Here is a 211,746-nt window from a genome sequence, read left to right as displayed (position 1 = left end):
AGACACAAAACGTAGCTTTTCATCCATCTTCGTACTTTCATTCCACGGCATAGAGTGGTCCCTCCTATGCCAAAAACTGTAAAGTATGTGTCCGGTATAAAGTGTTAACTATGTGTCGAGTCGTACATGATAAAAAGCCCGAGCAATCGGGCTTTTTTAATGTCCCCTAAAAAACATAGCTATGTCAAAGTCAATAAAAGTGACTCCGATTAAATCCTCTGCCAAGAGCTCCCATAGAAAAGTAGGGCAGGTTGGTGGCTACGCTGAAGTGACTTTGATTGAAGATGTGATGGAGGCCAATAAGCTTGTTGGAGAGCATATTGACTCCTTAACCAGAAGGTCAACGCTAATTCAGGAACATCTAGCGATTTTGCATCCAGAGCTTAGTATTAGAACCATTCGTAGAATCCTCAGTAAAGATATTGAAAAGTTATAAAAATCATGGCTTGATGCTCTAGAGTTATAAATAAAAAAGCCCCAATTAAGGGGCTTTTTAAATTGGACATACTAAGGTTATTTTTTCTTTGGCGTCGTAATGGAAGCTGCCATGGCATCAAAGTAAACTACTTTAACCTGTTCGCCCACTGCGACATCGGCTAATAGAGCAGGGTTCTTTACGGTAACTGTTGTGATATTGCCGCTTGGACCCTTAACAGAAACTAATTTTTTATCACGATCAACACCAACAATATCAGCAATGATCGTAGTTGTATTGGCTATGACTTCAGAAGGTTTCTCATTTGCCTTTGAATTAGTCACGGTATTGGTTTCAACTTTGCTGCGAATCCCTGTGCTCTTTGTTTTGATTAACTCAATAGCCACAGCTGTTTCATAGGTCACGCTGACGCGGTCACCCTTTTTAATTTGGGCAAAGTTAGTGATTTCAGGGCCAGCAACAAACTTTGACTCACCCTCTTTATTTTTAAATGTAATCGTACGAGTTTTGGTATCCACCTTAAGAACCTCGCCCTCATAGAGCTGATAGCGGTTGTCAGTTACAGCGGCATCAATGACCATTGGCTTTGCAGCACTTGAATCAGCTGGTTTTGACTGGGCCATCAATAGACCAGAACCGCCAGCTAGGAAGGTAATGAGGAAGGCGATTTTGCTTAGTTTGATATTCATTGTTTCCTTTTTAATTAATATTTCTATATTAAATATTAGCCCACTTTTAGCATTCATTTGCAGTTTTTGCCCTCGTTTTGACGTGCAAGCGAATTTCAGCCCCTTTGTTATGATCAATATCTTTAGAGGGTAGCCAAAAAAGGATTCAAATGCCTAAATTCGCAGCAAATTTATCTATGCTTTTTACTGAAGTTCCTTTTCTGGAGCGCTTTAAAAATGCGGCAAATGCCGGTTTTAAGGCGGTTGAGTTTCAATCGCCTTATCCCTTCTCAGCTTCTGATATTAAGCAGCAGTTAGATCAATATGATCTGAAGGTTGTTTTACACAACCTACCTGCTGGCGATTGGGATGCCGGCGAAAGAGGTATTGCCTGCTTGCCGGATCGTACTGAAGAATTTCGACTAGGCGTAGCTAAAGCAATTGAATATGCCAAGACTCTTGCTGCCCCTCAAGTTAACTGCTTGGCTGGCATAGCTCCAGCAGGCTTAGATTCGGCCATACTTCGTAAGACCTTTATTTCTAATCTCGAATATGCCTCTGCTGAGTTAAAAAAAGAAAAGATTCGTTTATTGATTGAGCCAATTAATATTTTTGATGTCCCTGGCTTTTATTTATCCAAAACTCAGCAAGCCCTTGATATTATTAATGATGTCGGCTCAGATAATTTATTTGTTCAATACGATATTTACCATGCCCAACGAATGGAGGGTGAACTGGCTAATACTTTGGAGAAGAATCTATCCAAAATTGGACATCTTCAGATAGCTGATAATCCTGGTCGAAATGAACCTGGTACTGGTGAAATTAACTATCGCAATCTTTTTAAGATGATTGATAAGATGGGTTACTCGGGATGGATTGGTTGCGAATACAAGCCTTTAAATAAGACTGAATTGGGCTTGTCTTGGATTCAAGATTTGCAATCGTAAACATTGAAGCTTTAGATACTAGGAACTCAATTTATGCCATCAACCTTAATAGTCTACTTGCATGGTTTTAGATCTTCTCCTAGATCTAGTAAGGCAGTCATGACAGGGGATGCAGTAAGAGCCATATCAACCATAGACAAACCTGTCGAGTGGTATTGTCCTCAATTGTTTGCTTCGCCAAAAATGAGTATCGAAATGGTTATGCAACACATCGATAAGTCTAAAGCAGGCCGTTTGGTCATCATTGGCTCATCTTTAGGTGGTTTTTATACCAATTACTTAGCTGAAAAATACGATTGTAAGGCCGTAGTGCTTAATCCTGCGGTAAGGGCAGCACGTGAGCTGGCACCTCATGTCGGCATGCTTACTGCTTACGATAGCAATGAGCCTTTTGATTTTCGACCTGAATATATTGCTGAGCTTAAAGCTCTGCAGATTGAAAAAATTACTGCCCCAGATCGTTACTTTCTGATAGCCGCAAAAGGGGACGAGCTTTTAGATTGGCGCGAAATGGCAGAATTTTATCCAGGCGCTAATCAGCTCATTCTAGAGGGAAGCGATCATGGCATCTCTGAGTATCAGGACCTGCTTCCAAAAGTCTTGGAATTTATATCTGCCTAGGCGATTGATTGGCAAGCACAACTTCTGTAAGATTGATTTAACAGTCAAGGCCTTCATACTTGATTGAGAAAGGAGAGCTTGTGCTGAGCATTTTAAAGTTAGACGCTGGTGGCATTCCGCAGGGTTGGGTGAATGCTGAAGAGGCAACAAAACACTATGCAGACGATAGCGTCCTCTGGACTCTAGGAGAGCCTATTTTTAAAATGCGTGGTGGTATTTCTAGAATGAGCGGTCAACAATCAATCATAGAATTGCATTCAATCATTGCAATCAATGGCACCTCTAAAATTAATCTGTTTGATGTAGTTCCTGCAATTACTAAGCACAAACTATTCAAGCGTGACCGGGGTCTATGCGCATATTGTGGTGACGCTATTCATGAAAGCCAGGCCGAAGCAGAGCACATTATTCCCAACAGTAAAGGTGGTAAGTACAGTTGGATGAACTTGGTTATTTCCTGCAGGCCCTGCAATCAGCGCAAAGGAAATCGGACGCCAGAAATGGCTGGCATGGGACTTTTATATACACCATATCAGCCGAGCCTCTACGAGGATATGATCCTAAAAGGCCGTCATATTTTGGCAGACCAAATGGACTTCTTAGCCGCTAACCTTCCAAAAAATAGCCGATTGCTTGAGGCTTCATTTGGCATACAACGTTGACGTGGTCTAGATTTAATCCACGCCATATGAAGCCCATATGGATAGTTTCAATTGCCCTAGCTTTATCTTTGTTGGGTCATCTCATTCTTTTCTTTGGCATTCCATTTTTATCTTTCAATTCAGCCCCAGAAGTTTCAGAAGATCTGATTATTAAAACGGAATTGAGACCAGAGCCACCTAAGAAGATTCAGATGGCTAAAGCCCCTACCAAAAAAGTATTGTCATCCAATCAAAGTCAATCTCCAATAGGGGATCCTACTGGAAGTGAGTCAGGCACAGGGCAGGGAGGCGCTACAGATCAAAAAGGCGCTGCTTTTAGACTTCCTGAGTCAGGAATCATTTATTACGATACTTTTGTTGATGGCCAGCAATATCAAACTGGCGAGATTGATTGGATAACGGACGGTACTAACTACCGCCTTTATATAAATATACCTTACGCGTTTGTTGGCCCTTTTGTGTTTGAGTCTAGAGGTACAGTTGACGCTTATGGTCTAGCCCCATCAATCTATTGGACTCAAAGAGGAACCCGTAATCCTCGATATTCTCGATTTGACAGAAATGAAAAGGGCGGAGGGCAGATGTACTTTTCTGAAAAGCCCGAGTTCACTCCTGAAATCATCCCCGGTACGCAAGACCGTTTCAGTCTCATGTTTCAAGTCGCCTCTTTACTTAATGGCGATGACAAGATTGATGAGGTTGGCACTATTAGAGCGATACCAGTTGTCGACTACAACACCCTAGAAATGTGGCAGTTTAAGAGTTACGGAGAAGCTGTTACAGAAGATATACCAAGTCTGGGTAAGACTACCACTAGACACTACGCACTTATGCAACGCGAAAAGGATCCCTATAAGCGTCAAGTAGATATTTGGTTGGCAAAAGATTTAGATTGGCTGCCAGGACGAATCAGATCTCAGGAGTCAAATGGAAGGGTGCTTGAATTAATATTCAAGCAAAAGGCACCAATTAAGTAGTTCTGGTTTCATTGCCATCGATACGGCTCTTATCGATCAAAGAGCTCAACATATTGAAAAGTGCAGCTCCTGACATCGAAGCGGCAAAGATTCCAGTAAAGGCAATGATGATTGGCAGAATTCGCCAGTTCTTATCCAGATCAAATGATCCAAATCCGACTGTGACATACATTTCGCCTGCAAAATAAAATGCTTCAGGATTGCTCACAAAAATATTTAGGGGAATCAAAGCATAAGTCCACATGACGATATCTGTAAAGTGTCCAATCATGACCAGAACAATTGAAATGAAATAGGAAATAACTGCAGCCAATCGGAATGCATGAAAGAATTCTTTCTTCATATGCCGTTTGCTGCTTAACCAATCGATTAGTTTATGAAAACAAATAACCACGAGCATGATGTAGATGCCATGAAATACCAGCATTGCACTTGCAAAGGTAATAATCCAATAAAGTTGGGTATTACCAATGTCATCATTAACTTGGCTTATAAGCTGACCTAAAGTGGGTAAGTAACTTAAGAATTCCATTTATCTTGCTCCTAGGACGCTTGTGTAGGATCTAGATTTCTTATTTGACATAATAATGATTATACGCAATTAATACTAGGATGATTTAGATGTAGGACTGCTCATAGGGCCAGGATATGTTTGCTTGTATAGCTTTGACCATCTTGATCTGAGCCCTTCACTAATAGCCGGCTTATTGTAGATATCTGCAATATCTATGACACTTAAGCCAAGGCCATTGCGCAATTGAAGATTGGCTCCCTTATCTAAAAGTAGTTTTACAAGGAGTTCATTACCTGATTGAGCAGCCATCATTAGAGGCGTTGTACCACCTAGATTAAGCGAATCAACCAAAGCGCCATTGGCAATCAAGTATTGTGCAACCTCTAATTGGCCCTTTGCGCATGCATAATGTAAAGGGGTCCACCCAATATGATCTAGTTGAGCCTTGTTTTTAGAGACTAGGGTTTGGACCAAGGGTAGATCACCATTAATGGAGGCGATCATTAACGGGGTTTCTCCCAGCTTATTGGATAAATCCACATCCATACCCTTGCTGGCCAACAAGACTTCAATTACGCCATAGGATCGATCCTTAACAGCTAAAAGCAGTAATGGATTGCCGCTCTCATCCGTCAAGTTGGGGTTGAAGCCTTGTGCCAGGAATGATCTAACCCCCTTTGCATCATCAAATTTGACTGCTTTTACCAAATCTGTAATTTGACCTGGGGTTTGACTGTTTACCAATGAACTAAGCAACATTCCTATGGTAAAAAGAGTAAGTAAATTCTTAATATTCTTTCTCATATTTATCGCCTATCTATCTGAAAACATTTAAAAAAGTTCTCAGATGTTGTTGCTCCAAGCTCATTTAGAGGTATTTCTTTTAGTGCCGCTATGTATTCGCCTACCTTAGCAACCCAAGCTGGCTCATTCGTTTTTCCTCGATAAGGAATGGGGGCCAAATAAGGGGAATCTGTTTCGATTAGCATTCTATCTATAGGCACCCTTTTACAGGTTTCCTGTAGATCTTTAGCGCTTTTAAAAGTCACGATTCCTGAAAAAGATATGTAAAAACCGAGGTCCATAGCCGCTCTAGCAACCTCATAGCTCTCCGTAAAACAATGCATTACCCCGCCAATTTGCTCTGCACCCTCTTCCTTTAAGATGCGTATCGTATCCTCAGAGGCAGATCGCGTATGGACGATAAGAGGTTTTTTCACTATCTTTGCTGCTCGAATATGGGTTCTAAAACGCTCACGTTGCCATTCTAAGGAGTCATAGCTCCTGTCGCCCATCCTGTAGTAATCAAGACCAGTCTCTCCAATTGCAACAATTTTGGGATGTTTGGCAGCGGTTTCTACTAAAAACTCAAAGCTAGGCTCCGGGGTATCTTCGTAATCGGGATGCACGCCTACCGATGCATAAAGGTGGGGATGATCTTGTGCCAATCTCAGGACGTTTGGAAAGTCCGGCAGGTCAACAGAAACGCATAATGCATGCCCTACCTTGGCAGCCTTCATGTTTGCTAACACCTCTGGAAGGCGGGCTTGGAATTCTGGGAAATCGAGGTGGCAGTGTGAATCAATGAACATATCTGCCATTTTAATCCGCCTTAGACCTCAAATACCTGCTGATATTGAGCAAGCAAGGCTTCAAGCTGCACTCTGGTTGCTAAGGGATGATTCTCATGCCGACGATACTGAAGCAATAGTTTCCAAAACTCTATGAGTTTTGGGACACGCGCCTGCTGAGATAAAGCCTGAAAAGTGCTGATGTGTTTGGGGTAATACCTTGGCATCCCGCCCTGAGCTACTGTTTGTAAATCGGAAGACCAACGTTGCATAGTAGCCAGCAAAAATGAAAATTGAGCCTTATGAATTTTCTCTGAAGTCTCAAGCCACTGAATTCGCCCCCCTTGGGACATGGACTGCAACAATAGACGAGAGGCCTGAATGGCAATACTGAGCTCGTCTTTTTCATCTTTATTGTGTCTAGCAATGAGAGAATCAAGAACTGCATATGGTGCGCCGCCTTGTTCATCGTAAAGAGATTCAACATCTGCCTCATTGAATGTAGCCCCAGCTATATTTGCAATCTGTGAGTGCAACCATTCAACGCCCATAGCTCTATCAGGTCTACCTGCAGATAGAAGACGGCAGCGTGATCTAATAGTTGGAAGTACTCGGTCGAGACGATCAGCCAACAATATAAAAATAGTTTGAGGTGGCGGCTCCTCTAATGACTTCAGTAATGTATTAGCAGAATCATTTCTTAAGGTCTCAAGTGGATAAATCAAAATAACTCGGTTACCCCCACGATGTGACCCAATTGAAAGTGTTTCAATTGCATTTCGGGTTTCTTCAATCGAGATATTTTTCTTTTCCTTCTTTTCAGTTGATTCACCATCAGAATCATCTCGGGAGCTTTTGCTCTTTTTAGGAGAGTCTTCGCTTTCATAATCAGCGTGAGGCAGAAGACTGCGATGAGTTTCAGGGACAAGTGCTGTAAAGTCAGGATGATTTGCAGTATCAAACCAGTGGCAAGCTTCGCATTGATTACAAGGCTTAGATTGAATCTTATTTGGGCCCTCACAAAGCAAGGCCTTGGCTAACTCCACAGCAAATTCAAACTTACCAATTCCAGACTGGCCATGAATTAAGACAGCATTTGGAAAATTCTGCAAATCCAGACTTTCCCATAAGGGCTTAAGCCACGGCGCAATTTGATTTTTTTTGGATTGATAAATTTGATTCATTTAAGGACTGATATCAAGCTCTTTTAAGAGATTCCAAATTGACTCTTGAGTCTGAGTTGCATCAACTAAATAAAAACGTCGTGGATCTTCTGTGGCTCGCCTGAGATACTCTTGACGAACACGTTCAAAAAATTCTAAATCCATCTTTTCAAATTTATCAGGCGCCCGAACCTTAGACCTTCTCGCCTCAGCTACTGAACCAGGCAAATCAAACAATATGGTTAGATCAGGTTGTAAGAGGATGTCCTTCCCCTTACCTTGAACCCAAAACTCTAGTTCATTAAGCTTATTCAGGTTAAGTCCACGCCCTCCCCCTTGATAAGCAAAGCTCGCATCAGTAAATCGATCTGAAATCACAATTTTTCCAGCCTGAAGGGCTGGCTCGATGACCTGTGCAATATGTTCGCGCCGAGCGGCAAACATGAGCAATGCCTCAGTTTCTAGATGCATCGGAGCATCTAACAAAAGCTTTCTTAATTGTTCGCCTAGCGGAGTGCCTCCAGGCTCTCTTGTCATTACCACCTCTCGACTAGGAAAGCGCTCCTGCAATAACTTGCCAAAAGACTCAATGTGTGTGCTTTTACCTGCACCATCAATGCCCTCAAAACTTACAAAATAACCAGGATAAAGTGAGCTCATGGAAAGATTTATTTTTGTTGATTAACTTTGGAAGGAGATTTACGTTGGTATCGATCTACTGCATTTTCATGCTCACTTAGAGTGCTTGAGAAATGGCTACTACCATCACCTTTAGCAACAAAATAGAGTGCGTTGCTTTTTAAAGGATGTAGGGCGGCATAAATGGACTCGCGACTCGGCATAGCTATCGGTGTAGGAGGCAAGCCTTTGTTCATGTAGGTATTGTAAGGATTGTCTCTTCGAAGATCCGCTTTCCGGAGATTGCCGTCAAAACCTGGACCAATTCCATAAATTACCGTGGGATCGGTTTGAAGAGGCATGCCTTTTTGTAGCCTGTTTAGAAATACTGCGGCTACCTTTCCTCGATCTTCTGATTTCCCAGTCTCCTTTTCAATGATAGAAGCCAGTATGAGTAGATCGTATGGGGATTTCAGGGGTAAATTTGGATCCCGTCTCCCCCATTCCTGGTTAAGCGTCTTTTGCATTGCCGACGATGCACGACGGTAAATATTGATGTCCAAATCATCGGGGTCAAAAATATAGGTATCTGGTAAAAATACACCCTCCAATCCAGGGTAATTTAAGTTCAATGTCTGTAAAAGCGCTTTTGAGTTCATACCCTTGGTTTGATGAATTAAGGCAGGATGTGAGTCAATTACACCCCTTAATTGCCAAATAGTCATACCAGGAATAATGGCAAGGCTCTCTCTTACCCTATCCCCGCGGGCGATTTGAAGAAGAATTTTTCCAACACTGGCTCCAGTAGGCAAAAGATAAGTTCCAGGCTTAAGTTTTGTAGCAACAAAAATTGCTCTGGCAGAAAATTGAAAAAAGAAGGGATATGAGCGAATACCCTGTGCATAGACCTGATCAGAAATGCTGGCCAAGCTAGATTGAGGCTTAATTTGAATTTTGTATGTTGGGGCGCCAGGAAAATTCGGCTCGTTTGGTACGGCAGGAAGGAGGAAGATGCTGGCATAAATAAGGCCTATGAGAGCTATCAAGCCGATGAAATACGTCCTCATACGAGGGGATTTAGATTTATTTCGGACAAATAGGTTTCTACTCTGAATTTTTCTGCTCATCAGGCTATGATAAAAGGGTCATGACAAACTACCCTCAAAATAACCCTATCCAAGACAGTACAAGCTTTACAGGCTTGACCTCCTTACCCCAATGGGGATTGATTCTTGTCTCGGGTGAAGATGCTGAATCATTCCTACAGAATCAATTAACGAATTCAGTAGCAGGCCTATCCCCCACCCTCCCTTCTGCTATTGCATATGGAGACCAAAGCGTAAGACTTGTAGGCTATTGCAATGCTAAGGGTCGTTTATTAGCAAGCGCTTGGATTGCCTCATATCAATTGCCTGACTCTGCTGGGCCTTGTTTTGTCTTATTTATAACCAGGGACATAGCAGCAAGTTTTGCCAAACGATTATCAATGTACGTTTTACGCTCAAAAGTTAGCGTTAAGGATGTATCAGATCAGTGGGTTATTTCAGGCCATTACAACGCAACTGAGCCGGCAGCCAATTTAGCATTGAATGCAGATGAACTTGGATTACGTCTTCCCAATGTTTTGATAGATGACATTTCTCAATCTAGGATATTGATAGCGCAAAGGATCGATAACAAGGCTAGAGCATTTATTGAAAAAGATTTTCTATGCTGGAACAATTTAGAGGTACTTAGTGCAATACCTAGAATTGTTTTAGCAACTCAAGAGCAATTTGTTCCTCAAATGATTAACTTTGAATCTGTTGCCGGAATTGATTTTAAGAAGGGCTGCTTTCCAGGACAAGAAATCGTTGCTCGCAGTCAATATCGTGGAGTCATCAAAAGACGCCTACAACTAGCTCATATAGAGGGAACCTTAGATCCCCAATCCTATGCACCAGGAGTTGAATTATTTCACCGAGATGACCCTACCCAACCAGCCGGTATGGTCGTTCTTTCAGCCCCTAGCCCTCAAAATCCCCATTGGGTAGATTTACAGATTGAATGCAAACTGGATGCTCTTGAGCACGGTGAAATTCATCTTGGTACTGGCGAAGGACCTGTGTTAAAAATAGATTCATTACCTTATCCCCTTATAGAAATTTGATCGCCTATGTGTCTTATATTGTTTGCCTGGAAATCACATCCTGACTACCCATTGGTAGTGGCAGCAAATCGCGATGAGTTTTATGAGCGTGATACTGAAGGAATCGCATGGTGGCCTGAGCATCCACACGTGCTCGCCGGTCGTGATCGTGCTGATGTTCTTGGCAGTCCAGGTACTTGGTTAGGCTTTACTAAAACAGGACGTTTTGCTGCACTTACCAATGTCAGAGCCCCAAGCGAAAAAAATCCCGACGCGAGAACACGTGGCGAACTTTCACTGATGTATCTGACCAATGCGGAGCGCCCAAGAGAATTTATTGAGGGCAATGCCAAACGTTTCCAACAATACAACGGCTTTAATTTATTGATGGCGGATTTGAGTGATCCTGAAAATGCTGAGATGCATTGGGTAAGCAACCGCATGATGATGGGGCAAAATATCCGACCACGTAAAGTGTTTCCTGAGCAAGCCCTAGCGCCAGGCGTATATGGCCTTTCAAACGCCATGTTAGATACTCCTTGGCCAAAGGTAAATCATCGGGTTGCTGCCTTTGCTCAAACTCTTGCCATGGATCAGGGTCAATTAAAGAACGCGGATCAATACCTTAAGCTTTTGGCTGATACTCACGTTGCTAGCGATCATGAGCTCCCTAATACAGGCGTCAATCGGGATTGGGAAAAGGCGCTATCTTCTGCATTCATTAAGACTCCATCCTATGGAACCCGCTCAAGCACACTACTGAGAATCAGAAAAGATGGCCACTTTGAAATGGTTGAGCGGCGATTTGACGCAAGCGGAACAGTTGGTCATGATGTGGTTACTGGAGCTCTTAGCGTAGCACCAGGCTCAAATCTCTCGGTATAAAACTAAACCGATCTTTGATCGTCATTTATTACACGTGCACCATCAGCATCACGTGTTGCCAAGCGTTTAATATATTTAAACGTACCAGTCGCCATACAGCAGACTTCGCCCTGATCGTTATAAAGTTTGGCTTCGCAAAAAGCCATTGTTGCAGTACGGCGTACGGTATCAGCCTTAACGCGCAACACCCCATTTGCCGCCTGCATAAAGTTGTTTTTCAGCTCTATAGTAACTACGCTGCGATCTGCGGGATCACCAGATCTGGCTGCAACAGCCATAGCAACATCCATTAGTGTTAATAGAACACCGCCATGAGCTACCTCCCATGTGTTGGTATGCTCAGGTTTTAGGGCTAATAATATTTCTCCCTTGCCCATTTCTGCACTTAGGCAACGAACACCTAAAAGCTTCAAAAATGGGACGTTCAACTCCTCGCCTAGATTGGCAAGCTGTTTGTGTGCATTGATCTGGACTTGTTTATTCATAGGGTAATTCTAGTGTCTTAAACACGGATTGGGAATTCCACCTAGAATAGTCTCATATGGCTTTTAACCTCAGTGGCGACGACGTTTGCCAGGCTACATTACCCACCCCTATTCCCAATCCTTATTGGGTGGCATTTTCATCGACCGCCGCAAAGCTGGTTGATATTCCACTCAATAGTTCTGGTTTGCCCGAAGATCCTGCCTGGCTTGAAGTATTAGCCGGAAATCAACTCAATACCTCCCAGGAGTCATTTACAAATCCAATTGCAACCGCCTATAGTGGCCACCAATTTGGTGTTTGGGCTGGTCAATTGGGCGATGGCAGAGCTATTCTCTTGGGAGACATAGCGGGACAGGAATTGCAGCTAAAAGGCGCCGGTAAGACCCATTACTCACGCATGGGTGATGGGCGAGCCGTATTGCGCTCTTCTATTAGAGAGTTTTTATGTAGCGAAGCAATGTATCACCTTGGGATAGCAACCACTAGAGCATTATCCGTTGTGGGGTCAAAGAAGCCAGTTCTCAGAGAAACACTAGAGACTGCGGCAGTTTGCTCACGCTTGGCGCCTAGCTTTATACGTATTGGCCATTTTGAGCACTACAGCTCCCTTCAAAATGTCGCCAGACTCAAAGAATTAGCTGATCTTTTGATTCACCAACATTACCCTAGCTGCGTATGTGTAAAAGAGCCTTACTTAGAGTTGTTCAAAAATATTTCTGAACGGAATGCGATATTAGTTGCTCAATGGCAAGCCGTTGGTTTTTGCCATGGAGTTTTAAATAGTGACAATATTAGTGCTCTAGGTCTCACAATTGACTATGGACCATATGGCTTTTTAGATCACTTCCAAATAGACCATATATGTAATCACAGTGACCAAGGTGGGAGGTACGCATATCATCGCCAACCCCAAATCATGTACTGGAATATGGCATGTCTAGCTAGCGCTCTCCTCCCGCTTTTGGAATTGCATCTAAGCGAAAAAGAATCGCAAGATATGATGCGGTCGGCTCTAGAAGAATTTCCCGTAATTTATGCTCAGACCTGGCAAAAATTGTTCAGGGCAAAGCTGGGGCTTCAACAGACTTTAGATGAGGATATACCGCTTTTAGAGACTCTTTTACAAGCTATGCATGATTCTAGAGTCGACTTTACATCGTTCTTTAGAGCCCTAAGTACAGTGGACTCAAATTCAAAACTGGAAGATATTTCAATGCGCGATGATTTTATTGATCGCCCAGCCATTGATCAGTGGTTTGAAAGCTATATATCACGTATAAAAGTAGAAAATATTAGCGATGATGAACGTAGCTCTCGGATGAATCGGGTAAACCCAAAATTTATTCTACGCAATCATTTAGCACAATATGCGATCGAGCGAGCCCAGCAAGACGATTTTTCTGAAATTGAAAAACTCATGCATATTTTTTCCTTACCTTATGAAGATCAACCAGAAAATGAGGGATATGCTAAACCTCCACCCCCTGGCATTAATCCAATTGAAGTAAGTTGCTCATCCTAAACTGACCAATCCACCCAATATTATTTATCCCATGAAAAAAACTGATCAAGAATACAAAGCGGCCTTAAGCGACATTGAATATAAAGTGACCCGTGAAGCAGCTACAGAGCGACCATTTTCTGGAAAGTATTGGGATCATTGGGATCAAGGTCAATATAAATGCGTTTGCTGCGGAACCCCGCTCTTTTTATCCCAAACCAAATTTGATGCTGGTTGTGGCTGGCCTAGTTATAACGCCCCAGAAAGAGAAGCCGCCATTAAAGAAGTTAAAGATACCACTCACGGCATGATTCGAACGGAAGTTCGATGCGCAAACTGTGATGCCCATTTGGGGCATGTATTTGAGGATGGGCCTGCTCCAACTGGTCTTCGTTATTGCATTAATTCAGCATCACTGAGCTTTGAGCCAAGCAATAATGCTGAGATTAATACCAAAGACCAATAAGCAAATAGCTGGATAATCCATACATGAAATTTCTATTTGACCTATTTCCCATTATTTTATTTTTTATCGCCTTTAAATTTGGTGATATCTATACTGCCACTATAGTAGCCATGGTGGCCACCATCGGACAGATTCTCTGGGTCTACTACCGCCACCGTAAGATTGATGCCATGCAGTGGGTTAGCTTGGTCATGATCTTAGTGTTTGGCAGTCTCACAATTTTCCTTCATGACAAAACATTTATCCAACTAAAGCCTACGGCCCTCTATTGGCTTTTCGCAGCCGTGCTATTTATTAGCTCAGAGTTTTTTAAGAAAAATTGGATACAGGTCCTCATGGGAAAGCAAGTGACCCTCAGAGCAGAGCGAGCCCACTCTGTCTGGATGACACTAAACCGGGCTTGGTCAGCTTTCTTCTTTTTTATGGGCGCCTTAAATCTCTACATTGCTTTTGAATACTCAGAAGAAACTTGGGTCAATTTCAAACTATTTGGCAGCACTGGACTTTTGGTTGTGTTTGTCATTCTTCAAGGAATCTGGTTAAGTCGTCACATGGAACAACCTGAAGCATGAGCATTAACCAGAAGCGTATCGCCCTTTTCGAACAAGATCTTCAAAAGGCCTTCGAACTTAAACATCTCTTGATTGAGGATGAGAGCCATCTTCATGCTGGTCACGCTGGATCTGCCACGGGCGGCGGTCACTTTAAGGTAACCATTGTGTCGCCTGAATTTGCAGGTCTGAACCTGGTTGCGCGCCACCGAGCTATTTATAAGGCTCTAAACACGCACTTTCCGCATGAAATTCATGCTCTTACGATCCTGGCTCACACTCCAGACGAATTTTGGCCTTGATAGTGTTTTAATATAGGCCGATCTAGCTATTATTTGACCAACTTTTTTATAAATCCCATTCCATGCTTACAGTACGCCACCTCATTTCTATCAGCTTTTTGAGCGCAACCCTCCTCTCTGGCGCTATTCATGCCCAGAATGCAGCCATCGTGAATGGCAAAGCAATACCCAAAGCCCAATTAGATAAATTAGTACAAAAATCCAAACAAGCGGATAACCCACAAGTTCGCGATCAAGCACGTGAGATGCTGGTAACCCGCGAGCTTATTTTGCAAGAAGCCGATAAGCGCGGTGTGATTCAAAAAGAATCCGTTCGTGATCAACTCGAGCAATCGCGTATGGGCGTTTTAGTTGCTGCCGTATTTGAGGATTACGTAGAAAAGGAAGGCGTTGCAGATGCGGATCTTAAAGCGGCTTATGACTCAGTCAAAACGCAATACACTGGCAAGGAATACCGAGTTGAGCATATTTTGGTAGAGAAGGAAGCTGATGCCAAAGCGCTCATTGCTCAGATCAAGGGTGGCGCAAACTTTGAAGAGATTGCAAAATCAAAATCTAAAGATCCTGGCTCCGCTCCAAATGGCGGTGACCTAGGTTATGTATCTGATAATGCGCTTGTTCCTGAGTTTTCTAAAGCGATGGTACAGCTTAAAAACGGTCAGATTACGGATAAGCCTGTGAAATCTCAATTTGGCTGGCATATCATCAAAATGGTTGATGTTCGTGATGTAAAGCCACCAAGCATGGATGAAATTAAAGATCAGCTTAAGCAAATGATCATGTCTGATCAAAATTGGCAAAAAGCGAAGTTTGCAGAAATGATGCAGAAGTTCCGCGCCAAAGCAAAAATTCAATAAAGATTGTTTACTGCCTAGCGGGATAGCTTAGAGGTCTTAACTTCTGAATCGCCATTCCCGCTAATCCGCATGCAAAAGCGGAGACAATAAATACATCCCTTGGCTGAGAACTTTCCCAGATCCAGCCAGCAAATAAACCACCCAAAGTGCCACCAAACCCATAGGATACGGTTGCCATTAAAGCCTGACCACGCGCTTGTAGTGGGCCTGTAAACCATCGCTGTAGGAGTTTAGTTGCCGCGCTATGATGTGCTGCAAAAGTACCGGCATGCATCACTTGAGCAACGATTAAGATAGATGTGATGGGCAAAAAGGCCATCAATGCGAAACGAATGACCCCGATTCCAAAAGATGCTTGTAGTACTACCTCTGGATCCACCCTACTGAGTACTTTACTTTGGTAATAAAAAAAGATGACCTCGGCAAAAACACCCAAGGCCCAAAACAATCCAATCTGCAATTTGTTGTAACCTAAATCTGATAGATATAAGGAATAAAAAACATAAAGTGCAGCATGAGCAAATTGCATAAAAAAGCCTGATAGCAAAAACCAACGGACATCAGGATTTAGCAATACCCTCCAAAACTCACCACGCACCATCTTGCGTCGCTCCATCTTAGGCTCATGCAAGAAAAAGGTAATCAGAGCTAATGCAAGTAAGACAAAGCTACCAACTATTGGATACATCTCAATATTGGTGCGCTGAAATAACTCCCCAGCAAACAGCACCATCGCAATAAAACCAATAGAACCCCATAGTCGCAAACGACCATAACGCTTGTCAAAGGAGTTATCTTTAAATAATGCATGGACGGTTGCCGATTCACCCAAGGGCATTAGGCTACTTAAGATGGTGTGTAAGACAAACATCCAGATGAAGAAGCCGATATAACTGTGCAAGAAATAAATCGCGCTAAAAACAAGTGCGGTAAGACAGGCGCAAAAACGAATAATGCCGATTCGATTGGAAAGGTAATCAGAAAGCCAACCCCATGAAAATGGCCCCACTATTCGCGTAATTTGCAGCATTGACATCAGCACTGCGATTTCGATTACCGTAAATCCCCGGTCCAAGAAAAATAAGCTGGCATAGGGAGAAACAAGGCCAACATAAGCAAAGTACAAAAAGAAAAAGGACCCGAAGGCCCATCGAACCAGTGGCGTCATTTCAATGGGCTTGACTAATCCGTTTTAGAACCAGGTCGTTCAGCAGGAATTGGTGGAACAGCTAAGACAACATCGCCACATTGTGCGCGGTGGCGTAAAGCATGATCCATCAGAACTAGGGCTAGCATCGCTTCTGCGATGGGAGTTGCTCTAATGCCTACACAGGGATCATGACGACCTTTGGTTTGCACGCTAATCGGTTTGCCTTCAATATCAATGGAATGCTTTGGGCTATGAATACTTGATGTTGGTTTAATCGCAATCGATACTCGCAAATCCTGTCCGCTACTAATTCCGCCTAAGGTACCGCCCGCATTATTGCTAGCAAAACCATCAGGATATAACTCGTCACCATGCTCGCTTCCAAGCTGCGCAACAGATTTGAATCCAGCACCGATTTCAACACCCTTTACAGCGTTGATACCCATCATGGCATGTGCGATATCGGCATCTAGCTTATCAAATAGAGGTTCGCCAAGACCAATAGGAACATTACGAGCCCTCACTTCAATGCGTGCTCCACAAGAATCTCCGGACTTACGCAATTCATCCATATAAGCCTCAAGCTGAGGAACGATTTGAGTATTAGCAGCAAAAAATGGATTTTGCTCAACGGCCTTCAGATCTTGGAAAGGAATCTCAATTTTGCCAAGCTGACTCATATAGCCATAAAACTCTGTTCCATACTGAAGATTCAACCATTTTTTAGCAATTGCAGCAGCAGCAACTACTGGTGCAGTAAGACGGGCCGAAGAACGACCGCCTCCACGAGGATCACGCAATCCATACTTATGGTGATACGCGTAGTCAGCATGACCTGGTCTAAAAGTGTGCAGAATATCTCCGTAATCCTGGCTACGATGGTCAGTGTTACGAATGAGGAGTCCAATCGGTGTTCCTGTGGTTTTTCCCTCAAATACACCTGACAGTATCTCGACCTTATCCTCTTCCTTGCGTTGAGTCACATGTCGAGACGTTCCGGGCTTTCGCCGATCTAGGTCAATTTGTAAATCCGCCTCTGAGAGTGGCATGCCCGGAGGGCAGCCATCAACCACGGCTCCAATTGCTGGTCCGTGGGATTCACCAAAAGTGCTAACAGTAAAAAGGAGGCCTAAAGTATTTCCTGACATACCAACATTATGTCATTTGTCAGGTATTCAAGGCCAGAAGCGCTCAATTGGCTGTTTTTTCAGCATCTTCAGGCCAATCCCGAATATAGGCCTTGAGCATGGTGTTCTCAAAGTCTTGGGCTTCTACAACAGACTTCGCAACGTCATAGAAAGAAATAACGCCCATCAACATTTTTTGATCAATCACTGGAAGATAGCGCGCATGATCTACCAGCATCATCCTACGAACTTCATCAATCTCAGTTTCCATATTGCAAGTTAGAGGTTTTGGATTCATTACGGATTGAACTTGTAAGCCATCTAATTTGCCATGATGTTTTGCCAAGGCAGCAATGACTTCGCGGAAAGTAAGGATGCCAACAAGCTTTTCATACTCCATCACAACCAGGGAGCCGATATCATGTTCGCTCATCACCAATACCGCTGTCTGTAATGCAGTGTCAGGCGCAACCGTAAATAAGGTGCTGCCCTTTACCCGCAAAATGTCACGAACTTTCATCTAGCCTCCGAAATTGATGATTCTATAGATTTAATATATGCCTAAGACCTCAATGAATCAAGGGATATAGCTTAGCAATTAGTAACGAATAACCCTAATTACCCCACTTCGAATATCGGGTAGGTTAGATACAAGGACAGCACCAGCTAGAGTTATCCACCAAGTGAGGTAAATCCAAATCAAGGCAAGAGGAAAAATGGCAAATGCACCATAAACCGTCTTGTAAAAGGCCGTATGGGTAAGAAAAATGGCAAAACCAAATTTCATGAGCTCAAATGTTAAAGCGGCAAAAAAAGCACCCGTAAAAGCATCGACCCATCTAATTTTCGAGTATGGCAGGATCTTATAGACAACGGAATAAACAATCATGGCCAACAAGATTGGGGCAACAGTAGCAAGCACTCTGAATCCCACAGAGACTGCTTTAATCCACCCCTCAGAAGCGCTAAATAAGATTCCGCTTAAATACACTCCTAGACCAAGCAAAATTGGTCCAAGAATGGTTGCTGCTCCATAGATAAAGATCTTTTTATGTAAGGGACGCTTTTCTTGAACTTTAAAAATTTGATTAAAGGCTCCCTCAATCACTGTCAAAGTCATAATGGTTGTAATAACCAAGCCAATCAAACCGACATACGTTAACCCTATCGCCTTAGAGGAAAACTGATCCAGATAAGTAAACATCTGTTGATTTATCCCCCCTGGCATATAGGTATCTAACAGCCAATAACGAAAGGCATTTTTAATCTGGATCACACTTGGCAAATAACCAATGAGTATCGTCGCCAATGTCACCATCGGCACTAAGGATAAAGTGGTTGTAAAGGCCAAACTAGCAGCAATTTGCTTCAGATTTTGGCCGCGATTACGGTCCCAGATCTCTTTGCCAAGAGAGAGCCATAATTGGGGGTTACGAATAAGGCGCATCGCCGTATCATAAGAGAAGATTATGAGCCAACACGATATTTTAGTTTTGTACTATTCCCGACATGGGGCTACTAGAGATTTAGCCCGTCTAATCTCAGAGGGAGTCGAGTCCGTCCCCGGTATCAGTGCCCGAATTAGAACTGTACCGCCCGTCTCTACCGTCTGCGAGGCTACAGAGGCCTCCATTCCAACTGATGGTGCTCCATATGTTGAATACACCGACCTAAAGGAATGCATTGGGCTTGCCCTGGGTTCGCCAACTCGATTTGGCAATATGGCCGCCCCCATGAAGTACTTTTGGGACGGTAGCTCATCAGAGTGGATGAACGGAGCGCTGATTGGAAAACCAGCCTGTGTCTTTACCAGCACCGGGAGTATGCATGGTGGTCAGGAAAGCACCCTACTAACGATGATGATTCCATTGCTTCATCACGGCATGATTATTTTGGGCTTGCCCTATAGCGAGCCAGATCTCATGACATCCTCTACTGGCGGAAGTCCTTATGGAGTGACTCATCTGGCACATGCAGATGGCAGCGCCCCAATTAGTGCTGCAGAACAGCGCTTAGCAAAGGCGCAAGGCAAACGTTTAGCGCTAACGGCATTGCGCCTGATTCAATCCTAAGAATGAAATCTCAATATGCTTAAGAAGTTGCTTGAAAAAAATCCTTATCAACTACTGGCAACAGCTGCATTTGTAGATCTCTTTATTTTATGCATCTGCTGGGAATGGTTTATCTCCCCATTGCGACCAGGTGGATCATGGCTTATTTTAAAAGGGATCCCACTTCTTTTTGCTATTCCTGGATTATGGAAAGGCAAGGTGTATACGATGCAATGGGCTTCAATGCTCATTCTGCTCTATATCTTAGAAGGATTGACCAGAATTCTAGAAGCAGGTACTAACTTCTGGATGGCTTTACTCGAAACGATCTTGGCAACTATTGGATTTATTAGCTTACTAATGTATCTCAAGCCAATTAAACAAGAAGCAAAAGCCAAAAAGAAACTACAGGAAAAGGAATGAGTCAGATTTTTTTGGATGAAGTTGGCAAGATCTTAAGTCCGCAATATATTTTGGTGAATGATCAAGATAAAACCCCCTATTTAACTGATTGGCGCAAGCGCTATACAGGCAAGGCTTTAGCAGTACTTCTTCCGGCAAATGCTGTTGAGGTTGCAGCCATTGTAAAACTTTGTGCTAAGACTAATACCGCTGTTGTTCCTCAAGGCGGCCACACTGGATTTTGTGGAGGTGCCACTCCAGATAACAGCGGAAAGCAAGTAGTACTCAATCTCAAGCGCATGAATCAAATCCGTGAAATTGATGTGGCGAACCAAACAATAAGTTTGGAGGCTGGATGCATCTTGCAATCCATTCAAGATAAAACAGCAGAGCAAGGTTTTTTATTTCCTTTAAGTTTAGGAGCCGAAGGTAGTTGCATGATTGGAGGCAATCTGGCAACCAATGCAGGCGGCACTAATGTCTTGAGATATGGAAATACCCGTGACCTATGCTTAGGTCTAGAAGTAGTCACTGCTCAAGGTGAAATTTGGAATGGCATGAAAGGTCTTCGCAAGGACAATACCGGCTATGACCTGCGAGATTTATTTGTAGGGTCTGAAGGAACGCTAGGAATTATTACTGCCGCAGTAATGAAACTCTATCCCTTGCCGATTTCTCAATGGACAACGCTAGTGGCTACGCAAGATATCGCTTCCACCATAGCCTTGTTAAATTTATTTCAGCAGCGCGCCACTTCCCTGCTCACGGGCTTTGAAATGATGACCCATGAATCATTGGCGCTCAATGAAAAGCATTTTCCAAATATGGCTAATCCCCTCAAAGGAAACCCACCTTATACAATTCTGATTGAGCTGTCTGATCACGAGAGCGAAGCGCACGTTAAGCAACTTCTTGAATCCATTTTGGAGGAAGCATTTGAATCGGGCCTTATATCGGATGCAGTGATTGCTAGCAATTTGAGTCAGGCCAATAGCTTTTGGCATATGCGAGAACACATCACGCTTGCACAGGCCCAAGAAGGCGCTAATCTCAAGCACGACATCACTATTCCCCTATCATCTTTGGATCGCTTCATCCAGGAAACTGACAAATTAATGAGAGCCAAATATCCAGGCATACGCATCATTAATTTTGGGCATTTAGGGGATGGAAATTTGCACTACAACATCGCCCCTCCAGAAGGCTCTGATTTTAAAGCTTTCAATTTAGCCAATGAAAAGCCAGTCCATGAACTGGTTTATGCCCAAGTGGAGCTCTGTAATGGGTCAATTTCAGCAGAACATGGGGTAGGTCAGCTCAAACTGGACGGCCTAAGGGCCCACAAGGGAGAGGTAGCCCATGAGCTCATGAAAGCCGTAAAAAGGGCCCTAGACCCTCAAAATATCCTAAATCCACACAAAGTTGTCTCAATTTAGGCTCAAATATACATATTTGTTAAATTTTTTGTAAATCCTGTCATCTCGCGGTAAAACCTACGCGTTGTATGCCCATGGAGGTGACAAACATGTCAACAAGACTAAAACGTTGGGCTCGTGGAATTCAGCAAATAGACCTGTCAAAACGGGGCGATCCGGAAGTAGCTATTGCCTATTTAGACAGCAAATACCGCGATATCGCATGGCGTTACATCAGAATCTTAGGCTTTGAGCGTACGATTAGCTTCATGGCTAGCAATAACTTCCACCCAGAGTAAAGTTCATATAAAACCTAAATATTTGATTTATTTAGGTTTTTTCTCATCTTAACCTTACTTAAAGAGGCGCCAGCTTCTTCATTCACTAGTCCTGGCACGTCTTTTGGTGTACTGCCCTTGAATAGGGACTTTCTTTCCAGAAGCTATCTTAGTTTTCTTTTATCAGTCTTTTAGGGCTCTAAATATTTATTGCCTTGGCCAAACTGTCACAATCTCTTGAAACCCCCAACAAGAAATCGTAGGATCAGAAATTAGTCATATAAACTGATTTACTTAATACCCCGGAGAGCGCAATGAGCCAAAAAAAATTAGTTAAAGATTTAATGAAGAAGTTAGATAAATTAGAATCTGATCGCGAGAAGCTAATTGATAAATTAGCAAAAGCGCTTGATAAGCTCGAGAAGAAGGTAGAGAAAAAAGCAGCTGCCAAAAAAACAACTGCTAAAAAGACGGTCGCCAAGAAAGTAGTGACAAAAAAAACACCAGCAAAAAAGACTGCAGCAAGAAAAGTGGTGACAAAAAAGGCCACCCCAAGTAAATCGGCTAGCCCAGCAGGTCCAAATACGACTTCATAATCTCTGATGGGTAAAAAATTAAATCCTCATGAAGATGGATATGATGCAAAACTAAAACTTTTGCAAATAGAGCTTGTAAAACTTCAGCGCCAGGTTATTTCCAGTGGATCACGTCTTCTCATTATTCTTGAGGGTCGCGATACCGCTGGGAAAGATGGCACGATAAAAGCAATTACCGAACACCTAAGCCCTAGAGAGAGTCATGTTGTAGCACTCAGCAAACCTACGGATCGCGAAGAAGGTGAATGGTATTTTCAACGTTATGTAGCTGAACTTCCCTCCTCTGGTGAAATCGTTATATTTAATAGAAGTTGGTATAACCGAGCTGGTGTAGAAAAAGTAATGGGCTTTTGTACAGATACGCAATACAAGCAATTTATGGATTCTGTAAATGAATTTGAGAGCTTAATTATTAAATCTGGAACCCAACTGATTAAATACTATTTGGATATTGATAAAGAAGAGCAAGCAAAACGTCTAAAGTCTCGTGAAACAGATCCGCTAAAGCAATGGAAAATAAGCCCAATTGACCAGCAAGCGCAGAAGAAGTGGAAAGACTATAGTTTGGCCCGAAATGCAATGCTCAAGAAAACCAGTTCAGCACTTGCGCCTTGGACCGTGATAAATGCTAATGATAAAAAGCTCACGCATTTAAATTTAATTAGAGATCTCTTGGCCAGAACAAATTACCAAAATAAAGATAAAAAGTTACTTATCTTTGATTCAAAAGTTGTTATGCCTTGCCCTCCATTAGGAAATAAGGCGCCAAACTTGGCGCCTTAATCAATGGATCAATTAAAGAAGCCTCTTGCTTCTTCAATTACTAGTTCAGGGAGTTCTTCTGGAATATAGTGTCCACAAGGCACCGTCTTACCAGAGACTATCTTGGCAACCTTCTGCCAGTCTTCTAGCGGCTTAAAACACTTATTCACTAAGCCATGCTCGCCCCAGAGCACTCTCAGAGGCATTTCTAGTTGCTTATTGACAGCTCGGTCAGCGCGATCATGAATGAGATCAATGGTAGCTGCAGCTCGGTAGTCTTCACACATGGCGTGCATGCTCTGAGGGTTGCTTGCTCCAGCAAGATATTCACTCCATCGATCAGCAGCAAAAATACCTGTCCCCGCATGTCTACCCATGTGATTTTTAAGCCAGAACTCTGGATTAGCGCCTATGAGTGTTTCTGGAATCGGCTCTGGTTGAATTAGGAAGAACCAGTGCCAATAGCCTTTTGCAAAGTCCATGCTAGTTTGCTCGTACATACTTAATGTCGGGGAAATATCTAAGACCATGAGACGCAAAACACTCTCTGGATAATCTGCAGCTAGTCGATGTGAAACTCGCCCGCCTCGATCATGACCAAGCAGGAAAAATTGATCATGACCTAAGGCTTTCATTAGGGCAAGCTGATCTACAGCCATCGATCGCTTGGAATAAGTGGAATGGTCACTCTTCCCATGAGGCTTAGAGGATTCTCCATACCCACGAAGATCTGAGGCAATTACAGTGAAATGATGGGCTAATGCAGGGGCAACCTGATGCCAAATCGCTTTCGTTTGGGGAAAGCCATGCAAAAGTAGTAAGGCGGGACCAGTACCCCCAACCTGACAAGCAATATCAATTGGCCCATCATCAGACTCGATAGTGATTTTCTTTTGCTCAAAGCCAGGGAATGCGACTGCCATCATTATTTCCAAAAATATTTTAGATTGGTGGGCTATCTAGATGCCAAGCTCTGAATTTGGGCCACAGTAACATAACCTTTATTATCAGAATCAATATAGCTAAAGTGATTGTAAACACGTGGCATACATCCCTTGGCCTCTTCCTTGGTTAGCTTACCATCATGATTCTTATCGCAACTTGCAAAACGATCAGCAATCTCTTTATTTAGGAATGAATTGTCTGCATAGGCTACATTACAGACAAGTAGTCCGTAAAGAATAAAAGGAATTGATCTGGTAACCATAAAGATTTATTTGTTATCTGTTGATGATGGATTTGCAGATGTTTCTAAGGCCGCACGAACTGCTTTTTGAGCCATTGCAATGAACGAGTCAACTGAGCCAGAGGATGTTCTAAAAGACTCTCCTTGAACAGTAACAAGGCCCATACCTAATACTTCATTGGTTCTACTGTCAGTAATTTTATTTTCCACAACAAGGGCTGGAGTTTTGGAATTGACACCCCCAGCAAAGGCTGCTGCATTCGTAGCCAATCCAATAGGTGTGAAATTCCACGGCTTCAAATAATCGTTAGAGCTTTCTGCACCTGTAATACCAGCAGAAACTCTTACAACACCAGGACCTGGTTGAGTAACAATTTTGATATTTCCACGAGCGTTCACTGCCTCAACCATAGAGGCTTGTAATGCAGCTCTTGCTTTCGCAATAGCTTCAGCGCTCACCTCTTTTGTTGCGCTCTGATTTAAATATATCGGCTCCAAAATGACAGCGTTATAGGTCGAAGGATTAATGCCCTCTTTGCGATAACGCCAAATACGAGTATCAGATACACTTGTATAGGTTGGCACAAGTAGCGAATAATTTGGTAAAAATCCTGATCTAGGCATCGGCTCAGAGGCTAATTTCGGCGTATTGCTACAAGCAAGCATTGCTAAGGCGAAACTGACAATTGCGGCATAGCGACTTAATTTTTTCATTTCGGATTCCTGTTGGAGGTAATTGGGCTGTAATCCAATTGTAAGATCATCATATAGCGGAAAGATGACAAGTGTTTACCGATAAAAGTTCATTAATCTGCAGGACATGGCAAGGCAGTACCGGTCTTTTTATGTAATTGGGGTTTACATCCCGGTGAGGATAGATTTTGAGATGAGGTCGATGATGCTGGGACGGGATTAATGGGAGTAGCCATATTCCTAATGCCGCTTTCTTGTACCTTAGTGTCCTCGGGAGGATTTGGTTTGATGTCACCCTTGTTCGAAGTCAATCCAACAGACGCATAAAACCCTTTATCAGTGCCTGGGCAAGGCATTAAAGATCCTGTTTTAGGATTAATGATGGGCTTACATTGAGGATCCGCTTCCAGCCTAGCCTCCAATTTCGCAGCAGTACAACCACCGAGAGCCAAGGTGAATAACATAAGTAGGGAAATGACGTACTTCAAAGGCTGAATCATTTACTTATTCTATGAGGACGCAATAGGCTAGATTGTCATTCTTGTAGCAGAATGGTGCTAAAAAGAAATTGAATCATTGAGAACTTGGCCTGCCCAGCACGATTCGAACGTGCGACCTACGCCTTAGAAGGGCGTTGCTCTATCCAGCTGAGCTATGGGCAGTTATATGCTGGGTCTATCTAGAACATTATGAGAAAGTGGTCGGAGTACAAGGATTCGAACCTTGGACCCCCTGCTCCCAAAGCAGGTGCGCTACCAGGCTGCGCTACACTCCGACGGAACCAATATTCTACACTGAGACGGCCCATAGGGGCAAATACTGTAAGATGGCACGCATGAAAGCCTCTTTTTTAAGCAGATTCAACAAACATCTTCGGGGCTCACTTGCCCTTGGATTTTTGCTAGTCAGCTTATTAGGTACTCACTGGATTGGCTTTTCACACGGCATTGCGCACGCTGGAATTGAAAACCACCATATCGATCTGAGTTGTACAGATCATGAGCCCGCTCTGACGCATAGTTCGGCAAATTGCCACCTATTAGATGCTTTAACTCTTGCAGGCTTTGTTGCAACTGAAACGACTATCTATTTCAGCATTAATGCAGTAACTGCGGTATCACAAGCATCTATTATTTCGCCTCTAGCCCGACCACATATTGGGCTATACCAATCCAGGGCCCCACCTACTTTCATTCTCTAAATCCACTAAGCAGCCAAACCGATCGTTTGGCTATCTGATTTATTGCGCATTTCGCATTGAATATGCGCATCAAGAATGAAGGAAGTACTGTGTCACAACTAAATAAACCACTAGCTAAGCAAAAGCTTATCTATATTGCCATTTCTGGATTCATCAGCACTAGCGCTATAGCCCAATCACAAGCATCCTTAGAAGTCACCGCTACAGGCTCTCAAGAATCCATGCAAAGTATTTTGACGCCCACCAAAATTTTGCAAGGCGATGAGCTTCTCAATAAATTAGGAACTACTCTTGGTGCAACTCTTGCAAATGAATTAGGCGTATCCGCCACAGGATATGGAGCGGGGTCATCTCGACCAGTAATACGTGGGCTAGAGGGACCACGAGTACAAATTTTGCAAAATGGTCTATCTGTAGGTGATGTTTCTAACATCTCTCAAGACCATGCTGTTGGCAATAATATGCAGAGTGCCCATCAAGTGGAGATATTGCGTGGGGCAGCTGCATTGCTCTACGGTTCTGGCTCTAGTGGAGGCTTGGTTAATGTTGTTAACGATCGCATACTCACCAATCTTCCAGATAGGCCGACTGGAGCTATTAATACTAGCTATGAAACCGTAAATAACGGGAGAGCTGGCTCTTTGGAACTTGATGATGCATTTGGTTCAGTGGCAGTGCATGTGGATACTGCTATTAATAATGCAAATAACTACACTATTCCTGGTGGATCAATTCAAGCGCCAGGGGGATGGACGGTACCGCCAGATGGTGCCCATGCTACTAATTACACCGGCAAACTTCCGAATACTTTTAGCAATCAAAATAATTTAGGTTTTGGTGCATCTTACATAGGCCAGTCTGGATACACTGGCATATCTGTTGAGCGCTTAAATAATAATTATGGAATTCCAACACCCGAAGGCGGATCGATTAATCAATCACAGAATCGCTATGATGTACAACATCAAACTCGCGATCCATTTGCTGGATTCTCTTCCTTTAAATTCAGTGCTGCTAATACAAACTACAACCATACTGAATTTGATAACCAGGGTGAGGCAGCATCACAGTGGAAAAATATGGCCAATGAAGCTCGCTTTGAATTAGCGCACAATCCCATTGCTGGATGGAAAGGTACTTTTGGTGCACAAGTTACCGCATCATCATTAAATGCTACTGAAGTGGGCACTGGAAGTTATGCAATTGTTCCCCCCACTAAAACTAATTCGAATGCATTATTTTGGATTGAAGAAGGCAAGTGGAAATCCCTGCAAGGCAATCTTGGTCTTCGTTATAACAACGTTGCCCAGAATCCAAACTTGGGTACTGAATTAGTTCCACAGGAAATGAATACTGGGAGCGATACGCCGAGCATCACACTACAAAATCGGAACTTCAATTTAATGTCCTACTCCGCTGGCGGCTTGTGGAATTTTATGCAAGACCATGGCATTGGTCTTGCCTATACGGTTTCTCAAAGAGCGCCTAGCGCACAAGAACTTTACTCCTACGGTGCCCATGAATCAACGGCAACTTTTGATATCGGCAATCCGAACCTTAATAAAGAAACCTCACATAATCTCGAGTTTAATATTCAAAAAACTAGTGGTTTATTCCGTGGGAAAGCTAGCGTCTATGCTAATCGCTTTAATAACTATATTTATGGTTATTACACCGGCCAATCGGTTCCCGATGCGGGAGACTTTTCAGTTGTAGTAGCTCAACAAGCTTCGGCCACGATTAAAGGGATTGAGGGAGAACTTACCTATAACTGGAGACAGCATGGGGTTGGTGGACGGCTCTTTGGCGATGCATCCCAAGGAACCTTTGATGCTGGCGGTAATTTACCGCTTCAACCAGCGCCACGAGTTGGCGCTGAAATTGCCCACCAACGGAATGGTTGGCTCGCTAGTGCAACTTACATCTATAGCTTTCAACAGAATAGATTGGCAGATTGGGAACAAGGTCCTGCACCAAGTTATAACTTATTGAATGCAGGCATCTCATATACAGAGAAAATTAAGGCTGTTAATTGGACCGTATACATGAACCTAAAGAATCTTCTCAATGATCAAATCCGATATGCAACTACGCCAATGGCAGTTCGCCTTTATGCACCTCAGCCTGGACGCAGCTTCATGATAGGTCTAAGAGGAACGTTTTAGTTAATAGATTTCCGGGACATACATCTCAGGAGGTACTGGACCCCGCAAATAGTCGGGATTATGTACTCTTTCGGGCAAGGTGATAACAGGATGATCGATCTCCTTGTATGGGATTTGAGACAGCAGATGGGAGATGCAATTTAAGCGCGCCTTCTTCTTATCATTTGCTGCTACGACCCACCAAGGGGCCTCAGGGATATGCGTTCTCTCTAACATAGTCTCCTTTGCCTTGGTGTAGGCCTCCCACAAACGACGTGCCTCAAGGTCCATCGGACTCAATTTCCATTGCTTTAAAGGATCATGAATTCGCATCATAAAGCGGTTGTATTGCTCTTCATCGGAAATTGAAAACCAGTATTTAATTAAGATAATCCCAGAGCTGATCATCATGCGCTCTAAATCTGGCACCGTTCTGAGAAATTCTTCATATTCGTAGTCGGTACAAAATCCCATCACCTTTTCAACGCCGGCACGGTTATACCAACTACGATCAAACAAAACAATTTCGCCGCCAGCAGGAAGTTGAGAGATGTAACGCTGAAAATACCATTGGGTTTTTTCACGCTCATTTGGAGCAGGCAATGCAACTACTTTACAGACACGTGGATTTAATCGTTGTGTAATTCGCTTAATGGCGCCGCCCTTACCTGCTGAGTCGCGACCCTCAAAAAGCACAGCCACCTTAACTTTGTTTGCAACTACCCAATCCTGCAATTTAACTAACTCAGCCTGAAGTCTAAATAGCTCTTTGAAATACAAATTTCGAGGAATTTCTGACTGACCGTCTCCATCCTGAGAAAGTCGATCATCGTCAAGCTCCATTTCAAGCTCTTCATCCATGCTATCAAGAATCTCTTCTTGTGCACGGCGATACCACTCAGCCATTTCTTTATGTTTTGAAGTCATGCTTTATCCCATTATCAGTTTTACTTTTTAAAGCAAGGATATGACATTTTTATTAAAAATTACGAGTTCCTCGCCAGGTATTCGGAAATTTGCTCTTGGCTCTGTAAAGCAAGCCATTTTCGATCATTGGAAAATTGAGATCTTGCACTTGAGGGCGAGAAAAAGGTCAGTTCAACGCGTAAGTTGCGATGTTTTAGTATTTTTGACATTGATTCAAGCAAGCCCATTTCCCCGACAAATGCCGTTATATCGGTCCTAAGCCCAGTTTTTCGGTCGAAATATTCAATTGCAAGAGAATATACGGGGGCGTGACTTATTACGGCTGACTCAAAAAGATTGGCCTTGAATGGCCGTACGGAGTGACCTTCAGTTGATGTGCCTTCTGGAAAAATGCAAATAGATTCAGTCTCCAGCGCCTTGGTCATGTTGCCAACGACTTGAATTGCATGCCTTGAATTACCTCGCTGAATAAATACAGTACCTAATTGCTTTGCCATCCACCCAAAAATAGGCCAAGTTTCAACCTCAGACTTGGCAACAAAACGAATAGGTTTAAAGGCGTTAATTGCATGGATATCTATCCAAGAAATATGATTTGATGCAAGTAAATAAGGTGTGGAAGGAATAATCGAGGCATTATTGACCCCTAACTCCAGCCCAAAAAGGGTTAACAAACGTTTTGACCAGCTTTTAATATGGGCATCTTTAGCAGAAGGATTGCTGCTTCGAAAAGTTACTAAAAGAGTAACAACCCCCCTCACCACATGGGCCCAAACTAATAGCCAAAGTACAAATCTTTTTTGAAAAGAAACCATATCTAAGGAATTTTTTAATTTTTCTGTCATATAAAGCACTAATATAAATGAAGTCGATTTTTGTATGATAGTCATCAAACTGTCGTAAAAGTGTCATGATCATTACATAGTAGAAGAGTTAAATGTCTTCTCATGATGCATTATCGAGCGATCTGGATTTCAGATGTGCACCTGGGAACTTCAGGGTGTCAGGCTGACTACCTCCTCGATTTCTTGAAACACAATGAAGCAGACAAATACTATCTAGTAGGCGACATCATTGATGGCTGGAGGCTTAAAAAGTCTTTTTACTGGCCTCAATCGCATAACGATGTAGTGCAAAAGTTATTACGCAAGGCTAGAAAAGGCGCGGAAGTCATCTACGTCCCTGGTAACCATGATGAGAGTGCTAGGCAATTTTTTGGACTTTCATTTGGTGATGTAAAAGTAGTTGAAGAAGCTATTCACATTACAGCAGACGGTAAAAAATTATGGGTGACCCATGGGGATCTATTTGATGGAGTCATGCAATATGCAAAATGGTTAGCATATGTTGGCGATACTCTATATTCCTTCATCCTGTACATCAATCGATATTTTAATATGTTGCGAGTCAAGATGGGCTTGCAGTATTGGTCCTTATCGCAATATCTAAAGCATCAAGTCAAAAATGCTGTTAGCTATATTGCTGACTTTGAACACATTATGGCTCGAGAAGCCCGTCTTAGAGGTTGCGATGGCGTTGTTTGTGGTCATATTCATAAAGCAGAAATTCGTGAAATTGATGGTCTTCTCTACTGCAATGATGGCGACTGGGTGGAGAGCTTGACTGCTTTGGTTGAAACACATGCCGGCGAACTCAAAATAATCCACTGGCCTTTTATCAAAGGTGAGCCAATAGAAATTCCTGCAATTACTTTCAAACCTGATGTTGAAGTACTAGTTAAAGAGGCTACGCTATGAAGATTATGATCATCACTGATGCATGGGATCCACAAGTAAATGGCGTTGTGAGAACCCTAAAGCAAACTCGTGCGGAATTAATTGGCATGGGCCATGAAGTCGAGATGATTACGCCTAATGGATTTAAATCCATTCCTTGTCCTACATACCCAGATATAGCTCTTTCGCTCTTCCCCGGTAAAGAAGTTGCTCGCCGAATTAAAGAATTTGCACCCGATGCAATGCACATTGCCACCGAGGGGCCGCTGGGCTTATCAGCACGTTCATATGCCGTGAAAAATAAACTCCCCTTCTCTACTGCTTACCATACGCGCTTTCCTGAGTATGTAAAGGCACGTACAGGGATCCCTCTGGCACTAACCTATGCTTTTATTCGATGGTTTCATGGTCCCTCTATGGCGGTTATGGCTCCAACCATTGTCGTTAAGGATGACCTTGAAAAATATGGTTTACATAATGTAGTACTTTGGTCCAGAGGTGTTGATCTGGATATTTTCAAAATTCAAGAATCTAAAGTGCTCAATACAGCACACCCAATCTTTTTATATGTAGGACGAGTTGCGGTAGAAAAGAACATCAATGCATTTTTAGAAATTGATTTGCCTGGGTCAAAATGGGTTGTTGGGGACGGGCCAGCTATGGCTGGCATTAAAGAAAAATACCCAGACATTAACTATTTGGGCGTACTCCAGCAACACGAATTGGCAAAAGTTTATGCAGCAGCAGATGTATTTGTATTTCCAAGCAAGACCGATACATTTGGCCTAGTGTTGCTTGAGGCTATGGCATGCGGAACACCTGTTGCAGCATATCCCGTTACCGGTCCTATTGATGTTCTAGGCGACTCCCCTGCAGGCGCCATGAATGAAGACTTGCGTGAAGCTTGCTTGCAGGCCCTGAAGATTCCAAGAGAAGTTGCTAGAGCTCATGCAGAGAAATTCTCTTGGAAGGCAGCCTCCGAGCAGTTTGTAGATCACCTTAAACCAGTGGCTACGACCGAAGTTCACCTTACAGCGTTAGCTTAAAAGGCTATCCCTTTTGAATAACAAATACCATATTAATCAAAATCCCCATAAGGGAAACAAAGGTTTCACGCGCGCTTGGCATGCCGCTAAGAACTCCTGGTGTGGATTGGTATACGCCTTCAGGGAAGAAAGTGCTTTTAGACAAGAATTGACGCTATTTGCACTATCTACTCCAATTGCAATAGTGATGCCTATTAGCTATTTGGAAAAGGCCCTACTGATCTCATCATTAATGATGGTTTTAGTTGTTGAGTTGCTCAATTCGAGCGTTGAAGCTGCTATTGATCGAATCTCATTTGAGCATCATGACCTGTCTAAAAGAGCGAAAGATTTTGGCTCTGCAGCAGTGATGCTAGCTCTATTTATCGCAATTCTTCTTTGGGCAGCAATTTGTATACCGCTTGTCTTTAAACTGTAATAAACCTTACTTAGGATAAGCTTCATAAACACAAAGGTTAAATATGTCTGATATTCCAAACCCTATTGGTGCATTTGAAATCTTCTCCCCTAAAAAGGAAAGCAAGCTTAAAACATCCAAGACGCAGGCATTGAAAAAACTTTCGAAAAAGTTTGCAAAAAAATTGTTCGGTAAGAAATTTGCAACAAAGACGCGTGGGCATGTTTCTGTAGCAGAGATTGTTGCACCAGAGAAATCAATTTCAAAGGCAAAAAAAGCGGCCTTTCAAATTACTTGGGCTGCTAGCCCTAATGAGATCAAAGAGGCACAGCGCTTGCGCTATAAGGTATTTGCAGAAGAAATGGGTGCAACACTCTCTCAAAATAGAGAGGGATTAGATGTAGATGAGTTTGATGCTTATTGCGATCATTTGTTAATACGAGATCAGGATACATTGAAGGTGGTTGGCACATACAGGGTCCTTCCTCCACATAAGGCCCAAGAAATTGGCCGCCTTTATTCAGATTCTGAGTTTGACTTATCACGCCTAGATCATTTGAGACCAAAATTAGTAGAGCTCGGTAGATCCTGCGTGCATAAGGACTATCGTTCAGGTGCGGTTATTATGGCGTTATGGAGTGGCTTAGCTCAATATATGCAAAAAAACGGCTATGAAATCATGCTTGGGTGCGCAAGCATTCCAATGGCTGACGGTGGTCATTTTGCAGCAAGTTTGTATAACTCACTCAATGACGATCAAATGGCGCCTACTGAGTTCCATGCGTTTCCTCGCTTGCCACTACCTCTAGAAAAGTTGAATGGTGGATTGGAAGTTGAAGCTCCACCCCTTATTAAAGGCTATCTCAAGCTTGGTGCAAAAATATGCAGTGCTCCTGCTTGGGATCCAGACTTCAACACTGCTGATTTATTAACCATGCTACGTCTATCTGAAATAAATCCACGATACGCTAAGCATTTTTTAGGTCTATAGTTTTATTTCAGACTCAATTCATAAGAACGGCCGATTCTTTCCCACTCGGCCGCTTCTTTTTGTAGGCTAAATTCTGTTAAGGGGTGCTCATTAGCCCATTCTTTGGCTAAGCTTACTAAATACGATCCGCCGTGCTCCGAAACCTTAACTTTAGGCAAATCATTGTCGTTGCGACCCCTGCATAAGACTTGAGCTAGGCGTAGACAAAACAACATCCTCCAATCATTAAAACCAGGATTGTTGGCTAATTTACCAAGCTTTCCAGCATGGCCTATCAACAAGGCAGCTAATCTAGCCTGATCATTCTTAGAAAAACCTGGCATGTCAGCATTTCCAGCAATGTAGGCAGAATGTTTGTGATAACCATTATGTGAAATAGAAAGACCTATTTCATGAAGATTAGCAGCCCATTGCAATAATGCAATATTGTCTGACCTATTTTCAATATCCGGCTTGGGTAATTGTGCCAAAAATTCACCAGCAAGTTTCCCGACTCGTGTTGCTTGTTCGCGATCAACCGTATAACGCTGCATGAACTGCTCAACCGTTACGTAGCGCATATCGTGGTGTTGCGATCTTCCTAGAAGATCGTATAAAACACCAACGCGCAATGCTGCATCGGTAACTTCCATGGAGTCGATGCCTAATTCATCAAACACGGCAAGCATAATCGCTAAACCGCCAGGCCATACGGACCTTCTGTCATCTTTAAGACCAATGAGCTGCACCTGACTGACGTGTTCGTATTTGAGAAGATGCTTTTTAAGTGACTTAAGACCCTCTCTCGTAATCAAACCACTTCCCGTAGAAAGATGACCCATTGTTAAATTGTCAATATGACCATTTAATTCATTTTGAGATATTAGTTCTGCCAGGGCTCTGGCGGTTCCTGAAGAACCTATCACCTGCTTCCAGCCGCTTTTAAGGTATGCACCTGAAATCACTTGAATTTCGCGACGAGCGGCCAGCTCAGCCTCCTTAAAGGCGTGGCTATCAATATTCCCCTTAGGGAAAAACCGCATGCTATGCGAAACGCATCCGATGTACAAACTTTCCATCAGTTTTGGCTCATAACCCTTACCGATAATAAATTCAGTTGAGCCACCCCCGATATCCACTACCAATCGATTGCCATGTACTGCTGGAACTTCATGCGCAGCCCCTATGTAAATGAGACGCGCCTCTTCAACGCCTGCAATGACTTCAATTGGAAAACCTAATGCATCCTGAGCATCCTCTACAAATTGGTGCGCATTTTTTGCTACACGGAGCGTATTAGTTGCAACGGCGCGCACAAGAGAAGGGTCAAAACCACGGATACGTTCGCCAAAACGTCGAATGGCTGTCAATCCCCGCTGATAGGCATCATTTCCCAGTAATTTATTATCGGTTAATCCAGCCGCAAGTCGAACAGATTCACGTAGAGTATCAATTGGGCGTAACTGAGTGCCAGATGGTGTATTAACAGCCTGGGCAACTAGCATTCTGAAGCTATTCGAGCCCAAATCTACTGCAGCAACCAAGTCTGCAGAGTTAGCGGCTGAATCGGCAGGATGTTCTAACAAAATACTCCCTAAATATGAAAACGCTTATCAATTATGTCTATTTTATGAAAAATTTATGGCATATTGATGAAAATAGTACGTAGTCTACTAGGTGAGGTGGATTAGGCGGCTAAATTCCGCTCTGCACTGGAGCAGTCTAGATCTCCAAAACTGCAAAATATGCAGCAATCGCCTGATTTAGGCTTCAAAATGGCGCTACACATCATGCACCGATATAAGTGTTGTGAAGATCCTTTAGGAATGGATAAGACTTCAGTAGCGTTGCAATGAGGGCAAGTAATTTTGGAGGATAGATTCATAATCGAGTGGGAATTATGAGCTGTCAATGTTTCAGCAATATGTCATCTCTACGAAATGACTAATCGGTTGTGCTAGGACTCCAAAATGCCTGTGAAACATAGTCTTTGTTTGCAATTTGGGCTATCAGGCTATCCATTTTGTCGCCATCAACCGCTGATGCCGTTAACACTGCCTGAATTTCTACATCATCAGCTCCAAACTGGTGAACCTCAATGTCCTGTGTTTGATATCCTGCCGATTCCAAAGTTTCAATAAATTGCTTAAGGGCAATTTTTTGTGTACTTTTTGGCGTGATGATATAGACGGAATTAGTGACCTCTACAGAAGCAGTATCCAGTGGTTGACGATTAATAATGCTGACAACAGGCCTGAGTAAGGTATTTGCTGCTAACACAAAGATGGTAGCTAACCCAGCCTCTAAGATAAGATCAGCACCCGCACATGCTCCCACTGCACCAGACGCCCAGAGAGTTGCTGCAGTATTAATCCCCCGAACATTACCCTCTTCTCGCATGATGACGCCAGCACCCAGGAAACCAATACCTGAGACTACATAAGCCATTACATGGACGGCTCCGTCGTGACCTGTTAAACGATTAGCTGCATCTACAAATATTGCTGCACCTATCGCTACCAAAATATTGGTGCGAAGGCCTGCAGTCCTTTGACGATACTGTCTCTCAAGGCCAATTAAGCCACCTAATATAAATGCGGCTGTAAGGCTTATCGCAGTATCTGCTAAAAAAACCAGATTGACGTTATGAAAGGCTTCCATGGATTAATAAATTGATGGGGTATAACTTATCTACAAACAAATTGACATAACAATGACAATACCTCAATAAAGACTACAAAGAGTCTTTTTTGCTTGCTACATTAACAACGCCGCTCTTTACGGCTTTGCGGAACTCAAGATAATCCGCCTGGTTTTGATTTGCGTAAGACCTGGCGAAGGAATACAGGGCCTCAGCAAGCTCATCAGACTGGCCCCAATACCCAGCAATCATTGCTGCATCACCTGAGCGAGCATGACCAAGTGCAAGAGCCCAACCAAAAAGTTTGGCGTAATCAGGGAATGTTTTCAGTGTGACGCCGCCGGAGCCAACATCAATTCCGCCTTTCATATCTCGTAATTGACGCAAATAGAACCCTTGATCACGATCTACAGCATATTGAATTGATCCATAACTAAGGAAGATGTCGGGCGCTCCTTGCAGTAGTCTTTGGCCAGCCACTACACGCCTTCCCATATCACGAAAAATTGACTCACCAAGATAAGGAGAAAGGACCGATTTTTGAGCCTCTTTATATTGTAGAAATAAAGGATCCTTTTCGCTATCCCCTTCAAAATATAGAACCATGCAATTGGTACCAACACTGCCGATCCCAACAACCTTCCTCGCAAAATCTTTCAAGGAGTAGCGTTCAAATAAAATCTGCCTGTCAGCCAACAAGGTATGTGAATAATTAAGTAGCGCCTTGTCAATTAATTTTGCAAGAGAGGCGCCGTATGCATTTTTTTTAAAATGCTCAATAAGCGGCGGTCTATTAATAATCTTCCGATTTTTACCAACAATAGTAGTCAAGCTCTCCAAGACTTGAATATTACCTTGACCCTTTACTGATTGAAGCATGGAATTTAGAGTCTTTTGATGCTCCTTACTAAATTGTTTGCGAATATCTTTTTCGCAAATAAATTCTTGGGCGATTTCTAAATAAGGCATCTGGGCATATTCAGCCATTTTCTTTTGGTATTCAGCACATATCTGAAGCACTAGCTTTTTACTTAAACTTTTTTCTCCACCTAAGGACTCGCAAGCTATGACAGCACTGGCAACTAAACGTTTGATGTCCCATTCCCAACTACCAGGCAGAGTTTCATCAAAATCATTGATACCAAAAACAAGTCGATGCTCTGCCGTTCCAAATAATCCAAAATTGGAAACATGCATATCTCCGCATAACTGCACAGTAATGTTAGTAGTAGCTTGATTGGCCAAATCTTGCGCCATGATCGCAGCACCGCCACGATAGAAGGCAAATGGTGATTGCATCATCCGCTGGTATCGAATGGGAATGAGTTCTTTTATACGACTCTGAGCTTGTTTTTCTAAAATCTCAACAGGGCCAATGCGATCTTTGGGTGGAATATATGTGCCCTGAGTTACAAAATCAACCTGCTTGCGTCTAGCCTTTCCATCGGCCATCCTTTTTTTAATGCTAGGACGAGGGTCTTGAAATGACTCCACGGAATGAAGAACGGCAAACTTCGGTTTAATTGCAGTAGACATGGAAAACTCAGAAATGATTCAATAGCTATCATATTAACTCTGAATGCTACCAGTAGATGAGTTCTTATAAAGCCAATAAGTGAAGTTTTTCTTGAATCGCTACAGGTAGAGTCGTAAACCAGGCCCTTTCACTGCCAACACCTGGAAGAATCTGGCCATATTCAATCATTTGATCGGGAGGCAACTCTTCAATATATGCCCAGATATGATGGCTGGCTAATTGACTGGCTTTCTGAATTGCAATCTCTAACTCAACCAGCAATTGCTTCTTAATTTGATCACTCCTGCCAAGTCTAATCTGCCCAACCATAAAAATATGGGGTTCATCTAGCAGCACACCACCAATAAAACAATCATGCTGATCTAATTGTTTAAAAATCACCTGTGCAAAATACGCATCAGCCCCCGTTACATTTGCATGAATCTTAGTTATGGATTGCGCAAGAGTGAACTTTTGATGAGTTGTCAAAGAGAAGCCAGCATAATGAATACTATAGGTAGCCATACGATTCTTTAATTAAAATAATTTAATACTTCGATAAATTTGTGTGTATAGAACTTAATGCAACTTGCATCTGCATCGTATCAAGCTTATCTGCAGGAAGATCGAGAAGAAGCTCTATTCGATTACGAAGACTCAACTCCAAAGACCTAAATGCTTTCCACATTACCTCTTCGCTATCATTTGATAACGTAGGGTCTGCAAATCCCCAATGAGTTGTAGATGGATGTCCTGGCCAATATGGGCACTCCTCACCCGCAGCCGAATCACATAGGGTGATAATAAAGTCCATATGTGGCGCTCCCTCTACCCCGAATTCATGCCAGCTTTTACTTCTCAATACCCCAAGTGGATAACCCCACTCACGAATCAGCTTAATTGAGAATGGATGAAGATAGCCTTTCGGCCTTGTCCCTGCTGAATAGCCAATGAAGCGGCCATGACTAAGAGTAGTTGCCAAGGCCTCCCCAAGAATTGATCTCACTGAATTTCCTTTGGAAATAAATAAGATATTGATTGGACGACTCATAGCGAACGATAAATCAGATTATTTCATCAAGACGTAAGCTGTATCTACGATCTAACAAAAATTTCTTGTTATTACGATCTTCTGGAATTCCGACTAACATCTTCTTCTCTGAGATCAAAATAGAGCTTGTTTTATCTTGCTTAACATCCTTCCTGAATACATCAGAGATATATTTTTTTAATTCATTGTTCATAAAATTCTCAATTCATTAATAAATGAGTAATGAAATAATCCTATCGAATTTATATTTCATTTTTATTAATCCTTTGCAATAAAAACCCAGCTAAAGCTGGGTTGGTAGCGGTTGCTATGTATGAAATAATTAACTTCCTAGCTGATGTCTTGCAAAGCGATTTGAGTAGGCTACTCGCGCTTCGCTCCAGGCCTGCAATAGATGTAGTGCAAATTTTTTCATACCCCATCCTTATGATGAAAGATTAAAGCCGGAAGTACCTTTTTGAAGTAGCTCCACACTTAAGTCTCGATTGTTATGTGGAGAAGTTACAGGGGTAAGTCGATTTTGTGTCAATTCAAAGTCTATGAGATACACTCATTTCACAAATGTAATTTAGACAATGGAAAAAAATGGCTGACTGGGAGCTTTACACAACAATTGCCTTGAGACTCGGGTTAGCTTTGTTAGCGGGATCTATTCTTGGACTTAATCGCTGGCTTCATCATAAGTCTGCCGGTATACGAACGCACTCATTAGTTGCTATTGGCTCTGCTACAGCCGTAATCTTAATAAGTGACTTCGTTAGAGATGATGCACAGGCAATGAGTCGAGTTCTTCAGGGTCTCATTACGGGCTTAGGATTTCTGGGTGCAGGTGTCATTATTCACGAACAACGATCCTCAAAAATCCATGGGCTGACAACCGCTGCCAGTTTATGGACTTGTGCTTTAGTGGGGGCGGCATTCGGGGGTGGGCAGTTTGTACTGGGTTTATTTAGCATTGGGGCTATCTTTATTGCCCTAGCCCTCGGGGGGCCCTTAGAACGCCTTGTTTCCCGACTATTAGGCATTAAAATAGAGTCTGAGATTTCTGATGATCCTGACTAAAACGCTAATAAAGCACTCAAAAATAGGGTTTTGTCATAATCCTTTGCTAATATCTGATCGTTAATTCACTAAAAGTTACATAAAAATGAGCGATTACAAATACGAAGATGCAGTTAAACAGTTGCAGGAATCAGGCAGTATCGGACTTGCAGACTTTAAAAGCCTCTCACATGACGATCTTGTAGAGCTTTTTGAAGAGATCAAAGTGTGGTGTCTATACGCCAATGGAAAACTAGATAAGCTCCCAAAAGAATCCAAGAAAAAGAAGAAAAAGAAGAAGGATTGATTCCTAGGGGTTAATGCGTTCCTTAGGAAAACGCAAAGTAAAAGTACTTCCCCTTCCCGGGGTGCTTTCAATTAAGAGTTGCGCCTGATGCCGACTAGCAATGTGTTTCACAATCGCCAATCCAAGACCAGTCCCCCCCGTATCGCGTGATCGACTCCGATCTACTCTATAAAAACGTTCAGTTAGTCTTGATAAATGCTCCGATGCAATACCGGGTCCAGTATCTAATACAGAAAATTCACCCTGACCATCTTGATTTATATTCCAGCTAACATTTATTGATCCTATATCAGGCGTATATCGAATTGCATTGGAAACTAAATTACTGAACGCAGACAGAATTTCACGCTCATCACCCAATAAATTAGAGTTTGAATTAGCCTCAAAGCTAAAGGCATGCCTACCCTGTGATAGTGCTTCTGCATCATTTTTTAATAAAGCCATTAAGGTTTCAATCTTAACCACATTGCTTGAGGCGGGTAATGCATTTGACTCTAGATTAGCTAAAGTAAGTAAATCCTCTACTAAACTCTTCATTCTGTGGGCTTGAGACATCATCATCTCAAAATATTGATCCTGTTGAGATTTTTCAAGATCTAAAGACTGAACTGTTTCTAAGAAACCCATTAGAACAGTGATAGGTGTTCTCATTTCATGAGAGACATTAGCAACGAAATCACGACGCATTGCATCTGCTTTCTGCAAGTCAGTGACGTTTTGAATCAAAAGCAAATGTCTATTATTGCCAAATGGAAATGCTTGGAGCATTAGGCTAAGACTACTATTTGGACCCATGCGCTCCATCAGTAAAGGCTCATCAAAACTACGTTTATTCAAGTATTGAATAAACTCGGGTCGACGAATGAGAAAATTAATCTTTTGTAATGCATCACGCTTAAAGTTGAGACCAAAAAAACGTTCTGCAATGCTATTACACCACTCAATATGATCACAATCATCTAGCATCACAATACCATTTGGTGATGCTTGAAATGCTTCTATAAAGTGATCATGCTGTTGTTCAATATTACGAATTCTTAGCTTAAGCCCCTTAACAAGGCGTTGCAATCCGAAATAGACTTCTTCCCAGTATCCACTTGGTAGCGGAATGTTTTCTACGGAATCAGTTTGAATGAATCTTTTTAGGCGAGCTAAATTGATATAGGAATATATCAATGGGATCGAAAGTATTGAAACAGTCGAGAAAATTGCCAAATCCGAACCAAAAAAATTAAGGCATATGTAAGCAGTAATCACTGTTAGGCAAACAATGAAAAATAAGCGGTATAAAGCTGCAATCATGGGTGCAATATTAGACTATCTACGACAGAATGCCGAAAATAGGGCTGAAAGAGGCTTACTGGGGACTTAGGTCTGTGTTGGAGTCTTGGTGATGCGGTAACCGCTACCCCGAACAGTTTCGATAAACCTATCGCAATCGAAGGGAGCGAGTGCAGCCCTCAAGCGCTTAATGTGAACGTCGACAGTACGCTCTTCTATGTAAACTTCATTGCCCCAAACGTTATCGAGCAAGCTGGTCCGAGAATGCACCCTTTCCGAGTTCGCCATGAAGAATTGTAATAGCCTATATTCAGTTGGCCCCAATGAAACAGGCTGGGGTTCAATATTAGGCCAAATTGCAAAAACTCTATGTGAGCTGGGATCCAACTTTAGGGGGCCAACTGATAATGGCCCTGTATCTTCCACTGGAGTTTGTCTACGAAGTAATGCCTTAACTCTAGCTACCAACTCCTTAGGTGAAAAAGGCTTAGTGACATAATCATCTGCGCCTGAATCCAAACCTAAAACCTTATCCGCTTCCTCGCTCTTGGCTGTAAGCATTAAAATAGGCAGGCCTCTCGTCCGCTCATTAGCTCGTAACTCTCTTGCAAACTGAACGCCAGACTTTCCAGGCAGCATCCAATCCAATATCAACAAGCTAGGCAGGCGCTCTTTCATTAAACTTGAGGCGATGTCAGCTTGCATCGCCCTCTCCACTTCATAGCCTGCATGAGTTAAGTTAATTGCTATTAACTCTGCAATTGATGGCTCATCTTCAACTATTAGTATTTGGTGAGTCATTTAGTCAAATAATTTATGGTTTATTTGCTTCGCGCACTAAGTCTTCGTGTGGAATATGTCGCACATCAGCGCCCTTTGCGATATAGATCACAAATTCAGCAATATTCTTGGCATGATCGCCAATGCGCTCTATTGCCTTCGCAATAGTTAACATATCTAAGCCGGCGCTTATCATGTGAGGATCTTCAGCCATATAGGACATCAGTTTTCTAACGAATCCTCTAAATTCCTCATCAATCTGGCGATCTTCAGCAACGACATCGGCCGCTGCGGTTGTATCAAGTCTTGCAAACGCATCTAAGCTGCGACGCAATAAGGTAATAGCCATTTGACCGGATAATCGAATTTCTGCAACGTTAATATTGTAGGGCTCGCCTGACTCAATCAGTTTTTTAGTTCTCTTTGCAACACGCTCTGCTTCATCTCCAGCGCGTTCTAAATTAGTAATCGCTTTTGATACAGCCATAACCAAACGTAGGTCACGGGCAGTTGGCTGTCTACGAGCAATCAATTCAGTACAAGCTAAATCGATTTGAATTTCTAAATCATTAACTAATTTTTCATTTTCAATAACGACATTACAAGTATCCAAATCCATTTGCGTAAAAGCACGCATGGCAGTTGAAATTTGTGATTCGACCAAACCACCCATCTCAAGTAAACGGCTAGAAAGGGAGTTTAGATCGGCGTCAAATTGTGACGATAAGTGTTTATCTGGCATTTAATGTCTCCGATTATCCAAAGCGACCGGTTATATAGTCTTCTGTTTCTTTACGCTTTGGTTTGATAAAGATTTCGTCTGTTTTACCATATTCCACCAAGCTTCCAAGATACATATAGGCAGTGTAGTCAGAGACTCGAGCTGCCTGTTGCATATTGTGGGTAACGATAGCAATGGTGTATTCATGTTTAAGTTCGTTAATCAACTCTTCAATCTTACCAGTAGAGATTGGATCTAAAGCCGATGTAGGCTCATCAAGCAAAATAACAGATGGTTTGACTGCTACACCACGAGCAATACACAAACGCTGCTGTTGACCACCAGACAAAGATAAACCGCTTTGATTAAGCTTGTCTTTAGCTTCATTCCACAAGGCTGCTTTATTCAGCGCCCACTGTACACGTTCATCCATTTCAGAGCGGGAAAGCTTCTCATACAAACGTACACCAAATGCAATATTTTCATAGATTGACATTGGAAACGGGGTCGGCTTTTGAAAAACCATGCCAATACGTGAACGCAGTAAATTTAAGTCCTGACCAGGTTCAAGAATATTCTGGCCATAAAAATTAATCTCACCTTCCGCACGTTGACCAGGATAAAGATCATACATACGATTTAAGGTGCGCAACAAAGTTGATTTACCACAACCTGAAGGACCGATGAATGCAGTAACTTTACCCTGCTCAATATCAAGATTAATATCCTTTAGACCCTGAAACGAGCCATAAAAGAAGTTCAAATTTCTTACTTCAATAGCATTAATAGCAGCCTGCTCTGAATGTTGATTTGTTGTATCCACTTTACCCCCTTGACTATCTATCTTATTTAAGTCAAACATTGTTTTCATATTGCTCATCATGCTTGTACCTTCTCACGGAATACGACTCGCGCCAAAATATTTAAGCCAAGCACAGCGAAAGTAATTAATAAAGCTGCGGCCCATGCTAAATCAACCCAGTTGTCATAAGGACTCATTGCAAACTGGAAAATAACCACTGGCAAATTCGCCATAGGCGCGTTCATATTGGTTGAGAAAAATTGATTATTTAATGCTGTAAACAACAAAGGCGCCGTCTCTCCACTAACGCGTGCAAGAGCCAATAAGATGCCAGTAATCACACCGCTTTGTGCAGCGCGCAATGTAATCATGAAGGCAACTTTCCACTTTGGTGTTCCTAAGGCATAAGCTGCCTCACGCAAACTTCCAGGCACTAAGCGCAACATATTTTCAGTTGTTCTAACAACAACCGGAATAGCAATTAATGCTAATGCGATTGTTCCTGCCCAACCTGAAAAATGACGTACTTGAGCCACAACCAGAGCATAGACAAACAGACCAATCACAATGGATGGGGCCGAAAGCATGATATCGGTTACGAAACGTGTTATCGAAGCAACCTTACTTCTATCACCATATTCAGAGAGATATAGGCCAGCCAGAACCCCAATAGGAGTACTGATTAAAGTGCAGCTAGCAACAATCATGAGGCTACCAACAATGGCATTTGCCAAACCACCGCCATCTGATCCAGGCGCAGGAGTACTCTGCGTAAACACATCAAAATTAATTGATGAGAAACCTTTAATAAAAAGAATACTCAAGATCCAAAGCAAAAAAACCATGCCTAGAACCATTGCCGCCATAGAAAGGACTAAGCCAATTTTATTTGCACGTTTTCGTCTAGCAAAAACTGCAGGATTGATGTTTGAAAAACCGTTCATGTTTTAATTCCTTGCTTTTTCTCCATATTCATCAACATCCACTTGGCAATTGCTAAAACGATGAATGTAATAATGAAAAGCGCAAGACCGAGCGCAAATAAGGAGGAATAATGTAACCCAATTTCAGCCTCACCAAACTCGTTTGCTAGCGTTGATGCAATTGAATTACCAGGAGCGAATAAGGATGGGGAAAGGCGATGAGCGTTACCAATAACAAAAGTAACCGCCATAGTTTCGCCAAGCGCCCTACCCAATCCAAGCATGATGCCGCCAATAACACCAGCCTTGGTATAGGGAAGCACTACGTTCTTAACTACTTCCCAAGTTGTACAGCCGATACCATAAGCGGACTCTTTCAGCACTGGCGGAACAATCTCAAATACATCGCGCATTACAGATGCAATAAATGGCAAAATCATCATTGCGAGAATCAAACCGGCACAAAGAATGCCAATGCCGTTAAATGCTCCAGAAAATAGGATTCCTAAACCCGGAATCTGCCCCAAAGTAGCAGCCAATGCTGGCTGAATATATTCACCGAATAGCGGTGCAAATATAAAGAGTCCAAACATACCGTAAATAATCGATGGAACAGCGGCAAGGAGCTCAACTGCAGTACCTAATGGTCTTTTGAGTGGACCAGGGCATAGCTCAGTTAAAAATACCGCAATACCAAAACTTAAAGGTACTGCAATTAACAAGGCAATCAATGAGGTGACTAAGGTCCCGTAGATTGCAATTAAGCCACCAAATTCACCATTAACAATATCCCATTCCTTGGTGAAAAAGAACCCAATTCCAAATTTATCGAGTGCCGGCCACGCATTAATTACCAGCGAAATAATAATGCCCACCAAAGCAATCAGTACAGTTAATGCAAAGAATTGTGTTATCCCGTGAAATAGAAAATCTTGTACACGCTGTAACTTAGCAATCCGCAGAGCCTGAGGCGTTGGTGCTGAATGAGCCTGAGTTAATTCAATCATGATTAAGCTTATTTAAATTAAAAAACAGCCCCACTCTGTGTGGAGCTGTTATGTGAGGAACTAAGAGAGATAGTTCCAAATTTTATTTAGTAACAACTTTTGAAAACACGTTTTTACGAATAAAGTCAGTTGTGACATCAGGCATTGGAACGTAATCCAACTCTTCTGCCATCTTCTTTCCATCTTTAAATGCAAAATCAAAAAACTTAATTACTTCAGCAGCAGTAGCCTTGTTTTCTGGATTCTTGTATAGCAAGATGAATGATGCACCAGTAATTGGCCATGATTTGGCACCAGGAGCGTTAGTAATGAATGTGCCCATGCCTGGAACTTTTGACCAATCTGTACCAGCTGCAGCAGCTGCAAATGTAAGGTCATCAGGCTGAACAAAGAGACCGTCTTTATTCATTAGTGAAACGTTGGTCATTTTATTTTTCTTGGCATATGCATATTCAACATAACCAATTGCACCCTTAACACGTGATACGTTAGCTGCAACACCTTCATTCCCTTTTCCACCAACTGAGGATGCAGCTGGCCATTTTACTGAGGCACCTTCGCCAACAGCATCTTTCCAGTTCTGACTTACCTTGGCCAAATAATTTGTAAAGATTGCAGTAGTGCCTGATCCGTCAGCACGATGTACAACAGTAATCGCTAAGTCAGGCATTTTCATTCCTGGGTTATTCAAAACAATACGTCTGTCATTCCAGTTGGAGATAGTGCCCTGGAAAATATCAGACAAAGTATCCGGCGACAACTTAAGCTCATTAGGCTTTACACCTTCCACGTTAATAACAGGCACTACACCACCAATAATTGCTGGGAACTGAACCAAGCCGTCCTTTTCTAAATCATCAAACTTGACAGGATTATCCGTAGCGCCGAAGTCAACAGTCTTCGCTTTGATTTGCTTGATACCGCCTGAAGAGCCGATAGATTGATAATTTAAGTTAGAGCCAGTCTTTGCTTTAAAAGCCTCTGCCCACTTTGCGTAAATTGGGTATGGGAATGTTGCACCAGCACCTGTCATATCCAAAGCAAATGCACTTGGAGCAAGAGAAATAGCGCTGATTACCAGTGCTTTTTTGATGAAAGATTTCATTGAATTAGTCCTTATTGAGGGGATTACAAAAGAATGCAATCAATGCAAGATACGGACTATGTATGACGCTTTAATGACATTGCAACTTAAACATCAATAAATTTAATAAAATCAACAACTTATGAATATAAATAGTTTTTAAAAACACCTAACTTAGCGCGGGTTATCTAATGAACTAAACACCTTAAATAATGCGTTTTAGCTTGAGTGCTCCATAGACTGCCCCTCCAGCAATGGACATGACAACCATAACTTCAAAGAAAGACCCCTTCAGACCAGGAAGATCTTCCATATTCATGCCCATAATTCCAGATATCAAAGTCATCGGCAAGAAAATTACCGTCATCACAGACAAGACCTGCAAATTTTTGGCATTAAATTCAGCAACATGTGCAGCTTGCTCATCCTGCAGGACCTTTGCTCTGTCATAAAGACTCGAGATGTCTTGCACAAGGTAGGAAAGCAAATCTACATCATCTGTGAGTCGATTTTTATTTTCATCAGAAAACCAATATGGAAGCCGTTTTAAAAGTCGATGCAAAGCAATTAGCTCGGGCGAAAATTGCCTGCGTAGACGGCTACACTGGATCCGAATTCTGCCTAGACTTTCATGCTCTGGAAAATCTTTACCTTTGAGTAGGTTTTCCTCAAGAACGTCCATATCTTGAGATAAATGCACCAAAAGTGTTCTGAGCTGTTCAGCTCTTAGATCTAGTAGCTCATGAAAGAGCTCAATTGCTGACGATGGATTAATCTCACCGCTTCTTAAGTCATAACGCAATTTATCAGTAGTTTTGAGGGGGTTATTTCTTAATGAAACCATTAACTTAGGGGTAACAATGGCCCAAAGAGTACCCAAACTCCCATCAACTTGATCCTCCCCAAACTCTTGATGAAAATCGTTCATTACCATCACTAAGCAGTCATTGAGCTTTTCAATGCGCTCCATACGGCTCAAATTAACGCCTTCTTCAATCATCTCTACAACACGCTCTGGTACGAGGCTAGTTTTTTCAAGCCAACGCTGCACTTGGGTGTTCGAGAGATTTAAATGAAGCCAGATAGATAAGTCGGGGTCTTCAATCGATTGTGCAATCTCAAACAAAGGAATCTCATAGCCCTTCCCTGTTTTTGGCATAGCCCATGCAAACACCACGCCTGCAATTGGAAAGAGATTAGGAGTTCTATCAGCTTGCATGGACAAATTGTATGACATATGCACTCAAATACTACTTAGGGTGTGACATCAAATTGTCATATGAATTCGCTAAGCATAATAAATCACAGAATTAGCTAGATGTCCTATTGGATGAAATCATTTCTGCTGGGCTTATTGCTACTGCCTGCTCTGGCTCTTGCATTTGAGCCTTTAATGCCAATGATCCTGGAATAGTTAAGGCTGGTGATAATCATTGGAACGCAACTCCAAATCTCCCTGTAACAGAGTAATATTTAAACCAATATGCATTAATTGCCGTGATCATTTCCTTGGGGGATGATTTGATCTAGATATTTCATGCATGAGAACAACGGTGTTTTTAGGTAGCTTGTTATCAATGCAAGATTTCTACTTAACTCGATCTGAAGTAGGATTAACGTGGCACTTTTTATCACCAAAGATAAGAATTTAATCAGATCTTCTGTCATAAATGAAGATCACAATCATAACTACCTTTATTTATTTGATATTGAATGGAGTCACCTATGTACTATCAAATTATTCCTCTAGAAATGGGCTCTATAGTTGAGCGGAACGTATTCCAGCGAAATAATCAAGAAATAAAATGCGGAATGGTATGGAAGCTCGGATCAGTTTTGACCAAAATTAAGCCATCCTTTGAGGCAAGCTATGATCCGGATCTTGGCATTTGTATACAAGATATTCCAGGTGGTGAAATCGGTGAAACTTATTCTGGTGAAAAAGTCATCTACTTTTCAGAGACTGTGAGCGAGGAAGAGCAAGCAGAATTAATCGATATCTTTTATGGAATATCTAAAAAATATTCTAAGGAATATAAAAATGTTTTTTTAGATTTAGGCTGGATTGAAATCAGCTCTGAATCTTATATATTTGGTGAAATTGAAATTAAAGAAATCACAAGCAGTCTACCTTTATACAAATGACAAAATTCATAATCAAGAATATCTGTATTGCAATATTCTCAATAGCCTCATGCATAGCGAATGCACAAACATTTAAGTTTGTTGCACTAGGAGACATGCCATACAACATCCCAAATGACTATCCTCGCTACGAAAGATTAATCCAATATATCAACAGCCTAAACCCAGCATTCACGGTTTTTGTAGGCGATACAAAATCAGGATCGACACCATGCTCTGATGATTACAACTTGATCGTTCAAGACTATTTTAATAAGTTCAATGGTCCCTTAATGTACACACCTGGTGATAACGAATGGACTGATTGCCACAGAATATCAGCCGGTTCATATGATCCAATCGAGAGATTACAAGCCCTAAGAAAAACTTTTTTCAAAACTGAATTTAGTTTAGGAAAAAATCCCGCAGCAATAGTAAGGCAAGCCGATGTAGATTCAGAGTTTAGTAAGTTTGTTGAAAACTCTCTATGGATGAAGAATGGCTTTCTATTTGTAAATTTACATATTACGGGATCAAACAATAATAATGAGCGAGATGATCGCTCTAGACAAGAATACAGAGAGAGAAATGAGGCTACATTAAGTTGGATTAACTATGCATTTTGGCTAGCAACGGCCAAGAATTATGAGGCTATTATTTTTTCATACCAAGCTGATATGTTTTACTCAAAGAACCAAGGAGTAGATCCCGAAAGTGGGTATAGCGATACCCTGAAGCTATTGAGCTTGAAGGCTGAGTCATTCAAGAAACCAGTTCTGTTAATTCATGGAGATAGCCATCGCCTCATCATCGACCAGCCCTTGAAGACGCCTGACCAGAAAAATACCCTCGAAAATGTCATGAGACTAGAGGTGATGGGGGCAAATGAAGTACAAGCCGTTGAGGTGCAAGTATTTCCCGGCTTGGAGCAACCCTTTAGTTTTACTCCACTTATGATTAGACAGAATATGCTGGCACCAAGCTTTAAATAAGAATATTCTCTTTAGATTGACGCTATATTCGGATACAAATTATTATTCACCGGAGTTAGTGTGCTTCTTTGTCGACTTTGTGGAATACTTGATCTAAATTATTAATCGTACTTATTAATAATTCTACTTATTGGATGCGAGGGATCATTCTTAAGTAAATTAATGCAACAGTCTTTCCTAGGAGCCCGTAGGTAACTCAAAACCACAAACTTATGCATGCAGGAATTAAGTAATCTTAGTCCGAGGGAATTAGATTCGCAATACTCTTGGCTGCGCTCATGGCCAGCTCAGCATCTTGCGTTTCAACCATCACCCTGACTAAGGGCTCAGTGCCTGAGGCGCGGATTAGTACCCTACCAATACCTTTTAATTCCTGCTCCACTTTCGCAATTTGCTTGGCAAGACTTTGGTCAGTCCTCCAGTCATAGCCTACCTTGTAGCGAATATTCAAAAGCACCTGAGGAAAGATGCTTACCCCATCTAATAACTGAGCAAGGCTCTTCTTATTCTGACTCATTGCTGCCAGAACTTGTAAAGCCGCGATCGTACCGTCGCCTGTAGAGTGATGGTCTAAACATAAAAGGTGGCCAGAGCCCTCGCCGCCAATTAGCCATTCCTTCTGCTTCAACATCTCCAGTACATAACGATCACCGACATTGGCTCTCTCAAACTCAATGCCAAGATCCTTAATTGCATTTTCAATAGCCAGATTAGTCATTAGGGTTCCAACGACACCACCTAATTTCTGCCCATGATCGATTCGGTCTTTTGCTAAAACATAGAGCAACTCATCGCCGTTAAATAAACGACCCGTTTCATCAACCATTTGCAAACGATCTGCATCGCCATCTAAAGCAATCCCAAGGTCAGCCTGAACTTCCTTTACTTTTGCAATCAATGCGGCTGGCGCAGTTGCACCGCACCCATCATTGATGTTGCGTCCATCTGGATTAACGCCAATTGAAATCACTTCTGCACCCAGCTCATGAAATACATACGGAGCAATATGGTATGCGGCTCCATTGGCACAATCGACAACCAACTTCATTCCTTTTAAGTTCAGATCTCCTGGGAATGTCGATTTACAAAATTCAATATAGCGCCCAGCTGCATCATCTAAGCGAAATACCTTACCTAGATTTTGAGAGTTCACACATCCCATGGGCTTTTCTAATTCTGCTTCAATCGCAAATTCAAAATCGTCAGATAACTTATCACCTTGGGCTGAGAAAAATTTAATACCGTTATCTTGGTATGGGTTGTGTGATGCCGAGATCACTACACCAGCTGATAAGCGAAGTGCTTTTGTAAGGTAGGCAACCGCAGGGGTTGGCATAGGCCCACATAGCATGACGTCAACGCCTGCTGCTGCAAATCCTGCTTCTAGGGCAGCTTCCAATAAATAGCCAGAGATTCTGGTGTCTTTACCAATCAACACCTTGCTGCGCTCACCCGGTTTTGCATCTTTAGTTAAGACCTTACCTGCGGCATAGCCTAAGCGAGTCATAAACTCAGGAACAATAGGAAATTGCCCTACTTCACCGCGAATGCCATCAGTACCAAAGTATTGTTTTTTCATGGGTTTGATTATAAAACCGAGACGTTCATCCTGATATTTAAAAAAAATCAAGTTTTATGCATCTTGTAGTGCATCCCAAAGCTTTAAGGCGTCAACTGTCTCGGGCACATCATGAACTCGAATAATTTGAGCACCTCTGTCTGCAGCCATAATTGCCGCCGCTATGCTCGATGCCACCCGATCATTGGTATCTTTGCCAGTGATTTTCCCCAGCATGGATTTTCTAGATATGCCAGCCAAAACCGGAAATCCAGTAGAGGCAAAACTCTGAAAATGAGCCAACATCTTAATATTGTGCTCCAGGCTTTTACCAAAACCAAAGCCGGGATCAATTGCAATGCGATCTTGATGAATGCCACTTTTTACCAACAAAGCAGCACGTTCATTTAAAAACTGAGTTACCTCAGAAATGACGTCAATATATTCAGGATCAAATTGCATTGTTTGCGGATCGCGCTGCATATGCATTAGTACCAGGCCGCAATTTGAACTTTCTAGAACTGCGTCTAGAGCCCCTTCTTGTCGAAGCGCCCAAATATCGTTTACACAATTAACACCTGCATGCAATGCTTGACGCATCGTTTCAGCTTTATAGGTATCGATTGATAATGGCACACCACAATTCTTTAGAGATTCAATCACAGGTAAAACCCGATCTAGCTCCTCTTGAAGTGACACCGGTTCTGCACCAGGCCTCGTAGACTCACCGCCAATATCAATCAGATCAACGCCGCTTGCAATCATGAGATCTGCCTGGGCGATAGCATCACTGGCAGTTCTGTATTTTCCACCGTCAGAAAATGAATCAGGGGTGGCATTCAATATGCCCATGACAAGAGGTCTCTTGCGTTTACTAAAGTCAAAAAGAAAATGCCCGCAACGCCATGTTGCGGGCAAATCTAACTTGAGCATGAATCTAAATGCTTAGCTATTAGGCAGTAGCAGGTGCATTACCGGCAGCCGGCCCTGGTGTGCCAGCTGAGTTACCAAACTGGGTTGCAGGAGGTGGCAAAGGAGCACGCGGTGGGCGCCCTTCCATAATGTCATTAATCTGCTCTGCGTCAATGGTCTCCCATTCAAGCAAGGCAGCAACCATTGCCTCAACTTTATCCCGGTTTTGTTCCAGAATGGATCTTGCTAATGCATATTGACTATCAATCAATGTCCGAATTTCAGCATCCACTTTTTGTTGAGTCAATTCAGAAACAGTTTTGGAGTTAGTACGACCAAAAATACTCTCTGATTCTGTATCAACATAAACCATGGTACCCAAGCTATCACTCATTCCATAACGAGTCACCATATCGCGCGCCATTTTAGTAGCGCGCTCAAAGTCATTCGAAGCACCGGTACTCATAGAATGCAAAAACACTTCCTCTGCAGCGCGGCCGCCAAACAAAATAGCCAGCTCTTCCAACATACGATCTTTATATAAATTGACCCGATCAAACTCAGGAAGCTGCCAAGTAACACCTAATGCCATACCGCGTGGCATGATCGTCACTTTATGGACAGGATCTGCCTTAGGAAGAACCTTGGCTACAACCGCATGTCCTGACTCGTGATAAGCAGTATTACGACGCTCTTCTTCACGCATCACAGCCGACTTACGCTCAGGGCCCATATAAATCTTGTCCTTAGCGTCTTCAAAATCCCTCATATCAACGGAACGCTTACTACGTCGGGCAGCAAAGAGAGCGGCCTCATTTACGAGGTTGGCTAAATCTGCACCAGAAAATCCAGGGGTACCACGCGCCAATACGGCAGGGTTTACGTCTGGATCAATTGGAACCTTGCGCATGTGAACTTGCAAAATCTGCTCGCGACCACGAATATCAGGCAAGCCAACATGGACTTGTCTATCAAAACGACCCGGTCTGAGCAAGGCTTTATCTAAAACATCTGAGCGATTGGTAGCAGCAACAACAATCACACCGCTATTGCTTTCAAAACCATCCATCTCAACCAACATTTGGTTCAATGTTTGCTCGCGTTCATCATTACCGCCGCCCATACCTGCGCCACGGTGGCGACCTACCGCATCAATCTCATCAATAAAAATGATGCAAGGAGAATTTTTCTTAGCTGTTTCAAACATATCGCGAACGCGTGAAGCACCCACACCAACAAACATCTCAACGAAATCAGAACCTGAGATTGAAAAGAAAGGTACTTTTGCTTCGCCCGCAATGGCTCTAGCCAAAAGGGTTTTACCGGTTCCAGGAGGGCCGACCAGCAATACACCATGTGGAATACGTCCACCCAGCTTCTGAAATTTTTGTGGATCCTTTAAAAAATCGACTAGCTCAGATACTTCTTCTTTGGCTTCATCGCAACCAGCGACATCAGCAAAAGTTACTGTATTGCTATTTTCATCAATCAAGCGTGCTTTGGATTTTCCAAAAGAAAATGCACCGCCTTTACCGCCGCCTTGCATTTGACGCATCATGAAAAACCAGAAACCAATGATGAGCAAAGTAGGTCCGAGATAGTACAAAGCAGATACCAACATATTGGGTTCATCATCTGCTTTACCAGTAACCTGAACACCGTATTTCATCAGATCACCCACCATCCAGATATCGCCCGGAGAAATGATGGAATATTTATTGCCATCAGCTGGAGTTACTTGCAATGTGCGTCCCTGTACATCGACGCGCTTTACCTTGCCAGCTTTGGCATCATCCATGAATTGGGAATACGTGACTTGATTTTGGTCCTTGGGCTTATCGAACTGTTTAAAAACAGTAAAAAGCACCAAGCCCACAATGAGCCAAACACCGATTTTTTGAAACATATTGCTGTTCAAAATGAGTCCTTTTCTGGATTAACCCAGCAGTTAAAGCGAATCGCTACCTAAGTATTTGATTCTACTACCAGCCTTTTTCAAGAGCTAATGGCATTTTTATTTAATAAACCCCCTTTATTTGATGGGTTATTAGCTATTTAAGGGTGTTTATTTAGGGGGTTTTAGGTTTCTTCCTAAGAGAAAGATTTCAGAAGACTTGGCCCTAGAGGCCTTTGGCTTACGTGAAGAGACGGTTTTAAAGACCTTTTTGAAGGATTCCACAATTTGACTGTAGCCACTGCCGTTGAAGCATTTAATCAGCAAGACTCCTTCAGGCTTAAGGTGGGCCGTAGCGAAATCTAAGGCTATTTCGGCTAAAAAGGCCATTCTGGCTGCATCTGCCACGCCCACACCAGATAAATTCGGGGCCATATCCGACAAAACCAAATCCACCTTACCTGCTGCATCATTTGGCAATAACGCTTCAAGAGCGGCAAGCCCCTCGTCTTCCCTGAAATCTCCCTGAATGAAGCTCACATCCGCAATGTCTTCCATCGGCAATATATCAATTGCAATAATGATGCCGTCAGGCTTGCCAGATTCAATTTTGGGATTGGACTTACCCAGCTCGGTTAAACGATTTCGCACATACTGAGACCAGCTGCCCGGAGCACTACCAAGATCAACCACGGTCATCCCGGCTTTAATCAGATGATCTTGCTCGTCTATTTCACTGAGTTTGTATACGGCACGTGCACGATAGCCTTCTTTCTGAGCCATCTTCACGTAAGGATCGGTTAAATGATCCTGCAACCAACTTTTATTAAATTTATTCTTTGCCACAACTTACCCACTTTCGACCTCCATTTTCCTTGTTTCCGCTGCCGATGGCAAAGGAATCTAGCTAAAACAGCTTAAAAACAGTAAATCTAGCTAAATTAAGCCAATCAATGCTCTATCATCGAGCCCATGACAGCTCTCACTATTACCCCAGCGCAACGCAAATCCCTTAAAGCAGATGCTCACGATCTCAGCCCTGTAGTCATGGTTGGAGGCGATGGTCTCACCCCAGCAGTAATTAAGGAAGCTAAGTTAGCCATCGGCCATCATGGCTTAATTAAAGTTCGGGTCTTTGGCGATGATCGCGAATCACGCATTGCCATCTATGAAGAGCTGTGCGATAAATTAAGCGCTGCCCCAGTCCAACATATTGGAAAGCTATTAGTTCTCTGGAAGCCAAAAGATGTGGTCGATGAAGCATTTTCAAATCTAGGTAGATCAAGTAAGCAGACCAAGAAAAGTTTGCAAGCGCCTCGCACCAAACGTCAACCTAATCGCGCACCAGCAAAAGCCGGGATTCGTACCAGCGACTCTGAGAGATCTGATCGTCGCTCTGCCGCGAATAAGTCACCATTTGCAAGGGTGGCGGCAGTCAAATCTGCAACACCCAAGAAACGTGTACTTCGAGCTGATGCCGCAGAATCCAAGATTGGCTGGTCATCACCGGGATATCGCAAGGCAACGGCAGCTCCTGCCCCAATCAAAAAAAGGAAAGTACGAATGAGTAGCACCAAGAAGAAATCGCTCGGCTCTTAATAAAAAGAGTGATGAGGATTGACAAAAAAAACGCCGCTAGTCGGCGTTTTTTAATGTGGATGTACTACTTAATGCTCTTAGTTAAGCGCCAAAGTAAATATATACCCAGCACACTTTGGATTACAAAAACAATACTTGAGGCACCGTGCAATCTAGCGAAGATAGCTGCAGAGGGTGACAGCATGACGGGCATGCCTTGGAGAAGTGCTTCATCACGAAGTGTATTCATCCAAGGAATGAAGATGAATGAAGCCGCCAAGGAACATAAAAGCATGGCAAGTAAAAGCCAGCGTATAAGACGATATTGATTTAGTCCACGATTCACCAATAAATTGGCTAGTACCATGAGTGCAATACAAACCACGGTACTCAATAGTGCTTCCACTCTAAAGACGCTGCCTGCCACCATGCCAGCCACTTGACGATCCGTTAAGGTATTAAAGATAGCAGGAGCTACCAAATATCCGGTAGTTAACAGACTACCCACCCATAGACCCACTACCAATATAAAGAGTCTTTGCGCCCCGACATGATTTGAGGAGCCAACAATCTGCATGGATAGAATCTAAATGAATTAGATGTAGCGAACTGCCAAGATTTCTACTTCACGGTTGCCGCCAGGGGCCTGCACCGATACCACATCACCCTCTTCTTTACCAATTAATGCACGGGCTATTGGAGAGCTAATAGAGATCTTGTTAGAAGCAATGTCAGCTTCATCATCACCAACGATTTGATAGGTAACCTGAGCGCCATCCTCTAAGTCTTCCAAATCTACAGTCGCGCCAAAGACTACTCTTCCGGTGACATCCAATGATGCAGGATCAATAATCTGGGCTGCAGATAACTTACTTTCAAGCTCTTGAATGCGACCTTCGATAAATCCTTGCTTTTCTTTAGCGGCATCATATTCCGCATTTTCTGAAAGATCACCTTGAGCACGAGCTTCAGAGATAGAAACAATGACTGCTGGCCGCTCGACATGCTTAAGACGGTGGAGCTCCTCTTTCAGAAGCTCTGCACCACGTTTGGTAATAGGAATTGTGCTCATGCTACTAACCTAACTTAAATTCTTGCGCACTATTGCGCCTACAAAAGTAAATTTTAGTTTAAATGAGCGTCCGATGTAAATTTTGCAAGGAATAAACCTCTAAAGATTCCTTGTTGCCGTTTTGCGAAGCCAATAGACCATCCATTACCGCCCTAGCAGCGCTAATGGTTGTGTAATAGGTCACGCCATTGGCCTGAGCGCTAGTACGGATGGATCTGGAATCGGCAATTGCGGTGCGGGTTTCATCAACAGTGGTAAATACCAGCGAAATTTCCCTATTTTTAATCAGATCGACAATATGAGGGCGACCATCTTTCACCTTGTTAACCACTCGTACTGGTAAACCCGCCGCCTCAATCGCAGCAGCAGTACCTTTGGTGGCAACCATTGGGAACCCAAGTTGATGCAATAGTTTAGCCACTTCAACTGCCTTAGGTTTATCACTATCTTTCACCGTCAATACCACGGTACCACTCTTGGGTAATTTAATACCTGCACCCAATTGCGATTTAAATAATGCCTCCCCAAAAGTCTTACCAACACCCATGACCTCTCCGGTTGAGCGCATTTCTGGCCCAAGAATAGGATCAATGCCTGGGAATTTATTAAATGGGAAGACAGCTTCCTTGACTGAAAAATAAGGTGGTTTCACTTCTGATTGGATACCTTGTTGATCCAATGATTGCCCTACCATGCAACGCGCAGCAATTTTTGCCAACTGTAAGCCCGTAGCTTTAGAGACAAATGGAACCGTACGTGAAGCGCGCGGATTAACCTCTAAGACATAAATCACATCTTTACCATCCACATTCTGGATAGCAAATTGCACGTTCATTAAGCCAACGACATTTAGGCCCTTAGCCATCGCGGCTGTTTGACGCTTGATCTCTTCAACGGTAGCCTCAGAGAGTGAATATGGTGGCAATGAGCATGCAGAGTCGCCTGAATGAACACCTGCCTGTTCGATGTGCTCCATAACACCGCCAATAAACACCCGCTTGCCATCACTAATGCAATCTACATCACACTCGATTGCATCGTTTAAGAAGCGATCCAAGAGAACTGGTGAGTCATGGGAGACCTTTACGGCTTCACGCATGTAACGTTCGAGATCGCGACCATCATGAACAATCTCCATAGCGCGTCCGCCGAGCACATATGAAGGACGAACAACGAGTGGGTAGCCAATTTCTTCGGCAAGCTTTAGCGCCTCATCTTCAGCACGCGCAGTACGATTTGGCGGTTGACGCAGACCAAGCTCATGTAGCAATTTTTGGAAACGCTCGCGATCTTCAGCAGCATCAATCATGTCAGGAGACGTGCCAATGATAGGGACGCCATTGCGCTCAAGATCCAAGGCTAGTTTCAGCGGGGTTTGGCCTCCATACTGAACAATGACGCCTTTTGGCTTTTCCTTTGCAACAATCTCTAAAACATCTTCTAGTGTCAAAGGCTCAAAATACAGACGATCGGAAGTATCGTAGTCAGTGGAAACGGTTTCTGGGTTGCAGTTCACCATGATGGTTTCATAACCATCATCGCGCATTGCTAAGGCCGCGTGTACACAGCAGTAATCGAACTCAATACCCTGTCCAATACGATTAGGTCCGCCACCCAAAACCATAATTTTATCTTTATTGGAGGGTTGGGATTCACATTCGCCATGCTCAGCTTCATAAGTGGAGTAGAGATAGGCAGTATTAGTTGAAAATTCAGCTGCGCAGGTATCTACACGCTTGTAAACGGGAACCACCTTCAGGCGATGGCGAGCTGCTCGCACAGAGGCTGCATCAACACCGAGTAATTTAGCCAAGCGACGATCGGAAAACCCCTTTTGTTTTACAAAACGAAGTTCTGCGGCAGATAAGCTATCAATCTTTCTTTGCTTAAGCTCGGCTTCCATTGCAACCAGTTCTTCAATTTGCTCCAGGAACCATGGATCGACTTTAGTCTCACTATAGATTTCATCTAAGCCCATTCCCATGCGGAAAGCATCCGCAAGATACCATATGCGATCAGGCCCTGGCTCTCCAATTTCTTGAATGATGTCGTCTAAATCAGTAGAGACTTCATCCAGACCATCAACGCCAACTTCAAGTCCGCGCAAGGCTTTTTGGAAGGATTCCTGGAAGGTACGGCCAATAGCCATCACTTCACCAACGGATTTCATTTGCGTTGTTAAACGGGAATCTGCCTGTGGGAATTTCTCAAAAGCAAAACGCGGGATCTTAGTGACAACGTAATCAATAGATGGCTCAAAAGATGCCGGGGTTGCGCCACCAGTAATATCATTCTTCAACTCATCCAAGGTGTAGCCAACCGCAAGTTTTGCTGCAATTTTGGCGATTGGAAAACCAGTAGCCTTCGATGCTAATGCGGAAGAGCGCGAGACACGCGGATTCATCTCGATGACGATCATACGGCCGTCAACTGGATTAATCGAGAACTGAACGTTTGATCCACCAGTATCAACCCCAATCTCACGGAGAACGGCAATCGATGCGTTACGCATGATTTGATATTCTTTATCAGTCAATGTTTGTGCTGGAGCAACGGTAATAGAGTCGCCGGTATGCACACCCATTGGATCTAAGTTTTCAATAGAGCAAACAATGATGCAGTTGTCATTACGATCACGCACAACTTCCATCTCAAACTCTTTCCAACCCAGCAAGGACTCTTCGATCAGAAGTTCACGAGTTGGCGATAAATCAAGTCCACGTTTGCAGATCTCTTCAAACTCTTCACGGTTATAGGCAATACCGCCACCTGAACCACCCATAGTGAATGAAGGACGGATAACCACTGGGAAACCAGAGCTACCAGCCTCTTGTTGAATACGTTGCTGTACTTCAAGCGCCTCATCCATCGAATGCGCGATACCAGACTTAGCTGAACCAAGACCTATCTTGGTCATCGCTTCCTTAAATTTCTGACGATCTTCTGCTTTATCAATCGCCTCTGGTGAGGCACCGATGAGTTCACAACCGTACTTTTCCAATACGCCGTTGCGATGCAAATCCAGTGCGCAGTTCAATGCAGTTTGTCCGCCCATGGTTGGCAGAATGGCATCTGGCTTTTCAGTAGCGATAATGCGCTCAACCACTTCCCAAGTAATTGGCTCAATGTAAGTTACATCAGCCATCTCTGGATCAGTCATGATGGTCGCAGGATTGCTATTAACCAAAATCACTTTGTAACCTTCGTCACGCAAAGCTTTACAAGCTTGAGCGCCAGAGTAGTCAAACTCACAGGCCTGACCAATCACAATCGGGCCAGCCCCAATGATGAGAATACTTTGAATGTCGCTACGCTTAGGCATTATTTGCCCTCCTTCTTGGTGGCTTTCGCGGCATTCATTAAGTCCACAAATCGATCAAATAAATAGGCCACATCATGCGGTCCAGGCGAAGCCTCCGGATGACCTTGAAAACAGAGGGCAGGCTTATCCTTCCAAGCTAGACCTTGTAACGAGCCATCAAATAATGACACATGAGTAACGCGAATATTGTCTGGCAAAGTATTTGCATCGACTGCAAAACCATGATTTTGAGAAGTTATGGCTACACGACCAGTATCTAAATCTTTAACTGGGTGATTTCCGCCATGATGACCAAATTTCATCTTCAGTGTTTTAGCGCCCGCAGCTAGACCCATAATTTGATGGCCCAAGCAAATACCAAATGTTGGCACTCCCTTAGCAATAATTTCTTTTGCGGCAGCAATGGCATAGTCGCAGGGTTCGGGATCACCAGGGCCGTTTGATAAAAAGACGCCATCTGGATTCATAGCCAACACCTCTGCTGCGCTCGTTTGCGCAGGGACAACTGTGATCTCACAGCCACGCTCTGTGAGCATTCGCAATATATTCCGCTTCACACCAAAGTCATAGGCAACAACTTTTTTAACTGGCTTACTGCTGTCAAGAGTTCTATAAGCTGGCTTACCATCGGGACCATGCAAATCCCACTCAGCCTCACGCCACTCATATGGTTTTTTTGTAGTAACTACTTTAGCGAGGTCTAAACCCGCCATACCAGGGAAGGCCTTAGCTAATTCCAATGCTTTCTTAGCCAATACTTCGTAATCATCACCTAATTTGCCCGCAACGATAGCGCCGGATTGGGCGCCCTTATCACGTAGGATTCGCGTTAGCTTGCGAGTATCGATCCCTGCAATACCCAGTACACCAGCTTTTGCTAGATATGTATCAAGGGACTCTTCGGAGCGAAAATTAGAGACGCGTTTTGGTAAATCTTTAATGACCAAACCAGCAGCATGAACCTGATCAGACTCCGCATCTTGAGCATTAACGCCAACATTACCAATATGAGGATAAGTTAAGGTAACAATCTGACGACAGTAACTAGGATCGGTGATGATCTCTTGATAGCCAGTTAATGCAGTATTGAAAACAACTTCTCCAGCAGTTTCGCCAGGGGCGCCAATGCTTAAACCGGGAAATAAGGTGCCGTCGGCTAAAGCCAACACAGCGGGAGGAAAAGAAGGAAGCAAGGGTGACAAACCATCTCCAGTCCCTGCTCCATCCGACGCTCAAAACCCCCAATAAGACCAACCCGAGGCTTGTTTATGCGGGAGGTGAGTGTCTTTAAGCGCTAGGGTATTTAATAAGTTTCGAACCTTGCAATGATACCAGTTTTGCTCGTAAACCCTTAAATACCCAGCAATTGGCCCTCTGAGGGCAATTCCCTCCTCCGGCCTTTATCAGAGGTGAATAACTATCTAGGCCTGAGCACCCCGCTCAATGATGGTCTTTATTTGGGCTAGAACGGTCTGGTCTTCCATGGTGCTGATATCACCAGGATCACGACCTTCAGCTACGGCCTGTAAAGCACGACGCACAATCTTGCCGGAACGCGTTTTAGGCAATGCCGTCACAACATAGACCCGCCCAGGACGCGCAATGGCCCCTAACTGACTATCCACAGTTTTCATGCACTCTTTCTCAAGATTTTCAGCATTGGCAGAATCTTTAGGAATCACAAATGCAATTGCAGCCTGTCCTTTAAGCTTATCCTCAATACCAACCACGGCAACTTCAGAGATGTTGGGATGACTAGAAATGCTCTCCTCAATTTCTCTTGTACCCAGACGATGGCCAGCAACGTTGATTACGTCATCAGTACGGCCCAAGATGAAGAAGTAGCCATCTTTGTCTTTGATACCCCAGTCAAACGTTGAATAAATCAATTTACCCGGAATCGTTTCCCAATAAGTACTAACGAAGCGCTTGTCATCACCCCAAACTGTTTGCATGCAGCCTGGAGGCAATGGTCCTTCGATCGCTATAACTCCTTTTTGATCTGGGCCCAACTCTGCTGAGCTAGCGTCATCAAGCAACTTCATGTTGTAACCAAAAGAGGGAACGCCTGGTGAGCCAAATTTATGCGGCATGACTTCAACGCCCCTCTGAATTGCAAGCATTGGCCAGCCAGTTTCTGTTTGCCAGTAGTTATCCACAATGGGCTTTTTAATCGCATCATGAATCCAAGAGGCAGTAGGTTCGTCTAGTGGCTCGCCGGCGAGGAATAACGCTCGTAATGAAGAAAGGTCATGCTTAGTTAAGAAAGCTGGGTCTTGTTTCTTTAAGACACGCACTGCAGTAGGCGCGGAAAACATCACAGACACTTTGTATTTTTCTACTAGCTCCCACCAAATTCCAGCGTCTGGCCTTAGCGGCGTACCTTCATACATGATGGTCGCCATACCACTAAGTAACGGCGCGTAAATAATATAGCTATGACCCACTACCCAACCAATATCAGAAGTACAGAACATGGTCTCACCAGCTTGACCGGTAAAAATATGTTTCATGGATGAGGCTAAAGCTACTGCATAACCACCAGTATCCCTTTGCACGCCCTTCGGCTTGCCTGTAGTACCTGAGGTATACAAAATATAAGAAGGATGAGTTGCATCAACCCACTCAATCGGAACAATATCGTTCAAATGTTTTTGGCGCTCTACTGCATAGTCCAAATCGCGACCTGCAACGGTGGTGTACTCAGTTAAACCACGATTAACAATTAATACTTTTTCAGGTTTGTAGCTTGCTAGAGTAATAGCCTCATCCAGTAAAGGCTTATATGGAACTGCCTTACCGCCCCGAGCACCTGCCTCAGCACAAACAATCATTTTAGGTTTTGCATCATCAATACGCGAAGCCAAACTATGAGAGGCAAATCCACCAAAGACGACCGAGTGAATAGCACCAATTCGTGCGCAGGCCAACATTGCAAAACTGGCTTCAGCAATCATTGGCATGTAAATGAGAACCCGATCGCCTTTTTGAATGCCGTTGGCTTTATAAATGGCGGCCATACGATTGACTTCTTCGTAGAGCTCTTTATAGGTATAAGCTTTTTCTTGGTTCGTTTCTGTAGAAACAGCAACTAAAGCAATCTGATTTGGTCGCTCTGCAGCGTGTCGATCAACAGCGTTGTAGCAAAGATTAGTGAGGCCACCCTCGAACCATTTTGCAAACGGAGGATTGTCGTAATTCAGTACTTTGTTGAAAGGCTTTTCCCAGTGTATTAACTTGGATTGCTCACCCCAGAAACCATCTGGATCTTGAATTGAGCGTTCGTGATGTGCTTTATAGGACATGTTCTACCTAAATAAAAGTGACTGAAATTACTGTTTTACGCTTACCCCTTTATTGCTAGGGTTAGCTGAACTACCATTTTTCGCAGATTTTGCAAGCCCTGTCGATGCGGATTTATGCTGAGATGCAGCATTTTTTTGAGGAGAATTACCCTTAGAAGAGCCCTTATCAACAGTCTTCACCTGTTTTTGGGGAGCGCATTTGCTTGCTTGGGTCGATTTTGATCCAGCAGCGACCTTAGCTGGCTTGGCGCACTTATTGGGCGGCGGCGGTGGAGGCGGCTTTTCCAAACTCAAACTGGCATTGTCAGCCAAGGTTGTTGGTACATCACCTGACCTATTGCTCGTTTTAGGTATCAGAACCGTTGAGCCCGCTTTAATGCGCATCCCCCGTGGAATACCATTAATGTCTCTAAGCGTATCCGAATCAACCCCTAAGGTCTTGGCTGCCTGATCAAGACTTTCTGTTTTACTAACTTTGACTGCCGTCCATGATGACAGTGGCTTAGTGTAGTTTTTTAAGTTGTCCTGGAATATTTCAGCATGTGCGTAGGGAAGTAATATTTGCTGGTTAGCATTACTTAAAATCACCGGCTTATTAAATGATGGATTCAGATTATGAAATTCTTCTGAAGGAATTTCGGCAAGTTTAATTACCAAGGCCACATCAATATCATTACCAACATCTAATGCTACAAAGTAAGGATGGTTTTCTAGCTGAGGCAAAACAATGCCATATGCACTGGGATCCAAAACAATTTGACGGTAAGCCATCAACTTAGGAACATATTGCCGAGTTTCCTTAGGCATCGTCAGACTCTCATAGTCCGTTGGAAGTCCAGCAGCAATATTGCGTTTTTGCGCCTTTGCGACATTACCTGCACCCCAGTTATAGGCTGCTAAAGCTAGCTCCCAACTACCGAATTGATTTTGTAAGCGCTGTAAATAATCTAGTGCGGCATCGGTCGATTGCACTACATCTCTTCGCTCGTCTCTGAAAACATTTTGAGTTAAGCGAAAATCCTTTCCTGTGGCGGGCATAAATTGCCACAAGCCAACTGCTTTAGCACTGGATTTTGCGTTGGTTACAAAAGCACTCTCAACAAATGGTAGAAGCGCAATCTCGGTTGGCATATTGCGAGCGTTGACTTCTTGAACAATGTAAAAGAGGTATCGTGACGAACGTGCCATTGAGCGATGAACATAATCCGGACGAGCGCTTAACCAACGAACTTGTTCAATTTCTAGAGGACTATTCATTGGCTCCATCTGAAAGCCATCCCGAATGCGGAGCCACAAATTATCCGACGGCGCATAAACCTTACTTACGGACTGACTCTGTAAGTTGACTCGCGTCGCCTTTGAAGCATTTGGATTTTCCTTGGTTGGCGTATCAGATGACCAATCTCCTTTGCTTGCACATCCGCTCAGTAGTGCAAGAAATACAAACGTCACATAAATCAAACGCATTAGAAGCGATCTTTCCAGGCTCTGATTGCAGCCAACACATGAGCTGGACTTGGCAAATCTTGTTGTCCTGAAATCGTTTTTGCTGCTGCAATGACTTCAGGCTGATCACAACGCATAAATGGATTGACCTGTAGCTCTTGGCCAATGGTAGTCGGCAAGGTAGGCTTATCTTGATCACGCAATGCTTGGGCTTTTTCAGCCCACGCAATTAAATTACTGTTGTTAGGCTCTACCGCAAGCGCAAAGCGAATATTTGATAAGGTGTATTCATGTGTGCAGTAAACCAAAGTGTTTTTAGGTAATGCCGCAAATTTTGCAAGGGACTGACTCATCTGTGTCGGCGTACCCTCAAATAGTCTTCCACAACCTGAAGCGAATAAAGTATCCCCGCAAAACAACATGGGCTCAACTACGTTGGCCTGCATATTAGCGAAGTAAGCAATGTGCCCCAAAGTATGTCCAGGCACTTCAAGTACTTTTAAGCTAATCCTTGGGCTCGCAATTTCTACCTTGTCACCCTCTACGAGAGCTTGAGTCCGTCCAGGAATCTCATTGTTGAGTGGGCCGTACACTGGTATTGCAGGTCCGAAAGTGTTCAATAACTCTAAAATTCCACCAGTATGGTCTGCATGATGGTGTGTAATCAGAATGCCGGTAAGCGCTAATTTTTGCTTCTCTAGGTATTGCAAAGCAGGGCTTGCCTCACCTGGATCCACCAGGAGTGCTGATACCCCATCATGGATACACCAGATGTAATTGTCATCAAATGCCGGTATGGGCCAAACTTGCAATAAAGTATTCTTATCCATAAGCCCATGATACCAACCCCTCCTACCCCAATTCAGTCGCCCGCGCCTCCTTGGAGCTCTTGGGAGAGATGGCTGCAGTCTCCCCCTGGTCAATATGTCCTCAAATGGGAGCAATCCTGCTTTGATCAGATTGTGGATAACGTCTTTGGCTTTCATGCCGTGCAAATTGGTTTACCCCAAATCAATTCCCTGCGTGAAAACCGCATGCCTCTTCAAGCCATATTGGTTCATTCAAATGACAACAGCATGCTGAACTCAAACTCGAGTTGGCATTACATCGAAGGTGAAAGTTCAGAGCTCCCATTTGCTAGTGAAAGTATTGATCTCATTGTTCTCCCTCACGTTCTAGAATTTGCTGCAGATCCTCATCAAATCCTTCGGGAAGTTGACAGAGTGCTCCGCCCCGAGGGGCGCTTGGTTATATCTGGCTTTAATCCGGCAAGCCTTTGGGGGGCTCGTCAATATATTAGTAGACTGATAGGCAGCCCCTATTTGCCGAGAGATGGGCAGTTCATTAGCCTAATTCGGATTAAAGACTGGCTCCAATTACTGAACTTTTCACTCGATCGTGGTCATTTTGGCTGCTACAAACTCCCCCTGCAAGGCCAAGGTATCTCCCGAATGGATTTCCTAGAGCCTATGGGTAACCGCTGGTGGCCTATATTCGGGGCTATTTTTGTAGTTTCCGCCATCAAGCGTCACCAGGGTATTCGCCTTGTGGGTCAGATCCAAACTAGCCTAATTCCTAAGATTGCCCCCCTGAGCCCTGCGGCGGAGCGCGGCAAGCTCAATAAAGACCCATTACAGTAAAGCTATGTCACAAACTAGCCACGAGCACTCCCACCCCCACATCGTGATCTTCACAGATGGTGCATGTAAAGGAAATCCTGGTCCTGGAGGCTGGGGAGCGGTCTTACGATCAGGGGAACATGAGAAACATCTGCATGGCGGAGAAAAACATACCACCAATAATCGGATGGAAATCAGTGCCGTTATCTTCGCCCTTCGAGCACTTAAACAGCGAAGCTCCGTTGAGTTATGGACCGACTCCCAGTATGTTCAAAAAGGGGTGACTGAATGGCTGGAAGGCTGGAAAAAACGAGGTTGGAAGACGGCTAGCAAGGATCCGGTCAAAAACGCTGACTTATGGCAAGAATTAGATGCCCTATTGCCTGATCATGACATCTCTTGGCATTGGGTCCGTGGTCATAACGGGCACCCTGGAAATGAGCTGGCCGATCTGCTTGCCAACAAGGGTGTAGAAGAGTTTTTACCCTAGAGGCAATTAAGCCTAGGAGAACTCATTTTTACCCCTCTTATGAGAGAATGCACTGGCAATCCAGTGAGCAGAAACCCCATTAGAATCCTAAAAAACCAAGAAAAACGAGACCGTGTCAAAAATAGAGTCAACCTTAAATAAAATACCTGCAAAAGTGGCGCAGCTTTTTAGGTATTTAAAGTCACTGATTTGCGGTCTATGGGGAAAAGTTTCACACCGCATACCGACTATCTCTTTCGCCTCGGTAAAGTCATTTATTTACGGATTCAAATGGCGAATTTTTATTGTGCTGATTATTTTGTACGCCGGTTCATTAACCTATGACTATTTTTATCCGCCAGCTGCAAAAGCTGGAAAAGGTGGCGGACCAACGACCGTAACTACTATTACGGTTGAGAAGAAAGATATTCCGCTGGTAATTGAGGCAACTGGTACGATGGTTTCAAATGCTATTGTCGATATCAGACCGATGGTTACAAATACAGTCGCAAAGATTCACGTCAAAGATGGTCAAGAAGTCAAAGCGGGCGACCTATTATTCACACTTGATAACCGTAATGACACTGCCAACTATGAAAGGCTAAAAGCCTTAGCGGAAGATGCCCAAAAACAATATCTTCGCGCACAAGAACTGGTAAGCAAAAACTTTATTTCCAGGGCTGGCCTAGAAACTGCTATGGCTAACGCTAAATCGGCCCAAGCAGCAGCGCGTTCCGCTGAGGTACAGCTTTCCTACGACTCAATACGATCTCCTATCACTGGCCGCGCTGGAATTGTGAATGTATTTCCTGGCTCTTTAGTACAAGCAAGCAATGTGGTCACTACCGCAACTAGTTCAACAGCAACATCTAGTGTTGGATCGATGGTAACAATCACCCAGCTCAACCCAATCAATGTTCAATTTGTGATCCCAGAAAAAGATATCCCCATTTTGCTGGAGAACCAGCTGGATGGAGAACCCCTTACTGTTAAGGTTACCGTGGGTGACTCTGGTAAAAAAACATATGAAGGTAAGGTGCTAGTGATTGATAACCAGGTGGATCCTTCCATTGCAGCAGTCAGAGTCAAGGCGCAGATTCCGAATGATTCTATGACTCTGCTTCCTGGTCAGTTTGCTCGTATTTCATTAGTTGCCAATACTTTGAAAGATGCGCTTTCAGTGCCATCAGAAGCAATTGTGATGAGCGCCCGCGGAAGAATTGTTTATATAGTGGATCAAGATGGTAAAGCTGTTTTAAAACCCATTAAATTGGTCTATGAGTACAAAGGTACATCCGTTATCACCGGCATTGAGAATGGCGACAAGGTCATTGTCGAGGGCAAGCAGAATCTTCGACCAGGTGGCAAAGTCCGTGAAGCTAAGAAAGCGGACGCGGCCCCTAAAAATACTCCTTCGACTGAGAAAAAATGACGCTATCCGAATTATGTATTCGGCGTCCAGTGATGACGGTCTTGCTATCGATAGCTACCGTCATTGCCGGTACAGTCGCTTATTTCAATATACCAGTAGCAGCTTTACCAAGTTTTAATACTCCCGTTATTTCAGTTAGCGCATCGCTACCAGGTGCCTCTCCTGAAAACATGGCATCTGCTGTTGCATTGCCATTGGAAAAAGAATTTTCAACAATTGACGGCATTAAGGTCATCAGCTCTGTCAATTCATTGGGTAGCACTAGCATTTCCTTGGAATTTGATAACAAGCGCGATATCGATAAAGCAGCAGTCGACGTTCAGGCCGCACTCTTAAGAGCACAAAGACGGCTTCCGATTGAAATGACAAATCCACCGTCATATCGCAAAGTCAACCCTGCCGATACTCCTGTATTAGTTGTTCGCTTAAGCTCCCCGTCAGTGAGTTTGTCAGATTTAAATGACTATGCAGAAAATTTGCTGTCTCCAAATCTATCGACCATTAGCGGTGTTGCGCAAATTATTGTCTATGGTGCTAAACGTTACGCGGTTCGTGTTCAAGTTCGGCCCGATGCATTAGGCAACCGCAACCTCACTATGGATGATTTGGCTAATGCTATCAATAAAGCAAACTCAAATAGCCCCGTGGGCGTTCTTGATGGACCTCGCCAATCCATCACAATTTACGCGAATCCTCAATTGGTAAGACCAGAAGAATTTGGTAATCTCATCATCAGCCAAAAAAATGGTCTTCCTATTTTCCTCAAAGATGTCGCTGAAGTGGTTGAGAGTTATGAAAACGTCTACACCCTAGCCAGCTCTAATGGTGAAAGATCTATTGCAATTGCTGTATTACGGCAACCCAATGCAAATACTGTAGAGGTTGTCAAATCAGTTAAAGCATTAATCCCAGAACTACAGAAACAAATGCCCGAGTCGATTAAGCTCCAAGTGGCAAACGATCGATCCTTATCTATTATTGAAGCGATTCATGATGTGAATGTCACCCTTGCTCTAACTGTGCTGTTGGTTGTGTTAGTCATCTTCCTATTCTTAAAGCATGCAGCCGCAACTTTAATACCTTCAATTAGCTTGCCCATTTCTTTAATTGGCGCATTCTTTTTACTCTACTTCATGGGGTATAGCCTTGATAATATTTCGCTGTTAGGTATTACGCTAGCAGTAGGTTTGGTGGTTGATGATGCAATCGTAGTCCTAGAAAACATCATGCGTCATATTGAAAATGGGATGGACCCACTCAAGGCCTCACTTAAGGGCAGCAAAGAGGTTGGCTTTACTATTATTTCTATTTCGATTTCCTTGATTGCAGTGTTTATTCCTCTCTTCTTCATGCCTGGACCCATAGGCCTGCTCTTTAGAGAATTTGCTGTAGTTGTATCTTTGTCGATTTTTGTATCGGCCATCGTTTCTTTGACAGTAGTTCCAATGCTCTGTAGCAGATATCTCCCTAAACCCGGAGTCCATGCTAAAGAATTCGCTATCAATAAACAATTTGATCGCCTCTTTGATTGGATGCTCAAAACCTATATTCACTATCTTGATTTAGCTTTACACCATCGAAAAATAGTCATATGGGGTGCTATTTCTACATTTGCTCTATCTATATTCTTGTTTATGAACAGTCCAAAGGGATTTTTTCCAGAAGAAGACATAGGACAAATACAGACCACTACAGAAGCATCGGAGGATATTTCATTTGAGGCAATGTTGAAGCTTCAAGACCAGGCAGCCGAAATCGTTAGTAAAGATCCAAGCGTAGAAAGCTCTATTTCAATTGTGGGTGGCGGAAATAGCTCTGGCAAAAATACTGGACGCATTTTTATTGTTCTCAAGCCGAAAAACGAACGACCAAAGATGTCTAAGGTAATGGAGGATCTTAGAGTCAAATTTAGAGAAATACCGGGCCTTCAGGTGTACATGCGCCCTGTACAAAATTTACAAATTGGTGGTCGAAGTAGTAAGAGTCGTTACCAATTTACCCTCCAAAGCGTTGGCTTTGAAGGTGTCAATGAATGGGCCGACAAACTCATACAAAAACTGCGATCTGATCCTATGTTTAGAGACGTTACTAGTGATTCGCAATTAAAAGGCTTAAATGTCAAGATTGATATTAATCGAGAAAAGGCGGCTAGCGCAGGCATTACGATTGCAGATATTCGCTCTGCTTTGTATTCATCATATGGTGAGAAACAAGTATCAACCATATACACTCCTGTAAATACCTACTATGTCATTTTAGAAACTGCTAAAGAGGATCGACAATATGAATCTGACCTCAATAAAATATTTGTTCGCGGTCGAGCCACTGATAAATTAATTCCCCTTTCTAGTGTTGCAACATTCACCAGATCAGTCGGCCCCACTGCGGTGAACCATCTGGGGCAGATACCGGCAGTCACCCTCTCATTTAACTTAGCGCCTGATGTATTTCTTGGGGATGCTACTAAGAAAATTGAAGAGTACACCAAAGAAATTGGGCTACCGCCCTCGATCATTACTAGCTATGGTGGTGATGCGGCCGTCTTTAAAGATAATCAATCAGGCCAAGTCATTTTGATTTTGGCTGCACTCGGAGTCATATATATTTTGCTGGGGGTTTTATACGAGAGCTATATTCATCCACTCACCATTCTTGCGGGCTTACCATCCGCTGCCATTGGCGCTATTTTGGCTTTACGCATTTTTGGCTTTGAATTAACAATCATTGCCTCAATTGGTATTTTGTTGCTGATTGGGATTGTTAAAAAGAATGCGATTTTGATGATTGACTTTGCACTGGATGCGCAACGCAATCAGGGAATGACTCCTGAAAAGGCAATCAGAGAAGCCTGTATCTTGCGTTTCCGCCCTATCATGATGACAACCTTGGCTGCATTAATGGGCGCCCTGCCGATTGCCTTTGGAATTGGCGCAGGCGCAGAACTACGTCAGCCTTTGGGCATAAGCGTTGCGGGCGGCCTGATCTTATCGCAATTCGTTACCTTGATTATTACGCCGGTTATTTATCTCTATCTTGATAAATATGCCGGCAATGGTCCAATGGAAATTCCGCCATCAGTACTAGAGGGTACCTAATGCGTCAAGTTATTCTCGATACAGAAACTACTGGCTTAAATCCAGCAACCGGCGATCGTATTATCGAAATCGGTTGCGTAGAAATGGTCGGTCGTCGACTTACAGACAGAACCTTCCACTACTACATTAATCCAGAGCGTGATATCGATGCTGGAGCTTTTGCGGTTCATGGACTCTCAAGGGAATTCCTGTCAGACAAACCTGTTTTTGGAAATATTGTTGAGCAGCTGATTGAATTTGTTGATGGTGCAGAAATTGTGATTCATAACGCCGCCTTCGACTTGGGATTTTTAGATAACGAGTTCGCTCTCTTGAAGCGCCCGCCATTTCGTAATTTGGCAAGCAAGGTAACTGATACGCTTTTAGAGGCACGTCAGATGTTTCCGGGTAAACGCAATTCATTAGATGCTCTTTGCGAGCGCTTCTCCATTAGCAATCAACATCGTACTTTGCACGGCGCTTTGTTGGATGCCCAGTTATTGGCAGAAGTGTATGTATCAATGACACGCGGCCAAGAAGATCTCTCGATTGATTTGATCGACTACACGGTGGCTACTGATTCTGAAGGGCAAACCAAATCGCTCCCTACAAATTTAAAACTACTGGCAGCTAGTGATGAGGAATGTCAGTCACACGAAAAGGTTTTGGCTGAAATAGCTAAAGCCAGTAAAAAGGACCCCGTATGGAGCCCTATTCAAAGCATTAGTTAAGAGCCATTAGATTGCAGCAGCAATCGCCTTACCCAAGTCATCAGTCTTAGCGGTGCCACCAACATCTGGGGTTAATGGTGCATGACCGGGACCTGCGGCAAGCACTTTTTCAATCGCTGTAAAAATGGCTTTTCCTGCCTCTGGGTAACCAAGGTGGTCAAGCATCATGGCACCACTCCAGATTTGCCCGATTGGATTAGCAATCATCTTGCCGTAAATATCCGGAGCTGAACCATGCACAGGCTCAAATAAAGATGGGAATTTTCCTTCTGGGTTGATGCTCCCGGATGGAGCAACAGCAATCGTTCCAGTACAAGCTGGGCCTAGATCAGACAAAATATCGCCAAATAAATTACTTGCCACCACGACATCAAAGCGATCAGGGTTCATTACAAAGTGGGCAGCTAGGATGTCAATGTGATACTTGTCGGTTCTGACATCAGCAAACTTTTTGGACATGGTTTCTACACGTTCATCCCAATAAGGCATGGTGATAGCAATACCATTTGATTTAGTTGCTGAAGTTAAATGTTTCTTAGGGCGGCTTTGTGCTAAATCATATGCATATTGCAAAATACGATCGACGCCCTGTCTTGTGAAGATCGACTCTTGAATAACAAACTCGCGATCAGTGTCTGGGAACATTTTTCCACCAACGCTAGAGTATTCACCTTCCGTATTTTCACGAACTACAAAGAAATCAATATCGCCTGGTTTACGATTGGCCAGAGGACAAGGAACCCCTGGTAATAAGCGCACGGGACGTAAATTCACATACTGATCAAATCCGCGACGGAATTGAATCAAACTTCCCCATAAGGAAACATGATCAGGCAGGATATCGGGCATTCCGACTGCGCCAAAGAAAATAGCGTCATACTTCATTAAAGTATCAAACCAATCATCCGGCATCATCTTGCCGTGCTTGAGATAGTAATCACAGCTAGCAAAGTCAAAATGATCAAATTGCATGCCAATGCCAAACTTGCGATTGGCCGCCTCTAAGGCGCGAACTCCTTCAGGCATTACTTCTTTGCCAATACCATCCCCAGCGATGACGGCGATTTTTGGATTTTTGAAGATTTTCTTTGCATTCATAGGAAGTAGTCTCTTACATTAAGTGTTATTTTCGTTGAAAAAATTTTACAGGTTTCTCATTTAACTGATAGCACGTCGAATCTCATCTGGGGCCTTTTTTGCGCCCTTTCCGACAGATTCGCTGTCGTATTCAGTTGTATTTTCAATAGTTTCAGGAATATCTTCCTGCATGCGAATATTGTCTTTTGGGCAGATTGGGGCTCCATAACTAGCCCATTTTTTAAGTAAAGTGACTTCATAACCGCATTGACCGCACTTGGCCTTGCTTCTACTGGCATTGCTTGGTCTTGGTGGTGGGAAAACGATTGCCTGATGCGGATATGGGCCCAACTCCTGGCTAATCATCATCAGTTTGACGGTAAGCTCTTCTGTAGCATGCGCCATTCGAGCCGGACCTTCTAATCCAACCGTCTGCGCGATCCCTTTGAAATCCTCGCCATGCCCGCTGAAACAATCATCTACTGCATGGCACAACTCATGCACTAAGGTATCGAGCAATTCGACTGGGTCATCAATTTTGGGCGAAATAAAAATTTCATTCACACCACCGCCTGAACGCTCGCGGGGCCAACATTGGCCCAGGGTTGTTCTAGGACTACTAGAAGCCGGAAACCCACAGGAGACCCGAACAGGGGGGATGGCATATCCAGCCTTTGAAAAAACCGGTTCTAGATGTTTTACGGCGTCTTCAAGCCATGCTTCACGTACTGAATGTTGCTTCATTTAGGTTGCTATCTGGGTTCAATAATTTCGTTAAATTGCGATCATACGCCACCCTTAGTAGAATAATCCGATGAAAGATCTAGAAAGCCTTAGCGCCTCTCAGGCTGCCCGTGCACTCGCCAGACGCGATATCAAAGCAACCGACCTACTGCTCTCCTGCTTGGACCGCATAGGTCAGCGAGAAAGCCTCATTAAGGCTTGGGTAAGCCTAGACAAAGAAAACGCCATGGCACGCGCTAGAGAGCTTGATAAAGGGCCTATTAAGGGGATTTTGCACGGCCTTCCGATTGGCGTTAAAGACCTATTTGATACCTGCGATCTACCAACAGGCTATGGATCGCCAATTTATGCCAATCATTACCCAGCAGCGGATGCAGTTTCGGTCGCTCTGATGCGTCAAGCTGGTGGAATTATTCTCGGCAAAACAGTCAGCACTGAATTTGCAAGCTTTAAACCCCCTGCTACTGTCAACCCGCATCATCTTAAACATACCCCCGGTGGTTCATCAAGCGGCTCTGCTTCCGCCGTTGCTGACTTTATGGTGCCCTTGGCAACAGGTAGTCAAACAGCGGGATCCATTATTCGTCCCGCATCCTATTGTGGCGTCGTAGGCTTTAAACCGAGCTTTGGAAAAATCATGGTGGCCGGTGTCAAAGCCTTGTCTCCCTCATTAGATACATTAGGCTGCTTTGGAAGAAGTATTGGCGATGTTGCCCTGGGCGTAGCAGCAATGAGCGATGATCTTGAACTTGCCCACGTATCAGAATTACACAACAAACCCCGAATTTCTATCTGCAAAACACAGGATTGGTCTTTAGCTGGCAAAGAAACTGCGGGTGCTCTTGCTCTAGCGCGCTTTGCTGCCGAAGCTATCTCTAAGGGTCCCGTAAAAGATATCCTCTTACCTACCGCATGTAATGAAATTACTTTAGTTCAATCACGGATCATGAGTTTTGAGATGGTGCGTGCACTGGGTTTTGAGCAAAAGAGTTTTGCCAAGAAAATGAATGCTCAGTTATTACAGCAATTAAATGAGGGCAGCAAAATTTCTTACGAGCAATACCAAAAGGATTTGCTATCTGCCAAAGAAGCGCGCTTTGCGATTGATCAATTATTTCTAAATGAAGTAGATTTGATCATTGCGCCGAGTGCCACAGGAGAAGCGCCAATCGCTAAAGAAGGAACAGGTAACCCTGTATTTTGTCGGGGCTGGACGCTCCTAGGCCTTCCTTGTATCAACCTAAATATTAGCAGCGGTCCGAATGGCTTGCCTGTTGGGGTACAGTTAATTGCAGGACCAGGAAAAGATCGATTCCTATTAAGTGTAGCTAGAGCCTTGGCACAATCCTTGCCTGACCCCGTATTAAGAGATCAGGCATAAGCATCGTTAATCTAGTGTGATATTGGCTGATTTAATTGCCTTATTCCAGTATGGCAACTCTTTCTTGAGTAATGCATCCATTGCCTGAGGATTGAGATAGCGCAACTCAATGCCAGCAGAATCTCCACGCTCTTTGACTTCAGGCAAAGCTAAGCTTGTTTTCACAGAATCGGTCAGCTTAGTGATAATGGGTCCTGGTGTCCCTGCTGGAGCGTACAAAGCCACCCATGCCTCCAATTGAAATGATGCCAAGCCAGCTTCAGTAGTAGTGGGCACATTTGGCATGCCAGGATGGCGACTCTTGCCAGTAACGGCTAAGCCTTTTAGCTTTCCGCTTTGCACATGCTGCATAACAGAGGGCGGCGTTGTAATAAAGACTTGTACTTGACCAGCTAAAACATCTAGGATCGCTGGCCCAGAGCCCTTATAGGGTACGTGCACCATATCTACTCCCGTGCTTTGCTTAAATATCTCAGTGCCGATATGGGAAACGGAGCCATTTCCTTGAGACGCATAATTGAGCTTGCCCGGATTGGCCTTTGCGTAAGCAATCAACTCTTTTAGGTTATTCACAGGCACTGAGGGATGCACCGCAATTACATTGGTTGATACGGTTAATAGCCCTATGGGTGAAAAATCTTTAATGGGATCCCATTGAAGTTTATCCATCAGCGCTGGATTAGCAACGTGATACCCAGAATACGAAATCAACAAGGTATACCCATCTGGTTTTGCTTTAGCTACATACTGATAGGCAGTGTTACCACTTGCGCCGGGCTTGTTATCAACTACGACTGGTTGTCCAATCACTCTGGCCAAAGGCTCGCTCAATAAGCGGGCTGAGGTATCCACTAAACCGCCCGGTGGATTTGGCACCACTAGGGTAATTGGTCTGTCTGGAAAATTTTGTGCGCATGCAAGACTAGTAAGCAAGCTAGCACCAACTGCAAACAATGATGATTTAATAAACTGAATACGTTTCATAGGGGGTCTCCTGTTTAATTTTTTGACTGTTAATCCGATTATCTTTGACCTACTTTGACATTTCCAAAAATTGCTTGGGCTTCTCTGGGTAAACAACGCCAGTAACGTTCATTAGATGGGACTGTGCCACCTAAAGCAGCAGCAGCCTCCCATGCCCAGCGTGGCTTATACAAGAAGGCTCGTGCAAGCGCTATCAGATCAGCATCGCCCTTTTGCAAAATCTCTTCTGCTTGATGAGGATCCGTAATTAATCCTACCGTCATAGTAGGAAGACCGGACTGATCTTTTACCAACTTAGCAAAAGGGACTTGATAGTTTGGACCAATGGCAATTTTTTGCGCAGGCGAAATTCCTCCTGATGAAATATGCACAAAGTCCGCCCCTAAGGTCTTCAGTTGTGTCGCAAAATCAGCAGTTTCTTGCGGAGTCCACCCACCCTCAATCCAATCACTAGCAGATATACGAATACCCAGCACGCCTGGATATGCATCCCTTACAGATTTAAATAACTCTAAGGGAAAACGAATTCGGTTCTCATAAGAGCCGCCATATTCATCCGTTCTTTGATTTGCAATCGGCGATAGAAATTGGTGCAATAAGTAGCCATGAGCACCATGCAATTCAATGCCATCCACACCAATTCGATCAGAGCGTTTTGCAGCCACCACAAAGGCCTCGATCAAGTTCTTTAATTCTGCTTTAGAGAGCTCATGGGGTAGGCGCTCACCCTCTAACTGCGGAATCGCTGATGGCGCATCCGCATTCCAGCCACCCTGTTCTATCGAAAGGAGTTGCCCACCTTCCCAAGGGGTAGCACTGGACGCCTTTCTTCCGGCATGGGCTAGCTGAATAAATACCGGGGTCGGTGGCGCTAGTTGACGTGCTCTTGTCAATTTATCCTTAAGAGCAGCCTCAGTACGGTCATCCCATAAACCAAGACAAGCAGGTGTAATACGTCCCTCTGGTGTAACCCCGGTAGCCTCAATGATGAATAAGCCTGCACCACTATTGAGTAAATTACCCCAATGCATTAAGTGCCAGTCCGTTGCCTCACCATTACTAGCCGAGTATTGGCACATTGGCGCAACAACAACCCGATTTGCCAGCTCCAGAGGCCCACGAGGGCTATTGAGGGTGTAATTGGTGAAAAGAAGACTCATTGCAGACCTTTAAAAACTAGCAAATATGAACAAATAACCAAAATTGGCTTATAGCGATAAAATAGTAAAAAGCAGAATAAACGAGACAGCGAAGTCTTGCAGGCCACCGCGGCCAAACGACTTCATTTTATATAAACACCCTTGAAATAATAAGCACAAACGACTATGAATGCACCACAAGCTTTTGTATCTAAAGAAGATATTGGCCACTATGTAGATGGCAAGATCACAAATCCCAAAGACGGCCGTTTTTCGGACGTCTACAACCCTGCCTTGGGATCCGTATCCCGCCGGGTTGCCTTAGCAAGCAAGAAAGAGGTCGATGAAGTTGTCGCGGTTGCGCAAAAGGCGTTTTTAAGCTGGAGCCAAACAAGCCCCCTGCGCCGCTCACGAATTATGTTCAAGTACCTAGAGTTACTTAATGCAAAACGTGATGAACTCGCAGCCATCATCACTGCTGAGCATGGCAAAGTATTTACCGATGCACAAGGTGAAGTAACACGTGGCATCGAAATTGTAGAATTTGCTACCGGTATCCCTGAGTTGTTAAAAGGCGATTACACAGAGCAGGTTTCAACTGATATTGATAACTGGGTCATGCGCCAGCCATTGGGTGTGGTGGCCGGCATTACCCCATTTAATTTCCCGGTCATGGTTCCAATGTGGATGTTCCCCATGGCGATTGCCTGTGGCAATACGTTCATTCTTAAACCAAGCCCTACAGATCCTTCAGCCTCCCTATTTATGGCAAAGCTACTGAAAGAAGCCGGTCTTCCTGATGGCGTTTTCAATGTGGTTCAAGGTGATAAAGAAGCAGTTGATGCTTTGATTGAAAATCCTGACGTCAAAGCAATTAGTTTTGTTGGATCCACACCGATTGCAAACTATATATATGAGCGGTGCGCCCATTTTGGTAAACGCTCACAAGCTTTAGGTGGCGCAAAGAACCATATGGTCATCATGCCTGATGCAGACATCGATAAGGCAATTGATGCGCTTGTTGGTGCTGCCTATGGCTCAGCTGGTGAGCGCTGTATGGCAATTTCTGTTGCGGTTTTAGTGGGTGATGTTGCTGAGAAGATCATGCCTAAACTCATTGAGCGCACCAAAACATTAAAGGTTAAAAATGGCATGGAGCTTGATGCCGAGATGGGTCCGATTGTGACTAAAGCTGCCCTGGAGCGCATCACTGGCTACATCGAAAGTGGCGTTGCTTCTGGTGCAAAACTATTAGTGGATGGTCGTGGCCTCAAAGTTCCAGGTAATGAAAATGGCTTCTATATTGGCGGTACATTGTTTGACAATGTGACCCCTGATATGAAGATTTACCTAGAAGAAATTTTTGGCCCAGTGCTCTCATGCTTGCGAGTTGCCAATTTTACTGAGGCCCTCAATTTAGTGAACTCATGTGAGTACGGCAATGGAGTTGCCTGCTTTACAAGTGATGGCAATATTGCTCGTGAATTTGCCCGCCGCGTACAAGTAGGCATGGTTGGTATTAACGTCCCCATTCCTGTGCCAATGGCCTGGCATGGCTTTGGTGGCTGGAAGAAATCTATCTTTGGAGATATGCATGCCTACGGTAAAGAAGGTGTCCGTTTTTATACTAAGCAAAAGAGTGTGATGCAACGATGGCCAGAAAGTATTGCTAAAGGCGCTGAATTTGTCATGCCAACCTCAAAGTAATCGTTAACTGCTACAGACAAAAAAGTGACCTCCGGGTCACTTTTTTATGGCTAATGAATTATTAATCTGAACTTTAGATGATGAACTAGGCAGTTGGATAAACCACTCTTCTTTCAATTGCTCTTGCAAATAAGACAATCACTGAAACCATCGCTAGGTAAACAATGGCCGTAAGTAAATAGGCCTTGAAGAATTGAAAGTTACTTGCAGCCAACTCTTGCATGCGGGCAAAAAACTCAGTGTATTGAATCAGGAAAGCAACAGAGCTGTCTTTTAAATTACCAATCACTTGGTTTGTTAGAGCGGGCACCGACAATCGAAGCACTTGCGGCAAAGTGATTAATTGGAAAATCTGAAAAGGACTAAAACCCTGGGCTGCAGCGGCCTCAAGCTGAATAAAATTCAAACCGTTATAAGCGGTTTTCATATACGCAGCGTTATAAGCCGCCACATTCAGCGTGAATCCAATTGCTGCCACAGTAAAGGGATCCATGCGTAAGCCCCATTGTGGCAGGCCGTAATACATTAAAAATAATAGGACTATTAAGGGCATCCCAATAAAAAATGAGATATAGGAATTAGTGGCTGTACGGATGAAAAAATTCTTGCTAATTGAGAGATAGAAAACAACAATCCCGAGTAAAAGACCGGTAACGCTAACTAAACCCGCAAGCTTTAAAGTATTGACCAGACCCGCCAAAATGAGCGGCATCTGCATCATCAGATCTGTTTCAAAGATCTTCCAAGCGTTCATTTCAAGCCATCCTTATTGCCAAAGAATGCATGTATATCTGGATCAGATGTATCACTCATGAGAATAGAAATTTTTTCATCGGCACGGATAACGCCTTTATCCAAAAACATCACCGTGTCTGAGATGTTTTGTGCAAGCGCCAGATCATGTGTAACACACAACATCGTAATGCCAGCATCATGAAGTCGATTAATCAGATCTGCCACATCACGAGACATGATCGGATCTAAAGCCGAAGTTGGCTCATCAAGCACCAGCACTGCCGGATCCATAGCTAGCGCCCTAGCAATGGCTACGCGCTGTTGCTGCCCACCAGAGAGTTGTGCAGGATACTTATGTTGATGAATCGTCATATCAAACTTGGCTAGAGTATCTAAAGCTTTTTCATTAGCCTCTGGTTTTTTCATGCCCTCCAATACTTTTAACGCCAAGGTCACATTTTCTAATACAGTCAGATGACTGTACAAAGCAAACTGCTGAAATACAAAACCAATCTGCTTACGAAGCGCCCTGACATCTATTCCGGGGCCAGCAACTTCTTTACCGCGAAACAAGATAGATCCTGAAGTAGGATCCTCTAAGCGGTTCAGGCAATGCAAAATCGTCGACTTTCCTGAACCAGAAGCCCCCATCAAAACGCGCACTGCGCCATCTTGCACATCAAAATTAATATCTGAGAGCACGACTTGCTCGCCGTATACCTTTTTCAAGTCTCGTACCTGAATTAAAGACACAAAGAGGCTCCCTTCAAGGCAATATCATCCGAAATCATGCTTTACTCAACCCTGGAATTTGATAATGGCGATTAACTAGCTGTATGCCAATCAATAAGATTCGATAAATCGCAAAATACAGTAGCCCTACTGCAAAATAGACCTCAACCCCTCTTAATGTAGTCGAGGTCAATGCAATGGCCTGCTTAGTAATTTCTGGAATGCCCACGGTGTATGCAAAAGGAGAATATTTCAGCACAGAAGTAAATTCATTAATCATGCCTGGTACAGAGAAGCGCAACATTTGCGGCAAATCAATGTACCAAAGTACCTGCAATTTGCTCATACCCATTGCTTGACCAGCCAATATCTCAACCGAGTTCACAGAATTAAATGCGCCACGAAACACTTCAGCAAGATAAGCCGATGTCACCAAACCTAAACTCAATGCCATTGCCATTAATGGGGGGACTTTAATCCCAACACTGGGAAGGCCAAAATAGACCATGAAAAGAAGTACTAAAACAGGAACGCCTCTAAATATATAGGTATAGGTATCGATCACTGGAGTTAATCCAGGAATTTGTAGTCGCCGCAAGCTGGCAAGCGTTAAGCCAATAACTAAGCCTGTAGCACTACAGACTAAAGTCACAATGACTGTATAAGAGATTCCTTGCGCTAATTGCGCAAGGATGTCGTAAAAATTCACAGATAAACCCTATCGAATGAAAATTAATTCATCCACTTATCTAGAATTGCCTTCACTTTATCTGGACCCAGCTCTTTTAAGTAGACATCAAAATCATCACGCAATTTTGACCCCTTAGCAAAGGCAAAACCGAGCTTGTCATAACCACTAAAGACATAATCACTCTCAATTGGCAACTTCATTTTATTAATATAGCTTGCCAATACAGGCTCTTCGATGAATGCCAGATCGATATTCCCATTTTGAAGGTCGGTAATGACCTCGGTATAAGAGGGATAGAGTTTTACCTTACTGAGCGAGTAATAGCCTTTTGGCTCAAGCTCATTGCGAATGAGATCGTCATACGCCATCCCGCGAGGATATCCAATTTTGTATTTTTTGAGTTCGTTTAAATCTTTGATTTGAATATTGCGATTCTTCATGCTGACCAAATGCCAGGCATTGTCATAGTAAGGCTGAGAAAAATCCATTACCTCTTTGCGCTTATCAGTAATTGAGATACCTGAAAAAGCCACATCCGCTTGACCACTTGAAACTGCACCCAACATTCCCTGCCAGTCATAAGGCGTCACTTTAAATGTGCATGAACGAGCTTTGCAGTAACCATCAAAGATTTCCATATCAGCGCCAACAATCTTGCCATTTTGATCGAAAACCATTGGAGGTGAGGCTGGGGAAACAGCCACTTTAATTTCTTTTGAATCAGACTTAGAGCATGCAGTAATACCTAAAGCAGTTAAGCAAACTATCAAGGCAAGAAAAATGCGTTTCATCACGTATCCCCATCAAACAAGTTAGGTCCTAAAGGACGTTCTAACAAGTATATGGGATTTGTGTGGGAATCTTATTGGAGAGTATTTTTAAATGCCGGGATCATTGGCATAGCCATAACATCAATCCCTTCATCTCTCAAGGACTCAGCTTCATCCAGGGTAGTGTGACCACGAATGCTGCGCTCAGGAGATTCTTTATAATGAATCTTGCGGGCCTCTTCTGCAAACGCATTGCCCACATCCTCAGAACGGCCCATGAGATCATGCATCCCCTTCAAAAAGGCAGCCTGAACCTGCGCCTCTAATTGGGAGTGATCCTTACCCGTCAGCGCCATCACTTCCCCGCTTAAATTACCCGTGCCTTCCTTTTGAACAACTAATTCAGTGGAAGAAGTCTTTACAATATGAGGCGCTGAAGGCATACGCGTAATTTGCGTGCTGTCGCAAATAGGACAAGCCAAAATGCCCTTGTCTTGCTGGGCAAGACAGTCCTCTTCGGAGGCAAACCAGCCTTCAAAGCGATGATCCAAGGGGCAAGCGAGGTTGTAGACTTTCATATGACCTATATTGGGGCAAAAATACCAAATTCAATACCCCATTTTAATCCGTTTTGAAAGTACCTATTTAATAGCCTGGGGCTTCACTAGGCCTCTGCGATATCGATCTAACCAATAAGCTGAGATTGTTGTTTTCACATCGGTGATCTCACCCTGCTCTACCCAAGCAATTAACTGCTCTAGAGGGGCTGCAAAAACATCTAAAAACTCTTCATCATCAAGCTTACTTGGACCAGGAATCAGATCTTCAGCTAAATAGATATCGATGAACTCAGTAGAGTAAGAAATCACAGGATGGATACGGCGGATATAACTCCAACGCTTGGCAGTGTATCCAGTCTCCTCCTCAAGCTCGCGTTGGGCGCACAATAAATGGTCTTCCCCAATCTCCAACTTACCCGCTGGAATTTCTATACAGGCTTTAGCAATCGGATAACGATATTGACGCTCTAAAAGCACTCTGCCATCATCCAGAATGGCTACGATAGCCACAGCGCCAGGATGCGTCAAATATTCTCGAGCGGCCTGCTGACCATCGGGCAAGCGAACTTGATCGCGTTTCATGTTCAGAAAGATGCCGCCATATATATCCTCGCCGGATATACGGTCCTCTCGAAGATGATCATCACCCTCCGATAGATCGCTAAATGATTTTTCAGTCATCGAGTTCTTAGCCTTTCAATATGCAATACCCCATCATACAAAAAAGAAATGTCATCTTGATGGCATCGAAAAATTAAAGACCCCTAAACGGAGCCCTTATGTAACAGCTAATGAGTCTGTTTAGGATCCCAGTAAAGTACGGCGCATAGCATCTAAGCAAACACTCATTAAGCCAGCCGGAACAATGCCGATCGCTAAAACCAAAATACTATTCAATCCTAGGATGCCTTTAGCAAAGCCAGAACCCGTTACAGAAATCTCATGCTCAGGCTCATCAAAGTACATCACCTTAACAACACGCAGGTAATAGAAAGCGCCAATTAAAGATGCAATCACTGCAATCACAGCAAGGAATGTATGCTCGGCATCAACCAAAGCCTCTAACACGCCAAGCTTTGCGGCAAAACCCACTGTTGGAGGTATACCAGCCAAAGAGAACATCATGACTAAACCAATAAAGGCAAACCATGGGTGTTTCTTATTTAAACCTTTCAAGCCATCTAGGGTCTCACAATCATAGCCCTTGCGTGAGAGAGCCATGAGCAAGCCGAATGTACCTAGAGTAGTTAATACGTAGGTAATGGCATAAAACATCGATGCACTAAATGCATGATCATCAAATACAGAGAGCATACCCAAGAGAACAAAACCCATTTGCGCAATTGCAGAATATGCCAGCATCCTCTTGATATTCGTCTGTGCAATAGCAGTAACGTTACCTACGATTAGTGATAGCAAGGCCAACAAAATTAGCATGGGCTGCCAATCGCCAATCAGCGGCAATAAGGTATTAACCAATAGGCGGAATAGCAAAGCAAAAGCTGCGATCTTAGGGGCTGCAGCAATCATGAGGGTGACGGCTGTTGGTGCACCTTGGTATACATCAGGAACCCACATATGGAAAGGAACAACACCTAACTTAAACGCCAGGCCAGCAACAATAAATACTAAGCCAAATGCCATGACTAAATGATTAATTCGTGGATCAGCAACAACCTTGAATATTTCAATCAAATCCAAGGAGCCAGTCACGCCATAAAGCATGGACATGCCATATAGCAAGAAGCCTGAAGCAAGTGCCCCCAAAATAAAATACTTAATCGCAGCCTCAACACTCTTCTCGCTGCTATGACGCATTGCTACTAATGCATAAGTTGGCAATGCCATTAATTCTAAGCCAAGGTAAAGCGTAAGCAAATTGGCGCCAGAGATCAAAACCATTTGACCCAATAAAGCCAGCAAAGCCAAAACAATAAAGTCAGGACGGAATAAAGCGCGATCAGTGAGGTATTGCTTTGAGTAAATCAAACTCAGCAATACTGCTCCACATGAGCAAGCTTTGAGCAAATTAGAAAAGGGATCTGACTGAAATAGGCCATTCATCGCCACCAAAGATGGATCCGACATACGCCCAATAAAAGCAAAGATCAGATAAACCAGCAAAATAATGGTGAAGAAATATACAAAACCTACACCACGTGGTGTGTGAAAGATATCCTGCTCGACACCCGGTGTAGCTGGCTGGTTTTCGCGAATATAAACGCTAATGACTAGTAATAAACAAGTAACAATCAGTAAAACGAGTTCCGGCAGGATGGCGAATAGGTCGAATGCTTGCATTTGCTTTTACTCAGAGTTTGCTCACAGCAACATGCTGGAGCAGATTAATAACAGCTGGATGAATGATGTCGGTAAACGGTTTTGGATATACACCCATACCAATGACGCATATAGAAAGCACTGACATCATGAAATATTCACGGCCATTGAGGTCTTTGAGCTCCTCCACATGGGCATTGGTAATGGCGCCAAAGAATACCCGTTTCACCATCCACAAGGAATAGGCAGCCCCCAAGATCAAGGCTGTTGCGGCCAAAATACCGATAAAGAAATCATAGTCAACGGCAGCCAAAATCACCATAAACTCACCCACGAATCCTGAGGTTGCTGGTAATCCACAGTTTGCCATCGCCATCAGTACAGCAAAGGCAGTAAAAGCCGGCATACGATGCACTACGCCACCGTAATCAGCAATTTGACGGGTATGCATGCGGTCATACAAAACACCGATAGACAGGAACATTGCACCCGCAACAAATCCGTGAGAAATCATCTGAACAATACCGCCCTCAATTCCCAAGGGGCTGAAGAGGAAGAATCCTAAAGTAACAAAACCCATGTGGGCTACAGATGAGTAAGCAACCAGTTTTTTCATATCTTTTTGAACTAAGGCTACTGCACCAACGTAAATCACGGCAACCAAAGACAAGAAAATGATAAAGGGGCCAAGATATTGGCTTGCATCAGGAGCGATTGGCAGTGAGAAACGGAGGAAACCATATGCGCCTAGCTTCAACATAATCGCTGCCAAGACTACAGAACCACCCGTTGGTGCTTCTACGTGGACATCTGGCAACCAAGTATGCAATGGCCACATCGGTACCTTAACAGCAAAGGCCATGAAGAAGGCGGCAAATAATAGGATCTGCTCAACAATATCGAGGCGGGCATTTTGCCAAGCCAAGATATCAAACGTATTGGTTACGTTATAGAGATAGAGCATTGCAACCAAAGTCAGTAATGAGCCTAACAAGGTATACAAGAAGAACTTGAATGCCGCATAAATCCGGTTGTGTCCGCCCCATACACCAATGATGATGTACATCGGAATCAAAGTTGCTTCAAAAAATACGTAGAAGAGCAAAGCGTCTAAGGCACAAAATACTCCAATCATCAATCCTGAAAGGATCATGAATGAAGCCATGTATTGAGATACCTTGGTATCAATCACTTCCCAAGCTGCAATGACCACGAAAATATTGATAAATGCGGTTAGAACAATAAACCAAACAGAAATACCGTCAATGCCTAAGTAATAGTTAATGTCATAACGAGGAATCCAGCTGATTTTTTCTACGAACTGCATTCCAGGATTAGCAATATCAAACTGCAATATGAGAGGCAGTGTTGCAATAAATCCAATAACAGAACCAACCAGCGCTAACCAGCGAACGCCAGCAGATGGCTTCTCAGACCCATAAAACAAAATAATGAGTCCAAATACTATCGGAGTCCAAATGGCGAAAGAAAGAATCATAATGGCTACTTAAATAACAAATGCCTAGCGAACAAAAGGCAGGTAAGCGTATAAAACCCAAGCTAACAATACCGCTAAGCCTGCAATCATTGCGAAGGCGTAGTGATAGAGATAACCGGATTGCAAATGGCGAATCACACCGGCAAAGCGACCAACAACGTGCGCACTGCCATTAACAAAGAAACCATCAATGACCTTCTGGTCACCGCGGTGCCATAGGATGCCGCCAATCCATAAAAGACCCTTCGCAAACACCGCTTGATTCAAATCATCCAAATAGTATTTGTTATCAAAGAGTTTCTTAATGGGTGCAAAAGTCTGGGCAAACTTTTCTGGTAATTTGGGAGCCCAGAGATATCCGATCGCTGCAGTCAACACACCGAGAACCACTAAGAGCAATATTGGCGATGTAAATGCATGTAATGCCATTGCTACAGGTCCATGGAACTCATCCTCGAGCTCTTTCATTACCGGATGACGCGCAATATCAATAAAGATTGAATCACCAAAATAAGTCCCGAACAACAACGGCGTGATGGTGTAAAAGCCGATGATGACCGAAGGAATTGCCAGCAGAATCAGCGGTAAAGTTACAACCCAAGGAGACTCATGTGGCTTCTCACCAGGAGCTAAACCATGGTGGGCATGATCATCGCCCTGCTCTGCATGTTCATGATGATCATGTGCATGCGAGTCTGCATGACCCCAACGTGCTTTTCCATGAAACACCCAGAAGTAAAGGCGGAATGAATACAGGGCCGTTACAAAAACACTAGCCATTACCGCAAAATAAGCAAAGCCCGAACCAGGAATATGGCTAGCAGCAACCGCCTCAATAATGGAATCTTTGGAGTAGAAGCCTGAGAAGAACGGCGTACCGATCAGAGCAAGGTTACCAAGCAACATCATCAGACAGGTGATCGGCATATATTTCCACAGCCCACCCATCTTGCGCATGTCTTGTTCGTGATGCATTCCTAAAATGACGCTACCTGCTGCAAGGAATAACAACGCTTTAAAGAAAGCGTGTGTCATTAAGTGGAAGATGGCGACGGGATAAGCGGATACCCCTAAAGCTACGGTCATATAACCTAACTGAGACAAGGTGGAGTAAGCCACAACACGCTTAATGTCAGTTTGAACAATGCCCAGGAAGCCCATAAATAGCGCAGTAATAGAACCGATCACTAAAATAAAGCTCAAAGCAACATCAGAGAGTTCAAACAATGGTGACATACGAGACACCATAAAAATCCCAGCTGTTACCATCGTTGCCGCATGAATTAATGCTGAAATTGGTGTCGGGCCTTCCATGGAGTCCGGCAACCAAACATGCAAGGGAAATTGAGCTGATTTACCCATCGCACCAATGAAGAGGCATATACAGGCGACTGTCACCAAATTCCAACTTGTGCCTGGCAAGGTTTGGGCAGCTAAGGCCGTGTTTTGAGAAAAGATCACGTCATATTGCATTGATCCAGTACTTGCAAGCAAAAGACCAATGCCCAAAATGAAGCCAAAGTCACCAACACGGTTGACCAAGAATGCTTTCATATTTGCAAATACAGCAGATTGGCGCTCGTAATAGAAGCCAATCAATAGATAAGAAACTACCCCTACTGCTTCCCAGCCAAAAAAGAGCTGCAATAAGTTATTGCTCATCACCAACATCAACATGGCGAATGTAAAAAGGGAAATATAGGAGAAGAAGCGGTTGTACCCTTCTTCACCATGCATGTAGCCAATCGTATATATGTGAACCATGAGTGAGACAAAAGTCACCACACACATCATCGTGGCCGTCAAAGGATCAATTAAGAAACCAATATCAAGATTTAACTCACCCAACTGCATCCAACGATAAACAGTACCATTGAAGTAAAAGCCATCCATTACCTGGGCCAATACATTGCAGGACAGAGCAAAGGCAATGGCAACACCCAAAATAGTCACAAACTGACAAGCGCCATGACCAATACGATTACCACCTAATTTTGTACCAAAGAAACCAGCGATGATGGAGCCAAATAAAGGCGCCAATGGAATCGCACAAAGAACAGGAATAGTTAAGGTCATTTGCATGACTAGCCTTTTAGATGGTCAAGGTCTTCAGCATTAATGGTGTCTACCTTACGGAATAGAACAACCAAAATTGCCAAACCAATCGCCGCTTCAGCAGCCGCGACAGTCAAAATAAAGAATACGAATACTTGACCCGCCAAGTCACCCAAATAGTGCGAGAAGGCTATAAAGTTCATATTGACAGCAAGAAGCATCAATTCAATTGCCATTAGTAATACGATGACATTTTTGCGATTTAAGAAAATGCCGATAACACTGGCAGCAAACAGAATTGCTCCAAGCACGAGATAGTGAGCAAGAGTAATCGTCATTTCTTCTCACCTCTTGTATCTTGTTTAGCAGCCATATCTGAGCCCATCTTCACAATGCGCATGCGATCTGCCGCAACGACATTGACTTGTTCATGAATATTTTGTGCTTTAGAGTCCTTGCGGTTACGCAAGGTCAAGGCAACAGCAGCAATAATCGCCACCAAGAGAATGACGCCTGCCACCTCAAAGGCGTATACATAATCTACAAAGATCAACATGCCGAGAGCATGAGTATTATTTGCCATCACCTCTTCAGGCATCACCTGCACCGGACTCTTTGTGCCTATAAAACTGCGAATGATCACAATAGAGAGTTCCAGAACAATCACTGCACCCATTAAGAATGCAACAGGGAGATATTTTTTAAAGTCGCGGCGTAAGTGCTCTAAATCAAGATCAAGCATCATGACTACGAATAAGAATAAGACCATTACAGCGCCGACATATACCAAGATCAAAGCCAAACTCAAGAACTCAGCCTTGAGGAGCATCCAAAGTCCAGAAGCACAGAAGAAAGCTAAGACTAGAAATAGTGCAGCATGGACCGGGTTGCGTGCAGTAATCACGCGCAATGCAGAGATCACCAACAGCCCAGCAAAGCCGTAGAAGAAAACTGCGAATAAGGTAGATGGATCGAATGTCATTTTTATTTACGCTCTATTCGATTAACGATAAGGTGCATCAGCGGCACGATTAGCGGCAATCTCTTTTTCATACTTGTCACCAACAGCTAAAAGCATGTCTTTAGTGAAATATAAGTCGCCACGTTTATCGCCAAAATATTCAAAGATGTTTGTTTCCACAATGGCATCAACAGGGCAAGCCTCTTCGCAAAAGCCACAGAAAATACATTTTGTTAAGTCGATGTCGTAACGACTTGTTCTTCTAGTGCCATCATCACGCTCAGCAGTCTCGATTGTGATTGCATAGGCTGGACATACTGCTTCACACAATTTGCAACCAATGCAGCGCTCTTCGCCATTTTCATAACGACGTAAAGCATGCAGTCCACGAAAACGACTAGAGAGAGGCGTCTTCTCCTCCGGATACTGCACAGTAATCTTTGGCTTAAAGAGATAGCGGCCTGTAATAGACATCCCAGTAAGGATGTCTTTGAGCATCAGGCTATCGAGGAATTGGGAAATTTTCTTAAACATGATTAGTCAACTTATTTCCAAATATTCCATGGTGAAACGACCCATGCGCCAATAACAACAACCCAAAATACGGAGATGGGAATAAAAATCTTCCAGCCCAAACGCATGATCTGGTCATAACGATAGCGAGGCAAGGTAGCACGCAACCAAATGACGCAAGATAATAAGAAAAAAGTTTTAGCAAACAACCAGAAGAAACCAGGTATGTCGCGCAGGATCGGCAAATCAACAATCGGCAGCCAGCCACCCAAGAAAATAATGGATGCCACTGCCGCAATCAAAATCATATTGGCATACTCTGCCAAGAAGAACATGGCAAATGACATGCCTGAGTACTCAACCATATGTCCCGCAACAATCTCCGACTCGCCTTCAACGACGTCAAATGGATGACGGTTTGTTTCGGCAACGCCTGAGATGAAATAAATCAAGAACATCGGCAGGAGTGGCAGCCAATTCCAGGATAAGAAGTTCAAACCAATTTCAGCAAAATAACCTTGCCCCTGTGATGCCACAATTGTGCTTAGATTTAATGAGCCAGAGGTAAGTAATACCGTTACTAAAGCAAAGCCCATTGCAATCTCATATGAAATCATTTGAGCAGATGCGCGCATGGCCCCAAGAAATGGATACTTAGAGTTTGAAGACCATCCAGCAAGAATCACACCATAGACACCAATTGATGAAATAGCCATAATGTAGAGAAGTCCGGCATTCACATCAGCAAGCACCATCTTTGCTTGAAATGGAATAACGGCCCATGCTGCGAACGCAGGCATGATCACCATGATTGGCGCGATAAAATACAGTACCTTACTTGCTCGTGCAGGAGCAATAATTTCCTTCATCAAAAGCTTCAATGCATCAGCAATTGGTTGCAGCAGACCTAGAGGACCTACTCGATTTGGCCCTAGACGAATATGCATCCAACCAATTAGCTTACGCTCCCACAAAGTGAGGTAAGCAACGCAAGCAAACATTGGCAATACGATAATGACGATACGTACTAAGGCCCATACCAAAGGCCATAAAGATCCAAAAATGGCTTCGCCATGCGTGGTGATGAGGTTTAAGAAATTATCCATCTCTTACCTTAGGCCTTACTAACTGTTATTGGACCAAACATTTGGCCTAATTTCGCACTAGCCAGAGTACCCGCAGAGATTCTGACGGCGCCTGGCGCTAGATTTACCTCTAATGTTGCTGGCATATTCACAGATTGGGAATCCTGAGTGACACACACTAAATCGCCCTCACCTAAACCCAATTCAGAAAATAGTTTTTGACCTAAACCCACTTGATTGCCGTGCTTTGCATCACGAGTCAGTTGCAAAGCTGATGAGCGGCGGACAATCTGATCACCAGCATAGATATTGACATCAGTTAAACGCTCAAGACCTTGCTGAGCTACTGAATTTGTATTAGTAAGAACATTGGAGCTTGATGAATTATTTAGCTTTGCGCAATAGTTTTCACTTAAAGCCTCGCCAAGAACCTCTTCAGGCATATTGAATAAGAATCCATCCACACCAACAAGTCCGCCCAACACTCGTAACACTTTCCAGCCCGGGCGTGAATCACCTAGTGGCTTAACAGAAGGCTGTACCGTTTGAACTCTGCCTTCGGCGTTGACAAAGGTAGAGACTGTTTCAGTAAATGTCGAGATCGGCAGGATTACATCAGCTACTTCAAGCAGGTCAGTACTCCGGTATGCACTTAATGCAATTACAGTGTTTGCTTTTGCAAGAGCGGCACGAGCCTGTATAGGATTTGGTAAGTCAGCGTCTGGTTCGATATTCATCAAAATGACTGCACGACGATCACCAGAAAGCACCGATTCAACACCGGCACCATTAGCATTCACAAGTGCGGCACCTACCGCATTACCACCTACCGGCAAGAAGCCAAGGATTGCACCAGTGTTATCTGCAATGAATTGAGCCAGCACATGTAAATCAGATGCGTTTGCTTGTGAAATCGCTGCAGAACCTAGCAAGACAGCAGTTGAGGAACCAGAAAGCAAGCTGTCAGCCATCTTTTGCGCTTCGGCAGAGATTGTAAGATTTGGGGTGCCAGCTGGTATGGAAACCGATTTCGCTTTAGCAACTGCCAACGCTATCTCGCTAAGAGAGTTAATCCATGTGCTGGGTGCTGAGGCAATAGCTCTTGCTGGAATTAACCAGTCATCGCCACCAGCATCAATACGGAGAACCTGTAATCCACGTTTTGCAGCTGTGCGTAAACGTGCCGCAATAATCGGCTGATCCTTGCGCAAGAAACTTCCAATGATCAATGCACGATCTAGTTCGCTTAACTTTGCAATTGGCATTCCTAACCAAGGCGCAGTTGCAGCCGCTTTCACATCTGATTGACGCAAACGCGTATCAACCTGGTTTGAACCTAGGCCACGAATCATTTTTTGCAGAAGATGCAATTCTTCAGTACTTGAAATTGGGTGTGCTAATGCGCCTATAGATTCAGCGCCACTTTCAGCAGAAATCGTTTTGAGTGAATGGGCTACGTAGTCAAGAGCGGATTGCCAATCAGTTTCAAGCCATTGACCGCCTTGCTTAACCATTGGTGTAGTCAAACGATCTGAACTATTCAAGCCTTCGTATGCAAAACGATCACGATCACTAATCCAGCACTCATTGATTGCTTCATTTTCCAAAGCAACGACACGCATGACTTTATTTGATTTGGTTTGGACGGTGGTGTTCGCACCTAAGCTATCGTGCGGGCTCACTGAGCGTTTACGACCCAACTCCCATGTACGTGCAGCATAACGGAACGGCTTACTAGTTAAGGCTCCCACAGGACATAAATCAATCATGTTTCCTGAGAGCTCAGAGTCTACCGTTTGACCAACGAAAGTTGTGATTTCAGAATGTTCGCCGCGGTTAATCATGCCTAATTCCATGACACCAGCAACTTCTTGACCAAAACGAACACAACGTGTGCAGTGAATGCAACGGCTCATCTCTTGCATGGAGATTAAGGGGCCAACATTCTTGTGGAATACCACCCGCTTTTCTTCTTCGTAGCGAGAATTTGACTTGCCATAACCAACAGCTAAATCCTGCAACTGGCACTCACCGCCTTGATCGCAAATTGGGCAATCTAAAGGATGATTGATCAGCAAAAACTCCATAACTGAACGTTGTGCCTCAACTGCTTTAGCAGAATGCGTAAACACTTTCATGCCTTGCGTAACTGGAGTTGCACAAGCTGGTAAAGGTTTAGGCGCTTTTTCTACCTCAACTAAACACATACGGCAATTAGCAGCAATAGATAATTTCTTGTGATAGCAGAAGTGAGGAACGTAGGTGCCAAGCTTATTCGCGGCGTGCATCACCATCGAACCTTGCGGAACCTCTACCGTCTTACCATCTAATTCGATTTCTACCATGCTCACTTTACGATATCCCGTGCTCAATAACTTATAAAGGTGTCGCAGAATCTAAGCAGCGCTTATGTTCTACGTGATACGCAAATTCATCCATGTAATGCTTCAACATGCCACGCACTGGCATAGCAGCAGCATCGCCTAATGCACAAATAGTGCGGCCTTGTATATTAGCTGCCACATCATTTAGCAAATCCATATCCTCTGGACGTCCCTGGCCATGTTCAATGCGGTGAACAATACGCCATAACCAGCCAGTTCCCTCACGGCATGGCGTACATTGACCGCAAGACTCTTCATGATAGAAGTAGGACAAACGCTCTAAGGCGCGAACCATGCAACGCGTATCGTTCATCACAATGACAGCACCCGATCCCAACATGGAACCAGCCTTAGCAATACTGTCGTAATCCATTGTTAGATCCATCATCTGTGCGCCTGGAATCACTGGTGCAGAGGATCCACCAGGAATGACTGCCTTTAAGGCTTTGCCTTCTCGCATTCCACCTGCCAACTTGAGTAACTCCGCAAATGGTGTACCCAATGGAATTTCATAATTACCCGGATGAACAACGTCACCAGATACTGAAAATATTTTGGTTCCGCCATTATTAGGCTTACCTAAATCCAAATACGCCTGCCCACCAATCGCCAAGATGAATGGCACCGCTGCAAATGTTTCGGTGTTATTAATCGTAGTTGGTTTTCCATACAAACCAAAGCTTGCTGGGAATGGAGGCTTAAATCGAGGCTGGCCTTTTTTGCCTTCCAATGATTCCAATAAGGCAGTTTCTTCACCACAAATATAAGCACCCCAACCAGGGGATGCATGTAATTGGAATGAAAAATCGCTACCTAAAATTTTATCGCCCAAGAGGCCAGCAGCACGGGCCTCTTCTAAAGCCTCTTCAAAGCGTGAATAGACTTCCCAGATTTCGCCATGAATGTAGTTATAACCAGTGGTGATGCCCATCGTGTAAGCACCAATAATCATGCCTTCAATCAATGCATGCGGGTTGTAACGCATGATGTCGCGGTCTTTGAAAGTACCTGGCTCACCTTCGTCACTATTACAAACTAAATATTTCTGCCCTGGGAATTGTCGTGGCATAAAACTCCACTTCAAACCTGTCGGGAAGCCCGCACCGCCACGACCACGCAGGGATGAAGCTTTTAATTCTGCGATGATGGCATCTGGTGCAATCTTGTCATTTATTAAACGACGTAATTGTTGATAGCCACCACGACTTTCGTAATCTTTTAAACGCCAGTTATCGCCATTCAATCCAGCAAGGATCAAAGGCTTAATGTGACGATCGTGCAAGCTAGTCATGCTGCTTTCCCTTCTGCACGAAGCTCACTTAATAGAGCATCAATTTTTTCTTTACTCATAAAGCTACACATACGCTTGTCATTAACAAGCATTACAGGAGAATCTCCGCAAGCACCCATACACTCACCCTCTTTTAAAGTGAAGGTGCCACAAGGTGTAGTTTCGTTGTAGCCAATACCCAAGGTTTCCTTTAGGTAAGTTGCGGCAGTTTCGCCATGAGTTAGCTGGCAAGGCAAGTTAGTACAAATAACTAACTTATATTTACCAATTTGCTTGGTGTTGTACATGTTGTAGAAGGTCGCAACCTCCTCAACTGCAATAGTTGGCATTTCTAAGAGTTGCGCAACGGTTGAAATGACTTCAGGCGATACCCAACCTACTTCGGTTTGGGCGGCAATCAAGGAAGCCATCACAGCAGACTGCTTTTGCTCTGGTGGATATTTAGCGACATTGCGCGCAATATCTGCCAGTGTTTTATCGGATAGTTGAAGAGTGGTTGTCATTAAATAATCTTTGGCACGCTCTATTAGCGGTCAATCTCCCCGAACACAATATCTTGCGTACCAATAATGGTTACCGCGTCAGCCAACATATGGCCACGTGACATCTCATCCATAGCGGAAAGATGCACAAATCCTGGAGCACGTATCTTCATGCGGTATGGCTTATTAGCACCATCAGAAATCAAGTAAATGCCAAACTCACCCTTAGGGTGCTCCACGGCAGAATAAGCCTCGCCATCGGGAACGTGAATCCCTTCAGTAAAGAGTTTGAAATGGTGAATCAACTCTTCCATATTGGTCTTCATGTCTACGCGCTTAGGTGGAGCAACCTTATGGTTGTCAGACATTACAGGGCCTGGATTGGCTTTTAACCACGTAACGCACTGTTTAATGATGCGATTAGATTGACGCATCTCTTCCATGCGCACTAAATAGCGATCATAAGAGTCACCATTCACACCTATAGGAATATCAAAATCGAGGCGGTCATACACTTCATATGGTTGCTTCTTACGTAAATCCCATTCAATGCCAGAACCACGCAACATTGGACCCGTAAAGCCAAGTTGTAGCGCTCTCTCAGGAGTAACAATACCGATATTTACTAAGCGCTGCTTCCAAATACGGTTATCAGTCAAGAGATTGCAGTATTCATCTACGTTGGCATCAAAGCCCTGCGTAAATTGATCAATGAAATCGAGTAATGTTCCACTGCGGTTCTCATTCAAACGTTTAACAGCAGAAGTGCTGCGAATCTTTGACTTGTTATATTGAGCCATTTGATCCGGGAGATCGCGATAAACACCACCAGGACGATAGTAAGCAGCATGCATACGAGCACCAGAAACTGCTTCGTACATATCAAAGATATCTTCACGGTCACGGAAGGCATAAAGGAACACCGCCATTGCACCAACGTCTAAACCATGACAACCTATCCATAGCAAGTGATTCAGTAAACGAGTCAATTCGTCATACATCACGCGGATGTATTGAGCACGTAAAGGAACGTCTACTTGCAATAACTTTTCAATCGCCATGACATAAGCATGCTCATTGGCCATCATCGATACGTAGTCCAAGCGATCCATATAAGGAACGTTTTGAATCCAAGTACGCGTTTCGGCCAACTTCTCAGTAGCGCGATGCAATAAACCAATATGCGGATCAGCACGTTGAATCACTTCGCCGTCTAGCTCCAAAACCAAGCGCAATACTCCATGCGCTGCCGGATGCTGAGGGCCAAAGTTGAGGGTGTAGTTCTTAATTTGTGCCATGACTTAAACCGGGCCTCCATACTGCTCTTCGCGAACGATACGAGGAGTAATCTCACGCGCTTCAATCGTCACTGGCTGATAGACAACCCGCTTTAACTCTGGGTCATAACGCATTTCTACATTGCCGCTGATTGGGAAATCTTTTCTAAACGGGTGACCTATGAATCCATAATCCGTCAAGATACGACGCAGATCATCATGGCCGTCAAACAGGATTCCATATAGATCAAATGCCTCACGCTCAAACCAGTTAGCAGAATTCCATACAGGCGTGATAGAGGCAACTAAAGGGTAGCTATCATCTTGCGCAAATACACGAATACGTAAACGCCAGTTATGCTCGAGCGACAGCAAATGGCTCACAACAGCAAATCGCTGGCCGCCCCATGCACCATCACGGAAGTCTTGGTAATCAACACCGCAGAGATCAATTAATTGCTCAAAAGCTAAAGATGGATCATCACGCAGCATCAAGGCTGACTCTAAATAGGTATCTGCATTTAGCACAACAGTGACTTCGCCCAATGCAATCTCAATGGATTGCACGCGTTTACCTAAAACTTTCTCTAAGTTAGCAGTGAGTTGAATTAAACGATCTGACATAACTTAAGCCTTCCGCGCAATCGTGCTGGTGCGAGCGATCTTCGATTGCAATTGGATAATTCCGTAGATCAAAGCTTCAGCAGTTGGAGGACAGCCAGGAACATAAATATCAACCGGCACAATACGATCGCAACCGCGCACAACTGAGTATGAGTTATGGTAGTAGCCACCGCCATTTGCACAAGAACCCATTGAGATGACCCAACGTGGCTCTGGCATTTGGTCATAAACCTTACGAAGGGCTGGAGCCATTTTGTTGCAAAGTGTTCCAGCGACAATCATCAAATCAGATTGACGTGGAGATGGTCTAAACACAACGCCAAAACGATCTAAGTCATAACGTGAGGCGCCTGCATGCATCATTTCTACAGCGCAACAGGCCAGACCGAAGGTCATAGGCCAGAGTGAACCATTACGCGTCCAGTTAATTAACTGATCCGCCGTGGTGGTAACAAAACCTTCTTTGAGAACGCCTTCTAATGCCATATCGATCACTCCCAGTCGAGAGCGCCCTTTTTCCAGATATAAACAAATCCCACAATGAATTCCAACAGGAAAATCACCATAGAGGCATAGCCAAGCCAACCGATATCACGAAGAGCAACACCCCAAGGAAATAGGAATGCAGTTTCTAGGTCGAACAAGATAAATAGAATAGCAATCAGGTAATAGCGCACATCGAACTTCATACGCGCATCTTCGAAAGCCTCAAAGCCGCACTCATAAGGAGAGAGTTTTTCGGCATCCGGTTTTGAAGGAGCCAGAATTTTTCCGAGGAACATGGGCACTAAACCTACCCCAATACCTACAAGGATAAATAGCAAAACAGGAAAGTAATTAGCGAGATTCAAAATGGTCCTGAGTCGTTCGTCTGGTAAATCTAAAACACAACAAATTATTATTTAATCCACTACATATTTCATTGATTTAGAGCAAAAACCCCTACAAATTCTTTATTTTGGTGCCGACGGCGAGACTCGAACTCGCACAGCCTAAGCCACTACCCCCTCAAGATAGCGTGTCTACCAATTTCACCACGTCGGCATCTTGCAAAGCCCATCAATTCTACTGCATTGCACCACTAAGCTACCCCAAAATTGAGGTAAATAAATCAGTAAAAACCTACTTTTTTACTTAGGAACTGCAGGTTTTGTTGGATCCTGAACTGGAGCTACCGGAGCAGCTGGGGCAGCCGCTGGCGCTACCGTGCCAGAGAGAACGCCTGGGCTCACTTCCTTCTTATTCCCTAGCCAAGTAATTCCTAGGGTACTGAGAAAGAAAATGGCTGCAAAAATCGCTGTCGTATGGGATAAAAAGTTGGCAGAGCCACTGGCGCCAAATAAGCTACCAGATGAACCAGATCCAAAAGCAGCACCCATATCAGCGCCCTTTCCTTGTTGCAATAAGACCAAGAGAATGACAGCTAAAGCTGAAACTACCTGCAATACGATTAATAAAGTCTTAAACCATTCCACAACGCATCTCCAATAAAAAATCTATGCCTGACAAATAGCAAGAAAATCTTGAGGGCTCAATGATGCACCCCCAACCAGCCCGCCATCAATATCCGGCATGGCAAACAACTCAACAGCATTGTCAGGCTTAACACTGCCGCCGTACAAAATCCCAACATGAGAAGCAACATCTTCATTAAATTCAGCTAACTGATGCCGAATCGTACGATGCATATCCTGTGCAATTTGAGCACTGGCGACTTTGCCTGTGCCAATAGCCCATATAGGCTCATAAGCAATCAAACAATCCGCTAGCCTGTCTTGCAGAACATTAACCTGCTTAGCCACTTGCGAGCAAACGATCTCTTCCGCTCTACCCGAGTTACGTTCATCGGCAGTCTCTCCAACGCAGATTACTGGGGTCATGCCACTATCCAATACCTGTAGGGCTTTAGTGGCAACCACTTCATCCGCCTCCTGATGAAATTGGCGACGTTCTGAGTGTCCTACGATGACATAGCTACAACCGATTTCTTTAAGCATAGAGGCTGCAACCTCACCTGTATAGGCTCCAGACGCATGAGCAGAAGCATCCTGAGCACCAAGACTTAAAAAAGCCAAGGAATGTTCTTTAATTAATGCACCGCACTGTGACAAATAAGGAAAAGGTGGGCATACAACATACTGACGACCCGCTGGCATGCCACTTTCCATTCCGCGTGCAACTGTCTTAACCCAGTCTTGGTTACTAGCAAGACTGCCATTCATTTTCCAGTTGCCGATGATGATAAGTGGACGCATAAGCTGGCTAAGAATTAAACCGTTAAAACAATTTTGCCGACATGCTCAGATGACTCCATCAATCGATGTGCATCTGCTGCCTGGTCTAAGGCAAATGTTTTATAAATAGCTGGCTTTAATTTACCTGCATTGAGTAGCGGCCAAACATGGTCATATAACTGCTTGGTAATTTGTTTTTTAAATGCTACTGGTCGAGGACGCAAAGTAGAGCCAGTAATGGTTAAACGTCTACGCAAAATTTGATTAGTACTGACTTCTGCTTTAGATCCCCCCTGGATCGCAATAATGACAATCCGGCCATCATCCGCAAGGCAATCAATTTCACGCTGCACATAGTCTCCAGTGACCATATCGAGAATCACATTCACACCTTTACCGTCAGTAGCCTTTTTGACTTCCTCAACGAAATCTTGTGTTTTGTAATTGATGGCAAGGTCAGCGCCCAAGCGAAGACATGCCGCACATTTTTCATCGTTTCCAGCAGTTACAAATACCTTAAAGCCGAGCGCCTTAGCAATCAAAATAGCAGTGACACCAATACCGCTTGAGCCACCCTGCACTAGTAAGGTTTCGCCAGCGGATAGCTGTCCACGCATGAAGACATTACTCCATACCGTATAAAACGTTTCAGGTAATGCAGCAGCTTCTTGATCATTAAAACCTTTGGGATAAGGCAAACATTGAGCAACAGGGGCCGTGCACAGATCCGCATAACCACCGCCTTGGACCAAAGCACAAACCTTATCGCCTACCTTTAAACCAAAAGCGTTATCAATATGCGCTAAGTCTCCACCAATAATCTCGCCAGCTACTTCAAGACCAGGAATATCGGATGCGCCAGCAGGGACAGGGTAATGACCCTTACGCTGCAATACGTCAGGACGATTAATTCCTGCTGCAAGCACTTTAATCAAAACCTCGCCAGATCCAGCAGTGGGTACTACTGGATCTGGACGAGTTGTAGGCACCAACATTTCCGGCGCACCAAATTCTTTGATCTCAATTACGCGCATCACATACTCCTATGGCTTCTGAGTAATACTTACTTAAGCTGTTTCGTCAGTTACTGGAGCGGCTTCAGTTGTCTCGCCTGCTAAAGGAGCAATCGTGCCACCCTCATCAGCCATTGCAGCCTTCAGTGATAAACGCAAACGACCACGCTCATCAGCAGCCAACAATTTCACGCGAACCACTTGGCCTTCAGCGAGGTAATCTTTAACTTCTTTTACACGCTCATTAGAAATTTCAGAGATGTGCAAGAGACCATCTTTACCAGGAAGAATATTGACCAAAGCGCCGAACTCAAGCAATTTCACCACTGGACCTTCGTAGATCTTGCCTACTTCAGCTTCAGCTGTAATACCTTCGATACGGGCTTTAGCTTCGGCCATGCCTTCAGCGCTTGTAGAAGCAATAGTTACAGTACCGTCATCTTTGATATCAATGCTGCAACCAGTTTCTTTAGTCAGAGCCTGGATAGTTGCACCACCCTTACCAATCACTTCACGAATCTTATCTGGATGAATCTTGAATGACACCATGCGCGGTGCATGAGCAGACAATTCTGTGCGAACTGAACCCATTGCTTCTTGCATATTGCTCAAGATATGTAAGCGGCCTTCTTTAGCCTGCGCTAAAGCAACTTGCATAATTTCTTTAGTAATACCTTGAACTTTGATATCCATCTGAAGTGCAGTAATACCGTTTGCAGTACCAGCCACTTTGAAATCCATATCACCTAAGTGATCTTCATCACCCAAGATATCGGTCAGCACAGCAAAACGGTTGCCATCCAAAATTAAGCCCATTGCTACACCAGCAACGTGTGCCTTCACCGGAACGCCAGCGTCCATCATTGCTAAACAGCCACCGCAAACAGAAGCCATAGATGAAGATCCATTGGACTCTGTAATTTCTGAAACAACACGAATGCTGTATGCAAAATCTTCTGGGCTTGGCAAAACAGGAATCAAAGCGCGCTTAGCTAAACGACCATGACCAATTTCGCGGCGCTTAGGACTACCTACACGGCCAGTTTCGCCAGTAGCAAATGGAGGCATGTTGTAGTGGAACATGAAACGATCGCGGTATTCACCTTCGAGCGCGTCAATAATTTGCTCGTCACGGGCAGTACCCAGCGTAGCAACCACAAGAGCTTGAGTTTCACCACGAGTAAACAATGCAGAACCATGGGTGCGCGGCAATACGCCGTTACGAATTTCAATTGGACGAACAGTACGAGTATCGCGTCCATCAATACGTGGCTCACCATTCAAAATCTGACTACGAACAATCTTCGCTTCGATTTCAAACATGATGTCGCTTACAGCAACTGCATCAACATCACCCTCTTCCGACAACTTAGCTAAAACTTGTTTTGAAATTTCCTTCAACTTGTCTGAACGAGCACCTTTTTGACGAATCTGATAAGCCTCACGTAATGGCGCTTCAGCCAATGCTGTGACCTTAGCAATAAATGGTTCATCCTTAGGAGCGGCAGTCCAATCCCACTCTGGTTTACCAGCTTCACGCACTAAATCATTGATCGCATTGATCGCAGTTTGCATTTGGTCATGACCATATACAACCGCACCAAGCATGACTTCTTCAGATAATTGATTTGCCTCAGACTCCACCATCAATACAGCAGCTTGTGTACCAGCCACGATCAAATCGAGTTCGCTAGTAGCTTGTTCTGTACGAGTTGGGTTCAAGAGGTATTGACCATTTGCGTAACCAACGCGAGCTGCACCTACTGGGCCAGCAAAAGGAATGCCTGAAACTGCTAAAGCTGCAGAAGCGGCGATCAAAGCAGGAATATCAGCAGGAACATCTGGGTTGATAGACAACACATGCACTACAACCTGCACTTCATTCAAGAAACCTTCTGGAAATAAAGGACGCAATGGGCGATCGATCAAACGGGAGATCAATGTCTCACCTTCTGATGGACGACCTTCACGACGGAAGAAACCACCAGGGATCTTGCCTGCTGCGTAAGTCTTTTCTAAATAATCAACTGTTAATGGAAAAAAGGATTGGCCTGGCTTTGCAGACTTAGAGGCAACTACAGTACCCATTACTACAGTGTCATCAACGTTAACAATAACGGCACCACCTGCTTGGCGAGCAATCTCGCCTGTTTCCATGGTTACTTGATGATTACCCCATTGAAAACTCTTTACTGCTTTTTTAAACATCGTCATTCTGATTTTCTCCAAATTGTTCACGCAAGACTCACATGAGTCAGACGCTTGTCGTGGGATAAAGCAGTGTCACGACAACACTGGAGCGTTTTAAGATCACAAGGGATGCCATTCCAGGGAGACTCTGAATCGATCTCAGAAACTCATTGGAATGACACGATCCCCTACACAAATTATCGAAAACCGCTCAAAAAACATGCCACCTTCTTAAGACTGCATCTGGAAAGAAACAACCTTAAGTGAGATGGCATTGCAATACCGATACAAGAATTACTTACGGAGACCTAATTTCTCGATCAATGCGCGATAGCGATCCAGATCTTTGCCTTTGAGGTAATCCAAGAGGCGACGGCGACGTGAAACCATCTTCAACAAACCGCGACGGCTGTGATGGTCTTTAGCGTTAGCCTTGAAATGGGGGGTTAATTCATTGATGCGGGCTGTTAGCAATGAAACTTGAACCTCAGGGCTACCCGTATCGTTTGCGCTACGCGCGTTTTCTTTGACGATTTCCGCCGTTTTAATATCAGCAACTGCCATTTTTAATACTCCTTACTTGCGAACACATGAGCTTTCACCCAATTTGTGTCGTGCGTTATTAACAAAATCAAACAAAAAAGCTTTATAAATCAAAGCCATCGAATTGTATCAGAGAGAGGTCTAAAATGCGGCAAACCAAGAGAAAACTTATTGTTCTTTGCTAGCCCATACCACCTGAAATAAATAAATATTCAATTTAATCAGTAACTTATGAAATTAAATACCTTTACTTCCGCAATCTTCACCATCATTCTTGGGGTTTTTTGCCTACAAGGCACAGCATTTGCCCAAATCTCTTCTATATTTGGCAGCGATAAGACGGTTGCCCAGCAACGTGAAGATATCCTCAAACAGAGTAGGGAAACGCTAAAGCAACTCTATGCGGTTTCGCCTGAGGCAAAAGAACTTATCGATAAATCGGTTGGCTATGCCACTTTTAGTAACTTTGGTATGAAGATTTTGATTGCGGGCGGCGGTTCAGGAAGTGGCGTTGTGATTCAAAAAAATTCCAAGCCCATTTATATGGATATGGTACAAGTCCAAGCCGGATTAGGCATCGGCATTAATTCCTTTCAGAATATCTTTGTCTTCCAAACAAAAGCGGCATTAAGTGACTTTATAAATTCTGGTTGGACTTTTGGTGGACAAGTTACTGCTGCAGCCAAATATCAAGCCAATGGAGGTGCCTATCAAAATGCCGCAATAGTGGCTCCCGGCGTACTGATGTATCAACTAACAGACTCAGGCCTCGCCGCAGAGATCACCGGCAAAGGTACCAATTACTATAAAAATACCGATCTCAATAAATAAAAAGGTGTTGCAGATGTCCGTGCTTATGGGGTCATCTGCGCATTCAGTTTAGCTTGGCTAGGGTCATGCAATTTATTCAACGCCGATAAGTAAGCTTTAGCTGATGCCGCAATAATGTCAGGATCAGTTCCAACGCCATTAACAATCCGGCCGCCCTTAGACAATCGAACAGTGACTTCGCCTTGAGACTGTGTTCCAGAAGTAATTGCATTGACTGAATAGAGCAATTGCTCTGCCCCACTCCTCACAATTTCCTCAATGGCATTCAAGCTCGCATCTACTGGGCCATTGCCTTCAGCCTCTGAGCTCGCCTCTTTATTGCCAACTCGGAAAGTGACCTTAGATTTTGGACGCTCACCAGTTTCAGAATGCTGACTTAAGGAAATGAACTTGTAAAATTCGCCCTCTTCTGCCGCCGCAGAAGTCTCAGACATGATCGCAATAATGTCTTCATCAAAAATTTCAGACTTTTGATCAGCCAAGGCCTTAAAGCGAGTAAACGCCTCATTCACATCTGCTTCTGCTTCAACCACAATTCCTAAATCATGTAAGCGCTGTTTAAAGGCATTACGACCTGACAACTTACCCAACACGATTTTGTTTGCAGTCCAACCTACATCTTCTGCACGCATGATTTCATAGGTTTCACGATTCTTCAAAATACCATCTTGATGAATGCCTGAAGTATGTGCAAATGCATTCGCACCAACAACTGCTTTATTAGGCTGTACTACAAATCCAGTGATATGGGAAACCATTTTTGATGCGGGGACAATTTGGCTAGCATCAATATCGCAGGCTAAATTAAAGTAATCCTTACGCGTTCTCAAGGCCATCACAATTTCTTCTAAGGCCGTATTACCTGCCCGCTCACCCAAGCCGTTAATGGTGCATTCGATTTGACGAGCGCCGCCAATCTTTACGCCTGCCAAGGAGTTGGCAACCGCCATACCCAAGTCATTGTGGCAATGAACCGACCAAACAGCTTTATCAGAATTAGGAACTCGAGTGCGCAAGGTTTTAATAAACTCACCATACAACTCTGGAGTCGCATAACCTACTGTATCTGGAATATTAATCGTAGAAGCGCCCTCTTTAATGACGGCCTCAACAACTCGACATAAGAAATCCATTTCTGAGCGATATCCATCTTCAGCAGAAAATTCAATATCCTCCGCTAAATTTCGTGCAAAGCGAATGGAACGTTTGGCCTGCTCCAATACCTCTTCAGGTGACATGCGTAATTTCACAGCCATATGTAAAGGGCTAGTAGCCAAAAATGCATGGATACGTTTCGCATTGGCCGCTTTTAAGGCATCGGATGCACGAGTAATGTCTTTATCGTTTGCTCTGGCTAAGGAACACACAATGGAATCTTTGACTGCTGCTGCTACCGCTGAAATAGCTTGAAAGTCACCCTCTGAGCTCGCAGCAAATCCTGCCTCAATCACATCAACTTTTAAGCGCTCAAGCTGACGTGCAATACGTACTTTTTCATCCTTAGTCATTGAGGCGCCTGGGGACTGCTCTCCATCACGCAAGGTGGTATCAAAAATAATTACTCTATCGCTCATCACTACTCTCCGATTCTGATTACTTTATTTGCTTAATACACAATTTCAATTTCAAAAAACAAAAACCCCAGCTAAGAGCTGGGGCTGGTATTTGGTGGTTAATGAATTATTGAGATCTCATCAACTCAGGCCTTACCCGCCCCAAGCTCAAGGCTTAGTGCTAGTAGAAGCAGGCTAGATAAAGGTGAGAAATTCATCAACATGGATTAAATATAACCTAAAAAAGCAAATTTAGCTAAAACGTTTGCCACTTAGTCTCTCCCAAGCCCAAACGATGTATCCCGAGATGGAATAAACCACGAATAAGCCGAAAAGGGTCAATGGAGGGTTAGAAGAAATCAAAACAAAGGTCAGAATGAGAAGAACCATTACGCCAAAGGGCACCCGGTACCTAACATCCAGCGCTTTACCGCTATAAAAACGGGCATTGGAAACCATGGTTAAACCGGCGTATACAGCAATAAAAAAGGTGATCCAGGGAATGGCGGTATCTCGCACCGGGATCTTATTATCGTCGGCAAGCCATATAAAACCAGCCATTAATGATCCAGCAGCAGGACTTGGTAGACCCTGGAAGAATTTTTTATCCACTACACCCGTATTCACATTAAAGCGGGCTAAACGCAAGGCCGCACCAGCGCAATAAGTGAAAGCGGCTAACCAGCCCCACTTACCTAAATCTTTAAGCGCCCATTCATAAGCAACTAATGCTGGAGCCACTCCAAAGGAAACCATATCAGCGAGCGAATCATATTGCTCACCAAAGGCGCTTTGAGTATTGGTCATTCTTGCAACTCGTCCATCCATACCATCCAAAACCAATGAAGCAAAGATAGCAATTGCAGCAATCTCAAACTGGTGGTTCATGGCATTCACAATGGCAAAGAAACCGCAAAACAAGGCTGCGGTAGTAAATGCATTGGGTAGTAGATAAATTCCCTTGCTACGTAAGCGGGGTTTTTGAGGATGCAACTCTTCTACTTCGTAATCGTCTGCATCAACCAGATCCTCTACCCATTCATCTTGAGGGTGATCTGAGCGTGATCGAGATAAGCGACTACGATCGATACGGCCACGGCGGCGAAATGTTGGCAAAATCGTCCTAGTAAAAGTGAGATCGAATCAATCTAGACCTGGCAATCGAGCCAAAGCTGTATTGGTAGCAAATACTTTATCACCAACGCTGACTAATGGCTCAGCAGTAAGGGGTAAATACACGTCGACTCTAGATCCGAAGCGAATAAAGCCATAACGCTCACCCGCCTTAAGACGATCGCCTACATGGATGTAGCAAAGTATGCGGCGAGCAATCAGGCCGGCGACTTGAACAAGGGTCACAATTTGACCGTTGGAATCAATCACAACAGCATTGCGCTCGTTTTCTGTAGACGCTTTATCCAAATCCGCATTAACAAACTTACCCGGGAAATATTGAATCTCTTTTACTAAGCCATTAACCGAGCTACGATTAGAGTGGACGTTAAATACGTTCATGAAAACGCTGATTTTGAGCGCCTCACGACCCGCATACGGATCGTTTGCTTTTTCAACCACCACAATACGACCATCTGCCGGAGATAAAACCAAATCTCGACCCATGGCCGGAATACGCTGAGGATCCCGAAAGAACTGCAAAACAAAGATAAAAATAATCCAAAGAGGCCAAGACCAAGCAGATCCGCCTAAATATTGAACTAGCAAAGTAACGAACCCCACTAGTGCTAAATACGGCCAGCCTTCTTTCGCAATAATGGGGTGTGGATACATCATTTTTTATTCTGAGCCTTTTAAATAAAACGGTTATTGAATTGCTTAGTTCTTAGTTTGGTCAACTAATTTGTTCTTCGCAATCCAAGGCATCATGGCACGCAACTTTGCACCAACAACCTCGATGTCATGTTCTGCATTCAAGCGACGACGTGAAATCAAAGTAGGAGCACCTGCCTTGTTTTCCAAAATGAAGCTCTTTGCATATTCACCAGTCTGAATATCTTTTAAGCACTGGCGCATAGCATTCTTAGTATCTTCCGTAACTACGCGTGGGCCAGTGACATACTCACCATACTCCGCATTATTAGAGATGGAGTAGTTCATATTGGCGATACCACCCTCGTAGATCAAGTCAACAATCAACTTGAGCTCATGCAAGCACTCGAAGTAAGCCATCTCTGGTGCATAGCCAGCTTCAACCAAGGTTTCAAAACCAGCTTTGATTAATTCAACTGCGCCACCACAAAGAACAGCCTGCTCGCCGAACAAATCAGTTTCAGTTTCTTCACGGAAATTTGTTTCAATAATTCCAGCGCGACCACCACCGTTTGCCGTTGCATATGACAAAGCAACATCGCGAGCAGCTCCAGATTTATCTTGGTATACGGCGATCAAATGGGGCACACCGCCACCTTGTGAATACGTTCCACGAACAGTATGTCCAGGTGCTTTTGGTGCAATCATAATGACGTCCAAGTCAGCACGCGGCTGTACCTGACCATAGTGAACGTTAAAGCCGTGTGCAAATGCCAGAGCGGCACCTTGTTTAATATTGCCATGCACTTCTTTGTTGTACACGTCAGCGATTTGCTCATCAGGCAAAAGCATCATTACTACATCAGCATCTTTAACTGCCTCTGCAACTTCTTTCACCGTCAATCCAGCGTTAGCCGCTTTGCTCCAGGAAGCACCGTCCTTACGTAAGCCAACAGTTACATTCACGCCAGAGTCTTTGAGGTTCAATGCATGTGCATGCCCTTGTGAACCATAACCAATAATGGTGACTTTCTTGCCCTTAATGAGGGACAAATCAGCGTCTTTATCGTAAAAAACTTTCATGCTCTTTCCTTGTGTTAAATATATGTTTTATTACTGCAATAAATCAGTTAAAAAAATTAAACCTTCAAAATACGTTCGCCGCGACCAATACCAGAGCCGCCCGAACGCACAGTTTCCAAAATCGAAGCACGATCAATTGAATCAATGAAGGCATCTAGCTTAGAGCTATCACCAGTCAACTCGATGGTGTAGCTTTTATCAGTCACATCAATAATGCGTCCGCGAAAAATATCGGTAGTTCGCTTTAACTCTTCACGCTCTTTACCAACTGCACGCACCTTGATCATCATGAGCTCGCGCTCAATATGAGGGCCTTCACTTAAATCAAATACCTTAACCACCTCAACCAAGCGATTTAAATGCTTCGTAATCTGCTCGATCACATCATCGGAACCAATAGTAACGATAGTCATGCGAGACAAAGAAGGATCTTCAGTTGGCGCAACGCTCAATGTCTCGATGTTGTAGCCACGCGCAGAAAAAAGTCCGACCACTCGGGATAAGGCACCTGGCTCGTTCTCAATTAATACAGAAATAATATGTCGCATTACAGATCCTCACTACCCAATAACATTTCGGTAATACCTTTGCCTGCTTGAACCATAGGCCAAACGTTTTCTTCTGGGTCTGTTTGGAAATCCATAAATACAGTGCGATCTTTCAGGCGAATCGCTTCTTTCAAAGCACCTTCAACATCTGACTTCTTCTCAATGCGCATGCCAACGTGACCAAAAGCTTCGGCCAACTTTACAAAATCAGGCAATGAGTCCATATAAGAACTAGAGTAGCGCTTGTTATAAGTCAGCTCTTGCCATTGACGAACCATACCAAGGTAGCGGTTATTCAATGAAACAATCTTTACTGGTGTGTTGTATTGCTTACAGGTAGAAAGCTCCTGAATACACATCTGGATTGAACCTTCTCCAGTGATAGCAAATACATCCTTATCTGGGAAAGCTTTCTTAATTCCCATGGCATAAGGCAAGCCGACACCCATGGTTCCTAGTCCACCAGAGTTAATCCAACGGCGAGGCTGATCAAATTTATAGAACTGTGCGGCCCACATTTGATGCTGACCAACGTCTGAAGTAATAAAGGCATCACCGCCCGTGAGTTCCCATAATTTTTGAACTACGTACTGAGGCTTCACAATTTGTGATGCCTCGTCATACTTCAAGCAATCTTTTTTGCGCCACTCATTAATCTGCTCCCACCACGCGGCAACCTTCTCACCATTCTTGCGTGGGCCAGCAACCTTAAGTTGAGCCGTCATCTCCTGCAATACCTCTTTGAGATCACCGACGATAGGAACATCCACCTTCACACGTTTAGAAATCACGGATGGGTCGATATCAATATGAATGATTTTGCGAGGGTGGCTTGCAAAGTGCGCAGTGTTACCGATCACGCGATCATCAAAGCGTGCACCAATTGCAATCAACACATCACTGTGTTGCATTGCCATATTGGCTTCATAGGTTCCATGCATACCCAACATGCCCACAAATTGAGGACTAGTTCCGGGGAAGCCGCCTAGGCCCATGAGGGTATTGGTCACTGGATAACCTAATAGCTCTGCAAACTCTTTAAGTTCCGGAGCGGCATCCGACAAAATCACGCCGCCACCAGTGTAAATATAGGGGCGCTCTGCTTCTTGCAACAAAGAAATTGCTTTGCGAATTTGACCGCTATGACCCTTCACAACTGGGTTATAAGAACGCATCTCCAGGGTTTCTGGATAAACAAAAGGACCCTTAGCAGCAGAGATATCCTTAGGGATATCAATCAATACTGGTCCAGGGCGCCCTGTCTGCGCAATATGAAAAGCCTTCTTCAACACCAATGGCAGATCTTTAACATCCTTAACCAAGAAATTGTGCTTCACAATAGGGCGCGTAATACCAACTGTGTCAGCTTCTTGGAAGGCATCTTCACCGATAGCATGAGTTGGCACGTTTCCACTGATGATCACCATTGGGATCGAATCAGTGTAGGCAGTAGCAATCCCAGTAACGGCATTTGTTACGCCTGGACCTGATGTGACTAGTGCAACGCCAACCTTACCGGTTGCACGAGCGTAGCCATCTGCTGCATGCACAGCTGCTTGTTCATGTCGAACCAAAATATGTTCGAACTTATCCTGCTTGAAAATTTCATCATAGATAAAAAGTACCGAACCGCCTGGGTAACCCCATACGAATTCAACACCTTCTTTGTGCAAGGCTTGCACTAACATTTCAGCACCAATCATCTCTGGAGGTGCGTCTACGGTATTGGGATTTGCTGAGTCTTTGTTAGCTTTAGAAGCTAAAAATTCGGCGCTGCTTGTATTCATTTTCTTTCGTCCTTTGCAATTTTCGGCAAAAAATTGTTTAGTCTGTTCTGTCTCTTGCTTGTGGCCCGAGTTCGAACGGCGCTGCTACCGGAAAAACCACTTCGTAAATGAGAATCTAGGTAGTAAGCCCTATATTCTATAGTAATCCCCTAAAATGACCCAATTCTCACTGATTGGGGTCTAATCGACTGCATGGCATCAGCCCAAGAACTATCTGACTTTCTGAGTGGTATCGAGCAGCGCGCCTTCAAGCAAGCCGTTTACGCTGTGCGTGACGATGATGCTGCTCTAGATATCGTTCAGGATGCCATGATTAAGTTGGCTGAGAAATATGGAGACCGGCCTGCAGTTGAACTTCCTCTCGTTTTCACTCGTATACTCCAAAATCGCATTCATGATTGGTTTAGACGACAAAAAGTACGCAATACCTGGGTCACCCTATTTTCAAATATGGGTAAAAAATCGGATGAAAACGATGATTTTGACCCCTTAGAGTCACTTTCCGCTCCTGATGACAGTGAAATACACCAAGATGGTGCCCATAAACTAGAACAAAGTCAGCTTTTACAGGCTTTAGAGTCAGAAATATCCAAATTACCTGTACGTCAACGAGAAGCCTTCCTGATGCGTTATTGGGATGAGCTCAGTATTACTGAAACTGCTAAAGCGATGAGTTGTAGCGAGGGTAGCGTGAAAACGCATTGCTCTCGGGCAACCCAAGCTTTAGCTAAAGCATTGAAATTAAAAGGAATTACGCTGTGAACCACCTTGATAACCAAGCAAACCAGACCCAAGTTGACCAATTTGGCCAGGCTAGCGCTGCTCTCCTGCGCAAAGGGACTCTACCTAAAGAAATCAAAGATCGTCTCTATGCAGCTCGCATGAAGGCTATTTCTCTTAAAAAGCCTGAAAAGGTTCTCGTACAGAAACGCGCCTTTGCAAGCTCTGCTGGAAGCTGGGGCTCCAGATCTTCTAACGGTATTTGGGACACGATTGGTTGGATAGCTCCATTAGCAGTCTTGGTCTTTGGTCTCATTGGTATTGCTCAATGGCAAGATGATTCTCGCATTAACGACATTGCGGAAGTTGATGCCGCCCTGTTGACTGATGATGTGCCACCGGATGCATATGCTGATAGCGGATTCATGGCCTTCCTCAAGAATGGCCCTCTCTCCGACTCCAGCAACGATTCGCCAAATACTATTCAAAGTAAATAATCTAAGCCTGCTCGAATGCCGCTAAGCCTAAAGCCCTTTCTCGCTAGCGCTTGTTTAGCCCTTGCTTTAGGCCCCATTTCCTTTGGCATTTCCAATGCACAGACAGTAAGCGGTTCAGCTGGCACGCAAAGCAAGGTTGTTGCCACCCCAGAAAAGAAACCTGATGGGACTTGGGAAGGACTAAAACCGAGTCAACAAAAGATTCTTGCACCGCTAGAAAGTGACTGGGACTACATGCCCCCTGATAGTCGTAAAAAATGGATTCAAGTTTCTAACATCTACCCCAAAATGAGCGCTCAAGATCAAGAGCGTCTGCAATCCAGAATGACAAGCTGGTCTAATCTTTCCCAAAAAGATCGTCGACTGGCACGCGATAATTACTTAAGTAGTCTCAAGTTTCCTGCAGAGAAAAAAGCTGAAGCTTGGAATGCTTATCAAAAACTGAGTGATGATCAAAAAAAGAAATTGGCTGAATCAGAGGTAAAGAAAAAACCGACAGCCACCAATGCACCCACTTTGCAACAGCACCCCATTAAACAAAATTCGACACTTACGCCTATTACCCCAGCTGAACCCCCCACTCCCAGCAGTAATGCTGAAAGCACTACAAGTAATAACTAATTTTCATCACCCTTTGATTGTTAAGCGGTTCTATGACGCCAGCTGAATTAAACGATTTACCCTCACCTCAATTTTGGCGCCGTGTCTTCTGTGGTCTATATGAGCAGCTTGTATTGTTAGGAGTTATTGCGTTTACTTTTTTATTGCCGAACCTGGGGCTAGGCATCCTATTCGGCGTGTCACTCCCAAGTTGGCTTACCTTTCTCTATCTCTATCTTGTTCTCGGATTTTATTTTGTTTGGTATTGGACTAAATCCGGACAGACCTTGGCGATGCAAACTTGGCGAGTAAGGATGATTGATAAAAGCGGCTTTACCCTCAACAGACGCCAAGCTATTTGGCGTTATATTTTTGGATCGCTTTGGATCATTCCATGCGTTGCACTTCAGGCAATCTTTCATTTAGAGAAATGGCAAATTGTTGAAATGCTTTTTGCTGTGGCGCTATTTATCTGGCCACTTAGCATTTATCTTGATCGTAAGGACCCTAAAGAACGTCAGGGGCTGCCTGATCGTTTTGCTGGCACTCGCTTGGTTGAGCTTCCTAAAAATCTCGTGACGCTTACTTAAAAGCTTCTATCGAGACTAGCTTGCCCTGAGGCATTCAATGGCAGTAGCAGTTTGAATTTTCTTTTGAAAACGATAACCCGCCAATAAACATGAAGTGATCCCAAATCCAAGCCCCATTAGCAGGGCTTGAATAAAGGCATTAAATTCAATTTCAAGCACATAACGTCCCAGGGCCCAAGCAGCAGCGCTAGCGGCTATTCCCGCCAATGATCCTGCTAGAGCACCAATAATCAAAAGCTCAATGTTGGCAATTCTCGCTAAGACTTGTCGAGATGCACCAAGCGCCTTTAGTAAGGCTGCATTTCTAAAGCGCTCATCTTGAGTCGCTGATATTGCCGCTATTAAGACCAGAACTGCTGCAATGACCGTAAATGCAAATAAAAGACTCAGGGCTGCAGTTAGCTTATTCAAGACATCCTGTATTTGCTGCATAGATGCAGTGACATCCACCACCGTGAGATTGGGATAAGCTTGACTTAAGCGGAAATCGAGATTGTCTCGATTGGAATCTTGATAGTAAGAAGTAATCCAAGATTGAGGTGATTGATTTAATGGGCCAGGCGGCATGATGACAAAAAAGTTCACGCGCATAGAACCCCAATCTAACTTGCGCAAGGAAGTAATGGGGGCAGTAATTTTTTCTCCTGCCACTTCAAAGCTAAGCTCATCCCCCAGTTTTAACTTTAAGGTCTTAGCAATTCCCATTTCTAAGGATATTTGGGGGGCACTACCCTCATGCCACTTGCCCGAAACTATACGGTTGCCACTCGGCAACTCATTGGTGTAAGAAAGATTGAACTCACGATCAACCAGTCGACGCGCATTTTCTTCTTGGTATGTATTGGGAGTAATAGCTCGCTGATTGATCTCTATCAGTCTACCTCGCACCATAGGATAAAAATCGGGCTTGGGGACACCTGCATTGCCTAACATCTCATCAATGCCTTGTTTTTGATTTTCTTGGACATTAATCATGAAGCGATTGGGTGCATCAGCGGGAATATTTCCTTGCCAGGCGCTCAACAAATCCTGGCGCAATAACAAAATCATGAGCAAAGCCATGATGGCAATGCCCAGAGCCGTAATCTGCACAACTGCGTACGTCACGCTTCTGCCCTGTGCCAGCAATACAAAACGGAGTGCAAAGTATTGAGTATGAATACGGGAAAGCAGACGAAGAAAGAACCAGGAAATAAATGAAAACAAGGCAACGGCAGCACCAAAACTCAGCGCAGTCCAAAGAGCCAGCTTCCAATCGCGCGCCGCAATCGCGATTAAGGCAAGGCAAGATCCAAGACCAAATAATGCAACCCAAATGGCAATGCGGGGCAGTCCAGCATATTCTTTTCTGATCAACCTAACGGGAGATACCTTTACCAAACCCAACAAGGGAGGTAGTGCAAAGCCGAATAATAAAAAGCAAGATAGAGCGGCACTCCATAGCACCGGCCAAATGGACACGCTTTGCATATTGCCCATAACTAAATTGCCAAGGGCCAAAAGCAGAATCTGCTGCACTAAGAAACCTAGAATAGATCCCAAAACTGCAGCGATGATGCCCAGACCTAAGAGCGTAGTTAGCTGCTTAGTCAAAATACTGGATGAGCTAGCCCCCAAGCACTTGAGTACCGCGCATGCATCTGCCTGCTTAAGAACATAACGACGCGCTGATAAGGCAATTGCTACTGCAGAAACCATTGCGGTTAATAAAGCGATCAGAGAAAGAAAGCGCTCTGCCCGCTCTAAGGTTTTGCGCATGACAGGTTGAGCATTCTCAAGTGTCTCTATGCGAACCCCTCTTAGACCTTGTGCCTTAATAGCAGTATTAGCCCATTGTTCATATGCTTGAATATCCGCATCATCACCAGCCAATAACAAGCGGTAAGTAACCCTACTTCCCAATCCAAGCAAACCTGTCGTTGGCAAGTCTTCGATAGACATCATGACCCTAGGAGCAAAGTTCATAAAGCCAGCTCCTCGATCTAATTCACGAGTTAGCACTCCACCAATGACAAATTGACTATTGCCTAGCTTCAGTTGCTCGCCCACTTTTGCTCGCAGGCTAGCTAGCATTGCAGCATCAACCCAAACAGTACCAGGGGATGGGCCTTTTTTAACAGGACCCTGGAGTGAAGATTCAACCTGCAAGGCTCCGCGTAAGGGATAAGCGCCACTTACCGCTTTTAAGGAAGATAACTTGCTCTGAGCTCCCGTGCTCGCCATAGAGGGAAAAACGATCGTATTGGCAATCTGTAGATTTCTTTTTTTGGCTTCCTCTACAAAGATGTCGGGCAAAGTTTGATCAGAGGCAATCAATAGATCCGATGCAAGCAGTTGCCGCGCATCAAATGCAAAGGTTCTTTGCATGCGATCAGCTAGAAAACTGACGCTAGAAAGTGCTGTTACAGAAAGCGTTAAGGCTACGATCAACCAAACTAACTCGGTTGATCGTAGGTCTTGGCGTAAGCCCTTAATGAGGCGAGATAGGGATCCGATCAAACTGCTTGAGTCTGACCGCCATCTATGCGCATGACGGTGCCAGTAATAAAGGAAGCGTTTTGACTTGCCAAGAAAGCAGCTGCATCGCCATATTCAGCAGGATCGCCGTAACGACCCATCGGAATTTGTCGCAAGCTTGCTTTCACAACCTCTTCGTAAGTAGTAGATTCACGCTTAGCACGCGCTTCATCAAGTTGACGCAAACGTTCAGTAGCAACCCGTCCTGGCATGATGATATTGACAGTAATTCCTTCTGTGGCAACCTCAGCTGACAAAGTCTTGGACCAAGCCTGTAATGCTGCGCGCAAGGTATTAGAGATAGCTAGATTCTTAATTGGCGCAATCGCACCAGAAGTGGTGCTAGTAATAATGCGTCCCCACTTACGCTCGCGCATCCCTGGTAGGACACGGTCAGTAATGGCGATCAAAGAAAGCACCATATCGTTAAAAGACTTTTGCCACAAAGCAGGGTCTTGTCCAGCCGCTGGAGTTGGAGGAGGCCCACCAGTGTTGTTAATCAAGATATCAATAGGACCAAGCTCTTGCTCTACCTTAGAGACCATGCCGTCGATTACAGAATGATCAGATAAATCCCAACTCAAGGCTAGTGCAACACCACCAGCTGCTTCAATGAGCTCAACTGATTTCTTAAGGCCCTCTGGATTACGTCCAGTAACTGCGACCTTAACACCTTCTTTAGCCAATGAAACTGCCATAGCTTGACCGAGACCACGGCTTGATGCCATGACTAAGGCAACCTTACCTTTAATTCCTAAATCCATATGTCCCCCACCTATTTTTTTAATCTAGTTGTAATTTTTGCTTTGCTACGACTTCTTTATAAACCGAATACTCCGCTCTAATTTCTTTTGAGAAGGCTTCTGGTCCATTCACATTAATAATAGAGCCTGTATCTTCAATCCGCTTTTTAACAGCAGGATCAGCGATTACCTTCTGTATAGCTACATAGAATTTATCCACAACATCTTTTGGTAGCCCTGATGGACCTAATAGGCCGTAATAAGCCATCCGATTGACAGGGGCTAAGCCCACTTCAGCAAAGGTAGGCACATTTGGCAATTGGGCCAAGCGCTTAGGAGCGGCCACCACGATGGGGATCAACTTTCCGTCCTTGATAAAAGGCAATGAGGAAGGTAAATTATCAAAAATCATCGAAACCTGACCACCTACGGTATCAGCCAATGCAGGACCAGCACCGCGGTAAGGGATATGCACAATAAATACACCAGCTAGGCTTTTGAATAACTCTGTCTGCAAATGGCCAATGCCGCCTGTTCCAGAACTGGAATAGGTATACATCCCTGGATTTGCTTTTAGTACAGCTAAAAAGGTTTTAAAGTCTTTCGCTGGGAATGATGGATTTACTGAAATCACATTCGGAGTGGCTGCAATATTGGTAATGGCCGTGAAATCTGTAATTGGATCATAGCCAATCTTCGGGTTGATCGCAGGGTTAGCGGCAGTAGTAGAAACCGTTGCCATTCCAATGGTGTAGCCATCCTTAGGCGCACGCATTACTTCTAGGGCGCCAACGGATCCCCCTCCACCCGCCTTATTTTCAACAATCACTGGCTGCCCCAATTGACGACCTAGAGAATCAGCTACCGCGCGGGCAATGATGTCTGTACTTCCCCCGGGAGCAAAAGGGACCACCAAGCGAATAGGCTTATTAGGAAATGTTTGCGCAAAGGCATGACTGCCAACCAGCAAGCCTAAACCCAGCAAAGCGGATTTAAGGAATCCCAAAAGCAAATGATGAAATTGATGTGCCTTCATATATTTACCGTCCTAATGGTTTTGGTAAGTTACCAGCGTATTTATACAGCTGGGCTTCGTATTCTTTAAAGATTTCTGCAAGCGCTTGTTGCTGCCCCAATACCAATGCTTGAGGGGTATTGTCTTTAAGAGCAATACGCTTGGAGTAGCGATTCGTGCCAATAATTGGATTACCTATTCCTGCATTGGTAGCAGTCAAAAAGAATTCAACTGTTACTACGGCTTCAGGCTTAACGCGGTAATCACCATAAAATTCCTCAACAGACGCTTGCAAGGTATAGAACGGGAAAAAGCTGTTACCCTGCCCTAATGTTGCAGCAAATATATTGGCCTGATTAAGCCACTGGCGTTCTGCATTGGCAAACATCTCAGCAGGAATGACGCTATAAATATTGTAAAAATCTTTTTCGTAGCGTTGATCACCAAGTCGGTAAACCAATGATTTGCCGTCAAATGGCGGCGCCACTGAAACGGCTCCAATCTTGAGCCAAAATTCTGTTCTTGGCTTGTAGGGGGCTCCCGTACGCTCAGGTGCAATCATCCATGCGCTGGGCGTTACTGGGGCACGCGTAGGTAATGAACAAGACACCAAAGTCAATAGTGCAATTGCAGTCAGAATGTAGTGTTTCATTTTTGGGCTCCTGATTGGCTTTGTGTGCCATTCATAGGTAACACGATCTTCGGAGGCGGCTCAGCCCAAAGCAGACTAGCAGGCGACTGACTCGCAATGCGACTGAGTTCATTCAAATTCTCACTGACCTGCTTTAAGTTTTCTAGCGTTGAAGCGGTATCACCCTGAGCGCTTGTGATGGTTTGACGCAATGAGGTCACAGCACCAACGAGCTCACGCATCAAAATATTTAACTCATCCTTATCAGTCACCTTAGCAATGCGAGTCAGCAATACATTCAGCTCTTTAACTGAGCGAATAAAGCCTTCGTTTCCTTTGCCATCACCAATCATCATGGTATTAATGCTGACCAATACTTCGTCAATCTTCTTTTGAGTTGAGTCAATATTCATTTGATTGGCCGAATCAATGAACTTTTGAATCCCAGAAATAATCTCATCTGTCTGATTTGGCATCGAGGGCAACACTGGATATTCAGGCTGCCAGCTATAAGGTAACGCTGGGTAATCTGTAGCGCTTGATACAAAATCGAGCTCAATATAGTTCACTCCAGTAATGCCCTTAGATTTCACACGAGCACGTAGATTGTCTTTAATGAAATGATTTAACTGGTCTTCCGTCACCTCATCACCAAAAATTTTCATACGAACGACAACATATTGCCTTCTGTTTTCAAAGGGTAGATTTTTCTCATAAGTATCACCAGAAAGTCCGATAGTAGTAACCTGACCAATCTTGACACCCCTAAAACGGACTGCCGCTCCAGAATCCAGACCAGTAACTGATTGCTTGATATAGGTCTCTAAGTAGAACGATTTCTTAAAAAACTTCCCTGAGCCAAAGATCAGAATGACAGCTATCAGCACTCCAATTGCTGCGAGTACAAATGCGCCAAGACGAAAATAATTGGGATTGGAGTTTTTACTCATGCGACATCCTTGCTCATAATGCGATTAAAGAATTGATGGACTCGTGGATCGGTACAGGTGTCTCTTAGTACTTTAGGATCACCTTCGGCAATAATGCCCTTGGCACCCTTATCTAACATGATGACCTTATCAGCAATGGCATAAATACTTGCCAATTCATGCGATACGATCACAAAGGTAATCCCTAAATTTTTGGAGAGGTCCATGATGGTGCTATCGAGATCAGCAGAGGTAATGGGATCTAGACCTGCCGAAGGTTCATCTAAAAATAAGATCTTAGGGTCAAGTGCCATAGCACGAGCTATGGCAGCCCTTTTCTGCATACCACCACTAATTTCACTAGGCATGTAAGACTCATAAGGCAGCAAACCCACCAAATCCAACTTACAACGTGCCAAGAGATTCATTTCGCTTTCACTTAGCTGAGTGTATTCCTGCATGAAGAGCGTGACATTGTCTAGCAAATTCATGGAGCCAAATAATGCGCCTTGCTGGTACATCACACCAAAGCTCGTCATAATTTTTTGACGCTGGGCACCCTGCGCGGCAGTGATATTCTGCCCCTCAATAAATACATCGCCAGATAGCGGTTGATATAGACCGAAGAGGTTCTTAAGGAGACTGGATTTACCGCAGCCAGAACCGCCTAAGATCACAAAAATTTCACCATTATTGACTGTGAAATTAAGATCCTTCATCAGCACATTGGATCCATATCCCACTGTGAGATTTTGAACATCAATAGCGTAGGAGCTTGGGTTCATGTCTGTCATCAGAAACCCGTCTTATAAGAGATCACAGCAAAGATACCGTCAACGAGCACGATCATGACGATACTGCTGACGACTGCCCTAGTAGCAGATATGCCCACGGCAGCAGCACCCGTGCCAGTCTGCATACCACGTAAGCAACCTACTGCAGAGACAACCACACCAAAGAGCGTTGCCTTAACCAGGCCGGATCCAATATCTTCAACATCTACCGCTGCAATCATGCCGTTATAAAAGTTAATAAATGGAATCCCGTATGCCAACATCGTCAACATCGAAGCGAAGATACTCACGATGTCTGCATATAAAGTCAAAATGGGCATGACTAATATTCCCGCAAGCACACGTGGCACTACTAGAAAACGAATTGGGCTCAAACCTCCTGTCACCAACGCATCCACTTCGCTATTTACAGTCATTGTGCCGATCTCGGCAGCAAATGCCGCTGAGGAGCGGCCAGCCAGAAGAATCGCGGTAATGAGTGGCCCCATCTCTCGAACAATTCCGAGCGCTGCTAAAGGGCCTACAAAGGAGGTTGCGCCAAATTGCTGCATTCCAATTGCCGCTTGAAAGGACAAAATGACGCCGATTAAAAAGGCAACCAAACCCACAATGGGCAGTGCCGCAATCCCCGCTTGCACTGCAGCGTTTACAAAATCACCCCAGCGCACTTCACGAGGATGCATCACAGACCAAACTAAATCCGCAGCAAGATGGCCTGTAAAGGTAATGAGACCTTTGGCATCATCCAGAAAATTCTGAGTTGCCATGCCCGTACTCACAATAAAACTTCTCTGGGGCTGAATCACTGGCGTAGGAAACAAATTGTTAATCGGATCAAACTCTTTGAGCAAAGGCTGATAACGAGCAGCTAACCCTTCTAGAGCAAAAGTGCCCCCCGCTTTTTGTTGAGCCTCTTGAAGGTCGATCAAAAAAGCAATACCTGAACCGTCTAAGGAATCCACTTTGGATGCATCAAATGTGAGGGTTTTGGTATTGGATGCGCCCTTCGCCAGCCAGTCATTTTGTGTACTTCGAATTTGAGCCCAAATAAGCCCTAAAGAGTAAACATCCACCTTGCCGCTTAAAACGACTTTTGCATTTGAAGCATCACTTGATGCCCAAGTGGCTACCGGGGCAACCGAAGCAAGAGGGGTGGATTTTGGATTGTCCATACTCAAACTATAAGGGATCTATCAAAGTACTTAAAAAACGCTTCAAAATGAAAGGGGCCTAGTAAAAACTAGGCCCCTGGTATGAGATGGTGCGGCTGGCAGGAATTGAACCCACGACCCCTTGGTTCGTAGCCAAGTACTCTATCCAGCTGAGCTACAGCCGCAACAGCCATAATTATGCCATGGAAGAGAAGAACTACATCACCCCCGCTGGTCACGAACGCATTAAAAAGGAGCTTTTGCAGCTCCTAAACCTTGATCGGCCTGAGGTTGTCAAGGTTGTCCACTGGGCAGCCTCAAATGGAGATCGATCCGAAAATGGGGACTATATCTATGGAAAAAAGCGCCTGCGAGAGATTGATCGAAGAATTCGGTTTTTAAATCAGCGCCTCGAATTTGCCGTGGTTGTAGATAATTTAGCTCGTAAAACCGGTGATGCAGATGCCGAGCAAATCTTCTTTGGAGCAACAGTCACCTACGCACCTGTTCTGGGCACATCTGCAGGCAAAGAAACCACCATTACGATTGTAGGTGTGGATGAAGTGGATTTGGAGATAGGGTACGTAAGCTGGGTCTCTCCTATTGCTAAAGCCTTGATTAAATCTAGGCTTGGAGACTGCGTCAAGATTCAGACGCCTACTGGACCTACTGAAATTGAAATTCTAGACGTTCAATACCTTTGAGGCTTGAACTTAAATTGCCCTAGTACGGGTCACTCTCATCACATCCGGATTGGTACGCAAGCTACGCATCACTTTAGATAAGTGCAAGCGGTCATAGACTTGAATCGTAAATCGAATCGTGACGGAATCCTCTTTATAGCGATCTTCCATTGAGACATTCATGATGTTTGAGTCTGCCGCAGTAACGCTACTAGCCACGCGCGCCAACACACCCTTACCTTGTCTTGTGTCTATTGCTAAATCGACTTCGAATTCTCTATTTAACTCTTTACCCCACTCTACCTCTACCCATTTGTCGCTATCTTTCGATAGCATGCGCAAAGCCACAGGACATTCGTTAGTATGAACTTGTAAGCCTTCACCTTTTCCAAGGTAGCCAATGATGTTGTCTCCAGGGATTGGATGGCAACAAGTCAAAAAGCTAATGGAATTGCCTTCGCGACCATCCACTAAGATGGCCTGTCGCTGGTGATGATGCATCTCTTGAGAGGGCGCTACCCAATCTGCAGCACCTAGACGCATTTGTTCGGAACCACCTACATCGTCAATCAATATCTTTAAACGAATAGCCAACTCTTGTGGTGATCGACGTCCTAGAGCAATATTGACACAGACCTCTTCACGGTTTTTATCACCGGTCCAATGCATCAGTCGCTCCCAAATCTCTGGGGTAATTAGCGCTGCATCTACCCCCTGCTGACGTAGTGCATTGGCAAGCAATCTTTCGCCTAGCTGCAAAGATTCAGAATAGTGTTTCGTTTTTAGGGAGTGTCGAATGGAGGCGCGCGCTTTACCCGTTCTCACAAAAGCAAGCCAGCCTGGATTAGGCTGAGAATTATTAGAAGTGACTACCTCAATAATGTCGCCATTCTTGAGCTCACTACGCAAAGGCAATTGCAAACCATTAATCTTCACAGCGACACAGGTATTACCTAAATCACTATGTATAGAGTATGCGAAGTCGAGCGCTGTGGCACCCCGTGGCAAAGCACGAATTTGGCCTTTTGGTGTAAACACATAGACTGCATCTGGGAAGAGATCGATCTTCACATGCTCTAAGAATTCTTGTGAATCGCCGCTGCTATCTTGAATATCAATCAAGGACTGCAGCCACTGATGTGCCCGATTCTGAACTTCACTCATATCGGGTGAGCCATCTTTATAGGCCCAGTGGGCAGCTACACCAGCCTCTGCCACAGCATGCATCTCCGTTGTACGAATCTGAAACTCTACCGGCACTCCGGAAGGCCCTAAGAGCGTGGTGTGCAGGGATTGATAGCCATTGAGCTTAGGAATCGCAATGTAATCTTTAAACTTTCCTGGCATCGGCTTATATAGAGAATGCAAAATACCTAGAGCACGGTAACACTCATCAATACTATGAACCGTTACCCTAAATGCATACACATCTAAGACCTGTGAAAAACTCACATGCTTGCTACGCATCTTGTTGTAAATACTAAAGAGGGTTTTTTCTCGTCCCCTCAAGTCCACTTCTAAATTGGCTTTTGCAAAGGCCATGCGTGAGGCTTGCAAAATCTTCTCAACCATTTCCTTGCGATTACCACGTGCCCGCTTAACAGCACTTTCAATGACGCGAAAGCGCATTGGCATTGAGTAACGAAAACTGAGATCTTGTAAATCACGGTAAATAATATTAAGACCTAAGCGGTGGGCAATCGGCGCATAAATCTCGATGGTTTCAGCAGCTACCCTCCGACGTTTTTCCATAGGCACAGCATCTAAGGTGCGCATATTATGCGTACGATCGGCAAGCTTCACTAAGATGACGCGAACATCTCTAGCCATCGCCATGAACATCTTCCGAAAGCTCTCGGCCTGGGCTTCAGCATGACTCTGAAACTCTAATTTATCTAGCTTGGTAAGGCCTTCTACTAGCTCGGCGACTTTATTACCAAATTTTTCAACAAGGTCTGCTTTGGAACAGCCAGTATCTTCAATCACGTCATGCAATAAGGCTGCCATGATGGAGGGAGCATCTAAACGCCAGGTAGCACAAAGTTCAGCAACTGCTACAGGATGGGTAATGTAAGGCTCACCACTATGACGGTACTGACCTAGATGAGCAGCATCTGCAAACTGAAATGCTTTTTTAATCTGGGCTACCTCATCTGGCTTGAGATAACTTAATTTCGATAACAAGCTTTCAATCGAAACGACCTGATGCTTTAGCGGCAAATGAGGCGCAGAAGTTGGTCCAAATAAATGACGACTAGATTGTGCCAACAAGGTGGCTAGAATGGACTGCTTATTTTTTTCTGGAGCAGTATCTAAAAGGTTCGCTTGATCTGTGACTAGAGTCTCTTTAGACGAGACTCCGCCAGGGTATTCCGATGATTTTGATGAACCCAGAGGGAGCTCCACACCGGAACTCCTTTTTTATAAAGGTACTTTGGTCAACATGTCACGGTCAGTCACACCAGCAGCCACTTCGCGTAAAGCAACTACAGTGGCTTTATCTCTAGACTCAACACGTGGAGAGTGACCTTGAACCAATTGACGAGCGCGGTAAGTCGCAGCCAACACCAGTTCAAAACGATTAGGAATGGTTTTAAGACAATCTTCTACAGTAATACGGGCCATGCTGGACTCACTTAATTTAGCTTCAATACCTATAGGATAACTGATTAGACCCCGAGTCGCTTTAAAAGCGCTGGGTTTCGGGCCATGCTAGGCCCAGATCGTAGCCGGCTAGCGGCCAAAATATGCTTTAAGTCCACCAGAGCTTGCTCAAAGGAATCGTTTAAAACAATAAAATCAGCCTCATGGGCATGCTGTAGCTCAATATGAGCAGCCGCTAAACGCCTTTGAATTGTGGCCTCATCATCCTGACCCCGTTTGCGTAAACGCTCTTCTAAGGCCTCAATAGAGGGCGGAAAAATAAAGATCCACTGGACTGAAGGAATCAGTTTGCGTATCTGCTGAGCACCCTGCCAGTCGATTTCTAGCATGACGTCACTGCCTGATTGCATCTGCGATTCAATCCAAGGTTTCGAGGTGCCATAAAAATGACCATGCACTTCAGCCCACTCTAAAAAATGTCCCTGGTCTCGTTCGCGAATAAATGCCTCTTTCTCCACAAATCGATAATCTTTTCCATCTAACTCACCCGGCCGTGGAGCACGTGTCGTAGTGGATAGGGATAACTTCAAACCAGCATCCTCTTGTAACAAGGCATTTACTAGAGACGATTTGCCAGCGCCTGAAGGCGCCACAATCATCAACATACTTCCTTGATAGGCAGGAGTCAAAATTGGACTGGTCATAAAAGTGATTGTATGGATTACTCTAAATTTTGTACTTGTTCACGCATTTGCTCAATGAAGAGCTTTAACTCTAATGCAGCTTGAGTACATTCTTCTGAAACCGATTTTGAACTTAATGTATTGGCCTCGCGATTAAGTTCCTGCATCAGAAAATCTAGACGCTTACCTACAGGGCCATTAGCAGCTAAGGCAGTATCTACCGCCTGTAAATGGGTCTTTAATCTCGCAAACTCTTCTGCAACATCAATTCTGACGGCATACAGTACAACTTCCTGACGGATTCTTTCCATCAACTCTGGGCCGCCCTTTGACTGCTCTTGAGCCGCAAGGGCCTCTGATAGTCGTTCAGTTAATTTGTCTTGGTACTGCGAAACATATTCTGGAACCTTAGGTTCAATCACCCGCACAATGTCACGCATCATTTGAGTGATATTGGTGAGCACTCCAACCAGAGCCTTACCTTCAGCATGACGACTTTCCATCAACGCCGCTAAGGCAGCCCGCCCCGCTTCCACAGTAGCCGCAATCCAACCTTCCTCTTCTCCTCGAGGCTCTGAGACCACACCGGGCCAGCGCAAAATATCCGAGATGGTCAACGCAGCTGATTTAGGAAAAGCTTCTTGAGCCTTCTCTTGGAGGGTATAGAGTGCATCAAGGCGATCCTTATTGAGGGCACCCAATACATGGGGATTGGCTTTGCTTTGAGATCCAGACCCGGCATTTACCCTCCAGGCTGCTCGAAACTCGACCTTGCCACGCGACAGTGCCTGAGTCGCCATTTCGCGTAAGGCAGGCTCTGCCCCGCGGCATTCATCCGGAAGACGAAAGCCTAAATCCAGAAAGCGGCTATTCACAGCCCGACATTCCACCTGCAGATCAGCAACCACACCCCCTCCTAGGGAGACTTGGCGGGAAGCGCTGCCATAACCAGTCATGCTCGATATCATATGAACATTGTAGATTGATAGCTAACGAATAGGACCAAATTCCATGAGCACCACAAACCAAGGCAATATCAGCCGCCCTAGCGGACGCAATCCCCAAGAATTACGCCCTGTCACTATATCTAGAGCCTTTACCAAACATGCTGAAGGATCCGTGCTGATTGCCTTTGGAGATACTAAGGTGCTATGTACTGCCAGCATCCTAGAAAAGGTGCCTCCACATAAAAAAGGCTCTGGAGAAGGTTGGGTTACAGCGGAGTACGGAATGCTGCCCCGTTCCACCCACACTCGTAGCGATCGTGAAGCGGCCCGAGGTAAACAATCTGGTCGTACCCAAGAAATTCAGCGTCTGATTGGTCGCGCCATGCGTAGCGTCTTTGATTTAAATGTATTGGGCGAGCGTACGATCCATTTGGATTGTGATGTACTGCAAGCGGATGGCGGCACGCGAACTGCTTCTATTACCGGCGCCTATGTTGCTGCTAGAGATGCCGTAAATCAATTACTTAATAGTGGCGTACTCACTAAAGACCCCATCATCGATAGCGTCGCTGCGATTTCTGTTGGCATCTATCAAGGAACTCCTGTGCTCGATTTAGATTACCCAGAAGATTCCTCATGCGATACCGATATGAATGTCGTGATGACCGGCAAAGGCGGCATGATTGAAGTTCAAGGTACCGCTGAGGGCGCTACTTTCTCGAGAGCAGAGTTAGACTCACTTTTGGATTTAGCTGAAAAAGGCATTCGCGAACTTAGTCGATTACAAGCGGACTGTTTGAAATAAATAAGCGCATGCAAAAACTGGTTTTAGCCTCAAACAATGCTGGCAAGCTAAGAGAATTTCAAGCTCTATTAGCCCCCCTTCAATTTGAAGTAATACCGCAAGGTGATTTGGGTATTCCTTCCTGCGAAGAGCCACACCCTACCTTTGTCGAGAATGCTTTAGCTAAAGCGCGACATGCCAGTGCTGCCAGTGGATTGCCCGCCCTAGCAGATGACTCAGGAATTTGTGTTGATGCTTTGGGTGGTGCGCCCGGGGTTTACTCTGCTCGATATGCAGGGGAGCCTTCTAATGATGCTGCCAACAACCACAAACTCATCACTGCTTTACAGGGGGAGTCTAATCGAGCAGCGCATTATGTATGCGCACTCGTCTTTGTAAATCAAGCTGATGACCCCAAGCCTCTTACTGTTCAGACTAAATGGCATGGACTCATTCAGGATGCAGCTGTTGGTGATAACGGCTTTGGATATGATCCGTATTTCTTTCTCCCTGATCAAAACATGACAGCCGCACAACTTGATCCAATCCAAAAGAATGCGATTAGCCATCGAGGTCAAGCATTAAGAGAACTCATTACGCAATTGAAAATGCGCGCTGCATGATGATGAACAGTAGTTTGAATAAAGCAAACCTTACAGCGCTGCCACCTCTCGCTTTATATATTCACTTTCCTTGGTGTGAAAAAAAATGTCCTTACTGTGATTTCAACTCTCATCAAATTAAAGAAGGTGCGGGCGTTAAATCTGGCTTTGATGAAGAGCAATATATCAATGCATTGATTGCTGATTTAGAAACCGAGCTACCCCGCATTTGGGGCAGACAGGTTCATAGCATTTTTATTGGTGGTGGCACACCGAGTTTGCTCTCGGCCCAAGGAATGGATAGATTAATTTCTGCTATTCGTGCTCGCATCAATTTAGAGCCTGACGCAGAAATTACCATGGAGGCTAATCCTGGCTCTGTTGAAACGGAAAAATTTGCTGGATTTGCTAAAGCTGGCATCAATCGTGTTTCTTTGGGTATTCAAAGCTTTCAAGATGAACAGCTCAAGGCCTTGGGACGAATTCATAATGGCTCAGAGGCAAAACGTGCAATTGAAATTGCCCTAAAACATTTTAAGTCGGTCAATTTGGACTTAATGTACGGGCTTCCGATGCAAACCTTAGATGATGCCAAGCGTGATGTGGAGACAGCCCTGTCTTTTAAAACCCCTCACCTGTCTTTTTACAATCTGACTCTAGAGCCCAATACCTACTTTGCTAGCTTTCCACCTAAACTTCCCAAAGAAGAGGTGATCGATGCCATCTTTGAGCAGAATTTAGAACTGCTTTCCAATGCAGGCTACCAACGCTATGAAGTATCTGCCTATGCTAAGCCTGGCATGGAGTGCAAACATAATCTGAACTACTGGCGCTTTGGTGATTACATTGGCATTGGGGCTGGCGCTCATGGAAAAATTTCCTTCCCTGACAAAATCACAAGACAAGTACGCGAACGCCATCCTGAGACTTATATGCAGAATATGGAAACCAAAGGTAATGCTTTGATTGAAGCGAGAGAAGTTCCTGCTTCTGATCTGCCCTTTGAGTTCATGCTCAATGCTTTACGGCTTACTAATGGCGTGGCAACCAATACCTTTACGGAGCGCACAGGCCTGCCATTAAATGTCATTAGCAAGGGCCTTGATGAGGCTTCTAAAAAAGGATTACTAGATCCTAATCCCATATCTCTTAAAGCAACTCCACTAGGCTTGACATACTTGAACAATGTTCAAGAAATTTTTCTGAATTAAGTTATTTGCCAGTCCAGGTTGGCGCTGTACCACTTAAAAATGATTTAACTCCATTTTGGAAGTCAGAACTTCCATAGGTTTCATAAATTAAATCCTGACAATCCGTTGCCAGATTGCTAATCTGTCTCGCTATCATCTGCTTGCTAGCTTTTTGCGTGATTGGCGCTAAAGTTGCGAGTCGATCAGCTAACTCTGAAATGGCTTCATCCAAGTCTTTTTCATCGCACACTTTCAATAAATATCCTTGCTTCAATAGCTCTTCTGCTGGAATGAGTTCCGCCAAGAGCAGCATTCGCTTTACCAAGGGAACTCCCAAGTGGCTGACTAGCCAAGCTAAGTTATTGGATGAAAGGCAATTGCCAAGTGTTTTCGCGATCGGCACGCCAAAGCGTGCATTGTTTGTGGCAATTCGAAAGTCACAACAAGTAGCAATGGCCAAGCCACCGCCGACAGCCATCCCCTCAATAACAGCAATGCTTGGTATAGGCAGCATAGCTAGGGGACTTAAGTATTGATCAATTCCCTTTTCATATAGGAGACCGTCATCACCAGAACGAAAATCTGAAAATTGGGCAATATCGCTTCCAGCTACAAAAGCTTTGCCTCCAGCCCCCCGAAGCACTAAGACACGAATGGCTGGGTTTTTAGAAATCTCAATACAGATCGATTGCAAACGTTCATACATAGCAGCTGTCATGGCATTTCTGGCAGCTACATGATCTAAGCTTACATAAGCAAGCTTACCGCGCAGTTCATAAGTAACTTCTGCGCGGCGATCCGGTTGATCTACAGCAGTCATCAAAACCGACTTATTCAGCTTTGATATTCAGACTCTTCACTAAGCGCTGATATTTTGCAAGCTCGCCTGCTAAAAATAAGCTAAATGCCGCTGGTGTGGCTGGACCGTCAGGCTGAAGACCCTGTGAGTCTAGGGTTTTCTTAATCTCTGGATCATTCATTGACGCTCTTACTGCCTGGTCAATTTTATTTACGAGTGCTGGGTCCATATTCTTTGGCCCCATGACTGAGTACCAATTCGTCACATCAAAACCAACGATGCCAACTTCATTAAATGTAGGGACGTTGGGTAACAGCGCCAAACGTTTAGGTGTTGAGATAGCTAAGGCCTTGAGATTGCCTTGACGAATTTGCTGCAAATTAGGAGGCAATGTATCGAAGTTCATGGTGATTTGACCACCGAGTAAGTCGATAATGGCTTGACCACTTCCTTTATAGGGAACGTGATTCATTGAAATGCCTGCTATGTTTGAAAACAAAGCACCAGCTAAATGTTGCGTACTACCAATACCTGAGGAGCCATAGGTCATTTGACCAGGATTGGATTTGGCTAAAGAGATTAATTGGGCTACAGAATTTACAGGTAATGAGGATTTCACTACTAATACATTAGGCACATAACCTAAGTAAGTGATAGGTGTGAAATCAGTGGCTGGGTTGTAAGGTACGTTCGTTAATACATATGGAGAGATTGCATTTGAATTAGAGTGCCCCATTAACAAGGTATAGCCATCTGGGTTAGATTTGGCTACTAAATCAGCGCCAATGGTTCCAGCAGCTCCCGCCCTGTTTTCTATGACAACACTTTGACCCAAGAGCTCACTCATTTTGGGAGCGATTGCTCGAGCCACAATATCTGTACCACCGCCTGGCGCAAAACCGACAATCAAGCGTATCGGTTTATTGGGATAGTTAGACTGAGCCATTGCCAACAAAGGGCATAAGCCAAGAATAAAAGTAGCAATAATACGAGTGGCCATCTTTGGTGCCTTAACCAACATAGAGTCTCCAATTTTGTTTTAATTGTGTTTGATACTATTAGTTAATCATATAAAAACAATTGAGACAATGACGAAAACACCTATAAATGAGGCAAAAAGGCCATTACCCCTATCAGGTGTAAGAGTTTTAGATGTTAGCCAAGTCATGGCTGGCCCCTACTGCTGCATGCTACTGGCCGACTTGGGTGCTGATGTAATAAAGATTGAACCCCCAGGCACTGGTGACCAAACTCGAGGCGCCATGGGATTCAAGATGAAGGGCTCAGATAGCATGGGCTTTCTGAATATGAATCGCAATAAACGCAGTCTTACTCTGAATTTAAAAACTGAGTCAGGGAAAAAGGTATTTTTTGAGCTAGTGAAAACTGCGGATATTTTGGTAGAAAACTACCGTCCTGGGGTAATGAAAAAATTGGGTATTGACTACCCTAGCTTAAAAGATATCAACCCAGGCTTGATCTACGCCAGCATTTCAGGGTTTGGACAAACCGGTCCTTGGGCAGACCGCCCAGGCTTTGATTTAATGGCACAAGCGATGTCTGGCGTGATGAGTGTCACTGGCTATCCCGATGGCCCCCCAGTCAAGGCAGGCGTCCCAGTGGCAGATATTGGTTGTGCCCTGTTTGCTACTTATGGAATTTTGTCGGCTTATATAGGAAGGACGAAAACAGGACAAGGGCAGTTTATTGATGCCTCACTCTTTGATTCTGCATTGGCATTTTCAATCTGGGATACATCTCAGTATTGGGGAACTGGGGTAGAACCCTATAAGCTTGGCACTGCAAATCATATGAGCGCTCCATACCAGGCGATGAAATCTGCTGATGGGTATTTTGTCATGGGAGCAACCAATCAAAAACTATGGAAACAGCTGTGTGAAACAATCCATCGTCCAGAATTATTTGAAGATGCGCGATTTAAAACCAACCCATCAAGGCTAGCCAATCGGCTCGAGCTCGCCTCTGAGCTAGAAACAACATTCACTAAAAAATCCAGCGATGAGTGGGTTGATTTATTGCTTGCCGCAGGCATTCCTGCTGGACCAATTAATACGTATCCACAAGCATTTGATAGCGAGCATGGGCGCCACAGAGAGATGCGCATAGAAATTGATCACCCGATTGAAGGCAAGGTGCCCAATATTGGTTTTGCCGTAAAGATGAATGGCACCCCTCAAGAGGTGCGCAAACACCCGCCTTTGCTCGGAGAACATAACCATGAAATATTGACTGAACTAGGCATTTCAGGGGAAGAACTCAAATCGCTTGAGGTAGGCGGTGCATTTGCACCTTAAAGCCCTAGCTTCAAAGGCAGTCAGACCTTAGACATCCATATTGACTAAGCTCATCTTGCATTGATGAAGCAGTTTTTAGTTAGTCTCATTTGGAAAAGGTAAGAGCAAGATAAATTGAGCCCCGCCTGCAAGACGAGTTTGATACCCAATTTTTCCACCGTGACGCATTACGATATGCTTACAAAGCCACAGCCCTAAGCCCATTCCCTTGTCTCGATCAGTAGAAAGTAGTTCAAAGAGATGAGCTTGAGCATCTTGCGAGAGTCCAGGACCACTGTCTTCCACTGAGATTTCTACGCCCTCTTGAACATAGCGTCCCGATATAGTGATGATCTTTTCTTGAATGTGTTCTGAACTCAGTGCTTGGATGGCATTATTCATTAAATTGAGCATCACTTGCTGTATTTCACTGCGATTAACGCGCAGCATTAATTTGTCTTCTAGGTTTAAGACAATCTGAATAGACCTAGACTGTAGCTCTGGGCGCACAATACTCATTACTGAATTCATTAATTCAGAAAAATCGATACTTTCAGCCGATAACTTCTCGTCTGCAAAGATAGATCTTAACGATCGGATAATAGTTGCAGCACGCTGATTGTCCAATAATAAGGCATCCAAAATCTCCTTTTGCACTAAAGGATCGACATCGCCCTCCGCCAATTTCTTTTGCAGAAATTGAATATTCAGATGCGATGCACCAAGCGGTTGGTTTAACTCATGGGCAATCGAAGCAGACAAGGCGCCTGTTGCCACGGTTTTGTTTGCTTTCAATAGTGAATTAATTAATGTCTCACGCTCGAGCAGTAATTCTTTTACTTCTTGGTTTTCTATTTGAGAGCGAATATTGGAGATAGAAATCCGCTCTGACCAATAGCCTCCAATCGCAATATAGGAGAGTGTATTCATTACCAATTGAAATATCGTTGCCAGAATTAAAAACTCTGGAATTTGTTCCACATCTCGAATCGTAAAGGATTGACCAATTAATACAGCAATACGCGATAGGGCTAAAAATAGTTCTGCAAAAGTAGCGTACTGAAGATATTGCAACTGAGCAGAGACCTCTGCGGCCCGTCTCTTACGAATGGCCATAATTTGCCATCCATACAGAACACTTGCAAGACTAGCCATCACAATGGTCCTCATCTCAAAGGTTCCGAGATGACGCATCACTTCAAACAAGATCGCAAATATCAGCAGGCCAACTCCAAATGCATATGCCTCGCGCCTTGTAACCTTTTGATTCAAAGATTTACAAAACAAGCCTTGGAATATTGCTGCTGCCACAAAGAGTGTATTGGCAACGGTAAAGCTAAATTGCGGCTTCGCAATATCATTCACCGTCAAAACACCCCCACCAAATACGAATAGCGCTAAAACACTAATTAATAAAGAGCCCATCCAATAAGGACTAGGTTTTACTAAGTTTTGTTTACGGTAATAGTGATAGATGCCAACTAACAATCCCGCCTGTATAAAGGCTAGGATAAAAAAGTATAGGGAAAGCAAGAGTTTCATACTAGCTATCGTACATTGATAGATTAATTATTGAGCAATTTACTGACCCACCCTAAATAACTCAAGAACAATACTTTCCTTCCAGCGTACGAGCATCGCTTACCTTGTCATCGACCATTTGATTAAGCGTTTTATTGGCAATCTGACGATTCTCAGGTGTTTTAAGGCTTTGATTAATCAGGCTAGACACATCCTTACGTATAGAGGTATTACCGTAGCGCAGGCTCTTCAGAGTAGATACCGCTTCTGCTGAAATCTTGCACTGTTGCGTTACAAGCTCATTGGAGTCCGAAACATTATTTGCAAAGGCAAATGCAGCAACCGAAATACAAGCAAGCGCTAAAAGTATTTTCTTCATTTTTATTTCCTTAGTTTGTGACCGCAAGTAGGACAACAGCCAAGATCTTTTGCCTTGGTTTTTCTTAATGCTGCATAAACACCGGACTCTGAGATTTCAAGTTTTCGGGCCGCCTGAGCTGCAGTCATCCCCTTCCCTATCCATTCCAAAGCCATCTGTGTTTTCGGTATTTGTCGCTTCATATCCTTTACTATACTACAGAAGTACTGAACTTCACAACTATAATTACAAAATAAGTGAAAACACCTAGTGCCGATGCTCACGATCTCATTTGAATGGTGGATTGGTAGAAAAAGAAGAAGCCCAGCAAGGGGCTCTTAGAACAAGTACTGGCAGAGATGAGGTCTAAATTTTGCCTTTTCTACCAAGTCCACTAATGCCCACTAAACCCTGAATCTATAAACCCTGAAGGTAGAAACCACTTCTAAGGAATCCATTCAAGCTCTCTAAAATCCATGTTTTACTGGTAAGCGAGCTGGTAAGCACATTATGGATACAAAAAATGGTATTTATAAATTAGATAGGATGCCGGAAGATTAAACGCCTATCTGAGATTCGATGAAGTCGCAGACTAAAAGATTAAATGGCGCTGGATGCCCTGCATTCGGAACCTCAAGAGTTTCCATCTGTGGGATAAAGCTCTTGGCACCTTCTACGCGTTGCTTAGTACAAATCTTGGACTCTGCACCATAAATCAAGCCTACTTTTCCTTTAAAACCCTCTAGGGCCTCATGAAAGTTCATACCCCAAACATCTGCTTTGTATGAGAGATCAAAATGCCCAGGGAGCTGAACATCAGAGATAGCTTTTTGATCAACGCTTAAAGCTTTCGCTAGCTCCCGCACCTCCTTGAAGCCTAGATCATATTTCATCGATTTATACAGAACGTATAGGGATGTCCAATTAACTGTCAACGCAATATCATTCAAGATGATTCCATCAATCTTTTTGCCAAATATTTTGGCAAGGTACATAGCTAAGACCCCGCCCATGCTCGTACCAAGGATAGTAATCTTTTTATTCGACCCACCCTCATTCAAAATAGCGCCTTGAATTAACTTGCTTATATCGGATAAATATAGTGACATTTTATAATCGCCATACTCCTTAATGTAGTCAGACTCACCTCTGCCCGAAAAATCGACACTAATGACTTTACAATTTTCAAATTTAAGAAAATAAGCATGAATGACCATGAACGATTCTTTGGTCTCGAGTAATCCAGGGAGGCAAATTAAAATATTATCTCCATCCAAATCGCCCGATACGGTGTAGGCAATTTTTCGAGGATATTCCGGATCCTTAATCGTAAAGAATCTAGTCTCAGGGGGAGTGCTAACCGCCATTCTTAATGGCTGACAGCTTATAACAGGGCTATTTTCAATGGGCGCAAACTCGGTAGCAGGTTCGTAAACACATATCTCAACATCATGAACGTCTTGAGCAATAGTGGTAACAGGTTTTTGGCCATTCAATTGAATTGCTTTAATTACTCCCGCTTTAACTTCCTTCAAAACATCCAAAATATTCTTCTTCATACAATCATAACCATCATATTTCACTGACCAATAGACTTCAATGCTTTCACTCTATAGAGTGCTCATGACAGAATTACTTAAAGTGCACCAAATTGTGAAATTAAATAGTTAAACCACCGTTAATGAGGCGTTATAAAGCTTGCGCCTGCATAAACTGTCTTTGGTTTAATTGGAAACAGCTGTTTCTGCGCTTGTGACATTGTTTTAATTCAGAAGTGATTGTCTTTAAGTTATCTACGACTGTAACTACTCCTTATCGCCATATTTAGGCATTCAGCGTCTTAAGCTCCCCAAGCAGGATCCATGCGTACAAGCTTCTTAAGACTTTTTCCACATAGTGATCTAACTCGTTGGCGCTCAGCCTTTAGCCAGCCGAGTGCAAATAGCATATTAGGATCATCTTGGCTAAGAACCTCAATGCGTGAAATTGCTACGCACATATCATTAAATAATCCGAAATATTCCAGCGCATCCGCTATGGATTTATTGAATTTTGCGTACTTGCTTTTATTGCAATAGTCCCTAAAAAATTCTAGGGAGTAGCGTATAAACTTCATCTTTTTTCTGACTGAATGAATTTGATCGTCTTGTAATTCAGAAAATCGCGAAGCCCTATCAGCTACAAAAGAAAATCCACCATCCAATAGTTTATTGATCGTTTTTCTGACTAGCCTTACTTCCTCTTTATCACCCCTTCTATCTTCTGGATCAGCACTTATGGATACGCCAAGATAGCTAATCGACATTACTCCTACCAACAGCAATTGAAACTCACTATTTTTTGTAATAAAACAAGGGTTTGGTAATTCCTTGATGCTGGCGAGCCTAATTTCAGGGCCTCCGAGAGATAAAAGAATTGGATTTAACGTGCCCGTCACATAATTGCTGTCTCTATAGCCGCCCAGCTGATCAAAAGCCCTTTTGAAAGCCTCAAGCTCCTCATCCCCTAAATGAATATCATGCCTGGCTAAATACTTGAAGAGTACCTTTAGTCGGCGCAATCCAACCCTCAGTTGATGTAGGTATTCTGAATAATGATCTAACTCAGCATTCAGTGCGCTCTGGTTTGCCAACACTTGCTGCAGACACGAGTCAATTAAGCAGGTAATAATTTCTTGTGCATTCTTCGACTTGTTTAGGGATATTGCTTTGGCCCTCATTGCAGGACTAGCCTGTAAACCATTGGCCAACAAAAATCCACGCTCGGATTTGCTTCGGGTATCGATATAAGCGCCATGATTCTTGATCAGATTTTTTGCATGGGAAAGAACATCGAGAGGCTCACCCGCTTTGAGCTCAATTTCTAGTTCAAGCACTTTGATGCTGGACGCACAGTCATTTAATTGAGAATAAATAAAGCCACTATCTAGTGCGTACTCCAGAGACCCAAGCTGAGTTTTTATAAGCGCTTTTCTACGCCAAATATCTGTTTGATAACTCACTCTCAAATCATCTGGCTTTAAATTTGGGCATTTTTTGCGCAAAAGTTGGCCAGCATCGTGATTTTGATGAAGATCTAGATTCCACTCTGGCATCTCTTTGCCCACTGCCGACAATGTCACATTGTGCTCAAGGCGCTCTAGCGGGTTTGGAGTGGAAGCTTTTAGTGTTTGCATCCATTGACGGCCTTCTTTTCGTAGACGAAATGCAAAGCCTGCCCGAGTTAATACGAAATCTGGGGTGTCTATATAGAAAGCCTGCAAATGCTGTCGACGGATGCCGCCATTGGAGATAATCAGCTTTTCAATGGCCTCTAGCTGATCCTCCGGGAAAAGGAGTTTGATTTCGAATTCATTGGTATTTTCAACTGTCATACTTAGCCATTAATTTAGCAAACTTAATTTGACCGCTCTTTGAGTAAAAATTTCATGCCAGTCTTTAAAGTCGAATGTAAATTTAACTAGCGAGCAAGTAGACATGGCAATTGGTTCGCCGGCTATAAATGACGCCAGATTCATAAGCCCTGGGTTGTGCCCAACAATCATTAACGAATCTATTTTCCTTGAGACAGATGAAATAATTTTCAGAAGCATCATGGTTTCGGCGCCATATAAGTCATCATTTGTTGCTAAATGGGAATGCGTTGAGCGCAAGGCATTTGAAATAATCTGTGCTGTAGTAATAGTACGAACTGCTGGGCTTAGAAGTATTAAATCAAACGATATGCCTTTTTTGACTAACTTAGTAGCTAACTTATTCGCATCTCTAACGCCCTTATCTGACAAAGGCCTATCGATGTCCTGAATCATTAACCCACCCGTGATAGCTTTCGCATGTCGCAGGAGGAATAATGATTTAGACATACCTATTTTGCCTTTTTAACTTTTCTGGAAAGTTTTCTATATTCCATAAGATCTAAGACTCCGGTTTTGCTTAACCTTTTCAAGATGTCGTTACATAAACTCATAAAGCAAGCATTCATTGTGTAAATTGTATTCTTTAAAATCACTAAACATTACATATCTGCTTAGTTAATTCAAATGCATGTCTTGCTATAACGCGTTCTTCGTCAGTATTGATTCTCAAGCAAAGGACCCTAGACGCCTTTGAAGAAATAATTGTTCCTCCATTGCGGTTAGACTCCCTATCCAAATCAATGCCAATCCAAGACATTTCATTTAGAACCCTTTCTCGAATCATTACCGAGTTTGAGCCAATTCCACCGGTAAAAACAATGACATCCAAACCTGCCATTAGTGCTGTTAGAGCGCCAATTTCACGCTTTACCTCCCTAACATAATAATCAATTGCTTCTTTTGCCTCGGGAAGAGTGGATGCCTCGAGGATACGCATATCATTCGAAAGACCCCCTGATAATCCCTTTAGCCCAGATTCTTTATAAAGGATCTCTGATATCTCGTTAGCACTTAAACCTTCACGTTGCATCATATACAGCAATACGCCTGGATCAATTTCTCCACAGCGTGTGCCCATAGGCAATCCGTCTAATGAGGAAAACCCCATTGTAGAAGCAATAGAAACACCGCCTTTTAATGCAGTCATTGAGGCACCATTCCCTAAATGAGCAATGATTACCTTACCACCGGACTCGCCGGGAAACTTCGTCATTAGTTGCTCTGCTATATATTCATAAGATAGACCATGAAAGCCATAACGACAAACGCCTTGGTCATAAAAATATCGCGGGATAGCATAACAATCCTCCACAAATGAATGTGTACGATGAAACGCTGTATCAAAACAAGCAATTTGAGGAATGGCTCCAAAACTTTCTTGCGCAGCTCTAATTCCAGCAAGATTATGGGGCTCATGAAGCGGAGCAAGAATCATCAGCGCCTCTAAGTCCTTCATGACTTTTTCAGTAACAATAACAGGAGCACTATATTTTTGGCCACCATGAACAACACGATGGCCTACTGCAATAATTTCAATTTCATTGGCGGTACGATGTAACCAATTAATCAACTCGGATAAAGCTTCGCGATGATTTTTTGGTGGGGTAGCATTAGGCCAATTGAGACTAACTTGATTGTTGTCTGAATGCCACCTTACTGTAAAGCGAGCATCTCCACCAATATCGTCTATCTGACCTACCAAAATCTGGTTTAGCTGAGGTAGTAAGAATACCGAAAATTTGATAGATGAGGAACCTGCATTGATAGTAAGTACAGCTTGACCACGTAAATTCTTTTCATTGTCCATAATTTAGAAACTAATCAGTTAGCAATGCTAAAGAGTAAAAGTCGAATATCCATTTTTAAGAAATGCATGGTACAGCTGAGCTAAAGCGCAAGAGGCGAGTCTGGCACGTTCATTGTCAGCACGACTTGTTAACATGATGGGCACTTGTGCACCAAGCACCAATCCAGCAGGCTGCGCATGAGAGACAAATGTCAATTGCTTAGCTAGCATATTGCCCGCCTCCAAGTTAGGCACGACCAATATTTGCGCCTTTCCAGCTACCGGCGAAGTTAAATGCTTGGTCTTCGCTGCACCCATATCTATTGCGTTATCCATAGCCAGAGGGCCATCAACTAAACCGCCAGTAATCTGTCCACGATCAGCCATTTTGGCTAAGATAGCGGCATCCATGGATGAGGGGATATTGAAGCTGACGGTCTCCACCGCAGAAAGAACAGCAACATATGGCAATTTAATGCCGCAGGCCCTTGCCAGATCAATGGCATTTTGAATGATGTCTACTTTAGTTGGAAGGTCAGGCGCAATATTGATGGCCGCATCAGTGATGAATAATGGCTGCTCTAGACTAGCTACGTTTAAGACAAAAACGTGTGATATCCGCCTCAGGGTTCGCAACCCCCGGTCTTTCTTCACCACCTGCGACAGCAATTCATCTGAATGTAAATTGCCTTTCATAATGGCTGATACTTTTTGTTGATGAACTAACTCAACAGCTTTGGCAGCCGCTGATTTATGGTCAGCAATATCAATTACTTCTATATTACTGATATCAAAGTGAGCTTCATCGGCAGCTTTTTGAATTTGATTACGTGCGCCAATCAAAATAGGGATTATTAACCCCTCCTTCATGGCTAAAAAAGCGCCCATTAAAGAAGTTGAATCGTCTGGGCAAACTACCGCAGTCAGCATAGGCTCTAATTTTTTAGCCTCTGAAATCAATTTATCAAAATGATCATGTTGATCCATTAACAAGCCTGGTAATTCGCTGGGATTTAAATAGATATTTTGTAATGGCGCATCAACAATAGCCTTACCAGATGCAATGCAATCACCATTTTGTCCCATTACAGTGGTGCCAAACATCACACTTGGACTATTACTCTTTTCCAGCAAAGTTACCGTAATTTTTAAGAGGTCACCCACATGGGCTCTTCCCATAAACTCAAAATCCTGAGAGAGGTAAAGGGTGCCAGGCCCCGGAAGAATGTTGCCTAAGACACTAGAAATCAGTGAACCAAGCCACATGGATGGAGCAACTGCTGAGGTACCTCCCTCATTTTCTAGATCAAGATGAGGAATATTCAACGGATTAAGATTGCCCGAAGCATGAGCAAACAAAAATAAGTCACGGGATGTCACCAGCTTTTCAATTGAGGCAGTATCCCCTACTTTAAGCTCATCCCATGTGCGATTTTTTAATCCATTCACTGATGCATTCATGATTATTCATCCTTGGTATCAGCTTGTAAAGTGCCATCTTCTTCATTCACCACTAGAGATTCAGAAGGCACAGTCTTATGATTAAGCAACTCTTCAATTTGTCCGTACATCTTTAATGCAAATGGATGCATTGTGTCTCGTGGACCAGCAATATCCATTACCAATTTCAGTGCCTTTTTTCTCGCAGTTTGTGTATTGAGCAAAACTGGGAGTGTATACATTGCCAACTTTGGCTCAAAATCTACGATCAGCGCTTGTTGGTGGACTATTTTGACAATGTCTTCATGATCCATATCAGGAAATAATTTAGAGTGACCCAAAGCAATCAGTTCGCGCTCTAAACGTGTTCTACGAACATATCCACGGGCATCATTTAATAGATGCAATATGCGAACTACCCCTTCAGCCAAGCCGCCTTTATCCACATTCTCCAATGCATGTTGCACTTCAGGCATCTGGCGGACATCAACAGTGGTGCGTTTCGGCGTACCAGAATCTTTAGGACTAATAAAGGCCTTAATCATTGGCGAGGAATAAATTGAAAAGAAACTTGTTTCTGTCATTGAGTCGCGCATATTGCGATACAGATTTAACTGAGTTTCGATGAGTTCACTAGCCACCTTTTCAGCCATGATAAATGGATTATCTCTACTTGCAGGCTTTCGCTCCCGAACAATGGACTCTGCAGCCTTATCAAGCATGGGCATGATTGGGTTCTTATCAGAGAAAATAACGCGTTGCGTTCTCAGGGGATGAGACTCGCGAATGAGCTCCGCAGTTTCTGGGGTCGCCATATTCTGGATCACTGGCCGCACAAAACGATCGTATAACTCAGTATTGATATTTGACATTTGAGCTACTTCAGTAAATAACTGCTCATCATCCCTGCCATCACCCAAAGCTAGGATATCCCCCATTCCGCGGGGCTCAAACCGAATATGCACTCGATCCTCTTCATCATCTAACTTCATCTCATAAAGCCCTGGGGAGAGAGCTTCAATGGCACGAACGGTATCGGTAATGGCTACGTGCTCTCGTCCGGCTATTTGGCTAGAAACAAAAATGCCCAAGTGACCAATGGAGTCATGCAGCATATAGACGATTCTTTGACCACGCGCCTTAACTTCTTCAACACTAGCGTACAGGTCAGGAATCCAATTGAGAGCCTGCTGTGGAGGGGTGATGTTATCGCCATGGGAAGCGAACACAATAATAGGTGATTTTATTGCCTTAAGATCTACGCGCTCCATACCTAAAACAGCATCGCCGGTTGCTAATTTATTCCCGATAAACAGATTATCTAAAATCCAACGCATTTCAGCTTCAGTCATGAAGCAGTAGCCGCCCCACCATTTTTCAAAGTCCAGAAAGCGCTGAGCTTCTGAATCCACATTCGAATACAGCTTGTAATACTTACCAAAGAAACTGTTTGCAGGATTTAAAGATTCAAAATTGGCTACTAAATTAGCGCCGTCAAATAAACCATTCCCAATATCAGCCAACATTAACGCAGACATTGCTCCGCCACGCATTCCTCCTGTATAGCGCATGGGATTATCACCAACCTTACCCGCCCAATAGGACATCGGTGAACCATTGAGAACGATAGGGCCCATCAACTCAGGAACAGCCGCTGCTATCAACATTGCCGCCCAACCGCCTTGACAATTACCAATCACAATAGGCTTAGGTGAATGTGGATGCTGCTCAATAATATGTTTTAAGAAGATAATTTCTGCATCACGAACATCTGCAATCGTTTGAGTTGGCTCAGGCATTGGTCTAAATGCAACGAAATAAACTTGGTGGCCATCTGTAAAAGCCTCGCCTACTTGGCTATCTGGTTTAAATCCTCCGATACCTGCACCATGGCCTGCTCTAGGATCAATAATCATGACTGGTGCACGCTTCTCATCAATGACGACCCCTTCTGGAGGCGTTATTTTGAGTAATAAATAATTTACTGGCGAACTTAATTCTTTGCCATCAATAATGACCTCATAAGCAAAATCTAAGACTGGCGGCATGCCTGACTCTACGTGATCAAGGTATACATTCCCACGCTTGCGCAAAGTCTCAAAAACCAAAGCACTCCGTTGTGTAGAGTCAGTTAAATACTCTTGCCACATCCCCCAAAGAGCGCTTGGCTCTGAAGTCATCAATGAACTAACCTTTTCTTTTGTTTCCTCGAGCAACTTTTCAATCCTCTTAGATTCTGAGAGGGCAACCTGTTGCAATTTTTGACTATGAATTGATGTCAACTCTGAGATTTTGTGTAGGGATTGTTTTTGACCTTGACGAGATAATTCGGCGGCGCGCATATTCTTTTGCAGAATATTTCTATAAGAATTGATGGGATTGTATTGGCTAAAATCAAACATAACTACCTCTCATGGACTCGAAAAATTCGAATTGAATTATTAACTTTAGATTTAAATAGTGTCAGATTCATGTACCTTTTGTGACACTGTCTGTGGGTACTGCTTAAATTGTTTGATTTATGGCGATGTACATCTTCATGTCATCTTCATCGGTATGTAATTCATAGCCTAGATGGCGCATTAATACCAACATATCGTGATTTTCTTTTAGGACGTATCCATAAATCTCTGATAAACCATTTAATCTGGCGCAATCTAAAATTCCCTGCATCAGGTGTGAGCCGATACCCTCATGGTGATAATCATCACTTACAGACAGAGAAAATTCTGCTCTAGTGCTATTTGTATCGCGCACATATCGAGAAATTCCAACCAAGCGTTCTATTGGCCAGTCTGCATTTTTTATATAGGCTCCCAACGCGAAGTCATTGGGAGTACATGCATGAATGATTTTATCTAGCAATTGCTCGGGCAAGGTCGACATAGCATGTGCATATCTAAAAAATCGGCTTTGAGCAGATAAATGCTCAAATAGATCGAGAACTGCTTTGCGATCATGTATGGAAATGGGCCTGATGTCGTACTCGCCACCATGAGCAAGCGTCCATTTTTTTATAAACCGTGAATTTAGAGCTTCGTTATTTGAGGTTAATTCCATTTATTTAGATCTCCGGAAAATTCATCTCATGGATATCATCGGAAATAATTAATTGCGCCCCTGTTGCTGCAATGACCTCATCTATTGTTACGCCCGGCGCCAACTCCTTAAGAATTAACCCGGCCGGTGTCGGCTCAATCACTGCCAATTCAGTCACAATCAAACTGACTGGACGCGTAGCGGTTAAGGGCAAACTACATTTCTCAACAATTTTATGAACGCCTTTGGCTGTGTGCTGCATAGCGATAATCACTTTTTTTGCACCAGATACCAGATCCATTGCCCCACCCATTCCTGGAGCCATCTTGCCTGGAATCATCCAATTAGCTAGGCGTCCTTGTGCGTCAACCTGCAATCCACCAAGCACCGTGATGTCTAGATGCCCTCCACGAATCAGTCCAAAAGAAAACACAGAGTCAATTCTGGCTGCTCCTGGTATTGCCATTACTGGCGTACCGCCCGCATCGGTTAAGTCATCATCCTCCATGCCTTCTGGCGGTCTAGCACCAAGGCCAATGAGACCGTTTTCTGACTGCAAAAAGACAGTCATGTTTTTAGGAAGGTAGTTTGCAACTTGCGTTGGTAATCCAATGCCAAGATTGACGAGCATGCCCTCAGTAAATTCTTGCGCAACACGCCGTGCAATAACTTCATTCGGAGTAAGAGTGCTTTTCATAAATGGATCTCTTAGTGATGCCTATGTGGCATAGAAATGAGCTCAGTCACAATTGCCCCTGGAGTAATAACGTCATTAGGGGAAATCATTCCAACCGGAACAATCTCATTGGTTTCGCATATCACCACTTTTGCAGCCATCGCCATTACTGGATTGAAATTGGTTGCCGTTAGTTGATACGCCAGATTGCCAAGATAGTCTGCTTGATGAGCATGTATGAGCGCAAAATCAGCGGCTATGGGAAGCTCTAACAGCCAATTTTCGCCATTGATTTCAATGACTCGCTTACCCTCCTCAACCAAGGTTCCAATACCTGTTTGAACCAATACGCCGCCAAGACCATACCCTGCTGCTCGAATCCGCTCTGCCAAATTGCCTTGAGGCACAAGATCTACTGTGAGCTCTTTACTAAACATCTTGGCTTGGGTTTCTGGATTTAAGCCAATATGACTAGCGATCACATGCTTAACTTGCCCACTAGAAATGAGCTTTCCAATGCCGTAGTTTGGCTTGCCGGTATCGTTAGCGATGATAGTTAAATCGGAAGTACCCGCTGCGACTAAGGCATCAATCATGCGATGTGGAGATCCTATTCCCATGAATCCGCCAATCATTAATGAGGCTCCATGAGGAATCATTTCAATGGCTGTTTCAACTGCTATTGCTTTTTTCATAACTAATTAACACTCATTTTCATAATGACCTAAATTGAGCCTCTGAAAGATCTCTTCTTCCAAAGGGCTCTTACCATCAGGAATGCCATGCTCTTGTCTTAATTGGTGAATATGCCCTCTAAGCAAGATTAGCCCCTTAAGAGTGGCTAATTTGTAAAAATGCTCATGATCATTTGGCAAATTATTTTCTAGAAGCTTTTCAACTACCGCCTCGTTTTTAATGTCAACATCCAAAAAGTATGCAAGTCTCACTATCTCTACATTTAACTGATGAATATCATCATCAAGCCTGGCATCCTCTAGAGAAGTTTGGGGTAGCATGCTTATGCCACCGCATGGCAACCGCCATCTACGTATATGGTTTGGCCTGTCATACCACTTGAACCGTCATCACATAAGAAGGCCGTTAAATTGGCAACCTCATCTGTAGTAACTAGGCGGGCTAATGGAGCCCTCTCAATTGCTCGCTTCATCAGCAAGTCAAACTCCTCAATACCAGAAGCTGCGCGGGTCATGATCGGGCCAGGAGATACTGCATGAACACGAATATTTTGGGGACCTAATTCGAGCGCCATATATCTGACCAAAGATTCTAGAGCAGCCTTAACGGGGCCCATTAATCCATAATGCGGAACGGCCTCATCAGCGCCAATGTAACTCATCGTCACCATACTGCCGCCATGCCTCATGTACGGCACACAAAGATGGGCAATTACAGCAAATGAATGGCATGAGATTGCCATTGCCCTGGAGAATCCTGAACTTGAGCTATCAATTACCTTGCCATGCAAATCCTCTAATGGTGCCCATGCAATGGAATGGACAATAAAGTCAAAATCTCCAAAACGCTCGGCAGCATCTCTGACAAATTCTTTTAATTGCTCATGATCCTCAACATTGCAAGGTTGAACGGGAATATCCAGACTTAATAAACTGGGAGAAACTAGCTCGTAGGCTTTTTGGTTAAGGCAAGATGCAACAACTAATGCGCCATCCGCACGGAGCTTTTTCGCAACGGCATACGCAATGCTCTTATCATTGGCTACGCCAAAAATAATCCCTTTTTTGCCTTTAAGCATCATTGCACCTAAAAAATGACAGACACTTGATGTTCTCTTTTAAATATGACAATTTAAAGGCTGAGGAAATTGATACGGTATGTCAACTAAATGAATTTGAAGTGATGTGTGTCAATCTTATGAACATTTAATGACAATTTATGTTTATAGATATTCACTTAGTTTTGGGATTAATGTCCTCATGGCAATATGGCCCAACCCCATACTGAATATGTTGCGCAAAACCCGACATACTAGTTAAAAGCAAGATTTCAAAAAGTATGGGGGCTTAGCTTTTTAGGTAATCGCATTTAGAGTGCTATTTTTTGACCCAAAATACTGATACATAATCAACACCATAGCCAAAAAGACAGTACCGCCAAAACCAATAATGATGAGCGGTAAGCTGATATTTATCCAAAGGAGAATTGAGTAGATGAGAAGCATAAATAACACCGATAAATTCTCACTAAAACCCTGAACGGCGATAGATTGCCCGGTTGCCATTAGTGAATGCCCCCGATGCTGTAACAAGGCATTCATTGGAACTACAAAATAACCCGATAACCAGCCCAATAGCATTAATAAAAAATAGGCCGGCAAAACGTTCAAGGTTAATTGAATTGAATACAGGTGCAAAAGAACGATTGGCGGTAAAAGGTCATCGCTATACATGCCCATGATGCAGACGACTAAGCCCATCAGTGCACCGTAGGGCAATACGTTAGCAGAATTCTGTAAAGAGACTTTGCATGCCGCATAAACAGCCCCTGCTGCAACTCCTATTGCAGAAACGGCTTGTAAAGCAGCGCTCTCAGAAAGATTCATATGTAAGGCATACTCAGCCCATTTCAACATCAGGAATTGAAGGGTTGCTCCAGCACCCCAAAATAAGGTGGTCACAGTTAAGGAGAGCTTACCTAGCCGATCTCGCCACAGACTCACAAAACAGGTGGAAAAATCCCGTACCAAATTACCGCAATGTAGGTTCAACTTTTGATAGCTAAATCCCACCTTCAATAGAGGTAAATTGAGTAAAGCGGCCGATGTATAAATAACTGAAATTAATAGGATGGCTATGGCTGTAGAGCTTGAAATATCACCCTTTATGAAGTCTAGATTAAACAGCTGGAAAAAATCATGCAGAAAATCGCTAATGAGAAATCCTCCTAACAAGGTCCCAAAAATAATAGAACCAATAATGAGGCCTTCCATCCAACCATTTGCAGCCACCAACTTGTCTGATGGCAATAACTCAGTCAAAATTCCATATTTTGCGGGTGCGTATAAGGCGGCACCTATACCAACGATGCCATACCCTAATAATGGATGCATTCCAAAAAGCATCATGCCGCAACCGCTGGCCTTTAGCACATTAGAAATCAACATCACCTGGCCTTTAGGTCTGGAGTCTGCAAAAGCACCTACAAATGGGGCAAAAAGAACATAAGGTAATACAAAAGAAATCTTGAGTAAGGGGGATACCCAATCCGGCTCTTGCATTGCAACTAAAAGAGCAATGGATACTATGAGTAATGCGTTATCTGCTAATGATGATAGAAATTGTGAGAAAGCTATCGTATAGAAAACACGATTCATTGCTTAATAAAAATTTCTCTTAAAACAGGCGATGAAGCTAGCTTATCTTTTGAATGGGAATTTAGTATTAAATCGTGATAATTATTTTCTAATTTTTTAGTAACTTGTTCCCATGAAATTTCTAGGGTTGTTTGCCTTGCCTGGGCTCTCAAATTTTCCAAATTAACATCGTCTTTTATTAGCTCAAGGCCTGCTGTAATAAATGAGTTGACCTCATTTGGATTAGCTAAAAATCCATTGGCGCCATGATCTATAAATTGCTGAGCTGCTGCGTAGTCATACGCCAAAACGGCTAAACCACTAGCCATCGCTTCGATCGTTACATTACCAAATGTTTCACTCAGACTAGAAAATAAAAAGATATCTCCGCTAGCATAATGGCTTGCAAGAGCTTCACCCCTCTTCACTCCAGCAAAGATGCTATTTGGGCAACTTAACTTTAAAGCCCCTTTTTCAGGTCCATCGCCAACCCATACCATTTTCAAATTTGGATTAACTTGTAACATTGCTTTAAAAGTCTCTACAGTGACATTTAAATTTTTCTCTGAAGCAAGTCTACCAACACATAAGACCACGTTTTCATGGTCTTTAACCCCCCAATGATTACGCAATTCTTGACAACGCTTTGATGGATTAAATAATTCAGTATCCACTCCTCTAGCCAGTACTCTGAGCCTCTCAAAACCATTGTTGAGCAATTGATTTTTGAGCTCCTGAGTCGGCACCATTGTGAAGTTGCTATGGTTATGAAAATATCGAAGATACCTTTGAATCGGATTTTTTAGGAAGCTCATTCCATAGTGGGTTGAATAAGCATCGAAATTTGTTCGGAAATCTGAACAAATAGGAATATTTAATTTTTTAGCCGCCTCCAGCGCTGACCAGCCGAGAGGACCTTCGGTAACAATATGGACAAGATTAGGTCTATCAGATGCCCATTGCTTTAACAGCATATTTTTTTGAGGAAGCCCCATCCTAAGCGAGCTGTAACCCGGTATAGGCACTCCCAATGTCAGTATTTCTTTGAAATGAGATTCATACTTGGGTATATCTTTTGATCCCTGACGCGGCCGGATGAGTGTAATGTCATGCCCCATTTCAGCTAAACCCTTAATGAATCTAGCGATTGTGCTTGCTACCCCATTAACCTCTGGAGGATATGTTTCCGTAACAATAGCAACCTTAACTGAAACATTCGGCATTAGATTGCTATCTTTTTCCAGGGCATTTGAAGTCATTGCTACCGAGTATTCTCGAAGAAAATAACAGTTTTATGACATTGTGAATTTATTTACATGTCTTAAAATTGTCACAAATAAATTGTAAATATGGGTGAGTTTAATATTTTTGTAATGAAGCACTTTAATATTCAGAGGATCCAAAATTGATTCAATTTTTTGAAACCCTAAAAAAACAGCGCTGGGACGATCATCGTTATTATCACCATAGCCGCATCAATCAATCACTACACCTTGTTAGTGCTCTGAGTTTCTTAACTGCCTATTTTTTATTGTTTACAGATCCCATTGCAGCTTCATTGCTTGCTTGGCTTGTTGCCATGACAACTCGTCAAAGCGGTCATTTCTTTTTTGAGCCAAAGGGTTATGACGAAGTGAATAAAGCCACACATGAGTACAAAGAAGAAATTAAAGTAGGCTACAACCTTAATAGAAAAATTGTTCTTTTATCCATTTGGGCAGCAATCCCAGTATTGGTTTACTTCAACCCCGTATTCTTGCAAAAATTTGTTGCCTTAAATACCTTCACAAATACAGAAGGCTTTATTCGACAAACCGGCCTCCTGTGGCTATGGCTTGGTGTTGGTGGCGTGCTTTTCCGCACTTTCCATCTCTTTTTCATTCATGACGTTGAAGCTGCCCTGGCATGGATGACTAAAATTATCACGGACCCATTCCATGATGCAAAAATTTATGCAACTGCGCCCTTGTACTTATTACGTGGACAACTCATCGACCCGATGAACCACCTTGAGCTCAACGAAGAAAACCTAGGTTCAATCAACTCCTAATGCAGGTGCATATTGGTTGTCTTTTCTTCCGAATAGCATCTCTTTGAGGATTTGACGTTTAATCGCTTTATTGCTTAGCCCGCTTCCATTCCACCACCAAGCATCCTGCTTCATAGACTGGGCTGCAGCAATAAAGCGCTCTAGGACGGCCAGCATGTCTGCATCACTATAGTTCAGACTAAAAATAAATCTTCCCGTCCCAATCCAGCTCAGCGCTAGACCTTGTTCCTTCAAATAGTACTGAAACATCCAGTTATAGCGGCTAGGCTCAGTGAAATAGATAGTCCAAATACTAGACATATTGGCAACCCTGACTGGCAAATCTAATGAAATTAATTTTTCATTAAAGAGATTAGCGCGGCGATTCCAAACTTCATCTAAATCTTCATACATTTTTTTGATAGCTGGAGTTTCAAGTTGCTCTAAAAATACTTGCATCGCCCCCATGACATAGGGGTGCGAGTTAAAAGTCCCCCTTGCAAAACAGATGTCGGCAGGCTTTTCTTCTCTAAACCGCTTCATTAGATCACTACGCCCACACACCACCCCAATCGGTAAGCCACCTCCCAAGGTTTTACCGTAAGTCACCATATCTGCCCGGACGCCAAAGTATTCTTGCGCGCCGCCCTGAGCCAAACGAAATCCTACGAATACCTCATCAAAAATGAGAACAATTCCATTTTTTGTACACACTTCTCTTAATTCTTGGAGCCATTTGGTATAGGCGGCGCGGTCATAATGCGCAGTACGCGAGCTGTCTAAGAGAGATGAGTCACCGGGCGCTCCTTTATTCGGATGCATAGCCTGCAATGGATTCACTAATACACAAGCAATATTTTTTCGGTTGCGAAGCACACGCAAGGTATCTTGATCCATCTCCTTTAGTGTGTAGGTTTCCCGGGGAGGGAGTGGATTACCTATGCCAGGCTGAACATCTTCCCACCAACCGTGATAGGCGCCATTAAACCGCACCACATGGCTACGCTTTGTATGGTAACGGGCTAAGCGCACCGCCTGCATTACGGCCTCTGTACCAGACATATGAAAGGATATTTCATCTAATCCCGAAATGGCTGTCAAACGCCTTACGTTGTCCGCAACAATGGGGTTGTAAAACCCTAAGACAGGCCCTAGCTCAGAAACACGTTTGGCCCCATCTTCAATGGCCTTTTTATAAAAATCATATCCGAGTACATTGACGCCATATGACCCAGTTAAGTCATAAAAGACATTGCCATCTAAATCAGTCAAGGTAACCCCAGATGACGACTGCATAAAGCTGCCGGATTTCAAATGCTCGCTAACAAAGGGGCTAAATTGAAAGGGTACTCGATACCTGCCTGTGAATTGCAGATCTGATATGTTTTTAGCAGCCTGATTTGTCAAGGCAACCGATTTTGCAAAACGGCCTTGATAAATATGCGATAAGCGCATAAAACCAGCCTCCCTTAGGGAGGCGATATTTTCTGGCGCACCATCGACTTTAAAAAAGGCCTCTGGATTAAAGGAGTAAAAAGGAATTAAACGGGCTACCCTCTTTGCCATGCGTGAGTGTCCGGCCAGAGATGGATGTTTGGCCTTAGATAGCTGCAATCTTGTATAGACCTTACGAGTAATCCACACTCCAATCCCTGCTCCGAATATACTTAATGCGATCCAACTATTCATAAATACTCCAATTGATCTTTCTTGACACTTTTACTTCATTTGTTTGACAAAATTATGTCAATGAAAAAGACCATCCAAAGCATTCTGTCCCAGGAAGACCTCAATTTTCTTCTGACTAATCGCATCCCCCGCAATACGCTTACTCGTTTTATTGGCTGGTTTAGTCAAATTGAAAACCCTGTGATTGCCTATATCTCTATCCAGGTTTGGAAATTCTTTTCTGCACTTGATTTATCGGAAGCTAAGAGTCAGCACTTTAAAAGTATGCATGCCTGCTTTACGCGTGAACTTAAGCCCAATGCAAGACCAATTAATCAAGACTTGAATAATCTAGTGAGCCCGTGTGATGCACTGATTGGAGCATTCGGAAGAGTGAGCAATGGAGAAATTTTTCAAGCCAAGGGCTTTCCTTACGACATAGAAGACCTAATTCCCAACAAGAGCTTAGCCAAGAGTTATGAGGGATGTGAATACGTAACCTTACGACTCACTTCAAGCATGTACCACCGATTTCATGCTCCAACGGCAATGCGGATCAGAAAAATCACTTATATCTCTGGTGATACTTGGAATGTAAACCCGATTGCACTAAAGCGGGTTGAACGACTCTTTTGCAAGAATGAAAGAGCCGTAATTGAATGTGAAATAGACCATCCAGATAATAGCGTTGAAAATAAAACTCTGTCTCTAGTGCCTGTAGCAGCCATTCTTGTTGCGAGTATTCGAATGCACTGTATTAATCTCCTCCTCCATCTACAGTACAAAGGCCCCAATGAGATTGACTGTGATGTTGCTGTCACTCGCGGAGAAGAATTAGGCTGGTTTCAGCATGGCTCAACTATTATTGTTTTTGCTCCAAAAAATTATCGCCTGCTACCAAGCTTCAATTTGGGCGACCACGTTCGTATGGGCGAAGCTTTATTTGAATACTCGTTAGAAAGATAGGCTATTTACAGGCCAAACTCAGAGTATCGCGGCTGCGCTCCATCCCCTCAGCCATCATTTCGAAGCCCTTCCGAATATTATTTCTCATGAAATATTCTATTACCCCATTCGGAATGACAGAATCTGGCTCCATGATGCTGGAATATCGTACCAGCACACCCTTCTCATTGGTATGCAGTCGCCATGTACCAGAAAAGGCTTTGTTATCGCCTTTAATCTGTTTAAAGTTCAGACCCTGCTGTGGTAGCTCCGTAAACTCCACTTCATAACGCAGTTGAATAGGGAATAATAAAACCCGCTCCTCAATAAGCCTTTCAACGGTAACCTTATTGCCATTTCTTCTACGTATCTTAGATTCAACAATTCCTGGAGTCGTTTTTACGTCCTCATAATCTGTCAAAAAGGTATAAGCCTCGCACTGGCTAACTGGCGCTAAGTAGCTTGCTTGTACCTTAAAAGCTGCTCCCGCTTTTTCTATAAGTACCTGCAAATCATAAGGGGGTAGCTCTGTGACTGCATAACAAGATTGGCCGCCTATTAGCAAACATAAAAGAAATATTTTCTTCACAGTAGAACTGCTGAGCCAGGATAATGAATTGGCAATGTTCAATATTCTCCCTCAATATTGAGATCAAGCAATACTAGTGACTCAGCATCGGCCAGTTCTGCACACTCTACCCCATTCATTTGATCATCAAAAGAGAGTTGGGCAAAACGTTCAGCAGCTAAGAGATTATTCTTTTGATAATTATCTAAAGCCAATAATTGATTCCATGCTGCTTTTTGAAAATATTCTGCAGCCATTCTTCTTAAATGAATAACCTTGTCATTAGGATTTTGATCTAGCAATTTCTACCCCCTTCAATTTGGCATTGAACTTGACTGTGATCCTCTTCTTTTTATATGACAGCTATATGAATTTTTAAATGTCATTGTCACATTTGAGGTCTTGATATCAAGCCCAAATATGACAATTTCACCTCTTAAAATTTATTAAAAAATATTTCTATCTGAGATAGAAATGTCACACTAAACAGGTCAAACTGAAAGCCTACTTATGGGAGATGAAGAGCAATTCTGCTCCTTTCCGGTCTCCTCAGCTTGCTCTAACAGCCCGTAAGTAACCATTCCTAAATTTTTGGGGGCAATGATGACCACATTTACCACAGAAGACAGAGAAAAAGCGGCGCTAGAACCAATCCCATTTTTCGGGTGGTGCTACTTAACTGATCCAGCGCATGTAGATAAAAGAAAAGCGGTGGCAGCGGCTACTAAAAAACCGGAGCTTAATTACAAGATTGATGAAGGTAGTGAAGACTTAGAAAATTAAGCCTTAAATTCTATTTTGCTTATCTACGCAGCAAGCAAGCTCTATTGATCTTTTAGTGAAATAAGAGATTCATAACTCCCACTGCATAGCCACATATCTGGAATCAAATATTGTTTGAGTGGTAAGCGTACTGGTAAGCGGGAGTATTAAAGAAAAAGCCCCGGTTAGGGGGCTAAGTCTTTGTTGTATATAGCAAAAAGCAGGTAGGTTGCCAAAGTACTTGGCGGAGACGAGAGGATTCGAACCTCCGATCAGAGTTTTAGCCCCGATGCTCCCTTAGCAGGGGAGTGCCTTCGACCAGCTCGGCCACGTCTCCGTACTTGTTACTCTTACAACGACCCACAGTTTAACGGATTACCGTCTGCTGAGGGTTTTACTGCGTTTTTGATGCCTTTTTACTTCTAATTACTTCTGATCCAGCTCAAATGCCTTATGCAAAGCACGTACTGCTAATTCCATATATTTCTCATCAATCACTACTGAAATCTTGATTTCACTGGTGGAGATCATCAAGATGTTGATGCCCTCTTCTGACAAGGTGCGGAACATTTTGCTGGCAACACCAACGTGCGAACGCATACCAACACCCACAACAGAAACCTTAGACACCTTTGGATCACCTGAGATTTCTTTGGCTTCTATCTGAGATTGCACTGTGTTCTTTAATAAGTCCAAGGCCTTTTGATAGTCTGAACGCGGTACGGTAAAAGTAAAGTCAGTCTTACCATCAACAGATTGATTCTGGATGATGATGTCAACATCAATATTGGCATCGGCAATTGGGCCTAGGATTTGATAAGCAATTCCTGGGCGATCAGGTACGCCAAGAACGGTAATCTTTGCTTCATCACGCGCAAAGGCGATACCGGAAATAACGGCGGCTTCCATAGTGCTGTCCTCTTCAAATGTAATCAAGGTGCCCGACTTCATCTCTTGATCAAGGGGGATCAAGGGATCTGTCAAAGAAGACAGAACGCGGGTTTTAACTTTGTACTTACCTGCAAACTCTACAGAACGAATCTGCAATACTTTTGAACCTAAGCTGGCCATCTCCAGCATCTCTTCAAAAGTGATCTTATCTAAACGACGTGCATCTTCACAAACACGTGGGTCTGTGGTGTAAACACCATCAACGTCGGTATAAATTAAGCACTCATCAGCTTTTAGAGCCGCGGCCATTGCGACGGCAGAAGTATCTGAACCACCACGACCTAAGGTAGTGATATTGCCTTCTGGATCAACTCCCTGAAATCCAGTGACAACGACTGCACGTCCAGCATTGAGATCAGCTAAGATTTTTTTATCATCAATACTTTTAATGCGTGCTTTAGTAAAAGCAGAATCCGTATGCACTGTCACTTGCCAACCAGCATAGCTGACTGCATCGATTCCTTCGCGCATTAAAGCCAAGGCCAAAAGACCAGAACTCACTTGTTCGCCTGTCGATGCAATTTGATCTAACTCGCGAGGATGTGCATCTGGATTAATTTCTTTTGCCAAGCCAAGCAAGCGATTGGTTTCTCCAGACATAGCAGAAGGAACCACCACAACCTGGTGACCTGCACGCATCCATTTCGCTACGCGTTTAGCAACATTACCGATGCGCTCTACTGAGCCCATCGAGGTGCCGCCGTACTTATGAACAATAAGAGCCATAAAACCGTCTTTTAAAGAGGAACTGCGTTCCCCAAGGGTCTAAAAAGGCCCTATTTTACAGGGTTTTAAACCTCAAAGCCTGCTTGGCGCCACTCAGGTAATACTCGGGGTCCTGAATGAACTAATTGGGGATAACTTACCCCAACCCCGGCTACCGCAACGAGTTCCTGCTTAATAAAGAGTAATGGAGCCTGCCGCTGCCAAGGAGGGATGTCACCCTCTTGAAACAGATTCTTGAGCGATTTACGAGGGCTGTTAGGCTTAATTTGAATCTTTTCAGCCCCTACCCTAGATCTCACCTCAATCAGCCCATTGTTCAAGGCCTCCTCCACCCATTGCACAGGTAAGCCCGGTTCTTTGCTCTTGGTATTCACCTTTTTAAATACCCATTCACCAGCTTGTTCATCAGCAACTTGCAATAAGTCTCGCCAGAGCCGAATCTTGCGCTCATCATGCAACCACTCCAGCTGCGCATCCCTTTTCCTTTTGGCGCTGGCAAGATCTTTCCACCAAGCGGCCAAACGCTCTTGCGATGGCATCGCCAGATCATGCGTCTTGAGCCAATAGCGCACTACATTATTAGCAGCAGGCAAATCGTTCTCAGCCAGCGTCATGAGTAATGCCACTTTTAAACCTGATTTATCAATGATCAACTTGCCATCTTGCTTAGCCAAGCGATCCAATAATGCCTGAGACTGTCCTAAGATATTGGCACTACGCGCTAAATTAGCAATGGCATCCGGTTGGATTTTTTCTAATCTAGGAATGATGTCTTTCCGAATTGCATTGCGACGATATTGGATATTTTGATTGCTAGGGTCTTCAACCCATTTCAGCTTATTGGTTTTGGCGTACGCCTCTAGCTCGACTTTGCTTTGGGCAATCAGCGGTCGCCATAAGGTGATCGCAATATCCCCATGCTTGAGCTCGCGAGCCTGAGCCATCCCAGCCAGCCCTGCTACACCAGACCCACGTAAGAGCTGTAAGAGTACCGTTTCAGCTTGATCATTTTGGTGGTGTGCCAACAGTAAATCTTGAACTCCATGATCAGCACATAACTCCGCTAGCGCTTCATAGCGTGCAGTCCTTGCTCTCGCTTCAACATTACCTTGTTTGGCATCATCACCCAAATGCAAGAGTCTGAAATCAAATTGAATCTGGTATTTTTTAGCGAGCTTTTCGCAAAAGACAAACCATTCATCAGCCGCCTTTTGCAAACCATGATGAATATGAAAAGCCCAAATTTCTGGAGGATTTTTGTTTGCTAATGCTGATTTGCAAACAGTATCGAGAAGCACTACCGAATCGAGGCCACCACTTAAGGCAACCGCAATTCGTTTTCCTAGCTTAGGACTTGGCTGTGATTTCCTTGAACTTGCCATAACTCATTAAACGCTCATGACGACGCTCTAGTAGCGCATCTTCTTTCATGCCATCGAAAGTCTTTAATGACTCGGCAAGTGCTTTATGCATATTCACCATCATCGTGTCGTAATCACGATGGGCGCCACCAATAGGTTCAGCTACGATCTTGTCAATCAAACCCAGCGCCTTGATACGTTGGGCGGTTAAGCCCAGCTGTTCAGCAGCCTCGGGCGCCTTGTCAGCTGTTTTCCACAAGATCGATGCACATCCTTCAGGAGAAATCACGGAGTACGTTGAGTTCTGCAACATCAACACAACATCGCCCATAGCGATTGCTAACGCACCACCTGATCCACCCTCACCAATGATGGTGGCAATAATGGGTACCGTTAACTCTGCTTGCACATATAAGTTACGGCCAATCGCTTCAGATTGATTGCGCTCTTCCGCATCAATTCCTGGAAATGCCCCAGGGGTGTCAACAAAGGTAAATACTGGGAGCCCAAATTTTTCAGCCAGACGCATCAAGCGCATTGCCTTGCGATAACCCTCTGGACGACTCATGCCAAAGTTTCTGAGAGCGCGCTCTTTTGTATCGCGCCCCTTTTGATGACCAATCACCATACAAGGCTGACCATCAAAACGCGCTAGGCCGCCAATAATCGATTGATCATCTGCAAAAGTACGGTCGCCATGCAACTCATGAAAGTCAGTGAACAAGGCATTCACATAATCTAAGGTGTATGGACGCTGGGGATGACGCGCAACTTGGGAAACTTGCCATGGGGTCAAGTTTGCATAGACATCCTTGGTGAGCTGCATGCTCTTTTCTGTCAGGGTTTTGATCTCGTCAGAAATATCTACCGAGGATTCATCCTGAACAAAACGCAGCTCTTCAATCTTTGATTCTAGTTCGGCGATTGATTGCTCAAAATCTAAGAAAGTCGTTTTCATAGGTCGATTTTAATATTCAACTGGAATGGGGTCGATACTTCTCCACATATACCAGGTGGCAACCGTGCGCCAAGGGGCCCAATTTGCCGCTACCTCACGGGCTTCATGCCGGCTGACAGGCTCTCCGCTGAAGTAATTGAGGGAAATGGCCTTAATTAGGCCCACATCGTCTAAAGGCAAGATATTAGGCCGTACTAGGTTAAAAATCAGGAACATTTCGGCGGTCCAACGCCCAATTCCCCGAATATCACTCAATTCCTTGATGACATCTTCATCTTCCATATCCTTCCATTGGGAGGCATGCAAACGACCTGAATGAAAGTGATCGGCTAAATCCCGGATGTATTCAACCTTGCGTCCGGACAATCCAGCGGCACGCAACTCTTCCACAGACAGAGCCAAGATATTTTTTGGATTCACTTTGTTTTTGGAGGCAAGCAAAACTCTATTCCAAACCGATTGAGCAGCAGCTACAGAAATTTGCTGTCCCACAATGGATCTTGCAAGGGTATTAAATGCATCACCACGGGTGACTAAAAAAACTGAGCCAAACTTCGGAATGAGTTTTTTGAGAATACGATCCTGCTTCATGAGCTCACGACATGCTTGCTCCCAATATTCGGGCGCAGCTTTCTCAATAATAACTTCATCTATAACAGCGGCCACTATGCTCTACGCCATTCTGTAATGCCGCCCGGCTTATCTTCCAAAACAATTCCCTGCTCTAAAAGCGTCTTGCGAATCAAATCGGCTTTTGCAAAATCTTTTGCTTGTTTTGCACTTACCCGCGCTGTGATTTGTTCTTCAATTTGAGCTGGACTCAAACCATCTTCAGCCTGAGTTCCAGACTGCAAAAATTGTGTTGGCTCTCGTTGCAAGAAATGGAGCGCGGCACCTAAACTTTTGAGAGTGTTTGCCAGTCTAGACTTTTCATTATCTTGAGCCCGATTAACTTCACTCGCCAAGTCAAACAAAACTGCGATCGCCTCAGGTGTATTGAAATCATCATTCATGGCAGCGGTAAAACGCTTTACCCATGGGTTTTCAGCATCCAATACTTCAACACCTGCCTCTGAGGCTTGGGCTAGCGCGGTATACAGTCGTACCAGTCCTGAGCGTGCCTCTTCCAATTGGGCATCACTGTAATTAATTGGACTGCGATAGTGTGCTTTGAGCATGAAAAATCGAATCACTTCTGGATCAAAACTTTTTAGGACATCTCGAATGAGGAAAAAATTACCTAGAGACTTAGACATCTTCTCTTCATTGACCCGAATGTGGCCGTTGTGCATCCAATAATTTACAAATGGCGCATCATCCGCAGTACGATTTTTGCCATACAAAGCACCTTCACTTTGTGCAATCTCGTTCTCATGATGAGGAAACTGTAAGTCGGCACCTCCGCCATGAATATCAAAGTGCTCACCTAGTAAATCGCAAGACATAGCAGAGCATTCAATGTGCCAGCCTGGTCGCCCTTCACCCCAAGGCGATTTCCAGCGCGTATCTGCCGGCTCTTCTGGCTTAGCGCTTTTCCACAACACAAAATCCAGTGGGTCACGTTTACCGCCTGTGACTGCTACACGCTCTCCTGCATTAAGTTCATCTAATGATTTCCCAGAGAGGCGACCATAGTCAGGAAGTAAGCGCACTGCAAAATTGACATCCCCATCATCAGCTTGATATGCCAATTCATTTTGGATGAGCTTACCAATCATGCCTTGCATTTGGGTAATGTAATCGGTTGCTCTAGGCTCCAGATCAGGATGCATCAAACCAAGCTGATCTGAGTCGGCATGCATAGCATCAATGAAGCGCTGAGTCAGGGCTGAAATAGGCTCACCATTCTCAATGGCCCGATTAATAATCTTGTCGTCAATATCCGTGATATTGCGCACATAAAGGACTTCGTAACCGCTTGCCCGTAGCCAGCGTACGACCATATCAAACACAATCATGACCCTGGCATGCCCAATATGGCAAAAGTCATACACTGTCATGCCGCAGACATACATTTTCACCTGACCCGGTACGATGGGCTTAAAGACCTGTTTTGATCGACTAAGGGTGTTATAGATTTGCAGCATAGGGCTATAAAGGTTGGGCAAGTAGCGCCAATTTGTTAGACTGAGCGCTGAGTATATCGAATGAGCCCGTTTTAAACCCTTCTCTTATGTCTGTAACCGTCTCCGTACCGCGTCCAGCCCTATTAACAGCCCTGATAGCTGGCTTATCGCTCATCTTATTGGGAGGCTGTACTACCCCCGCCCAAGAGCGCACTCAAGCAGAGCTTTCCGCCCTTAATGCACAAAGGATGAATTCTCCACTGGCTGCTACCCAACCCTATTTGGGAGGTTACAGCCCTTCTGACCCCCCTAGACTATCTGCCGATTCGGGATATGACCCCTTAAACCCAGAGCTCTCAGAAACTGTTGCTATTCCTTTTCTTTCTTTTCTGATTATTGAGCCAGACCCTATTCCTAAAAATGCAGTGCCGCCAGATGTAGAAAGATTAGTCAAGGCACGGCAATTTCAAGATGCAGTCAATCTCATCAACCAACAACTCAAGGCCAATCCACGAAATGTACAAATTCGATTTGTGAAAGCGCGGCTCCAAATCGAGATGCGTAAGTTTGATGATGCCAAGAAAACCTTAGTTGAAATTACGCAACAATTTCCAGAACTACCTGAGCCTTACAACAATTTGGCAGCCATTGCCGCAAACCAAGGCAATTGGATTGAGGCAAGAGACTATTTAGAGCTTGCTTTAAAACTGCGCCCCACTTATGCGATTGCTGCAGCCAACTTAGGTGAGATCTACATTCGTCTTGGCGCTCAGGCCTACGAGAATGCCGCCAAAGGCGCCCAGACTAATCAACGTCAGTACACCCTTCGAGCCAAGGCCTTGTTAGACGTTCTCAAGCCACCAGCTAGACGCCCAGCCGGAAATACTCCAGTTAGGCCGGCTAGCACTAATGACGCAAACCGTAATACAACCTCACCAACTAACCTTCCAGAAAGTAGACCAAACAATGGCGAAAGTACTGTTAAAAACTAATCAGGGTGATATCACCCTCACTCTTGATTCTGCTAAGGCGCCTAAGAGCGTTGCTAATTTTTTGCAGTATGTCAAAAGCGGTCACTACGATGGCACTATTTTCCATCGCGTCATTGATAACTTCATGATTCAAGGCGGCGGCATGACTGCTGGAATGAAACAAAAACCGACTGGTGCTGAAATTGAAAATGAAGCCAACAATGGTTTGAAAAATGAGCGTGGCACAGTTGCTATGGCTCGCACTAGCGATCCCCACTCCGCTACGGCCCAGTTCTTTATCAACGTCAATGACAATGACTTCTTAAACCACACTGCACCAAATGCCCAAGGCTGGGGTTACGCCGTTTTTGGAAAAGTGACTGATGGTCTTGACGTCGTTGACAAAATTCGTAAGGTGAAAACTGGTAGCTCAGGTTTTCATCAAGATGTTCCTGCTGAAGATGTTGTCATTGAGAAGGCTACCGTTCTCGAGGAATGATCCCGCAATACTCGAGCGCCCTGCTCATATCAGACCTGCATCTCACGCCGTCAATGCCACTGACGGCGCAACGTTTTTTTGATTTCTGCGAAAAAGATGGCCCCAAAGTTGAGGCTGTTTTTATTTTGGGAGATCTATTTGAATACTGGGTGGGCGATGATGCAGCAAGCCCATCCCCTTTTCAGCAAGAAGTCAGGCGTGCACTAGCCACCCTCTCAACTAAGGTAGATACTTTTTATATTCATGGAAATCGAGACTTTTTAGTCGGCGCTGATTTTCTAAAAAGGACAGGCATGACTTTATTGCCTGATCCTGCACGAATGGATATTGCTGGCACCCAATACATCCTGAGTCATGGCGATGCACTCTGCACTGCCGATGTGGGCTATCAAGTATTTAGAACATGGGTACGCAAGCCATGGTTGCAAAAGCTATTTTTACGTCTACCGCTGGATTGGCGTCTGTCTATAGCAAAGCAATTGCGTAGCAATAGTCATACACAAAGCGAAAGTGCTGCACGCGTGCCATCACCTGAATATCGCATCAAAATGAATGTGACTCAGGAAGCCTGTGCTGCACTCTTACGCGAGCATACTGAGACACGCTTGATTCATGGACATACCCACCTCACCGCGCATCACCACGAACAATTGGGCGAACAATCCTGGCAACGCTGGGTGCTTTCTGATTGGGATCTAGATCACCCTGAAAGCGTATTGCCTAAGGCTAATGCACTCTATATTGACAGCCTAGGACCGCGATTTATCGATCTCATCAAGCCACAAGAAAACAGCCTTCTTTAGGGCTGTTTTAAGCCTGTTAGCAATTTGAATATTTAGAGAGACATTGCACCATCTGTGCATAAATGCGAGGGTTCGCTGCCATAACCTCACCGCTTTTCAAGAAACCTTCTTCGCCACGGTAGTTACCAACTAGCCCACCTGCTTCAGTAATCAGCAATGCACCAGCAGCCATATCCCATGGCTTGAGATCGCTCTCAAAAAATCCATCGTATCGACCTGCAGCAACATAAGCTAAGTCCAATGAAGCAGCACCAGGACGACGCAATCCCGCACACTGGCGCGACATCTCTGCAAAGATTTTCAAATACTTTTCTAAGTCTTGATCTTCACGATAGGGAAATCCAGTACCGATTAAAGAATTTGCCAAACGATCTTGACTACCGACACGTAAACGACGTCGATCTAAATACGCACCTGCTCCACGTGTTGCAGTGAATAATTCATCGCGAGTAGGGTCATAAACCACTGCCTGCTGCGTAACACCGTTGACCGCCAAAGCGATTGATACTGCGTATTGCGGAAATCCGTGAATAAAATTGGTTGTGCCATCTAATGGATCAATGATCCAAACATTCTCAGCATCGACATTGTGTTCGCCTGTTTCTTCAGCCAAAAATCCATGGCTTGGATAAGCCTCACTGAGTGTTTCAATGATGGCTGCTTCTGCAGCTTTGTCCACCTCGGTTACAAAATCATTATGCTGTTTACGATCAACCTGTAAGCGCTCTAAATTCAATGAAGCGCGATTGATCACGGTTCCAGCACGACGGGCAGCCTTCACGGCCACATTTAACATGGGATGCATAGTATTGATGGACAAATTAAATAAGAACAAGCCTGTAATATTGCCAAGCAAAAGCACAAAACTGCATGACAATACGAAGCTAACAGACTGATTCTAAACGATTTGCATTTATTACCCTAAAGCCATCCCTGCCCAATACGACCATGAATTCCAAACAAGCTCAACTCCTTCGCTGGGTACTGGTAGAGACTAGCCATCCTGGGAATGTTGGATCAGCTGCCCGGGCTTTAAAAACCATGGGTTTTCATGATCTGCGCCTCATTCATCCTCGTATCCCGAATATTGCCCAAGAACCTGAAGCAATTGCCTTAGCTAGCGGGGCAGGCGATGTGCTCTTGAGCTCCCAAGAAAGCGACTCTTTAGAGTCAGCAGTTGAAACATGCTCGCTAGTGCTTGGCTTAACCAGTCGCGACCGAGAGTTTGGGCCACCCTCACTAAATTGGGTAGAGGCTCGCACCCTCATTAGCCAAACGGTTCAGGCTGGGCAAAGAGTGGCTTTGATGTTTGGCCCTGAGCGGACTGGCCTTGATAACCAGCACCTTGCCCTATGCACCCATCGCGTATGGCTTGATGCCAACCCAGAATACCCCTCTCTGAACCTAGCTCAAGCCCTGATGGTTTGCGCTTTCACCCTTAGAGAGACCTTAAATATAGAGTCTGTGGGCGTTACAACAAGCCTAGATCAGATTGACTATGCGGATCCTGCCGCAATCTCCGCCATGCTTGAGCATTGGCGCTCTGGCTTAGAAGCGATTGGCTATCTAGACCCCGCTAATCCCAAGAAATTAATGGCGCGATTACAGGCCTTATTTGCCCGCAGTCGGCTCCAAAAAGAAGAAATTGATCTTTTACGGGGCATTGCAAAGCAGATGCTCCTGAGAAAATAAGCACATCCCGTTAAAATCGAGTTATGTTTAATTCCCTTTTTGACCACGTCGACTCGATCATTGTTCGAGATCCCGCTGCTAGAAATCGACTTGAGGTCATTACTTGCTATCCAGGTTTGCATGCTGTTTGGTTCCACCGTGTCTCCCATTTTTTATGGGGCATAGGTCTCAAGTTGATCGCGCGTCTATTGTCTGTGTTTGCGCGTTTCTTAACCGGCATCGAAATCCATCCGGGCGCCAAGATTGGCCGCCGGGTTTTTTTAGATCATGGCCTTGGGATTGTGATCGGCGAGACTACTGAAATTGGTGATGACTGCACCATTTATCAAGGCGTCACCTTGGGTGGTACTTCTCTATATAAAGGTGTTAAGCGCCACCCTACTTTAGGTAAAGGCGTTGTTGTAAGTGCAGGAGCAAAAGTGCTTGGTGGCTTCACTGTGGGTGATGGCGCTCGCGTAGGTTCAAATGCTGTTGCACTTAAAGAAATTCCAGCAGGCGCTACTGCCGTTGGTATTCCGGCGCGGATCTTGCATCCGGATTTGCCACAAAGCGCAGATAGCAAAACGAAAGAATATTTTTCTGCTTATGGTGTTACACCGAATGTAGATGATCCCGTTTCGATGGCGCTCAAGGGTTTGATCGATGCCACGATTGAACAAGAAGCGAAAATTGCCGCTTTGGAGAAAATGATTGCTAAGCTCAATAACACGCCTGCTGTGCCAGGTGATGCAACAGCTGCAAGTGACACCAAGCGTGACCTAGACGCCATTAAGGAATGGCTTAAAGAGTAATACTGAGCTTGATAATCTGTTTGTTAGTGCAATGTGCGAGGATTAGCTTCCCCTGAACTGAGATTGCTCCCCGGAAATTCCTCTTCATCGTCGCCATCATCATTTGGCATCCCAAATGAGAAGCTTTCACCACCTTCTGGGTGTCGATTTTCGATCTCATCTTCAGTGGCTGCGCGGACATCTTCTACCTGAACCCAAAAACGCAATGCCATTCCTGCTAGTGGATGATTACCATCAAGTACCACTTGATTATCAGCAACGTCGGTCACGGTATAAATTAACGGCTCATCATCAGCATCATCATCGCCAGCTTCAGCAGACTCTTCATCTGCATCGGGTACGCCTTCAAATTGCATGCCGACTTCTAGAGGCTCAGGAAAACGGGTGCGTGGCTCTATTTTGAGCAATTCCGGATCGTATTCCCCAAATGCCTCATTAGGCTCTAACTGAATGGTGGCTTCATAGCCGATGTCTTGACCATCAAGCAAAGTCTCAATTTTAGGAAAAGTGCCCTCGTAGCCACCGTGCAGGTATACCATCGGAGAATCGGGTTCTTCGATGACATTATTTTGCGCATCGGTTAACTTATAACGAAGGGAAACGATGGTATTTTTTTCAATCTTCATGCGGAACTTATCAAACATACGTTTTTAATCAATTTCTATCAAGCTTTTACTTATGTCATTATTTTACTTGAGCAAGCCCTATCAACCTCCAGAGGCTCCAAAAAACCTGCCTTTAAACCAGCCATGGGCATTATTTGGGGGAATTAGCCCCGAGCTATTCATGAAAAGGTATTGGCATAAAAAGCCACTTTTGGTCAGAGGGGCCATCCCTGCTTTTGCACTTGCCAAGAAAAATCAACAAGAATTGAGTAGTCCCATTTCTGAATCCGAGCTCTTTAAGTTAGCCACAGATGAAATGGTGGAGTCTCGCTTAGTTCAGTCCAAGCCCTGGAGTTTTGAATCGGGTCCATTTAAGAAATCATCCATTCCCAAAATAGATCGAAAGGATTGGACCTTGTTACTTCAGGGCATGGAGGCGCACCATCCTGCTGCTGCAACCGTACTGTCCTGGTTTCGCTTTATTCCAGATGCACGTCTAGATGATTTAATGATTAGCATCGCCGGGGTTGGTGGTGGCGTTGGGCCTCATTTTGATTCGTATGATGTGTTTTTACTTCAGATGTCTGGCAGAAGACAATGGCGCATCTCCGCACAAAAAGATTTAAGACTCAATCCAAATCTGCCACTCAAAATATTGCAGCACTTTCAGGTAGAGCAAGAATGGGTTTTAGAGCCTGGAGACATGCTGTATTTGCCACCGCATATTGCACATGACGGCATTGCTCTCGATGCAGGCTGCCAAACTTGGTCTGTTGGATTTCGCTCCCCTAGTTTTAAAGAGCTACTTCAAGAGGGTTTGTGGAGACTAGCCGAATCCTTAGAGGGTATTCCTGAATTAGAAGAAAAATTTGCTGACCCTAAACAAGAGGCAAGCACTAACCCAGAAGAACTGCCAAGGGAACTGATCACACAATTAGAAAAGAAGCTTGCTGGTTTAAAGCTCGATCAAATCAATCAGTTTTTACCTGGGATCACAGCTTATCTCACTGAACCGAAGCAAGAGGCCTTCTTTAAAGGTCCATCCACCCCTCTATCGCCAAGTCAATTTGCTCAAAAAATAAGCTTCCAACCCTTAGTACCCCACCCACAAACCCGAATCCTAAGCCTGCGTCCTCATATTTACTGCAATGGAGAGATGGTTACCCAAGGACAAACCACTCAAATCAAAGGGGCTTGGCGCACTCTTGCTGCCCACAAAGCACTGACTCAGAAAGGGCTTCGATCCCTTGAAACCTCAAGTCTCTATGAGGCCTATTTATCTGGATGGTTAGTTTTCCGATCCGAATAGATAGATGGATATAATAAATACTGGAATATACCTAGGGATAATCCCTTGAATAGTCCGACAACAATTACCGGTAATTGCTGTAATTTTTTTAAGAGGAAACTACAAATGAAGAAGTCACTCGTACTCGCTGCTATGTTAGCAATCGCCTTAGCTGCTTGCGGTAAAAAAGAAGAAGCTAAACCTGCTGCTGCTCCTGCTGCTGCTCCTGCTGCACCTGCTGCTGAAGCTCCTGCTGCTGCTCCTGCTGCACCTGCTGCTCCTGCTGCTGCTCCAGCTGCTGACGCTAAGAAGTAATCTTCTTCATGAAGAGAAAAAGCCGCTGAAAAGCGGCTTTTTTATTTGCATCTTTAAAGTTCTTATCTCGTTAATTGATCTGCAAGCATCGTCAGCAATTGAAATCCTGCCGGAGTATTTTCAGGTTTGCCATCAGCATCTTGCACATAAATACTTGCAGAATTATCACCAGTGCTTTTCACAACAACTTGATATCGCTTAGCCTTTAAACTGGAGTCATCCTTGCTGCTAAACAAGTTAGTGAAGAAACCTTTGGTGTCGCCTAAATCTTTTGGATTGACGTAACGAACATAATAAACACCGCTGGAACGATTGCGGTCTTCAACGGAGAAGTTCGAACGATCAAGCGCTAAACCCACATCACGCCAAGAGCGATCAAACCCTGAACTCATTTCAATATGGGCTGTATTAACGCCATCTTGAACAAATTTCGCTTTCGGTGTTTTTGGACCCAAAGGTGCAGCAACCATTGCTTTAGCCTGTTCTTGAGTCATTCCTAAACGCTCCATAAGTCGCGCTAAGAAGACTGCCTCTAACTCTGGATCGTTAGGTCGTGGGGTCCAGATAGTGGAAAGGCAGGCCTGCGTAACGTCACGCACGCACTCTTCGACTGCGCCACGTTGAGTAATAAAAATCTCGGTTTCACCAGGCTTAGTTGGCTCTAAACGTGTTTTGTATTTATCGCGCTCACCAGTATCAAAAATAGAACCAAGCGCACCGCCAATAGCGGATCGAATAAAGTCTTGTGCAATCTTCGCGCGGTTCTCAGCCCAATCGGTTTCCATAATTCCGGTAGATGGAGAATCAATCACCAATAAGAAGCCGTTTTCCTGCCAGAAATCTTTTACTTGTGGGTAGAGTTCGACTGCAGGCTTCTCCACTACCAACCAGCGACGCTCACCATCACGAGCAATGCGCATGCCCGGAATACCGGTCATGACATTAGTTCTCAATTGTGAAGACTTCTTTACTGCTGCATTGTAGTCAGACATGGTAGCTGTACCGTCTTGCACAATATAACGACGATCCGCTTGAGATGTAATCAAGTCTGGCGGGTATGCTAAGTTAGGGCCGCGAATAGCACCACTACCTTTGTAATCAACGGTGTCATTACTAGTGACAGATTTGCATGAAGTCAAGCTGGCAATCGCCACCATTAACAAAGCAAGAATCGAACAATATCGGCGAAAGTAATACGCAAAATTCATCATAGTAGACCCGCTTGTTTTAATGCTGCCTTTAAGGGCTCGCGCAAAGGCTCACTTAAAGGTGTTAATGGCAGGCGGATGCCAGCAGTAATTTTGCCCATCTGATGCAAGGCCCATTTCACGGGAATTGGGTTAGCTTCGATGAACATCGCTTTGTGCACAGAAATTAATTTGTATTGAATCTCACGAGTCTTTTTGACATCGTCTGACATAGCCGCCACGCAAAGTTCATGCATCAATCGTGGAGCCACATTTGCCGTTACCGAGATATTACCTTTACCACCCATCAGCATGAGCATGGCAGCTGTTAGATCATCGCCAGAAAATACAGAAAAGTCCTCATGACCCGCCCGCTTGAGATCGGCGATTAAAAGCGTACCCCGCTCAAGACTACCTGTCGCATCCTTGATGCCGATAATGCCTGGAACATCTGCTAAACGCACAACCGTGTCGCCTGCTAGATCAGCCACCGTGCGTCCCGGTACGTTATACAAAATCACTGGCAGATCAACTGACTCTGCAATCTTTTTAAAATGGGCATACATGCCCTCTTGAGTTGGCTTGTTGTAGTACGGAACGACTTGCAAGCTCGCGTCTGCGCCAACTTTTTTTGCAAATTGAGTTAACTCAATTGCTTCTAATGTCGAATTACCACCGGTTCCCGCAATCACCGGAATTCGGCCAGCGATATGCTCAACAGTCGCACGAATCAACTCGCAATGTTCTTCTACGGATACTGTTGGAGACTCTCCGCTAGTACCTACAACCACAATGCCATCGGTTCCTTCGGATACATGCCAATCGAGCAATGAACGCAAACTGGCGTAATCCAAGCTACCGTCTTCAAGCATCGGCGTAACAATAGCCGGCATGCTGCCAGAGATGGGCTTTTTATTTCTTGCGGAATGCGCTGTATTTGTCACCGAATGTATACCGATTTTTAGCTGTCTTAACCCTGAAATTGTAACGGAATGCGTACTTTTAGAACGCTTTTACGGCACAGATCCGCTGCATCATAGCTGGCTTGGGCTTATCTTGATAAATATCCTCATAAGCCACGACTTTTAGACCATATCTTAGGGCTAAAGCAAGTAATTCCCCTGTTTTTAAGAGGAAATTAGGATTTGAGGGTTTGCCAAAAGCCTCATTTCCCTGGGCAAAGGTTTCATAAATGAGCACTCCCCCAGCAGCAAGCATCTGGGGCAATTGATCTAAGTGGGGGCGATACAAATAATTGCTCACCACAATGCCATCAAATACTCGGCCCTTTAAAGGCCAAGTATCCAGCTCAAGATCAAGCTCTTGGGTCGTAATTTGAGGAGTGTTATCTGATGCTAATACGGTGATATCGCGGTCAACAGCAGTAACTGAAAACCCCGCGTTAACCAAATAGCGAGAATGTCGCCCTGAACCACAGGCAAGATCTAATACAGCACCTTGTGGTGGAATCAGCGTAGCAAAACGCTTCACCCAGGGTGAGGCTTCTGCTATTGCTTCATGGTTAGGCAAGGACGCTACCTTTAATCGTATGCAAGACCCATAGCTTCACGGACCTCACGCATGGTTTCCTGAGCAACCTTACGCGCCTTGTCACCGCCATCCGCAATGATCGAGCGCAATAAGCTAGGATCATCTAGATACTTTTGTGCCCGCTCAAACATCGGTTGTTGCTCAGCAAGAATGGCATCAATCACCGGCTGCTTACACTCAAGACAACCGATACCAGCAGACTTACAGCCCTTGTCAACCCACTGCTTGGTCTCTTCATTGGAATAGACCGTATGTAGCTGCCATACTGGGCAACGGGCTGGATCGCCAGGATCAGTGCGACGAACCCGAGCTGGGTCAGTTGGCATAGTTCTGACTTTCTTGATCACATCCTCTGGCAACTCACGGATACCGATGGTATTTCCGTAAGACTTAGACATTTTCTGACCGTCAATTCCAGGCATCCGAGAAGCAGCCGTTAGTAAAGCTTGTGGTTCTGGAAGTATGATCTTACGCGAACCCTCCAAGAATCCAAACAATCTTTCACGATCGGCCATAGAAAGACTTTGTGCTTCTTGCAACAAAGCCTTTGCTTGCTCTAATGCTTCATCATTGCCACGCTCCTGAAAAGCAACACGCAATTCTGCATACATCTTGGCGCGTTTACTTCCCAGCTTCTTCACTGCTTCCAGAGCTTTTTCCTCAAAGCCAGGCTCACGTCCATATAAGTAATTAAAGCGCCGCGCTACTTCACGTGTCATCTCAACGTGTGGAACTTGGTCTTCACCAACTGGTACAAATTGCGCGCGATAGATCAAAATATCCGCTGACTGCAATAAGGGATAGCCTAAAAAGCCATAGGTTTGCAAATCTTTTTCTTTTAATTTTTCAATCTGGTCTTTATAGGTAGGCACCCTTTCAAGCCATCCCAATGGGGTTCCCATGGAGAGCAATAAGAAAAGCTCTGCATGCTCAGGCACTTTGCTTTGAATAAATAAGGTTGCTTGATTCGGATCCACGCCAGCAGCTAACCAATCAATCACCATATCCCAGACAGATTGCTCTATGACATCTGGAGTCTCATAGTGAGTTGTTAGAGCATGCCAATCTGCCACAAAGAAGAAGCAAGGATATTCTGACTGCAAGCGCACCCAGTTTTTTAAGACGCCATGATAGTGTCCTAGGTGTAAGTTACCAGTAGGTCGCATGCCAGAGAGAACGCGTTCAGCAAACATCTTATTTTTATCTTTAATTAATTAATGAAACACAGACCAAACAGGGGTAAGGTGTTCGGGCAGCAGCGGTAAAACTCCTAAATCAATATGGCTTTCAGAGGGGTCATGAAAGTCTGATCCACGAGAAGCTAAAAAACCATACTGCTTAGCAATTTTTCCATACTCCTGATACTGATCAGGGCTATGACTTCCTGTAATAACTTCTATTCCAGCTCCACCATGGTCTTTGAAGAATTTGAAAAGCTCATCCCTTTGGATGGCATTGAGTTTATAACGTCCTGGATGGGCAATGACTGCAACGCCCCCGGCTTGCCGAATCCAGTGAATAGCCTGATCTAAGCTAGCCCAACGGTGCGGCACAAACCCAGGCTTATCTTCCACTAAATAGTTTTTAAACACCTGTTCAGTATCTTTGCAAACACCCTGCTCCACTAAAAAACGCGCAAAGTGTGTTCTAGAAATCAAATCATGATTGCCGGCGTAATGCAATGCACCCTCATAAGCACCTGGAATACCAACCTTAAGTAATTGCTCGGCCATTTGTTTAGCGCGATCACCGCGACCTTCGCGCGTACGTTTTAGACCATCCAAGATGCCCGCATCTTGATGGTCAATTCCTAGACCTACGATATGAATGGTTTGCCCCATCCAGGTAACAGAAATCTCTACGCCAGCTAAGTAATCCATTTTTAATGCAGCAGCTGCGGCTTTCGCACGTTCTTGACCACCTAACTCATCATGATCAGTTAAGGACCATAACTGCACTCCATTTGCATGAGCGCGCTGCGCAAGTTCTTCAGGCGTTAAAGTGCCATCAGAGACTACTGAATGACAGTGTAAATCGGCATTAATGGCTGAAAATGAACTCATGACCCTATTTTAGGTCAAGCTGGTATCGATTACACGACGGGGTGCATCTAGGTAGTCGCGGGACTGCATTTCGATCAAACGGGATACGGTGCGTGAAAACTCACTCGTAATTTGGCCTTCTGTATATAAATCAGGCGCCGGAACCTCGGCAGAGAGGATCAGCTTATTTTTATGGTCATATAAAACGTCAATCAGCCAAATAAAACGCCTAGCCTCATTTGTCATTCTGGGGGGCATATAGGGCACTCCCGACAAAATGACGGTATGGAATTGCTTAGCAATTTCCAGATAATCATTTTGAGAGCGTGGGCCACAGCATAGCGTTTGAAAGTCAAACCAGACCACGCCATCCGCCATATGAAGTGGCCGCAATTCTCTCGATTCAATATTAAGTACCGGTTTCCTTACTTCTGGTTGATGGCCAATTAAGCCATGAAACATATCTAGCAAGCGTTGATCTGTCTTCTCATTCAAGGGGGTTAAATAAGCTTCGACTTGCGCCATCTGCACACGGCGATAGTCATTCCCAGCATCCACATTGAGTACCTCCAATTGTTCCTCAAGTAATTTGATTGCAGGTAAGAGGCGATCTCGATGCAATCCATTCGGATAAAGTTGATCGGGACGGTAATTTGAAGTCATCACAAATTGCACACGATCAGCAAATAGTGCACTGAGCAAGCGATACAAAATCATCGCATCAGCGATGTCATTGATATGAAATTCATCAAAACAAATTAAACGATAGCGACTAGCGATACGCTTAGAAAGTTCATCTAATGGATCTGCCAAGCCGGACAGTTCATGCAATTCTCGATGCACTTCACGCATAAATTCATGAAAATGAATGCGAACTTTTTTCTCTAATGGAGATGCCTCATAAAAACAATCCATCAAGAAAGATTTGCCGCGACCTACCCCACCCCAAAGATATAAACCTCGAGGTAGCTTAGGCTTGAAGATTTTCTTTTTTAGGCTATTGCTACGGATTTCTTTATATGCAATCCACTCATCCTCGCACTGCTGTAATCGCTCAACAGCACGAAGCTGCGCGGGATCACTTTGATACCCGCGCGCCTTTAACTCTTGATGGTAAAACTCAATGGTTTTCAATTACATATTTAATGCGCGTTGATCCGTCGCTAATGCTGCTTCGCGCATCACTTCTGACAAGCTTGGATGCGGATGACAGATACGTGCAATATCTTCAGCTGCAGCTTTGAATTCCATTGCAACAGCGGCTTCAGCAATTAAATCTGAAGCATTTGCACCAATAATATGAACGCCAAGAATCTCATCCGTTTTGGCATCAGCCAAGATTTTGATAAAACCATCAGCACGGCCCATACCTAGTGCGCGACCATTAGCTGCGAATGGAAATTGACCAACCTTATAAGCAACGCCAGCTTCTTTAAGTGCTTGCTCTGTTTTGCCAACCCAAGCAATTTCAGGATCGGTGTAGATAACCCAAGGAATACAGTTGTAATCAATGTGGGGCTTTTGACCTGCAATCACCTCAGCAACCAATACGCCTTCATCTTCAGCCTTATGAGCCAACATCGGACCACGTACCACATCACCTACAGCGTAAACGCCAGGCGCAGCAGTAGCGCAAGTATGGTCATCAATTGGAATGAAACCACGTTCATCTACTTTTAAGCCAATCTTGTCTAGGCCCAACTTATCAGTATTGGGAACACGACCAACTGAAACAATTAAGCGATCACATTCCAATTTAACTGCTTTGCCAGCGCTATCAGTGTAGTTAACCACTACACCCTTCTTATCCGCTTTCACATCACCGATTTTCACACCCATATTGATGTTCAAGCCTTGTTTGGAGAAAAGCTTTTGCGCCTCTTTAGCAATACCTTGATCACATGCCGCCAAGAATGTTGGCAATGCTTCAAGTACTGTTACTTCAGATCCAAGACGACGCCATACAGATCCAAGCTCCAAACCAATCACGCCCGCACCAATCACGCCGAGTTTTTTAGGCACTGAATCAAACTTCAGCGCACCCTCGTTATCGCAAATGAGAACGTTATCGACTGTGAGACCTGGTAAATGACGTGCTTTAGAACCAGTGGCAATAATGACGTTTTTAGCTGTTACTGTTTCTTTATCCTTACCATCAATCTTGACTTGATAGCCATCAGCGCCCTTACCTTCAAAAGAAGCGTGGCCCTTTAACAAAGTAATTTTGTTTTTGCGGAATAAATACTGAATACCACCAGTCATTTTGGTAACGATGTCATCCTTACGGGCAACCATCTTCTTGGAGTCAATGCTGACCGAGCCCACTTTGATGCCATGGTCCGCTGCATGATGGCCAATCTTCTCAAACTCTTCAGAAGAAGCTAATAAAGCCTTAGAAGGAATACAGCCTACGTTTAAGCAAGTACCGCCCAAGCGTGGCTCACCTTTAGGATCATCATAGGCATTCGATTCAGCACAGGCAACTTTAAAACCGAGTTGCGCTGCACGAATAGCGGCGATGTAGCCGCCAGGGCCACCACCAATTACGAGAACATCAAAAGCTTGGCTCATGATCTTCCCTTCTTACAAATCAAGGAGGAGACGTGAAGGATCTTCCAAAGCATCCTTCATGGCAACCAAACCAAGCACAGCCTCACGACCGTCAATGATGCGGTGATCATATGACAAAGCAAGGTAATTAATTGGGCGCACAACAACTTGACCGTTCTCAACTACAGCGCGATCCTTGGTGGCATGGATACCCAAAATCGCAGATTGCGGTGGGTTGATGATTGGGGTGGAGAGCATAGAGCCAAACACACCGCCGTTTGAGATGGAGAATGTACCACCAGTGAGCTCCTCAATGGAGAGCTTACCTTCGCGAGCTTTAGTGCCAAACTCAGCAATCTTCTTCTCGATATCAGCCAAGTTCATTTGGTCAACATCGCGCAAGATTGGGACAACCAGGCCACGTGGTGAGCTCACTGCAATACCGATATCAAAGTAACCGTGGTAAACGATGTCATTGCCATCTACAGAAGCATTCAGTAATGGGAATTTCTTGAGCGCATGAGTAGCTGCTTTTACAAAGAAAGACATAAAGCCTAACTTCACACCGTGCACTTTTTCAAACTGGTCTTTATATTTATTACGCAATGCAATCACTGGACCCATATTGACTTCATTAAATGTGGTCAAAATGGCATTGTTTGCTTGTGACTCAAGTAAACGCTCAGCGATACGAGCACGTAAACGGCTCATTGGTACGCGCTCTTCTGGGCGATCACCCATTGGCATTGGTGCGCTTGGTAATGCGGCAGACTTAGTAACGCTAGAGCCTGCATTCAATGCATCACCCTTAGTAATACGACCATCACGTCCAGAACCAGCTACCTGGCCAGCATCAACGTTTTTCTCAGCAAGGATTTTTGCAGCTGAAGGAGAAGCAGCTGCACCAGCGGTCTTTGCTGGGGCTGCAGCTTTTGCAGGTGCTGAAGCAGCAGCAGGTGCGGCAGCCGCAGGAGCAGCAGCGGCAACAGCAGTGCTATCAATCTTGGCGATCAATTGCTCGGCAACAACAGTGCCGCCGTCACCGACGATGATTTCTGTCAATACGCCAGCAGATGGAGCAGGAACTTCTAGCACCACTTTGTCTGTTTCGATTTCGATCAAGATCTCGTCTTGACCGACGGCATCGCCGACTTTCTTTTTCCATTGCAATAAAGTTGCCTCAGCAACAGATTCAGAGAGTTGGGGAACTTTAACTTCAAAAATAGCCATGATTAATCCTAGTGATATGTATGTAGAGTAATGAGAACGATTATTTCGTTATCACGTAACCTTTAAGTTTGGCAAATGCCGCTGTGAGCAATGACTTCTGCTGCTCTTGATGGAGATGGGCATAACCACATGCTGGTGAAGCTGATGCTGGGCGACCTGCATAACCCAACTTCATACCATCAGACATGCCTTCCAAAATATTGTGTTGCACGAAGAACCATGCGCCTTGGTTTTGCGGCTCATCCTGGCACCATACAATTTCTTCTAATTTTGGATATTTCTTGATCTCAGCAGCAAGCGCTTTATGCGGGAATGGATACAACTGCTCTAAACGAATAATTGCAGCATCCTCAATCTTCTTGTCGGCACGGGCTTTTACTAAATCGTAATAGACCTTACCGGAGCACATAATTAAGCGAGTCACCTTCTTCGCATCAATAGAATCATCTCGCTCACCTATTACAGTCTGGAATCCACCTTTAGTGAATTCAGATAAAGGTGAGGCAGCCTCTTTGTTACGCAATAAAGACTTAGGCGTAAACAAGATCAGCGGCTTACGGAACTGACGAATCATCTGACGACGCAAGACATGGAAAATCTGTGCAGCAGTAGTAGGCTGAATCACCTGCATATTGGTATCAGCGCACAACTGCATAAAACGCTCAAGACGCGCAGATGAGTGCTCTGGACCTTGACCTTCGTAGCCGTGCGGCAACATCATGACCAAGCCGTTTGCACGACCCCACTTCACTTCACCAGAAGCGATAAATTGGTCAATTACTACCTGAGCACCATTAGCAAAGTCGCCAAATTGCGCTTCCCAGATCGTGAGTGTGTTTGGCTCTGCTGCAGCATAACCATACTCAAAACCGAGAACCGCTTCCTCAGATAGGATGGAGTCAATCACCACAAACGGGGCTTGATCTTTAGTAACGTGCTGAAGCGGAGTGTAAGTACCAATATCCCACTTCTCACGGTTTTGATCATGCAATACAGAGTGACGATGGGTAAAAGTTCCTCGCCCGCTATCCTCACCAGATAAACGAACTGGATAGCCACTGGCCACCAAAGAAGCGAAAGCCATGTGCTCACCCATACCCCAGTCGATATTCACTTCTCCGCGACCCATGGCAGCACGGTCTTTGTAGACCTTCTCAACCAATGGGTGGGCTTTGAAATTATCTGGAATGGTGGAAATCTTCTCTGCCAAACGCTTCCACTCAGTTAATGGAATAGCAGTATCCGCTTCGTCGGTCCATTTCTTATTTAGGAATGGCGACCAATCAACAGCAAACTTTCCTTTGAAATTACTCAAGACTGGATCAGAGGTTTGTTTGCCCTCATCCATGGCGGCACGGTATTCCTTGACCATCAAGTCACCAGTACCTGCCGGCAGAACCCCTTGGGTTTCTAATTTATCAGCGTAAACCTTACGTGTACCAGGGTGTGCTGCAATGATTTTGTACATCAAAGGCTGAGTCATCGCAGGTGAATCTTGCTCGTTATGACCTAGCTTACGGAAACAAACAATATCAACCGCGACATCTTTATGAAACTTAGTGCGGAACTCAATAGCCAACTTGGTCGCCAAGACAACTGCTTCTGGATCATCACCGTTTACGTGCAATACGGGCGCATCAACAATTTTCATGATGTCGGTGCAATACAAACTTGAGCGTAAATCGCGAGGATCTGATGTGGTGAAACCAATTTGATTATTAATCACAATATGGAAAGTGCCGCCGGTGGAATATCCGCGAACCTCTGACATTGCCAAAGTTTCTTGCATGACACCCTGTCCAGCAATAGCTGCATCACCATGAACCAACACTGGCAATACTTGCTCACCCAATAAATCACCACGACGCTCCATACGAGCACGAGCAGAACCTTCAACAACTGGGTTGACAATCTCTAAATGGGATGGGTTAAATGCCAATGACAAATGGACTGGACCTGCAGGTGTAGAAATATCACTGGAGAAGCCTTGGTGATATTTAACGTCACCTGCTGGCAATGTTTCAGGGCCCTTGTGCTCAAACTCGGCAAACAAATCTTTAGGCATTTTGCCTAAGGTATTAACCAAGACGTTCAGACGACCACGATGTGCCATACCGATCACAATCTCTTGGACGCCTTTGGAGCCTGCTTCACGAATCAACTCATCCATACAGGCAATAAAGCTTTCACCGCCCTCTAATGAGAAGCGTTTTTGTCCAACGTACTTTGCCTGAAGATAACGCTCCAGACCTTCTGCCGCTGTAACGCGATCCAGAATCTGACGCTTCTCATCCACATTAAAACGGGGCGTAGAGCGAATGGACTCTAACTTCTCTTGCCACCATTTCTTAATTTTTTGGTCCGCAATGAACATGAACTCAGCACCAATCGTGCCGCAGTAAGTTTCACGTAAAGCCTGGAGCAAATCGCGCAAAGTCATTTCTGACTTGCCGAAGAAAGTATTACTGGTATTGAAGACGATATCCATATCGCCATCAGTAAAGCCATAGAAAGCAGGATCAAGCTCAGGAATATCCTGGCGCTCCGTACGCTTCAGTGGATCAATATCAGCCCAGCGATTACCGACGTTTCTATACGCGGCAAGTAATTGCTGAACAGCAACGCGTTTACGGCCCATTTCTGAGTCGGCCGAATCAGAAATTGTTCTGATGGGGCCCTGCATCGCGCGCTCAGCAAATGAAGCAACAATAGGTCCGTGTGCAATATCGGTTCTAGATGAACCATCTACTGCAGGAACTTGTTTCACGTTATCAAAATAGTCTCGCCAATGCCCTTCAACAGAAGTCGGATCGTGCAAGTAGGATTCGTAGAGCTCTTCTACATAGGGGGCGTTTCCGCCGAAGAGATAGGAGTTATCTCTTTGGTCCTGCATCATGATGCTCACCTTTCATCGGGTTTCCCGAATAAAAACTGTGGTTATAACCATTCGCTAAGCGGCTAAACCGTTTCACGAATTGCTCTGTGCAAATACATTTACTACCCTCGTAATTTAACACGATTACCCATTGATTTATAAAGGGCTTTCCCTGATTTCCTGTAGATTGGGGGATTTCCCTAGAAATAAGGGATTAATAAGAATTTTCCTACTACCCTTTCAATATTGCCCGACAGATACAAACATATTTGATTCTTATTCTCTAAATCTTCAATTAGATTAATAAAAATAAAGGGAAATATGAAAACAATTACCCCAGATATGGAATATCTCAGTACCAGGCAGAGCGCTAAGGTGCTGCAAGTATCTCTAGGCACTGTCCAAAAAATGGTGGAACTAGGTGAATTAATCGCCTGGAAAACCCGTGGGGGCCATAGGAGAATCTTGGCAAGCTCGCTCGAACAACAGCTTCAGCGTCGAAAACGGGCAATGAGGCAAAAATCAACTCTCAATTGTGTTGCCTTAGGCATATTTAGAAGAGCTGAGAATAGTGAAGAATTATTGGAAGCCTCTCAAGAATGGCAATTAAAGGTGGAAATGGAGGTGGCGATTGATAGTCTTGAGGGTCTAATGAAGGCCGTATCTATCGCCCCAGACCTTATCTTCTTAGATGCCCTCATTCCCCCTATTGAACAGGTGCATCTGATCCATTATCTTAGTAAAAACAAGGACACACAGCGTATACCTATACTAGTAGATGAAGGTTTTATCAGACTCCATCCTGGGATCGTTACCCTTATCGATGAAAATAGTGGTGCTAAGCCACCCTTATCTGAAAACATCAAAATAGAGCTTGAAAAGGGCTTAATTGAGCTTAATCCATTCATTGTTGCCTACCCAGCCACCAATCCGGAACTTGATCCAACATGGTCTCATCGTAGCCGCCATGAATTACTAGAAACGGTATTTGTTGAGGCTCTTGCTAGGAAGTGTCTCTAGTAAAAAAGGCCACTTTAGCAGCGGCCTTTTAATTAATCCTTTACTATCAATAGCTTATATAACAAAGCTACTACGATCTCTACCCTCAATCCACTTAGGAGCCTTTCCACGACCAGTCCATGTTTCACCTGTAGAGGGGTTACGGTACTTAGGAGCCACCTTGCCACCCGCGCTCCGAATCCCCGTTTTGCGGCTAAATAGGTCCGAAGCGGTTAAATGGTACTGCTCAATAATCAGCTTTGCCTTAGCAATGCCGTCTGCCTTCTCGTGTGCAATAGCCTCTTTGATCTGTCTATCTAATTGTTCACGCTGGGCCAAGAGCTCTTTATAAGAAGCCATAAATTCATACTCTCCAAATAATAGTTTATGTCAAATAGCAGTAAATACACTATTTAAAGAATTAATTATATATAAATTAATTAACTTAGCAATATAAAGAATTATATACCTATATTAAATCTCAAATAATCAGGGTAATTAAAATATTATTAATATATTAATTATAAATTCTATGCTTAATAACTAAGCATTCGGCTTTCTTAGGACAAATGTGCCACTCGACTTAGCGGTAATCTCCCCTGCTTCGTTTAATACAACTGCTTCGCAATAATTAATAGACTTTCCAGATTTGAGGACCGTACCCTCAACTGCAATCCGGCCCACAGTGGGACGCAAAAAGCTAATGGTCATGTCGATGGTGATTGCGCCTAAGGGATGATTCATGCTGCTCCGGGCAGCAGCAGCCATAGCAAAATCCAATAAGGTCATGATCACACCACCATGAGCGACACCAAAGCTATTTTCATGCTCTGCTTGCATAGTTAATGTGATGCGCGACTTACCGTTTTCAGCGTATTCAGGCACAACTCCCAAATGATCTAAGAAGGGAATTGTTAAACCAAAATATTGGGTGGGCTTTTGTTTGGCAGTCATAAAAGAAGGAACTAAAAGAGGTCAGAAGAAATGAATTGGTCGGGGCGAGAGGATTTGAACCTCCGACCACTTGCACCCCATGCAAGTACGCTACCAGGCTGCGCTACGCCCCGACGAAGACAAAATTGTATCAGTACTACTTAGAGAGAATATTGAGAACGGCTAGCAATTCATCGCGAAGCTTGAGCTCGCCGCGAGCTTCTTCGAGACGATTTCTAGCGCCGCTAATAGTGAAGCCTTCTTCATAGAGCAGCGCCCTAATCTTTCGAATCAAGACCACTTCATGATGTTGATAATAGCGACGATTGCCTCGACGCTTCTGGGGATTAAGCTGCGAAAACTCCTGCTCCCAATAGCGCAGCACATGCGAACGTACACCACAAAGATCTGCCACCTCACCAATGGTGAAATAACGCTTAGCAGGAATAGGAGGGAGTTGAGAGCTCAGCAGTGCCGAGCTTGCATCAAACTCGGTTTTCTCGAGCATGCGACTCCACTACATCTTTTAGCTTTTGACTTGCATGAAAGGTAACTACGCGTCTCGCTGCAATCGGAATCATTTGACCTGTTTTAGGATTTCGGCCAGGGCGAGCCGATTTATTGCGCAGCTGAAAATTACCAAAACCAGATATCTTTACTTCAACACCTGCCTCGAGAGAATGGCCGATGCGGTCAAAGAATGCATCAATCATATCTTTGGCTTCACGCTTGTTTAACCCAACCTGATCAAAAAGTGCCTCTGAAAGCTCATTCTTGGTAACGGTATCGTTCAGATTTAAGTCGCTCATGCCGATTCTCTTCTAACTTTTTTTTAATATTGATGTAATAGTAAACCTAGCGCAAGCGAGCTGCGCATTTTTTTTCTACTGCGCCTAATAATAGGGTCATTACTGCGTCAATTTGGGCATCTTGTAATGTTTCATTAGGGTTTAACAGGGTGATACGGAAAGCCAAACTCTTTTCATCTTCTGCCATGCTACCTGAACCAGCCTTTGGTTTAAATTCATCAAAGAGCGCAATGGTTTGAACAAAATTTTGTTTGGCGCTCATCATGGCATCTAACAATGATTGCGCAGAAACGGATTGTTTTACAACGAGAGCTAAATCACGCTGCACTGCAGGAAACTTACTTAATTCTTGCGGGATGGGTAAACCCAAATCACGAATGGGCTCTAAGTCCAATTCAAATAGAACCGGTGCTTGTGGCAACTCATAGGCTTGTTGCAAGCCAGGGTGTAATTCCCCAATCCAGCCTACCGCAAGTAAACCGGTGGGGGATTTCAAAAGCACTTGAGCACTACGACCTGGATGCAGCGCTGGATGTTGTGCGGCTTGAGTTACAAAATAGAGCGGATCCAAGACTCGCTCTAGGTCGCCCTTAACGTCAAAGAAATCTACCGCCTTAGTTACGCTACCCCATTGCTCAGGGACTGAACATCCATAAGCTAATCCACCAATCTTCTGTGCTTGATGAAAGCCAGCCACTTTGCCAGCTTCTTCTTGCACATTAGCATCGCGCTTAAATACTCGTCCAGCCTCAAACAGGCGCACACGACCTGCACCGCGATTTAAATTGGCTTTAAGGTTAGCTAACAAGCCACCCCATAAGGTACTGCGCATCACCCCATATTGGCTAGCAATCGGATTAAGGACGGCAATGATGTCTTTTTCAGCGGCACCAGTTAAGCGCTGCTCACTCTCAAGATCAGTGAAACCAAAATTCACTGCCTCTTGATAGCCCTGCAAGGCTAAACGTTGACGCAGCAAATGGATACCCCGTTTTGCTTCAGCCTTGGCACTCATTTTGAGTGTAGCTACTGGTGGAGTATCTGGAATATTTTCAAAGCCGTACATGCGCGCGACTTCTTCTATTAAATCTTCTTCGATTTCAATGTCAAAACGATAGCTTGGGGGCGTCACAATAAATACATCACCCTCTTGCTTGAATTCAAAACCAAGACGCCTGAACACATCCGCAACTATTTCATTAGTCAGCGAAATACCGATGACTTTTTCTGCTCGTGCTAAACGCATTGAAACAGGCTTACATTCAGGTAAATTGAAAATTTGGTCGTCTATAGGACCAGCTCGACCCCCACAAACTTCAAGAATCAAGGCAGTGATGTAATCAAGGGCAGAGACTGTAGCCAGAGGGTCAATACCACGCTCAAAGCGATGTGCCGCCTCACTATTGAAATTGAAATGCCGCGCTCTACCTCTTATGGCTGAGGGGAGCCAGAATGCAGCCTCAACATAAATATTGGTTGTGCTGTCGCTAACAGCGCAATGACGACCACCCATTACACCAGCTAAAGCAGCGGGACCAGATTGATCAGCAACTACAGCAACATTCAGAGTATTGCCAGCAAAATTGGGGGCGGCGGGTTGAACTACTTGTCCGTTCAACAACTCCAGACTTTCGCCTGGACGTGCCCAACGAACCTCTATATCACCTTGTAATTTATCAATATCAAAAACGTGGCTTGGCTGCCCAAGTTCAAGCATGACATAGTTTGACAAATCAACTAAAGCGGAAATACTTCTCTGCCCTGCACGAGATAATCGCTGGACAATCCAATCTGGCGTTTTTGCTTGCGGGTTTACACCACGAATAAGGCGACCCGAGAATCTTCCACATAGATCATCGCTTAGAATATTCGCCTTGTATTTCTCATCAATACTGATAAGAGGCAAGGATGGTTTTGGCAAATGAAGCGGCGCACCAGTAATAGCCGAAACCTCTCTAGCTAGCCCTATTAAAGAGAGGCAATCGGCTTTATTTGGAGTTAGCTTAACTACAAATATTTGATCATCTAGATCAAGGTATTTACGAATATCTTGACCCACTGGAGCATCTTCAGGCAACTCCAAAATGCCTTCGTGGTCATCACCAAGACCAAGCTCACGACCGGAGCACAACATACCTTGGCTTTCTACGCCACGGAGTTTGCCAACTTTGATCATAAATGGCTTGCCACCCGCTTCCGCTGGAGGCAACTCTGCACCTACCAGAGCGCATGGAATTTTGATGCCAGCACGTGCATTGGGTGCACCACAAACAATTTGCAATTCTTGACCAGTACCAACATCTACCTTACATACGCGCAAACGATCTGCATCCGGATGCTGCTCAGCAGACAGAATCTGAGCAACCACAATCTTGGTAAATGCAGGGGCAACTGAATGCTGCTCTTCAACCTCTAAGCCAGCCATTGTCATTGCGTGACCTAATGCATCGCTATCAAGCGAAGGGTTTACATACTGACGAAGCCAAGATTCAGAAAATTGCATAGCGCGATCTAAGATTAAATAATATGGTTATGCAGGGAACTGCGCTAAGAAACGTAAATCATTTTCAAAAAAGAGACGCAAGTCATCAATGCCATAACGCAACATCGATAAGCGCTCTAAACCAGAGCCAAATGCAAATCCGATATAGCGCTCTGGATCAATGCCCATATTGCGCAACACATGAGGATGAACCTGCCCCGCTCCAGAAATTTCTAACCAACGACCAGCCAATTTGCCGCTAGCAAAAGCCATATCAATTTCAGCAGAAGGTTCTGTGAATGGGAAATAGGAAGGACGGAAACGAACTTGCAACTCATTCGTTTCAAAGAAGGTTCTTAAGAAATCGGTATAGACACCCTTGAGATCCGCAAACGAAACGTTCTCTGCAATCCATAAACCCTCTACCTGATGAAACATAGGTGAATGGGTTGCATCGCTATCTACACGATAGGTTCTGCCTGGTGCAATCACCTTAATTGGGGGCATTACATCTGCGTTAGCGTATTTCTTAACATGCTCACTCGCATAACGAACCTGAATCGGACTGGTATGGGTGCGCAATAACAAAGGCTTCCCATTCGAATCTTTGCCATCAATGTAAAAGGTGTCCTGCATTGATCGTGCAGGATGGTTTTCTGGACTATTTAAGGCTGTGAAATTAAACCAATCGGTTTCAATCTCAGGCCCATCAGCAACATCAAAGCCAATAGAGCGAAAGATCTCCTCAACACGTTCCCAGGTTCGCATCACAGGATGCAAACTTCCTACCGCTTGGCCACGGCCAGGCATGGAAACATCGATAGACTCAGCTGCAAGACGCTGCATCAATACCGCATCAGCCAGAGCTTGGCGACGCTCTTGTAATGCAGCCTCTACTTGGGTCTTGATTTGATTAATTTGGGCGCCAGCACTCTTACGCTCCTCAGGCGACATTCCACCAAGCGCTTTTAAACGCTCAGTGAGAACACCTGATTTACCGAGATACTTGGCTTTCGCGTCCTCCAGAGCCGCCGCATCGGCAGCTCCGAGGAAATCACGTTTAGCATCCTCGACAATTTGGTCGAGAGAAACCATTGCAGCTTAGTTTTTAAAAACTAAGAATTAAGCTGCAGCGTTTACTACGGATTTGATCCGAGTAACCAAAGCAGCAAAAGCCGCTTTGTCAGCAATGGCCATATCAGAAAGCACTTTGCGGTCGAGTTCGATCGCAGCTTTCTTCATACCATTCATGAATACGCTATAGGTCATGTCATGTTGACGAACTGCCGCATTGATACGGGCAATCCACAAAGCGCGGAATACACGTTTCTTATTACGACGGTCACGATATGCATATTGACCAGCACGCATAACCGCTTGCTTAGCAATACGGAATACGTTCTTACGACGGCCGCGGTAACCTGTTGCGGCATCGGTGATTTTTTTATGACGGGCTCTTGCTGTAACCCCACGTTTGACTCTTGGCATTTAATTCTCCTAATCTAGTCTGAGGTTAAGCGTAAGGAAGCATGGAGCGAATTGACTTAACGTCTGCCTTCGCAACTTCAGTGGAACCACGTAAATGACGCTTGTTCTTTGTGGTCTTCTTGGTGAGGATGTGGCGTTTGAAAGCCTGACCTCGTTTAATCGTTCCGCCTGCGCGAACCGTGAAGCGCTTTTTAGCGCTACTCTTGCTCTTCATCTTGGGCATAAAGCACCCCTTCTTCTACTTGTGCAACATAGGTGGTAACCGACGGTTACTCTTCCTGTACCCAGAAGCACTTCTAACTGCCAGCACTTTTCAGTGCCTCCCTACATAAGAAAAAGATAATTCCTGCGAATTGCCTTTTTACTTAGCCTTACGAATGGGGGCTAGTACCATCACCATCTGGCGGCCTTCCATTTTTGGAAACTGTTCGACTTGGCCATGCTCTTGCAAATCCAACTTCAAACGTTCCAACATTCTTGCTCCGATTTCTTGGTGGGCCATTTCACGACCCCGAAACCGCAACGTAATCTTTGTCTTATCGCCATCTTCTAAAAAGCGGATTAGATTGCGTAGCTTCACACCGTAGTCACCATCATCAGTGCCGGGACGGAATTTAACTTCCTTCACCTGAATCACTTTTTGCTTCAGCTTTGCTTCATGCATCCGCTTGGCTTCTTGGTACTTGAATTTGCCAAAGTCCATAATCCGGACTACAGGTGGAACAGCGGTAGGAGCAATTTCAACCAGATCGGTCTCTTTCTCTTCTGCTGCAGCCAAGGCTTCACTCAACTTAACTACACCGATGGGCTCTCCATCAATTCCAATCAAACGCACTTCAGGAGCAGTAATTTCCCGGTTAATGCGCTGCAATTTTTCAGTAGCGATCTTCTTAATTCCTTTAAAAAAACAATAAAAACCGTTCTAACCCTAGCTAGGCTCGGGTCCGACTTTTTGGGATATATCCTGCTGGAGTCGGGCAACGAAGGCATCAAGAGGCATTACACCTAAATCCACTCCGCCACGGGCACGAACGGCTACCGTATTACTTTCAGACTCTTTATCACCTACAACTAGCAAAAATGGGATCTTCTGTAATGCGTGCTCGCGTATTTTATACGTAATTTTCTCGTTCCGCAAATCAGATTCGACTCTAAACCCTTGTTTTTTCAGCAATTGCTGCACTTGTTGTGCATATGCAGCAGAATTTCCCGAGATATTTAGGACTACAGCCTGAGTAGGAGCAAGCCAAACGGGCATATTCCCAGCGTGGTTTTCGATCAAAATGCCAATAAAACGCTCTAAAGAGCCCACTATTGCCCTATGGAGCATCACTGGGGTCTTACGGCTGTTGTCTTCAGCTACATATTCAGCGCCTAAACGGGCTGGCATTGAGAAATCAACCTGAATCGTGCCGCACTGCCAAGTACGGCCAATTGAGTCTTTCAGGTGGTATTCGATCTTTGGACCGTAAAAAGCACCCTCTCCTGGCAACTCTTCCCATTCTTGGCCAGAGGCCTTTAATGCTCCACGCAGTGCTTCTTCCGCCTTCTCCCAAATGGCATCGTCGCCAACGCGTTTTGCAGGGCGTAAAGCGAGCTTCACGGCTACTTCGGTAAAGCCAAAGTCCTGATAAACAGCGCGGACCGCTTTATCAAAGGCGGCAACTTCTGACTGAATTTGATCTTCGGTACAAAAAATATGACCATCATCTTGCGTAAAGCCGCGCACGCGCATCAAGCCATGCAAAGCACCCGATGGTTCATTGCGATGACATTGACCAAACTCACCAAAACGTAATGGCAACTCACGATAGCTATGCAAACCGGAGTTATAAATTTGTACATGGCCTGGACAGTTCATCGGCTTTAATGCATAAGCACGGTTCTCCGACTCCGTCGTGAACATATTTTCTTTATAGTTTTCCCAGTGACCAGACTTTTCCCAAAGACCGCGATCCAATATCTGGGGCGCCTTGACTTCTTGATAGCCCTCTTGTTGATACACGCGTCGCATGTACTGCTCAACTTCTTGCCAGATTGACCAGCCTTTTGGATGCCAGAAAATTAAACCGGGCGCTTCTTCTTGGAAATGAAATAAATCGAGTTGCTTTCCTAAGCGACGATGATCTCGCTTCTCAGACTCTTCAAGCATATGCAAATACGCATCTTGATCTTCCTTGCGCAACCATGCAGTTCCGTAAATTCGCTGCAGCATCTCATTTTTACTATCGCCACGCCAGTAAGCACCAGCAAGCTTCATCAGCTTAAAGACTTTTAACTTACCCGTAGAAGGTACGTGCGGACCTCGGCATAAGTCGGTGAACTTGCCTTCTGCATATAGAGATACATCTTCGCCTTGCGGAATACTCGCAATTAATTCTGCTTTGTAATCTTCGCCCTGATCTTTGAAGAACTTGATCGCTTCATCGCGCGGCAATACGCTACGAGTTACTAGCTCATCTTTTTTGGCGAGCTCAGTCATTTTCTTTTCAAGCGCAACTAAGTCATCTGGTGTGAATGGACGATGGTAAGAGAAATCGTAATAAAAACCGTTCTCTACAACTGGACCAATCGTGACCTGCGCTTCAGGAAATAACTCTTTCACAGCGTAAGCCAATAAGTGTGCCGTGGAATGACGCACAATTTCTAAAGCCTCAGGACTCTTATCGGTAATGATCGCCAGCTGACTATCTTTGTCGATCAAAAAGCTGGTATCCACCATCTTGCCGTCAACAATGCCACCTAAGGCAGCTTTTGCAAGCCCACTTCCAATACTTTGAGCAACATCCGCTACACGAACGGGAGCCTCAAACTCACGTTTTGATCCATCGGGCAGAGTAACTACAAGCATGACAACTCCATCTTATTTACCGAACTTCATTTAATACATCGCTCAAGAAAAAGAAAGCGCGGCAGCCGTTGAGCATCCGCGCCTCTTTGGGTCTTATTCGTTGGTAGGCTCGATTGGACTCGAACCAACGACCCCCACCATGTCAAGGTGGTGCTCTAACCAACTGAGCTACGAGCCTAAAGTTATCATTTTACCTTATCTTATCGATAGAGTCAGATGCTTACATAAGATATGGGGATTTAGGGTGCCAAAGACTCGTCAGCCAAATCACTGGGGATTTTAATGGCGCGGTAAATAAGGATGAATCTTGAAAAGATAATTACAATTAAGAGGGAAATTGCAATTTGGTCAAGCATTCCAGCAAAATTTAAACGCCAATTTAAAGAAACTACAGTCACAAGAAAAATATCAAGAGCAATCACCGCTGACTGTATGACGATAAAAAGTCTTTTCCTTGCTAAGCTGGGATTTTGAAATAGCAAGAAAGCTGCAAGAGCAGACGTTAAGAAAACAATAATCGGTTGAAAAAAATCCAGCGGCGGCATGTGAAATGAATAATCATCTGGAGGTATGAAACTGATCCAGTTTATAAATTCAGTCAACAATAGGATACCCACTAAAATTTCGGGAATATGTTTTTTATCTTCCACCATGATGCTAATACTTACGTCCCCATTAATAAGGCTTTTCTGATGTTTATATTAAACCATCATTGGAGTTGCTAGTGAAGATTGATTTTTCGTTAAATTAAAGCAGCGATAGAAATTATTGCTGGTAGCCTCTCCTAAGGCCTCAACAGAAATATTTCTTAAATCCGCAACAAAAGCACCTACATGAGCCACCCAAGCCGGCTCATTCACTTTGCCTCTATAGGGATTCGGGGCCAAAAAAGGAGAGTCAGTTTCGATTAATATCCGATCCAGCGGAAGCTGACGACAGGTTTCTTGTAATGCCTTAGCATTTTTGAATGTCACAATACCTGAAAAAGAAATATAAAATCCCAAGTCCATGGCCTGCTTTGCAAAATCAAAGCTTTCTGTAAAACAATGGATAACTCCACCAGCTTTTTCTGCGCCCTCTTCTTGTAATATTCTGAGCGTATCGTCAGCTGCTTCTCGTACATGAATAATTAAGGGTTTGCCGGTAGCAATAGCAGATCGAATATGTATCCTAAAACGCTCTCTTTGCCACTCAAGGTTACTAGATATCTTTTTTTCAATTTGAAAGTAATCTAACCCAGTTTCACCAATGGCAATAATCTTAGGGTGCTTTGCTTCTTCAATTAAGTATTCCTCAGTTGGCTCTGGTGTATTTTCAAAATCAGGATGAACACCTACAGAACCATAAAGGTGATCATATGTATTAATCAGGTTTTTTATTTGATAAAAGTTAGGGATGTCAACACCAATACAAAGTGCATGGGTAACTTTAGCTTGAGCCATACTCTCCAGTACCGCGGGCATACGCTCACTGAATTCAGGGTAATTAAGGTGGCAATGAGAATCTATAAACATGCCTGTATTCTAAAAACCCAATTTTTATAAAGCTATGCTTTACTAGTTCCTAAGTCAATATTAGATCGAACAAAAAAAACAAACCAAAAATGTAAGGCAGAAAGTGTAATAAGCTCTACACCAATGACAATCCAAGGACTCCAGAGACCAGCCGATGGCCAGTCCAGCAGGATCAAAATACCATTTGCTATGAGCAATAATCCTGTAGCGCAACAAAATGATATAACTCCCTGAATCTTCATCCAATAGGCATCATAGAGCCGAAGAACTCCGGTTAAGATTAAAAAGTAACCGGCAAAAGTTTGCAAATGTTTAAAGACTTCTACGGGATGTGTAAATAGAAAAATTACGAATATTAACTCCACTAATGGAGTAAGTAAGGAGAGGGCAAGATTTTTTGAAACTATAGTTGTAAGCAGATATATTGTTATCCCACGGCAAAAAAAGCCAGCGAAAATAATTGCACTCAAGATGCCATAATCGTTTCTATAATCTTTTTGTTGATCAACATAAAAACAAAGAATTCCTAAAACAGCGAGGAAGAGTGCCTCTATAGCAATATAAGATACGAATGAAACTGGATACAGGACTTGCTGTTGAGAATTTGAATTATTCATGATCAAAATGATTTAATATAAGTTAACCTGCCCAGTGATAATTTTACGTTTACCAATCACTTTAATAGCTCTATACATCAAATCTATAAAAGGCTACTCCATTATGAACGAAACAAGCGTTAAATATAAAGAACTTGTCCATAAATGTTGGGCAGATCCTGAATTTGCCGATCATTTAATGAATAACCCTAAAGAAATACTTAGGCAAGAAGGTATTGAGATTGCTGGCAATATTTCAGTTGCAGTCATACAAAATACTGAGACTCATTTCACCTTAGTGATCCCTGCCAAGCCCAATAAGGTCTCACAGAAAGATCTTGAAAATTTAGTTCAACATGCAAATGACTTACATCCGCATTTTCAAGCACTACCCTAAACTCGTACCCTGATCATTTACTGCACTCGACCCATGCCTTTTATCAAGGCTGGCTCTAGCAATTTCATGGTGCTTGACTCAATTAACGATGCTAAGATTTTTGGGGTTGCATGCTCAAACAATTGATCCATTGGAATACTTGCTCCTGTCTCATCCTTAAAGCGTGCAATTAATTTAATCGCCAATAAGGAGTGCCCTCCTATGTGGAAAAAATCATCATTTACTCCAACATTATCAATTCCAACCAGTTCTCCAAATAATCTACATAAAATCTTTTCAGTTTCATTGATGGGTGCTTCAAAGTCATTTTTGATCTCTCCCAATTGAGGCGCAGGAAGAGCCTTTCTATCAACTTTTCCATGAACCGTCAAAGGCATTGCGTCTAAATATTGAAAATGTGACGGGATCATATAATCAGGCAGAAAATGGGCTAAGGTTTCACGTAATTGCTCAGAATTGGGAAGTGGCAGTGCTGGAACTTCAGCAGCATCAGAAACCAAATAAGCAACTAAGAAAGCTTCATCATTTTCTTTATAAAGCATTACTATCGCTTGGGCAATTTGAGGATAATTTTTTAAGATTTGTGCTTCAATTTCACCGAGCTCAATCCTAAAACCTCTAACTTTTACTTGATGATCTACCCGTCCAACATATTCTAAGTCTCCATTGGTACGGCGCCTTACTAAGTCTCCAGTCCGATACATTCTTTCTCCAAACTCTCCAAATGGACAGGCGAGAAATCGTTCTGCAGTAAGTCCTGGCTTATTAAGATAACCTCTCGTTACCCCTATACCCGTAATATAAAGTTCTCCAACTTTGCCGTTAGGAGTTAATTCTAAATATTGATCTAGAACATAACTTGAAACATTAGCAATGGGCTTACCAATAGATACTGTCCCAAGTTCTTCGCAACCATCTATGCTGGGATCAAGCGCTTGGCTCATCGTTGCATTGACTGTCACTTCTGTAGGTCCGTACGCATTCAGCAGCCTTACTTGGCCTGCTAAACGCCTCACCAAATCAGGCGTACACTCCTCACCTGCAAGCAATAAAGTATCTAATTGTTCTAATGCCTTATCAGGCAATATCTTAACTAAGGCCGGCGGAAGAGTAACATGCGTAACAGAAAATTTATGCAAAAATTCTTCAAGATTGGCTATCGTATTCATTTTCATATTGCCCGCTGAGAGAACCAGGGTTGCTCCGGTAGACAAAGTAGAGAAAATTTCTTGTACGCTTCCATCGAAAGCATGGGAGGCAAATTGCATTACTCGAGAATGGGCAAGAATCTTCAAAGCATCTACCTTAGCCCTCGCAGTGTTAATCACTCCTGCATGAGGAACACTCACACCTTTAGGTTTTCCTGTTGATCCTGAGGTATAAATAACATAAGCAAGATTTTTGGGTAGCAAGGGGCTCATACGCTCACTATCACTAATGCCGATCTCAGAAAAATCACTCAACAATGTTGATTGAAATGTGGCGTCGTCTATTGCAATGAGATTAGGAAGCGTTAGATCTAATTCGCGTGAAAGCGCTTGATATATTGATGAAGTACTAATCACATATTGGGCTTGACTATCTCTCAACATATACTCAATCCGATCAGCGGGGTAATCAGGATCGATGGGTAAGTACGCTGCCCCCGCCTTGAGGGTAGCCAATATGCAAACTAATAAATCTGGAGAGCGGGTTAAGAGAATACCTACAATACACTCTGGGCCAATTTTTTGAGAGATCATAAAACGTGCCATACGATTGGAGCGTTGATCCAGCTCAGCATAAGTTATGGACTGCAGCTCTCCGTCTGCTTCATACAAAATAGCAGGATTGTCTGGATACAGGCGAACGGATTTGGCAAATAATGCTGGAATCGTTAGATCGATAGTTTCGTAATGCAAATCAGGGCCAGTGGCCACGTCGAATAAATCTTTTTTTTCTTGATCTAAAAGAGTCGTGACCATGGCAACAGGGGATTTTGCAAGATCAGGTAATTTTTTAAGTAGCTGGATATATCTCTCGAGATGCTCTTCGGCCTGAACGCGACTATAGCGGGATAAATTAAAATCCATGCGTACATCAATCGGCCCCTGATCCATACGATCAAATATATGGATTTCCATGTCTGCTACAGGCCCTGCTCCTAGCGTCTCTACAATGCCTCTTGCAGCCCCAAATTGAACCACTTGTTCAAGTGGCAAATAATTTATGATTAAAGAAAAAGGTGATTCTAAATTCTCTTTACGACGATTGAGAGTAATTTCGCCGTACGGATATTGGGTGTGACGTAATCCAGAGCGCAATTCACGTGACGCTTTTTTTAATACATCTTCAACCCGATCTTCATCTGCGATTTGAACGCGTAAAGGTGTAGCGTTAGCCAACATCCCGATTAAGTTGCGAGTAAGCTTATTGCGACCCGAATTAGGGGTCCCTATGCAAATATCATGCGAATGAGTAGCTCTCGATAAATAAACAATCCCTGCGGTAGCAAAAGCAATATAAGCACTTCGCCCTTCACTGAGACCCCACTGACAAATTCGCTCATATTCTTTCCGATCTAAACCATAATGGAGAGAACCCGGAGAGGAGAGATCCGTCCGCTTTAGAGGTTGATCAGATAATGACACTGATTTTCCGAGCCCCTTTAAGGCTTCTTTCCAATATTCTTCATCTACATTCCATTGCTCACTATTCTTATAGCGTTGGAAGTCCTCGGCAGCATACATCCATGAAAGAAGCGGCGCATTTTCGGATCTTTCAGGCAGTTGTGTGGGAATGTTCTCAAATAAATTTTCTAAAAGATTGAAAATCTTTGAGCCACCCACTGCATCAATAATTAAATGATGAAAAAAGGTAAAAAAGATCGCTCGATCTTTTCCAAGTTTTACTAAGCCAAATCTGTACAGAGAATCTTGGAGTAAATTAAATGGTCGTAATTCAATATCCTTTAATAACTCCTGTGCCGCAGCTTGCGGATCAGATGAATCACTAAAGTCCCAAACCTTTAAAGGCATTTCTTCATAGGGCGCAATCGATTGATACGGAAGATTATCAAGCTCTGAGAAACGAATGCGCAAACAATCCGTTTCTTTGAGCATTTGGTGGTGTGCTTGAGTAAACCGATCAATATCTAGTTCCCCATGAATATGAAGTAAATTGCCGATGTTATAGGGCGTCTGAGCACTATCAATACGCTGATGGAACCAGAGGAAGGTTTGAATGCCCGTTAAGGGGAGAACTACTTTCAGGGAAGGCTCGCCGCTTGTTTCTGCTATTTCAACTGTATTTGACATCAGTGATTTTCTATTCCAATGCAATTGAGCTAACTTCTTACTTTAACCGTTAAACAATTTAAAGAAACCAGCTATTTAAGAATGTTGATATGGGGAATTGGAGCCAACCATCCTGTTGGTGATCGAGAATTTAAACAATCTTATCGACAGGTTCTAGAATTTCCTATGATTTCCTAAGAGAACTGCCACCTTAAAAAACGGATAACAAATCACAGAATTAGAGAATGAAATATGCTACTGTCCAATAATGTTTATAACCAGTTTTATTGAGGTAATTTTTTAATTTTACAGTTTTTGAGAGAGATAAATGCAAGCAACATCAGAGCTAGGTAAAGAATATCAAGAAAATGGCGTAGTCCTTCTAAAAGACTGCATAGACGAAAAGCTCATTGACAAGGTTCGTGATAAATGGATGGATTTAGACTTAAGGATTACCACCCACATCTCACCTAATGAAAAACCTCGCATTGCCTTGTGGAGGCATGTTAGCGGAGAAGAGCAGCGTTTTTGTGACTTTGATGACTATCCGGAAGCCTGGGAGTTAATTGAAAAGAATATAGCCCCTGTGATTCGAAAACATTTTGCAAGCGATGATGGCGCTCAATTACGTCTTCAATTATTAGAAACCATTGTTTTCAATAAGCCGCCTGAAATAGGAAAATTTCTATCTTGGCATCAAGATGCGTCTTATTATCCAATTACCCCAAATGTTCAAATAGCGACTTGGATTCCATTCGAACCGGTAATTAAAGATTCTGGTGCGCTGGTATATGCATTAAAAACTCATAAAGGCGAGCTTCGTGCAACAGTAGACCTTTATAAAAATACACCCTTTGAAAATGAAACAAGGGAGCTCATTCCAGTAGATCCTGCTGAACATGGCTATGAATTAGTCTGCATGGAGATGGATCAAAAAGACATGATCTTGCATGATGGATATGTATGGCATTATTCAGGCCCAAATGTCACAAAGGATCGTCAACGTAGAGGCTTATCCGTCAGATTTATTGTTGATGAGGCCATATTTTCTCCTCGCCCAAATAGCGCTGGAGAAGAAAAGGCATTCGATGCCCAAATTAGCATTAAACCAGGAGAGCCTTTTCAAGGAAAACCCTTTCCCCTGGTTTAATCGGGCTTAAAAAAAATATAGCGTCCCCAGAGGACGCTATATTTGAAAGCGGTGACTGGATTTTAACTAAGATTAATTAACCAATTCTTCTTGGTCTAAGTATTCTAAATGGTAAGACCCGTTCCCAATTGAGAGGACTTTGTCAGACGCCTTAACTTCCCCTAGTTTGATTTTTTCTTGAGCAAGTAGTTTTGGAAATAGAGAATCAAAGTCGATTTTTGCTATCTCCCGAAGATCAAGAATACTATCTAGAACAAAATAGGTATTTTGTAAATCGTAGATCCAAAAATCAGAAAGCATCACCCTCTCTAAGTCAAAGAGAATTCTGTTCGGAGACTGATCATATAGTGAAAAAGCAACTTCTTTCTCAGATGAATTGATTGCTGCGCCCAAGCAAACGGTCTTACCGTTCTCTCGAACCAAGCCAACTTCAACAATATACCAATACAAGCGAGCGATAAAATCAAGCATCCCTTTTTGATTAGCGGCCACCGCAGCTTTACCACATGCCTGCATAAAGTCAGCCATTTCAGGGAACATTAAAAGCGGTACGTGACCAAAGATATCGTGAAAAACATCAGGGTATTCTTGAAACTCCAACTCATTTGGTTTACGAATAATGCAACCGGAAGGAAAGCGGCGATTGGCCAAATGCTCAAAGAAAACTTCGTCAGGAATTAAACCCGGCACTGCAACTACTTCAAAGTCACTGAACTTCTTTAAGCGATTAGATAATTCAATAAAGTTTGGAATTTGATCGCGCTCAAATTGAAGTTGTTCAAGGCCTTGCATAAATAGGCTGCTGCATTTGCCGTCTAAAACCTTAGTCATCCGATCATACAAAATAGACCAAGTATGATGATCCTCCTTGGTGTAAGCACTCCAATTTTGATCTATCAACCAATCAGCACGGGCAGGAACATAATCATCCGCCTGGGTAGGATGAGGAGGTGGGGCTAGATAAGTTTTGACCATGCTTTATATTATTATGAGCACCGCAAAGCTTTCTATGATTTTCTAAACCTTGCTTTGGGCGCAAAATAGCATCGATGCCATACAATATTATCGCATGCACCAACTTAGTTCCTACAACCAAGATCAAAGCCATGAACATTGGCTAAAGGTGGGCATATCCCAATTAAGCGAAATTTCTCCTTTAGCCAATCACATTAATTGCTTCAAGATTCACTTTAGCGCTGAAAACACATCATTATCAAAGCAATATCTTAGAAAATTAAGCCCTTTTAATCAACAAAAAGTGGCACAATTTAAGCAGGTTTCAGATCAGAATCGATTCTTGGTTTCACGCTTACTTTTGGAGTTTTGGCTAAAGAAATTCGACAGCAGTCCAATTGATTTGAGGCTCAACTCCTCCGGTAAGCCCTTTTTACCAGGAAACTCCCATGAATTTAATCTATCTCATAGCGGAGATATCGTTCTATTCTCAGAAACGGCTGATAGCCCTGTAGGGGTGGATGTAGAAAAAATTCAGTTGATTGATGATTACGAAGCCTTTAAAGGGATTTTTCACCCTCTCGAATCCAGGCAATTTAAATCTATAGCCCAAGAAAAAAATAGTTCAAAACTCATCCAAACTTGGGTACAAAAAGAAGCCATTTTGAAAGCCCTAGGTCTTGGCCTGCAAATGGAAATGAGCGCTATCAAAATAGACGAAAAATATCGCGCAGTCACTCTGCCGGATAAATTTTCTAGAGAATGGAGCTTATTTAATTTGAAGCCATGCGAAAATCACCTTGCTGCAATTGCAAGCCCTAGAATGGGAATGGAGCTCAATGCCTATTCTCTTGAGATCTCCGAGTTTTTATAAAAAGTTATTGATGCATAAGAAATGGTTTAAGCCAATTAGAGTAAATAGCCAAGCAAAAGTGCACCTAGTCTGCTTCCCTTTTGCAGGTTCTGGCGCATCAATTTTTTTTCCCTGGGAAAAATTTCTTCACTCTGACTTCAATATTTACGCCTTTCAAGCTCCAGGTCGAGAGGATCGCATTGGGGAAGATTTAATTGATAATTTGGAACTACTAGTTCAAAAGGGCAGTACAGAATTATTGAAATTGGTTGATAAACCAACAATTTTGTTTGGCCATAGTTTGGGAGCAGTTATTGCTTTTGAAATTACTAAGTTAATAGAGAGGCAAGGCGTAGAACCTAAATGCTTAATAGTTTCTGGTCGTCAACCTCCTCACTTGAGCCTGAAGATGCCTCCAATTTCGGAACTAAGTGATCAAGATTTAGTAAAAGGGCTATTAGATCTAGAGGGTACTGATCGTGAGATCGTAAAACATCCAGAATTACTAGAGATAATTCTGCCAATTATTCGTGCAGACTTTAAGATTGGGGAAAAATATCTTCTTCCCATCAAGGATCAGATTAACTGCCCCATTATCGCAATTGGTGCGAACAATGATCCATGGGTAAATGTGGATGAATTATCTCAGTGGCAAAAATTTACTCGACAAGAATGCCAACTTAAAATAATCTCGGGTGGCCATTTTTATGTAAAGAATGACTTTCAAGAAATCGTTCAACTTCTAAACCAATTAAAAAATTAAGAGATAGATACAAACTTAGCAGATATATCAACAGGAATCAGCACACTAAAAATGATTTCATCTTCTTGCAGAAATGGTGTTACGAGCACACCAATCTGCTCAGCCATTTGGTTCACTAACCATAAGCCAATACCTAGTCCCGCCTTACCACCGGATCCTGGGCCACGATAATATTTTTCGAATATTTTGTGGGTATCAATGCTGTGGGATGAAATTTTGTTTCGTATATTAATTTGGACATGATCCTTATCTTGCACAAAAATATTGATATGAATTATTGACTTCTCTGAACAATACTTCACTGAATTATCAATTATATTTTGTAAGATTGTTGTGAGACAAAATAAGTCGGAGTTTACAAATACTCCATCATCATGTGTAACAGAGAATTGAATTTTTTCAGGCAAGATTTCTACAATACCACTGACTAGATCGGGAAGATTAATATTATTAGTAATCTTCAAATTCTCATCAGAATTAAATTTTGCAAGCCATGTAAAACGATCGGATACTGAATTGATTTGCTGAACTAAAGTTTTTAGCCTTAATAGAGTACTGTCAATAGCTGATGACTTTACTTGTAACAGGCTTTCTAAGCGATCAATTAAAAAATAAATGGCCGTGAGAGGGGTCTTTAGCTCATGAGAGACAACATTATTTAATGCCTCCTGATCCTGCCGCAGTTTCATTTCTTCATGCAATTTACCCATGTATATTAATTCAGATTCTTTCACTGCAATTTCAGCTTGAAGCTTTTCCTGACTATAGAATTTGTAAAGAATATAAAGAAAAGACAAGGTATATAAAACTCGATACCATTCAAATTTATAAAAAGGAATATCTTGAGGTACGTCAATAATATTGGAGAGTACGGCAAAAATGAAGGCTCCAAAAAATAATGATGCGTATACCAGTCCAATACTAAACATATTTCGACTAAGCCTAGTTAACTCCATTGATAAACAACAGATAATTAACAGGAGATTACTAAAGTAATTGAATAAGGAAAACAGCGGAAAACTTAATGCATGATTAAAACTGACTAGAGACAGCGCAATAAAGCAAAGAAGGAAATTAAAAAAAGCGAGTAGTTTAAGTAAGCGACTAGTACTAAATTCGTAAATAAAGTTAAATAAAAATAAACCGAGAGCAGCTCTAATGATATAAATGAGAACCACATATAGATACTCCCTGCTCTCCCTTGGCAGATCTGGGAAATACTCGCTTACTAATTCTAAATTCCTAAAAATTGCATGTAGCAATGAAAAAAAGGTAACAACCCATAATGCAATCAAACAAGATTTTTTATATTGGGTGTAAAAAAATAATATTACCAATAAAAGCAGTCCAAGCATGCCAATATAAAAGCCAGCATGAAACTCTTGATTAGCCATTTCCCTTTTTTTATCAATACCATTCAAAACACTGATTGACATGATTGGTGTAATTTTTCGCGTGATGTGCAAAAAGATTACTGGATTTTTAACGTCGGCTTTTGGAGTAAATTCGAAATAATTATCGTTTAGAGGAAAATGAATTCCCGTAAGTAAATTCTCATTTTTTTCTGTTGCAAGTACATCTTTTGAATAAATGAAGACTGTGTTGCTGGCAAATGAGGGTTGAATTACTGCCGAAAATTTCTCTTTATTATCAAACTTTAAGAGTGTAATTTTTAGAAGATATGAATCTCTCAAAGGTGCCGTGCTAAAGTTATTGCTGATAGTTTTAAAATTGAGATCATTCAATGTTCGAATATCTTGAATACTTAAGTTTGGGTCATCATTCACCGCCAATAAAAAAGTGGGTGAGGAAACATGATCTACCTGATGATTTGATTGTTCAGCCCCCTGAGCAACAAAAGCCACACTAAGGAATATCAAAATAATTCCTGTGTTAGCAATCCATTTGGAAAAAATTGATTTCATGTTCGTAAAAAAAGGGGCTTAAAGCCCCTTTTAATGCTCGATGTAGCTAGAAAATTAAGCAACGGAAGTTTCTGCAGGGGCTGCGGCTGTAGAAGTTATATTCTTCGAAAATAATTTCTTGGCTTTTGTAATCTGTGTTGTATAAATTGACTTGGCATTTTTTAACTGTTCGTTGTATATGACCTTAGCTTTTTCAAATTGCTCATCAAAAACAGCCTTTGTTGATTCTAAGTCAAAGTTTAGCAAGTTACCTTCTTTTTCAAAATGCTCAATAAACAATGAACCAATTGCATAGGTGGTTGCAAAGGAAAGTGCTGGCTGGCTCAAGAAAGATATGACAGAGCCAATGTAAGGGATTTTGCTAACGCCAATGGTTGCCACTTTAGATGCAACAATAGTTGTAATGCTACCACCAAGCGCGGCTCCAACGACGGCTAATACTGCCTCCTTCTTAAATGGAACCTTGTATATTTCACACAAGTCATAAATCATTTTTAACTGCACGCCAGAAATAGTTACAGTATCCAAACCAATCACCGGAATAAATCCTGCAGCAGTCGCCCACTGAGATGCATTCCTTATGGTGTTTTTGGCTAATTGGTGACGATAGTCCACCACTATATTCTCTGCACCTGGAGTAGTTGCGGAACTGGCAATTTCACTAGACAAAATTTGGTCAGCAGATACAACTTTCGGATCTAAATCGTTGCTACTAGTGTTTTCTTGATTTGGCATATTTTTTCTACCTTTAGTGATTAATGTTTTGGGCGGCGTTGATCTTGCTTTTACTGCAATAGCTTTAGCACTCTTTGGAGCTTGAGTCTTTTTTACAGCAAGCTTCTTGGATTTGCTGACACTTGTTTTGGTCACTATTCTATCCAATGGATTAGACTTAATTGTTTTACGAGCGGCTTTTGGTGGCACAATAATCTCCGATGAATGAGCAATTGATTACTTGGTTAAGCTAACATCAAAACACAATCTATAACTAGACTCGCCCCAAGAACTTTTAATAATTTCGCTTGCACCTTCAACATGAGGTCTTATTTTTTTTCGTAAACGACTCATTAAGTTTTCCAACTGCTCACGCGATAAATCTTTGGATTTAGTATTTAAAACCTCTTGAAATTGATATAAGCTCACGTTGTTACTTAGTGCCAATAAACTCAAGGCCAAATACTCTGAATTAGACAGATCTATTATATTGTTCCCTGGGGAAATTAATACCAATTTTTTGGTATCTAAAACCCAGTTTTGTTTTATTGCACCATCTTGATGCAATCTTGCAGCTAAATTTTGAACAGCAAAAATAATCTCTTCAGCCCTGGTGGGTTTTGTAATGTAGGTATCTGCCCCAACTTTATAACCCTCTGTTCTATCAACCCCCCTGATGCGGGCAGAAAGTATGATAATTCCGATACCGGGTAAGACATTTTTAACTCGAGAAATGATGGAAAATCCATCTTCATCAGGTAAGTTGAGGTCAATGATGAGGATATCAATCTTAGAATTGATGAGTATTTTATTTAAAGAATCTCCGCAATCGGCAGAAAAAACCTGATATCCAGCCTGCGTTAGACTCCTAGCCAACTCTTCTCGCAGTATTTCGTGGTCTTCTACAATTGCAATATTTATCACTTGTGATTCGCTTATTCTTTACAGGGTCTAGATAACTCTTATTCAGGTCTAAATTTAAAGCAAATCAGGTGCTTTTTCTATGAAATCCTATTTTTTCACTTCATTGAAATGTAACAGTAATGATGGTAAATTCAAGATGCTTTATCACCCTAATCCCATTTGGAGGCTTTAATGAACACTGCAACAGCTACTGTAGGTGAATCAACCGCTCTAACAAAAGAAGATGTAACTAACAAACTAATCAATTCGGCCTCTACTTGGGCTGCTGCTTCTACTTTGATCCCTGTAAACGGCCTTGATATGGTTGCATTAGCTGCGGTTGAAGCTAATTTGATCATTGACATTTCCTCACTCTATGGTGAGAAGTTACCTAAGTACGCTGTGAGTGGAGTTATCTCTACATTATTGGGTACTTTGTTGCCTGTATATGGCGCTAAACTCACCGTTCCTTTCTTGTTGAAATGGATTCCTTTTGGCAATTTGGTTGGCGCAGCTACTATGGCCGGCTTTGGTGCTGCAGCAACTTATGCCATTGGTAAAGTTTTTGTAAACCATTATGAAAATGGCGGCACATTTGCAACCTTTGATCCAGCTGCTGTTTCAAGCGAATTAAAAGCTGATTTTGCTTCAAAAGTAAAGAGCTAATACTCTAGATCTAATTGATAAAGCTTACAAAGCTTTATCAAACAAAAAAGGGATTTGTTTTTACAAATCCCTTTTTTTATGCTTCATTAAATTATGACAGAAGCATTATTAAGCAATCCACCTACTTACTTCACTAGCACTGCAGGAGAAGGAGGAATGGATCCACTGATTTTATTCAGATTTAGCAATTGCGCCATCATGTTAATAACCAATGGTGTATAGCCATTGTCATTTGATGGAATCGCGTAGGTATTACCGCGATAGGTAATCTGAGCCAATGGATTAGCCACAGATTCATTCTTCTTGATAACAATGATGGGTTGCGGTTTAGCAGTCTGTCCTTTCACTACATAACTAGGATCAACCACCACCTGAATATTTGGATTGCCTGCTTGAATCGTCAATATTTGCCCAAGATACTGATAGATATCACGGTTAGAGCGAATATTGATAGCAATTGAAGTCTTACCTTTTTGCGGATCATTAGTAGCAGAAATACCTTGATGTTTGCTTTGATTGTCTGGAGTAGCAACAGGCTTGGCACAGAAATATTGATCTCCATATTTGTCAATAATCTCCTTTTTATAGGCGCTTTCACCCAAACACAAAGTAGCCATTTGAGTAACTGTGACTAACTGGTAGTAAGATTTTTCTTTCCCTTTAGCAGGGAAATACTTCATTTGCATTTTTCCAAGATCTTTAGAGGTCACCAATGCAGTCATGGCAGTTGCTGCTTGTGCCTCAGTCATCTTCGGACCAGATGGAATTTCAGTATTTGTAATTTGGGTCGTTAAATTGTATTTAACCAATAATTTAGCGATAGATTGGAACTGGGGAAAGGATTCCAATCCCGGAGTATTCATTACCTTTTCAACTTGTCCGTCTGCACTCACCATCTCTATCGAACCTATCATTAAGCTCATAATGAGCTCAGGAGGCATATTGGATGTTTTGAAAAAATTAACAGTTGTAAGTGGAATAACTGAATTAAAGCCTGTTTGAAAAGCCGCATTATCCAGTGATGACTGAGTGTAGTTAAAGGAAGTGCCAACTGAAATGCTTGGATTTAACATGAAAGAGGATGTTGAACCATTAATAATGGAGCCTGATAAATTCCCCGCCGTAAAACTAGAGGTACCAGTTCCAGCTGAGAAATTTCCAGTACCAATGATGCTAGGAATATCCAAAAAACTCAGTGGTAAGTTATCTGATCCCCTGACTATGTTCAGAAGAATGTTATTAAAATTGTATTGCTCTACAGTATTTTGATATTGAGCAGCCATATCATCCATCTTTGGGTTTGGCACCGAACAACCTACAAGTGATGCACAAAGCCCAGCGCTAGCCAGAACCGCTTTCAGTGAAGGACGCTTCATGGGGCGAAATAAAAATGTTTTCATGTGAAAATAACCCTGACAAAAAGAATAATTAGACCAAAAAATAGTAGGACAATTAAAAGCCGAACTAAAAAGTTGGCCCAAAGCAAAACAATAGCGGCAAAACCTTCTTTGCCCGATTTCCTCACACGAAGCCACGAAAAAAACATAATTAGCGCGCCTGCAATCAATGCAAACAAGGTTAATTTAATTGCAGCAGCAGTAAAGGACAGCAAAATCATGAATAACCTTTTTAATGTTTGATAATCTACAAAAAACTTTCTACACTTACTATTAATTCCTATGATTGCTAATGTGTACCACAGAGGATGCCCTCATTTCATAGTCGTGTATGATTTCATATGAATTATCGTCATTTATAGCAAATTTCTTTTGCTATGTCGATGCAACTTTTGGAACGTATGCGCATGAACAAGCCTCAAGATACATCTAATGTGTACCTGATTGCAATTGGGATAGTATCAGTTGTCTTGATTTTGACTCTTCCTGCTTTTAACATATATGAAAGGCTGCATCGTAAAGATCGAAGTGGACCTAAAATTATTACAAGCAGTATTGCTGATGCGGAGAAAAGACAAAACAAGGAAGTAGATTTAAAGAAAACTGATGCTCCTGCAATGGTAAGCGAGGCTACCCCTGCTAAGCAGCAAGACCCCACGAAAAATGGCGATGTTACTGGCGAGAAATTGAGAAGTTTAGTTGAAGATAACGGCTCAAACTCTACTTTAGAGAGCACAGATACATTTAATATTTGCATGATTAATGCAGTAAGTTTTCAGTTTCCCTTTATTGTCTCTACCACCTTTCAAAATCGGCGAGAAAGTAGCTGTGATCTAGAGAGCTTTAATCATATGAATGCCGCTTCTGTAAGGGCACAACTAAATGCCATACTGAACCCATTTCAGGCTGGCAAGGCAGGCCCCTATCGCAGTACTGCAACTAAAAATCTAGGGGGCTCTAGCTATCCCTTTACGTATCTCGGAAATCAGCGATTCGCTATTTCATTCAAAGTAAAGCTAGGCTTATTCGATATTATTAAGCACCCTGAGTTTGCCTTGGGCGGCAGTATTTTTAGCGATGCCACTTATTACCCGTTAAAAGCCCAACAGAATCTGAACTTATTTTGGACAGTAGGTGATCCAGCATATTGCCTTGTTACAAACGATGGCAGGGTTTATTTAATGACTGATTATTCTGCCGCATTATTTCCTAACCTAACTCGGCATAAGCTTGAAGTATTGGATAGATTACTGGTGCTTCCTACAGGCTGGAAATTTGTCAAAGTAACTGTAACAAAGCCGATATGGATTACCGATAATACGGAAAATGGATTTGTTATTGAAAAATTATTCGATAATTTGGGTAATTTTTATGTCAAAGTAAATTTACCTGACTCTTTGGATTATGCGAATGAACTGGGCAAGAGAAGGTGATCACAGAGGATTATTGAACCTCCTTCTTTAGGCTTTGATCCCTATTTGCCCTTTTGAACTACGTTTTTATTATCATCAAAAATCAGCGGCAAGCCGCTAGGTCCAGATCCAAAAACTACTATCTTGGCATTATTGGACTTCGCTAACTCTGAAGACGCCTGAATTCCCACAAAACGAAGATAATTTTCAGTTAGACCACCTTTAATAAGATCTTGGAAATCTCGAATTCCTCCAGCCTCAATAACTTTTCTTTCGGCTTCTCTTTTAGCGCCTTCAACAACGAAGACTAATCCTTCTGCTTTTTGTTGTTCAGTAACTTTTTGTTGAATAGCATCTTCATATTCTTTAGGAAAACTTATCTTTGTAATTTGTACGCTATTAATATTCATCAGATTTAAGCGGGTCAAACCTGCTGGCTGTACTGACTTAAGAATAGCTTGATTACTTTCAGTAGTGATCGCTGCTGAGATGGCGCCTAGGTCTGATGTAAAAGCTTCTTTTGCAGATTTCGCCCCTAAATTTTGACGTATTATTTCCGTAACCTCTGGAATGATGATTTTTTCCTCATAATCAGGGCCAATGTATTTATGTAAATAGCCTAAAGTTTTTGGATCAAGTTCATATTGAAAAGCAACAGTCGTCTTAGTCTTGAGCTGGTCTTCAGTTAATATGTCAATTTCAATCTGTAGCTTCTGAATTCGGATTGAATATTCCGTAAGCGTATTCCAAGGCCAAATAATATGAACGCCCTCACCCAAACTATTCTCGATATCCACACCACCAAATAGTGGTCTATAAATTACCCCCATACTACCTGCAGGAATGACATGGATGACAACTGGCCAAAGAACAATCGCTGCAGCCATTGCAATCGATATGCTCAGTACGATTGCTAAAAGATTGGACCGAAGCCAAGTTTTTACGGCAAGGACATTTTGAGTTAGGTTATCAGTCATTTTATTTATTTCGCGTTTTTCAACACACCTTTACTAATCTCAAAAATACTATCTGACAGATGATAGTATTGGTCATCATGGGTAATAGCGATAATAGTCTTCCCTCTTCTCTGCAACTCTGGCAAGATAAATTGGTAGAAATATTTTCTAAATTCTGGATCTTGATCAGATGCCCACTCATCGAGAACAATCACTTGCCTATCCTCCAATATTGCAGTAATCAAGGCGATGCGTTTCTTTTGACCAGTTGAGAGATGGATATCAGAAATCACTCTATTTTCTATTTTGATCTTATCGCCCATCTCCAGTAAATCGATTGCGGCGTCAACTACTTCATCATCAGCCAAATAAATTCCATATAATTTTTTGAATAGATAGAAATCACTAAAAACTACGGAAAATAGATTCCGATAAGCTAGAGTGGATGGCTGCTTAACTAAATCACCATTGACATAAAGTCCACCAGCACTAGGCTCGTAAAGGCCTATCAAAATTCTAATTAATGTAGATTTTCCAGACCCATTATTTCCCCTAACAAAATAGATCTTTCCAGCTTCAAAAGTGTAACTAATAGGGCCCAGAACAAATGATGCTGCCTGGTTTTTAGCTTCATCGTAATGGTAGATCACATTACGTAATTCAAGCGATTGCATGATTGGAGGATCCTGATCCTCACTCTCATTGCTATCTACTTTGATCTTATTTAATTTTTCTTCAAGCTGAAATAACTCTTCTGCCGATGCATTTGCTTGAGCAATTGCAGGAATATTTTGAACGACTCCCCCTAAGGCACCCACTAAAAACATAATAGAGGTAGTGACTGATTGAACACTTTGAGAATAGTCTTTAATCAAAACAGGCAGAACAAATACTGCTACCGCCACCAAAAGATAAAACAATAGTTGTGGTGTCGTAGAGGTGTTCACCATAGCAAACATGGCCTCAGTTTTCATAAACTTCGTTTTTCTGGACTCCTGAACCATCTCATGGGATATTTCAGAAGCCCTTCTGGAGTTCATCTTAATTTCTTTAAAGCCATCCATGAAATCAGAAAAGATTTGAAAATTTTCACCTTCTTGATGCCATGCACTTTTGAAAGCTTTGTTAGTTTCAGATAGTCTTTTAGACACCAATATAAACATTAAGCATGAGGCGATAAATATCATTACAAAAGCAGGGAATGAAACTATTGCCAGATAAATCATTAAGAAAAAAATGGTTGACCCAGATTGAGCAATTTGCACTAAATTTAAAACTGATTGAGAAACTGTCTGCGTATCTCTTACCAATGTTTGTAAGATCCAGGGCCTACCAATACTATCTATTGTTTTGAGATCTGATTTCAATACCTGAGACATGACGCGCAATTTAAATGCATGCATCAGATTTTGGGTGCTAGCTACGTTCTCTTTATTCGAACGTTTCAGGGCTAACATGTACAAAAATAAAAGAAGTAGAAAGGCAAAGAATTGCCATGTTGCAGATTGTCCTTTTGCCTCTATGCTAGCTGACTGGTTAATTAAAGCCACAAGACCAGTACTTGAAATGCCCCCAAGACCTGATAAAAGAACCAATCTTTTAAGCTGAACTGTGCCCTCTTGTTGTATAAAACGAAATAAAGGAGCATTAAAAATCATAATTATTTAGCAAATTTGTATAGATGAGCAACGTGCTAGTTAGCACGTTGTAATATTTCTTTAGTTAAGGCGCGGTAATCGTTCGCCGCCATGGAGTTTTTGTCGTACTCAATGATACTTTCGCTATAGGACGGAGCCTCGGCTAAGCGAACATTCTCTCGGATAATAGCCTTAAAAACCTGATCTCCAAAACGTTCAGTCAGGCTTTCTAATACTTCTTGAGAATGACGCGTACGCATATCAACACGCGAGGCAATAAATCCTAAAATACTTAAATCAGGATTCAAAATTTCCCGAACATTACTCACGGTATTAATGAGCTGTGCAACCCCGGAAAGTGTCATCACATGCGTAGTCACCGGGATTAATAATTCTTTTGCAGCGGCAAGTGCATTTAAAGTCAACAACCCTAATGTCGGCGGCGTATCGATCAATACAAAATCGTAATTCTCAGAGTTCATTTTTTGAATTCTTCTTTTAAGGATTGTTTCAACAGATAACTCACCCGCAAGAAGTTTTTCAATCTGAGCGAGCTCTTGTGATGCTGGAATTAAGTCAACACCTGCCACTCCACTAGGTTGCACCAGATCCTCTATTTTTTGTTGGGATTTGAAAATTTCAGCAGAACCACCTTTTGATTCCTCAAAACCCAACCATTGACTTGCGTTAGATTGCGGATCTAAGTCAATTACCAGGACCCTCTGATTTAGCTCTGCTAAACAGGCGGCAAAATTTACAACGGTGGTGGTCTTGGCACAGCCACCTTTTTGATTGGCAATCGTAATGAGTCTCATAGACTGGTTATGCAATTTTTAAGTGTTGATTATAGAATCTAAACATAAGACATCTTACACGCTTCATTCAACACTATCGCCCTACCCTCCTTTAAATTCGAGGGCATCATAGAAATTAATAGCTTTAATGAAAGGAAATTTTTAGTATAGGGGGATGTCTAGTGATTTAATGATTTTAAAACCTGATGTAGTAATTGAACCTCTCGTATCGCGCTGGCACGCATGGTCTCATCTTATTTCCCCTGCTACCTCAGCCCTGAATTTACAGTTTCGCCTACTTGCGCAGATGGAATCTTTCGTTAGCGATCCTGCGCTACATGAATTAGCCTTAAAAAATCCAAGTCTTAGAGGCGGCCCCTTTGTTGATCTTCCTGTAGATCAGGCAGATCAAGTAAAAGAACTGGTCCAGATTACCAAAACCAATCAGCAGGATCTCATTTCATTTGGTTTAGCCCTTAAAGAAGCCTTTAATCAGGTAATGAAGCATGGTGATGGCTCAAGTCTTGAGCCCTTATATGCCCAGTTACCTGAAGCGGTTCGTGGTTATGTAGAGCTTTCATATTCTCTAGGTGGGTATCCCGATCTCAGAATCATCGAATCTTTGCTGTATCTGAGCCCCCTGTACGATACAAACAATCAAAGCGCCATGATTTATCGCCAAGCCGGTGATGATCGACCCTTCGTTTTCAGCACACCGAGACTAAGCCACCCCTCTGCGATTGATTTAAATTTGCCGTTTAAGAGTCCTATTTATGACTTCTTAGCAAGCTTGAGAAGTGTTCCGCAAGGTCTTGATTTTATTATAGAAAAATTAGGATTTTCAGGTTCAGATAAAGAATTATTTTTAAGCTTCTTAGAGCCAGCATCCAGCTCAAAAAATGCCTTAGTCAAACCTGAGAAAGATCGAATTCGTTGGCGTTATTTTGGTCACGCTTGCGTTCTGATTGAATCACCAGACGGCTGTAATGTATTAATAGATCCTGTGGTTGCTTACGATGACGCCAATGGAATTGCCCGCTATACCATCCGCGATTTACCTGAAAAGATCGATTACGTGGTGCTTACCCATAATCACTCAGATCACGTTGCTTTAGAAACCCTTTTGGCCTTGAGATGGAAGATTGGAACCATCATTGTTCCTACCTCTGGAGGCAGTCTGGCTGACCCCTCCCTCAAGCTGATGCTTAAAGCGATTGGATTTAAGCAAATTGTGGAGTTAGGCCCAATGGACTCCATTTCCCACTCAGATGTAGAAATTACAGCTATCCCCTTTTTAGGTGAACATGGTGACTTAGACATCCGGTCTAAAGCTGCTTGGTTAGTCAAAATAGCTGATAAAAAATTGTTATTTGCGGCAGATAGTAACAATCTAGACCCGAAATTGTATGATTTCATTCATCGCGCTGTTGGCTCAATTGATACTCTCTTTATTGGCATGGAATGCCAGGGTGCCCCAATGAGTTGGGTTTATGGGCCGCTTTTACCAATGAGCCTGGACCGCAAAAAAGACCAAACTAGACGTTTAAATGGCTCTGATTTCCCCCGGGCGATGAAGGTTGTCGAAAGCCTGCAATGTAAAAAAGTGTTTGTATACGCAATGGGAATGGAACCGTGGATGCAATACATCACCAGCATTGATCCAAGTGAAGATACACCTCCTATGGTTAATTCCACTGCTTTTGTAAAGGCTCTCAAGGAACAAGGTATTCCAGCTTTGCGCCTTTATGGTCAATACGAGTTATACGAAAACTGATAAATAGCAAACAATAGGTTTTGCTATGTGTTTTTCTTAATATCTTAAATAACTTAATCCCCTTGATTTACCTGTTTTTTAGGGGGGTCATCACTTAACGAAATAAATAAAGATAAGATCATGAGCGGACTAACAATTGACGGTGACAGCTTTAAAGTTTTGATCAATGCAGAGGGTCAATATTCACTTTGGCCAGCAAAAAAAACAGCCCCAGAGGGTTGGCAAGAAACCCAATTTACCGGCAGTAAATCTGAATGTACGACTTACGTTGACGAACATTGGCTCGACATGAGACCTCTAAGTTTGCAAAAAGCGATGTCTGACTCCCATTAATCTAATTTTTAATGGCAATCAAACACTTAAAGCTCTTTGAGCAAGCGCAATTTTTTTATATTGAGTTCAGAAAACATTACTGAACGCAACCCAATAAAAGCAGTTGATTTATTGTTCGTTTCAATTAAAAAACGCTCATCAATGATCTGTCTGTATTGAAATTTTATGACCGACACTAAAGTAGTTCTTTCTTATGGCCAGCAACGCCTCTGGACATTAGATCAAGTTGATGGACCATCAGCCGCTTATCACATGCCTACTGCCCTTCGCCTCAAGGGTATTGTCAAGATCGATGCGCTCCAGAAGGCATTGGCAAAATTATTCGATCGACATGAATCTCTACGAACTGTAGTTAGGGCAGATGAACTCACTGGCCTCCCTGCTGGCTATCTTTTGCCAAGTCAAAGCCCTCAAGATGTATTGAAAATAATTGATCTCTCTACGCAATATCAAGAAAATCAAACTGCGACACAGACCCTCGTTGATCAGACAGTTGCACAAGAAATAACCACTCCTTTTGATCTTGGGCAAGATTATTCTTTGCGTGCACTATTAATTCTTCTTAGCCAAGAACAATCTATTTTAGTGCTCACCTTACATCATCAAGCAGGTGATGGCGTCTCGCGCAATATTTTGGCCCAAGAGCTACATGAAGCCTACAGCGCTTACGTCCATGAGCAAGAGCCTACTTGGGAGCCTTTACCGATTCAATATAGTGATTGGGCCGCTTGGCAAAAAGAAAATTTAGAAGAGGATTTAGATGCCAAAATCGCACGGGCTAAAGAACGCCTAGCCAATGCTCCAGAGTTACTGACCTTAGCTCTAGATTACCCTAGAGTCGCAGAGCGTGCGCATCGGGCTGGATATGTTGCAGTTGAACTAGATAGTGAACTGACGCAATCCTTACAAGCCTTGGCTCGTCAAGAACGCACTACCTTATTTACTGTTATCTATGCTGGCTATGGTGCTAGCTTAGCGCGCTTAGCCAATCAAGCAGAAGTGGTGATTGGCTCGCCAGTAGCAGGACGAGATGATCCTGACATACAGCACCTAGTCGGATTTTTACTCAACACCTTAGCCCTGCCCTTATCGATTGCTGGTCAGTGCACTGGTACTGAACTGATTCGTAGAGCAAAAGCAAGTGTAGAGGCTGCTTTAGTCGATCAAGATCTACCGTTTGAGCGCTTATTAGAAGAGTTAGGGGTAGCACGCTCTTTACTACATACACCGGTGTTTCAGGCAATGCTTGCCTTTCAGGCACAAAGTGCACAAGATTTTGCTTTGGGTGATTTGGTCTGTCAGGTTCAAGAAGTTGGTCTGCCTACGGCCAAGTTTGATGTGACCTTGTATCTCAACCTCACCCCTGCAGGCACCCTGACTGGTAGCTTTGAGTATGATGCTGACTTATTTGCGCCAGCGAGTGTGCAAGCTTGGGTCAAGAGCTTTACGCAGTTACTGACGCACTTAGTGGCTAACCCCCAGTTGCCAGTGCACAGCTTGCCACTAACTACCCTTTCTGAACGTACTGCGCTCATTGCCAGTTCTGCTGGTCCAGTAGTTGATCTGGATTTACAAGCACCTGCGCTTTTTAACCTACCCAGCTTATTTGCTGCCCAAGTAGCTAAGAGTCCTAGTGCTACTGCGCTAGTCTATGAGAGTGCTAGTGGCAGTATTGAGCAGCTCACCTATGCTCAGTTAGATGAGCAAGCCAATCAGTTAGCCCGTTATCTCATTAGTAGGCAAATTGGTCCTGATCAGATTGTGGCCATTTTGTTAGAGCGCTCACCCCAGATGATTGTGGCCATGCTAGGGATCTTAAAAGCCGGAGCAGCTTACCTGCCTTTAGATCCAGAGTATCCAAGTGAGCGCCTAGAGTTCATGTTAGCCGATAGCGGTGCTCTAGCCTTAATTAGTGATGAGCTGCAACTAGCTAAGCTCGCATCAAGCCCAGCAGCGATACCTGCGGTGATTGATCTTTTAGCCCAAGCAGCTGAGCTAGCGACTTACTCAGCTGCGCCAATACAAGACAGTGAGTTAGTAGCGCCACTGCTACCACTGAACCTAGCCTACCTGATCTATACCTCTGGGAGTACTGGTAAGCCTAAGGGGGCTGGTAATACACATCATGCAGTAGTCAATCGTTTGGTGTGGATGCAAGATCAGATGAAATTAGATCATTCTGACTGTCTGTTACAAAAAACCGGGATTGGTTTTGATGTGGCAGTGTGGGAATGGTTCCTACCCTTAATGACTGGTGCTCGCTTAGCTGTGAGTAGTGCCCTAGGACATAAGGATCCTGCTTATTTACATGCCATTATAGAAAAGCTAGAAGTTACTGCCCTGCATTTTGTACCATCGATGTTATCGGTCTTTTTAGAACAGATTAGCCAAGGGCAATGTTCCTCTTTAGAGCAAATTGCAACGAGTGGCGAAGCCTTAAGCGGCACTCTACAGGCGCAAACTTTTGAGCGTTTGCCAACCGTTAAGTTATTTAATCTTTACGGCCCCACTGAAGCAGCGATTGATGTCAGCTATTGGCAGTGTCAAGCAAGCGATGGTCATCGTACACCCCCCATTGGCTACCCCATCTGGAACACCCAACTCTATGTTCTAGATGCCAACTTAGAGCCGGTGCCTACTGGCGTGGTGGGTGAGCTTTATATTGCGGGGATGGGTTTAGCAAGGGGTTACTTAGGACGTCCTGGTTTAAGCGCTGAACGCTTTATTGCTTGTCCTTTTGGAGCCCTCGGTAGTCGGATGT

215 protein-coding genes and 7 tRNA genes are annotated in these 211,746 nt (G+C 43.6%); 66 read left to right on the top strand and 156 right to left on the bottom strand.

Annotated features, from left to right (window positions below; genetic code table 11):
* The first annotated feature begins 181 nt into the window (after positions 1-181).
* Positions 182-436 (top strand): hypothetical protein, encoded by a 255-nt coding sequence (locus ICN41_RS10985; protein WP_216292957.1) that lies wholly within the window; start codon positions 182-184, stop codon positions 434-436.
* Between the two features lie 77 nt (positions 437-513).
* Here ICN41_RS10985 and ICN41_RS10980 read toward each other — a convergent pair whose 3' ends face one another.
* A complete protein-coding gene (locus ICN41_RS10980; RefSeq protein ID WP_216292956.1) occupies positions 514-1,125 on the bottom strand; it encodes a hypothetical protein in 612 nt (203 codons plus the stop codon).
* 149 nt (positions 1,126-1,274) lie between these two features.
* Between ICN41_RS10980 and hyi the strand changes: the two genes are divergently transcribed.
* The 4 genes from hyi to ICN41_RS10960 all read left to right on the top strand — a co-directional run bounded on the left by hyi (position 1,275) and on the right by ICN41_RS10960 (position 4,314).
* Positions 1,275-2,054: a hydroxypyruvate isomerase gene (gene hyi, locus ICN41_RS10975; RefSeq protein ID WP_216292955.1), complete on the top strand. Its 780-nt coding sequence runs from the start codon at positions 1,275-1,277 to the stop codon at positions 2,052-2,054.
* A 33-nt stretch (positions 2,055-2,087) separates the two neighbouring features.
* A complete protein-coding gene (locus ICN41_RS10970; protein WP_216292954.1) occupies positions 2,088-2,675 on the top strand; it encodes a YqiA/YcfP family alpha/beta fold hydrolase in 588 nt (195 codons plus the stop codon).
* An 80-nt stretch (positions 2,676-2,755) separates the two neighbouring features.
* Complete coding sequence (locus ICN41_RS10965) at positions 2,756-3,337, top strand: HNH endonuclease (protein WP_370629130.1); 582 nt, start codon at positions 2,756-2,758, stop codon at positions 3,335-3,337.
* A gap of 26 nt (positions 3,338-3,363) precedes the next feature.
* Positions 3,364-4,314: a DUF3108 domain-containing protein gene (locus tag ICN41_RS10960; RefSeq protein ID WP_216292953.1), complete on the top strand. Its 951-nt coding sequence runs from the start codon at positions 3,364-3,366 to the stop codon at positions 4,312-4,314.
* Here ICN41_RS10960 and ICN41_RS10955 read toward each other — a convergent pair.
* From ICN41_RS10955 to mltG, 6 genes are all read right to left on the bottom strand, one after another.
* Positions 4,307-4,846, bottom strand: coding sequence for an ion channel (locus tag ICN41_RS10955; protein ID WP_216292952.1), 540 nt, complete (start codon positions 4,844-4,846; stop codon positions 4,307-4,309). The genes ICN41_RS10960 and ICN41_RS10955 overlap by 8 nt on opposite strands.
* A gap of 75 nt (positions 4,847-4,921) precedes the next feature.
* The gene (locus tag ICN41_RS10950) at positions 4,922-5,632 is read right to left on the bottom strand and encodes an ankyrin repeat domain-containing protein (RefSeq protein ID WP_216292951.1); all 711 of its coding nucleotides are present in this window, start codon (positions 5,630-5,632) and stop codon (positions 4,922-4,924) included.
* A gap of 2 nt (positions 5,633-5,634) precedes the next feature.
* A complete protein-coding gene (locus ICN41_RS10945; RefSeq protein WP_216292973.1) occupies positions 5,635-6,420 on the bottom strand; it encodes a TatD family hydrolase in 786 nt (261 codons plus the stop codon).
* 20 nt (positions 6,421-6,440) lie between these two features.
* Positions 6,441-7,583: a DNA polymerase III subunit delta' gene (locus ICN41_RS10940; RefSeq protein ID WP_216292950.1), complete on the bottom strand. Its 1,143-nt coding sequence runs from the start codon at positions 7,581-7,583 to the stop codon at positions 6,441-6,443.
* A complete protein-coding gene (gene tmk / locus ICN41_RS10935) occupies positions 7,584-8,222 on the bottom strand; it encodes a dTMP kinase (RefSeq protein WP_216292949.1) in 639 nt (212 codons plus the stop codon). It lies immediately after the preceding gene.
* Between the two features lie 8 nt (positions 8,223-8,230).
* On the bottom strand, positions 8,231-9,307 hold the full coding sequence (gene mltG, locus ICN41_RS10930; RefSeq protein ID WP_216292948.1) for an endolytic transglycosylase MltG: 1,077 nt from the start codon (positions 9,305-9,307) through the stop codon (positions 8,231-8,233).
* 20 nt (positions 9,308-9,327) lie between these two features.
* Here mltG and ICN41_RS10925 point away from each other — a divergent pair, with 20 nt between their 5' ends.
* Positions 9,328-10,329 carry a folate-binding protein YgfZ gene (locus ICN41_RS10925; RefSeq protein ID WP_216292947.1) on the top strand — a complete coding sequence of 334 codons (1,002 nt, stop codon included), beginning with the start codon at positions 9,328-9,330 and terminating at the stop codon, positions 10,327-10,329.
* Between the two features lie 6 nt (positions 10,330-10,335).
* Positions 10,336-11,193, top strand: a complete 858-nt coding sequence (locus tag ICN41_RS10920; RefSeq protein WP_216292946.1) for an NRDE family protein — start codon at positions 10,336-10,338, stop codon at positions 11,191-11,193.
* A 2-nt stretch (positions 11,194-11,195) separates the two neighbouring features.
* Here ICN41_RS10920 and ICN41_RS10915 read toward each other — a convergent pair whose 3' ends face one another.
* Positions 11,196-11,678 carry a PaaI family thioesterase gene (locus tag ICN41_RS10915; RefSeq protein ID WP_216292945.1) on the bottom strand — a complete coding sequence of 161 codons (483 nt, stop codon included), beginning with the start codon at positions 11,676-11,678 and terminating at the stop codon, positions 11,196-11,198.
* A 56-nt stretch (positions 11,679-11,734) separates the two neighbouring features.
* Between ICN41_RS10915 and ICN41_RS10910 the strand changes: the two genes are divergently transcribed.
* The 5 genes from ICN41_RS10910 to ICN41_RS10890 all read left to right on the top strand — a co-directional run bounded on the left by ICN41_RS10910 (position 11,735) and on the right by ICN41_RS10890 (position 15,356).
* Entirely contained in the window at positions 11,735-13,201 is a 1,467-nt protein-coding gene (locus tag ICN41_RS10910) for a YdiU family protein (RefSeq protein ID WP_216292944.1), read from the top strand.
* Positions 13,202-13,232: 31 nt separating this feature from the next.
* Positions 13,233-13,646 (top strand): peptide-methionine (R)-S-oxide reductase MsrB, encoded by a 414-nt coding sequence (msrB, locus tag ICN41_RS10905; protein ID WP_216292943.1) that lies wholly within the window; start codon positions 13,233-13,235, stop codon positions 13,644-13,646.
* Between the two features lie 23 nt (positions 13,647-13,669).
* Positions 13,670-14,218: a septation protein A gene (locus ICN41_RS10900; RefSeq protein ID WP_216292942.1), complete on the top strand. Its 549-nt coding sequence runs from the start codon at positions 13,670-13,672 to the stop codon at positions 14,216-14,218.
* On the top strand, positions 14,215-14,499 hold the full coding sequence (locus ICN41_RS10895; protein WP_216292941.1) for a BolA family transcriptional regulator: 285 nt from the start codon (positions 14,215-14,217) through the stop codon (positions 14,497-14,499). Before ICN41_RS10900 ends, ICN41_RS10895 begins: the two co-directional genes overlap by 4 nt.
* A 62-nt stretch (positions 14,500-14,561) precedes the next feature.
* On the top strand, positions 14,562-15,356 hold the full coding sequence (locus tag ICN41_RS10890; RefSeq protein ID WP_216292940.1) for a peptidylprolyl isomerase: 795 nt from the start codon (positions 14,562-14,564) through the stop codon (positions 15,354-15,356).
* Positions 15,357-15,363: 7 nt separating this feature from the next.
* Here the strand turns inward: ICN41_RS10890 and ICN41_RS10885 are convergent, their stop codons facing one another.
* From ICN41_RS10885 to ICN41_RS10870, 4 genes are all read right to left on the bottom strand, one after another.
* The gene (locus ICN41_RS10885; RefSeq protein ID WP_216292939.1) at positions 15,364-16,524 is read right to left on the bottom strand and encodes an MFS transporter; all 1,161 of its coding nucleotides are present in this window, start codon (positions 16,522-16,524) and stop codon (positions 15,364-15,366) included.
* A gap of 14 nt (positions 16,525-16,538) precedes the next feature.
* Positions 16,539-17,654, bottom strand: a complete 1,116-nt coding sequence (gene aroC / locus ICN41_RS10880) for a chorismate synthase (RefSeq protein WP_216292938.1) — start codon at positions 17,652-17,654, stop codon at positions 16,539-16,541.
* A 43-nt stretch (positions 17,655-17,697) separates the two neighbouring features.
* On the bottom strand, positions 17,698-18,153 hold the full coding sequence (locus tag ICN41_RS10875) for a CBS domain-containing protein (RefSeq protein WP_216292937.1): 456 nt from the start codon (positions 18,151-18,153) through the stop codon (positions 17,698-17,700).
* 78 nt (positions 18,154-18,231) lie between these two features.
* Positions 18,232-19,080: a YihY family inner membrane protein gene (locus ICN41_RS10870; RefSeq protein ID WP_216292936.1), complete on the bottom strand. Its 849-nt coding sequence runs from the start codon at positions 19,078-19,080 to the stop codon at positions 18,232-18,234.
* A gap of 22 nt (positions 19,081-19,102) precedes the next feature.
* On the opposite strand from ICN41_RS10870, the gene wrbA reads away from it, so the two are divergent.
* The 6 genes from wrbA to ppk2 (ICN41_RS10840) all read left to right on the top strand — a co-directional run bounded on the left by wrbA (position 19,103) and on the right by ppk2 (ICN41_RS10840) (position 23,158).
* Positions 19,103-19,705 (top strand): NAD(P)H:quinone oxidoreductase, encoded by a 603-nt coding sequence (gene wrbA, locus ICN41_RS10865; protein ID WP_216292935.1) that lies wholly within the window; start codon positions 19,103-19,105, stop codon positions 19,703-19,705.
* 15 nt (positions 19,706-19,720) lie between these two features.
* Positions 19,721-20,107 carry a DUF2069 domain-containing protein gene (locus ICN41_RS10860; protein ID WP_216292934.1) on the top strand — a complete coding sequence of 129 codons (387 nt, stop codon included), beginning with the start codon at positions 19,721-19,723 and terminating at the stop codon, positions 20,105-20,107.
* Positions 20,104-21,522 carry an FAD-binding oxidoreductase gene (locus tag ICN41_RS10855; RefSeq protein ID WP_216292933.1) on the top strand — a complete coding sequence of 473 codons (1,419 nt, stop codon included), beginning with the start codon at positions 20,104-20,106 and terminating at the stop codon, positions 21,520-21,522. Before ICN41_RS10860 ends, ICN41_RS10855 begins: the two co-directional genes overlap by 4 nt.
* A gap of 89 nt (positions 21,523-21,611) precedes the next feature.
* Positions 21,612-21,800 (top strand): hypothetical protein, encoded by a 189-nt coding sequence (locus tag ICN41_RS10850; protein ID WP_216292932.1) that lies wholly within the window; start codon positions 21,612-21,614, stop codon positions 21,798-21,800.
* 293 nt (positions 21,801-22,093) lie between these two features.
* Positions 22,094-22,375, top strand: coding sequence for a serine/threonine protein kinase (locus ICN41_RS10845; RefSeq protein ID WP_216292931.1), 282 nt, complete (start codon positions 22,094-22,096; stop codon positions 22,373-22,375).
* A 6-nt stretch (positions 22,376-22,381) separates the two neighbouring features.
* Positions 22,382-23,158, top strand: coding sequence for a polyphosphate kinase 2 (gene ppk2, locus ICN41_RS10840; protein ID WP_216292930.1), 777 nt, complete (start codon positions 22,382-22,384; stop codon positions 23,156-23,158).
* 8 nt (positions 23,159-23,166) lie between these two features.
* On the opposite strand, the gene ICN41_RS10835 is transcribed toward ppk2 (ICN41_RS10840), so the two are convergent.
* The 5 genes from ICN41_RS10835 to ICN41_RS10815 form a co-directional block, all read right to left on the bottom strand.
* Positions 23,167-24,060, bottom strand: a complete 894-nt coding sequence (locus ICN41_RS10835; protein ID WP_216292929.1) for an alpha/beta fold hydrolase — start codon at positions 24,058-24,060, stop codon at positions 23,167-23,169.
* 290 nt (positions 24,061-24,350) lie between these two features.
* The gene (locus ICN41_RS10830; RefSeq protein WP_216292928.1) at positions 24,351-25,037 is read right to left on the bottom strand and encodes a DUF3313 domain-containing protein; all 687 of its coding nucleotides are present in this window, start codon (positions 25,035-25,037) and stop codon (positions 24,351-24,353) included.
* A gap of 92 nt (positions 25,038-25,129) precedes the next feature.
* Positions 25,130-25,516, bottom strand: coding sequence for a hypothetical protein (locus ICN41_RS10825; RefSeq protein WP_255537982.1), 387 nt, complete (start codon positions 25,514-25,516; stop codon positions 25,130-25,132).
* Positions 25,517-25,601: 85 nt separating this feature from the next.
* A tRNA-Arg gene (locus tag ICN41_RS10820) sits at positions 25,602-25,678 on the bottom strand.
* A 36-nt stretch (positions 25,679-25,714) separates the two neighbouring features.
* Positions 25,715-25,791: transfer RNA gene (locus ICN41_RS10815), tRNA-Pro, on the bottom strand.
* A gap of 60 nt (positions 25,792-25,851) precedes the next feature.
* Here ICN41_RS10815 and ICN41_RS10810 point away from each other — a divergent pair.
* Together ICN41_RS10810 and ICN41_RS10805 are read left to right on the top strand one after the other, a co-directional pair.
* A complete protein-coding gene (locus tag ICN41_RS10810; RefSeq protein ID WP_216292927.1) occupies positions 25,852-26,217 on the top strand; it encodes a hypothetical protein in 366 nt (121 codons plus the stop codon).
* Positions 26,218-26,306: 89 nt separating this feature from the next.
* Positions 26,307-28,382, top strand: a complete 2,076-nt coding sequence (locus tag ICN41_RS10805; RefSeq protein WP_370629129.1) for a TonB-dependent receptor — start codon at positions 26,307-26,309, stop codon at positions 28,380-28,382.
* On the opposite strand, the gene ppk2 (ICN41_RS10800) is transcribed toward ICN41_RS10805, so the two are convergent.
* Positions 28,383-29,288, bottom strand: coding sequence for a polyphosphate kinase 2 (ppk2, locus tag ICN41_RS10800; protein WP_216292925.1), 906 nt, complete (start codon positions 29,286-29,288; stop codon positions 28,383-28,385). It abuts the gene before it with no gap.
* Between the two features lie 59 nt (positions 29,289-29,347).
* Positions 29,348-30,178 carry a 1-acyl-sn-glycerol-3-phosphate acyltransferase gene (locus ICN41_RS10795; protein WP_255537981.1) on the bottom strand — a complete coding sequence of 277 codons (831 nt, stop codon included), beginning with the start codon at positions 30,176-30,178 and terminating at the stop codon, positions 29,348-29,350.
* A 57-nt stretch (positions 30,179-30,235) separates the two neighbouring features.
* On the opposite strand from ICN41_RS10795, the gene ICN41_RS10790 reads away from it, so the two are divergent.
* From ICN41_RS10790 to ICN41_RS10775, 4 genes are read left to right on the top strand one after another with little or no spacing between them, the layout of a single operon-like run.
* Positions 30,236-31,045, top strand: a complete 810-nt coding sequence (locus tag ICN41_RS10790) for a UDP-2,3-diacylglucosamine diphosphatase (RefSeq protein ID WP_370629128.1) — start codon at positions 30,236-30,238, stop codon at positions 31,043-31,045.
* A complete protein-coding gene (locus tag ICN41_RS10785) occupies positions 31,042-32,070 on the top strand; it encodes a glycosyltransferase family 1 protein (RefSeq protein ID WP_216292924.1) in 1,029 nt (342 codons plus the stop codon). The genes ICN41_RS10790 and ICN41_RS10785 overlap by 4 nt, the downstream gene beginning before the upstream one ends.
* A 13-nt stretch (positions 32,071-32,083) precedes the next feature.
* Positions 32,084-32,488: a diacylglycerol kinase gene (locus tag ICN41_RS10780; protein ID WP_216292923.1), complete on the top strand. Its 405-nt coding sequence runs from the start codon at positions 32,084-32,086 to the stop codon at positions 32,486-32,488.
* Between the two features lie 43 nt (positions 32,489-32,531).
* Positions 32,532-33,458, top strand: a complete 927-nt coding sequence (locus ICN41_RS10775; protein WP_255537980.1) for a GNAT family N-acetyltransferase — start codon at positions 32,532-32,534, stop codon at positions 33,456-33,458.
* Positions 33,459-33,460: 2 nt separating this feature from the next.
* Here ICN41_RS10775 and ICN41_RS10770 read toward each other — a convergent pair whose 3' ends face one another.
* The 7 genes from ICN41_RS10770 to ICN41_RS10745 form a co-directional block, all read right to left on the bottom strand.
* Complete coding sequence (locus ICN41_RS10770; RefSeq protein WP_216292968.1) at positions 33,461-34,942, bottom strand: Ppx/GppA phosphatase family protein; 1,482 nt, start codon at positions 34,940-34,942, stop codon at positions 33,461-33,463.
* A gap of 182 nt (positions 34,943-35,124) precedes the next feature.
* The gene (locus ICN41_RS11470; RefSeq protein ID WP_370629127.1) at positions 35,125-35,322 is read right to left on the bottom strand and encodes a GDCCVxC domain-containing (seleno)protein; all 198 of its coding nucleotides are present in this window, start codon (positions 35,320-35,322) and stop codon (positions 35,125-35,127) included.
* A gap of 59 nt (positions 35,323-35,381) precedes the next feature.
* Positions 35,382-36,098, bottom strand: a complete 717-nt coding sequence (locus tag ICN41_RS10765) for an MgtC/SapB family protein (RefSeq protein WP_216292922.1) — start codon at positions 36,096-36,098, stop codon at positions 35,382-35,384.
* A 73-nt stretch (positions 36,099-36,171) separates the two neighbouring features.
* Positions 36,172-37,614 carry a DUF2252 domain-containing protein gene (locus tag ICN41_RS10760; RefSeq protein ID WP_216292921.1) on the bottom strand — a complete coding sequence of 481 codons (1,443 nt, stop codon included), beginning with the start codon at positions 37,612-37,614 and terminating at the stop codon, positions 36,172-36,174.
* 64 nt (positions 37,615-37,678) lie between these two features.
* Complete coding sequence (locus ICN41_RS10755) at positions 37,679-38,119, bottom strand: tautomerase family protein (protein ID WP_216292920.1); 441 nt, start codon at positions 38,117-38,119, stop codon at positions 37,679-37,681.
* A gap of 22 nt (positions 38,120-38,141) precedes the next feature.
* Entirely contained in the window at positions 38,142-38,645 is a 504-nt protein-coding gene (locus ICN41_RS10750) for an arsenate reductase ArsC (RefSeq protein ID WP_216292919.1), read from the bottom strand.
* A 13-nt stretch (positions 38,646-38,658) separates the two neighbouring features.
* On the bottom strand, positions 38,659-38,838 hold the full coding sequence (locus ICN41_RS10745) for a hypothetical protein (RefSeq protein ID WP_216292918.1): 180 nt from the start codon (positions 38,836-38,838) through the stop codon (positions 38,659-38,661).
* A 392-nt stretch (positions 38,839-39,230) separates the two neighbouring features.
* Here ICN41_RS10745 and ICN41_RS10740 point away from each other — a divergent pair, with 392 nt between their 5' ends.
* Entirely contained in the window at positions 39,231-39,707 is a 477-nt protein-coding gene (locus tag ICN41_RS10740) for an MgtC/SapB family protein (protein ID WP_216292917.1), read from the top strand.
* Between the two features lie 85 nt (positions 39,708-39,792).
* Entirely contained in the window at positions 39,793-39,993 is a 201-nt protein-coding gene (locus ICN41_RS10735) for a hypothetical protein (protein ID WP_216292916.1), read from the top strand.
* 3 nt (positions 39,994-39,996) lie between these two features.
* Here ICN41_RS10735 and phoR read toward each other — a convergent pair whose 3' ends face one another.
* The 8 genes from phoR to ICN41_RS10695 all read right to left on the bottom strand — a co-directional run bounded on the left by phoR (position 39,997) and on the right by ICN41_RS10695 (position 47,810).
* Positions 39,997-41,295 carry a phosphate regulon sensor histidine kinase PhoR gene (gene phoR, locus ICN41_RS10730; protein ID WP_216292915.1) on the bottom strand — a complete coding sequence of 433 codons (1,299 nt, stop codon included), beginning with the start codon at positions 41,293-41,295 and terminating at the stop codon, positions 39,997-39,999.
* 66 nt (positions 41,296-41,361) lie between these two features.
* A complete protein-coding gene (gene phoB, locus ICN41_RS10725) occupies positions 41,362-42,075 on the bottom strand; it encodes a phosphate regulon transcriptional regulator PhoB (RefSeq protein ID WP_216292914.1) in 714 nt (237 codons plus the stop codon).
* Positions 42,076-42,088: 13 nt separating this feature from the next.
* Positions 42,089-42,796, bottom strand: a complete 708-nt coding sequence (phoU, locus tag ICN41_RS10720) for a phosphate signaling complex protein PhoU (RefSeq protein ID WP_216292913.1) — start codon at positions 42,794-42,796, stop codon at positions 42,089-42,091.
* 13 nt (positions 42,797-42,809) lie between these two features.
* On the bottom strand, positions 42,810-43,646 hold the full coding sequence (gene pstB, locus ICN41_RS10715) for a phosphate ABC transporter ATP-binding protein PstB (RefSeq protein ID WP_216292967.1): 837 nt from the start codon (positions 43,644-43,646) through the stop codon (positions 42,810-42,812).
* Positions 43,647-43,654: 8 nt separating this feature from the next.
* On the bottom strand, positions 43,655-44,521 hold the full coding sequence (pstA, locus tag ICN41_RS10710; protein WP_216292912.1) for a phosphate ABC transporter permease PstA: 867 nt from the start codon (positions 44,519-44,521) through the stop codon (positions 43,655-43,657).
* Entirely contained in the window at positions 44,518-45,507 is a 990-nt protein-coding gene (pstC, locus tag ICN41_RS10705) for a phosphate ABC transporter permease subunit PstC (RefSeq protein ID WP_216292911.1), read from the bottom strand. The genes pstA and pstC overlap by 4 nt, the downstream gene beginning before the upstream one ends.
* Before the next feature lie 82 nt (positions 45,508-45,589).
* A complete protein-coding gene (gene pstS / locus ICN41_RS10700; protein ID WP_216292910.1) occupies positions 45,590-46,612 on the bottom strand; it encodes a phosphate ABC transporter substrate-binding protein PstS in 1,023 nt (340 codons plus the stop codon).
* A gap of 184 nt (positions 46,613-46,796) precedes the next feature.
* Positions 46,797-47,810, bottom strand: a complete 1,014-nt coding sequence (locus ICN41_RS10695) for a CorA family divalent cation transporter (RefSeq protein ID WP_216292909.1) — start codon at positions 47,808-47,810, stop codon at positions 46,797-46,799.
* Positions 47,811-48,316: 506 nt separating this feature from the next.
* Here ICN41_RS10695 and ICN41_RS10690 point away from each other — a divergent pair.
* Positions 48,317-48,736 (top strand): hypothetical protein, encoded by a 420-nt coding sequence (locus tag ICN41_RS10690; RefSeq protein ID WP_216292908.1) that lies wholly within the window; start codon positions 48,317-48,319, stop codon positions 48,734-48,736.
* 95 nt (positions 48,737-48,831) lie between these two features.
* Complete coding sequence (locus ICN41_RS10685; protein ID WP_216292907.1) at positions 48,832-49,707, top strand: hypothetical protein; 876 nt, start codon at positions 48,832-48,834, stop codon at positions 49,705-49,707.
* A 235-nt stretch (positions 49,708-49,942) separates the two neighbouring features.
* On the opposite strand, the gene glmM is transcribed toward ICN41_RS10685, so the two are convergent.
* From glmM to ICN41_RS10665, 4 genes are all read right to left on the bottom strand, one after another.
* Positions 49,943-51,286, bottom strand: a complete 1,344-nt coding sequence (glmM, locus tag ICN41_RS10680; protein WP_216292906.1) for a phosphoglucosamine mutase — start codon at positions 51,284-51,286, stop codon at positions 49,943-49,945.
* 54 nt (positions 51,287-51,340) lie between these two features.
* Positions 51,341-52,198: a dihydropteroate synthase gene (folP, locus tag ICN41_RS10675; protein ID WP_216292905.1), complete on the bottom strand. Its 858-nt coding sequence runs from the start codon at positions 52,196-52,198 to the stop codon at positions 51,341-51,343.
* Between the two features lie 19 nt (positions 52,199-52,217).
* Entirely contained in the window at positions 52,218-54,095 is a 1,878-nt protein-coding gene (gene ftsH / locus ICN41_RS10670; protein WP_216292904.1) for an ATP-dependent zinc metalloprotease FtsH, read from the bottom strand.
* Between the two features lie 147 nt (positions 54,096-54,242).
* Entirely contained in the window at positions 54,243-54,917 is a 675-nt protein-coding gene (locus ICN41_RS10665) for an RlmE family RNA methyltransferase (protein WP_216292903.1), read from the bottom strand.
* A gap of 126 nt (positions 54,918-55,043) precedes the next feature.
* On the opposite strand from ICN41_RS10665, the gene ICN41_RS10660 reads away from it, so the two are divergent.
* On the top strand, positions 55,044-55,670 hold the full coding sequence (locus ICN41_RS10660) for a YhbY family RNA-binding protein (RefSeq protein WP_216292902.1): 627 nt from the start codon (positions 55,044-55,046) through the stop codon (positions 55,668-55,670).
* Positions 55,671-55,734: 64 nt separating this feature from the next.
* Here the strand turns inward: ICN41_RS10660 and ICN41_RS10655 are convergent, their stop codons facing one another.
* From ICN41_RS10655 to gloB, 7 genes are all read right to left on the bottom strand, one after another.
* Positions 55,735-56,226 carry a DUF4149 domain-containing protein gene (locus ICN41_RS10655; RefSeq protein WP_216292901.1) on the bottom strand — a complete coding sequence of 164 codons (492 nt, stop codon included), beginning with the start codon at positions 56,224-56,226 and terminating at the stop codon, positions 55,735-55,737.
* Positions 56,227-56,244: 18 nt separating this feature from the next.
* A complete protein-coding gene (gene greA / locus ICN41_RS10650; protein WP_216292900.1) occupies positions 56,245-56,721 on the bottom strand; it encodes a transcription elongation factor GreA in 477 nt (158 codons plus the stop codon).
* 58 nt (positions 56,722-56,779) lie between these two features.
* Positions 56,780-60,043, bottom strand: a complete 3,264-nt coding sequence (gene carB, locus ICN41_RS10645; RefSeq protein WP_216292899.1) for a carbamoyl-phosphate synthase large subunit — start codon at positions 60,041-60,043, stop codon at positions 56,780-56,782.
* Positions 60,043-61,236 carry a glutamine-hydrolyzing carbamoyl-phosphate synthase small subunit gene (gene carA / locus ICN41_RS10640; RefSeq protein ID WP_216292966.1) on the bottom strand — a complete coding sequence of 398 codons (1,194 nt, stop codon included), beginning with the start codon at positions 61,234-61,236 and terminating at the stop codon, positions 60,043-60,045. Before carA ends, carB begins: the two co-directional genes overlap by 1 nt.
* Before the next feature lie 228 nt (positions 61,237-61,464).
* Positions 61,465-63,348 carry a propionate--CoA ligase gene (locus tag ICN41_RS10635; protein ID WP_216292898.1) on the bottom strand — a complete coding sequence of 628 codons (1,884 nt, stop codon included), beginning with the start codon at positions 63,346-63,348 and terminating at the stop codon, positions 61,465-61,467.
* 27 nt (positions 63,349-63,375) lie between these two features.
* On the bottom strand, positions 63,376-64,815 hold the full coding sequence (locus tag ICN41_RS10630) for a transglycosylase SLT domain-containing protein (RefSeq protein WP_216292897.1): 1,440 nt from the start codon (positions 64,813-64,815) through the stop codon (positions 63,376-63,378).
* Positions 64,815-65,624 carry a hydroxyacylglutathione hydrolase gene (gene gloB, locus ICN41_RS10625; RefSeq protein ID WP_216292896.1) on the bottom strand — a complete coding sequence of 270 codons (810 nt, stop codon included), beginning with the start codon at positions 65,622-65,624 and terminating at the stop codon, positions 64,815-64,817. Before gloB ends, ICN41_RS10630 begins: the two co-directional genes overlap by 1 nt.
* 6 nt (positions 65,625-65,630) lie before the next feature.
* On the opposite strand from gloB, the gene ICN41_RS10620 reads away from it, so the two are divergent.
* The 5 genes from ICN41_RS10620 (at position 65,631) to dnaQ (ending at position 72,119) form a co-directional block, all read left to right on the top strand.
* Entirely contained in the window at positions 65,631-66,434 is an 804-nt protein-coding gene (locus ICN41_RS10620; RefSeq protein ID WP_216292895.1) for a class I SAM-dependent methyltransferase, read from the top strand.
* 4 nt (positions 66,435-66,438) lie between these two features.
* On the top strand, positions 66,439-66,903 hold the full coding sequence (rnhA, locus tag ICN41_RS10615) for a ribonuclease HI (protein ID WP_216292894.1): 465 nt from the start codon (positions 66,439-66,441) through the stop codon (positions 66,901-66,903).
* A gap of 286 nt (positions 66,904-67,189) precedes the next feature.
* Positions 67,190-68,314, top strand: a complete 1,125-nt coding sequence (locus tag ICN41_RS10610; RefSeq protein WP_370629126.1) for an efflux RND transporter periplasmic adaptor subunit — start codon at positions 67,190-67,192, stop codon at positions 68,312-68,314.
* The gene (locus ICN41_RS10605; RefSeq protein ID WP_216292892.1) at positions 68,311-71,409 is read left to right on the top strand and encodes an efflux RND transporter permease subunit; all 3,099 of its coding nucleotides are present in this window, start codon (positions 68,311-68,313) and stop codon (positions 71,407-71,409) included. The genes ICN41_RS10610 and ICN41_RS10605 overlap by 4 nt, the downstream gene beginning before the upstream one ends.
* Positions 71,409-72,119, top strand: coding sequence for a DNA polymerase III subunit epsilon (gene dnaQ, locus ICN41_RS10600; protein WP_216292891.1), 711 nt, complete (start codon positions 71,409-71,411; stop codon positions 72,117-72,119). Before ICN41_RS10605 ends, dnaQ begins: the two co-directional genes overlap by 1 nt.
* 6 nt (positions 72,120-72,125) lie before the next feature.
* Here dnaQ and ICN41_RS10595 read toward each other — a convergent pair whose 3' ends face one another.
* Positions 72,126-73,217 carry a tartrate dehydrogenase gene (locus ICN41_RS10595; protein ID WP_216862335.1) on the bottom strand — a complete coding sequence of 364 codons (1,092 nt, stop codon included), beginning with the start codon at positions 73,215-73,217 and terminating at the stop codon, positions 72,126-72,128.
* 60 nt (positions 73,218-73,277) lie between these two features.
* Complete coding sequence (locus ICN41_RS10590) at positions 73,278-73,940, bottom strand: SprT family zinc-dependent metalloprotease (RefSeq protein ID WP_216292890.1); 663 nt, start codon at positions 73,938-73,940, stop codon at positions 73,278-73,280.
* Between the two features lie 70 nt (positions 73,941-74,010).
* On the opposite strand from ICN41_RS10590, the gene ICN41_RS10585 reads away from it, so the two are divergent.
* On the top strand, positions 74,011-75,321 hold the full coding sequence (locus ICN41_RS10585) for an amidase (protein WP_216292889.1): 1,311 nt from the start codon (positions 74,011-74,013) through the stop codon (positions 75,319-75,321).
* Between the two features lie 6 nt (positions 75,322-75,327).
* On the opposite strand, the gene ICN41_RS10580 is transcribed toward ICN41_RS10585, so the two are convergent.
* Both ICN41_RS10580 and ICN41_RS10575 read right to left on the bottom strand, forming a co-directional pair.
* On the bottom strand, positions 75,328-76,305 hold the full coding sequence (locus ICN41_RS10580; protein ID WP_216292888.1) for a tripartite tricarboxylate transporter substrate binding protein: 978 nt from the start codon (positions 76,303-76,305) through the stop codon (positions 75,328-75,330).
* A gap of 38 nt (positions 76,306-76,343) precedes the next feature.
* Positions 76,344-77,465 carry an NADH:flavin oxidoreductase/NADH oxidase gene (locus ICN41_RS10575; protein ID WP_216292887.1) on the bottom strand — a complete coding sequence of 374 codons (1,122 nt, stop codon included), beginning with the start codon at positions 77,463-77,465 and terminating at the stop codon, positions 76,344-76,346.
* 165 nt (positions 77,466-77,630) lie between these two features.
* On the opposite strand from ICN41_RS10575, the gene ICN41_RS10570 reads away from it, so the two are divergent.
* Positions 77,631-79,151 carry a CoA-acylating methylmalonate-semialdehyde dehydrogenase gene (locus ICN41_RS10570; RefSeq protein ID WP_216292886.1) on the top strand — a complete coding sequence of 507 codons (1,521 nt, stop codon included), beginning with the start codon at positions 77,631-77,633 and terminating at the stop codon, positions 79,149-79,151.
* A gap of 85 nt (positions 79,152-79,236) precedes the next feature.
* On the opposite strand, the gene ICN41_RS10565 is transcribed toward ICN41_RS10570, so the two are convergent.
* From ICN41_RS10565 to rpsO, 26 genes are all read right to left on the bottom strand, one after another.
* Positions 79,237-79,905 carry an amino acid ABC transporter permease gene (locus ICN41_RS10565; protein ID WP_216292885.1) on the bottom strand — a complete coding sequence of 223 codons (669 nt, stop codon included), beginning with the start codon at positions 79,903-79,905 and terminating at the stop codon, positions 79,237-79,239.
* Positions 79,902-80,639: an amino acid ABC transporter ATP-binding protein gene (locus ICN41_RS10560; protein WP_216292884.1), complete on the bottom strand. Its 738-nt coding sequence runs from the start codon at positions 80,637-80,639 to the stop codon at positions 79,902-79,904. Before ICN41_RS10560 ends, ICN41_RS10565 begins: the two co-directional genes overlap by 4 nt.
* Positions 80,640-80,673: 34 nt before the next feature.
* Complete coding sequence (locus ICN41_RS10555) at positions 80,674-81,327, bottom strand: amino acid ABC transporter permease (protein WP_216292883.1); 654 nt, start codon at positions 81,325-81,327, stop codon at positions 80,674-80,676.
* A 23-nt stretch (positions 81,328-81,350) separates the two neighbouring features.
* The gene (locus ICN41_RS10550) at positions 81,351-82,100 is read right to left on the bottom strand and encodes a transporter substrate-binding domain-containing protein (protein ID WP_216292882.1); all 750 of its coding nucleotides are present in this window, start codon (positions 82,098-82,100) and stop codon (positions 81,351-81,353) included.
* A gap of 71 nt (positions 82,101-82,171) precedes the next feature.
* Positions 82,172-82,657 (bottom strand): DUF1178 family protein, encoded by a 486-nt coding sequence (locus tag ICN41_RS10545; RefSeq protein WP_216292881.1) that lies wholly within the window; start codon positions 82,655-82,657, stop codon positions 82,172-82,174.
* 63 nt (positions 82,658-82,720) lie between these two features.
* Complete coding sequence (locus ICN41_RS10540) at positions 82,721-83,320, bottom strand: NUDIX domain-containing protein (RefSeq protein WP_216292880.1); 600 nt, start codon at positions 83,318-83,320, stop codon at positions 82,721-82,723.
* Between the two features lie 120 nt (positions 83,321-83,440).
* Positions 83,441-84,940: an NADH-quinone oxidoreductase subunit NuoN gene (nuoN, locus tag ICN41_RS10535; protein WP_216292879.1), complete on the bottom strand. Its 1,500-nt coding sequence runs from the start codon at positions 84,938-84,940 to the stop codon at positions 83,441-83,443.
* 10 nt (positions 84,941-84,950) lie between these two features.
* A complete protein-coding gene (locus ICN41_RS10530; RefSeq protein ID WP_216292878.1) occupies positions 84,951-86,417 on the bottom strand; it encodes an NADH-quinone oxidoreductase subunit M in 1,467 nt (488 codons plus the stop codon).
* A 24-nt stretch (positions 86,418-86,441) separates the two neighbouring features.
* Positions 86,442-88,499: an NADH-quinone oxidoreductase subunit L gene (gene nuoL / locus ICN41_RS10525; protein ID WP_216292877.1), complete on the bottom strand. Its 2,058-nt coding sequence runs from the start codon at positions 88,497-88,499 to the stop codon at positions 86,442-86,444.
* A 2-nt stretch (positions 88,500-88,501) separates the two neighbouring features.
* Positions 88,502-88,810: an NADH-quinone oxidoreductase subunit NuoK gene (gene nuoK, locus ICN41_RS10520; protein WP_216292876.1), complete on the bottom strand. Its 309-nt coding sequence runs from the start codon at positions 88,808-88,810 to the stop codon at positions 88,502-88,504.
* On the bottom strand, positions 88,807-89,454 hold the full coding sequence (locus ICN41_RS10515) for an NADH-quinone oxidoreductase subunit J (RefSeq protein ID WP_216292875.1): 648 nt from the start codon (positions 89,452-89,454) through the stop codon (positions 88,807-88,809). The genes nuoK and ICN41_RS10515 overlap by 4 nt, the downstream gene beginning before the upstream one ends.
* A 21-nt stretch (positions 89,455-89,475) precedes the next feature.
* Positions 89,476-89,967 (bottom strand): NADH-quinone oxidoreductase subunit NuoI, encoded by a 492-nt coding sequence (nuoI, locus tag ICN41_RS10510; RefSeq protein ID WP_216292874.1) that lies wholly within the window; start codon positions 89,965-89,967, stop codon positions 89,476-89,478.
* A gap of 11 nt (positions 89,968-89,978) precedes the next feature.
* Positions 89,979-91,052 carry an NADH-quinone oxidoreductase subunit NuoH gene (gene nuoH / locus ICN41_RS10505; protein ID WP_216292873.1) on the bottom strand — a complete coding sequence of 358 codons (1,074 nt, stop codon included), beginning with the start codon at positions 91,050-91,052 and terminating at the stop codon, positions 89,979-89,981.
* Positions 91,053-91,060: 8 nt separating this feature from the next.
* On the bottom strand, positions 91,061-93,376 hold the full coding sequence (nuoG, locus tag ICN41_RS10500; RefSeq protein ID WP_216292964.1) for an NADH-quinone oxidoreductase subunit NuoG: 2,316 nt from the start codon (positions 93,374-93,376) through the stop codon (positions 91,061-91,063).
* A gap of 31 nt (positions 93,377-93,407) precedes the next feature.
* A complete protein-coding gene (nuoF, locus tag ICN41_RS10495; protein WP_216292872.1) occupies positions 93,408-94,706 on the bottom strand; it encodes an NADH-quinone oxidoreductase subunit NuoF in 1,299 nt (432 codons plus the stop codon).
* Positions 94,703-95,209: an NADH-quinone oxidoreductase subunit NuoE gene (gene nuoE, locus ICN41_RS10490; protein WP_216292871.1), complete on the bottom strand. Its 507-nt coding sequence runs from the start codon at positions 95,207-95,209 to the stop codon at positions 94,703-94,705. Before nuoE ends, nuoF begins: the two co-directional genes overlap by 4 nt.
* Positions 95,210-95,232: 23 nt before the next feature.
* A complete protein-coding gene (locus ICN41_RS10485; RefSeq protein ID WP_216292870.1) occupies positions 95,233-96,486 on the bottom strand; it encodes an NADH-quinone oxidoreductase subunit D in 1,254 nt (417 codons plus the stop codon).
* Positions 96,487-96,489: 3 nt separating this feature from the next.
* The gene (locus ICN41_RS10480) at positions 96,490-97,089 is read right to left on the bottom strand and encodes an NADH-quinone oxidoreductase subunit C (RefSeq protein ID WP_216292869.1); all 600 of its coding nucleotides are present in this window, start codon (positions 97,087-97,089) and stop codon (positions 96,490-96,492) included.
* Positions 97,090-97,092: 3 nt separating this feature from the next.
* Positions 97,093-97,575 (bottom strand): NADH-quinone oxidoreductase subunit B family protein, encoded by a 483-nt coding sequence (locus ICN41_RS10475; protein WP_011902891.1) that lies wholly within the window; start codon positions 97,573-97,575, stop codon positions 97,093-97,095.
* Positions 97,576-97,580: 5 nt separating this feature from the next.
* Positions 97,581-97,940, bottom strand: a complete 360-nt coding sequence (locus tag ICN41_RS10470) for an NADH-quinone oxidoreductase subunit A (protein WP_012357790.1) — start codon at positions 97,938-97,940, stop codon at positions 97,581-97,583.
* Between the two features lie 108 nt (positions 97,941-98,048).
* Positions 98,049-98,133, bottom strand: a tRNA-Leu gene (locus ICN41_RS10465).
* Positions 98,134-98,219: 86 nt separating this feature from the next.
* Positions 98,220-98,564 carry a preprotein translocase subunit SecG gene (gene secG, locus ICN41_RS10460; RefSeq protein WP_216292868.1) on the bottom strand — a complete coding sequence of 115 codons (345 nt, stop codon included), beginning with the start codon at positions 98,562-98,564 and terminating at the stop codon, positions 98,220-98,222.
* A 21-nt stretch (positions 98,565-98,585) separates the two neighbouring features.
* Positions 98,586-99,344, bottom strand: coding sequence for a triose-phosphate isomerase (gene tpiA, locus ICN41_RS10455; protein ID WP_216292867.1), 759 nt, complete (start codon positions 99,342-99,344; stop codon positions 98,586-98,588).
* Positions 99,345-99,358: 14 nt separating this feature from the next.
* Positions 99,359-100,357, bottom strand: a complete 999-nt coding sequence (locus tag ICN41_RS10450) for an NAD(P)H-quinone oxidoreductase (protein WP_216292866.1) — start codon at positions 100,355-100,357, stop codon at positions 99,359-99,361.
* A 33-nt stretch (positions 100,358-100,390) separates the two neighbouring features.
* Positions 100,391-102,550, bottom strand: a complete 2,160-nt coding sequence (gene pnp / locus ICN41_RS10445) for a polyribonucleotide nucleotidyltransferase (protein WP_216292865.1) — start codon at positions 102,548-102,550, stop codon at positions 100,391-100,393.
* Between the two features lie 270 nt (positions 102,551-102,820).
* Positions 102,821-103,090 (bottom strand): 30S ribosomal protein S15, encoded by a 270-nt coding sequence (gene rpsO / locus ICN41_RS10440; RefSeq protein ID WP_068323724.1) that lies wholly within the window; start codon positions 103,088-103,090, stop codon positions 102,821-102,823.
* Positions 103,091-103,300: 210 nt separating this feature from the next.
* On the opposite strand from rpsO, the gene ICN41_RS10435 reads away from it, so the two are divergent.
* A complete protein-coding gene (locus ICN41_RS10435) occupies positions 103,301-103,900 on the top strand; it encodes a YSC84-related protein (protein ID WP_216292864.1) in 600 nt (199 codons plus the stop codon).
* 23 nt (positions 103,901-103,923) lie between these two features.
* Here ICN41_RS10435 and ICN41_RS10430 read toward each other — a convergent pair whose 3' ends face one another.
* From ICN41_RS10430 to ICN41_RS10405, 6 genes are all read right to left on the bottom strand, one after another.
* Positions 103,924-105,474: a 2-isopropylmalate synthase gene (locus ICN41_RS10430; RefSeq protein ID WP_216292863.1), complete on the bottom strand. Its 1,551-nt coding sequence runs from the start codon at positions 105,472-105,474 to the stop codon at positions 103,924-103,926.
* A 231-nt stretch (positions 105,475-105,705) separates the two neighbouring features.
* On the bottom strand, positions 105,706-106,569 hold the full coding sequence (gene pssA / locus ICN41_RS10425; protein ID WP_216292862.1) for a CDP-diacylglycerol--serine O-phosphatidyltransferase: 864 nt from the start codon (positions 106,567-106,569) through the stop codon (positions 105,706-105,708).
* Positions 106,570-106,596: 27 nt separating this feature from the next.
* Positions 106,597-107,244, bottom strand: a complete 648-nt coding sequence (locus ICN41_RS10420) for a phosphatidylserine decarboxylase (protein ID WP_216292861.1) — start codon at positions 107,242-107,244, stop codon at positions 106,597-106,599.
* A 42-nt stretch (positions 107,245-107,286) separates the two neighbouring features.
* Positions 107,287-108,303 (bottom strand): ketol-acid reductoisomerase, encoded by a 1,017-nt coding sequence (ilvC, locus tag ICN41_RS10415; protein WP_216292860.1) that lies wholly within the window; start codon positions 108,301-108,303, stop codon positions 107,287-107,289.
* Positions 108,304-108,359: 56 nt separating this feature from the next.
* Entirely contained in the window at positions 108,360-108,851 is a 492-nt protein-coding gene (gene ilvN, locus ICN41_RS10410; RefSeq protein ID WP_216292859.1) for an acetolactate synthase small subunit, read from the bottom strand.
* Positions 108,851-110,638, bottom strand: coding sequence for an acetolactate synthase 3 catalytic subunit (locus ICN41_RS10405; protein WP_216292858.1), 1,788 nt, complete (start codon positions 110,636-110,638; stop codon positions 108,851-108,853). Before ICN41_RS10405 ends, ilvN begins: the two co-directional genes overlap by 1 nt.
* 192 nt (positions 110,639-110,830) lie before the next feature.
* Between ICN41_RS10405 and ICN41_RS10400 the strand changes: the two genes are divergently transcribed.
* From ICN41_RS10400 to ICN41_RS10385, 4 genes are read left to right on the top strand one after another with little or no spacing between them, the layout of a single operon-like run.
* Complete coding sequence (locus tag ICN41_RS10400; RefSeq protein ID WP_216292857.1) at positions 110,831-111,400, top strand: RNA polymerase sigma factor; 570 nt, start codon at positions 110,831-110,833, stop codon at positions 111,398-111,400.
* Positions 111,397-111,855, top strand: a complete 459-nt coding sequence (locus ICN41_RS10395; RefSeq protein WP_216292856.1) for a DUF3619 family protein — start codon at positions 111,397-111,399, stop codon at positions 111,853-111,855. Before ICN41_RS10400 ends, ICN41_RS10395 begins: the two co-directional genes overlap by 4 nt.
* A 15-nt stretch (positions 111,856-111,870) precedes the next feature.
* A complete protein-coding gene (locus ICN41_RS10390) occupies positions 111,871-112,476 on the top strand; it encodes a DUF3106 domain-containing protein (protein ID WP_216292855.1) in 606 nt (201 codons plus the stop codon).
* 32 nt (positions 112,477-112,508) lie between these two features.
* On the top strand, positions 112,509-113,045 hold the full coding sequence (locus ICN41_RS10385; RefSeq protein WP_216292854.1) for an RDD family protein: 537 nt from the start codon (positions 112,509-112,511) through the stop codon (positions 113,043-113,045).
* A gap of 15 nt (positions 113,046-113,060) precedes the next feature.
* Here ICN41_RS10385 and ICN41_RS10380 read toward each other — a convergent pair whose 3' ends face one another.
* The 8 genes from ICN41_RS10380 to ICN41_RS10345 form a co-directional block, all read right to left on the bottom strand.
* A complete protein-coding gene (locus ICN41_RS10380) occupies positions 113,061-115,544 on the bottom strand; it encodes an ABC transporter permease (protein ID WP_216292853.1) in 2,484 nt (827 codons plus the stop codon).
* Positions 115,541-116,326, bottom strand: a complete 786-nt coding sequence (locus tag ICN41_RS10375; RefSeq protein WP_216292852.1) for an SDR family oxidoreductase — start codon at positions 116,324-116,326, stop codon at positions 115,541-115,543. Before ICN41_RS10375 ends, ICN41_RS10380 begins: the two co-directional genes overlap by 4 nt.
* A gap of 19 nt (positions 116,327-116,345) precedes the next feature.
* Positions 116,346-117,341 carry a tripartite tricarboxylate transporter substrate binding protein BugE gene (locus ICN41_RS10370; RefSeq protein ID WP_216292851.1) on the bottom strand — a complete coding sequence of 332 codons (996 nt, stop codon included), beginning with the start codon at positions 117,339-117,341 and terminating at the stop codon, positions 116,346-116,348.
* A 4-nt stretch (positions 117,342-117,345) separates the two neighbouring features.
* On the bottom strand, positions 117,346-117,972 hold the full coding sequence (locus tag ICN41_RS10365) for a membrane integrity-associated transporter subunit PqiC (RefSeq protein ID WP_216292850.1): 627 nt from the start codon (positions 117,970-117,972) through the stop codon (positions 117,346-117,348).
* Entirely contained in the window at positions 117,969-118,901 is a 933-nt protein-coding gene (locus ICN41_RS10360; RefSeq protein WP_216292849.1) for an MlaD family protein, read from the bottom strand. Before ICN41_RS10360 ends, ICN41_RS10365 begins: the two co-directional genes overlap by 4 nt.
* A complete protein-coding gene (locus tag ICN41_RS10355; RefSeq protein ID WP_216292848.1) occupies positions 118,898-119,674 on the bottom strand; it encodes an ABC transporter ATP-binding protein in 777 nt (258 codons plus the stop codon). The genes ICN41_RS10360 and ICN41_RS10355 overlap by 4 nt, the downstream gene beginning before the upstream one ends.
* On the bottom strand, positions 119,674-120,846 hold the full coding sequence (locus tag ICN41_RS10350; RefSeq protein ID WP_216292847.1) for an ABC transporter permease: 1,173 nt from the start codon (positions 120,844-120,846) through the stop codon (positions 119,674-119,676). Before ICN41_RS10350 ends, ICN41_RS10355 begins: the two co-directional genes overlap by 1 nt.
* Before the next feature lie 87 nt (positions 120,847-120,933).
* A tRNA-Arg gene (locus ICN41_RS10345) sits at positions 120,934-121,010 on the bottom strand.
* Between the two features lie 18 nt (positions 121,011-121,028).
* Here ICN41_RS10345 and greB point away from each other — a divergent pair.
* Entirely contained in the window at positions 121,029-121,529 is a 501-nt protein-coding gene (gene greB / locus ICN41_RS10340) for a transcription elongation factor GreB (protein WP_216292846.1), read from the top strand.
* 9 nt (positions 121,530-121,538) lie between these two features.
* Here the strand turns inward: greB and ICN41_RS10335 are convergent, their stop codons facing one another.
* Genes ICN41_RS10335 through ICN41_RS10320 form a run of 4 tightly spaced genes read right to left on the bottom strand, consistent with a single transcriptional unit; the run spans position 121,539 to position 125,763 of the window.
* Positions 121,539-123,914: a RelA/SpoT family protein gene (locus ICN41_RS10335; RefSeq protein WP_216292845.1), complete on the bottom strand. Its 2,376-nt coding sequence runs from the start codon at positions 123,912-123,914 to the stop codon at positions 121,539-121,541.
* 15 nt (positions 123,915-123,929) lie between these two features.
* Positions 123,930-124,133: a DNA-directed RNA polymerase subunit omega gene (gene rpoZ, locus ICN41_RS10330; RefSeq protein ID WP_011902918.1), complete on the bottom strand. Its 204-nt coding sequence runs from the start codon at positions 124,131-124,133 to the stop codon at positions 123,930-123,932.
* A gap of 44 nt (positions 124,134-124,177) precedes the next feature.
* Entirely contained in the window at positions 124,178-124,816 is a 639-nt protein-coding gene (gene gmk, locus ICN41_RS10325; protein ID WP_216292844.1) for a guanylate kinase, read from the bottom strand.
* 17 nt (positions 124,817-124,833) lie between these two features.
* Positions 124,834-125,763, bottom strand: coding sequence for a YicC/YloC family endoribonuclease (locus ICN41_RS10320; protein ID WP_216292843.1), 930 nt, complete (start codon positions 125,761-125,763; stop codon positions 124,834-124,836).
* Between the two features lie 43 nt (positions 125,764-125,806).
* On the opposite strand from ICN41_RS10320, the gene rph reads away from it, so the two are divergent.
* The 3 genes from rph to hemW are packed head-to-tail and all read left to right on the top strand — an operon-like array spanning position 125,807 to position 128,339.
* A complete protein-coding gene (gene rph, locus ICN41_RS10315; protein WP_216292842.1) occupies positions 125,807-126,547 on the top strand; it encodes a ribonuclease PH in 741 nt (246 codons plus the stop codon).
* Between the two features lie 8 nt (positions 126,548-126,555).
* On the top strand, positions 126,556-127,149 hold the full coding sequence (gene rdgB / locus ICN41_RS10310; RefSeq protein ID WP_216292841.1) for an RdgB/HAM1 family non-canonical purine NTP pyrophosphatase: 594 nt from the start codon (positions 126,556-126,558) through the stop codon (positions 127,147-127,149).
* Positions 127,149-128,339, top strand: a complete 1,191-nt coding sequence (gene hemW, locus ICN41_RS10305; RefSeq protein ID WP_216292963.1) for a radical SAM family heme chaperone HemW — start codon at positions 127,149-127,151, stop codon at positions 128,337-128,339. The genes rdgB and hemW overlap by 1 nt, the downstream gene beginning before the upstream one ends.
* A 1-nt stretch (position 128,340) precedes the next feature.
* Here hemW and ICN41_RS10300 read toward each other — a convergent pair whose 3' ends face one another.
* Positions 128,341-129,138 carry an enoyl-CoA hydratase/isomerase family protein gene (locus ICN41_RS10300; RefSeq protein ID WP_216292840.1) on the bottom strand — a complete coding sequence of 266 codons (798 nt, stop codon included), beginning with the start codon at positions 129,136-129,138 and terminating at the stop codon, positions 128,341-128,343.
* Positions 129,139-129,148: 10 nt separating this feature from the next.
* Positions 129,149-130,138, bottom strand: coding sequence for a tripartite tricarboxylate transporter substrate binding protein (locus ICN41_RS10295; protein WP_216292839.1), 990 nt, complete (start codon positions 130,136-130,138; stop codon positions 129,149-129,151).
* A 67-nt stretch (positions 130,139-130,205) separates the two neighbouring features.
* Here ICN41_RS10295 and ICN41_RS10290 point away from each other — a divergent pair, with 67 nt between their 5' ends.
* On the top strand, positions 130,206-131,432 hold the full coding sequence (locus tag ICN41_RS10290) for a CaiB/BaiF CoA-transferase family protein (RefSeq protein ID WP_216292838.1): 1,227 nt from the start codon (positions 130,206-130,208) through the stop codon (positions 131,430-131,432).
* 75 nt (positions 131,433-131,507) lie between these two features.
* Here ICN41_RS10290 and ICN41_RS10285 read toward each other — a convergent pair whose 3' ends face one another.
* From ICN41_RS10285 to ICN41_RS10215, 15 genes are all read right to left on the bottom strand, one after another.
* Complete coding sequence (locus tag ICN41_RS10285; RefSeq protein WP_255537978.1) at positions 131,508-132,899, bottom strand: sensor histidine kinase; 1,392 nt, start codon at positions 132,897-132,899, stop codon at positions 131,508-131,510.
* Positions 132,900-133,014: 115 nt separating this feature from the next.
* Positions 133,015-133,311 (bottom strand): hypothetical protein, encoded by a 297-nt coding sequence (locus ICN41_RS10280; RefSeq protein ID WP_216292836.1) that lies wholly within the window; start codon positions 133,309-133,311, stop codon positions 133,015-133,017.
* Between the two features lie 536 nt (positions 133,312-133,847).
* A complete protein-coding gene (locus tag ICN41_RS10275) occupies positions 133,848-134,849 on the bottom strand; it encodes an alpha/beta fold hydrolase (protein WP_216292835.1) in 1,002 nt (333 codons plus the stop codon).
* Between the two features lie 281 nt (positions 134,850-135,130).
* Positions 135,131-136,663, bottom strand: a complete 1,533-nt coding sequence (locus ICN41_RS10270; RefSeq protein ID WP_216292834.1) for a CHAD domain-containing protein — start codon at positions 136,661-136,663, stop codon at positions 135,131-135,133.
* Between the two features lie 9 nt (positions 136,664-136,672).
* The gene (locus ICN41_RS10265) at positions 136,673-137,152 is read right to left on the bottom strand and encodes a histidine phosphatase family protein (RefSeq protein WP_216292833.1); all 480 of its coding nucleotides are present in this window, start codon (positions 137,150-137,152) and stop codon (positions 136,673-136,675) included.
* A 145-nt stretch (positions 137,153-137,297) separates the two neighbouring features.
* Entirely contained in the window at positions 137,298-138,512 is a 1,215-nt protein-coding gene (locus tag ICN41_RS10260; protein ID WP_216292832.1) for an acetate/propionate family kinase, read from the bottom strand.
* Between the two features lie 27 nt (positions 138,513-138,539).
* A complete protein-coding gene (locus ICN41_RS10255) occupies positions 138,540-139,952 on the bottom strand; it encodes a bifunctional enoyl-CoA hydratase/phosphate acetyltransferase (RefSeq protein WP_216292831.1) in 1,413 nt (470 codons plus the stop codon).
* A gap of 2 nt (positions 139,953-139,954) precedes the next feature.
* Positions 139,955-142,333: a DUF3141 domain-containing protein gene (locus tag ICN41_RS10250; RefSeq protein ID WP_216292830.1), complete on the bottom strand. Its 2,379-nt coding sequence runs from the start codon at positions 142,331-142,333 to the stop codon at positions 139,955-139,957.
* A gap of 103 nt (positions 142,334-142,436) precedes the next feature.
* Positions 142,437-142,991: a GNAT family N-acetyltransferase gene (locus tag ICN41_RS10245; RefSeq protein WP_216292829.1), complete on the bottom strand. Its 555-nt coding sequence runs from the start codon at positions 142,989-142,991 to the stop codon at positions 142,437-142,439.
* A 4-nt stretch (positions 142,992-142,995) separates the two neighbouring features.
* Positions 142,996-143,667 carry a 3-oxoacid CoA-transferase subunit B gene (locus ICN41_RS10240; RefSeq protein ID WP_216292828.1) on the bottom strand — a complete coding sequence of 224 codons (672 nt, stop codon included), beginning with the start codon at positions 143,665-143,667 and terminating at the stop codon, positions 142,996-142,998.
* An 11-nt stretch (positions 143,668-143,678) separates the two neighbouring features.
* Positions 143,679-144,341, bottom strand: coding sequence for a CoA transferase subunit A (locus tag ICN41_RS10235; RefSeq protein ID WP_216292827.1), 663 nt, complete (start codon positions 144,339-144,341; stop codon positions 143,679-143,681).
* Between the two features lie 6 nt (positions 144,342-144,347).
* Positions 144,348-144,662, bottom strand: a complete 315-nt coding sequence (locus ICN41_RS10230) for a hypothetical protein (RefSeq protein WP_216292826.1) — start codon at positions 144,660-144,662, stop codon at positions 144,348-144,350.
* 2 nt (positions 144,663-144,664) lie between these two features.
* Entirely contained in the window at positions 144,665-145,420 is a 756-nt protein-coding gene (locus ICN41_RS10225) for an enoyl-ACP reductase (protein WP_216292825.1), read from the bottom strand.
* Between the two features lie 276 nt (positions 145,421-145,696).
* The gene (lplT, locus tag ICN41_RS10220; protein ID WP_216292824.1) at positions 145,697-146,998 is read right to left on the bottom strand and encodes a lysophospholipid transporter LplT; all 1,302 of its coding nucleotides are present in this window, start codon (positions 146,996-146,998) and stop codon (positions 145,697-145,699) included.
* Positions 146,995-148,236 carry a glycosyltransferase family 1 protein gene (locus ICN41_RS10215; RefSeq protein ID WP_216292823.1) on the bottom strand — a complete coding sequence of 414 codons (1,242 nt, stop codon included), beginning with the start codon at positions 148,234-148,236 and terminating at the stop codon, positions 146,995-146,997. The genes lplT and ICN41_RS10215 overlap by 4 nt, the downstream gene beginning before the upstream one ends.
* A 146-nt stretch (positions 148,237-148,382) precedes the next feature.
* Between ICN41_RS10215 and ICN41_RS10210 the strand changes: the two genes are divergently transcribed.
* Entirely contained in the window at positions 148,383-149,027 is a 645-nt protein-coding gene (locus ICN41_RS10210; RefSeq protein WP_216292822.1) for a hypothetical protein, read from the top strand.
* Here the strand turns inward: ICN41_RS10210 and ICN41_RS10205 are convergent.
* Positions 149,013-150,695, bottom strand: a complete 1,683-nt coding sequence (locus ICN41_RS10205; RefSeq protein WP_255537977.1) for an aminotransferase class III-fold pyridoxal phosphate-dependent enzyme — start codon at positions 150,693-150,695, stop codon at positions 149,013-149,015. The two genes, ICN41_RS10210 and ICN41_RS10205, sit on opposite strands and share 15 nt — an antisense overlap.
* A 60-nt stretch (positions 150,696-150,755) precedes the next feature.
* On the opposite strand from ICN41_RS10205, the gene asd reads away from it, so the two are divergent.
* Complete coding sequence (gene asd / locus ICN41_RS10200; protein WP_255537976.1) at positions 150,756-151,640, top strand: archaetidylserine decarboxylase; 885 nt, start codon at positions 150,756-150,758, stop codon at positions 151,638-151,640.
* Position 151,641: 1 nt separating this feature from the next.
* On the opposite strand, the gene ICN41_RS10195 is transcribed toward asd, so the two are convergent.
* Together ICN41_RS10195 and ICN41_RS10190 are read right to left on the bottom strand one after the other, a co-directional pair.
* Positions 151,642-152,250 (bottom strand): SRPBCC family protein, encoded by a 609-nt coding sequence (locus ICN41_RS10195; RefSeq protein ID WP_216292820.1) that lies wholly within the window; start codon positions 152,248-152,250, stop codon positions 151,642-151,644.
* Positions 152,247-152,489: a hypothetical protein gene (locus ICN41_RS10190; protein WP_216292819.1), complete on the bottom strand. Its 243-nt coding sequence runs from the start codon at positions 152,487-152,489 to the stop codon at positions 152,247-152,249. The genes ICN41_RS10195 and ICN41_RS10190 overlap by 4 nt, the downstream gene beginning before the upstream one ends.
* 301 nt (positions 152,490-152,790) lie before the next feature.
* Between ICN41_RS10190 and ICN41_RS10185 the strand changes: the two genes are divergently transcribed.
* On the top strand, positions 152,791-152,970 hold the full coding sequence (locus ICN41_RS10185; RefSeq protein ID WP_216292818.1) for a hypothetical protein: 180 nt from the start codon (positions 152,791-152,793) through the stop codon (positions 152,968-152,970).
* Positions 152,971-153,191: 221 nt separating this feature from the next.
* Here the strand turns inward: ICN41_RS10185 and ICN41_RS10180 are convergent.
* From ICN41_RS10180 to cysS, 6 genes are all read right to left on the bottom strand, one after another.
* A tRNA-Ser gene (locus ICN41_RS10180) sits at positions 153,192-153,286 on the bottom strand.
* Positions 153,287-153,375: 89 nt separating this feature from the next.
* Complete coding sequence (locus tag ICN41_RS10175; protein ID WP_216292817.1) at positions 153,376-154,626, bottom strand: aspartate kinase; 1,251 nt, start codon at positions 154,624-154,626, stop codon at positions 153,376-153,378.
* A 65-nt stretch (positions 154,627-154,691) separates the two neighbouring features.
* Complete coding sequence (gene tilS / locus ICN41_RS10170; protein WP_216292816.1) at positions 154,692-156,008, bottom strand: tRNA lysidine(34) synthetase TilS; 1,317 nt, start codon at positions 156,006-156,008, stop codon at positions 154,692-154,694.
* Positions 155,974-156,945: an acetyl-CoA carboxylase carboxyltransferase subunit alpha gene (locus ICN41_RS10165; RefSeq protein WP_216292815.1), complete on the bottom strand. Its 972-nt coding sequence runs from the start codon at positions 156,943-156,945 to the stop codon at positions 155,974-155,976. Before ICN41_RS10165 ends, tilS begins: the two co-directional genes overlap by 35 nt.
* 9 nt (positions 156,946-156,954) lie before the next feature.
* The gene (locus tag ICN41_RS10160) at positions 156,955-157,611 is read right to left on the bottom strand and encodes a DNA-3-methyladenine glycosylase (protein ID WP_216292814.1); all 657 of its coding nucleotides are present in this window, start codon (positions 157,609-157,611) and stop codon (positions 156,955-156,957) included.
* On the bottom strand, positions 157,611-159,032 hold the full coding sequence (gene cysS, locus ICN41_RS10155) for a cysteine--tRNA ligase (RefSeq protein ID WP_216292813.1): 1,422 nt from the start codon (positions 159,030-159,032) through the stop codon (positions 157,611-157,613). The genes ICN41_RS10160 and cysS overlap by 1 nt, the downstream gene beginning before the upstream one ends.
* Before the next feature lie 86 nt (positions 159,033-159,118).
* On the opposite strand from cysS, the gene ICN41_RS10150 reads away from it, so the two are divergent.
* From ICN41_RS10150 to ICN41_RS10140, 3 genes are read left to right on the top strand one after another with little or no spacing between them, the layout of a single operon-like run.
* A complete protein-coding gene (locus tag ICN41_RS10150) occupies positions 159,119-160,003 on the top strand; it encodes a M48 family metallopeptidase (RefSeq protein ID WP_216292812.1) in 885 nt (294 codons plus the stop codon).
* On the top strand, positions 159,978-160,481 hold the full coding sequence (locus ICN41_RS10145) for a peptidylprolyl isomerase (protein WP_216292811.1): 504 nt from the start codon (positions 159,978-159,980) through the stop codon (positions 160,479-160,481). Before ICN41_RS10150 ends, ICN41_RS10145 begins: the two co-directional genes overlap by 26 nt.
* Positions 160,478-161,284: a UDP-2,3-diacylglucosamine diphosphatase gene (locus tag ICN41_RS10140; RefSeq protein ID WP_216292810.1), complete on the top strand. Its 807-nt coding sequence runs from the start codon at positions 160,478-160,480 to the stop codon at positions 161,282-161,284. Before ICN41_RS10145 ends, ICN41_RS10140 begins: the two co-directional genes overlap by 4 nt.
* A gap of 16 nt (positions 161,285-161,300) precedes the next feature.
* Here ICN41_RS10140 and ICN41_RS10135 read toward each other — a convergent pair whose 3' ends face one another.
* Positions 161,301-162,089 (bottom strand): inositol monophosphatase family protein, encoded by a 789-nt coding sequence (locus ICN41_RS10135; protein ID WP_216292809.1) that lies wholly within the window; start codon positions 162,087-162,089, stop codon positions 161,301-161,303.
* 143 nt (positions 162,090-162,232) lie between these two features.
* Here ICN41_RS10135 and ICN41_RS10130 point away from each other — a divergent pair, with 143 nt between their 5' ends.
* Together ICN41_RS10130 and cysE are read left to right on the top strand one after the other, a co-directional pair.
* Complete coding sequence (locus ICN41_RS10130) at positions 162,233-162,976, top strand: RNA methyltransferase (protein ID WP_216292808.1); 744 nt, start codon at positions 162,233-162,235, stop codon at positions 162,974-162,976.
* A gap of 23 nt (positions 162,977-162,999) precedes the next feature.
* Positions 163,000-163,767, top strand: coding sequence for a serine O-acetyltransferase (gene cysE, locus ICN41_RS10125; RefSeq protein ID WP_216292807.1), 768 nt, complete (start codon positions 163,000-163,002; stop codon positions 163,765-163,767).
* 23 nt (positions 163,768-163,790) lie between these two features.
* Here the strand turns inward: cysE and ICN41_RS10120 are convergent, their stop codons facing one another.
* Complete coding sequence (locus ICN41_RS10120; RefSeq protein ID WP_216292961.1) at positions 163,791-164,393, bottom strand: peptidylprolyl isomerase; 603 nt, start codon at positions 164,391-164,393, stop codon at positions 163,791-163,793.
* Positions 164,394-164,445: 52 nt separating this feature from the next.
* On the opposite strand from ICN41_RS10120, the gene ICN41_RS10115 reads away from it, so the two are divergent.
* Together ICN41_RS10115 and ICN41_RS10110 are read left to right on the top strand one after the other, a co-directional pair.
* Complete coding sequence (locus ICN41_RS10115) at positions 164,446-165,681, top strand: cupin domain-containing protein (protein WP_216292806.1); 1,236 nt, start codon at positions 164,446-164,448, stop codon at positions 165,679-165,681.
* A 105-nt stretch (positions 165,682-165,786) separates the two neighbouring features.
* Positions 165,787-165,975 (top strand): hypothetical protein, encoded by a 189-nt coding sequence (locus ICN41_RS10110; protein WP_216292805.1) that lies wholly within the window; start codon positions 165,787-165,789, stop codon positions 165,973-165,975.
* Positions 165,976-166,037: 62 nt separating this feature from the next.
* Here ICN41_RS10110 and bamC read toward each other — a convergent pair whose 3' ends face one another.
* The 9 genes from bamC to ICN41_RS10065 all read right to left on the bottom strand — a co-directional run bounded on the left by bamC (position 166,038) and on the right by ICN41_RS10065 (position 177,431).
* Positions 166,038-167,186, bottom strand: a complete 1,149-nt coding sequence (bamC, locus tag ICN41_RS10105; protein ID WP_216292804.1) for an outer membrane protein assembly factor BamC — start codon at positions 167,184-167,186, stop codon at positions 166,038-166,040.
* Positions 167,183-168,055 carry a 4-hydroxy-tetrahydrodipicolinate synthase gene (gene dapA / locus ICN41_RS10100; RefSeq protein ID WP_216292960.1) on the bottom strand — a complete coding sequence of 291 codons (873 nt, stop codon included), beginning with the start codon at positions 168,053-168,055 and terminating at the stop codon, positions 167,183-167,185. The genes bamC and dapA overlap by 4 nt, the downstream gene beginning before the upstream one ends.
* A 109-nt stretch (positions 168,056-168,164) precedes the next feature.
* Entirely contained in the window at positions 168,165-168,692 is a 528-nt protein-coding gene (locus tag ICN41_RS10095) for a bifunctional 2-polyprenyl-6-hydroxyphenol methylase/3-demethylubiquinol 3-O-methyltransferase UbiG (RefSeq protein WP_216862334.1), read from the bottom strand.
* Between the two features lie 11 nt (positions 168,693-168,703).
* Complete coding sequence (locus ICN41_RS10090; RefSeq protein ID WP_216292803.1) at positions 168,704-169,906, bottom strand: tryptophan--tRNA ligase; 1,203 nt, start codon at positions 169,904-169,906, stop codon at positions 168,704-168,706.
* A gap of 21 nt (positions 169,907-169,927) precedes the next feature.
* A complete protein-coding gene (locus ICN41_RS10085; RefSeq protein ID WP_216292802.1) occupies positions 169,928-170,776 on the bottom strand; it encodes a 3',5'-nucleoside bisphosphate phosphatase in 849 nt (282 codons plus the stop codon).
* A 9-nt stretch (positions 170,777-170,785) separates the two neighbouring features.
* Positions 170,786-171,889, bottom strand: coding sequence for a cell division protein ZapE (zapE, locus tag ICN41_RS10080; RefSeq protein ID WP_216292801.1), 1,104 nt, complete (start codon positions 171,887-171,889; stop codon positions 170,786-170,788).
* On the bottom strand, positions 171,890-173,326 hold the full coding sequence (gene lpdA / locus ICN41_RS10075; protein ID WP_216292800.1) for a dihydrolipoyl dehydrogenase: 1,437 nt from the start codon (positions 173,324-173,326) through the stop codon (positions 171,890-171,892).
* Positions 173,327-173,338: 12 nt separating this feature from the next.
* Positions 173,339-174,535, bottom strand: a complete 1,197-nt coding sequence (gene odhB, locus ICN41_RS10070; protein ID WP_216292799.1) for a 2-oxoglutarate dehydrogenase complex dihydrolipoyllysine-residue succinyltransferase — start codon at positions 174,533-174,535, stop codon at positions 173,339-173,341.
* Between the two features lie 40 nt (positions 174,536-174,575).
* A complete protein-coding gene (locus ICN41_RS10065) occupies positions 174,576-177,431 on the bottom strand; it encodes a 2-oxoglutarate dehydrogenase E1 component (RefSeq protein WP_216292798.1) in 2,856 nt (951 codons plus the stop codon).
* Between the two features lie 300 nt (positions 177,432-177,731).
* Between ICN41_RS10065 and ICN41_RS10060 the strand changes: the two genes are divergently transcribed.
* Positions 177,732-178,430 carry an excisionase family DNA-binding protein gene (locus tag ICN41_RS10060; protein ID WP_216292797.1) on the top strand — a complete coding sequence of 233 codons (699 nt, stop codon included), beginning with the start codon at positions 177,732-177,734 and terminating at the stop codon, positions 178,428-178,430.
* Between the two features lie 54 nt (positions 178,431-178,484).
* Here ICN41_RS10060 and ICN41_RS10055 read toward each other — a convergent pair whose 3' ends face one another.
* The 15 genes from ICN41_RS10055 to ICN41_RS09985 all read right to left on the bottom strand — a co-directional run bounded on the left by ICN41_RS10055 (position 178,485) and on the right by ICN41_RS09985 (position 189,103).
* Complete coding sequence (locus ICN41_RS10055; protein WP_216292796.1) at positions 178,485-178,769, bottom strand: H-NS family nucleoid-associated regulatory protein; 285 nt, start codon at positions 178,767-178,769, stop codon at positions 178,485-178,487.
* Between the two features lie 183 nt (positions 178,770-178,952).
* Complete coding sequence (locus ICN41_RS10050; protein ID WP_216292795.1) at positions 178,953-179,363, bottom strand: PaaI family thioesterase; 411 nt, start codon at positions 179,361-179,363, stop codon at positions 178,953-178,955.
* A 36-nt stretch (positions 179,364-179,399) separates the two neighbouring features.
* A tRNA-Pro gene (locus ICN41_RS10045) sits at positions 179,400-179,476 on the bottom strand.
* A gap of 23 nt (positions 179,477-179,499) precedes the next feature.
* Entirely contained in the window at positions 179,500-179,850 is a 351-nt protein-coding gene (locus ICN41_RS10040; protein ID WP_216292794.1) for a MerR family transcriptional regulator, read from the bottom strand.
* On the bottom strand, positions 179,828-180,151 hold the full coding sequence (locus ICN41_RS10035; RefSeq protein WP_216292793.1) for an integration host factor subunit alpha: 324 nt from the start codon (positions 180,149-180,151) through the stop codon (positions 179,828-179,830). Before ICN41_RS10035 ends, ICN41_RS10040 begins: the two co-directional genes overlap by 23 nt.
* Positions 180,152-180,197: 46 nt before the next feature.
* A complete protein-coding gene (pheT, locus tag ICN41_RS10030) occupies positions 180,198-182,654 on the bottom strand; it encodes a phenylalanine--tRNA ligase subunit beta (protein WP_216292792.1) in 2,457 nt (818 codons plus the stop codon).
* 27 nt (positions 182,655-182,681) lie between these two features.
* Positions 182,682-183,728, bottom strand: coding sequence for a phenylalanine--tRNA ligase subunit alpha (gene pheS, locus ICN41_RS10025; protein ID WP_216292791.1), 1,047 nt, complete (start codon positions 183,726-183,728; stop codon positions 182,682-182,684).
* A 27-nt stretch (positions 183,729-183,755) separates the two neighbouring features.
* A complete protein-coding gene (gene rplT / locus ICN41_RS10020) occupies positions 183,756-184,121 on the bottom strand; it encodes a 50S ribosomal protein L20 (RefSeq protein ID WP_011902675.1) in 366 nt (121 codons plus the stop codon).
* A 25-nt stretch (positions 184,122-184,146) separates the two neighbouring features.
* Positions 184,147-184,344 carry a 50S ribosomal protein L35 gene (gene rpmI / locus ICN41_RS10015; RefSeq protein WP_011902674.1) on the bottom strand — a complete coding sequence of 66 codons (198 nt, stop codon included), beginning with the start codon at positions 184,342-184,344 and terminating at the stop codon, positions 184,147-184,149.
* 138 nt (positions 184,345-184,482) lie between these two features.
* A complete protein-coding gene (gene infC / locus ICN41_RS10010; RefSeq protein WP_216292958.1) occupies positions 184,483-185,007 on the bottom strand; it encodes a translation initiation factor IF-3 in 525 nt (174 codons plus the stop codon).
* A gap of 42 nt (positions 185,008-185,049) precedes the next feature.
* Complete coding sequence (gene thrS / locus ICN41_RS10005) at positions 185,050-186,972, bottom strand: threonine--tRNA ligase (RefSeq protein WP_216292790.1); 1,923 nt, start codon at positions 186,970-186,972, stop codon at positions 185,050-185,052.
* 101 nt (positions 186,973-187,073) lie between these two features.
* Positions 187,074-187,150, bottom strand: a tRNA-Val gene (locus tag ICN41_RS10000).
* Between the two features lie 61 nt (positions 187,151-187,211).
* Positions 187,212-187,625: a hypothetical protein gene (locus ICN41_RS09995; protein WP_216292789.1), complete on the bottom strand. Its 414-nt coding sequence runs from the start codon at positions 187,623-187,625 to the stop codon at positions 187,212-187,214.
* 48 nt (positions 187,626-187,673) lie between these two features.
* Entirely contained in the window at positions 187,674-188,486 is an 813-nt protein-coding gene (locus ICN41_RS09990) for a TatD family hydrolase (protein ID WP_216292788.1), read from the bottom strand.
* Positions 188,487-188,518: 32 nt separating this feature from the next.
* A complete protein-coding gene (locus ICN41_RS09985; protein ID WP_216292787.1) occupies positions 188,519-189,103 on the bottom strand; it encodes a hypothetical protein in 585 nt (194 codons plus the stop codon).
* Between the two features lie 103 nt (positions 189,104-189,206).
* On the opposite strand from ICN41_RS09985, the gene ICN41_RS09980 reads away from it, so the two are divergent.
* A complete protein-coding gene (locus tag ICN41_RS09980) occupies positions 189,207-189,479 on the top strand; it encodes an NHLP leader peptide family RiPP precursor (RefSeq protein ID WP_216292786.1) in 273 nt (90 codons plus the stop codon).
* Positions 189,480-189,496: 17 nt separating this feature from the next.
* On the opposite strand, the gene ICN41_RS09975 is transcribed toward ICN41_RS09980, so the two are convergent.
* Positions 189,497-192,775 carry a non-ribosomal peptide synthetase gene (locus tag ICN41_RS09975; RefSeq protein ID WP_216292785.1) on the bottom strand — a complete coding sequence of 1,093 codons (3,279 nt, stop codon included), beginning with the start codon at positions 192,773-192,775 and terminating at the stop codon, positions 189,497-189,499.
* Between the two features lie 307 nt (positions 192,776-193,082).
* On the opposite strand from ICN41_RS09975, the gene ICN41_RS09970 reads away from it, so the two are divergent.
* Complete coding sequence (locus ICN41_RS09970) at positions 193,083-193,904, top strand: phytanoyl-CoA dioxygenase family protein (protein ID WP_216292784.1); 822 nt, start codon at positions 193,083-193,085, stop codon at positions 193,902-193,904.
* Between the two features lie 72 nt (positions 193,905-193,976).
* Here the strand turns inward: ICN41_RS09970 and ICN41_RS09965 are convergent, their stop codons facing one another.
* Positions 193,977-194,879: a phenylalanine 4-monooxygenase gene (locus ICN41_RS09965; RefSeq protein ID WP_216292783.1), complete on the bottom strand. Its 903-nt coding sequence runs from the start codon at positions 194,877-194,879 to the stop codon at positions 193,977-193,979.
* A 94-nt stretch (positions 194,880-194,973) separates the two neighbouring features.
* Here ICN41_RS09965 and ICN41_RS09960 point away from each other — a divergent pair, with 94 nt between their 5' ends.
* Both ICN41_RS09960 and ICN41_RS09955 read left to right on the top strand, forming a co-directional pair.
* Positions 194,974-195,732: a 4'-phosphopantetheinyl transferase superfamily protein gene (locus ICN41_RS09960; protein WP_216292782.1), complete on the top strand. Its 759-nt coding sequence runs from the start codon at positions 194,974-194,976 to the stop codon at positions 195,730-195,732.
* A gap of 10 nt (positions 195,733-195,742) precedes the next feature.
* Positions 195,743-196,474, top strand: a complete 732-nt coding sequence (locus ICN41_RS09955; protein ID WP_216292781.1) for a thioesterase II family protein — start codon at positions 195,743-195,745, stop codon at positions 196,472-196,474.
* Here the strand turns inward: ICN41_RS09955 and ICN41_RS09950 are convergent.
* Genes ICN41_RS09950 through ICN41_RS09940 form a run of 3 tightly spaced genes read right to left on the bottom strand, consistent with a single transcriptional unit; the run spans position 196,471 to position 200,037 of the window.
* Positions 196,471-198,399 (bottom strand): HAMP domain-containing sensor histidine kinase, encoded by a 1,929-nt coding sequence (locus tag ICN41_RS09950; RefSeq protein ID WP_216292780.1) that lies wholly within the window; start codon positions 198,397-198,399, stop codon positions 196,471-196,473. The genes ICN41_RS09955 and ICN41_RS09950 overlap by 4 nt on opposite strands.
* Positions 198,400-198,453: 54 nt before the next feature.
* Complete coding sequence (locus tag ICN41_RS09945) at positions 198,454-199,323, bottom strand: DUF697 domain-containing protein (protein ID WP_216292779.1); 870 nt, start codon at positions 199,321-199,323, stop codon at positions 198,454-198,456.
* Positions 199,324-199,350: 27 nt separating this feature from the next.
* Complete coding sequence (locus ICN41_RS09940) at positions 199,351-200,037, bottom strand: response regulator transcription factor (RefSeq protein ID WP_216292778.1); 687 nt, start codon at positions 200,035-200,037, stop codon at positions 199,351-199,353.
* Positions 200,038-200,208: 171 nt separating this feature from the next.
* Here ICN41_RS09940 and ICN41_RS09935 point away from each other — a divergent pair, with 171 nt between their 5' ends.
* Positions 200,209-200,682: a YcjF family protein gene (locus ICN41_RS09935; protein WP_216292777.1), complete on the top strand. Its 474-nt coding sequence runs from the start codon at positions 200,209-200,211 to the stop codon at positions 200,680-200,682.
* 125 nt (positions 200,683-200,807) lie between these two features.
* On the opposite strand, the gene ICN41_RS09930 is transcribed toward ICN41_RS09935, so the two are convergent.
* Both ICN41_RS09930 and ICN41_RS09925 read right to left on the bottom strand, forming a co-directional pair.
* Positions 200,808-202,082, bottom strand: coding sequence for a hypothetical protein (locus tag ICN41_RS09930; RefSeq protein ID WP_216292776.1), 1,275 nt, complete (start codon positions 202,080-202,082; stop codon positions 200,808-200,810).
* Positions 202,079-202,300 (bottom strand): hypothetical protein, encoded by a 222-nt coding sequence (locus tag ICN41_RS09925; RefSeq protein WP_216292775.1) that lies wholly within the window; start codon positions 202,298-202,300, stop codon positions 202,079-202,081. Before ICN41_RS09925 ends, ICN41_RS09930 begins: the two co-directional genes overlap by 4 nt.
* A gap of 186 nt (positions 202,301-202,486) precedes the next feature.
* Here ICN41_RS09925 and ICN41_RS09920 point away from each other — a divergent pair, with 186 nt between their 5' ends.
* Complete coding sequence (locus tag ICN41_RS09920) at positions 202,487-203,512, top strand: hypothetical protein (protein WP_216292774.1); 1,026 nt, start codon at positions 202,487-202,489, stop codon at positions 203,510-203,512.
* A gap of 41 nt (positions 203,513-203,553) precedes the next feature.
* On the opposite strand, the gene ICN41_RS09915 is transcribed toward ICN41_RS09920, so the two are convergent.
* From ICN41_RS09915 to ICN41_RS09905, 3 genes are read right to left on the bottom strand one after another with little or no spacing between them, the layout of a single operon-like run.
* Complete coding sequence (locus ICN41_RS09915; RefSeq protein ID WP_216292773.1) at positions 203,554-204,468, bottom strand: prohibitin family protein; 915 nt, start codon at positions 204,466-204,468, stop codon at positions 203,554-203,556.
* Positions 204,469-204,473: 5 nt separating this feature from the next.
* Entirely contained in the window at positions 204,474-206,105 is a 1,632-nt protein-coding gene (locus ICN41_RS09910; protein WP_216292772.1) for a cyclic peptide export ABC transporter, read from the bottom strand.
* 35 nt (positions 206,106-206,140) lie between these two features.
* On the bottom strand, positions 206,141-206,899 hold the full coding sequence (locus tag ICN41_RS09905; RefSeq protein WP_216292771.1) for a ParA family protein: 759 nt from the start codon (positions 206,897-206,899) through the stop codon (positions 206,141-206,143).
* A 154-nt stretch (positions 206,900-207,053) separates the two neighbouring features.
* Between ICN41_RS09905 and ICN41_RS09900 the strand changes: the two genes are divergently transcribed.
* Together ICN41_RS09900 and ICN41_RS09895 are read left to right on the top strand one after the other, a co-directional pair.
* Positions 207,054-208,652: an MBL fold metallo-hydrolase gene (locus tag ICN41_RS09900; protein ID WP_216292770.1), complete on the top strand. Its 1,599-nt coding sequence runs from the start codon at positions 207,054-207,056 to the stop codon at positions 208,650-208,652.
* Positions 208,653-208,772: 120 nt separating this feature from the next.
* Entirely contained in the window at positions 208,773-208,985 is a 213-nt protein-coding gene (locus ICN41_RS09895) for an MbtH family NRPS accessory protein (protein WP_216292769.1), read from the top strand.
* A gap of 26 nt (positions 208,986-209,011) precedes the next feature.
* On the opposite strand, the gene ICN41_RS09890 is transcribed toward ICN41_RS09895, so the two are convergent.
* Entirely contained in the window at positions 209,012-209,161 is a 150-nt protein-coding gene (locus ICN41_RS09890; RefSeq protein WP_216292768.1) for a hypothetical protein, read from the bottom strand.
* On the opposite strand from ICN41_RS09890, the gene ICN41_RS09885 reads away from it, so the two are divergent.
* Positions 209,151-211,746 (top strand): amino acid adenylation domain-containing protein (locus ICN41_RS09885; protein WP_216292767.1); only part of this gene is annotated, 2,596 nt, incomplete at its 3' end. The genes ICN41_RS09890 and ICN41_RS09885 overlap by 11 nt on opposite strands.

The organism is Polynucleobacter sp. 15G-AUS-farblos (assembly GCF_018882445.1).
Classification (GTDB): Bacteria; Pseudomonadota; Gammaproteobacteria; order Burkholderiales; family Burkholderiaceae; genus Polynucleobacter.
Note: the sequence above shows the minus strand (reverse complement) of the source record. Positions and strands in the feature narration are given on the sequence as shown.

What these genes read in the sequence shown, in the direction of transcription:
- ICN41_RS10515 (WP_216292875.1), bottom strand. Translation starts at nt 89,454, where the DNA reads ATGACATTCGATCCATCTACCTTATTCGCAGTTTTCTTCTACGGCTTT.
- ICN41_RS10950 (WP_216292951.1), bottom strand. Translation starts at nt 5,632, where the DNA reads ATGAGAAAGAATATTAAGAATTTACTTACTCTTTTTACCATAGGAATG.
- ICN41_RS09895 (WP_216292769.1), top strand. Translation starts at nt 208,773, where the DNA reads ATGAGCGGACTAACAATTGACGGTGACAGCTTTAAAGTTTTGATCAAT.
- nuoL (WP_216292877.1), bottom strand. Translation starts at nt 88,499, where the DNA reads ATGCAAATGACCTTAACTATTCCTGTTCTTTGTGCGATTCCATTGGCG.
- ICN41_RS09935 (WP_216292777.1), top strand. Translation starts at nt 200,209, where the DNA reads ATGAACACTGCAACAGCTACTGTAGGTGAATCAACCGCTCTAACAAAA.
- ICN41_RS09995 (WP_216292789.1), bottom strand. Translation starts at nt 187,625, where the DNA reads ATGGTGGAAGATAAAAAACATATTCCCGAAATTTTAGTGGGTATCCTA.
- pstC (WP_216292911.1), bottom strand. Translation starts at nt 45,507, where the DNA reads ATGATTGAATTAACTCAGGCTCATTCAGCACCAACGCCTCAGGCTCTG.
- aroC (WP_216292938.1), bottom strand. Translation starts at nt 17,654, where the DNA reads ATGTCAGGAAATACTTTAGGCCTCCTTTTTACTGTTAGCACTTTTGGT.
- ICN41_RS10270 (WP_216292834.1), bottom strand. Translation starts at nt 136,663, where the DNA reads ATGACAGTTGAAAATACCAATGAATTCGAAATCAAACTCCTTTTCCCG.
- tpiA (WP_216292867.1), bottom strand. Translation starts at nt 99,344, where the DNA reads ATGCGTCCACTTATCATCATCGGCAACTGGAAAATGAATGGCAGTCTT.
- ICN41_RS10110 (WP_216292805.1), top strand. Translation starts at nt 165,787, where the DNA reads ATGAAGAAGTCACTCGTACTCGCTGCTATGTTAGCAATCGCCTTAGCT.
- ICN41_RS10810 (WP_216292927.1), top strand. Translation starts at nt 25,852, where the DNA reads ATGAAAGCCTCTTTTTTAAGCAGATTCAACAAACATCTTCGGGGCTCA.
- pheT (WP_216292792.1), bottom strand. Translation starts at nt 182,654, where the DNA reads ATGCAATTTTCTGAATCTTGGCTTCGTCAGTATGTAAACCCTTCGCTT.
- ICN41_RS10350 (WP_216292847.1), bottom strand. Translation starts at nt 120,846, where the DNA reads ATGGACAATCCAAAATCCACCCCTCTTGCTTCGGTTGCCCCGGTAGCC.
- rpmI (WP_011902674.1), bottom strand. Translation starts at nt 184,344, where the DNA reads ATGCCCAAGATGAAGAGCAAGAGTAGCGCTAAAAAGCGCTTCACGGTT.
- phoR (WP_216292915.1), bottom strand. Translation starts at nt 41,295, where the DNA reads ATGATTGCAGCTTTATACCGCTTATTTTTCATTGTTTGCCTAACAGTG.
- ICN41_RS10980 (WP_216292956.1), bottom strand. Translation starts at nt 1,125, where the DNA reads ATGAATATCAAACTAAGCAAAATCGCCTTCCTCATTACCTTCCTAGCT.
- ICN41_RS10035 (WP_216292793.1), bottom strand. Translation starts at nt 180,151, where the DNA reads ATGAGCGACTTAAATCTGAACGATACCGTTACCAAGAATGAGCTTTCA.
- ppk2 (WP_216292930.1), top strand. Translation starts at nt 22,382, where the DNA reads ATGGGTAAAAAATTAAATCCTCATGAAGATGGATATGATGCAAAACTA.
- nuoH (WP_216292873.1), bottom strand. Translation starts at nt 91,052, where the DNA reads ATGGATAATTTCTTAAACCTCATCACCACGCATGGCGAAGCCATTTTT.
- ICN41_RS10760 (WP_216292921.1), bottom strand. Translation starts at nt 37,614, where the DNA reads ATGTCTACTGCAATTAAACCGAAGTTTGCCGTTCTTCATTCCGTGGAG.
- ICN41_RS10545 (WP_216292881.1), bottom strand. Translation starts at nt 82,657, where the DNA reads ATGAAAGTCTACAACCTCGCTTGCCCCTTGGATCATCGCTTTGAAGGC.
- ICN41_RS10985 (WP_216292957.1), top strand. Translation starts at nt 182, where the DNA reads ATGTCAAAGTCAATAAAAGTGACTCCGATTAAATCCTCTGCCAAGAGC.
- ICN41_RS10320 (WP_216292843.1), bottom strand. Translation starts at nt 125,763, where the DNA reads ATGATATCGAGCATGACTGGTTATGGCAGCGCTTCCCGCCAAGTCTCC.
- gloB (WP_216292896.1), bottom strand. Translation starts at nt 65,624, where the DNA reads ATGGATAAGAATACTTTATTGCAAGTTTGGCCCATACCGGCATTTGAT.
- ICN41_RS09975 (WP_216292785.1), bottom strand. Translation starts at nt 192,775, where the DNA reads ATGTCAAATACAGTTGAAATAGCAGAAACAAGCGGCGAGCCTTCCCTG.
- ICN41_RS10450 (WP_216292866.1), bottom strand. Translation starts at nt 100,357, where the DNA reads ATGCGCGTAATTGAGATCAAAGAATTTGGTGCGCCGGAAATGTTGGTG.
- ICN41_RS10140 (WP_216292810.1), top strand. Translation starts at nt 160,478, where the DNA reads ATGATCCCGCAATACTCGAGCGCCCTGCTCATATCAGACCTGCATCTC.
- ICN41_RS10750 (WP_216292919.1), bottom strand. Translation starts at nt 38,645, where the DNA reads ATGAGTCGTCCAATCAATATCTTATTTATTTCCAAAGGAAATTCAGTG.
- ICN41_RS09925 (WP_216292775.1), bottom strand. Translation starts at nt 202,300, where the DNA reads ATGATTTTGCTGTCCTTTACTGCTGCTGCAATTAAATTAACCTTGTTT.
- ICN41_RS10925 (WP_216292947.1), top strand. Translation starts at nt 9,328, where the DNA reads ATGACAAACTACCCTCAAAATAACCCTATCCAAGACAGTACAAGCTTT.
- phoU (WP_216292913.1), bottom strand. Translation starts at nt 42,796, where the DNA reads ATGCCAGATAAACACTTATCGTCACAATTTGACGCCGATCTAAACTCC.
- mltG (WP_216292948.1), bottom strand. Translation starts at nt 9,307, where the DNA reads ATGAGCAGAAAAATTCAGAGTAGAAACCTATTTGTCCGAAATAAATCT.
- ICN41_RS09950 (WP_216292780.1), bottom strand. Translation starts at nt 198,399, where the DNA reads ATGAAATCAATTTTTTCCAAATGGATTGCTAACACAGGAATTATTTTG.
- ICN41_RS10090 (WP_216292803.1), bottom strand. Translation starts at nt 169,906, where the DNA reads ATGTTTGCTGAACGCGTTCTCTCTGGCATGCGACCTACTGGTAACTTA.
- lpdA (WP_216292800.1), bottom strand. Translation starts at nt 173,326, where the DNA reads ATGAGCCAAGCTTTTGATGTTCTCGTAATTGGTGGTGGCCCTGGCGGC.
- ICN41_RS10690 (WP_216292908.1), top strand. Translation starts at nt 48,317, where the DNA reads ATGTACTATCAAATTATTCCTCTAGAAATGGGCTCTATAGTTGAGCGG.
- ICN41_RS09955 (WP_216292781.1), top strand. Translation starts at nt 195,743, where the DNA reads ATGCATAAGAAATGGTTTAAGCCAATTAGAGTAAATAGCCAAGCAAAA.
- ICN41_RS10205 (WP_255537977.1), bottom strand. Translation starts at nt 150,695, where the DNA reads ATGAATAGTTGGATCGCATTAAGTATATTCGGAGCAGGGATTGGAGTG.
- ICN41_RS10835 (WP_216292929.1), bottom strand. Translation starts at nt 24,060, where the DNA reads ATGGCAGTCGCATTCCCTGGCTTTGAGCAAAAGAAAATCACTATCGAG.
- ICN41_RS10400 (WP_216292857.1), top strand. Translation starts at nt 110,831, where the DNA reads ATGGCATCAGCCCAAGAACTATCTGACTTTCTGAGTGGTATCGAGCAG.
- ICN41_RS10430 (WP_216292863.1), bottom strand. Translation starts at nt 105,474, where the DNA reads ATGAGCGATAGAGTAATTATTTTTGATACCACCTTGCGTGATGGAGAG.
- ICN41_RS09905 (WP_216292771.1), bottom strand. Translation starts at nt 206,899, where the DNA reads ATGAGACTCATTACGATTGCCAATCAAAAAGGTGGCTGTGCCAAGACC.
- ICN41_RS10895 (WP_216292941.1), top strand. Translation starts at nt 14,215, where the DNA reads ATGAGCATTAACCAGAAGCGTATCGCCCTTTTCGAACAAGATCTTCAA.
- ICN41_RS10575 (WP_216292887.1), bottom strand. Translation starts at nt 77,465, where the DNA reads ATGAGTCTTCTTTTCACCAATTACACCCTCAATAGCCCTCGTGGGCCT.
- ICN41_RS10040 (WP_216292794.1), bottom strand. Translation starts at nt 179,850, where the DNA reads ATGCTCGAGAAAACCGAGTTTGATGCAAGCTCGGCACTGCTGAGCTCT.
- ICN41_RS10150 (WP_216292812.1), top strand. Translation starts at nt 159,119, where the DNA reads ATGTCTGTAACCGTCTCCGTACCGCGTCCAGCCCTATTAACAGCCCTG.
- ICN41_RS10765 (WP_216292922.1), bottom strand. Translation starts at nt 36,098, where the DNA reads ATGGAAGCCTTTCATAACGTCAATCTGGTTTTTTTAGCAGATACTGCG.
- ICN41_RS10235 (WP_216292827.1), bottom strand. Translation starts at nt 144,341, where the DNA reads ATGAAAAAAGCAATAGCAGTTGAAACAGCCATTGAAATGATTCCTCAT.
- pstS (WP_216292910.1), bottom strand. Translation starts at nt 46,612, where the DNA reads ATGAAATCTTTCATCAAAAAAGCACTGGTAATCAGCGCTATTTCTCTT.
- pnp (WP_216292865.1), bottom strand. Translation starts at nt 102,550, where the DNA reads ATGACGATGTTTAAAAAAGCAGTAAAGAGTTTTCAATGGGGTAATCAT.
- ICN41_RS10630 (WP_216292897.1), bottom strand. Translation starts at nt 64,815, where the DNA reads ATGCGTTTGATTTATGTGACGTTTGTATTTCTTGCACTACTGAGCGGA.
- cysE (WP_216292807.1), top strand. Translation starts at nt 163,000, where the DNA reads ATGTTTAATTCCCTTTTTGACCACGTCGACTCGATCATTGTTCGAGAT.
- ICN41_RS09985 (WP_216292787.1), bottom strand. Translation starts at nt 189,103, where the DNA reads ATGAATAATTCAAATTCTCAACAGCAAGTCCTGTATCCAGTTTCATTC.
- ICN41_RS10605 (WP_216292892.1), top strand. Translation starts at nt 68,311, where the DNA reads ATGACGCTATCCGAATTATGTATTCGGCGTCCAGTGATGACGGTCTTG.
- ICN41_RS10775 (WP_255537980.1), top strand. Translation starts at nt 32,532, where the DNA reads ATGTCTGATATTCCAAACCCTATTGGTGCATTTGAAATCTTCTCCCCT.
- ICN41_RS10300 (WP_216292840.1), bottom strand. Translation starts at nt 129,138, where the DNA reads ATGACTGCTGTAGATCAACCGGATCGCCGCGCAGAAGTTACTTATGAA.
- wrbA (WP_216292935.1), top strand. Translation starts at nt 19,103, where the DNA reads ATGAGCCAACACGATATTTTAGTTTTGTACTATTCCCGACATGGGGCT.
- ICN41_RS10185 (WP_216292818.1), top strand. Translation starts at nt 152,791, where the DNA reads ATGACCACATTTACCACAGAAGACAGAGAAAAAGCGGCGCTAGAACCA.
- ICN41_RS10960 (WP_216292953.1), top strand. Translation starts at nt 3,364, where the DNA reads ATGAAGCCCATATGGATAGTTTCAATTGCCCTAGCTTTATCTTTGTTG.
- ICN41_RS10370 (WP_216292851.1), bottom strand. Translation starts at nt 117,341, where the DNA reads ATGAAGGCACATCAATTTCATCATTTGCTTTTGGGATTCCTTAAATCC.
- greB (WP_216292846.1), top strand. Translation starts at nt 121,029, where the DNA reads ATGGAAGAGAAGAACTACATCACCCCCGCTGGTCACGAACGCATTAAA.
- pheS (WP_216292791.1), bottom strand. Translation starts at nt 183,728, where the DNA reads ATGGTTTCTCTCGACCAAATTGTCGAGGATGCTAAACGTGATTTCCTC.
- hemW (WP_216292963.1), top strand. Translation starts at nt 127,149, where the DNA reads ATGATGAACAGTAGTTTGAATAAAGCAAACCTTACAGCGCTGCCACCT.
- ICN41_RS10860 (WP_216292934.1), top strand. Translation starts at nt 19,721, where the DNA reads ATGCTTAAGAAGTTGCTTGAAAAAAATCCTTATCAACTACTGGCAACA.
- nuoF (WP_216292872.1), bottom strand. Translation starts at nt 94,706, where the DNA reads ATGACTAGCTTGCACGATCGTCACATTAAGCCTTTGATCCTTGCTGGA.
- ICN41_RS10265 (WP_216292833.1), bottom strand. Translation starts at nt 137,152, where the DNA reads ATGTCTAAATCATTATTCCTCCTGCGACATGCGAAAGCTATCACGGGT.
- carB (WP_216292899.1), bottom strand. Translation starts at nt 60,043, where the DNA reads ATGCCTAAGCGTAGCGACATTCAAAGTATTCTCATCATTGGGGCTGGC.
- ICN41_RS09960 (WP_216292782.1), top strand. Translation starts at nt 194,974, where the DNA reads ATGCACCAACTTAGTTCCTACAACCAAGATCAAAGCCATGAACATTGG.
- lplT (WP_216292824.1), bottom strand. Translation starts at nt 146,998, where the DNA reads ATGAATCGTGTTTTCTATACGATAGCTTTCTCACAATTTCTATCATCA.
- ICN41_RS10485 (WP_216292870.1), bottom strand. Translation starts at nt 96,486, where the DNA reads ATGGCACAAATTAAGAACTACACCCTCAACTTTGGCCCTCAGCATCCG.
- ICN41_RS10250 (WP_216292830.1), bottom strand. Translation starts at nt 142,333, where the DNA reads ATGTTTGATTTTAGCCAATACAATCCCATCAATTCTTATAGAAATATT.
- ICN41_RS10390 (WP_216292855.1), top strand. Translation starts at nt 111,871, where the DNA reads ATGCCGCTAAGCCTAAAGCCCTTTCTCGCTAGCGCTTGTTTAGCCCTT.
- ICN41_RS10885 (WP_216292939.1), bottom strand. Translation starts at nt 16,524, where the DNA reads ATGACGCCACTGGTTCGATGGGCCTTCGGGTCCTTTTTCTTTTTGTAC.
- greA (WP_216292900.1), bottom strand. Translation starts at nt 56,721, where the DNA reads ATGAGCACAATTCCTATTACCAAACGTGGTGCAGAGCTTCTGAAAGAG.
- dnaQ (WP_216292891.1), top strand. Translation starts at nt 71,409, where the DNA reads ATGCGTCAAGTTATTCTCGATACAGAAACTACTGGCTTAAATCCAGCA.
- ICN41_RS10620 (WP_216292895.1), top strand. Translation starts at nt 65,631, where the DNA reads ATGATACCAACCCCTCCTACCCCAATTCAGTCGCCCGCGCCTCCTTGG.
- ICN41_RS10790 (WP_370629128.1), top strand. Translation starts at nt 30,236, where the DNA reads ATGATGCATTATCGAGCGATCTGGATTTCAGATGTGCACCTGGGAACT.
- ICN41_RS10845 (WP_216292931.1), top strand. Translation starts at nt 22,094, where the DNA reads ATGAGCCAAAAAAAATTAGTTAAAGATTTAATGAAGAAGTTAGATAAA.
- tmk (WP_216292949.1), bottom strand. Translation starts at nt 8,222, where the DNA reads ATGAGCTCACTTTATCCTGGTTATTTTGTAAGTTTTGAGGGCATTGAT.
- cysS (WP_216292813.1), bottom strand. Translation starts at nt 159,032, where the DNA reads ATGCTGCAAATCTATAACACCCTTAGTCGATCAAAACAGGTCTTTAAG.
- ICN41_RS10900 (WP_216292942.1), top strand. Translation starts at nt 13,670, where the DNA reads ATGAAATTTCTATTTGACCTATTTCCCATTATTTTATTTTTTATCGCC.
- ICN41_RS10655 (WP_216292901.1), bottom strand. Translation starts at nt 56,226, where the DNA reads ATGCAGATTGTTGGCTCCTCAAATCATGTCGGGGCGCAAAGACTCTTT.
- ICN41_RS10940 (WP_216292950.1), bottom strand. Translation starts at nt 7,583, where the DNA reads ATGAATCAAATTTATCAATCCAAAAAAAATCAAATTGCGCCGTGGCTT.
- ICN41_RS10420 (WP_216292861.1), bottom strand. Translation starts at nt 107,244, where the DNA reads ATGATGTATCCACACCCCATTATTGCGAAAGAAGGCTGGCCGTATTTA.
- folP (WP_216292905.1), bottom strand. Translation starts at nt 52,198, where the DNA reads ATGCTCAAGTTAGATTTGCCCGCAACATGGCGTTGCGGGCATTTTCTT.
- ICN41_RS10435 (WP_216292864.1), top strand. Translation starts at nt 103,301, where the DNA reads ATGAAATTAAATACCTTTACTTCCGCAATCTTCACCATCATTCTTGGG.
- nuoI (WP_216292874.1), bottom strand. Translation starts at nt 89,967, where the DNA reads ATGTTTAAGAAAATTTCCCAATTCCTCGATAGCCTGATGCTCAAAGAC.
- ICN41_RS10580 (WP_216292888.1), bottom strand. Translation starts at nt 76,305, where the DNA reads ATGAAACGTATTCAGTTTATTAAATCATCATTGTTTGCAGTTGGTGCT.
- phoB (WP_216292914.1), bottom strand. Translation starts at nt 42,075, where the DNA reads ATGACTCACCAAATACTAATAGTTGAAGATGAGCCATCAATTGCAGAG.
- ICN41_RS10240 (WP_216292828.1), bottom strand. Translation starts at nt 143,667, where the DNA reads ATGAAAAGCACTCTTACTCCGAATGAAGTTATTGCACGGCGTGTTGCG.
- ICN41_RS10740 (WP_216292917.1), top strand. Translation starts at nt 39,231, where the DNA reads ATGGCTGACTGGGAGCTTTACACAACAATTGCCTTGAGACTCGGGTTA.
- ICN41_RS10595 (WP_216862335.1), bottom strand. Translation starts at nt 73,217, where the DNA reads ATGAATGCAAAGAAAATCTTCAAAAATCCAAAAATCGCCGTCATCGCT.
- ICN41_RS10275 (WP_216292835.1), bottom strand. Translation starts at nt 134,849, where the DNA reads ATGAAGAAGAATATTTTGGATGTTTTGAAGGAAGTTAAAGCGGGAGTA.
- ICN41_RS10290 (WP_216292838.1), top strand. Translation starts at nt 130,206, where the DNA reads ATGACGAAAACACCTATAAATGAGGCAAAAAGGCCATTACCCCTATCA.
- ICN41_RS10550 (WP_216292882.1), bottom strand. Translation starts at nt 82,100, where the DNA reads ATGAAACGCATTTTTCTTGCCTTGATAGTTTGCTTAACTGCTTTAGGT.
- ICN41_RS10360 (WP_216292849.1), bottom strand. Translation starts at nt 118,901, where the DNA reads ATGAGTAAAAACTCCAATCCCAATTATTTTCGTCTTGGCGCATTTGTA.
- ICN41_RS09970 (WP_216292784.1), top strand. Translation starts at nt 193,083, where the DNA reads ATGCAAGCAACATCAGAGCTAGGTAAAGAATATCAAGAAAATGGCGTA.
- ICN41_RS10745 (WP_216292918.1), bottom strand. Translation starts at nt 38,838, where the DNA reads ATGAACAATGAATTAAAAAAATATATCTCTGATGTATTCAGGAAGGAT.
- pstA (WP_216292912.1), bottom strand. Translation starts at nt 44,521, where the DNA reads ATGAACGGTTTTTCAAACATCAATCCTGCAGTTTTTGCTAGACGAAAA.
- ICN41_RS10115 (WP_216292806.1), top strand. Translation starts at nt 164,446, where the DNA reads ATGTCATTATTTTACTTGAGCAAGCCCTATCAACCTCCAGAGGCTCCA.
- ICN41_RS09965 (WP_216292783.1), bottom strand. Translation starts at nt 194,879, where the DNA reads ATGGTCAAAACTTATCTAGCCCCACCTCCTCATCCTACCCAGGCGGAT.
- ilvC (WP_216292860.1), bottom strand. Translation starts at nt 108,303, where the DNA reads ATGAAAGTTTTTTACGATAAAGACGCTGATTTGTCCCTCATTAAGGGC.
- ICN41_RS10540 (WP_216292880.1), bottom strand. Translation starts at nt 83,320, where the DNA reads ATGACTGAAAAATCATTTAGCGATCTATCGGAGGGTGATGATCATCTT.
- dapA (WP_216292960.1), bottom strand. Translation starts at nt 168,055, where the DNA reads ATGCCGGCTATTGTTACGCCGATGCTTGAAGACGGTAGCTTGGATTAC.
- ICN41_RS10280 (WP_216292836.1), bottom strand. Translation starts at nt 133,311, where the DNA reads ATGAAGAAAATACTTTTAGCGCTTGCTTGTATTTCGGTTGCTGCATTT.
- ICN41_RS10735 (WP_216292916.1), top strand. Translation starts at nt 39,793, where the DNA reads ATGAGCGATTACAAATACGAAGATGCAGTTAAACAGTTGCAGGAATCA.
- ICN41_RS10755 (WP_216292920.1), bottom strand. Translation starts at nt 38,119, where the DNA reads ATGGCTACCTATAGTATTCATTATGCTGGCTTCTCTTTGACAACTCAT.
- ICN41_RS10570 (WP_216292886.1), top strand. Translation starts at nt 77,631, where the DNA reads ATGAATGCACCACAAGCTTTTGTATCTAAAGAAGATATTGGCCACTAT.
- ICN41_RS10890 (WP_216292940.1), top strand. Translation starts at nt 14,562, where the DNA reads ATGCTTACAGTACGCCACCTCATTTCTATCAGCTTTTTGAGCGCAACC.
- ICN41_RS10365 (WP_216292850.1), bottom strand. Translation starts at nt 117,972, where the DNA reads ATGAAACACTACATTCTGACTGCAATTGCACTATTGACTTTGGTGTCT.
- rnhA (WP_216292894.1), top strand. Translation starts at nt 66,439, where the DNA reads ATGTCACAAACTAGCCACGAGCACTCCCACCCCCACATCGTGATCTTC.
- ICN41_RS10585 (WP_216292889.1), top strand. Translation starts at nt 74,011, where the DNA reads ATGAAAGATCTAGAAAGCCTTAGCGCCTCTCAGGCTGCCCGTGCACTC.
- ICN41_RS10635 (WP_216292898.1), bottom strand. Translation starts at nt 63,348, where the DNA reads ATGTCCTATAAAGCACATCACGAACGCTCAATTCAAGATCCAGATGGT.
- ICN41_RS10915 (WP_216292945.1), bottom strand. Translation starts at nt 11,678, where the DNA reads ATGAATAAACAAGTCCAGATCAATGCACACAAACAGCTTGCCAATCTA.
- ICN41_RS10785 (WP_216292924.1), top strand. Translation starts at nt 31,042, where the DNA reads ATGAAGATTATGATCATCACTGATGCATGGGATCCACAAGTAAATGGC.
- msrB (WP_216292943.1), top strand. Translation starts at nt 13,233, where the DNA reads ATGAAAAAAACTGATCAAGAATACAAAGCGGCCTTAAGCGACATTGAA.
- ICN41_RS10970 (WP_216292954.1), top strand. Translation starts at nt 2,088, where the DNA reads ATGCCATCAACCTTAATAGTCTACTTGCATGGTTTTAGATCTTCTCCT.
- ICN41_RS10475 (WP_011902891.1), bottom strand. Translation starts at nt 97,575, where the DNA reads ATGGCATTAGAAGGCGTTCTCAAAGAAGGTTTTGTTACCACCACGGCG.
- ICN41_RS09910 (WP_216292772.1), bottom strand. Translation starts at nt 206,105, where the DNA reads ATGATTTTTAATGCTCCTTTATTTCGTTTTATACAACAAGAGGGCACA.
- ICN41_RS10825 (WP_255537982.1), bottom strand. Translation starts at nt 25,516, where the DNA reads ATGATTCAGCCTTTGAAGTACGTCATTTCCCTACTTATGTTATTCACC.
- pstB (WP_216292967.1), bottom strand. Translation starts at nt 43,646, where the DNA reads ATGAAAACAATGTTTGACTTAAATAAGATAGATAGTCAAGGGGGTAAA.
- ICN41_RS10055 (WP_216292796.1), bottom strand. Translation starts at nt 178,769, where the DNA reads ATGGCTTCTTATAAAGAGCTCTTGGCCCAGCGTGAACAATTAGATAGA.
- bamC (WP_216292804.1), bottom strand. Translation starts at nt 167,186, where the DNA reads ATGATGAATTTTGCGTATTACTTTCGCCGATATTGTTCGATTCTTGCT.
- ICN41_RS10245 (WP_216292829.1), bottom strand. Translation starts at nt 142,991, where the DNA reads ATGGAATTAACCTCAAATAACGAAGCTCTAAATTCACGGTTTATAAAA.
- nuoN (WP_216292879.1), bottom strand. Translation starts at nt 84,940, where the DNA reads ATGCAAGCATTCGACCTATTCGCCATCCTGCCGGAACTCGTTTTACTG.
- ICN41_RS10850 (WP_216292932.1), top strand. Translation starts at nt 21,612, where the DNA reads ATGTCAACAAGACTAAAACGTTGGGCTCGTGGAATTCAGCAAATAGAC.
- ICN41_RS10405 (WP_216292858.1), bottom strand. Translation starts at nt 110,638, where the DNA reads ATGAATACAAGCAGCGCCGAATTTTTAGCTTCTAAAGCTAACAAAGAC.
- ICN41_RS10795 (WP_255537981.1), bottom strand. Translation starts at nt 30,178, where the DNA reads ATGACTATCATACAAAAATCGACTTCATTTATATTAGTGCTTTATATG.
- ICN41_RS10870 (WP_216292936.1), bottom strand. Translation starts at nt 19,080, where the DNA reads ATGCGCCTTATTCGTAACCCCCAATTATGGCTCTCTCTTGGCAAAGAG.
- ICN41_RS10920 (WP_216292946.1), top strand. Translation starts at nt 10,336, where the DNA reads ATGTGTCTTATATTGTTTGCCTGGAAATCACATCCTGACTACCCATTG.
- ICN41_RS09920 (WP_216292774.1), top strand. Translation starts at nt 202,487, where the DNA reads ATGAACAAGCCTCAAGATACATCTAATGTGTACCTGATTGCAATTGGG.
- ICN41_RS10295 (WP_216292839.1), bottom strand. Translation starts at nt 130,138, where the DNA reads ATGTTGGTTAAGGCACCAAAGATGGCCACTCGTATTATTGCTACTTTT.
- ICN41_RS10530 (WP_216292878.1), bottom strand. Translation starts at nt 86,417, where the DNA reads ATGATTCTTTCTTTCGCCATTTGGACTCCGATAGTATTTGGACTCATT.
- ICN41_RS10225 (WP_216292825.1), bottom strand. Translation starts at nt 145,420, where the DNA reads ATGCTTAAAGGCAAAAAAGGGATTATTTTTGGCGTAGCCAATGATAAG.
- rplT (WP_011902675.1), bottom strand. Translation starts at nt 184,121, where the DNA reads ATGCCAAGAGTCAAACGTGGGGTTACAGCAAGAGCCCGTCATAAAAAA.
- nuoG (WP_216292964.1), bottom strand. Translation starts at nt 93,376, where the DNA reads ATGGTAGAAATCGAATTAGATGGTAAGACGGTAGAGGTTCCGCAAGGT.
- ICN41_RS10215 (WP_216292823.1), bottom strand. Translation starts at nt 148,236, where the DNA reads ATGACTTCAAATGCCCTGGAAAAAGATAGCAATCTAATGCCGAATGTT.
- ICN41_RS09990 (WP_216292788.1), bottom strand. Translation starts at nt 188,486, where the DNA reads ATGTTTATAGATTCTCATTGCCACCTTAATTACCCTGAATTCAGTGAG.
- ICN41_RS10085 (WP_216292802.1), bottom strand. Translation starts at nt 170,776, where the DNA reads ATGAGTTCATTTTCAGCCATTAATGCCGATTTACACTGTCATTCAGTA.
- ICN41_RS10260 (WP_216292832.1), bottom strand. Translation starts at nt 138,512, where the DNA reads ATGGACAATGAAAAGAATTTACGTGGTCAAGCTGTACTTACTATCAAT.
- nuoE (WP_216292871.1), bottom strand. Translation starts at nt 95,209, where the DNA reads ATGACAACCACTCTTCAACTATCCGATAAAACACTGGCAGATATTGCG.
- ICN41_RS10175 (WP_216292817.1), bottom strand. Translation starts at nt 154,626, where the DNA reads ATGGCTCTTATTGTTCATAAGTACGGCGGCACCTCGATGGGCTCAGTA.
- ICN41_RS10685 (WP_216292907.1), top strand. Translation starts at nt 48,832, where the DNA reads ATGCCATACAACATCCCAAATGACTATCCTCGCTACGAAAGATTAATC.
- ICN41_RS09980 (WP_216292786.1), top strand. Translation starts at nt 189,207, where the DNA reads ATGAACGAAACAAGCGTTAAATATAAAGAACTTGTCCATAAATGTTGG.
- ICN41_RS11470 (WP_370629127.1), bottom strand. Translation starts at nt 35,322, where the DNA reads ATGAATCTATCCTCCAAAATTACTTGCCCTCATTGCAACGCTACTGAA.
- ICN41_RS10875 (WP_216292937.1), bottom strand. Translation starts at nt 18,153, where the DNA reads ATGAAAGTTCGTGACATTTTGCGGGTAAAGGGCAGCACCTTATTTACG.
- ICN41_RS10255 (WP_216292831.1), bottom strand. Translation starts at nt 139,952, where the DNA reads ATGAATGCATCAGTGAATGGATTAAAAAATCGCACATGGGATGAGCTT.
- ICN41_RS10355 (WP_216292848.1), bottom strand. Translation starts at nt 119,674, where the DNA reads ATGACAGACATGAACCCAAGCTCCTACGCTATTGATGTTCAAAATCTC.
- rpoZ (WP_011902918.1), bottom strand. Translation starts at nt 124,133, where the DNA reads ATGGCCCGTATTACTGTAGAAGATTGTCTTAAAACCATTCCTAATCGT.
- asd (WP_255537976.1), top strand. Translation starts at nt 150,756, where the DNA reads ATGAAAAAGACCATCCAAAGCATTCTGTCCCAGGAAGACCTCAATTTT.
- ICN41_RS10050 (WP_216292795.1), bottom strand. Translation starts at nt 179,363, where the DNA reads ATGACTGCCAAACAAAAGCCCACCCAATATTTTGGTTTAACAATTCCC.
- tilS (WP_216292816.1), bottom strand. Translation starts at nt 156,008, where the DNA reads ATGGCAAGTTCAAGGAAATCACAGCCAAGTCCTAAGCTAGGAAAACGA.
- ICN41_RS10230 (WP_216292826.1), bottom strand. Translation starts at nt 144,662, where the DNA reads ATGCTACCCCAAACTTCTCTAGAGGATGCCAGGCTTGATGATGATATT.
- gmk (WP_216292844.1), bottom strand. Translation starts at nt 124,816, where the DNA reads ATGACCAGTCCAATTTTGACTCCTGCCTATCAAGGAAGTATGTTGATG.
- ICN41_RS10855 (WP_216292933.1), top strand. Translation starts at nt 20,104, where the DNA reads ATGAGTCAGATTTTTTTGGATGAAGTTGGCAAGATCTTAAGTCCGCAA.
- ICN41_RS10135 (WP_216292809.1), bottom strand. Translation starts at nt 162,089, where the DNA reads ATGCATCCCATGTTAAATGTGGCCGTGAAGGCTGCCCGTCGTGCTGGA.
- ICN41_RS10565 (WP_216292885.1), bottom strand. Translation starts at nt 79,905, where the DNA reads ATGAACGCTTGGAAGATCTTTGAAACAGATCTGATGATGCAGATGCCG.
- ICN41_RS10830 (WP_216292928.1), bottom strand. Translation starts at nt 25,037, where the DNA reads ATGAAAAAATTAAGTCGCTATGCCGCAATTGTCAGTTTCGCCTTAGCA.
- ppk2 (WP_216292925.1), bottom strand. Translation starts at nt 29,288, where the DNA reads ATGACTTCAAAACATAAAGAAATGGCTGAGTGGTATCGCCGTGCACAA.
- ICN41_RS09915 (WP_216292773.1), bottom strand. Translation starts at nt 204,468, where the DNA reads ATGACTGATAACCTAACTCAAAATGTCCTTGCCGTAAAAACTTGGCTT.
- ICN41_RS10375 (WP_216292852.1), bottom strand. Translation starts at nt 116,326, where the DNA reads ATGGATTTAGGAATTAAAGGTAAGGTTGCCTTAGTCATGGCATCAAGC.
- ICN41_RS10945 (WP_216292973.1), bottom strand. Translation starts at nt 6,420, where the DNA reads ATGTTCATTGATTCACACTGCCACCTCGATTTCCCAGAATTCCAAGCC.
- nuoK (WP_216292876.1), bottom strand. Translation starts at nt 88,810, where the DNA reads ATGACGATTACTCTTGCTCACTATCTCGTGCTTGGAGCAATTCTGTTT.
- odhB (WP_216292799.1), bottom strand. Translation starts at nt 174,535, where the DNA reads ATGGCTATTTTTGAAGTTAAAGTTCCCCAACTCTCTGAATCTGTTGCT.
- ICN41_RS10065 (WP_216292798.1), bottom strand. Translation starts at nt 177,431, where the DNA reads ATGATGCAGGACCAAAGAGATAACTCCTATCTCTTCGGCGGAAACGCC.
- ICN41_RS10955 (WP_216292952.1), bottom strand. Translation starts at nt 4,846, where the DNA reads ATGGAATTCTTAAGTTACTTACCCACTTTAGGTCAGCTTATAAGCCAA.
- ilvN (WP_216292859.1), bottom strand. Translation starts at nt 108,851, where the DNA reads ATGCGACATATTATTTCTGTATTAATTGAGAACGAGCCAGGTGCCTTA.
- ICN41_RS10660 (WP_216292902.1), top strand. Translation starts at nt 55,044, where the DNA reads ATGACAGCTCTCACTATTACCCCAGCGCAACGCAAATCCCTTAAAGCA.
- ICN41_RS09930 (WP_216292776.1), bottom strand. Translation starts at nt 202,082, where the DNA reads ATGAAAACATTTTTATTTCGCCCCATGAAGCGTCCTTCACTGAAAGCG.
- ICN41_RS10910 (WP_216292944.1), top strand. Translation starts at nt 11,735, where the DNA reads ATGGCTTTTAACCTCAGTGGCGACGACGTTTGCCAGGCTACATTACCC.
- ICN41_RS10695 (WP_216292909.1), bottom strand. Translation starts at nt 47,810, where the DNA reads ATGCAAGCTGATAGAACTCCTAATCTCTTTCCAATTGCAGGCGTGGTG.
- ICN41_RS10480 (WP_216292869.1), bottom strand. Translation starts at nt 97,089, where the DNA reads ATGTCAGATCGTTTAATTCAACTCACTGCTAACTTAGAGAAAGTTTTA.
- ICN41_RS10165 (WP_216292815.1), bottom strand. Translation starts at nt 156,945, where the DNA reads ATGAAAACGACTTTCTTAGATTTTGAGCAATCAATCGCCGAACTAGAA.
- rph (WP_216292842.1), top strand. Translation starts at nt 125,807, where the DNA reads ATGAGCACCACAAACCAAGGCAATATCAGCCGCCCTAGCGGACGCAAT.
- ICN41_RS10145 (WP_216292811.1), top strand. Translation starts at nt 159,978, where the DNA reads ATGGCGAAAGTACTGTTAAAAACTAATCAGGGTGATATCACCCTCACT.
- thrS (WP_216292790.1), bottom strand. Translation starts at nt 186,972, where the DNA reads ATGCTTGTAGTTACTCTGCCCGATGGATCAAAACGTGAGTTTGAGGCT.
- ICN41_RS10120 (WP_216292961.1), bottom strand. Translation starts at nt 164,393, where the DNA reads ATGAAGATTGAAAAAAATACCATCGTTTCCCTTCGTTATAAGTTAACC.
- ICN41_RS09900 (WP_216292770.1), top strand. Translation starts at nt 207,054, where the DNA reads ATGTCTAGTGATTTAATGATTTTAAAACCTGATGTAGTAATTGAACCT.
- ICN41_RS10590 (WP_216292890.1), bottom strand. Translation starts at nt 73,940, where the DNA reads ATGAAGCAACATTCAGTACGTGAAGCATGGCTTGAAGACGCCGTAAAA.
- ICN41_RS10385 (WP_216292854.1), top strand. Translation starts at nt 112,509, where the DNA reads ATGACGCCAGCTGAATTAAACGATTTACCCTCACCTCAATTTTGGCGC.
- rdgB (WP_216292841.1), top strand. Translation starts at nt 126,556, where the DNA reads ATGCAAAAACTGGTTTTAGCCTCAAACAATGCTGGCAAGCTAAGAGAA.
- ICN41_RS10060 (WP_216292797.1), top strand. Translation starts at nt 177,732, where the DNA reads ATGAAAACAATTACCCCAGATATGGAATATCTCAGTACCAGGCAGAGC.
- hyi (WP_216292955.1), top strand. Translation starts at nt 1,275, where the DNA reads ATGCCTAAATTCGCAGCAAATTTATCTATGCTTTTTACTGAAGTTCCT.
- glmM (WP_216292906.1), bottom strand. Translation starts at nt 51,286, where the DNA reads ATGAAAAAACAATACTTTGGTACTGATGGCATTCGCGGTGAAGTAGGG.
- ICN41_RS10130 (WP_216292808.1), top strand. Translation starts at nt 162,233, where the DNA reads ATGAATTCCAAACAAGCTCAACTCCTTCGCTGGGTACTGGTAGAGACT.
- rpsO (WP_068323724.1), bottom strand. Translation starts at nt 103,090, where the DNA reads ATGGCAGTTGCTGATATTAAAACGGCGGAAATCGTCAAAGAAAACGCG.
- ICN41_RS10770 (WP_216292968.1), bottom strand. Translation starts at nt 34,942, where the DNA reads ATGCTAGTTGCCCAGGCTGTTAATACACCATCTGGCACTCAGTTACGC.